This is a genomic window from Klebsiella sp. KTE92, assembly GCF_000398905.1.
GTDB lineage: Bacteria > Pseudomonadota > Gammaproteobacteria > Enterobacterales > Enterobacteriaceae > Klebsiella > Klebsiella variicola.
Window position 1 is genome coordinate 4,388,422 of record NZ_KB976100.1, and the last position, 227,199, is coordinate 4,615,620.

Sequence of the window (227,199 nt, forward strand, 5' to 3'; positions counted from 1 at the left end):
CACCGGGACGGTAATTTCCGGCCTGCTGATCTGACGATTCGGCACGCGGCCAAAGGTGTCAGCAGCCATCCGCGCCAGCGCCGGCAACGGCTTGTTGCTGTAGATCACCGCTTTCATCAGGTTGGCGGAGTACCAGCTATCGCGGAAGGTGTGCAGCGCATCAAGTACCGGGCTGCCAGGCTTATCGCTGAGCGTCTCGAGGTTACCACCGGAGAAGTGGGCCGCCGGGTGGGCCGGGTTGATGGTCTCCGCGCTGACCTGGGCCATACGCATCCCGTCTCGCGTCCGGGCCATCGTCAGTTCGGCGTTGACCGCGTTACGTTCGCGATCGGCATATTTTTTATCCAGCAGCGGCGCGGCGATGGCGTCGGCCAGGCGGTCTACGGCCCCGTCCAGCGCATCATTTTCCACTTCGAGATAAAACGCGGTGCGGTAAGGCGCGGTGCTGGCGTTATGGCTGCCGCCGTGCAGTTTAAGAAACTCTGCAAGGCTGTCAGGCTGGGGATATTTTTGCGACCCCATCAGCGTCATATGTTCCAGAAAATGCGCCAGCCCCTGATGATCGGCCGGATCCTGCAGGGATCCCACCGGCACCACCAGCGCCGACAGCGATTTCACCGCCTGCGGATCGGAAACCAGCAGCACGACCATGTCGTTATCAAGGCGGATCGCCTGATACTGACGCGTATCTTTTTCGCTTTTGCGGATCGTCTCCTGAATCGGCTGCCATCCGGTGTCGGCCTGACTAAACGGCGCCCAGAGGGCGGCCAGCACAACAAAAACCTTGAACCATAAACTGCGGGGCATTCACGAACCTCATCATTAACAAACTTGCGCTGCACAGCGTGCAGCCTTTTATGTCCATCAGTCCGTGATACGTTGCGCATAATAAATGAACCGCCATTCACTGCGCAATTTTTATACTATTTAAATTTGTGTGGACTGATGGTAACGATATAGCGGTAACAGATAACGCTGCGTCTGAGCAATAATTTCTTCGTAATGCGCCGGCTCCAGCGAACGCCACAGGCGTTGATACCAGATATCGGCGCCCTCCCCGCTGACCACCATATTACCTTCGTAGGTCTGCAGGAATTTGCTCCGCGCTTTCTGCTGCGTCTCTTCGTCCATTAAGATGACATCCTTTTCGGCGTCGTAACAGGCTTTCAGCCAGGCGCCACCGCTTTCCGGCAGCAGCAGCAGCGGCTGCGACATCCCCAGCAAATAGCCATCCACCAGCGCATTAAGGTACGCCTGCGCCTCGGCGGGCGCCAGCGCCGGGAAGCGCCACTCTCCCTCTTTCCGCACAAACAGCCGGCTCTCGCCGGTGCCGCCGCTGGCACAGTAGACAAGGTGTTCCAGCCAAAGTTGCATCCCCTGGGAGACGCTCAGCAGCGAAGGCCGCCAGCGCAGCAGACCGTCCGGCTGCACCTGCTGCAGCCAGCCGGTCAGGTTCACGCCGCCGCACTGCAGATCGATCTCCATGCTCTGCGCCTGCTGGCGCTCGGCCATCACCCGCTCGGCCAGCGCCTGCATCTCCAGGCGCTGCGTCTCCCAGACCAGCTCGCCAAAGGCGCCATACGGTAGCTCGCCGGCGGCGCGGAAGCGGCGGAACATGGCTGAGACGTCCTGCTCCTCGATAAGCGTATTGAGCAGTTGCTGATTCAGTTGATAACGGCTCAGCCCTTCAAGAGTGAAGGGCTCGTCGTCTGGAATATCGTCCTCTTCGGCGCGGAAATTGACCCGCAGACGCTGCTGAAAGAACGCGCGAACCGGGTGCTGCCAGAAGCGTAAGAGCTGCTCGAACGGCAGGCTGTCAATCGGCGGCGCGGTGAGCGGCTGTATAAAATCGCTATGCGCCTCTCCCTGCTGGCCGGCGGCGGCCAGCCATTCACGAGCGTAGCTCTTGTTCTCGTCTTCCTGGAAATTAGCGACGTCGAACGGCATGCGCGTATGCAGATGGGTGATATGGGCTTTGACCCGGGCTTCGCTGGCGTCGCAGTCAAGCTCTTCGTCGCCAGCGAGACAGTGGCTCTGGCCGATATAATCCACCAGCTCCTGCACCAGCACCGAGGGAAAGCGCTCGCTGTTGTCCTGGATCGAACGGCCGATGTAGCTGATATACAGCGTCTGTTCGGCGGACATCAGCGCTTCGAGGAACAGATAGCGGTCATCATCGCGCCGGCTGCGGTCGCCGCGCTGCGGCTTCTGGCTCATCAAATCAAAGCCCAGCGGCGGCAGCGTTCGCGGATAAACCCCGTCGTTCATCCCCAGCAGGCAAACCACTTTGAAAGGAATAGAGCGCATCGGCATCAGGGTGCAGATGTTGACCGGGCCAGCAAGAAAGCGCTGGCTGATCCGCTGCTGATCGAGACGCTGGGCCAGCTCATCGCGCAGTAGCGTCAGCGGCACCTGGTCGCCATACTGTGCTTCCAGACCGCTATCAATAACCGCCAGCCATTGTTGCTCAATCAGTGCCAGCGCCGCTTCGGTCTCGCTGTCCGGCAGGAAAAAGTCATTCAGCAGATCGCGACAGACCGGCAGCCACTCCGCCAGCGGCCGCTGCTGGGCAAGGCCGCGTCGCCACAGATTAAGCTGCATCAGCAGCGACGCGAGGTTGCCCACCAGTTCGGCTATCAAACCGCTGGATTCGTCATACGGCAGCACCGACTGCCACTCTCCCTCGCGGCTGTCCATGGCGTAGCCCAACAGCATACGGGTGAGGCCGAACCGCCAGGTATGCTGCCCGGTCGCAGGCAGGTCCAGCTCGCGGACGTTGTCGTCATCCATTCCCCAGCGGACGCCGGACTCGTTCACCCACTGGCGCAGGTAGCGCAGCCCTTCTTCCGTGATATTAAAGCGCGCCGCCAGCACCGGCACGTCCAGCAGCGCCAGCACATCTTCGCTGGCGAAGCGGCTGTCCGGCAGTGAGAGCAGCGTGATAAACGCCTGCAGCACCGGATGCGACTCGCGGGCGCGACGGTCGGAGATCGCCCACGGCAACCAGCGATCGCCGCTGGCCGCGCCAAACACCGCCTGAATATAGGGACTGTAGCTGTCGATATCCGCCACCATGACGATGATATCCCGCGGCGTGAGCGTCGGATCCGCCTCCAGCATCGCCAGTAGCCGATCGTGCAGAACCTCCACTTCGCGCTGCGGACTGTGGCAGACGTGAATGCTCAGGCTGCGGTCATCCAGCGCCAGCGGACGTTTGTCGCGACTGTGGGCGAACGCCTCTGCGCTCTGCCCGGCCACCGCCGCGTTGCGCAGTTCGAGGATATCCGATTGCAGGTTATGCAACAGGTTATCGGGGGCAATATCGACAAAGGCGTCCAGCTCCTCATAGCGCTCCAGCCCCGCCAACAGGTAGATATAGTCGCGCCCCAGTTTGCCCCAGGAGGCGAGCAACGGGTTGCCGACATCCTGTTCCCCAGCGTCATTAAACAACCCCGGCGCCTGCTCGGTGTCGCGAAACAGGGGTAGCGCGCGCGCCTCGCGGTGATGGCGCCGCTGGCGCGACAGCAGCTTCGCCAGGAACGCCGGATCCTTAATGTCTCCCCAGTAGTAGCGGCAGGGGTTGGTAAACAATACGTAGACATCGACATGCTTACCCAGCGCCTGCAGGGCCTGAAGATAGACCGGCGGCAGCGCGGAAATCCCGCAGATGAAGACGCGCGACGGCAGCCCGGCGGGCGGTTCGTCCGCTTTTTCCAGGGTACTGATAAAGCGCTGGTAGAGATTGGCGCGGTGCCACTGCGGTTGCCCCAGCTCGGCGGTATAGCTCACCAGCGCCTGCCACAGCGGCGCCTGCCACTGCTGGGCATCGCCGAGACCTTCCACCCGCTGGCCGGCCTCCCAGCGCATCAGCCACTCCGGGCGATAGACGAGGTACTGGTCATAGAGGTCCGCCACCCGGGCGGCGAGTTGAAACAGTTTGCGCTTGTCGCCGTCATCGCTCAGATACTGGCGCAGCAAGATAAAATCGTCTTCCTCCAGGTGCTGCGGCAGGAGGGTCATCAACTTCCAGCTCATGCTCTGCTTGCTGAAGGCGCTTTCGCCAGGAATATCTTTCAGGACGCGCACGAACATGTCCCAGATAAAGCTCGCCGGCAGCGGGAACTCGATATTGGCGGCAATTCCGAAGCGCGAGGCCAGGGTCATCTGCAGCCACTGCGCCATACCGGTACTCTGCACCAGCACCATTTCGGCCTGAAAAGGGTCATCCAGCCGCTGGCGCTCGACGATAAATTCCATCAACGCCTCGAGAACATCCAGCCGGTTTGAGTGGTATACCCTTAACATAATTGCTCCTGACTACTGACTAACCGGGCAATGCAGCCGGGTCATCTGCACCCGCTTTGCAACGGGCCTACTGATCGTTACCGTGATGCTGACACATCTTTGCGTCGATGTCTGCATACGGCTTACCTGCCCGTGTTCCGGCGAAGGCGGCGCGGAGAGCTGGCTATAGCGCCACGCGTCCCGCCACAGCTGACGGGTCTGGTTCAACTGGACAATTCCTTGCGCCATTCCGCGCTGATAGCCGCCCAGCGCGGTGACCGTCAGCACCATCAGCGCCATCGCCAGCACGGTCTCCGGCAGGCTAAACCCCCGCTGATGCTTCAGGGCATTTGACATAAGCTCGCCTCCCTGAGCGGGCAAAAATCGCTCCAGCCGTGGGCGGAAAAACGCACCTGCCCGCCGCGCACCTCGCCGGACTGCCAGACCTGCACCTCGCCGCTGGCGCTGCTGAGCAACAGTGAACCGTCGCCGAAGATACGCAGGCAGGCGCGCCAGCCCTGCGGCGTCTGCTCCCGGCAGGCCAGCGGCAGCTGCGCCGACCAGGCCTGTTGTTTTCCCCACTGCAGCGCCGAATGGGCTATCGCCGTATCGCGGATCGCCTGCGTTTCGCTGGCGGTTTGCGCCAGCAGCGCCCGCTGCTGCAGGTTAAGCCCCTCGAGTAACAGGCTGCCGAGGGTCAGCAACAGGAGCACCATCAGCAGCGACGACATTCCACGCTGACGGCTCACAGGTTATACCCCGTCACCCGCTGCTCAACCTCGCTCGTCAGGCCCCTCTGTTGCGCGGAGCGCGCCGCCAGCGTCACGCTCAGCTCCGGCGCGAAGCCCGAGGTGGCCTGACGTTGTACCGAGAAGCGCGTCACCACGATGGCGGCCGGGTTGGTGATTTTCTCCCATCCGCCCCCGCGGCAGTCGCTGGCCCCGCGCAAGGTCTCCAGCGCGCCGTCGCGCAGGCGAAAGCCGGTGCTCTCCGCCGCTGCTGCGGGGGAGGTTTCCCATCTCCCGTTGCTGTTCGCATCCCAGCGCACAATCAGACACTCGCCATCAGCGGCTAGCTCCAGCCCGGCTCCGCCGCACGCTCCCCGGCAGTACCCGGCGCGCTGGAGATGTTTTCCCACGGCATGCACGCGCTGCCACAGCTCGTTCTCCAGGGCCAGCTGTTCGCCCTGGCGCAGAATATGACGCTGCAGGGCAGGCAGAAAACGGCAGGCCCCCATCAGCAGCAGCGAGCCGATGGCCATGGCGATAAGCGCCTCCGCCAGGGAAAATCCTCGACTGTTCACTGACACCCTCCTGCGCTGTCGCTGCGGCATAAACGAATCCGCCCCCAGTGTGAGATCACAATGCTCCAGCTGCCGGCCGCGCTCTGCAGCCGCAGATTCCCCGCCCAGGCGGTGCTGCGCAGACCATAAAACCCCAGACCAGGCGTAACGCCAGCCAGCGTGATCCCCGGCCAGCGCGGGCGCAGCGTGAAGGATGTCCCCGAGGCGCATTCCGGCCCCTCCCCCTCCGCGCTCAGGCACCAGCCCACTTCGTCCTGGCCGACGCGAAGCACGCGGTCCCGGTTGTACGCGTTGGCGTCATCGCGCAGAAAGAGCAGAAAATCCCGCACCTGGACGGCGGTTTGCCACAGTTGTTGCTGCTGCTGCCAGCGCTGCCAGCCGTACAGGCCGCCGACGCTGAGGATCATCATCAGTGTCAGCGTTACCAGGGTTTCCATCAGGGTGTAGCCATGTTCTCTGTTCATGGCGTCGAGTATGCCGCGGCGGTTGACCCTGGCGCGACGACGGAAAATAGCTTTCCCGGCCAGATACGCAAAAAAGGTTTGCATACTCGACAGAGGAACATTTTTTTGCGAGCGTCTACCCAACTTCGCCCACCGCAACCGCCGGGGGGCAGTGGGCAGGCTGAAGCGACCTTATCCCTGTGGCTATGGAGATAGCCTCCATTCTGATGGTGCAAAAGGCATAAAAAAACCGGCGCCATCGGGCGCCGGTTGATCATCTCTGCAGGGGGGGTTAAATCGCCACCGGCGCTTTAATGCCCGGGTGCGGATCGTAACCTTCAATCTCGAAGTCTTCAAAACGGTAGTCGAAAATCGACGCCGGTTTGCGTTTGATGACCAGCTTCGGCAGCGGACGCGGTTCGCGGCTCAACTGCAGGTTGGTCTGCTCAAGATGGTTGCTGTACAGATGGGTGTCGCCGCCGGTCCAGACGAAATCACCGACCTGCAGATCGCACTGCTGCGCCACCATATGCACCAGCAGCGCGTAGCTGGCGATATTGAACGGCAGGCCGAGGAATACGTCGCAGGAGCGCTGATACAGCTGGCAGGAGAGCTTGCCGTCAGCGACGTAGAACTGGAAGAAGGCGTGGCACGGCGCCAGCGCCATTTTATCCAGCTCGCCGACGTTCCACGCCGAGACGATGATCCGGCGGGAGTCCGGGTCGTTTTTCAGTTGGTTCATCACCGTGGTGATCTGGTCGATATGACGACCGTCCGGCGCAGGCCAGGAACGCCACTGTTTGCCGTAGACCGGCCCCAGGTCGCCATTTTCATCTGCCCACTCGTCCCAGATGGTGACGTTGTTGTCGTGCAGATAGGCGATGTTGGTGTCGCCCTGCAGGAACCACAGCAGTTCATGGATGATGGAGCGTAAATGACAGCGCTTGGTGGTCACCAGCGGGAAGCCTTCCTGCAGGTTAAAACGCATCTGATGGCCGAAAATAGAGATCGTGCCAGTGCCGGTGCGGTCATTTTTTGGCGTGCCCTCGGTGAGCACTTTCTGCATCAAATCAAGATACTGTTTCATGGTTCCTCAAGAATTCTGTTGCTGCGGACGATGGCGGTAAGCCCAAACCATCATGATGATACCCGCAAGCACCATCGGGATCGAAAGAATCTGCCCCATGCTGATGTACTGCACCCAGCCGCCGGTGAACTGGGCGTCGGGCTGGCGGAAGAATTCCACGATGATGCGGAACAGGCCGTAGCCAATCAGGAACAGACCGGAAACGGAGCCGGTCGGGCGCGGTTTACGGATAAACAGGTTCAGGATCAGGAACAGCACCACGCCTTCCAGCGCCAGCTCGTACAGCTGCGACGCGTGACGCGGCAGCGCGCCGTAGGTATCGAACAGCGATTGCCATTCCGGATGCGTCGGCAGCAGCGCCAGGTCTTCGGCACGGGAGCCCGGGAAAATCATCGTGTAGTGGAAGCTCGGGTCCACGCGGCCCCACAGCTCACCGTTGATGAAGTTGCCCAGACGTCCGGCGCCAAGGCCAAACGGGATCAGCGGCGCGATAAAATCGGAGACCTGGAAGAAGGTGCGTTTGGTGCGTCTGGCGAAGATAATCATCACCAGGATCACGCCGATCAGGCCGCCGTGGAACGACATGCCGCCGTCCCAGACGCGGAACAGATACAGCGGATCGGCAAGAAATACCGGCAGGTTGTAAAACAGCACGTAGCCGATACGGCCGCCCAGGAAGACGCCGAGGAAGCCCGCGTAGAGCAGGTTTTCCACTTCATTTTTCGTCCAGCCGCTGCCCGGACGATTCGCCCGACGGGTGGCCAGCCACATCGCAAAGACAAAGCCCACCAGGTACATCAAACCGTACCAGTGGAGGGAGACCGGGCCTAGAGAAAAAATGACCGGATCGAACTCCGGAAAATGCAGGTAGCCACTATTCATCTGTCACCATAAAGACTTGTTATTCCGCCGAAAGTGGACAGCGGTGATGATCTATGCCCGATAAAAACGGGCACGCCGAAGGAGGCGAATCATAGCATAAGCCTGGAGTGCGATCCGCGCCGAACGTGTAAAAGATATGTATACGGATGCTAACAGAATGCCGTTTTCCCGGCGGTACCCTATTTTGCCGGATGGTGCGAGCAGAGGATCCCCGGGTTACGGCTTACGCCTCACCCGGGCTACCGCTACCGCCCGCCGCGGATCAGGCCGCCGAGACCGCGACGCTCCATAAAGGCCGCCACCTGATGGCGCACCTCAGCGGTCATCTGGGCATCAAGGCTGCGACGCGACAGCTCCTGCGCCTCTTCGATATCAATGCGGCGCAGCAGATATTTCACCCTCGCCACCGAGCGGCCGTTCATCGACAGATGGCGATAACCGAGGCCGATAAGGATCGTCACGCACATCGGGTCGCCCGCCATCTCGCCGCACAGTCGCAGATCGATGCCAAAGCGCTCCGCGTCATGGGCGATCATCGCCAGCGCCCGCAATACCGCCGGATGCAGGCTGTCATACATGCTGGCGACCCGGGTATTGTTGCGGTCGACGGCCAGCAGGTACTGGGTCAGGTCGTTCGTCCCTACCGAGATAAAATCGATCCGACTGGCCAGCTGCGGCAGCATAAAGACCATCGACGGGACCTCCAGCATCACCCCCAGGCGCGGACGTGGGATGGCGTAGCCGATCATCTCTTCCACTTCCCGGCTGGCGCGGTCGATCAGCCGACGGGCCTCATCCACCTCCTCCAGACTGGTCACCATCGGCAGCAAAATGCTGAGGTTGCCGGTGGCGGCGTTGGCGCGCAGCATCGCTCGCACCTGGATCAAAAAGATCTCCGGCTGATCGAGGGTGATGCGGATCCCGCGCCAGCCGAGGCACGGGTTCTCTTCGCTGATCGGCATATACGGCAGCTGTTTATCCGCGCCGATGTCCAGGGTACGCAGGGTCACCGGTTTGCTGTTAAACATCTGCAGCATGCCCTGATACTGGGCGACCTGCTCCTCTTCAGAGGGGAAGCCGCTCTGCAGCATAAAGGGAATTTCGGTACGGTAGAGGCCAATGCCGTCAACAAAGCTGCCGAGCTTCTCTTCGTGCTCCGGGCTTAAGCCGGCGTTGAGCATGACTTTCACCCGCTCGCCGCTTTTCAGCTCCGACGCGCGCTGGAGATCGTCCTCCGCCAGGCGGCTGAGCTCGTTCTCTTCGCTAATAAGGCGCTGATATTCCTGCAACAGGACAGGTTCGGGATCCACCAGCAGCTCACCGCGATAGCCATCGACAATCAGCGTATGGCCATGCAGCAGAGAGGGCTGGATATCGGCGCCCATCACCGTCGGGATCCCGAGGGCGCGTACCATAATGGCGGCATGGGAGTTGGCGGCGCCATCGCGCACCACCACACCGACCAGACGATCCTGCGGCACTTCGGCGAGGGTGGTGGCCGACAGCTCGTCCGCCACGAGGATAATGCGCGCCGGCCAGGTGTTGGGCCCCTGAATGCTGTCGTCGAGATGGAACAGCAGACGCTGACCCAGGGTACGCAGATCGCCGGCCCGCTCTTTCAGATAACCGTCGCTGAGCGCGGCAAACTGTTCGGCGAACTTCTCAATGATCTTTTTGACCGCCCACTCGGCCACCGCGCCTTTGTCGACTTCGGCAAACAGCTCGCGACGCAGGCGGGCGTCGGAGAGGAGGTGCGAGTAGAGATCGAAGATCGCCGCCGTCTCTTTTTGCGCGCCGGCAGCATAGCGTTTGCTGTAGCGACGAAATTCGTTAGCCGCCTCTTCCAGCGCGCCGGTCAGGCGTTCGCGTTCCGAGGCGGTGTCCAGCGTCGAGGCTTCATACACCTGCTCCATCAGCGGCAGGCTGACGTCCATCCAGCCCTCGGCGATCGCCACCCCGGAAGAGGCCGGGAGGGCGCGAATGCGCGTCTGACGATACTGGCCGAACAGGGCGTTCAGCTGGGACTGGGAGAGGATCGCCGCCATCTGGGTGGCGAGGGTGACGAGGAAAGACTCTTCGCTTTCATCAAACTGACGCAGCTCGCGCTGCTGGACCACCAGCACGCCCAACAGCTGGCGGCGCTGAATGATCGGCACGCCAAGGAAGGCGCGGAAGCGGTCCTCTTTGACGGCAGGGATATATTTGAAGCTGGGGTGTTTTTGCGCATCGGCGAGGTTGATGGGCTCCGCCAGGCGGCCAACCAGACCCACCAGGCCTTCATCGAACGCCAGCGCAACGGTGCGCCCGCGAGGTTTTTTTAACCCGCGGGTGGCCATCAGGTAATAGCAGCGTCGGTCATTGTCAGCCAGGTAAACCGAGCAGACTTCCGTCTCCATCGCCTGGCAGACATCCGTCACCAGAATATCCAGCGCCTCGTTTAAACGCGGCGCACTCGCGACCTTCTCGACTATTTCTCGCAACCGAGTGAGCATAATGTGCGTGGCTTAACCTCTTTTACGTCGATAAGCAGGCGCGCTTTGCGGCTTAGGTGCACTCTCCGCCAGCGACATGGTCACGCTGGCGAACTCTTTCATCACCCGGCGGTAGACGTCGCGCTTGAACGACACCACCTGGCGGACCGGGTACCAGTAACTCACCCAGCGCCAACCATCAAATTCTGGTGTACTGCTGGTTTGCATATTGATGTCCGCATCGTTGCCGATCAACTGCAAAAGAAACCACTTTTGTTTCTGGCCGATACAAACCGGCTTTGTGTCCCAACGCACCAAACGTTTAGGCAACTTGTAACGCAGCCAGTTACGGGTTGAGGCAAGGATCCGCACATCTTTACGGCTTAACCCGACCTCTTCAAACAATTCCCGATACATCGCCTGCTCTGCGGATTCTCCTGGATTTATGCCCCCTTGCGGGAACTGCCACGAGTGCTGACCATAGCGCCGGGCCCACATGACCTGGCCCTGACGATTACAGATTACAATACCGACATTTGGGCGGTAGCCATCGTCATCAATCACCGGACTACCTCAAGATAAGCTTCAATGTGAATGATTGTTTCACACTCGCCGGAAACGGTAAACCACTCTGTTCGCACACTGAGAACGGATAACATTTGAATAACTCACAGTAATGGCCAGAGTTATAAACAACGAATGCGGCTTAGGCCCTATTTTATTCACTTTTTCTGTGGATAGAGTTGTGAAGAAGTACGGAATTACCCCGGGAAAACCCGGAGTAATCTGAACATCGCACCGCTAACACCTTAAAATAATGATAGCATATTCATCAAGTTAGAATATATTCCTTTCATTTATTACAACGTAACGTGACGATCATCACATATGCGATCCGCTGACTGATGAAAGATCGAGCAATGTCGATTTTATCCACAGATTACGCGCAGACCGCGGGCAGGTTTTCTCTAAAATTTCGATTTTCGTCGCACGTCAAGGCTGTAAATCGAACCAGTAGTGAGGCTTTTCCCCAGTTATCCCAATTTTCTGTGGATAACATGGTGTAAGATCCTGTTTATTGTCAGTGACCAGTTCTGGAAAACCTGTTTTCACGGTTTTCACCCGCGGCGCAATAAGTTTAAAAACTCATATAAATCATGACATTGGTATAGTTACTCAGAAAACGGTAAACTCTATCCACAACGCGCAAAAATAGCGCTCATTTTTTAGCCAAAGGTAGCGCCCTATGCCCACTATCGCCCCTCTCTCCTCGCCGCCGCAAAGTCAGGAACAGTTGCTGGCCCAGGCCCGTCAGCTGGCTGGCTATTCGCTGGGCGAGCTGGCGGCGCTGGCCGGGATCCCCATTCCGCGCGATCTGAAACGCGATAAAGGCTGGACGGGCATTCTGCTGGAGCTGTGGCTGGGCGCCAGCGCAGGCAGTAAACCCGAGCAGGATTTCGCCGCGCTGGGGGTCGAGCTCAAAACGATCCCCATCGACAGCCGGGGGCGTCCGCTGGAGACCACCTTCGTCTGTGTCGCCCCGTTAACCGGCAATAGCGGCGTCACCTGGGAGAGCAGCCATGTGCGGCATAAGCTGCAGCGCGTCCTGTGGATCCCGGTGGAGGGTGAGCGCACCATTCCGCTGGCGACGCGGCGCGTCGGCGCACCACTGCTCTGGAGTCCGGACGAAGACGAGGAGCGCCAGCTGCGCATGGACTGGGAGGAGCTGATGGATCTCATTGTTCTGGGCGAAGTTGAGCGCATTACCGCCCGCCACGGCGAGGTGCTGCAGTTAAGACCGAAAGCCGCCAACAGCAAGGCGCTGACCGAGGCCATCGGCGCGCACGGGGAGACGATCCTGACGCTGCCGCGCGGCTTTTACCTGAAAAAGAATTTTACCGCCGCCCTGCTCGCCCGCCATTTCTTGTTACAACACGATTAATTTTTTGTTCTGCGTTAGGGCTTGCATATAATTGCTGCTTTCTATTTTGCAGGACTTTGAACAATGTTATTTGCATGGATAACCGATCCTAACGCCTGGCTGGCGCTGGGCACGTTGACGCTGCTGGAGATCGTGCTCGGGATCGATAATATTATTTTTCTCTCTCTGGTCGTGGCCAAGCTCCCCACCGCCCAGCGCGCCCACGCGCGACGGATCGGTTTGATGGGCGCGATGGTCATGCGCCTGGCGCTGCTGGCCTCTATCGCCTGGGTAGTGAAACTGACCAACCCGCTCTTCACCGTCCTCGGTCAGGAGATTTCGTTTCGCGACCTGATCTTGCTGCTCGGTGGGCTATTCCTTATCTGGAAAGCCAGTAAAGAGATCCATGAATCTATCGAAGGTGAAGAAGAGGGGCTGAAGACCAACGTCCACTCCTTTCTCGGCGCTATCGTGCAGATCATGCTGCTGGATATCATCTTTAGCCTCGATTCAGTGATCACCGCCGTCGGCCTGTCGGATCATCTATTCATCATGATGGCGGCGGTGGTGATTGCGGTGGGGGTGATGATGTTCGCCGCGCGACCTATCGGCGATTTTGTTGACCGCCATCCTTCGGTGAAAATGCTGGCGCTGTCGTTTCTGATCCTGGTCGGCTTTACCCTGATGCTGGAAAGTTTCGACGTTCATGTGCCGAAGGGATACATCTATTTCGCCATGTTCTTCTCTATTGCGGTGGAGAGCCTTAACCTGCTGCGTAATAAGAAAAACCCGCTGTAAACCACAAAATTGCAGCCTGGTCACAGGCTGCAACCCTTTTTCAGACTTTACTGCTTTTTATGTCTCACAAATCAGGCTATTAATAGACGGGTATGGGGTGCAGCTACTCAAGAGGTGATGACGATGAAAAAATGGGCAGTATTGATTTCCGCCGTAGGACTGGCGTTCTCGGTTTCCGGTTGCAGCAGCGATTACGTCATGGCGACCAAAGATGGGCGAATGATCCTGACCGACGGTAAACCTACCGTGGATGACGATACCGGTTTAATCAGTTACGAAGATCAGCAGGGTAATAAAATGCAGATCAATCGTGACGACGTTTCGCAAATCATTAAGCGTTAATCTTTCCCCGTCGGCCCCAGCCTCTGTTGACGCTGCGCTTACCGACAACCAGTCTTTTGAGAAGAGTCGGGACACACCAGGACGCCGCGGGTTCCACCCACCGCCCCTCCTCGTCACCCGGCTTTTTTGATTTTTTACTTCCTCTTTTTCTCACCCTCTGCCATGTTGATACTCCTTTGTCGGGGAATGCCTGACCTTATAAATAAAAAGGAAGCTGGCTATGCAGTATCACCGTATCCCACACAGTTCACTTGAAATCAGCACCCTCGGGCTGGGGACCATGACCTTTGGCGAGCAGAACAGCGAAGCTGATGCCCATCAGCAGCTCGATTACGCGGTCGCCAACGGCATCAATCTGATCGATGTCGCCGAAATGTACCCCGTCCCGCCGCGCCCGGAAACTCAGGGGCTGACTGAAACCTACGTCGGCAACTGGCTGGCGAAACGCGGCAATCGCGAAAAGCTGGTGCTGGCCTCCAAAGTTAGCGGGCCCGCGCGCAATAACGACAGCAGCATTCGGCCCAATCACGTCCTGGACCGCAAAAATATCCGCGAGGCGCTGCACGCCAGCCTGAAGCGGCTGCAGACCGATTACCTCGACCTGTACCAGGTTCACTGGCCGCAGCGCCCAACAAACTGCTTTGGCAAGCTGGGCTATACCTGGGCTGATGCCGCGCCCGCCGTGACCCTACTGGATACTCTCGAAGCGCTGACCGAGTTCCAGCGCGCCGGGAAGATCCGCTACATCGGCGTGTCGAACGAAACCGCCTTCGGCGTGATGCGTTATCTGCACCTGGCGGATAAGCACGACCTGCCGCGGATCGTGACCATTCAGAATCCTTAAAGCCTGCTGAACCGCAGCTTTGAAGTCGGCCTCGCGGAAGTGAGTCAGTTCGAAGGCGTGGAGCTGCTGGCCTACTCCTGCCTGGCTTTCGGCACACTGACCGGGAAGTATCTCAACGGTGCGAAGCCGGCAGGGGCGCGTAACACGCTGTTCAGCCGCTTTACGCGCTACAGCAGCGAACAGTCGCAGAAAGCGGTAGCGGCCTATGTGGATATCGCCAAACGCCACGGCCTCGATCCGGCGCAAATGGCGCTGGCCTTTGTGCGTCGGCAGCCATTTGTCGCCAGCACCCTGCTGGGGGCGACGACCATGGCGCAGCTGCAGGCCAACGTGGAAAGTTTGCAGCTTGAGCTGAGTGAAGAGGTATTAGCGGAGATTGAGGCGGTGCATCAGGTTTATACCTACCCGGCACCGTAAGAAAGCAAAGCCCCGGGTAGCGGCGTATACGCCACCACCCGGGCTACCGAAGAGCAGACATTGATGAACCCGTCGCCCGGTTAAGCGCAGCGCAAGCCGGGAGGTTATTTACGCCGCCCCCAGACCCACAGCGCGGCGATGGCCACGGCAAAGACCGCGCCAAACCCTATCCCAACGGCGACCGGCGGAACGCCCACGCTCACCGCCAGGGAATAGAGCCCCAGCATCAGCAGCATCGCCACGTTTTCGCCCAGGTTCTGTACCGCAATGGCGTTACCTGCCCCGACCGAATGTTTCCCACGCTCCTGCAGCAGCGCATTCAGCGGTACGATAAAGAACCCGCCGAACACCCCGAGCAGTAACAGCAGACCGAACGCCGGCAGCAGCGACTGCTGCACCGCAAAGGCCATCACCGCGATACCGATCAATATTCCCGCCGGCATACAGCGCGATACCGTCTCCAGGGTCACCAGCTTCGCCGCCGCCCCGGCCCCCAACACAATCCCTACCGCCACCATCGCATTAAGATAGGTAGGCATGGCGTTGCTGGTAATGCCCAGCGCCACCGGCACCCAGATCACCAGCAGGAAGCGCAGGGTCACGCCAGCGCCCCAGAACAGGCTGGTCCCCATCAGCGAAAAGCGGGTTTCGCCGTTGCGCCACAGCGTGCGGCAGGCGCTGAAGAAGCTGTGCGTCATTGGCTTAAAACGCCACGACTGCCCCGGGCGCGCCGCCGGCAGCCTGGGTATCCACAGGTTAGCCACTACCGCCCCGCCGTAGACCAGCGCGCAGACGATCAGCGCCGCCAGCACGTGCCAGTCGGCGAGGATCCCGCCGGCCATGGAGCCCAGCAGGATCGCCGCGATGGTCGAGGACTCCATCAGTCCGTTAGCCTTCACCAACTTATCGCCGGTAGTCAGTTCACCGAGAATGCCGTACTTGGCCGGCGAATAGGCGGCGGCGCCAATCCCCACCAGCGTATAGCCGATAAACGGATTGACACCGAAGCAGATGCAGCCGGCGCCGAGCAGCTTCAGACCGTTGGCCACCATCATCACCCGGCCTTTGGCAAAGCTATCGGCAAACTGGCCGACAAAAGGAGCAAAAAGAATGTAAGCGCCCACAAACAACATCTGCAGGACCGGCTGGCTCCACTCCGGATAATAGAGCTGCTTCATCAGCGCCAGGGTGGCGAAGAGAAGCGCATTGTCGCCGAAGGCCGACAGGAACTGGGCGCAGATCACCGCCAGCATCCCTTTCGAGTACAGCGAAGGGTTAGTATGTACTGACTCACTCATGGGTTGTTTCCGCCTCGTCGACCATGTTTTTCAGGGTGACATAGTCTGGCTTGCCGCTGCCCAGCACCGGCAGTTGCTTCAGCCAGCGTATATCTCGCGGTACCGCCAGCTCCGGTACTCCGTGCTGGCGAGCGTAGCGCAGCAGGGCTTCGCGAGTCAGTTCATTATCGGTGGTAAAGAGCACCAGCGCCTCACCTTTGCTGGCGTCCTGCTTAATCGCCGTGGCGTGCATTTTGTCCGGCGACGCGCCGAGGGCCACCTGCTCCACCATCTCGAGGGAGATCATCTCGCCGGCGATTTTGGCAAAGCGCTTAGCGCGGCCCTGAATGCGAACATAGCCCTGCTCGTCGAAGGTGACGATATCGCCGGTGTCATACCAGCCCGCTTCCTTCTCACCGTGCTGGTTTTCCGCCGCTGGCGCTTCCAGCACCCCGGGGTTTTCCACCCGCAGGTAGCCTTTCATGATGTTCGGCCCTTTTAGCTGCAGCCGCCCCCCTTGCTCAATGCCTGGCATCGCCAGCAGGCGGGCGTCCATCCCCGGCAGGATACGGCCCACGGTGCCGACCTTCGCCGCCATCGGTACGTTAATCGATACCACCGGCGCGCACTCGGTCACGCCATAGCCTTCGAGAATGCGCAGGCCGAATTTATCCTGCCACAGCTGTTTGGTGCTCTCCTGCAGCTTCTCCGCCCCGGCGACCACATAGCGCAGGCGGTAGAAATCATACGGATTAGCGAAGCGGGCATAGTTGGCGAGGAAGGTCGAGGTACCGAACAGCACCGTGCAGTTGCGATCGTAGACCAGCTCCGGCACCACACGATAGTGCAGCGGGCTGGGATAGAGAAACACTTCTGCCCCGGTAAACAGCGGCGTCAACAGGCCGACGGTGAGGCCAAAGGAGTGGAACAGCGGCAGCGCCGACATAAAGCGGTCGTTGGCGGTAAAGTCGGCGATAGTTTTGATCTGCTCAACGTTGGCCAGCAGGCTCTTATGGCTGTGCACCACCCCTTTCGGATTGCCCTCCGAGCCGGAGGTGAAGAGGATCATCGCCGCGTCTTCCGGCTGCTGCTTAACCTGCGCCAGACGCGGCGCCAGCAGATGTCCGAAAATCCATAGTTTGTCAGCGAGGGTGATATCACCTTTAAGATCTTCGAGGAATACCCAGCGCACCTGGGTCAGCTGCTCCGGCAGATGCCAGAGTTTGCCTTTATCGAGGAAGGTGCGTGAGGTAAAAATAGTGTTGATTTCCGCGGCGGCTATCGCGCTGCTGAGCCCTTTCACCCCGGCGGTATAGTTCATCATCGCCGGAATACGCCCGCGGGCGATAGCGCCGAAAATCACCGCCGCGCTGATGCCGGCGTTAGGCAGCATCAGGCCAATCTTTTCGCCCCGCTGGCTGTATTTTTCCAGAATGCGGGCGACAAACAGGGTCTTGGTCAGCAGCTTGCGATAGGTATCCGGCTGGAAGTTGATATCCTCCACGCAGGGTTTGCGCGCGCCGAAGCGGTCCTGCGCCGCCAGCAGCGATTCATACAGGGTTTCCCGCGGACGCACTGCCATCCGGGCTTCCATCATGATTTGATGCAGCATTTCCCCGGCGATTTTCCGCCGGTCGCGGGCGCGCGGCGCCTCGGGCATCGGCAGATGGGTGGGCGGCAGCAGATGCAGCTGAATACGCGGGAACAGGCGACGCTTCACCAGCCCCTTCAGCCGGCTGAAGGGCGTCAGTTCGGCGCCGTCAATGCGTAGCGGCACGATGGTCGCCTGCGATTTGGCGGCGACAAAGGCGGCGCCGTCATAAATTTTCATCAGCGAGCCGCTAACCGAAATTCGCCCTTCCGGGAAGATAACCACCGGTCGCCCCTGCTCAATCAGCCGCACCAGATGTTTGATCGACATCGGTTTGGTCGGGTCCAGCGGTACAAAATCGATAATCGGCGTCAGCGCGCGCATAAACCAGCGCTGGCTGATTGAGGTATAGACCGCAAAAACCGGTCGGACCGGCAAAAACAGCGCCAGCAGAATGCCGTCGAGGAAAGAGACGTGGTTCGGGGTAATTAAGACCTTTTGCTGGTATAAAGCCTGCGTGTCGCCGGTCAGTCTGACCCGGTATAACCCCTTGAACAGCAGTCTGAAAAATCCCAAAAGCATAACAACTCCATGTGACCGGTGATGAGTCAAAGCAGGTTACACGAGAAGGCATGGGAAAGCAGTGCAGCGGGGAGATTTTCGGAATAAAAAAAACCTGCGCATCCGCGCAGGTCGGTGTAAGACGTTCAGTACGAAGAGCGTACCTAAGAAACTCACCTATCAATACCTCTGGGATCTCGATTGTCGCGTTTTTCGACCGTAACGAGCCAGCAGGAAAACGCAAGGGAGTGAGCCTAAGTGCAACCAGGTATTACGATTTTCGGTATCTGTAACAACGTCGACGGCGGGCAAAAAAAAACCTGCGCATCTGCGCAGGCTGGTGTAAGTAAAGTGGTCAACGTGACGTTGACTCCACCTATCAATACCTCTGGGATAGCCAGAATATCAACCGGGTCCGCGAACAAACCAGCGAACATTCGCAACAGCGCATCGCAAAGTGTAAGCAAAGGTTTGTATTTCCCTGCGTCGGTTTCAATTAGCGATGACGTCAATGTAACCAGGTTACCCATAAGCCCGGCCTGAATCACATTTGCGCCATTCCTTCGCCGCCGCGCCTTGAATCTGCCGCTCTTTCCCGTAACATAGCAGTATGTAAACGCTTACCCTATAAAAGGCATGGTATGGCGACAATTAAGGATGTAGCCCGACTCGCAGGAGTCTCCGTCGCTACCGTCTCCCGCGTCATCAATAACTCTCCCAAAGCCAGCGAAGCCTCGCGTCAGTCCGTGGGCGCTGCGATGGAAACCCTGAACTATCATCCCAACGCGAACGCCCGGGCCCTGGCCCAGCAGTCAACGGAAACCGTCGGCCTGGTGGTGGGTGATGTCTCCGACCCCTTCTTCGGCGCGATGGTCAAAGCCGTCGAACAGGTGGCTTACCGCACCGGCAACTTTTTGCTGATTGGCAATGGCTACCACAACGTGCAGAAGGAACGCCAGGCGATAGAGCAGTTGATCCGCCACCGCTGCGCGGCGCTGGTGGTGCACGCAAAAATGATCCCCGATGAGGAACTGGCGGGGTTAATGAAGCAGATCCCCGGCATGGTGCTGATCAACCGCATCCTGCCCGGGTATGAAACCCGCTGCGTGGCGCTGGACGACCGCTATGGCGCCTGGCTGGCGACCCGTCATTTGATCCAGCAGGGGCACACGCGTATCGGCTATCTGTGCTCAAACCACCATATCTCCGATGCGGAAGATCGACTGCAGGGGTACTACGCGGCGCTGGAAGAGAGCGGCCTGCCGTGCAATGACCGGCTGGTCGCCTTTGCTGAACCGGATGAAAGCGGCGGCGAACTGGCAATGACCGAACTGCTTGGCCGCGGCCGCCACTTTAGCGCCGTCGCCTGCTATAACGACTCGATGGCCGCCGGCGCGATGGGCGTACTCAACGACAACGGCATCGACGTCCCGCGGGAAATTTCGCTGATTGGTTTCGACGATGTCCTGATTTCGCGCTATGTCCGTCCGCGGCTGACCACTGTCCGCTACCCGATCGTCACCATGGCGACCCAGGCGGCCGAGCTGGCCTTAGCCCTGGCGGAGTACCGCCCGGCCCCGGAGATCACCCACCTGTTCAGCCCGACGCTGGTGCGCCGTCACTCGGTGGTCGCCCCGCTGGAAGGCGATAAATCGTAGCGATAGAGATGCACGGCGGTGGCCGGGTAATCCAGCCCCTCGCCGATGTAGCGCCAGCCGAAGCGTTCATAGAAATCCCGGCAGGCGGAGTAGAGATAGAGCTCCCGAAAGCCCGCGCGGCGGGCATAATCGATCACATGCCGCTGCAGTTTTCCGGCCAGCCCCTGACCGCGGGCGGCGGGCGCGACGTACAGCGCCGCCAGCCAGGGAAACAGATCCTGGCGGCTGATCAAGTCGCAGCGCCAGAGGCCAATCGTGCCGAGCAACTGCTCGCCTTCCACGGCAATAAAGGTCAATGGCAGCGCCTCCGCCGTCTGGCTATGCTGCACAATGCTGGCGAAAAACTCCCGCGGCAGCGTCTCGCCGCCAAAGGCGTGCCACAGCCAGTCGGTTACCTGCGGGGCGTACTGCGGCGCAGCGTACAGCGGCAGGATCGTCATACCAGCTTCCCCTGAAAAATCGGCACCGAGTCGAACAGATAGCCGTCAAAGTCGGGGGCGTCTTCATCGGACAGCTCCAGCAGACTGTTTTTGACGTTTTCCAGATGCTGCCACATCGCCTGCCAGGCGCCCATCACATCGCGACGCCGCAGCGCGGCGAGCAGCGTCTGTCGGTCACCGAGCCACTTCAACCGCCAGGCGCGGCTGGCAATATGCACATTGAACTGCTGCCACAGCGGGCTGCTGTCCATCTGCAGCCAGATCCGCTCCACCGTCGCCAGCAGCATCTGGTTCTGCGTCGCCCCGGCCAGCACCAGATGGAACAGACGAGCGTTATCCTGCGCGGTGTCGTTGAGGGCGATAGCCCGCTGCTCCTGCTCGACAATCCGCTTCAGATTATCGATATCGGCGCGGGTGGCCATTTTCGCGGCAAAGGCGGCGATATTGCTCTCCAGCAGCTGGCGCGCCTGCAGAATTTCAAACGGACCGACGTCGCTGCTGAGCAGTTGCTCCTCTTCGCTGTCGTTCTCGTGGGGAATACGCATGACGTACACCCCGGATCCCTGACGAATATCCACCGTCCCCTGCAGCTCCAGCATCAGCAGCGCTTCGCGCACGATGGTCCGGCTGACGCCGTAGGTTTCGGCAATATGGCGTTCCGGCGGCAAACGCGACCCGACCGGGTAGCGCCCATGCGCGATCTGGGCACGTAAGTCATCACCAATCTCCTGATAGGGCTTCTTTTCCGGCGGAATTATCGCTTTTTCCACAAAATCACCTGTGCGTTACATGCCTGCGAGTCAAATACGCCGCTATCTTAGCAAATATTGCCCCCGGCTAGCGGTATTCATCATCGATATCCAGCACCAGTTCACGCCGTTCGCCCAGCTGACGAAACCAGTGCGCCGAGGCTTTGGGTCGCCGGGCGCGATGGTTTTGCAGGTCGATTTCGATAAGCCCGTAGCGGTTTTTAAAAGCATTCATCGGCGATACGTTGTCGGTAAACGCCCACAGCATATAGCCCTGGCAGTTGGCCCCTGCCTCGCGGGCGCGCAGGGTGTGCCACAGATGTTCGCTGATAAAACGGATGCGGTAACTGTCATCGATGGTGCCTTCGCGGTTACGGAACTGGTCTTCGTTTTCCACGCCCATCCCGCTCTCCGCCACGAACCAGGGGATGTTGCGATAGTCATTTTTTATCCGCATCGCCATATCAAAGATGATTTGCGGGTAGATTTCCCAGCCGCGGGAGGCGTTCATTCGCCGGCCGGGCAGTTCAAACGGCTCATAATACCAGGCCGGATGAAACGGGGTATGCGGATGCCAGGCCCGCGACGGGGCTTTGACCCGGTGCGGGTAGTAAAGATTAATCCCCAGCTCATCGACGGTGTGCTCGCGGATAATCGCCAGATCCTCCTCGCTGGTCTCCCACGTCACCTGATGCTGCTCGAGCAGTGCAAGAAGCTCCGGCGGCCAGACCCCGTGCACCAGCGGGTCGAGGAACATGCGGTTGTAGAACAGATCGTAGATCTCCGCCGCGCGCAGGTCATGGGGGGCGCGTGAGCGTGGGTAGGTCACCTCCGGATTGAGGATGCAGCCGACGGTCCCGGGATAGCCGAGCTCGCGAAACCGCTTCACGACGCTGGCGGTCGCCAGCACCTTATGATAGTTCCACTGCATCCAGGTGCTGGTGTTCTGCTCATAGGGCCAGCGCAGGGCATCCAGATAGACCCGGGTCTGTACCACAATTGGCTCATTAAAGGTAAACCAGCGGGTCACCTTCGGGTGGTAGCGGGCAAAGACCTGCTCCGCGTAGCGCACAAACAGCTCGACCACCGTTTTCGCCCCCCAGCCGCCATACTTTTCCAGCAGATAGCCGGGCAATTCATAATGCTCAAGGCAGATCATCGGCGTGATGCCGTTGGCCAGCAGCGCATCGAACAGCTGGTCGTAATAGGCCGCATACTCCTCATCCACCGTGACGTTTTCATAGTCGGTCAGAAAGCGCGACCAGTTGATTGAGGTGCGGTAGTGGGTCAGCCCGGCCAGCTTCATCAACTGCACATCTTCCTGAAAGCGGTTGATAAAATCGGTGGCCACCGCCGGGCCATAGCCGTTATGCCAGACGTGACGGTCGTTTTTGTACCAGAGATCGGGCCAGGAGTCCTGCCCCGGTTTTTTCCCGCTCCAGCCCTCGGTCTGCCAGGCGGAAGCCGCCGCGCCAAGGATAAAATCATCGGGAATGGTCATCCGTACGGTAGTCATAGGCTCCTCAGACAGGGTTGGCAGTCTGTTGATTGTCGGCCTGACGCTGTGCGGCATCGGCACGGCGGGAGGCGATTTTGACGAAAGGCAGATAGATAAGCACCGCGGTCACGATGCAGATAAGCTGGGTCACCACCGCCCCCATCGAGCCGGCGGTGGAGAGCCAGGCGTTGATCAGCGGCGGCGTGGTCCAGGGCACCATCACTACCGCCTTGCCGGCGAAGCCGGTCAGGGTGGCGAAATAGCCGATGCTGCCGGTCACCAGCGGGGTGATGATAAACGGGATGGCGAGGATCGGGTTGAGCATGATCGGCATCCCGAAGATCACCGGCTCGTTAATATTGAACAGCCCCGGACCTATCGACAGCTTGGCGATCTCTTTCATCTCTTTGCGCTTCGTGGCGATCATCACCGCAATCAGCAGGCCGATGGTCAACCCCGAGCCGCCGATGCTCATGTAGACGTCCCAGAAGGGCATCGTGATAATGTTCGGTACCTCTTTTCCCTGCTCAAAAGCGCTCATATTGACGGTGATCGCCCCCAGCAGCAGCGGCTCGCGGATCGGCTTGATCATCTGGTTGCCGTGAATACCGATCACCCAGAACAGCTGGGCGACGAACATCAGCAGCAGGATCCCCGGCAGGCTCTGCACCACCCGCTCCAGCGGCTGCTGCACCACCTGGTAGACCGCATCGTACAGATACATTCCCGTCAGTTGGTGAAAGAGAAAACCCAGGGTGGCGATCGCGGTGGTGGTGATGATCGCCGGGATCAGCGCCGAAAAAGAGGCGGAAACGTTCGGCGGCACGGTATCCGGCATTTTAATTTTCAGTCCCTTGCGCCCCTCCAGCCAGCAGTAAATCTCCACTGACAGAATGGCGATGAACATCCCGAGGAACAGGCTGCGGGTATCGGAGAACTGGCGCAGCAGGACATCTTTCACCACGTGCATCTGGCCATCGACCATCATCTCCACCGTCGTCGGCGTGACGCAGATAAAGCAGATCACCGCCAGCAGGCCGGGAAACAGGCTTTTGATGCCGTTGATCCGCCCCAGCTCAATACCGATCAGAAACACGGCGCCGATATTGAGGAAGTTGAGCGTGGCGTAGTTAAGCGCGCTGGTGATCGGCTTCAGCGCCGCAAGAAAGGAGAGCGAGGAAAAGCTGGCGAGCCCATTCTTCGGATCCAGCACCATATTGGAGATCAGTACCGAAAAGGCCCCGACGATGATCACCGGCATCAGAGTAATAAACGCCGATTTGATCGCCATAATGTAGCGATAGCTGTTGAATGTCGTCGCGAAACGCCCCAGCGCGTCGATCAGTTTGTCCTGTAATGCCATAAAAGAGTACCTCAGAGTAAAGGGCTTATTGCGGCCAGGTGAACAGCCAGAGACTTTTGGCATACCAAAACATAGTCTCCAGGCAAAAATAGTTCTGTGACAGCGCTCGCAACGCGCACAGTGGTATCCCAAATATCCGATAGAATCGACATTGGCATACCAGACTATGCCGGCTCGTCAGTTCCTGCCAAAAGCGTGATCGCGATGGTTTTTCCGCCCCGCCCCGTCGATATGTCCCTTTTCGGTCTGTGATAAACTGCGCTTTACCACGTGAAATCAGGAATCGATGAATGGCTACAATGCTGGATGTCTCAATTCGCGCAGGCGTCTCGAAAGCGACGGTTTCCCGCGTGTTGAACGGCACAGGTCAGGTGAAAGAGAGCACCCGCCAACAGGTCTTTAAAGCGATGGAAGAGCTGGGCTACCGGCCGAATTTTCTCGCACGCTCGCTGGCCAATCAGACCAGCAATAGTATCGGGCTGGTCGTCTCCACCTTCGACGGCTTCTACTTTGGCCGTCTGCTGCAGCAGGCTTCACGCCAGACGGAAGCCTGGGGAAAGCAGCTTATCGTCACTGACGGTCATGATACGCCGGAGCGCGAAGAGGAAGCGGTGCAGATGCTCGCCGACCGGCAATGCGATGCGATCATCCTCTATACCCGGCACATGAGCGAAAAGGCGATCATGTCGCTGATTAATTCGATCGCCATGCCGCTGGTGGTGATTAACCGCGATGTGGCGCAGGCCCGCGAACGCTGCGTGTTCTTCGAGCAGCAGGAAGCCGCCTTTCAGGCCGTGGAGTATCTGATTACCCAGGGCCACCGCGATATCGCCTGCATGACCGTCCCGATGCACACCCCTACCGGCCAGGCTCGCCTGCAGGGCTACCGCAACGCGCTGATAAAACATGGTATTGAGTGGGATCCGAGCCGGGTGAAGTACGGGGACTCGACGATGACCCGCGGCTACGAACTGTGCCGGGAACTGCTGGACGAGAAAGCCCGCTTCAGCGCGCTGTTTTCCTGTAACGATGATATGGCGCTGGGGGCGTCAAAGGCGCTGCATCAGGCGGGGCTGCGTATTCCGCAGGATGTGTCGCTGTTTGGCTTCGACGATGCGCCAAGCGCGAAATGGCTGGAGCCGGGGCTGTCGACGGTCTATCTGCCGATCGACAACATGATCACCACGGCTATCGATCAGGCGATCAAGCTTGCTAACCAGCAGCCGATAGAAACGATCCCGCCGTTTACCGGCACGCTGGTGTTGCGCGAGTCGGTAACGACGGGACCTTTTTTTAAATAAGCTCTAAGGCCAGCAGCTCCTGAATGGTCTGGCGACGGCGGATCAGCCGCGCCTTGCCGCCATCAAACAGCACCTCCGGCAGCAGCGGACGGCTGTTATAGTTGGATGACATCGAAGCCCCGTAGGCGCCGGTGTCATGGAGCACCAGATAGTCCCCTGGCGCCACCGCCGGCAGCAGGCGGGTCTCGACTTTGCCCCCTTCCTGCTGGGTAAAGACGTCCCCGGATTCGCACAGCGGCCCGGCCACCACGGTTTCCACCTGCGGCGCGGCGCTGAGATCGCGACCATCCGCCGCCAGAGCGGTGATATGGTGATAGCTACCGTACATTGCCGGGCGCATCAGGTCGTTAAAGCCGGCGTCAATCAGCACAAAGTGACGGCTGCCCATCTCTTTCACGCTGCGCACCTGCGACACCAGCACGCCGGACTCGGCCACCAGGAAGCGTCCGGGTTCAATCTCCAGTTTCACCGGGTGCCCCAGATGGGCCGCGATCTGCTCCCTGGCGCGGTTCCACAGGCCATAATAGTGGGCGGTGTCGATGGCCTCTTCGCCTTCGCGGTAAGGAATCGACAGACCGCCGCCGGCGGAGATGGCCTGCAGATCCTGGCCAAAGTCGACGACCTGACGCACCATCGCGCCGCACACCTGCTCCAGGTGACCGTAGTCAACGCCAGAGCCAATATGCATATGGATCCCGACCAGCTGCAGCTGATAGCGACGCATCACTTCCAGCGCCGCCGGCAGGTGGCTGTACCAGATACCATGCTTGCTGTTCTCCCCGCCGGTATTGGTTTTCTGGCTGTGGCCGTGACCAAAGCCCGGGTTGACGCGCAGCCAGACGCGATGGCCCGGCGACACCTCGCCCAGCTGGCTCAGCATGTCGATCGAGCCGGCGTTCACCGGGATCTGTAACGCTTTCACCCGATCGAGGGTGGCGTCGTCGATCAGATCGGCGGTAAAGACGATATCCTCTGGATTCTGCTGCGGATCGTAGCCCGCCGCCAGCGCCCGCTCGATCTCCCCCAGCGACACCGAGTCCACCTTCACCCCCTGCTCACGCATCAGACGCAGAATATGAATGTTAGAGCAGGCTTTTTGCGCAAAACGTACCACGTCAAACTGGCTGAGCTGGGCAATCTGGCGGCGAATAATCTGCGCATCATAGACCCAGACTGGACAGCCAAATTCCGCGGGCAGGCGCAGCAGGTTATCCGCGGTCAGGTCAGTATCGGTGGCGTAAAGCGAGTGTGGCATAAGAACTCCGGTGCAGTGCGTGTGTTGGTCGCTGTTTTTTTTCGATTACGCCACAGTGGCGGACGAATAAAAAATATCGTTTTATCGCGACTCTATGCAAAAATGATATGGTTACAGCCGAGCCTCATGGAGACCGCATGCCAGCCGTTAATTTGCGTCATATCGAAATCTTTCACGCGGTGATGACCACCGGCAATCTGACCGAAGCGGCGCGGATGCTGCACACCTCGCAACCCACGGTCAGCCGCGAGCTGGCGCGCTTTGAGAAAGTGCTCGGCCTGAAGCTGTTTGAACGGACCCGCGGTCGCCTGCAGCCGACGGTGCAGGGCCTGCGTTTGTTTGAGGAGGTTCAGCGTTCCTGGTACGGCCTGGACCGCATCGTCAGCGCCGCCGAGAGCCTGCGCGAGTTCCGCCAGGGCGAGCTGTCGATCGCCTGCCTGCCGGTCTTTTCCCAGTCCTTTCTGCCGCTGCTGTTGCCGCCGTTTCTCGCTCGCTACCCGGAGGTCAGCCTGCAGATCGTCCCCCAGGAGTCGCCGCTGCTGGAGGAGTGGCTCTCCGCCCAGCGCCATGACCTCGGCCTGACGGAGACCCTGCATACCCCGGCGGGCACCGAACGCACCCCGCTGCTGACGCTGAATGAAGTCTGCGTGCTGCCTGCCGGCCATCCGCTGGCGGTGCAGACGACGCTGACCCCCGCCGATTTTCAGGGCGAAAACTACATCAGCCTGTCGCGCACCGACAGCTATCGCCAGCTGCTCGACGCCCTGTTCCTTGAGCATCAGGTTAAACGGCGGATGGTGGTCGAAACCCACAGCGCGGCCTCGATCTGCGCCATGGTGCGCGCCGGCGCCGGGATCTCGGTGGTGAATCCCTTGACCGCTCTGGACTATGCCGATAGCGGCGTGGTGGTGCGCCGCTTTAGCGTCGAGGTGCCGTTTACCGTCAGCCTGATCCGCCCCCTCCACCGCCCGCGATCGGCGCTGGTCGACGCCTTTGTTGCACACCTGCAGGAGAGTCTGCCGCAGATCCTCACGCCGCTGGCGTCGGTCCTGCAGAGAGCATAAAGTTGACCGCGTCTTCTGCGTGGATCGCCGCAGTGTCAAAGACCGGCAGCGGGCTGAGCTCGGCAGGCACCAGCAGGCCAATTTCCGTACAGCCGAAAATAACCCCTTCCGCCCCCTGCTCCGCCAGGGCGGCGATCACCTGCAGATAATAATCCCGCGACGCCTCGCTGAAAGTGCCGAGACAGAGTTCGTCGAAGATGATCTGATTGATCCGCGCCCGATCGTCAGCCTCGGGGATCAACGTCTCGATGGCAAACTGCTCCAGCAGACGACCGCGGTAAAAGGTCTGCTCCATGGTATAGCGGGTGCCCAGCAGCGCGACCCGGCGCTGGCCTTTGGCGGCAATCGCCCGCCCGGTGGCATCGGCAATATGCAGGAAGGGAACCTGGCAGCGGGCGGCGATGGCATCCGCGACTTTATGCATAGTGTTGGTGCACAGGACAATGCCTTCGGCCCCCGCCTGCTGCAGCCCAACCGCGGCTTCAGCAAGGATCTCCCCGGCGCGATCCCAGTCGCCGGCGGACTGGCAGGCTTCGATGTCGTGAAAATCGACGCTGTGCAGCACCAGGCTGGCAGAGTGCAGGCCGCCCAGTCGCGCCTTAACGCCCTCATTGATCAACCGATAATAGGGGATCGTGGACTCCCAGCTCATGCCGCCTAACAGGCCAATGGTTTTCATCTTCTGCTCCTTATGTCGTTTCTGCCAGTGAAGCAAACTTGTGATCAACTTTCCACTTCTCTGGCCGCGTATTTCTTTTTCATGAAGAGTGGGATAAGTTAAATGAAACAATGTTTCACTTTAACAACAGGACCGCCCGATGTTTATTTTCCATAAAGACACCACCCTTGAAGACCTCGGCAATGGCGTAACCCGCCGCATTCTGGCCCACGACGGAAAAATGATGGCCGTGGAGGTGAATTTTGCCGCCGGCGCCGTCGGCCCGATGCATAACCATCCCCACGAACAGCTCACCTATGTGCTCTCCGGTGAGTTTGAATTCACCATCGGCGAGGAGACGCGCGTCGTCAGTGCCGGCGATACGTTGTATAAGCAGCCAGGGATCATGCACGGCTGCGTCTGCCTGCAGCCCGGCACGCTGCTCGATACCTTCACGCCGGTCCGCGAAGATTTTCTCTCACGCTGATCCATGATGGGGGCGTTTACCGCCCCCGGTTTACGTGTTACTGCAGGCATTAAAAAAGATGCCGTCACAATCATTATCCTGGTAATAATATTTTTCACTCAGTTAACGCTGAACCTTCATTCTTTTCAGGCTCCCGCAGCCCCCTAAAATGCTTACCACCTCACCTTTTTGAAACATCGTTTCGACTTTGATCACATTTCCATCCTGATCTGCATGACGCAGAAATAAATCGCAATAAAATGAAATTAAAACGGTGTTTTATAAAAAATAGAGCAGCATAAAAGCGAGCCTGACAGCACGCCACTTGCTGGCTCACTTAAATACTAACCCATTCATTAACAAGGACATGTTAATCAGAGGAAGCGTTCAGACATTTTTGCGTTGTCAGGCGAAAAGGCCGACAGCGCCGCGTCACCGAATCCGTATTACAACTCGTAAGCCAGGTAGGTATGTATGAATGAAAACAAGCTGCTGGGATTGGCATGGATATCACCCTATATCATCGGGCTGATCGTCTTTACCGCTTTTCCCTTTGTTTCATCTTTCTTTCTCAGTTTTACTGAGTACGACTTGATGAGCCCGCCGGTATTTAACGGCATCGAAAACTATCGCTATATGTTGACCGAGGACAGCCTGTTCTGGAAATCGATGGGCGTGACCTTCGCCTACGTTTTTTTAACTATTCCCTTAAAACTGGCTTTCGCCCTCGGCATTGCTTTTGTGCTCAATTTCAAACTGCGCGGCATCGGCTTTTTCCGTACCGCCTACTACATTCCGTCGATTCTCGGCAGCTCGGTGGCTATTGCGGTACTGTGGCGCGCCCTGTTCGCCATTGACGGCCTGCTGAATAGCTTCCTCGCCGTCTTTGGCATCGATGCCGTCAACTGGCTGGGGGAGCCTTCGCTGGCGCTGATGTCGGTCACCCTGCTGCGCGTCTGGCAGTTTGGTTCCGCGATGGTCATCTTCCTCGCCGCGCTGCAGAACGTTCCGCAGTCGCAGTATGAGGCGGCGATGATCGACGGCGCCTCAAAGTGGCAGATGTTCATGAAGGTCACCGTGCCGCTGATTACCCCGGTCATTTTCTTCAACTTTATTATGCAGACCACCCAGGCGTTCCAGGAGTTTACCGGCCCGTACGTGATAACCGGCGGCGGCCCGACCTATTATACCTACCTGTTCTCACTCTATATCTACGATACCGCCTTTAAGTACTTCGACATGGGCTATGGCGCCGCGCTGGCATGGGTGTTGTTCCTCGTCGTCGCGGTCTTTGCATCGATAGCCTTTAAGTCATCGAAATACTGGGTCTTCTACTCCGCCGATAAGGGAGGCAAAAATGGCTGATATTCAACAGATGGCGCCGGTAATGAGCAACGCCGATCGTGAGGTCGCTCGTACGCTGCGTCGGGAAAAGGTGAGTCGGGTGGTACGCTACGTCGTGTTGATATTCGTCGGCCTGCTGATGCTCTACCCGCTGGCGTGGATGTTCTCCGCCTCGTTCAAGCCGAACCATGAGATCTTCACCACCCTCGGACTGTGGCCTGCCCACGCGACCTGGGACGGGTTTATCAATGGCTGGAAGACCGGCACCGAATACCATTTCGGCCACTATATGCTTAACACCTTTAAATATGTGATCCCGAAGGTGGTGTTAACGATCATCTCCTCCACCATCGTGGCGTACGGCTTTGCACGCTTTGAGATCCCGTGGAAGAAGTTCTGGTTCGCAACGCTCATCACCACCATGCTGCTGCCGAGCACCGTCCTGCTGATCCCGCAGTACCTGATGTTCCGTGAAATGGGGATGTTGAACAGCTATCTGCCGCTGTACCTGCCGCTGGCCTTCGCCACCCAGGGATTCTTTGTCTTCATGCTGATCCAGTTTCTGCGCGGCGTCCCACGCGATATGGAAGAGGCGGCGCAGATCGACGGCTGCAACTCCATCCAGGTGCTGTGGTACGTGGTCGTGCCGATCCTCAAGCCGGCCATTATCTCGGTGGCGCTGTTCCAGTTCATGTGGTCGATGAACGACTTTATCGGCCCGCTGATCTACGTCTACAGCGTCGATAAGTATCCCATCGCGCTGGCGCTAAAAATGTCCATCGACGTCACGGAAGGCGCGCCGTGGAACGAAATTCTGGCAATGGCGAGTATCTCCATTCTGCCGTCCATCATTGTCTTCTTCCTGGCTCAACGCTACTTCGTGCAGGGCGTGACCAGCAGCGGAATCAAAGGTTAAGAGGGAAATATCATGGCTGAAGTCATTTTCAACAAACTGGAAAAAGTTTACTCCAACGGGTTTAAAGCGGTGCATGGTATCGACCTGAAGATTGCCGATGGCGAATTTATGGTGATCGTCGGCCCCTCCGGCTGCGCCAAATCGACCACCCTGCGCATGCTGGCGGGTCTGGAAACCATCAGCGGCGGCGAGGTGCGGATTGGGGACAAAATCGTCAACAACCTGGCGCCAAAATCACGTGGCATCGCGATGGTGTTCCAGAACTACGCCCTCTATCCGCATATGACGGTGCGCGAAAACCTCGCCTTCGGCCTGAAGCTGAGCAAGCTGCCGAAGGCGCAAATCGACAGACAGGTGGAAGAAGCGGCGAAAATTCTCGAACTGGAAGAACTGCTCGATCGCCTGCCGCGCCAGCTCTCCGGCGGCCAGGCGCAGCGCGTGGCGGTGGGTCGGGCGATCGTCAAAAAACCGGACGTTTTCCTGTTCGACGAACCGCTCTCCAACCTTGACGCCAAACTGCGCGCCTCGATGCGGATCCGCATTTCCGATCTGCATAAGCAGTTGAAAAAATCCGGCAAACCGGCGACCACCGTCTACGTCACCCACGATCAGACGGAAGCGATGACCATGGGCGACCGCATCTGCGTGATGAAGCTCGGCCACATTATGCAGGTTGATACGCCAGACAATCTCTACCACCAGCCGAAAAATATGTTTGTCGCCGGGTTCATCGGCGCGCCGGAGATGAATATTCGCCCCAGCCAGCTGGTTGAGCACGACGGTCGCCTGCATCTGACGCTGGGCGATCAGCGACTGCCGCTCAACGACCTGCTGCAAAGCAAAGTTGAGACCCATAAGAATCAGCAGGTTTTCTTTGGCGTGCGCCCGGAGTTTGTCTCTCTCTCCGATGAACCCTTTGCCGAGGGTTCCTGCACGGGTGAAATGGTACGTGTGGAAAACATGGGACATGAATTCTTTGTTTATCTGAAGGTTGCTGATTATGAGCTGACCGCCCGCGTGCCGTCCGATGAAGCGAAACCCATGCTCGAGAAGGGCCTTCATCGCAAGGTGTATTTCAAATTTGATCTCAATAAGTGTCACATCTTTGACGCGAAAACCGAACAGAACCTCTCTCTGTGAACACTGGAGTATTAAAATGAAAAACGTGCTTTTAAGCGCCGTCATCTCCGCCACTCTGGGCCTTACTGCATTACCTTCAATGGCGAAGGATGTCGACCTGCGTATGTCCTGGTGGGGGGGCAACGGCCGCCATCAGGTCACCCTCAAGGCGCTGGAGGAATTCCACAAACAACATCCCGACATTAACGTCAAAGCAGAATACACCGGCTGGGACGGCCATCTTTCGCGCCTGACCACCCAGATTGCCGGCGGCACTGAGCCTGACGTGATGCAGACCAACTGGAACTGGTTGCCGATCTTTTCGAAAAATGGCGAGGGCTTTTACGATCTCAATACCCTGAAAGACGAGATCGACCTCAGCCAGTTCGATGCCAAAGAGCTGCAGTCCACCACGGTCAACGGCAAGCTTAACGGTATTCCCATTTCCGTCACCGCCCGCGTCTTCTACTTTAACGACGAAGCGTGGAAAAAGGCGGGCATCGCCTTCCCGAAAACCTGGGATGAACTCATGGCGGCGGGCAAAACCTTCGAAAGCAAGCTTGGGAAACAGTACTACCCGGTCGTGCTCGAACACCAGGACGTGCTGGCGCTGCTCAACTCTTATATGGTGCAAAAATACAATCAGCCGGCCATCGATGAGAAGGGGCGCAAATTCTCCTACAGCAAAGCGCAGTGGGCAGATTTCTTCGGTATGTATAAGAAGCTTATCGACAACCATGTGATGCCGGACACCCGCTACTATGCCTCATTTGGCAAGAGCAACATGTACGAGATGAAGCCGTGGATCCAGGGTGAATGGGGCGGCACCTACATGTGGAACTCCACCATCAACAAATATTCCGATAACCTGAAGCCGCCGGCGAAGCTGGTGCTGGGGGAATACCCGATGCTGCCGGGCGCCACCGACGCCGGACTGTTCTTCAAGCCTGCGCAAATGTTGTCGATTGGCAAATCGACGAAAAACCCGCAGGCGGCGGCGAAAGTGATTAACTTCCTGCTGAACAGTAAAGAAGGGGTGGATATTCTCGGACTGGAGCGCGGGGTGCCGCTGAGTAAAGCGGCGGTCAACTACCTGACCGAGGACGGGATCATCAAAGCCGACGATCCGGCGGTGTCTGGCCTGAAACTGGCACAATCCCTGCCCACGACCCTGCCGGTCTCCCCGTACTTCGACGACCCGCAGATTGTCGCCCAGTTCGGCACTACCCTGCAGTACATCGACTACGGTAAAAAGTCGGTGGAAGAAGCGGCCGAGGACTTCCAGCGCCAGACCGACCGCATTCTGCGCCGCGCGATGCGCTAACCTGCCCGTCTGAACTCTCCCGCGGCGTCCGCCACGGGAGAGTCTGCCTGAGTATCCTGTCAGAAAAAATATTTAAAACGCACCCGAGCGCCGTAGCGTTCATCGGGATTCCCGCTCTTCGCTGCCGTGGAATCGAGCCACGAAGCATAGGCGCCAAGGTAAATATTGAAGTTCGGCATTGCCATAATATTCGGCAACTGCCAGGAGGTGTGCAGAGTATGGATGTCATAGCGCCCCGGCGCGAGAATTGCGCAGTCGCCATCACATTCGCTGGTCACCCCGGCCATATTGAACTGGTCGATTTTGTTATGCGCGTAGATATAGCCCAGCTCCACGCGATGCCACAGGGCGTTAATTCCGGCGCTGAAGTCGGTTTCGTCCGCCGCGTCCAGCAGGGCGGTACTCAGATTGACCACCGCCCCATCCTGCGGGTCGCTTTTCAGGGTGTTCCAGCTCATGGTCAGCCCGTAGCCGGTGCGATTTGACTGGTCGACCCAGCGTCCGCTCTGGTTCTGATAGCCGTAAGCATTGTTGACGAGATTGCTCTCTATCGCCGCGGCCGCCGACCAGGCGCCGGACTGCCACACCGCCACCGGCCGCACGTACACCACATTTTTGCGGTTTTCCAGCGCGTTACCGTGATAGTTCTGATCGACAAACAGCGAACTGCCGTCCTCCACCAGGGTGTTAACCTCGAAATACCAGTTATCCACCGTTTTGCTGAACAGAAGGTTGCCGCCGCTGCTGCTGCGCCCGCGCCCCTCTTTCATCATGTAAATATAGCCATAGCCGTCGGAATAGAGATCGTTGGCGGTATTGCCTGAATATTCAATAAAGGTGTCCTGATTCAGGGGGAACATATCCCAGGCTTCAAAGCGGCCTATTTTTATTTTCCAGTCATCCTGCTGACCAAAGAAAAATACCGCATCGTCGAGATTCATTTTGCCATCCATATCCGCCAGCGGCTGCACGCTGAATCCGGCATATTTCCCGTCAGCGCCATTACGCCTGCCGTCAATCCCCAGCAGAATACGACCATTAATATCCCAGCGTTCTTTATCGCCCGGCGCCCAGCTTTTATTCGCGCTGGTTTTGACCGACGTCAGACTGCCGGTGCGGCTGGCGCCATCGAGGTTAAATTCGACGTCGCCATAAAATTTTAATTCGCCATTGTCGTTTAGCTGCAGGCGCGGCGTAGCCGGCGCCGCGCGGGCGACCGTCGTGGCCTGCTGCTGGCCTTTTAGCGTCTTAATTTCCGCCTCTGCGCTGGCGGCGCGCGCCTCCGTTGCCTTTAGCCGCTGCTCCATTTGCGCCAGTCGGTCCTCCAGCGATAACGGCGCCTGCGCCATAACGGATGGCAGATACAGAGACGTGAGAAAACACCCGACCCAGATTTTATTCATCGGTAAACCCTTTTATTATGGAATGAACTGAATTTGTTATTAATGGGTAACGCACGACGATGCAGGCAATAATAACCCGCCCATCGTCAAAGACGGGTTATTAACGACAACAGCCTTATTATTATTCGAGCTGCCAGGCGCCGGCTTCAGTTAATGCAGCTGAACCGCTCCAGGCAAATAACGCTAATTCACGGCAAGGGACCTGCGGATAGATACGGCTGCTCAGGCAGGCTTCGCCATCATTGACGAAAACCTCGACCGAAGAGCTATCGAAAAATATCCGCAGGTTGAGATCCGCCCCGGCGATCAACGGCACGCTGCGCGTCCCGCACAGGCCAAACTGCGGATAATGCCGCTCCAGCACCAGACGCTGCTGTTGGGCATCCACGTAGATGCGCAGGCCCTCGCCAAAGCGCAGACCATACTGCTCAGCGCTGCTGCGGGCGCAGTCCCAGCGCAGGTGCACCTCCATCGCCTCGCAGTTGTCGACCATCGTCGTCTGCTGGTTGTTCAGGGTGCTGACCGGCCACGGGAACCAAGCGCCGCGCAGGCTCTCCACTTCTTTCGCCGGGCGCATCTGCAGGCGGTTATCCGCGCTCAGGCTCAGCTCGCGCGGCAGGGAGAGCATGCCCGCCCAGCCGTCCTGCTGCTCCGGCAGCGGCGATTCCCACATATCCAGCCAGCCAATCACGATCCGCCGGCCATCGGGGGTGGCGAAGCTTTGCGGGGCATAGAAATCGTGGCCGTGGTCCATCTCCCTGAATTCGCCGTGGCGAATAAAACGCTGCCCCGGTTGCCACTCGCCGATCAGATAGCCGCTCTGGAACAGATTGCGGTTGCTGAACCCTTCGGCCTGCATCCCCTGTGGGGAAAACATCAGGACGCGCTTACCGTTGAGAGTGAAGAAGTCCGGGCACTCCCACATGTAGCCCATGGTGCTTTCCGCTTCATCCAGCACGCCCGCATCCTGCCACTGGCGCAGATCGGTTGAACGGTACAGCCGCACCTGGCCGGTATCGCCTTCGCGCGCGCCGACGATCATGTACCAGCTATCCCCTTCCCGCCAGACCTTCGGGTCGCGGAAGTGGTGCATGCCTGGAGGGGTGTCGACCACCATCCCCTGGCGCTCAAAGTGGATCCCGTCGCGGCTGGTGGCCAGACACTGCACCTGATACAGATTGGCTTCGTCGCCAGGATCGCCGTGGAACTTATGCCCGGTGTAAATCAGCGCCAGGGTATCGCCATCGACCACCGCCGAACCGGAGAAGCAGCCGTCTTTATCTTCCGGCCCCTCCGGCGCCAGCGCCACCGGCAGGTGCTCCCAGTGCACCAGATCCTTACTGCGCGCGTGCCCCCAGTGCATCGGCCCCCACTGGGTGGAATACGGGTGATGCTGATAAAAGGCATGGTACCAGCCGTCGAACCACACCAGACCGTTAGGGTCGTTGATCCACCCGGCGCGGGCCGCCAGGTGATAGTGTGGATACCAGCGCAGATTGAGCGCCTGGCGTTGTGTCTGCAGTACCTGTTCAGCCCGGGAGATTGTGTAAGTCATCATTTTCACTCTTTTTGATTCAGATAGCGGTAGGTTGCGACACCAGCGGATCGGCCGAGGATTTACCGGAGCGCAACAAGAAGATGGAGATAAAGGTGGTGCAGAACACCAGCAGGCCCATGATCAGATAGGACTGGGCGAAGCCATATTTTTCATAGCTGTAGCCCGCCAGCGGCGACAAGACGCTGGCAATGATCGAGCTGGTGCAGGCGAAACCCACCAGATAGAGGGTGGAGGAGAGGCGTTTATCAAAGTTGATGCTGTTGTACTTAAAGATAGCCACCAGCAGTATCGGCAGCTCCACCGCGTGCAGCAGTTTGGTAATGGAGATCAGCAGCGGCCCCTCCACCAGGCCAGAGGCCACCATGCGCATCGCCATCACCATGCCGGCGAAAATCAGACCGTTCTTGGCGCCGATACGGTTCACCAGCCACGGCGCGCAGAACATGCCGGCCGCCTCGAGGAACACCTGGAAGGAGTTGAGATAACCATACATCTCGTTGCCTTCCTGCAGGGTCGCGAACTGCGATGAGAAATAGACCGGGAACTGCTGGTCATAGACACCGTAGATGCAGGTGCCGATGACGAAAAAGACCAGCGCCCAGAACCGCGGCAGCGTCAGCAGGCGCAGCGCATCTTCCAGCGTCACCTTACCGCCCGATACCGCCTCCTGCATCGCATGCGGCGCCGAGGAGACCCGCAGCCGCGCCAGCAGGATAAAGAACACCAGCCCTGAGCAACTGGCGACGAGGAAGTTAAGCTGCGGATTGATATTAAACAGCAGGCCGGCGAAGAAGGTGGCCACCGCCCAGCCGAGCGAGCCCCACATCCGTGCCCTGCCGAATTCAAACTGGCTCTGACGCGCCACGCGCTCGGTGTAGGATTCCAGCACGCCAATGCCGCCGTTAAAGGTCAGGCCGATGTAGATCCCGCCGAAGATGCTGCCCAACAGGACGTTAATCTTCAGCAGGTGGCCGAACAGCAGATACGCCGGACCGGAGAGGATCAGCAGCGCGGTGATATACCAGAGCAGATGTTTGCGCAGCCCCAGTTTGTCCTGAATGAAGCCATAGCAAACTTGCGCAAACAGCGCGGAAACCGACAGTACGGCATAGATAATACCGGTATCGCCAGCCTTTAACCCAACCTCCTGGTGAAGCCAGATAGAGAGCAAGGAGCCGGATGACGACCAGGTCACGAAAAAGAAAAACAGTAAGGCACTGAGCAACGGGTAGCTGTGTGAGTGATGCGCTTTCATCATGACATTCTCGTGTTAGAGGAATGCAATTATGGTAACGTTAACAAAAAACAAAACGCAGGGGGATTCGCTGCGATACATGATGTTAATCACAAAAGTTAACGTTAACATAATGAAGATGCGATCGCGATCAAATATTAACCGCGGCAGCGTTCAGGACGGCGATAGCAGAAAATCGTTTCACTCTTTTACATCAGCGACTTAGTTGTATAGCCTGTACTCTGCAGCCACGGCGGAGGAAAAAATGGCGTCCCTGAAAGATGTAGCAAAACTGGCGAATGTATCTCTGATGACCGTCTCGCGGGCGCTGAACACCCCGGAGCGGCTCAAGCCGGAGACCCTGGCCCGCGTGCAGGCCGCCATCGCCGAGACCAACTACGTCCCCGACCTGTCGGCGAAGAAGATCCGCGGGGCGCGCGCCACCCCCAGCACCATCGGCGTGCTGGCGCTGGATACCGTCACCACGCCCTTTTCGGTGGAGATCACCCTCTCGATCGAAGAGACCGCCCGCGCCCACGGCTGGAACAGCTTTGTGGTCAACATGTTTTCGGACGATAGTCCGGAAGCGGTGGTCAACCTGCTCCTCTCCCACCGTCCGGACGGCATTATCTTTACCACCATGGGGCTGCGCCAGGTGCCGCTGCCGGACAAACTGCTGACTCTGCCCTGCGTGCTGGCCAACTGCGAAAGCCTCAGCCAGCCGGTGGCCAGCTATATCCCGGACGATGAACAGGGCCAGTACGACGCGGTGAAAGCCCTGCTTGCCGCTGGCTATCGTCATCCGCTGTGCCTGCACTTACCCGCCAGCCAGCTGGCGACGATCCGCCGCCGCCAGGGGCTGGAGCGCGCCTGCCGGGAGGCGGGTATCGAACCGGACCATCTGATCCATTCGTATATGGGCCAGGGCGATGAGCATTACCACGATATCCCGGCGGTGGTGCTGGCGCATATCCGCGAGGGTAAACCTGACTTTGACTCGGTGATCTGCGGCAACGATCGCATCGCGTTTATGGTCTATCAGACGCTGCTGGGTCAGGGGTTACGCATTCCCCAGGACGTGGCGGTGGTGGGATACGACAATATGGTGGGCATTGGCGATCTGTTTCTGCCGCCGCTTTCCACGGTGCAGCTGCCGCACTACGACATCGGGCGCCTGAGCGCCCTGCATATCATTCACGGCGACAACCATCGGGAGACGCGCAAAGTCGCCAGCCCGTGGTTGCCGCGCGCCTCACATTAACGGTTACCGATGTTGCGCAGCTTCTCGCCCGCCATCAGGTTGCGCTCAATGTGCTCGAGGGTGACATTCTTGGTTTCCGGGATCAGCCAGAAGGTGACGCCGATAAAGGCCACGTTGAGCACCGTGTAGAGCCAGAAGGTACCGGCGGCGCCAATCGCGTCAAGCAGCGTCAGGAAGGTGGCGCCGATGATCATGTTCGACACCCAGTTGGTGGTGGTCGAGCAGGTGATACCGAAGTCGCGGCATTTCAGCGGCTGGATCTCGGAGCAGAGGATCCACACCACCGGCGCCGCGCTCATCGCATACCCGGCAATACACATCATGGTCATGCCGACGGAAAGCCAGGAGAGACCGCTGGAGGCGGTGCCATTGTCGAACTGCATCAGGCAGTAGCCCAGCACCAGGGTGCCCAGCGCCATCACGCTAAAGCCGATTTTTAGCGCCGGCTTACGACCCGCTTTATCCACCGTGAACACCGCAATAAAGGTGGCAAACATAAAGGTCAGGCCCACCACCAGAGTGGCGATCATCTGCTGTTCGGTAGTGGTAAAGCCCGCCATTTTAAAGATACGCGGCGCGTAGTACATGATGATGTTCATGCCGGTGAACTGCTGCATCGCCTGCAGCAGCATGCCAAGGAACACCGCCCGGCGCACGTTACGATTGACCTTAAACAACGCCCAGCCGCCCTGCTTCAGCTTCAGGCTCTCACGGATCTCGTTAAGCTCGTCGCGCGCCTTTTCCGAGGTATCGCGCAGCATCCGCAGCACCTCTTCCGCTTCGATATGGCGTCCTTTCTCCGCCAGCCAGCGCGGGCTGTTCGGCAAAAAGACGACCAGAATAATCAGGATCACCGCCGGCAGCGCCAGCACGCCTAACATGGCGCGCCAGTTACCGCTGTAGCTAAAGGCGGTATCGGAAAGAAACGCCAGCACAATGCCGAGGGTCACCATCAGCTGGTACATACTGATCATTTTCCCGCGCACGTTCTCACTGGCCATCTCGGAGAGGTACAACGGCGCGGTATAGGAAGCGATCCCGACGGCCACCCCCAACACCACGCGAGCTATCAGCAGCACCTCCACGCTGGCGGCAAAAGCGGAGCCGATAGAGCCGGCAACAAAGAGCACAGCCCCCGCCATCAGGCTGTATTTACGGCCGAGGCGGAACGACAGCCAGCCGTTAAACAGCGCACCGATCGCCGCCCCCAACATCATACTGCTGACCACCCACTCCTGAAGCTGGCTGGATAAGGTGAAGTGGTCGGTAATAAAGGGCAGCGCCCCGGATATCACGCCGATATCCAGGCCAAAGAGCAACCCCGCTACCGCCGCAGCGATAGAAACAAACCAGTTCATCCGCCGGGTGTCACGTTGTGTCCGCGGCGTTAATGCAGAGTCGTTACTGATTGAAGTCATTTTTATTCCTGCCACACAGAGAAAGACATAGGACGAAAGTACGTGACTGGCGGAGGAGTTTGTCAGGCTGGATAAGCCAAAGATATGGACTATTTTGCTGGCAGGAGAGGTTTTGTGATGGACATTAAACTTTCTAAGGAACAAAAAATGCGTTTGTCATAGTGAATAACCCTGTCCATACAGGGCAGTAACATTAATCAGGCGATATAGAATATGGACGATTATCACTTATTGATATGGACAATAATTGCTCACTCGGCCGGTGCGATACTCACCGCCCCGGCCTCGGGGAGGGGGTTAGCGCGCCAGCCAGCCGCCGTCCACCGCCACCGTATAACCATTGATGTAATCGGAAGCTGGGGAGGCGAGGAATACCACCGGCCCCATCAGATCGGCCGGCAGGCCCCAGCGTCCGGCGGGAATGCGGTCGAGAATTTCGCTGCTACGCTGTTCGTCAGCGCGCAGCTGCTGGGTGTTATTGGTCGCCATATACCCCGGGGCGATGGCGTTGACGTTGATATTGTGTTTAGCCCATTCGTTCGCCAGCAGGCGGGTCACGCCCATCACCGCGCTTTTGGACGCCGTATACGATGGCACGCGGATCCCGCCCTGGAAAGACAGCATGGAGGCGATGTTAATGATCTTCCCGCCGCTGCCCTGGGCGATAAAGTGCTTCGCAGCCGCCTGGGACATAAAAAATACGCTCTTGATGTTCAGGTTCATGACGTCGTCCCAGTCCTTTTCGCTGAACGCCAGCGCGTCCTCGCGGCGGATCAGCCCGGCGTTATTGACCAGAATATCAATATGGCCGAACTCCGCCACCGCACGCTCCAGCAGCTGGGGGATACCGTCGATCTGGCGCAGGTCGGCGGTCAGGCTGAGAAAGCGGCGTCCCAGCGCCGTCACCCGTTCGATGGTTTCCACGGGCTCGACGATATTGATACCAACAATATCGCAACCTGCTTCCGCCAGCCCGAGGGCCATTCCCTGACCTAAACCGGTATCGCATCCGCTCACGACGGCTACTTTTCCCTGCAGGGAGAATGCATCAAGAATCATAATGTGTTCCTTAATCGTTCAGAGCCTGCTGCGTGCAGGCAAGGTTCTCTCGGCCCTGCCCACGCCGATGGCGGAGCTGAGCGTGGGGTGAACTCTCGGGCATAGCCCACCATAATGAAAATAAAACAGAGTTCCGTTTTTGCTGATGAGTGCCATCTTAGCCCTGCCCCCTGTCATTTTCAATAATATTTAAAACGATGTTTCATTTTTTATGATGGCGATTACAAAAAAAGAAAAAGCGAAGGCACCCGGCGGCACGCGCTGGGCGGGAGAGGTGTTAAAAGGACGATGATTCAACCGGTTGTCTGGAGAGGCGAACAAAGAGAGGCCAGCAGGCCGCTGAAAATGCGGGAATTACGCTGAACTGCGTGAGGCATCACAAATAATGAAACGACGTTTTGATAAATTAACACTCATCTTTTAAAACACATCACACAGCGACACGCCTCTGGTCCAGCGGCATCGCAGGAAAGAAAGGAGCACTACATGGCTAAAGGCATGCGGGTCAAACTGAATTATCAGGTCAGCCACGATCCGGATACCGGAGCGGAAGTTACCCGCTTAACCCCTCCGGAGGTCACCTGTCATCGCAACTACTTCTATCAGAAGTGTTTTTTTAACGATGGCAGCCATTTACTGTTCGCCGGCGAGTTTGACGGCCACTGGAACTACTATCTGCTGAATATCGCCAGCGCCGAGGCCATCCAGCTGACGGAAGGCGCCGGGGATAACACCTTCGGCGGCTTCCTCTCCCCGGACGATAAGTCGCTTTATTACGTGAAAAATGACCGCACCCTGCTGGAGGTGAATCTGACCACCCTCGTTGAGCGCGAAGTTTATCGCGTCAGCGATGACTGGGTCGGCTACGGCACCTGGGTGGCAAACAGCGATTGCAGCAAACTGGTGGGCATTGAGATTGCGAAAAGCGACTAGACGCCGCTCAACGACTGGCAGATTTTTCATGACTTCTTTCACAAAGGACCACACTGCCGCCTGCTGCGCGTCGATCTGCACAGCGGTGAGAGCCAGGTGATCCATGAGGAAAAAATCTGGCTGGGACACCCAATCTATCGTCCCTTCGACGACCACACCGTCGCCTTCTGCCATGAAGGGCCGCACGATCTGGTGGACGCCCGCATGTGGCTGGTCAATGAAGATGGCAGCCACGTCCGCAAAGTGAAAACGCATGCCCCGGGCGAAAGCTGCACCCATGAATTCTGGGTACCGGACGGTTCGGCGCTGATCTACGTCTCCTATCTGAAAGGTCAGCAGGGGCGGACGATCTATCGCTTTGATCCCGAAAGCGGTGTCAACGAGGCCCTGATGACCATGCCGGCCTGCTCGCATCTGATGAGCAATTTCGACGGCACGCTGCTGGTGGGCGATGGCTCAGGGACCCCGGTGGATGTCAAAGATACCGGCGGCTACTCCATTGATAACGATCCTTATCTGTATGTCTTTAACGTGGCGCAAAAACGCTACTTCCGCGTCGCGCGTCATGATACCTCGTGGGCGACGGTGGCCAACAGCCGTCAGGTGACTCACCCACACCCCTCGTTTACCCCGGACGACAGCGCCATTCTGTTCAGCTCCGATAAAGACGGTAAACCGGCCATCTATATCGCGAAATTACCCGAACATCCGCCAATGCTGAGCGCCTGATCCACACCACACGTCTTTCTGTCACTGGCCTTGCCCTCCTTCGCGGAGGGCTTTTTTGTCCCTTCTCTTTCCCCCATAAAAAACCCCGGCTGACGGCGCCGGGGAAAACAAACGATGAGGGCTGAATGGTCTGTCAGAACGAGTAGGCCACCCCAACGCGGAAGCGGGTCTGACGATCGCTGCGGTCGTTCACCCCGACGTTGCCAATTTCACCATACGGTGACCAGTTGTTATCCAGCTTATAAGCCACCTTCACGTTATATTCCTGCGAGTAGGGTTTGTTGTCGTTGCGGCTGACCCCTTCGGAACTGCGGGCATAGACATAGTTCAGCTCTGTACGCCAGTCACCAAGCGCAAACCCGGCCCACGCATCGCCGCGGTTAACTTTGTCATCATCTTTACCGGCGTTGTTCGGATAGCGGGTGTATTCATAGCGATAGCGAGCGGCGACATAGAAGCCGTTGTCGAAGCTGTATTGCACGTGGAGGTGCGGCTTGTAGATGGAGCGGCTGTCGTTGCTCTCAATGGTAAACCCGGGGGTGAGGAAAAAGTTCGACGTTGCTTTCCAGCGCCAGCTAATGGTGTCTTCATGACCATTACCCACCACATCTGAATAGGGCTGCGAACCGTTGTCGCCACCCGAACGCCATTTGGCCTCGACGGTAAAGCCTAGCCCGTTGGCAAAACGGTGGGAAACGGAGACGCGGTCGGCATTACTTTTATCGCTCTTACCGCCATCAATGAATTCATGACGTAAATCTATCGTTACCGCAGTCGCCGCAAAAGACATACCACAGAGGGCGGCCAGAACCAGAGATCGTTTTAACATAGGGTACCCCTTATAATAAATAAAATGTCATTTCGTTTTTATGAAACGTTATTTTATTTTTTAAGCACCTTAGTTTTAGTGACCAGGATCGTAGTTATTTGTTTCAAAAAATGTGGCACAACAAGACGTGACGGAGCTCAATAAATTCGCCAGGGGGGAAGTGAAATACGCGAGAAAAAGCAGGGTTCGGCAAAGCGCGGCGCATAAAAAAGGCCTCCCGCAGGAGGCCATGTAGATCGAGACAGAGCGTCAGGCGCGCTCTACCGCCAGCGCCACGCCCTGACCGCCGCCGATGCACAGCGTCGCCAGCCCTTTACGGGCATCACGCTTGATCATTTCATGCACCAGCGATACCAGGATCCGGCAGCCGGAGGCGCCGATGGGGTGGCCGAGAGCGATCGCGCCGCCGTTGACGTTGACCCGCCGTTCATCCCACTCCAGTACCCGGCCAACCGAGATCGCCTGAGCGGCAAAGGCCTCATTGGCTTCGATCAGATCAACGTCGTCCAGCCGCCAGCCGGCCCGCTCCAGACAGCGACGGGTGGCGTGCACCGGGGCAATACCCATCAGCGCCGGATCGACCCCGACGCTGGCGAAGGCGCGGATCCGGGCGAGGATCGGCAGCCCCAGTTCAAGGGCTTTGGCTTCACTCATCATCATCACCGCCGCCGCGCCGTCGTTGATGCTGGAGGCGTTGCCGGCGGTCACCGACCCGAGGCGGTCGAAGGTGGGCTGCAGGCTGGCCAACCCTTCCGCGCTGGCATCCACCCGCGGTTGTTCATCGGTATCCACGGTGCGCGCCGCGCCGTTATGCTCGGTAATAACCGGGACAATCTCGTCGCGAAAGCGGCCGGAATCAATCGCCTTGCGCGCCTTATGCTGTGAGCTGAGCGCCCAGGCGTCCTGCAACTCGCGGCTGATGCCGTATTCCCGGGCGAGGTTTTCCGCCGTAACACCCATATGATAATCGTTGAAGGCATCCCACAGTCCGTCATGCACCAGGCTGTCAATCAGCTGGCTGTTGCCCAACTGGGCGCCGGTGCGGCTGTCGGTGAGTACATGCGGAGCGCGGCTCATATTCTCCTGGCCGCCGGCGATCACCACATCCGCTTCCCCGCACTGAATCGCCTGGGTGGCGAGGTGCAAAGCCTTCAGGCCGGAGCCGCAGACGTCGTTTATGGTAATGGCCGATACAGTGTTAGGCAGCCCGCCGCGAATTGCGGACTGGCGCGCGGGGTTTTGCCCGGTACCGGCGGTCAGCACCTGGCCGAGGATCACCTCATCCACACTCTGCGGATCGATCCCTGTCTGCTCAACCAGCGCTTTCAACACCACGCTCCCCAGCTCGACGGCTGAATGGCGCGATAAGGCGCCCTGAAAGCAGCCAATCGGCGTTCGTAGCGCCCCGACGATCACGACATCCTTCATCCTCTACCCCTGCCCATGCTTTTGCGCAAAGAAACAGCGATATACTAGATAATTGTTATCAAAAAACTTTGTAATTGTTTAAAAAAAGTGAAGCTAATCACAAAGAAACCGCTTTTTATTAACGTTCACGCCGCTGCAGATGCTCACGCAGCCAGCTGCCGGCCGCCCCCGGCGGCGCTTTCTTATTCCACAGCAGATCGACCGAAATCGCCCGCGGCCAGCCGGGAATATCAAGCGCCACCAGCCCGCCCTGCGGCGCAAACTCCGCCACCAGCGCACAGGGCAGAATGCACCAGCCGAATCCCTGCACTGCCATGCTGAGCAGCAGCAGATAGTTTGGCGCCGACCAGACCTGACCTGCGGCAGGTTCGGTGGCGCTGGCCAGAAAGGTGCTCAACCGCAGCTCACGCCAGCTGCGCAGCTCATCCCAGACGACCTTGCCCTGCGCCGCCAGCGGATGGTCAGGCGCCACGTAAATGCCCATCGCCGTCTGCAGCGGCAGGCGGGTGCTGCCGATGTCGGTCGGGTAGCGATCTCTGGCCTCAATCAGCCCCACCTGGGCGCGGGCTTTTTGCAGGAGATCGATCACATCCTCGTCTTCGCCAATCAAACACTCAAACTCGGTATGGGGAAAGCGGCGGTCAAACTGCACCAGCAGATCTTCCAGCACGTCCGGGTGCAGGGTGTCCGAGAGCACGAAGGTCAGTCGCGGTTCCGTCTCACCGGCGAGCGACACCGCCAGCTCATCCAACCGCTCGCTGGCGGCGAGGATCGCTTTGACGTAGCTCAGCACCTGCTCCCCCTGCGGCGTCAGCGTCGGCTGCCGCGTTGCCCTGTCAAAGAGGGTCACGCCGAGATCGGCCTCCAGGTTGGCGATAGCGGTACTGATCGTCGACTGGCTTTTACGCAGGCGACGGGCGGCAGCGGAAAACGATCCGCAGTCAACCGCCTCCACAAAGGCGGTTAACGCTTCCGGGGAATAACGCATAATCTATCTACTTTATCGATGGTTTCTATCTTTTGTTTATCATGTTTTTCCATAAAATGCCGGGTAATTTCCTGTTCAGGCTAAAACTGGAGGTCGCTCGCCATGCAACAGATCCCTCATCAGCGCAAGACGCTTACGGAACGCGTTATCCACGCCATCACCTTCGAAGGACTGGCGACGCTGATCCTCGCCCCTACCGCCGCCTGGCTGATGCAGCGCTCGGTCGTGGAGATGGGCGGGCTGAGTATTCTGCTCGCCACCCTGGCGATGGTATGGAACATCATCTATAACGCGATGTTCGATCGCCTGTGGCCGGTCTCCCGCTTTCCCCGCCAGCTGAAAGTGCGTGCGCTGCACGCGCTGGGCTTTGAGACCGGATTCATCATCATTGGCGTCACCATGGTGGCGATCGTGCTGGGCGTATCGCTCTTGCAGGCGTTTATGCTGGAGATCGGCTTCATGCTCTTCTTCCTGCCCTACACCATGGCGTTTAACTGGGCATGGGACACCCTGCGCGAGCGCGTTATCCGCCGCCGCCGCCCACGCCAGCCGGCGCGCGGGTAGTGCCCCGGGCGGATCCTCCACGATCCGCCGCGACTTTATCACCAAAAACTATCGCAACAGACGAACCATAAATATGGTAAATTGCACTCCTTTTTTTTGGTTTACCGGTTGATAAAGTCGCATAATGTCTAAAATTTGGTCTAAAGAAGAAACTCTATGGAGTTTTGCCTTATATGGCACTGCAGTAGGCGCTGGGACGCTATTTCTACCGATCCAGCTGGGTTCGGCTGGCGCCATTGTCCTGTTCATCACCGCGCTGGTCGCCTGGCCGCTCACCTACTGGCCTCACAAAGCGCTGAGCCAGTTTATTCTCTCGGCCAATATCGCGCCGGGAACCGGGATCACCGGCGCAGTCAATCACTACTATGGTAAGAAAATCGGCAACCTGATCACCGGCCTCTATTTCCTCGCCTTCTTCGTCGTGGTGCTCATCTATGCCGTGGCCATCACCAACTCGCTTGCCGAGCAGGTGGCGCATCGTACGCCGGTGACCCCCACGCTGCGCGCGCTGCTGAGCCTGGGCGTTGTGCTGGTCCTCAACCTGATCTTTCTCATGGGGCGGCAGGTCACCATCAAGGTGATGGGCTTTCTGGTCTTCCCGCTTATCGCCTGCTTCCTGTTTCTCTCCCTCTATTTAATCCGCGACTGGCATCCTGAGCACCTCACCAGCCAGATGCAGTTCAGCACGCACACGCTCCATCAGATCTGGATCTCCATTCCCGTGATGGTTTTCGCTTTTAGCCATACGCCGATCATTTCTACTTTTGCTATCGACCAGCAGGAGAAACATGGCGACCTGGCCATGGGTAAATGCAAAAAAATCATGAAGGTGGCCTACACCATCATCTGCGCCAGCGTGCTGTTTTTCGTCTTCAGCTGTCTGCTGGCGATCCCGGCGACCTATATTGAAAGCGCCCGCGATCAGGGGGTGACCATCCTTTCCGCCCTGTCGATGGTGCCGGGCGCGCCCGGCTGGCTGGCGGTAACCGGCATCATCGTTGCCGTGGTCGCCATGTCGAAATCCTTCCTTGGCACCTACTTCGGGGTGATTGAAGGCGCCAGTGAAATCGTCAAGAGTTCGCTGGGGCTGGTCGGCGTGCGTAAGAGCCGCGCCTTCAACCGGGCGATGTCGATCCTGCTGGTCTCCGCCTTCACCTTTGCGGTGTGCTTTATCAACCCGAATGCCATTTCGATGATCTACGCCATCAGCGGGCCGCTTATCGCCATGATCCTGTTTATCATGCCCACGCTGTCCACCTGGCTTATTCCGGCGCTTAAACCGTACCGCTCGGTGGGTAACGCCATTACGCTGGTGGTCGGCCTGCTCTGCGTTTCAGTGATGTTCTTTGGCTAATCGCCTCTGGCGGCAGTGGCTTACCTGAGCCGCTGCCGCACATTCTGACAACATTCTCGCCCTTCCCTTTCCCCTGAGCGGATTACACTTACGGCTTAGCCACCGTAAGGAGAGTTCGTATGTCCAGTGTCACCTTATCCGGTCGCGGCACGCTCGGCGATCGCCAGGTTTATCGGTTGGGTTATGGCGCGATGCAGCTGGCCGGCCCCGGCGTCTTCGGCCCGCCGAAAGATCCCGAGGAGGCGGTGCGCGTCCTGCAGGCTGCCGTCGAGGCCGGGGTAAACCATATCGATACCTCTGATTTTTACGGTCCGCATGTGACCAATCAATTGATCCGCAAAGCGCTCCATCCCTATCCTGACGACCTGTGTATTGTCACCAAGGTTAGCGCCCGCCGCGACGAGAAGGGCAACTGGCTGCCGGCCATGTCGCCTGCCGAACTGACCCAGGCCGTCGAGGATAATTTGCGTAACCTGGGGCTCGACATGCTGGAGGTGGTGAACCTGCGCAGTATGCTCAGCCCTCACGGCCCGGTGGAAGGCTCGCTGGAGGCGCCGCTCACTACCCTGCTGGAGCTCAAAGCGCGGGGATTGATCCGCCATATCGGCCTCAGCAACGTGACGGCAAAACAGGTCGCGGATGCGCAGAAAATGACGCCCATCGTCTGCGTGCAAAACCTCTATAACATTGCCCATCGCGCCGACGACGCGCTGGTCGATGCGCTCGCCGCGCAGCACATCGCGTGGGTGCCCTTCTTCCCGTTGGGTGGTTTTACGCCACTCCAGGCGCAGGAGCTGAACGAGGTCGCGGCCTCGCTTGAGGCGACGCCGATGCAGGTCGCCCTGGCCTGGCTGCTTCAGCGTTCGCCGAATATTCTGCTGATCCCCGGCACGTCTTCCCGCACGCATCTGGCGGAAAATATTGCCGCCGCGCAGCTGGTCCTGCCGGCAGACGCCCTGCGCATCCTCGATAATATCGCCACCCGCGCACGCCCCTGACCCATGGGGAGAAATGGGGGGAACGACAGCTATCCTTAATATTTGCCTGGAAAAACCTCAACACTGCTGGCACTATAGATCTTACAAATGGGGTGTGATCGACGATCGTTTTCTCATTATCCCCGTTAATCAAACTACTGTTTTTATCCTTCGACCGGTCTCCAGCATGGAGGCCGTTGTCGTTTTTGTCATGACCAAAATTTGAAACTCTTGATTACAGGAAACACAATATCGAATTCCAAGTTTATACATATCAATCTGGCTGCAAAGATAGTCAATAACATCAAACGCTCATAAAAACATCTGATTAACCCAATCAGAATGTTGCTATTGCTATAAGAAAAATCAAACGCCTCACGGCAACTATTTACAAGGGAAGCACATGACAGAGGGAACGATAAAGACCAGTAAGTATGAAATTATTGCTATTTTCAGAGAGGAGTTGCGCAAACGTACTGAAATTGAAATATTTTTTAACAACACGAGTATCGTAACCCAACTGACACGTGTGGATTTTGCCGAGTTCCATATTCAGACTCACCGCAAAATCCCGCCGGGGCATAAAATTCGCTTTCTCCTGCATAGTGATTCAGGGAAAATAGAGTTTAATGCACCCCTGACAAAACATGACAATAGCGGTGTGGATAAAGGTATCCGCTACGCCTTTTCTTTGCCTGAATGTCTGCAGGTCGTACAGCGCCGCCGCGATCCCCGTTTTCGTTTACGCCACGAACATGATTTTTATTGCCGCGGTCGCCATAAAAATGGCGAAAACTATCTTTTCGACATCAAAGACATTTCAGATGGCGGTTGCGCATTGATGACCAGGACGCCGAACCTGAAATTTCTCAGCCATAACGCCTTACTGAAAAATGCTGTACTGATGCTCGCGGAATATGGTGAGATCACCATTGACCTGGTGGTAAAGAATGTCATTGTTATCACCCTTGATGACGCCAATGAAGAGAGTGAAAGCTACTATCAGATATCCTGCCAGTTTAAGTTCCGCCATCTCGATGACCAGCGCAGAATAGAGAAGATACTGCTGGACCTGATCTTAGAAGCCAAGCGCAAAAAGAGAATCTGATACCCTTGGACAGTATATTGCTGTACACCAATGATAATCTCATTGGTCACTCAATCTATCACTACCTTATACTACCTTATTGATAGCCATGAAAATATCATCCGTCTTGGTTATGGCGACGTTATCCATGGGAAACATCTACCACTGGCTCAGACGGTTATTTTCAATTTAATTAATAAGGATATTTCTGCCATCAGAATCGTCGACCTGCTGAACGCGCTTCGCCTTTCTCTGCAGCGCTGCCAACAGCCGGTACTGGTGGTGAAAAGCGACATTGTCGCCCTGTGCAGAGAGTTGATAACTATTGATAATGCCATGATTATTAGCGAAAAATCTCCATTATCTCTTTTTTCCTCTATCGTCAAGCGCGCAGAGGGCGCCAGCGAACTGCCACCGCGAAGGTTGCGCAAACAGCTGTCGCCACGGGAGTGCCAGATCCTCGAACTGCTGATTGCCAACAATAATAACAAGCGTATTGCCGCCCTGCTCGGCATTGCCCATAAAACGGTTCACAGCCATCGTATCCATATCATGCAAAAGCTGGGCATTGATAATTCCCGCGCCATGAACCAGCGTATTGCCGCACTCCATCAATGTTAAATTATGCTCCAGTAAATCAATAGCGGATAAAGCGTACTTATTCGCTGTTGATTTACATTTCCTGCCATTCCCATTAACCATCAGGTAGCCTATAATTAGTGTATCCTCTGCCTATTGTCTGACTAACCTCGTGATGAGGGATAATGAACACTAAAATAACCGAAGACAACATTTTATCTCGTAATGATATCGCTGTACGCTACGTCTTTCAGAAAATGTTTTCCCCACAAGGTACCTTAGTCGCGGTTGAATGCCTGAGCCGCTTCGATAATCTTACCGTCTCTCCTGAGTATTTTTTTCGTCATGCTACCGCGGCGGTTCGTGAGCGTATTTTTCTCGAGCAACTGGCATTGATTGAAAAACATAAAGAATGGTTTTTACACAACAACATTTCCGCCACGATTAACGTCGACGACCATATCCTGAATCTGCTGCGTCAGAAGGAAATAAAAGATAAAATTGCCGCACTCGCCTGCGTCCATTTCGAAGTGACCGAAAACGCTGAGAATCTTCTCAATAATTCCCTGGCCGCCTGGCAAAACCCGCAAGATACCTCGCTGTGGCTCGATGACTTCGGCTCAGGCTATGCGGGGATTAACGCCATCAGAGGGTATCATTTTGACTATGTCAAAATTGATAAAGATTTTTTCTGGCATCTGATGCGCAAAGAGTCCGGTCGCCAGTTAATGGATGCCCTGGTGACCTTTTTATCCCGCAATCATCACAACGTGATTATTGAGGGGGTGGAAAGCGAAGACCATAAAAAATGGTTGCAGGGAATGGAATGGTTTGCCATTCAGGGCCATTACTGGCAGGAAGTCAGTATTGAACAACTGGTTGCTGACGATATTACCCGATAAAAAAAGCCGGGGATTCTCCGGCTTTTTTGCATTGCTTAATTATAAACTAATTCCCACGTTGCCCAACTGGTAATCGGCCCACTGGTGGCGCTTTTTGGCGTTGGCGAAACGTAGCCCACGTAATAGGTGAACAGCCCACCGCTGACCGCGTTTTCCTGCAAATGCACCTGATTTTGCTGCGGGTCCGCCGGGACAATTTTATTACTTTTATCCAGCGTATTATTATCATTGGTCGACAGCGCCAGATAAATATTCTGCGCCCCATCTGGCAAGGTATTGGCCAGATAGCCCGCATTCTCATTCCCGACCGCCGTCAGTAAAAAACCGTCAATCCAGCGAACGCTGACCCGTCGCACTTCGTCCTGCGAGGCGGCCCCACCGTCATGGCGCAACTGACAGTTTGACAGCGCCAGGGTAAATGGCTGCGGCTTCATAAACGCCCCGGCCCCGCGATCGTGCACTTCCGCCAGGCTGACCGGCGCCAGCCAGACGTTGCCATTGCCGGCATGCTGACCGCCATTCAGCGCGACGCTGCAGGAAATATCCGTCACCCGCCCGGCAAATTCGACCCGTCCGCGGTCATAATTGGTCTCGAAACCCCACGCCGAGGGGGCGGCGAGGCTGCCGCAGAATATCAGCCACGCGATAGTGTGTTTCGGCAATCCCTTCATTCCCCCTCCCGTATTAATCGTACGTCAGGTTAAAGATCATATGCGACTCCACCTCGCCGGTGCTGGTCGTCGGGCCATACTGATAAAAGCGCGCGTGCAGCGGTATGGTGATGTAGCGGATCTCCTGATTATTCAAGCGGCCAACGGTGTATTTCTTATTAAACTGCAGCGGCGATCCATCCTTCAGTACCTGAATACCGACGCCTTTTGCCATACCGCTACCGGCCTTTTCATTGAGCAACGCGCCCATAGTCGCCGTCGTGCTGGTAGCCAACGTTCCGGAAAACGAGGTGCTGATGTTGGCATACCCGGTTTCGCTCAGACCGCCGCTGCACTGCAGATCGATATTAAAATCTTTCCCGCCCGCGGTAGTGCCCACCCCTTTCAGGTCACTGCGCCGGATGGAGCCCACATCGACATTCATATTCTTCCCGCTCATCACCGTACAGGAGGGCGAGACCACGGTGATGGCGTTGGCGCTCAGATAGGTTTCGAGGATCGGGTTGCCGCCGCTCTCCCAGTCATAGGAGGTGTATTTTCCCGTTGCCAGGGTGCCGCTGCCGGTGGTTGCCGCGGTTTTGATTATCTCCAGGGTAAAGCGCGATCCCTCCAGCGAATAGTTGGTGGTACCCGATACCCGAGACGAAAAGACGTCGGGATAGACGATATTGACCGTCGCGCCGCCGCGGCTGAAACGCATGCCGATACCCGGCACGTTGGTGGAATAGATTTTATTCCCGAGATCAGTGGCCCCTGGCGCAACAATCTTCGCCGCGAAGCGGTTGGTGCCGGAGGTACAGCGATAGCTCGCGCCGCCAGGGGCGCTCATCGTCCAGTCGCGGGTGAGGATCACCGACCCCACCGGCAGATCCGGAGGCACCACCACCCTGCCCACCACCATGTCCAGCATCACCGTTGGCGAAGAAAGGCGCGTACAGACGGCCCAGGACGAGGTGGTTCCCAGCGCCATTAAGACGATAAAAAGCGTTAGTAATTTCCTCAGCGACATACGCTATCCTTTGTTGTTTGCGGTCCCAGATCCACCGAACACTGCCCGCCGCTCCACTTCACAATCGCGCGTTTGGCATTCGCATCGCTGATAAACATCATGCTGCCCTGGCCGACAACGCCGATCTCCTTACCATCAGGAGAGAAAATACTCGCCGCAAACGGCAGCGGCTCATGGTTCGCCTGGCGCACCTGCAGCGTGAGGTTGTTCTGCACCGTGGTGCCGAACGCCACCTTAACCACGCTGCCTTCCCACGGCACAACCTGCGCCACGGTGCGATCGAAGGCGACATCGTCAAGGCTACCTTTCGGGTCGATCTCGACGGCGTTAATCCGGTACGGGCGCAGATACGGCAGGATGGCGTAACCATTGCTGTCCACACGGGTGCCCGGCGACCCCGGGAGCATGGCGCCGGCAGCATCTTTGGCTTCAATCAGCGCCATCGTCGAGCCGCTTTCCGGCGAGAGCACCACGCCGCCGCTATGGGCGATCATCGTCCCGCTGGCGCCCAGGCCGCTCTGACGATAGCCTTCGCCCTGGCTGTAGCTGCCGTTGAGCGTGGTCCATGGCGTACGGTAGCTGCCGTTGAGCGCCACGTCGTGCTGGCCTCCGGTGGTCGTGGTGGTCGACACGCCGTAGTTAAGGTTGTTTTCACTGTCCAGCGAACCGTTGATACCAATCTGCGAGCTGGCAAAGCGCGAGTTGTTGAACGAGGTGTTCGACGTCAGGTTGGCGGTGCGGTTATCGCCAAACCACAGCGGGTAGCTGAAGTTAAGTGAAATACGATCGTCGCGGCGATGACCGGAGCTGTCTGGCGTGTAAACGCGCTGCGCGCTCGCCGACCAGGAGAGACGACCAAATGAGTTGTTGTAGCTGACCTGATACTGCTTCTCGGTCCCGGAACGGTTCCAGTAATCGGAGATACGGCCACTCAGATAAAACCCGCCCCAGCCGTCCGGCAGGTTCTGGTTCACGGTGAAGGTCATGCCGTTTTTCTGCCGCCACAGGGTGTAGTTGCTGCGGCTGTTTTTTTCCTGATCGACGGCATACAGCGCGTCGTTGAGGTTGTAATAACCTTTCGTCGAGTAGCGATACGCCGCCAGCACGATGCTGGTCTGGGTATCGGTAAACATGCGGTTAAAGGTGGCGCGATAGCTCTGCCCCGAATCATCATGGGTATCACTCTTCAGCCGCGAATGGGTCACGTCAAAGGAGAGCGCGCCGATGCCGGTGTTCATCCCGGTCCCCACCAGGAAGGCCTGATAGTCGTCGAAACCCGTGACCCCGGTATAGCCGGTCAGCAGGTTGTTGATCCCGTGCTGCCAGGTGGCCTGATAGAGCATCGGCTTGTTGCGCAGAGAACTGTCGTCCACTTTACCGGCGGAGAGCGCGTAGCGGGTCATTCCCGGGCGCAACAGCTGGGCGACGGAAGCGTAAGGCACGCTAAACACTTCCACCGAGCCATCCGCCTCTTTCACCGAGACCTCAAGGTCGCTGCCATAGCCGGAAGGATAGACATCCTGCAGGGTAAACGGCCCGGGCGGAACGGTGGTCTGATAGATAATGTTGCTGCCCTGGCGCACGGTGACGAGGGCGTTGCTCTGCGCCACGCCGCGAATTTCCGGGGCATACGAGCGCATGCCATCCGGGAACATATTGTCATCGGTGGAAAGGTTGACCCCACGCAGACCGATGGTGTCGAAAAATTCACCATTGGTAAAAATCTGACCGCCGCTGACGATGGAGTTGAGCTGCGGAATGGGGCGCTGGAGATAGGTCTGGTTGCTGTTCCAGTGCGCTTTACCCTGCTGCTGTTGCCAGTTCAGGTTGCCGATGTGCTTCAGCAGCCAGCCGTCCCACGACAGGCCGGCGTTGACGCCAAGATAGGCGCTGCTGTTATCCGAGCCGCCGACCGAAGAGGTGTGGCTGTTCCAGGCGTTGGCCATCCAGCCCAGATTGAGCGCAGTAATGCCTTTGTCCCAGAACTCCGGGCTGACATAGTTTTTCAGACGTTGATCTTCATAGATCTGCGGCACCGAAATGTTCAACCGCAGGGAGGACTGGACCAGGTTGTCTTTGACGTTTTCTTCGTTACGCCAGGATTTGAGGCTACCACAGTACCCCTCCTGTTCGCTGAGCTTTGGGTTAAGCTTTTCCGCCGCGATGCCGTACTGCGTCAGCATCGCTTTGGTGTAGCAAACGCCAAGGTTACCGTCTTTGTCGCGCGCGATGCGCAGGTCGTAGCGCCCTTTCCACTCGTCGTTGGTGTAGACGTCAAGGGAGTAAGTGCCTTCAGTAATCGCGCTGGTCGAAAAGCGAGACAGATCGACCTTCTCGCGGCTACCGACAATAAAGCCGTCGTTAAATTGATATACCGTTCCCGGGTTTTCCTGTCCGCTGGAAAATGGCGGAAAGCAGCACAGCGCGATGGCTATCGCGGTGCTTAATCTTCCCGGGCAGAATGACCTCTGCTTCATTAGCTTTTCCCTTATTTAACGGCCACTTTCACTGCGACATCGGCGCCATAGTCATTAATGTTGTTAACGGTCAGGGTTTCGCCGCGGTTGACGGCGGAGGAGAGTGCTACCGTCTGGCTGGACTGCGGCGCCAGCATCACGGTTTTGCTGTTCAGGGCTTTACCGCCGTCGCGGGAAATACGGCTGACGGTAATGTAGAACGGCGTCGGGTTATTGATGGCGAGACTGCTGCCGTTGGCAGTCAGCGTCAGCTTCTCGGCCGCCGCATCGCGGTTGCCCAGTCCGGCAGGGCGGTAAATAAATTTAAAGCGGGAACGGATCGCCAGCTGCAGCACGTTCTGGCCTTCATTTTTCTGATTGGCCACTACCGGTGGAATTTCCAGCAGATTCAGCCACCACAGTGTCTCTTTATCTTTCGCCAGACCGGCGCTGCTGCCGAGCTTAATACGCAGCGTCTGGCCACTTTTGGCGTCAACGCGCGAGATCGGCGGGGTGATAATAAACGGGGTGGTAATGGTATCCGGTGTGGCATCGGCATCGCCATTATCCAGCCAGGCCTGCGCCAGTGCCGGACGGTCGGCGTTATTTGAAAGCTGTACCGTTATTTCTTTTTCATTTCCTGGATAAATAAAGCGGGTACCGTTAACAATAATGTTGTTGGCATGGGCCGCAAAACTAAAAATGAAACAGAAAAAAAGGGCAATACGCTTCATGCTGACCTCAGAATAAAAATACAAGCGGCGGACATCGCCGCTTTATTATTGTTATTAACTGCCCCGGAGCGGGGCAGTTTTATTTTCTGGCGGAATTACTGATAGGTAATTTCGTAAGTCGCGTAGCTGTTGACCACACCGGTAGTTACTGTGGTCGGTGCGCTGGTCGCATAACCAACGTAGTAGGTGAAGCGCGCGCCATCGGCTACAGCAGCAGCATCGCCTTTTGCTTTCGGCTGAGTGCTGTCACCCGGGATGATTTTGTTGGTCAGCGCGGTGGCGTTGTCAGTAGACAGCACCAGCTGGATGTTCTGGGCACCGGAAGCTTCGGTGTTCGCCAGGTAACCCTGCTGTTTGCTGGTTGCGCCAGCCAGCAGGTTACCGCCGGTCCAGTTCACGCCCAGTTTGGTTACGTCATCCTGTTTGGTGCCGTCAGCAGCCTGGCAGTTAGAGACGTCAATGGTGAAAGATTTCGGTTTCAGATAAGTATCCGCTGCTGCCGCTTTAACTTCAGTCAGGGTTACCGGAGACAGGTAAACGTTCGCATCGCTGCCCTGGCCGTTAACAGAAACAGTACAGGATACATCGGTAACTTTACCGAAGAAATTAACCTGGCCGCCGCCAACATTGGTATCAGCTGCATGGGCAGCAGTCATGCCAAAAAACGCGGTTGCCATTGCTGCAGAGAGAAGAACCTTTTTCATTGCCATTTCCTTGTCAGAGTGAATTACGAATCAATGAGCACACTGTGAATTCGCATAGAACCAGAAACATCAGGCGATGCTGATTTATGCCACTGCTAATAGAATCTTCGACTGACCGGGAGCCGCAATATTTAAGGCGTCAGGTAACGAACTTAAAAATATCAGTTCGCTGGTGCTATCGGCGTCAAAGAATGCTATTTATTCGCCGACAAATATACATTTGTTCACGTTTCATTAAGTTATATAACAGATAACCATCAACTATTAATAAACAGTCATTGATAGATGAAAACGAGAGGGTGGTTGTTTACAGCGCAGCAAGCCTAACGCCAGTGCGAGAGAAAGTGACCGCAACAGCATGCAGAAAAAGCCCTCGGAAGGCCATCGCGATAAGTCTGAATCTGCCTTTGCGGTGGTGAAAACAGCACCAAACCATTCATACAACGAATGATGAAAGCATGAATGAGGCGCATTCCTCTCCCTGAACAAGGGCAGCCCATGTGATATCCCCTTCCAGAAACAAATCATTAATCCATTGTTTTTAAATTAAAAAATAGATAAACGATCATATTTCCGCCATCAAACCGCCATAAAAATGTGATCTAAATCGCACTTTTTGCAACGCGCGTTATAGTTAGCAGGCTTATTATAAGTCCATCGAAAGCAAACACGCTTTCCACCATAAAAGTTAAAAGGACAAACACCATGAAAAACGTAAAATTACTCGCCGCTGCCGGTATGCTCTCCCTGGTTTCTTTTGCTAGCTTCGCGCATCCGGTGAGCGTGACCGCCGACACCCTGGACAGCGCAGAAGCGAAAATCGCGACCATTGCGAAAGAACAAGGCGCTTCCTACCACATCACCGAAGCGTACACCGGCAACCAGGTCCATATGACCGCCGAGCTGTCTAAATAAGCGAATGGTTGCAGAGGGAGCTGCCGGACAGGCCGCCTGCGGGTGGCTGGTCTGGCTCCCGCCGCCCCCCCCGCACGCAGCAATGTCGAGCCCCGTTATGGGGCTTTTTTCGTTTTTGCTCCCGCCGCCTGGCGCGCCAGCGCGCGCTGGATAGACAGCACGCTCGCCAGCACCACGATCAACCCCACCAGCGCCATCCCCTGGATCTTTTGTCCAAGGAAAATCCATCCCAGCACCACGGCGGTCACCGGGCTCAGCAGACTCATCGCCGACACCGCCACCGGCGAGAGGCGACCAATCCCCCGGAACCACAGGCCATAGGCCAGCATGGCGCCCGCGACGCACAGCCACAGATAGCCTGCGACCTGCAGCGCTGTCACCTGATGCAGAGGGGGGTCAACGATCAGCGCCACCGGGGCCAGCACCACTCCCCCAATCGCCAGCTGCCAGCCGGTCAACGCGACAATCGGCAAGGAGAGCGCCCAGCGGCGGGAGAGCCAGGTGCCCAGCGCCATACTGATCGCGCCGAGAAACGCCGCGCCGATCCCCAGCGGGTCGAGGACGGTGTGCGGCGACAGCAGCAGCATGGCCATACCGAGTATACCGGCGATGGCGGAGAACACCGCCAGCCAGGGCGAGCGCTGCCGATCAACGCACCAGGCGAGGAGCATCACCAGCAGCGGCTGGATCGCGCCAATCACCGCCGCCAGTCCACCGGGTAAGCGATAGGCAGCGATAAACAGCAGCGCCTGGAAAGCGCCGATATTTAAAATGCCGGTAACGATAAGCTTTGCCCACTCGCCGCGCTGCGGGAAACGACGGCTCCAGATCAGCAGGGCGATGCCTGCCGGCAACACCCTCAGCAGCGCAGCGATAAATGGCCGATCGGGAGGAAGGAACTGGGAGGTGACGATATAGGTCGTCCCCCAGATAGCGGGTGCCAGCGCGGTGAGCAGTAAGTCGATCATCAGACTACGTGAGAGAAAAGCCATGATTTTATCTTCACTTCAAGCTAAATTGGTGACTGAAGTATGTACCGACAAGTATCTTGATATCAAGACAAGTGAGCACTGATGGACAAATCACCCGCGATCGACGCCGTGGATCGCATTCTCGCCCAGTGGCAGCGGGAGCGACCGGATCTGGACTGCAGCCCAATGGGACCGATAGGCCGCCTGAAACGATGCGCCATGCTGCTGGAGCCGCAGGTGGAAGTGGCCTTTACGCGCCACGATCTGGTGCGCTGGGAGTTTGATATGCTGGCGACGCTGCGCCGCGCCGGCCCCCCTTTCACTCTTTCGCCGACCCAGCTCTTCTCCACGCTGATGATCACCTCCGGCACCATGACTCATCGCCTGAAGGCGCTGGAGAAACGCGGATTTATTACCCGCCTGCCGAACCCGGAGGATGCCCGCAGTATGCTGGTCGCCCTGACTCCTGTCGGGCGTGAGCGGATCGATGAGGCGGTGGAAACGCATGTCGATAATGAACGGCAGCTGCTGGCAGGACTCAGTGACAGCGAACGCCTGCAACTGGATCAGGCGCTGCGGGTATTGATGCACCTGCTGGAAAGTCGTTAACAGCCGGCGGCGATAAAGTCGCCGTTGGCGCTGATCGGCACCACGGTGAAAAACAACCCGGCGGCAAAGAGGATCAGCGCCAGCCCGCCGAGGATCTTCACCAGCGGCACCAGCCAGGGCCGCGGACGACTCCCCACCGTCAGCCTGTTGGCCATACGGTGACGGGCATAGTGCACCGTCAGTGACAGACCGAGGATCGAAAGTCCGGTGCCCAGCGCCATGGTCATCACCGCGGCGATGCCCCAGCTGACAATCCCCAGCGCGTTGGCGAACAGCAAGATCATGATTGCCCCGCTGCAGGGGCGGGCGCCGATGGCCAGCACCACGCCAAGGCGTGTTTTCCAGTCGGCGCCGTGCAGGTTGTGCCCCACGCCGTGGTGCCCGCAGCCGCACGAGGCATCATGCTGATGCACCGGCGTCATGGCGCGAATCACTCTCTTGCCCGGCCCCAGGTTCTGCAGCGCGCGAAAGATAATGTAAATTCCAAAGGCGCCGATGGTCAGGGCGCTGATCTTCTCAACGTACCAGCGGCTGGCGCTGAGATCGCCGGCGGCCAGATTCAGTCCTACCGCGAGAATAAAGACAAAGAGGATGGCGCTGACGCCCTGCAACAGGCTGCCGAGAAAGGGCACCACCCGCGCCGCCATCAGGCTCTCCGGGTTGGTGCTCAGGTAAGTCGTGACGATAAACTTGCCGTGACCCGGCCCGATGGCGTGCAGCACGCCGTAGAGAAAGGCGCCCACTAACAGCCAGACGCCGCCGCTGTACTGGTGATTATTCAGCAGTAAAAGATACATCACCAGATAGCGATGTAAGGTTATTTGGGTGGCGAGGCACCACTGGAGAAAATCGCCCCAGTGGCTGTGCAACATGATGCCGGCCACCAGCAGAAGGAGCCCGCCGCTCCCGGCCGCCAGCAGGCGCCAGTCGCGCTGCGCAATCGGAGTATTCATCATTATGCCATTGTAGTAAACGTAAACCGCCTGACAGCAACTTCACGACAGACGAGCGAGAGTGTCAGCCCTGAAGGGCGAGGAATTTGTCGTCGCTGTTCACGTGAATGTTCGTAGTCACAGAGCTCAGCATTATCTACCGATCGCTGCCTTCTCTACACCATATTAGCGCAAAATGCCTCAATATCTTCAGCATACCATAGACATATCTTTTTATGAGTTATTGCTTATCGTTTACGAATACCCTTTAAAAGGAATAGTGACTCGAAAAATTACAGACAAAAATAAATAACTTATTTCTGTTCGGGCATTTTTTTGTCATTTATTATGCTGCGCTTCCGGCAAGAATATTCTTTAACTGCTATTTTTTTATTGTACTCTACGACAGGATCAATCCTAATGAAAAGAGGCTTACTTGCCCTGGTCTGCGTCGCGCTGCTGGCGCCATCGTTTTCGGCGCAGGCGACCTGGCGTGGCGACAAACGCCAGGACGCCCGCGATATCCGACAGGATAGCCGCGAGCAAGGTCGTGATACCAAGCAGGAATGCGTCCGCAATAACAATCAAAGCAACGCCAGCTGCCGTCACGATAAACGGGAAAACCGCCGCGAAGGTCGCCAGGAAGCACGTGACGAAAAATGGTGAAACTGAGGCTTCGGCGTCTTCAGGACGTAAGTCCTCCCGCCGCCGGAGCCTTTAACGTCCCCTCATACTTCAGTTGTCTGGCTGACATTTGTGGCATGCGCCTTATTCTTAGCATAGAGCAGAATATTCCCGCGCCCCCCTCAGACCGTATCCCGGTCCTCATCATATCCCCCTTTTTTCCAGCCCACTAATATCGCCGCCACTGGCGCTTACCGTGCCTGATACCACTCCACTTCGACCACATGCTTTAGATTAAACTGAATTACTGAAATACAGCGTAAAGTGCCCTCATACAGACAATGGCTATTATCCCCAGGCTTTTTGCAGTATGGTTTAATCACTGTTGTAGTTTTGCAGTGAATGCTATCCAGACGATGCAGAGTTGTATTCTGTCTGAGAAATTTCTCATGCTATTCCCGAAGGTTGTTGGCGCGGGAGGTTGGTTTGCTGGCGCAATGATGTCCAGCAGGCAGGCAATAAATCATGACGGCATTGATGGCCGCCTTGCCGCGGCCGGAAGCCCGCGCCTTCATCATCATGCGGGCATCATCAAGAGGATCAGGGATGTACAGGACGTGGAAACCACCAGGAAAGCGACGCCACTTCAACCCGCTAACCCTTTCTTTACCCTTCAGCTTGCGGCGCCTTATCGGTGGCGATGGAGATAGCCTATGATACCGCACGCTCACTCAGCGATAGCATTCAGATTTTGCCTTCACCAGGTGAAACGCTTTCGTATGAGATTAAAACGTTATCAGCACGCCGTTTCAAAATAAAAAGGCAGTCGAATTTAACAATGACCTGACGCAGGCCTGGAAAGAGAAAAATATGCCTGCAATAAAAGGGAAAACCATGACGAATAACGCCGATATAAAAAAAAGGAACTTCCTGACTCAGAATGAGATCGAGTCTTTACTTAAAGCCGCCGATACCGGTCTCTATGCCGCACGGAATTATTGCCTGACATTACTGTGCTTCATTCACGGTCTGCGAGCCAGCGAGATCTGCCGTCTACGAATATCGGATATCGACCTTGCTGCCCGCTGCGTTTACATCCATCGACTCAAAAAGGGATTTTCGACTACCCACCCGTTGCTGGAGAAAGAGATCCACGCCCTAAAGCGATGGCTGGCCATTCGCAGCAGCTGGCCGCAGGCAGCCAGCGAATGGCTGTTTCTCTCCCGCAAAGGTAATCCCCTTTCTCGCCAGCAGTTTTATCAGATTATCGCCTCATCAGGGGATCTGGCGGGATTACCGCTGGAGATCCACCCACACATGCTGCGTCACTCCTGTGGCTTTGCGCTGGCCAATATGGGGATCGATACCCGTTTGATCCAGGATTACCTTGGGCATCGCAATATCCGCCATACCGTCTGGTATACCGCCAGCAACGCGGGACGTTTCTATGGCATCTGGGACAATACTCGCGACAAACAGCGATCGTCTTTGATCCAATAACCTTGACGCCAAGGATGGCGTTGTCTCGCAACCTGCTCGCAAATTATAACATTTATTATCATTAACCCTGCGTTAATTATGATTACTGTTCCCGCAAGTTCTTATTTATTCCTGCCAGCTCCGCGTCAATTTAACCCTGCGTTCATTCTGGATTTGACCGAATTATTTATTGCTCGAGCAAAATTTCCGCACCGTTTTTTTAATGACAACGTGCGCCAGAAAAAAATCCTTTTATTTTATGCACCTGGCGATAACATCTGGAGAGGCTATTGAGACAACGATTAAAATCTTTAAAATTAAGAATTATCGCCCGGCGATATTTTTAGTATCAGTCAATGTAATGTGCTATCTATTCGTGGTTAATCAACTTCACCCTACAACGTTTTAGCATTACGCATTCTTTTCGTCATGGCGTAAGGTTTCGCCGTGACGGTCATTCATCCTTTTTTCAGGAGCTAATATTGTGAACCGACGTCGTTTTCTTACCGCCAAAGAAGTTCAGGCAATGATGCAGGCCGCTCGCCAGGGCCCAACCGGTGAACGGGATTACTGCCTCATCCTGCTTGCCTTTCGCCACGGCATGCGCATCAGCGAACTGCTGGATCTGCACTATCACGATCTGGATCTGCATGAAGGACGGGTCAATGTGCGGCGGCTTAAGAACGGTTTTTCGACTATTCATCCGCTGCGCTTTGATGAGCGCGAGGCAATCGAACGCTGGAGTCAGGTCCGCGCCGGCTGGAAAGCGGCGGCAAAAACCGACGCGCTGTTTATCTCTCGTCGCGGTACGCCGCTCTCACGCCAGCAGGCATATCGTATTATTCGATCCGCCGGTGAAAATGCGGGCACCGTTACGCACACGCACCCTCATATGCTGCGTCACGCCTGCGGCTATGAACTGGCGGAAAGAGGTACAGATACCCGTTTGATACAGGATTATCTGGGACATCGTAATATTCGTCACACGGTACGCTATACTGCCAGCAATGCGGCGCGTTTTGCCGGGATTTGGGAAAGAAATAATCTTTTAGAGGAAAAAGGCCTGTCAAAGGAAAATGATTTAAGCGATTGATTTAATACAATAAAATCAATTGCTAACAGGTCAATTGGGGCCAAACTGTTTATATCATAAAAATGTTTTGTAATGTTTTGCAACTCACCGCGCTATATTTCTGCAGAAAAAATCATAGTTTATTGATTATTATATATTTTTAATCACGCAATCACTCACTTTTCTCCCACCATACTCCCGTTGCACCGGCGATCCTTCGCCAGCGCCATCGCTATTCCTTTTGCACTCCCGCCCACCACTCCAGATTATATACCCACAAAAAGCCAAATAAACAGAATTTAAAACCACAAATAAGCCAGTCAAAAACCAAAAACAGATCATTTACCCCGACGAGTCAAAATGGCCCCAATTGTCTCATCAGTTGGGTAAAAACTGTGCAGAGCCGGCAGCCTGACTACTCGGCTGAAATCTGACATGCCTGGAAGGCACATCGGCTGCCAATCCGGTTCGTTATTTCGACATCGTTCAAAGGAAAACAGTATGAAAATCAAAACACTGGCAATGGTTGTTGTGTCAGCCCTGTCTCTGAGCTCCGCGGCGGCGCTGGCCGATACCACCACGGTCAACGGCGGGACAGTGCATTTTAAAGGGGAAGTCGTCAATGCGGCCTGTGCGGTAGATGCCGGCTCTATCGATCAAACCGTCCAGTTAGGACAGGTGCGTTCCGCGAAACTTGCCACCGCAGGTAGCACCAGCTCCTCCGTCGGTTTCAACATTCAGCTGGATGACTGCGACACCACAGTGGCGACCAAAGCTTCTGTCGCTTTCTCCGGTACCGCTATCGACAGCAGCAACACCACCGTTCTGGCACTGCAAAACTCTGCCGCCGGCGGCGCAACCAACGTTGGCGTGCAGATCCTCGACAGCACCGGCACGCCGCTGGCGCTGGACGGGGCCACCTTCAGTGCCGCGACCACGCTGAATGACGGCACCAACATCATCCCGTTCCAGGCGCGTTACTACGCGACCGGCGCAGCGACCGCCGGTACGGCGAACGCGGATGCCACGTTCAAAGTGCAATACGAGTAAGGCCCGATCCACGCAGGGAGGCAATCAGGGCCAGGAGGGCCCGCTCTCTATTTCCAACTGGAGTGAAACGATGCAGGGAATGAAATCAGGTCTGCTGCTGCTACTACCCCCGCTGGCCCTGGCCGGTAATCAGTGGAACGTCACGCTGCCTGGGGGCAGCATGCGTTTTCAGGGCCTGATTATGGCGAGTTCCTGCCGCGTCGAAGCGGGCGATCGGCAGATGACGGTCAATCTGGGGCAGATCAGCAGTAACCGATTTCATGATGCCGGCGAAGACAGTAACCCGATCCCTTTCGCGATTCATTTACAGGATTGCAGTACCGCAGTCAGCCAGCATGTGGGGGTGGCATTTCACGGCGTGGCTGATGGTAAAAATCCCGATGTGCTCTCGGTGGGCGAAGGCCCGGGGATCGCCAGCGGGATTGGCATTGCGCTGTTCGACAGTCAGGGCCAGCAGCTGCCGCTCAATCGTCCGCCCGACCGCTGGGTGCCGCTCTACCGCGGACCGACGACGCTCAATTTTGTCGCCAAATATCGGGCGACCGGACGCCAGGTCACCGGCGGCGCGGCCAACGCCCAGGCCTGGTTCTCATTGACCTATCAGTAATTAATCCGCAGACAAACAGGACAACACGGTGAGCAGACAAGGAGATAACGTGAGAAAAATGGCAACGACGACACGCGGCATACTGGCGGGATGTTTACTTTTCGTCGCCGGTGCGTTGAGCGCCAGCGCGCAGGCGGGCGTCGCGCTGGGCGCGACCCGGGTTATCTACCCGGCGGGACAGAAGCAGGTCCAGCTCGCGGTGACCAATAATGACGACAACAGCACCTGGCTTATTCAGTCATGGGTGGAAAATGCCGATGGTCAGCGAGACGGTCGGTTTGTCATCACTCCCCCGCTGTTTGCCATGCAGGGCAAAAAAGAGAACACCCTGCGCATTATCGACGCCACCAATAACCAGCTGCCGCAGGATCGGGAAAGCCTGTTCTGGATGAACGTGAAGGCGATCCCCTCGATGGATAAATCCAAGCTCAGCGACAATACCCTGCAGCTGGCGATTATCAGCCGCATCAAGCTCTACTACCGTCCGGGAAAACTGGCCCTGCCCCCGGATCAGGCGGCGGAAAAGCTGACCTTTAGCCGCAGCGGATCGTCGCTGACGCTGACGAACCCCACCCCTTATTACCTGACGGTGACCGAACTGAACGCCGGGACGCGCATTCTGGAAAACACCCTCGTGCCGCCGATGGGCAAAACCAGCGTCAAGCTGCCCGCGGATGCCGGGAGCACCATCACCTATCGCACGATTAACGATTACGGCGCGCTGACGCCGAAAATGAATGGCGTACTGCGTTAACCCAGAGTACCCCGCCGCGCGGGCCACGCTGCGCATGACCAGAAGCACTGACAGCCGGGCAACGTCGGACCGGAGGGATTATGTCACATCGAAAATATGGACTGGACCATTGGGGTTGCCGAAGCGCACGGCGCCTGATTACGCCGGCGCTGACGCTGTGGCTCTGCTCACAGCCGTTTGCCGCGCGGGCGGACCTCTATTTTAACCCCCGCTTCTTAGCTGACGATCCGGCGGCGGTGGCTGACCTGTCGGGATTTGAAAAAGGCCAGGAGGTGCCTCCAGGCACCTATCGCGTCGATATTTATCTCAACAATGGTTTTATGACCACCCGGGACGTCACTTTCCAGGCCGACGCGCAGGGCCATGGCTTGTCGCCCTGTCTGACGCGCGGCCAGCTGGCGAGCATGGGCGTGGATACCGGTCGGGTGCCGGGCATGGCGACGCTGGACAGCGCAGCCTGCGTGCCGCTAACGACGCTTATCAGCGAAGCCACCACGCGCTTCGACGTCGGCCAACAGCGTCTGTATCTCACCGTGCCTCAGGCATTTATGGGCACCCGCGCGCGCGGCTATATTCCGCCGGAGCTGTGGGATAACGGTATCACCGCCGGGCTGATTAACTATAACTTCACGGGCAATAACGTCCATAACACCACGGGTGGCAGCAGCCGTTACGCCTATCTGAATCTGCAGAGCGGCCTGAACGTTGGCGCCTGGCGTCTGCGCGATAACAGCACGTGGAGCTACAGTAGCGGCAGCGGCAGCGCTTCCTCCAGTGAAAACCGCTGGCAGCACGTTAACAGCTGGCTTGAGCGGGACATCACGCCTCTGCGTTCGCGGCTGACCCTCGGGGACAGCTATACCAACGGCGATGTCTTCGACGGGATCAACTTCCGCGGCGCCCAGCTGGCCTCGGACGACAATATGCTACCGGACAGCCAGAAAGGCTTCGCGCCGGTGATCCACGGGATCGCCCGCGGCACGGCGCAGGTGTCAATCAAACAAAACGGCTATGAAATCTACCAGAGCACAGTGCCGCCGGGGCCGTTTACCATCGACGATCTCTACGCCGCGGGCAATGGCGGCGATCTGCAGGTCACGATTAAAGAAGCGGATGGCTCCCGCCAGGTCTTCAGCGTGCCCTGGTCAACGGTGCCGGTGCTGCAGCGTGAAGGCCATACCCGCTTCGCCCTCACCGCCGGGGAGTACCGCAGCGGCAACAGCCAACAGGAAACGCCCGATTTTTTCCAGAGCACGGCCATGCATGGCCTGCCGGCCGGCTGGACCCTGTACGGCGGCACTCAGCTGGCGGACCGCTATCGCGCCTTTAACCTTGGGGTGGGGAAAAACATGGGCTATTTCGGCGCCCTGTCGCTGGATATCACCCAGGCCAACGCCACGCTGGCGGACGACAGCGAGCATCAGGGACAGTCGGTGCGTTTCCTCTATAACAAATCCCTGGATGAGACCGGGACTAACCTGCAGCTGGTGGGCTACCGCTACTCCACCCGCGGCTACTATAACTTTGCCGATACCACCTACCGCCGGATGAGCGGCTACAGTGTGGAAACTCAGGACGGCGTTATCCAGGTGAAACCCAAATTTACCGACTACTACAATCTGGCTTACAGCAAGCGCGGCAAGGTGCAACTGAGCGTGACCCAGCAGCTGGGGCGCACCGCCACCCTCTATCTCAGCGGCAGCCACCAGACCTACTGGGGCACCGACGATGCCGATGAGCAGCTGCAGGCCGGCCTCAACGCCGCCGTAGACGATATCAACTGGTCGCTAAGTTACAGCCTGACCAAAAACGCCTGGCAGCAAGGGCGCGATCAGATGCTGGCGGTCAACGTCAATATCCCCTTCAGCCACTGGCTGCGTTCCGATAGCCGCTCAGTCTGGCGGCACGCCAGCGCCAGCTACAGCCTGTCGCACGATCTCAATGGCCGCATGACTAACCTGGCGGGCCTGTACGGCACCCTGCTGGAAGACAACAACCTCAGCTATAGCGTGCAGACCGGCTATGCCGGCGGCGGCAACGGCGACAGCGGGAGCACAGGCTATACGGCGCTCAACTACCGCGGCGGCTACGGCAACGCCAACGTCGGCTACAGCCGCAGCGACGGCTTTAAACAGCTCTACTACGGGGTCAGCGGCGGCGTGCTGGCGCACGCCAACGGCATCACCCTGAGCCAGCCGTTGAACGATACCGTGGTGCTGGTGAAAGCCCCCGGCGCCGGCGGCGTGAAGGTGGAAAACCAGACCGGGGTACGCACCGACTGGCGCGGGTATGCCGTCCTGCCCTATGCCACCGAGTATCGCGAAAACCGGATCGCGCTGGACACCAACACCCTGGCAGACAATGTCGACCTTGATGATGCAGTGGTCAGCGTGGTGCCGACCCATGGGGCGATCGTCCGCGCCAACTTTAACGCGCAGGTGGGAATGAAGATCCTGATGACGCTGACCCATCGCGGCAAACCGGTGCCGTTTGGCGCCCTCGCCACCGGCGACAGCAACCAGAGCGGCAGCATCGTCGCGGATAACGGCCAGGTCTACCTGAGCGGGATGCCGCTGGCGGGCAAGGTGCGAGTGAAATGGGGCGATGGCCCGGACGCTCAGTGCGTGGCCGATTATCGTCTGCCGCCGGAGAGTCAGCAGCAGGCGCTCAGCCAGCTGTCGGCCGCGTGCCGCTAAGGAGATCATGATGAAAACACTGCAGTATCTGCTGGGCGCCCTGCTCACCCTGGTGACGCCGTTTGCCTTCGCTGCCGATAGCACGATCACCATCAGCGGCTATGTGCGCGACAACGCCTGCGCAGTGGCCGGCGAGTCGAAGGATTTCACCGTCGATTTTCAGGACAACGCCGCGAAGCAGTTTTATGCCGTCGGGGCGACGACGCCGCCGGTGCCGTTCCGCATCGTGCTGTCGCCCTGTGGCACTTCCGTCACCGCGGTGAAGGTCGGTTTCACCGGCGTGGCGGACAGCGTCAACACCAGCCTGTTAAAACTCGATGCCGGCGCCTCGGCGGCGGCGGGAATGGGGGTGGAAATTCTCGATCAGCAGCAGTCCCGGCTGCCGGTCAATGCGCCGTCGTCAGCCATGTCCTGGACCACGCTGACGCCGGGCCAGACCAACATTCTCAACTTTTACGCCCGTCTGATGGCCACTCAGGTGCCCGTCACCGCCGGGCATGTCAATGCGACAGCGACATTCACGCTGGAATTTCAGTAAGCGGAGGCTGAAATGAAATGGACCCACGTGGGCTGGCTGCTGGCCGGCCTGTTAACCGCGAGCGCTTCCCTGCGGGCGGCCGACGTCACCCTCACCGTCAACGGGAAGGTGGTGGCCAGACCCTGCACGGTTTCCACCGTCAATGCCACCGTCGAGCTGGGCGATCTCTATACCTTTAGCCTGATCGGCGCGGGCTCGGCATCGGCCTGGCACAGCGTGGCGCTGGATCTCAGTAACTGCCCCGTGGGTACTTCACGGGTGAAGGCCACCTTCAGCGGGACGACGGACAGTACCGGCTATTACAAAAACCAGGGAACGGCAGGCAATATTCAGCTCGAACTGCAGAGCGAGGACGGCACCACGCTGAACAATGGCAGCAGCCAGTCGGTACAGGTGGATGAGGCCAGCCAGTCCGCTCGCTTCCCGCTGCAGGTCAGAGCCCTGTCCGTTAACGGCGGCGCCACGCAAGGCACCATTCAGGCGGTGATTAACGTCACCTATACCTACGCCTGAGCCAGGAGAGCATTATGATGAAAAAAATTATCCCCCTGTTCACCACCCTGCTGCTGTTGGGCTGGTCGATGAACGCCTGGTCCTTTGCCTGCAAAACGGCCACCGGGGCGACGATCCCCATCGGCGGCGGGTCAGCCAACGTCTACGTAAATCTGACACCGGCGGTTAACGTCGGGCAAAACCTGGTGGTCGACCTCTCCACGCAGATTTTTTGCCATAACGACTATCCGGAAACGATCACTGACTACGTCACCCTGCAGCGCGGATCCGCCTACGGCGGCGTGCTGTCGAGTTTCTCCGGCACCGTGAAATATAACGGCACCTCTTACCCCTTCCCGACCACCACGGAAACGGCGCGGGTGGTTTACGATTCACGGACCGATAAGCCCTGGCCCACCGTCCTGTATCTGACGCCGGTCAGCACCGCCGGTGGGGTGGCGATCACCGCAGGATCGTTAATCGCGGTGCTGATCCTGCATCAGACCAACAACTACAATAGCGACTCCTTCCAGTTCATCTGGAACATTTACGCCAACAACGACGTGGTGGTCCCCACCGGCGGCTGCGATGTCTCCGCCCGCGATGTCACCGTCACCCTCCCCGACTACCCGGGATCGATGGCCGTGCCGCTCACCGTGCACTGCGCGCAAAGCCAGCAGCTGGGGTATTACCTCTCCGGCACCACCGCGGATAGCGCCAACGCGATCTTCACCAATACCGCCTCCGCCTCGCCGGCGCAGGGGATAGGCGTTCAGCTGACCCGCAACGGCAGCGCCGTGCCGGCGAACAGCACGGTCTCGCTGGGCACCGTCAGTACCTCGCCAGTTAATCTCGGTCTGACGGCAACCTATGCCCGGACCACAGGCCAGGTCACTGCCGGCAACGTGCAGTCGATCATCGGCATCACCTTTGTCTATCAATGATGACCGACTATATCCTCTCACCCTGCTCGCTGGCCGCCCGCGGGTTGAGCCAGCTGATGGTGAACGCCGCGAAGCGGCCCGTTGAGCTGCCGGTCGAGGGCGTGTCCCTGCGGGAGCTGACCGCCGTGAAGCGAATCGTGGTGTTTCTCCCTGACGATCCCCTGTGGATGCTCACCACGCTGCGCCAGGCGGCAAGGCTGCTCGACCAGGCCTTGCAGCCGTTACCGATGTTGATTCTGAGCCGCAGCCCGGCCATCTGGCTGTGGCAAACGCTGCTTTATCAGGTGAGCCATCCGGATCGTCTGCGCAACGTCCATACCGCCCCCGCCGATCTGTCCTGCACGGAGCTGGCCGATCGGCTGGAGAACGCACCGCGACTTGAGCGGCTTGCCAGTGAAGCCGCCCTGCTCCACGACAAACGAGCCGCCGGATTGAGCCATGCCGAGTTCAAAGTGATCCTCGCCCTGCTGCAAGGGCAGACGATAGGCGAGCAGGCCCGGCGTCTCCGATTGAGCCAGAAAACGCTCTACACCCAGCGGCTGGCCGGGGTGAAAAAGCTGGTGGAATATCACCCGCATCTGGCCCCCCGCTTTCCGCGTACGCTGCTACCGCGCTCATCCGCCAGCTCACTGTCGGCGTTTGAACAGGAATGGGTACAAGCGATCCACGATCGCCAGGTCTTCCCGGTTTTTCAACCTATCGTCGATAGTCGCTCACAGCTACAGGGGGTGGAGATCCTGATCCGCTGGCGCCACCGCGGCCAGGTTCTCCATCCGCAGGCTTTTTTGCCGCAGTTCCGCGCCGACTACGCCTGGCTGCTGCTCACGGCCTTTGTCCTGCAGGAGGCCGTGCAGAATATTAATGAGCATCCGGGTACTTTCTATTTTTCGGTCAATATTCCTTCCTCGCTCGCCGCCAGCGATAGCCTGCTGCGGATGGTGGAAGCCGCTCGCCAGCAGCTCCGGCAGCCAGAGGGCGTGGAAAGGCTGGTGCTGGAATATGCTGAAACCATCGATTTTCGCCGTCAGAGCCGATCCACCGCCCAGGTGGAGGAACTGCAACGTGCTGGCGTGCGGGTGATGCTGGACGACTGCTTTTCTCAGGGGAGCGTCATCTTTCCGGCGCGTCGCCTGCACTTCAATGCCTATAAACTGGATATGAGTATCGTCAACGACGCTCAGCACGATCAGAAGGCGCTTGCGCTGATAAAAAGCCTGGCCTACTACTGCCAGTTGAGCGGCAGCCGCTGCGTGGCGGAAGGGGTGGATTCGCTGGCGAAGTTTACGCAGTTAAAATCGCTGGGTATTGACCGTTTCCAGGGCTATCTGTTTTCACCGCCGATGCGGCGCGAGCATCTCCCGGATCTGATCCGCCGCTTTTCCCATCAGCGCGATCCGGCGGATCGTTGATGGCGCGAGAAAAGCGCACCGGTTGGCACCGGTGCCGGTACGTCAGGCGCGAATATCGTCGTATTCGCGGGTGTTATCGAATTCATGTTTGGCAAACGGGCAGAGAGGGATGATCTTCCGCTGCTCCTGGCGCATTTTTTCCACCACCCTCGCCACCAGCTGTTTCCCCACGCCCTGGCCTTTCAGGCTGGGATCAACATCGGTATGTTCGATAATGCTGAGGTGGTCGCCGGTGGGAACAAAAACAATTTCCGCCACCTGGTTTCCCTGCGCGTCGTTAACATAAAACTTGTTGTGCCCTTCCAGTATTTCCATCTTCTCCTCGCTTATTTATGACGATAGTGCAGGGCGCCGCTCGGGCAGGTATCGATCACTTTTACCACCGTCGCCACATCCACTTCATCCGGGATAATCCACGGTTTACGCTTCAGGTTAAAAAGCTTCGCGCTGCCGCGCACGCAGTTCCCCGAATGCTGACAGATCGCCGTATTAAAGTAGACGTCGATTTTCTCTCCGGTGTAGGCCCGGTAGCCCGCTTCCAGTAATTCCTTATCCATGACATTGCCTCGTTCTTTTTTTATGTTTCAGGCTAAGCATAGTCCTACACGTCGCAGCTGACTACGCGTAAGCGTGGGAATTGGCGCCTCACATCATGCTTTCCCATCGGGTAAGGATCCCGCAGTCGGCGATCCGTTGACTTTCATTCCCGCAACGAGGCGATTACACTCATCACACACTGGTATGATCACTCAGGGATGCTCTATTGAATCATATTGCCACCATCGCCCGCCCGGCGCGGTTACTGCTCGTCTTGCCGCTTTCTGGCTGCTCACTTTCGCCCGCGATCCCGGTATTGGGCGCCGCGTTCCCCGGCTGGTTTTTCTGCTTATTGGGCGGTGCGTTTTTACTGATCCCCTGCCATATCCTGATTACCCGTAAAGGCTGGCAGCCGCGCTTTTCTCCTCTGGTCTTCAGCTATGTCGCGCTGATGTTCCTGTTCGCCACGCTGCTGTGGTTTCTGTTTTTTGTTCACTGATCGCTTATGACAACTTCCCGCACTCCCCTGTTACGCAAAAAGTGGCCTCTGCTGGCGCTGGTCCTTGCCGCTATCCTGGCGCTGATCCTGGTTATCTGGCAGTTGCAAACCTCGCCGGAGACCAATGACGCCTATGTCTATGCCGATACCATCGATGTGGTGCCCGAGGTCAGCGGACGCATCGTGGAGATGCCCATTCGCGATAACCAGCGGGTGAAAAAAGGCGATCTGCTGTTCCGCATCGACCCCCGCCCCTATCAGGCGATGCTCGATGACGCGAAAGCGCGGCTGACGACCCTCGACGCGCAGATCATGCTGACCCAGCGCACCATCAAAGCGCAGGAGTATAACGCCCAGTCGGTGGCGGCCGCCGTCGAGCGCGCCAGAGCGCTGGTCAAGCAGACCACCTCCACGCGCACCCGCCTTGAGCCGCTGGTGCCGCAGGGGTTTGCCTCCCAGGAAGATCTCGATCAGGCGCGCACCGCTGAGAAAGCGGCGCGGGCGGAGCTGGAGGCCACGCTGCAGCAGGCCAGACAGGCCTCGGCGGCCGTGACCGGCGTGGATGCCATGGTGGCGCAACGCGCCGGGATCCTGGCGCAAATCGCCCTCGCCGAACTGCATCTGGAATTTACCGAAGTGCGTGCGCCCTTCAACGGCGTGGTGGTGGCGCTGAAAACCACCGTCGGCCAGTACGCCTCGGCGCTGAAGCCGGTCTTTACCCTGCTGGATGACGACCGCTGGTATGTGATCGCTAACTTCCGCGAGACCGATCTGAACAACGTGCGCCCCGGCGTGGCGGCGCGGATCACCGTGATGACCAACCACAACCGGACCTTTAACGGGGTAGTCGATTCGGTCGGCTCCGGGGTCCTGCCCGAAGGCGGGAGCGTCATCGAAGGGCTGCCGCTGATCCAAAAAAGCATTAACTGGGTTCACGTCTCGCAGCGCTTCCCGGTGAAAATCGCCGTCAGCGATCCCGATCCGGCGCTGTTCCGCATGGGCGCCTCGGCCAGCGCCGTGCTGCAGCCGTAGCCGGGGGACGCGATGTTTCCTCTCGCCCATTTTTTACGCCAGGAGCTGCGCGACGCACCGGGACGCGCCAGCTACACGCTGCGCCTGACGCTGAGCTGCGCGGTGCTCATCACCCTGTTTATGACCCTGCAGATCCCCTTCCTGGCCGTTGCGCTGATCGTCGTGTTCTACGTCAGTCAGCCTAACGTGTTGATGATCAAGCTGGTCAGCGTGGTCTTTTTTGTTACCGTCACCGTGGCGCTCGGCGGCGTGCTGCTGATCATCAAGTGGACCTATGACTACCCGCTGATCCGCCTGGCGGCCTCCGTGGCGCTCTTTTTCTGCGCCATCTACCTGATGCGGGTGCTGGGTAAGCTGGGACTGGCTTTTTTCGTGGTGGCGCTGGCGGTGATTTATGCTCAGACCTTCCCGTCAATGACCAGTCAGAGCGAGATCCTGGTGCGGCTGCTGCTCTGGCTGTGGGTGGCGATTAACACCGCGATCCTCGTCACTTTGCTGGTCAACGCCTGTTTTCAGCAGGCCTTTCCCGGCAACCAGTTTAAGGCGCGCCTGGCGGGGATGCTGCACGAGGTCGCCCGGCGGCTGACGGCTCCTGGCGATGAAGCGCCACCGACCTTCGGCGAGACCGCCGCGCAGTTCAACCAGCTGCAGTCGCTGTTCGCCCAGGCCAGCCGGGCCACGCCGGAGATAGCCGCCGAACCGCAGGCCTGGCGCTCGCGGCTGGCCGCCACCCTGCACTGCTATCAGCTGGCGGCGCTGCTGCAAGCAGACGAGGCAGATAGCGAAGATCGCCAGCAGCTGTCGCAGGCGGTACTGAAGCTGAAGAGTGCCCTCAGCGAGGAACAGTTTGACGGCGCCATTCCTCCCCTGGCGCTCAGCGGTCGTGGCATTAATCACGCGGTTCTGCAGGAGATGGCTACCCTCCTGCAGCAGCTGGCGCAGGGTGAGCCCGTCGCCCTGCCGCAGGGTGAGGTGGAGAAGGCGCCCCTGCTGGCGCCGGACGCCTGGCGCAACCCGGCTTATCTCCATTTTGCGCTCAAGACCCTGCTGGCGACGCTAATCTGCTATGTCTTCTATACCGCTGCCGACTGGCAAGGGCTGCACACCATTATGCTGAGCTGCGTCATTGTCGCCCAGCCCGGGCTGGGCGCCACGATGCAAAAGACATGGCTGCGTATCGGCGGGGCGCTGCTCGCCACCCTGCTGGCGCTGCTGTTAATCGTCTTTGTTCAGCCCTGGACCGATTCGCTGTCGGGCCTGCTGGCGATGTCTCTGCCGGTGCTGGCGCTGGCGGCGTGGATTGCCGCCGGCTCGGAGCGTATCGCCTACGCCGGGATCCAGATTGGTTTCACCTTTGCGCTGGCCTTCCTCAGCTGGTTTGGCCCGCTGACGAACCTCACCGAGCTGCGGGATCGGGTGCTCGGCATCCTGCTCGGGGTGCTGGTCTCCTCCATTGTCCATTTGTATCTCTGGCCGGACAGCGAAGCACCACAGCTGAAATCCCGTCTTGCGGCGCTTTATCGCCGGCTGGCGGACTGTCTCGCCGCTCCGAAGGAGGCGGTGCCGCTGGCTCCCCTGTTTGTCGCCTTCACCGACAGCGAAGCGCTGCTCCATCGGGTTCGCGCTGAACCGCTGGGCACCTGGGCCCATCCCTGGCCCCAGGCGAAAGGCTGGCCGATGCGCGCCACCCTCGCCCAGGCCGAGGAGATCGCCCGCCTCAGCGAAGGCTACCGGCTCAACGCCGCGCCGGGAGACCCGACGCTGGCCCGCTGCGCCGAACAGCTGCGGCGCTACGCCGAACGTATCGAACAGGAGGCGGCAGCGCCTGACGGGACGCTGGCCGCCGATCTCCGCAACCCCTTTGGCCCGGCGCTGGCTACCGCGCTGGCCGCCCTGCCCGACTGGGGCCCGACACCGATAGCGACTGAGCAACAGGCTAAAACGTCATGATGATGCTTCCTTTCCCCGCGCGATTGCGGGTCACTCTCTTTACCCTGACGCTGACGCTGCTCAGCGGCTGCGCGCTGATCCAGGATGAGCCTTCCCAGGTCGCCATCGTCAATCCGCAGCAGGCCCAGCTGGCGCAGGTGATCCACCTGGCGAACAGCGACTGGCCGGCAGCCCGCTGGTGGGAGGCCTATGATGATCCTCAGCTCAACATGTTGATCAACCGGGCGCTGCAGAACTCGCCGACCATGCAGGCCGCCCGACTGCGTATCTCCCAGTCGCAGTCCACGGTGGAGCTCGCCCGCTCGGCGATGGGCCTGCAGGCCACCGCCGTCGCGGCGCAAAACCGCCTGCGGATCACCGACAAATCCTTTAGCTGGCCCTACTCGTACTCCCTGCCGGTGGATAAGAACGGTCCCTGGTATACGCTGAATACCGTTGGCGTCGGGGCGCAGCTGAATATCGATCTCTGGGGAGCCGATCGCGCCCGGGTCGCCGCCGCCATTGGCGAGAAAAATGCCCGGCTGGCGGAGACCGCCGGCATTGAGCTCGACATCGCCAGCAGCGTGGCGCAGCTCTATTTCGCCATGCAGGCGACGTTCCAGAAAATCGCGCTGCTGCAGGAGCTGGAGGGTATTGCCCAATTCTCGGTAGCGGCCCATGAGCACCGGACCCAACGCGGCGTGGAAGACAGTGTGGATGTGGCCAATGCCCGGGCTGAGCAGCTCGCCGCCCACCAGCAGATCATTAGCGCCGAGGGGATGCTGACCCAGTATCGTGAAACCCTGCGGGCGCTGATCGGCGCCGATGCGCAAAGCATGCCGGCCATCCATCCGGTGGCGCTGCCGGCGCTCCAGGAGACGCTGCCATCGTCGCTCTCTTTCGAGCTGCTGGCCCGCCGTCCGGACCTGCAGGCGCTGCGCGGCTACGTGACTGCCTCCCTGAGCCAGGTCGATGCGGCGAAAGCGGCCTTCTATCCTCATTTTGATATCAAAGCGTTCTGGGGATATAACGCCCTGAGCGTCGGGGATCTGTTTAAGTCCTCTTTCCAGCAGATCAACCTGCTGCCCGGGCTGTATCTGCCAATCTTCGACGGCGGTCGTCTGAACGCTAATCTGCAGTCGGTGCGCACCGCCAGCAACATCCTGATCAAACAGTACAACCAGGCGGTGCTGGACGCGGTGCGCGATGTCGCCATCAGCTCCAGCCAGCTTAACGATCTGAACCAACAGCGCGCGCTGCAGCAGCTAAAGGTCACCGCGGCGCAGACCACTACCGACAGCGCTCGCGCCCATTATCAGCGCGGCCTGCTCAGCCGCTACGCCGCCGAAGAGGCCCGGCGGGCGGTCCTCGCCCAGCAGCTGTTGCTGCTGGACATTGAGGCCCAGCGGCTAAGCACCGACATTACCCTGATCAAAGCCCTGGGCGGCGGCTATCGCGGGCAGTAACAAAAATGCCTTCCCGGATGGGGAAGGCATTTAACAGAAGAGGCGGGGTGGCTGCGCGGCGATTACACCAGGGCGCGCAGCTCCTCCTGCATATAGGTGGAAAAGAATTCCGGATGCTTGATGACCATCCGCTCGCCGGCGGCGATCCGTTCAGCCCAATCCGCCACTTTGTCGGTAAACCCGGCGCTCCAGCCCTGCTGCTGCCCGCGTTCAGCGACGTCGGCCGGGGTAGCGGGCACGCCCAGCTCTTTCAAATATTTGAGAATTCCCTTCGCGGTACTTTCATCCATAGACTGTGGTACTGGCTCAGACGTATTCATACCACCGATGAAATCCAATGCTTTATCAATGACTGCTGGCATAGGTGTGTCCTTATATTAACCACATAGTAAACCTGACTACACTATGGACCGGAAAGTGACGTGATTTCAAAGAACACGCTCACGTTATGGGACATCGCGCATTCTGAAAAAGGGATTTTGTTCTGCTGAGGCGGGTTTCGTACAAAAATAAGCCGGCCCCGTAGGGCCGGCCTGAGGATCGCGTCAGGCGTTGCTGACGGATGTTTGCCCGGCGCTGGACCGACTGTTCTCCAGCATCCGACGGACCGGGACAATCAGCACGGCCAGTACGGCGGCGCAGATCAGCAATGCGATGGAGCAGCGGGCGAAGAGGTCCGGCAGCAGCGACAGCTGATCGGCCTTCACGTGACCGCCAATCAGGCCCGCCGCCAGGTTACCCAGCGCGCTGGCGCAGAACCACAGGCCCATCATCTGGCCGCGCATTCTCTCCGGCGCCAGCAAAGTCATGGTCGCCAGACCAATCGGACTCAGGCAAAGCTCACCGAGGGTCAGCATCAGGATGCTGCCCACCAGCCACAGCGGCGACACACCGGCCCCGCCGTTGCTCAGGACGTTCTGCGCCGCCAGCATCATCAGGCCAAAGCCCGCCGCTGCGCACAGGATGCCAATCACGAATTTGGTCATACTGCCCGGACGCACGTTTTTACGCGCCAGCGCAGGCCACGCCCAGCTGAATACCGGCGCGAGCAGAATGATAAACAAGGCGTTAATCGACTGGAACCAGACCGCGGGGATCTCAAAGTCGCCGATCATCCGGTTGGTGTAGTCGTTAGCAAACAGGTTAAAGGAGGTCGGTTTCTGTTCAAACGCGGACCAGAAAAAGGCCGCCGAGACCAGCAAAATAAAGCACACCAGCAGGCGCGCCCGCTCTTTACGGTTCAGCCCCGCGAAGACGAACAGCCAGATGAAATAGAGCGCCACGGAGGCGGCAATCACATAGACCAGCACGCTGGCCACCGCCACCGGGTTAATCACGATCGTGCCCAGGCTAATCAGCGTGATCAGCACTGCCACCCCCAGGGCCAGGGCCAGCAGCCACGCTCCGACGCCATTCTTTTTCGCCACCGGGCTGTTCCAGGTGGAATCGAGGCCGACCTCCGCGTCATAGCGCTTCATCGACGGCACGGCAAAGACGCGGAAAATGACCAGCGCTACCAGCATCCCGATCCCCCCGATGCCGAAGCCCCAGTGCCAGCCATGGGATTTAATCAACCAGCCGGAGATCAAGGGCGCGATAAACGAGCCGATGTTGATCCCCATGTAGAACAGCGAAAAACCGCCGTCGCGGCGCGCGTCGCCTTTTTTATACAGGGTGCCGACCATCACTGAGATACAGGTTTTAAACAACCCGGAACCGAGGACGATAAACATCAGACCGATAAAGAACAGGTCGTTGCCCAGCCATGCCGACAGGGCGATCGACAGGTGCCCCAGGGCGATCAGAATAGAGCCGTACCAGACGGCCCGCTGCTGGCCAAGCCAGTTATCCGCCAGCCAGCCGCCCGGCAGCGCGGCCAGATACATACTGCCAGCAAAAATCCCGACAATCGCCGAGGCGTTCTCCCGCGCCAGTCCCATCCCGCCGTCGTACACCGTCGCCGCCATAAACAGGATCAGTAAGGGACGGATGCCGTAAAACGAGAAGCGCTCCCACATTTCGGTGAAGAACAGGGAGCCCAGCGGATAAGGATGGCCGAAAAAGGTACGGCTTTCGTTTTTATTAACAGAGGAATGCATAAATTCTCCAGGTAAGGTGCGCCGCAGCGCAAGTTAACCGTATAAAGCGGGCTGACGATTTATAATTTTTTTGCATTAACATCAAACGCGAGCATTTTTAACTATTTGATAACCACACAATGGTTTTGTCCAGCCCCTTACCTTCCCTTTTTAGATGAAAAGTCGACAAACATCTAGTTTTACAGATTTAACGTTCATAAAAAGATAAACAGCATTGACTTTATATTAGTGCAGGAAATCCGATTATTTGTATTAAAAAACAGAAAGTTAACGCTAAGGCGACGATCTATAGCGGCTCAGTTCGGCTGCCAGGATAACGACAGAAAAAGTAAGGAAAACAGGTGGAATGATGTAGAAACCACGCTAAGTGGCAATATTTCTCTATCAGGGACTATCCTGGCCCATGGTGTTTGTCGCGGAGGATGACGGGAGGGGAAGTGAGGCAGCCGGGAGTCAAAGCCGGCGCCTTTCGCGAGTTATTTCACACGCTGCCCTGCGGCATCAATGACTGGCTCACCGTCTTCCTTCACGAACGCGCCTTTTTGCGACGCCGTCAGGATCTCCAGCACCACCTCTGACGGGCGGCAGAGTCGGGTGCCCCGCGGCGTTGTCACGATCGGACGGTTAATCAGGATCGGATGCTGAAGCATAAAGTCGATTAACTGATCGTCAGTAAACCGGTCTTCCGCCAGCCCCAGCGCGTCGTAGGGTTCAACGTTTTTCCGTAGCAGGGCACGTACCGGGATCGCCATCGCGGCGATCAGCTGGCGCAGCTCATCGCGCGATGGCGGCGTCTCCAGATAATAGATAATGGTGGGCTCAGCGCCGCTGTTGCGGATCAGCGCCAGGGTATTACGCGAGGTGCCGCAGTCAGGGTTATGGTAAATGGTGATGCTCATAGTACGTTCTCATGGCTGGTTGAAGGAGAGACGCAGCGCCAGCGCGGCCAGCGTCACAAGCAGCACCGGCAGGGTCATGGTAATGCCGCAGCGGAAATAATACCCCCAACCGATGGTGATGTGCTTCTGCGCCAGCACATGCAGCCAGAGCAGCGTGGCCAGGCTACCAATTGGCGTGATCTTGGGCCCCAGATCGCAGCCGATGACGTTGGCATAAATCATGGCCTCTTTGATCGTCCCTGTTGCCGCGCTGCCATCAATCGACAGGGCGCCGACCAGTACGCTGGGCATATTATTCATTATTGAAGAGAGGAAGGCCGACAGGATACCGGTGCCCAGCGTCGCGGCCCAGAGCCCGCGCTCCGCCAGCATGTTCAGCACCGTGGTCAGATAATCCGTTAACCCGGCGTTTCGCAGGCCATACACCACCAGATACATTCCCAGCGAGAAGATCACGATCTGCCACGGGGCGCCGCGCAGCACCTTGCCGGTGTTAATCACCCGCCCGCGCTTCGCGACAGCAAACAGGATCCCCGCTCCCGGCGCCGCGATGGCGCTGACCGGGATCCCCTGCGGGTCAAGAACGAAAAAGCCGACCAGCAACAGCAGCAGCACGCCCCAGCCGGTGCGGAACGTCGCCGGATCTTTTATCGCCGTGACCGGCGCTTTCAGTAACGCCATATCCCAGGCCGGCGGGATATCCCGGCGAAAGAACAGATGCAGCATCGCCAGGGTGGTGAGGATCGCCGCGAGATCGACCGGCACCATCACCGAAGCGTACTCCCTGAAGCCGATGGCAAAGAAATCTGCCGAAACGATATTCACCAGATTCGACACCACCAGCGGCAGGCTGGCGGTATCGGCAATAAATCCGGCGGCCATGACAAAGGCCAGCATCGTTCCCTTGCTGAATCCCAGCGCTCGCAGCATGGCAATCACGATGGGGGTGAGGATCAGCGCCGCGCCGTCGTTGGCAAACAGCGCCGCCACCGCGGCGCCGAGCAGGATAATCCAGGTAAATAGCAGACGACCCCGCCCTCTTCCCCAGCGGGAAACGTGCAGAGCGGCCCATTCAAAAAAGCCAGACTCATCAAGCAGCAGGCTGATAATGATAACGGCGATAAAGGTGGCGGTCGCATTCCAGACGATATGCCACACCACCGGGATATCGGCTAGTTGTACTCCACCGGTGGCCAGCGCCAGCGCCGCGCCAAAGGCCGCGCTCCAGCCGATCCCTAAACCCCGCGGCTGCCAGATCACCAGCACCAGGGTCAGGACAAAAATCGCGCCTGCCAGCAACATGATTACCCCCGTCAATCACATTCGAAAAAACAGATATGTTTAGATAAAATTTTTACTGACAACCCGCCCCGTCAGCCAGTCTGCAAACCATCATCCGCACATCGTCCTGCTGACTGAGCCAGGCCTGCTCAATCACCTGCGCCGCCCAGGCCGGCATCTGCGGAGAGAGGCGGTAATGGACCCATTTACCCTGTTTACGATCCAGCAGCAGCCCGCTTTCCCGCAGCATCGCCAGATGGCGGGAGATCTTGGGCTGGGACTGGGCGAGCGCCGTACAGAGATCGCAAACACACAGCTCTCCACGCGCCTTGAGCAGCAATACGATCCCCAGCCGGGTTTCATCGGCGAGGTTTTTGAACAGTTGCAGGGGCAATAAAGACATGATTTCTCCTCAAGCGTGACGGACAGCATACGGAACCACCAATAAAGATCAATATACATTCGTAAAAACATATGTGTTATTTCACGCCTGCGATAAGCCCCCGTTGAGTGGCTACACGCCCTCCCTTGCGCAATAGCACGGAAAAATGCCGCGCTTTCTTTTATCCCTCATCGAAATGTGTCAGGCTGGCGATCCCATCGGATTGACAGGGTTTCAGGATGAGTACGATTTATGTGGTTGTTTTAACGTATATAAAACCGCTCGAAGAGGTGGACGACGCCATTCCCGCCCACGTCGAATGGCTCAAAAAAGGCTATGCTGACGGCCTCTTTCTCGCCTCCGGCCGCCGCCTTCCCCGCACCGGCGGGGTGATTCTGGCGAAATGCGCCAGCCAGGAAATGCTGGAATCGCGTCTGAGTCAGGATCCCTTCCAGCAGTTGGGTCTCGCCCGTACCGAGATTATTCCCTTTGAGGCCAGCATGGCGTCACCCGTACTGCAGTCGCTGTTATAAGCGTATCCCGGAGGAAAAATGCAGCCGTCCTTTCACTGGATCAATGAACCTGCCGAGTGGCGCCGCGATACTGACGGCCTGACGGTGGTCACCGATAAGCATACCGACTTCTGGCGCCATACCTGGTATGGCTTCGAGCGTTTCTCTGGGCATCTTTATGCTACTGAGGTGGAAGGTGATTTTACCCTGCAGGCAAAAATATGTGCCGATTTCACCACGCTTTACGACCAGGCTGGACTAATGATGATGGCGGACGAGCAGACCTGGCTGAAGGCGGGGATTGAATTCAATGACGATGCCCCGGCCATCGGCAGCGTACTGACGCTAACCCACTCCGACTGGGCCACCGGGCTTTTTCCCGGCGACCCGCGCACCTTCTGGCTGCGGCTGACCCGCAAGGGCGATGCGTTAAGGCTGCAGTATTCGACCGACGGCGAGCGCTGGCCGCTGCTGCGGCTCGGCTACTTTCCGCCAGGCCCGGTGAAAGCGGGCGTCATGTGCTGCTCACCGGAGCGCGGGGGACTGGCGGTTGAGTTTCAGGATATTCAGCTTTCCCCGCCATCAGACAAAGCGCTGCACGATCTGAGCTGAACGCTAGCGGGAAGACCCGACTTTCTCTGCATCCTGGGGCCCGGGATTACAGGGTTCGCGGGTGCCGGGCAGGTAAAAATGGCCGTGCTTATCGGGATCGGTGCCGCCCGGGCACCCTGCCCGACCCGAGGAATTATCGCTATCGCCGCCGTTCGAACCGTTGCCGCCGTCGGCGCCAGCTATTACCGACTGCCCGTTATGGCCACCGTGAACGCCCTGCGCTGCACTGGCCGAAAACGCCACCAGCGCGAACATACAGACCATGAAGCGTCTGCCCATTGCTGCCTCTCCCTTATTGATATTCCCCGTCCATCGCGTTGACGATGGGATGAGCCGTTGCACGGCAAAATGCACCGCGATAAAAACGCGTTATCCGCAGGGAGTATAGGGTTAAGGCTGAGAGAAAGACAGGGCCGGTGCCTTCAGACATTTCGCACGCAAAATAGCCTCTATTCCGCGGTATGCGCTATCAGAAAATCAATCAGGGCTTTCACCCTTTTCGTTCTGCCCGCGTTTTTCGGGTAATAGAGATAAACCGGCGGATAGGTTTTCCAGTAGTCCTCCATCACCGGTAGAAACTGTTCACGATCGGGCTGTAGCCGCCAGATGGGTTCAAACAAGCGGCCAATCCCCAGTCCATGGCGGATACCGTCGGCCATGACGTCAATATCATTGCTGATTAACTGCCCCGGCATCTCGACGGTGAGCTGCTCGCCGTGGTCATTGAGGATCAGCGGCAGGATGCGGTTGTTGGTAATAAAGCGATAGCCAATCAGCCGGTGATGGTTGAGATCGGCGGGCACCGCAGGCACGCCATATTCGGCCAGATAGGCTGATGAGGCATATAACCCTTCCCGAAACGGCTTCATTAACGGGCGGGCGACCACTCCGCCTTCGAGAATATCGCCAAAGCGGATCCCCAGGTCGAATCGTTCTTCAATGATATTGACGGTACCGTCATAGACCGATATTTCCAGCTGGATCCCCGGATATTGCTGACAAAATGCCGCCATCGCCGGTTTCAAAATAAGCAGGTAGGCAAAGCGCGAGAGGGTTATTCTCACTGCTCCGGAGGGTTCCTGATTCTGGTCGCGGAGGCTCTCCAGCGATGTTTCCAGAACCTCCACCGCCGCCGCAGTCTGCTCCAGCAGCTGTTGCCCGGTTTCCGTCAGCTCGATTCGCCGGGTAGTGCGCACAAAAAGCGGATGACCAATGTGCTCCTCCAGCAGCTTGAGCGCGTTGCTGACCGACGGCGGCGTGATTTCTAATTTCCTTGCGGCGGCCGAGATAGTGCCTTCGCGCGCAATGCTCTGAAAAATGCGTATCTGATTATAAAGCGCGTTATTCATAGCATCTCCTTAAGCCAACCTCGCCTGATTATTAAGTACAGGCTAAATATTCTTAAGTCAATGACCGCCTAATCTTCGCCATCAGGGGCTCGTATACTTTTGTCTCTTCCCGCTGATAACGACTTTCCGGAGACAACTATGCGAATTTTATGTCTGGATATTCCCGCGCCCGACGCGACGCTGGAACACTATGCGCCGCATCTTACCGCGGAAGCCCTGCATGCCTGGGGACTGTATAAGTCTGGCTTTATCCGCGACATCTATTTCCGTCAGGACCGACCCGGCGTCGCTATTTTCCTCGAATGCGACACCGTGGAAGAGGCGAATAACGTCATGGCCGAATTTCCGCTGGCAAAAGCGGGTTTATTAACCTTCGAGTGTATTCCACTCGGCTCGTTTATTAGCTGGGAAAACCTCTTCTCAGCCGAATTTAAACATCAGGAGTAACGATGGAAAGGCCTCGTATCCTTGTCGTTTCCGGGCATCCGGATCTCAATCTTTCCATCGCCAACGCCACCATCCTCGACGAGGTGGCGACCGACCTGCCCGATGCTGAGATTCGTCGTCTGGACTGGCTCTATCCGGACGGCAAATTCAACATCAGCGCAGAGCAGGAAAGCCTGCTGAAGGCGGATGTGATTGTCTGGCAGTTCCCTTTTTCCTGGTATGGGCTGCCCGGGTTAATGAAACAATGGCTGGACGAGGTCTTTGTTCACGGCTTCGCGCATGGCTCAACGGCGAAACTGGGCGGTAAAAAGCTCCTTCTTTCTTTCACTACCGGGGCACCGCAGACGCTCTACACCACTGACGGTTTCTTTGGCCACGCCATTGAAGAGTATCTCCTCCCCTTCGAGACCACGGCCAGGCTGTGCAATCTTGAGCTGCTGGCGCCGGTTTATACCTGCGGCATCAGCTACGCCGACCGGGATGCCGATAAAATCGCCCAGCAAAAAGCGCGTGCCCGGGAGCACGCGGCCAGACTGATCGCGCAGCTGAAAACTCTGGTGGAATAATCCAAAGGGAGAAAATAACGATGCAGTATACCCGACTCGGTAAAAGTGACTTACTGGTCTCCCGCATCTGCATGGGATGTATGGGGTTTGGCGATCCGTTGACGGGCCAGCATCGCTGGACGCTGGACGAAACAGCAAGCCGGGACATCATTCGCTACGGCCTCGAAAAGGGCATCAATTTTTACGATACCGCCATCGCCTATCAGAACGGCTCCAGTGAGCGGTACGTTGGCCGGGCGCTGCGGGAGATGGCAAAACGCGAGGAGGTGGTGCTGGCCACCAAGTTTCTGCCACGAACCGCTGCCCAGATAGCCGAGGGGATCAGCGGAAAAGAGGCGATAGCCCGCTCGCTTGACCAGAGTCTGCGAAACCTCGGGATGGACTACATCGACCTCTACATCTACCACATCTGGGATCACAACACCCCGGTTATCGACGTGCTGGAGGCGCTGCACACCGCCGTGACCGCCGGCAAGGTGCGCGCGATTGGCATTTCCAATTGCTATGCCTGGCAGCTGGCGAAGGCGAACGCCCTTGCTGAACGCGAAGGGCTGACGCCCTTTGTCTCCATGCAAAGCCATTACAACCTGATTATGCGTGAAGACGAACGAGAACTCTTCGGGCTGTGCGCAGAAGATAATATCGCCATGACCCCCTATAGCGCGCTGGCCAGCGGCCGTCTCTCGCGTTTAGAAGGCTACACGCGGCGAGCGGTGGAAGATGATTATGCCCGGGGCAAATACGACGGCACGGCAGAACAGGACCGGATCATTATTGCCCGCGTCGCCGAACTTGCCGAACGGCATCAGGTCTCCATGACCGAAATCTCGCTGGCCTGGCTGCTGACTAAAGTCACCGCCCCGGTGGTCGGCGCCACGCAAAAGCACCATGTTGACGGTGCGGTCAGCGCCGTGAACCTGCGGCTCAGTTCTGAGGAGATCCGCTATCTGGAAGAGGCCTACCAGCCGCACGTTCTCACAGGCGTGATGGCGCAAAACACGCCGCAAGCCAAAGACCATCCTCAGGTGTGGACGCGGTAACCCTCTGTCCTGTTCAGCAGGGAGAATAAAACATGAAAAACGTGATTGCCGCGGCAGCCTTGTCGCTTGTGCTGTCTGATTTTGCTTATGCCAACGAACAAAGAGATGAAGCTATGATGAAAATTACCCCCTCCACCCTTGTGGACGCTGATATTCAAGCGGTCTCCCCGGCGCTGGCGCGCTTTGGTCGAGAAGCAATTACTGAAGATCTGTGGACACGCGAAGCCCTCTCGTCCAGGGACCGCAGCATCATGACTGTGGCCATGCTGATTGCCCGCAACCAGCCAGGCGAGCTGAAGCACTATATTGAAGTCGCTCTCGATAGCGGCGTGACGCCAGCGGAAGTATCAGAGATCATTACCCATCTGGCGTTCTACTCAGGTTGGCCCAATGCAATGTCAGCCGTCAGCGTGACCAAAGCGATCTTTGCAGCCCGCGGCATCACGGCAGAGGCCCTGCCCGCCGCCTCGCCAACGCTGCTGCCACTCAATGAACAGGTAGAGAAACAGCGTGCAGAGACCGTGGAAAAAAATGTCGGCCCCATTTCGCCTGGCCTGGTTAAATTTACCGCCGACCCGCTGTTTCTCGACCTCTGGCAACGGCCCGCGCTTACGCCCCGCGACAGAAGTCTGGTGACGGTCAGCGCGTTAATCGCCGCCGGACAGAGCGCGCAGATTGGCTACCACCTGAACAGAGCCATGGATAATGGGCTTTCGGCTGAAGAGGCCGGAGAAGTAGTCGCCCAGGCGGCGTTCTACGCGGGATGGCCAAATGCGTTTACCGCCGCCCCGGTGGTCGGCGAGGTATTGCGATCGCGCGAAAGCAAAACTGAATAAAAAAGAATAAAGGACAGGGAAGCTGTCCTTTATTTATCGTTAACTGTTAATTTAAAGGTACCAGGAGGGCTTTCGATTAGGTCTCGCGGAAAGAACATAAACGGTCTATCGAAGTATGGAGACTTCGATAGTGAGTCTGTTCACATCGCTCATTGAGAAAATTTCCGTTCCGTATGCCGTCATGAGTCTCATCCTTTGAAAGCAGCGATCGCTGTGGCGAGACGGTAGCGCGGACATGTCTATTTGGTCAGAGATGGACATCTCAATTTAGCTACTACACCGCTACTTCGCTTTATTTTTATATTAAATATCAATAATTTGAATTATTGATTTAATATAAATTGATGTTATAGCAATCGCTATACAGGCTCCTTAGTCATGACTGACCTCCCCACACCGCATATCGCAAGAATTTGCTCTCTCAGCCAGCGGTGACCGGGGTCGCGTTCCATTCTTGGGTGCCACATCTGCGATACCGTAATACGACGGCTTTTGAACGGCAGCTCGAAAACATGTACCTGGTCCGTTACCTGCTGATTGAGTAAATAGAGTGCGGGTATCATGGCGATAAGATCCGATTCCAGCGCCACGGACAGGGCTGTCGGAAATCCCGGTACGACGCTCGCAATTTTACGTTTTGTCCCCAGTTCGGCCAGCGCATCGTCGACGGATCCGTGCAACGCGCCATCGGGTGACGCTACCACATGGCCCCAGGCGACATAATCACCCACGCCTATTTCTGCCTGCTTAGCCAGCGGGTGCCCTTTACGCACGACGCCAACAAACCGATCCTCAAACAGTCGTTGCAGCCGTATTTCTGGCCCCATATTACTCTGAACGCCAATCTCCAGATCAACCAGCCCTTCCCGAAGATAGCGCGACGTTTTTTCCGGCTTAGGCGCGAAGCGTATACAGACATCCGGCGCGGCGTCGGCAACCGCTGCTATGAGCGCAGGCCCAAACGCCACCACAAAGCCATCGTTTGCCCTGATGGTAAAAAGACGCGCCAGACTTCTCGCGCAGAACGTTTCCGTTGAGGGCTGCAATACTGCCCTGGCCTCGTGCACTGCACGCCTGGCGCGATCCCGGGTCGCTTCGGCCCACGGGGTCAGTACCATGTTACGCCCGGCGCGCACCAGGATCGGGTCTCCTGTGACATCGCGTAACCTGCTTAATGTCCGGCTCATGGCCGAGGTGCTGAGGTTCAGACGACGTGCCGCACCTGCGACACTCGCTTCACTCAGCAATATGTCGAGTGCTACCAGCAAATTAAAATCGGGATCAGACATTACCCTTCCTCCCAGCACATTAAGATAAGGCGTTTGATGCAACAATAAAGTGAAAGTAGTGCGCCTTCCGCCCAGTAAAAGCCATCTTTATAGTTTTGTCATCCATACACTCTTCTCAGAGGACAAATGATGACGCTCTTTTCCAGCCAACCCGGCGACGAAGGACTGCCTGGCCCGGCGCGCGCACGGGTGATGGCCGCAATAATGACCACCACCTTAATGGGCGTGTTTGATGGCACCATGATCAACATTGCCCTGCCCTCAATGGCTCAGGAGATGCAGGTACCTGCCAGTATTGCCGTCTGGTTCGCCAACGGGTATCTGCTGGCGGCTGCGATGACGCTGGCGATATTCGCGGCGCTTGCGGCCCGTCTGGGTTATCGCCCCGTATTTCTGGCGGGCCTGACGACCTTTACCCTGACATCACTGGGTTGCGCGCTGGCGAATAAGCCCGAAGTGCTTATCGGTATGCGCGTGCTTCAGGGGATCGGCGGCGCGGCGACGCTGAGTATTGCCCCCGCAATACTCAGGTCCGTATTTCCCGGACGATTACTTGGCCGCATTCTGGGATTCCATGCCCTGCTCATTGCCTCCAGCTCCGCTATCGGCCCGGTATTGGGCGGTACGATCCTTCACACCCTGAGCTGGCAATGGCTGTTTGCGATAAACGTTCTTCCCGGCACCCTCGCCTTACTGCTGGCGGTCAGAGCGCTGCCGCGGGATGCGATCCGTATGCAGGCGCCCTTCGACACCCTGGGCGCCATATTGTCGGCGCTGCTGTTGGGTTCGACGATCATGGCGGCGAACAGCCTACAGAACGCTACTTCTCAATTCGGCAGCCTTTGCTGGATGGCTCTCGCTGCGCTGAGCGGCATGGCTTTTATCTGGCAAATCCGCCGCACGGATCATCCCTTACTGCCGCCGACCATGTTTAAAAATGAACGTTTTACCCTCGCGGCCTTCACGTCGATGGTTGCTTTTGTCAGCCAGGGGATCACCTTTATTGCGCTACCCTTCCTGTTTCAGAGCGAATACGGCTACAGTCCGGTAGTGTCTGCCCTGCTGTTTACGCCGTGGCCGTTAGGGATCGTGCTGATTGCGCCGCATGCAGGCCGTTGGGCGGACACGATATCAGCCCCGGCGATATCCACCCTGGGGCTGGTGATTTTTGTCATCGGTTTGATCCTGCTGGCGACGTTACCCGCCGGCCCTTCAATGTGGGATATCTGCCTGCGAAGTCTGGTGTGCGGAATAGGGTTTGGCTGCTTTCAGAGTCCCAATAACCGGGAAATGCTCTCAAACGTTATTCGTGAGCACGCGAGTTATGCGTCCGGTGTTTTATCCATTATGCGCACTTTCGGGCAGTGCCTGGGAGCCGCCGCCGTAGCCGTTCTGCTGGCAGCAGATGAAAGGTCAATTCATGTTGCGCTGTGGAGCGCTGCCGCGGCCTCTGCGGTATCGGTCATCGTCAGCGCGAGCCGGTTGCGTAAAATTACTCATCCTGCGGAAACAGGATAAATGCGAAAATATCACTAAACGCGACTACTCCAGCGCCAGCAGCGCAAAACGCTGATCCCGCAACCAAAGTGGAGTCCTCCGTCGGAGTTCAATAGACTAACAGCATGCTATAACCGCTTATTTATCAAGGGAGAAGTGAGTTTAGAAGACGTCAGGAGACTGGAGACTGGAGACTGGAGACTGGAGACTGGAGTTTGGAGTTTGGAGTTTGGAGTTTGGAGCGGGCGAAGGGAATCGAACCCTCGTATAGAGCTTGGGAAGCTCTCGTTCACTCCATCTCGATATTGTACAGGGCGCTGTACCTGATTGCGTGACTATAGAGGATCAATGTCATGGCGATCAACAACAATCAATACCTTTTTCAGAACAAAACCGGGCTGTGGATTTTCCAGATCTTCGTACCTAAGTACATGCGCCACGTATTCGGAGATAAGCGCGCCTGGCGTAAGTCAACAGGTACAAAAGACATCATTAAAGCCCGGCAATTCAGAAACCATCTTCTGATTGAATTCAATAAGTTGAAGGAACAATTAAAGCCGGATACTGAGGAGAAACGCATCTCAGGGGCTATTGCGTCCCTCTATCAGGAGGTGAGCACTAACAATGAGGTCGAGGACAGACGCAGGCCGTCAGTCGAGGATAAAACCACGTCACCTACCCTCTGCAAGATCCGCGATGAGTACAGCGAAAACTACAAATCACGTCGTTCCTACTCCACTCTGAGCAAATCAGCCCGCGCCGTGGAGGTCTTTCTTGCCACCATCCAGGAAACAGACATCAAGATCGACCTGATCGGGCGGCGCTTGGTGACGCAGTTCATCAGAACACAACAAGAGCGGGTTGCTGGTCAGACTTTACAGAACTGGCTAACCTGCCTGGGCAGTCTCTACGAGTTCGCGTTAAGAACTTACGACGCCATCCCCGAGGGCAACCCCTTCCACAATCATAATCTGGAAGCGCGGCGCACAATTGAAAGTTACGAACCATTCGAGCCAACCCAGATAAAAGCGCTGCTTGACGGTGCGGATGAGGTGATCCGGGATTTGATCTTGATGGGCCTTTATTCCGGCTGCCGTCTCGATGAACTGGCAAGCCTACGTAAGGATGAGATTGTTGTGATTGAGGGTATCCGCTGCTTTTACATCAGCAAGTCGAAGACAAAGGCGGGGATTCGCTATGTTCCAATCCATAGCTTACTTGTTGGGATCGTCGATAAATACCTGAGCCAGAACCATGGCGACTACCTACTACCGCCGTCAAACCGGATTATCAGGAAGGACGGGAAAAAAGGCCCGTGGTATAGCCAGAAGTTCACGCGCTTGCGTGATAGCGTTTTGCCTACTGCTACAGCTCGCCAATGCTTCCACAGCTTGCGGGGAATGTTTATCACCTGCTTAGACCGCGCCGGGGTTAGCGAGACCAGGATCGGCAGCATTACGGGCCACACAGAGCAGAAGGCGAAAACCGAAGCATTCCGTACCTACAGCCAGGGGGCCAGCATGAAGGAACTATCAAAATATATCGAGATTGTTAATTTTCAAGTAACGTGAAGAGATCAATGAACATGATGGGATGGTCTGCTACTTGATTTTCTTCGGTATCAAGCAATTCCATCCCTTGTTTATGGTAAAAATCCATAGCGCCCCGTTTTGCATCAGTTATTAAAAACCTACACCCAACCATCGGCCTAATATCGTCCAATGCCATTAATAGAGCATATCCAAATAGCATGGAACCTATACCACTGGCTCTCAATTTTGAGTCAACAGCCAAACGTGCAATTTTTACAGCGGGTAGAAATTTGTACCTTTCTGCTCGGGCACAGTTGCCTAAATCGTACTCTTTTAAGTTAACCTGACTACAAGTTAGTGTAATATATCCCAAAATTTTGTACGAAAACCTATCTTGAGGGATACTTTTATCTACTCTCGTGTTGTCATCAACAACAACATAAGTCTGGGCTATGCACCCATCCTGGAACAACAGCGCATCTTGTTGAAGGAACGTTTTAAGCGGCTGAAACTCTTCGGCACCGCTACTAAATCGTTTTGGATTATGGAATTGGTTTAAAGGTAGGATTTGTAGGTCAGGTTGTATCACTTCATCCATTTTACTCAACAACCTGCCCTAATTGTGATTAGCCGCGTTTAGACATTTTCTGACGTAACGCACGAGCATTCTGTAACGAGCGTTTAGCGTTCTCGTTTGGCTTAGATTGACTCATTTGTTTGAGCATTTGCTCAGCGTCTTTACCAGTCAGGATGGTGCGACCGAACATACTACTTGTAATAGCCATTTTAACCTCCTGCTTTTGGGATATGAGTAAGTTGCAACTTATTTGTTTATGAGCACAGATTACGCAATCTACGTCAACCCGTCAAGAATTGTTTTAAATCCCAGCAATAAGCACCAACCAATAAGTAACTGATTTTTAATCAAAATACCTTACCACTTGCGTTATTGGCATCACAGGCTGTAAGAAACGCTGTTGCATCTTTCTCTGACAGAGTGGCGAGCACATCCCGCTGCTTTTTGATCGCAGTGTAATGCAAAATTGCAGCTTCCAGCCCCACAGAGGCAACCTTGCTCAGGAAGGTTGATCGAGCACACCCCAGCAGCCTGGCGAGCGCTGAAACGTTCAGCAACCCTGCATCGTCCAATGTTTTGATACGTGCGGACAGAAGCGGGACGTTGCCCACACCCAGAATCTTCAATTGCATATATTTACCTCTCCAAATGAAAAGAGGGCGACAATTGCCGCCCAACTTCTTTACCTCGCCTGATTACGCTTCGGCGGTGTTAACCGTCAACCGGGTGATCATTGATTGGTTGTAACAGATTGGTAACAATCCATATTCTGATTGGATGGTCTGATTGTGTAAGTGGTCTTCCCAGCCGTACTGGAAGAAGAAACTTTCCGCGCCGTCAGCCGCTAAACGTGCGTCTCGTGAGGCTGGGCCGTGATAGCATTCGAACGGTTGCAGATCGCTACCAACCAGATTGTTAGCACCGAATACCGGAACCATAAACGCAGTCCCAGCCGGGATGAAGTCCCGGTACAGCAGACCAGTATTAACGAAGGTCAGGCCGTCAACGGTCATCGCCTGAAACGCTGGCAGACTTGCTTTAACGCTGGCGTTAAACAGATTGCTATCAGGCAACACGCCGTGATTGATCAGAGTCAGCATAGACGGGTGGAATTTAATCGCCTTGTACGCTTCCGGGGAGCACAGAACAACCACACCACGCATGGAACTGAGCCAACCGCCCAGCGCAAAGCGCATTGCGTTTGCTGCGGTATCCAGATCCTCTAACGGGCCGTTGCCTGTTTTGGTGGCGTCCACGCTGGCAGTTGCGACGGTCTGACCGAATTCATCTTCAAAATCAAGCACAGGTCGATCTTGGGTGTACGGTGCCAGCACCTGACCAGAGAACAGGGCGCGAGCAAGATATTGCTCTTTTGTCTGGCGGAATTTCAGATACTGGCGAATGCCTTCATCTGAAACTAATTCGCCAATGTCTGTTTGACGTTGAGTCCCGGTACGGCGGCGACCCTGAAAATCAGCAGCACCAACAGATCCCGTAGTTACGAAATGGGGAATTTCGATCAGGCGGTTTTTGCTACGTGGACGTTCGGTCACGTCAACTTCGGTAGAGTAGCGGTTAACGCTGGCAGCAACGGATTGCATATTCTCGTGGAGTTCATCCAGCTCACATTTTGGCAGTGGAGACGTTTTATCTTTGAAGATATCGAGCGCCTGCAACAGAAAGTTATCCCCGAAGCGTTCTTTGTACGCGCCGGAGAAGTAATTGACCTTAAAGCCTGTAGTAGAAATAGTCATCGTTATGATTTCCTTATCGTTATTATTATTCAGAAACAGAAACGCGGTTTAGACCGTCGGTTTCAATAGCCGTGATGGCAGCAGCCAGAGCCGCTGGAGTAGCAGCACGGAGGCCGTTACGTTTCAGGATGCAGCCGCGATCCACCACAATTACTGGGACGTTAGCGCCAGCCTTGTGGCTATCCAGTGCGATCAGGACGTTCACCCCGCTCGCATAGGCTGCACCCGCTGGGGTCAGTAGTGTGCCGGGGACGGTATCCACAGCCAGGGTGGCGAATGTTACTGTTTTGTGGGAAAACACTGGATCATCGCGATACGCGATCACATCCTGCGGGGATAAGTCTTCTTCGTACATAAGCATAAAATTGTCACTCCAGAATCATTAAAGTTGTTGTTTAGTTGTTCGGTCGTTTCACGATGATGTTGCAACATCACCGCTATAGCGGCCTGTAGGCCATATCGTCATAATTGACGGTGTATAGGTGTCAAAAAAAACCAGGCGGTAGGAGATACCGCCCCGGAGGACAAAGCAGAAGCATTGTTATTTTTCTGAGAGAATTGGAATGTGCAGCGCCCTTTACGGGCGTTATCGAAAACCGATAACCCGGCTAAAGCGGGCTGGAAATAAGGGAGCGGCAACGGCGGGAGACCTCTGAATCCCTACGCCGTGCGCTCGTGCCAGTTCACATCATGGCGAGATGGCCCGGAGGAGAGCCGGGGCTTAGTACGGCTGTTACACCGCTGGCAAACCCCATCGCAGCAGGCTATACCACGGCAGGATTATTTCGTGTTCAGCGGGGTTGTTGCCCGGCTGAATGAATAAGCGGCGCTGGGAAGCGATGAGGCTCGTGCAAAGCATATCGAAGGCCAGGCGCCTGAGAGGAGATTAAATGCGACAATTGGCAGTAGTACGCAGTCTCTTTCGAGACATTAATCACCTTGCATATAATTTTAACACGTTATTATTGAAAGTGCAATCATAATTTTCGTCAAATCTGTTGACTTAACGATTCATTTGTGAATTGAACGAACTTCGTACTAGTCAGTACGTTAATTCCCTTCATGGTCAAGCCATCTCATGGTCACGGAGAGGTGCCGATTCGATAATGTATGAGTACGCTGCCGGATCGGCGGCGACAACCTGGCGGCATTTCTCCCTCGCCAAGCGAAGCATTTCAGGATCTATTTCGTGCGGAGTAAAACCTCCCGCCCCTGCACCCAGTGTCTTCATAATGCGGCGCATTTTGATTTTGCTGTCGGTCACTGGCGCAACTGCGGGCGCTGTTGTTGGTTTCCAGTCTGGATGGCGTATCAGATAGTCATCAACGGCGCTTTTTACAGCGTCCTGCCGCTGTTCGGTTTCCATCTGTTCGATGGTGCGCCCGTTCATGGCTGCGGCTATGGAATCGCGAACGGTTTTGAGTAAGTTTTTCATTTTTGTTTTTATTCCTTAATAGGATAACCAGCCCGTCACGGGCGCAACGATACGCCAGCAGCAACGGGCAGGTATGGTAAAAGGTCTATGAGATTCAAGGTCAAGCCGTCGCGGTCTGGCTCGCTGTTGTGGTTTGTTGGCTTTTTCTAACGCGGCGAACAGGGTTTATTTGAATAGGCCGCGATTTGCTCGCAGCTTTTCGGGCCACAACCTGCCGATATTCAACATACAGCGGATCATCGTACTCTGGCATCCGTGGAGCCATTGCGGCATTGGTAACCCCATCACCCCGGAGGGACATCACCACGGTAAATAAGGGCAAGCCAAGCGCCTGACAGATATCTGCGAGCATCGCGCCCTCGTGCCACATCGTTATTATCAATCTCCCGTTGTTCGGGTTCGCAAAGCGCCTGCATCTTGGGTTATAAGAGCTATTGTACAATTCGATAACACGTTCCAGCGGAAGACGCAGCAGCAGCGCGACTTTGCCCGGAGGTACTCCGGCGACCAGCATGATTTTGCATTTTTTGATTATGTCGCCGTCGCGAGCGCGGTTTTTAAACAAGCGGGTTAAATCTGGGTCGGGTAGATCGATCTTTGCTGATTGGTCTGTTTTTTGTTCTGGTTCAGTGCAGCCCGCTTTGCGCGAGTTAACTTCGTTAACGTCACCTGGTGACGCTGGTTCTGTCAGGTCTGTATTCTGGGTGGCGGGCTGCGCCTTACGTTTATCAATCATTTATCCTCTACGATTTAAAAAGTTTTTTTCAGCTTCTGCTTCTCTGATCTTGAGGTGTTCACCAATCAGATTATCAAGGCCAGCGCCTGATTCACCCCACATTACGCCGTAGTCGTCCCTGCCATCATCGCCAACACACGACCAGTAGCGAAGGTCATCAAGCGGGGCTATAACCCGGCCTGCGGTTTCTTCTGGCTCTCGCTTCTCAGATGGAAACACCGCATCATCTTTATATTCCTGCGCTCTCTGGCTTACTGCATGATTACCAGCGGCGCGATCATCGCTGCTGCCGTCATTGTCAGATTCCACGCTATCGCGCTGTCCAACAGTAGACGCGGCAGGCTCAGAGGCCAGGTCACGACTCTGATCAGCGGATTCGCCTGTTGGCGCATCAGTAGATGATGTAGCAGTGGCTGCTGCCTGTTCTGCCTGCGGTGTTTCGGCTTCTTCATGACCATTACCATTTTCCTGCTTCTCCTCGGATTTTTTGGCCGCGTTCCCGCTGGCACGTTCGTGATCCCAAACAGGCTCGCCGTCATCCTCTGCGAATATGATCTCCAGGTTTCCAATCACCTCCATAAGGCGCACTGCTGTATATTTAATCAGACCTCGGGGCGCACCTTTTACTGTTTTTATGCCTGTTTTGCGGATCAATCCCAGCATTTTTAACGCATCCAACGACTCGTTAAGTTTTGTTTTCCCCAGTCCTACGCTCAGCTTGATCCTATCCTGGGATTGGTAGAACTCCCCGTGGCGACTCTCAAAACCTTTTACCTGATTGAACATATAGAGGTAGAGGCGGAGCATGTCAGAATCCCAGTTGATTACCGTTCCGGCATGTTCACCATTCACAATTTTGATTTTGCTCGCGCAAACCAGACGCATTTCAATGTTGGTGTATGGTTCGTCCGGCGGAGGTGTCCGTTTAGCTGTTGCCTGCGGCACTTTAGTTTTTTTTGCTCTCATTGTTCATTCCCTGTGGGTTCGTTAGTGATTCGGGTAGTGGCTGGCCCGTTATCAGGCGTTCATCGTTCGCGGCGTCTCTTTTTTTAAGATTTTGCGCCATGTCCTGGCACATGATGCGGATCATTCTGGGAACCGGCATCCTCAGGCGATCCGACTCCTCGCGTAGAATCGCGTAGGTTTCGTCATCAAGCGAAAGTTTCATATTTTATCTCCTCGGGTTAATCCGGCGTTACCATGTCCGGGACGGGTTCGCCCGTCAGCTTCTCAAGTTCGCCCGCCGCCTCAATCATTTTCAGCAGCAGCACCTGATCATTGAGCAAGCCCGCGCCCTGACGAGCGTAAAATAAGCGCCACGCGGTCAGCACGGGCTGGATGATTTCAATCACGTCACGCCCTTTTGCCAATTCAGCGTTATACGGAGAGAGGATTTTTTTGATGTTTTTAGCGCCGCGATTCTGTGATTTCAGGCGTTTCAGGATGTTCAGCGCCTGGCGAGTCTCTGGATAATGTTTATCGGCTTTTGCAGCTCCACCCATGCGGGAGCGGAATGCGTGTAAATTTTGAGCGGTTGTAATTCCTGCGTCGATAGCCTCGACGATCTCGTTTGCGGTTGCGCTGGTAAAATCCAGATGTGCAGGTTTTGCCATTATTTCCCCTATGTATGTGATGGTTATTACGGCTGGGATAATTCCCCAACCTACGATATACAGTTTACAGTATATGAGAGAATTTGTCAATGAAACATCTCATTTACTTGATAAAAATATAGATAGTGTAATAAGTCAACTTACAGATGTACACACTCACTGTCAAGCGTCAATGGTAAAAAATGCCAGATCGCGAGCGTGTACGCTAAAACGCTCTGTAAGGCGCTGTAACGCGCTCTGACTCCTACCCGCTACCATCGTATTACACAAGGTGTTACAGCCCCGCATATCACCCTCTCGTTGAGGATTTCGCAGGGCATGAAGCATGATTGGCACGAACGTTGCTTAATGATGTTTGCTTATTATGTCCCGGCCCACACTCTCGCCGCCCCCATTGACTCTGCGGGTTACACTCCTCGTGACAATGTGTCCAAATTACTGCGCGGGCTGTCGCCCTTGCTGCCCAAAAGGTGGCGAGCCTGTTCGGTCAGAACAGGATAACGAGTCACCGTATGGGCGATGGATATCGCGAAGCGTGGAGCGTAGCGACTGAACAGAGACCAGAAAGAAAGAGATAGCCATCACAACCGGAATCGAAAAGGTGTTGGTCGTTTGCCCTGCGTGTAAGGTCTTCACGGCTAGGGAAGACCGCATGATAATTCAGGTTTGTATTGATCTAATTCCGGTTTATATTGATTTAATTTATGTCCGCATGGCGAACTATTAAATCCCGCATAAAGTCCGCATAACGAACTATTAAAGGATTTATAAGTTCGCAATACGAACTATTAAAGGTGGTGACCACTTACCTTTCCTCAGTGGTTGGTGCCTCGCCACCCGGCGATCTTTTCTCAAAATAAATGCCATTAAATAGCCTGATAATAATGATCAAGTAGACCTAAATACGCCCTACCTCGACCCGTCCGGGCAACTTCCCGCTCTTGGAGATGGTCAAGTTGGGACCTTCGATATGGTGGAGGTTATACAGCGGTATGGCCTGAGCGCCAGCCGTGGCGCGGGTTCGTTAAATTTGTCTGCCGATATCATGGCTCGCCTGTTCATCGCGGTGCTAAACCAGATTCACTCACTACGCAAATTCCGTTGAAAAAAAATTCTTCGCCAAAAACCAGAAACGATGAGAATCGCCTCGGTTTTCAGCCCGATTTTCAGGCACATGGGACGCGCTCTGGAGGGCGCTTCGCTTGTGGTAATCGTGATTCAGTTCGCGACGGTAAACGCCGCTAAGGGCTTCTGGCGAAGCGCAGGAGGCGTTGCCGGATGGTAGATGTGGTGATGCTGTTTACACGTTGGGAAAAAGGTCGAGACCAGGGCCGGAAGCTGGGCGATATCGCCAGCCGCGAGGTTGCCACTGGCAACAATGCGGCCTTGTTGTGGGATGCAGATCCATGACCGCCGTCATGGTCGGTATCCTGCGTGTTGAACGGTGTTCCGCGTGTTGGTCGGTGCGGTCGATGTGGCTGGGCGGTGTGGCGGGTCAGTATGGTCAGTTTCAGACAACAAAAAACCCCGCCGGAGCGAGGTCAGAGAGACAAGGTGAAATACGGTACTCCTGGAAGGCTTACACCGCTGGCCTTAAACGGTAGAAGGTAGCCTTGCTGATAGACAATTCAGCCATCACATCCTTGGGGGCCATGCCTTTTTCAAGCAGTAATTGCACATCTTCGACAGTTGCCTTATTAGGCCTGCCGCAGTGGACGCCATCATTTTGAGCACGTTTAATGCCAGCGGTTCTACGCTCTGCTATGAGGTCTTTTTCAAGGCTGGCTAATCCAGCCATCATGGTGAGCATCGCTTTGCCAACAGGGGTGGACAGGTCGAAACCTTCGCGCAAGCTGATGACCTTCACGCCTTTAGCCTGGAGTGCCTCAACAGTGGAAAGCACATCGATGGTATTACGGCCTAAGCGGTCTATACCAACCACAATCAACGTATCACCTTCGCGAATGTAAGCCAGAAGGTCACCGAATCCTTTACGCTCTGCCGCCTTCACGCTGCCGCTTGTGGCTTCATCGCAGTACCACTTGCTAACCTGGTAACCAGCCTCAGCGATCTGTTGCTTCTGGTTCTCTACTGTCTGTTCGTTAGTGGACACACGCACATATCCGATGATTGATGTCATGATAGCTCCCTGTCTCAAAAGTTAGTCTCATTAATATAATAGTCTCAAAAATTAAAATCAACCTTTTAAGACAGTCTCAGGGCGCATTCTTCCGTTAAGTAAAATCGTCTCAAAAGGAAGTCCTTTTAAGACTTGATGGTTAGAATTAAACTCACCCCAGATTGGTGAAAGAGGCAAACGGGAATTGTGCAGGGACTTGATAACGATCACAGGAAGATATTTTGTAAAGATTCTTGACGCCCAGTAAGTGGTATAATTACTCGTCTAACATCTCAGATAGAGCGCAAGCATGAAACCCCCGTTAACACCATCCATCTGCGACAAGATCAGACCCTAAAGACCGAGCCTCCGGCAAGGGCGATATTTTGCGGGAAGAAAAACAAAGAAGGGGTGCATCACTTTCCAGCGCCTCGTGAGGGGGCGTGATATTTCTCCGAAATAATCACCTTGTACAGGTCTGCAACTGATTACCTTCGGGCGGGAGCGGGGTAAGAAAACCAACCTGTTTCACGGCCTTTGGACGATACAGATCGAAATCGCTCGCTTCTTTGAGATCGAAGGGCCAGCCAGTTGACCATAGCAGTGTTGAGGCTTTGTTGAATAAATAGATATTATGCTGCGTGCCTACAAAAACGTCGTTTTTTCTCAACGTAAAATCAGTAGGTTAAGGTCAGGATCGGAAGCTACTCGTAGTATAGACCAGCATTTTTGACTAAAAAGGCGTTAAAAAACAGCGTGACTTCCTATTATTCAACAAAGCCCAGTGTTGAATGAATATGGTAAATTCGGATGCCGTTCTGGTTTCTTGGATGGGGTTAGCCATACGGAGAGCAAGAAATCTCGCACAGTAGCACTATGGAGTTACCCTGGTGCTGAGGTATTTAGCAGTTCCACTTCTGTACGCTCGCAAATGTTTTTATCAAGCTGTGATCTTAGGACTGTAACTCCAGAGCGCTGGTAAAATTAATAGGCACTACATATAATAGGGAGTATACCTTTACTATTTCACTATAAAATAAACACTGGAGTAAACATGATTAGACTGGGTATTTATGGGTATGAATGCACGAAGGAATATAAATTTAATGATTTTAAAATCACCCCTTTATATAAGAGGCACTCTGAATCTTATAAATTAGCTAAAGATAAAGATGCATATCACCTCACAGCTTTTGTAGAGTACATTAACGGAAACACAAAAAAATTAAACATCATGAATCTCAGGAGTGAAATTCATGACCTCGAAGCTGTTCTGTCATTTATAGATCATAGAGATGTTATTATATCAAATGAGCTAAGAGAACATGAAACTTATGATAATCTCGACATGGATTACCCACGAAAAATAATATCACATCAACGAAAAAATGGAGGTGGATGCGTTATCATAAATGATGCTTTTAGCTCAGATTCTCGCGAGACATTCATAGCACTAACAATGAAACAATTACAATCAGAAAGTAATCCCATAAATGAATCATTCCGAAAAGCTTTTTTCAAAACTATAGAAGTGTTCAGGGCCAGAGAAAGCTTTATTGATATTTCTTATTATTTATTGTTCTCAGCACTGGAGTCTTTATGTCGTGCAAAACAGAATGATTACAAATCTAAGTGTAGTGCAACACCTATTAAAAATGTTTTAACCGAATATGGCTTCGACATCAAACAAGAAAATAAAAAAGAACCATGCAAATCAATCATGACTTATGTCCACTTAAGAAATGCACTCTTTCACAACGGTGAATTAACAGCAAAGACAAATGATGGTGATATCTTTGAGATGAAAGATTATTACCCAGCACTTCACCGATTATTACCTCTAATTTTGATAAAGCACATTGGGTTTGACGACAATAGAATAAACTGGAACTCATGGTTGGATAGAATACCTTTTAAAAGTTAATTCTATCAAAAGTAAATATTACACAAGTGGTAATGAATATACATATCCAGAGCATCTATTTTCCATATACTCATATATAAGCCCTAAGGGGCTGCTATTATTCACTTCATGGATTTTTATCAGATAAATTTCCTCGCCTCGGCGACTATTTTCAATTCATCCTCTTCTGCCTTCTTCCGTTCAAGCCAAGCTCTGCCCTCCGGCGTTGCCAGAAACTTACGGGCATGGATCTTACGGTTGTTGCGCCAGTTGCTGGCGTGGCTGGAGGTATTGAGATAAAAATACATCTTACATTCCCAAGGCCAGCATTTGCTGGCCTTTCTACTTAAGATCGGGTGATACGGATGTTACGAGAGATTCCCAAGGTAACTCTTCATTAACGGGCATCCTTGATATGGTTCTCGCGTATAACTCAGCCTGGGAATAACTTTTAAAGTTCTTGTCGCTGAGATATCCTGAATCATTAGATAGTACGACGGCCCACCCGGATTCTCTTTCAATAAGGGAGATGGTGGTGCCGTCACTTCTCGTCATCTCTTGCATTACACGTCCCATAGGCACCTCACTTTTTCTTACCGTTTAAAGATTGAACATCAATGCCATAATCACCGCCAATTATGGCAAACAGTTTACTCTAACCCTCAAGAATACGATAAACACACCGCGTGAGATTTGTGTTTTTTTGAGCGACCTCACACGGCGACATCCAGCCGTCAGACCCTCCGCGCTGCACTCCAGTGCTATAAGCGCCCTTATGTTTCATGACATCCTCAAAAAATTGGCAAAGCCTGCCTAATGCACCGGGTTGGGTACATAGAGACAAGCGGAGCACAGCGACATCTACAGTCTTTTCCGGCCTACCGCAAAGTATTTCCAATGATCACAGTTCAACTGTCTCTTATCGAGTACCGATCATTTATGGCTCGGTGAACACCACGTAGAGCCAGCCCCTTTCCCGGACTGGTTAGGCTTCCCAACATTTGCTCGTTTATACACTGCGTGTCATCACGACAGGCAGGAACGGAACACCGTGCAAAGTGCGGACAGTTGAAAGTTTTGGGAGAGGTTTAAAGCCCTGGTAAAGGCATCTTTTGTTCATGTTGGACTGTCGCAGTATGAACGATGGAACTACTGCCAGCGTGGTGGTATGCTCCCTTATACCACTGACCACACACGCGGCAGGTGCGGGCGTAGTACAATGGGTAGTTAAAGTTGTACCTGCTTTGCAGGGCAACGTAACTAACTGAAAAATCTAACTCGTTGATTTTTCAGGAGATCTGGAGCGGGCGAAGGGAATCGAACCCTCGTATAGAGCTTGGGAAGCTCTCGTTCTACCATTGAACTACGCCCGCGAAGAGGTGCGAGAAGCATTATAGCCCTTACGCACCCTGTGACAAGCCTGCCAGATGCTGACTGGCGATAAAATAACCTTTTAGCACTTAGGTTTACTGCCCTGCGGCGGCAGATAGCGCAGCGGATCGATGGCCGTGGCCCGATAGCGGATCTGGAAATGCAGGCGCACAGAGTCGGCATCCGTACTGCCCATGGTGGCAATTTGCTGGCCGGCCTTCACGCTCTGGCCATTATTCACCATCAGCTTATCGTTGTGGGCGTAGGCGGTGATGTAATCCTCGCTGTGCTTAATCATGATCAGGTTGCCATAGCCGCGCAGCTGGTTGCCGACATACACCACCTTGCCCGCCCCGGCGGCATACACCGGCTGCCCGCGGGTCCCGGCAATATCAATGCCCTTATTGCCGCCATCGGCGGTGGAATAAGGCAGGACCACTTTGCCACTGGTCGGCCAGCGCCAGCAGCGCTGTCCCACCGGCGGCCAGGAGGATTGAGGTACCGCAGATGAAGGGGTGACCGCCGCAGTGCGCGTAGAGGAAGATTTTTTCTTCGTCGTCTTTGACGCGCCGCTGCCGTTGAGCTTCAGCTTCTGCCCCACCTCAATGGTGTAAGGCGGCGAGATGTTATTCAGACGAGCCAGATCGCGAACGCTGGTGCCGGTGGTGCGCGAGATGCCGTACAGGGTATCGCCACGTTTGACGGTATAGGTGGCACCGGAGTCGGAGGTGCTGGAGCAACCGGCCAGCACCAGGCTTGTCGCCAGCATCAGTGTCATATAAAAGCGTTTCATCATCAGGCATCCTGCACTTAACACAACCACTTACCTCGCAATCAGGGCGAATATCATACCAGCCCGCGGCGCAGGGCGTCATCCCTGAAGGCTAACAGATGACCCTCTGGCATCACGTTCGGCCAGCGACGGAAAGATTCACGTTCATACCGCACGTCGTGGAGGGCACGCCCCGCAGTCCCAGGCTGCCGCTCGCAGACCAGCCTCCAGGGCTTGTTTTGGTAATGCCTTTCTCCCATTTATGGGCTACCCTAGTGGCCTGAGTACATGACCCGGCGGGTTTGTGCCGGGTCATTTTTTATTTTCAGGAGTCGTCATGGCCGGGGAACACGTCATTTTACTGGATGAGCAGGATCAACCTGCCGGTATGCTGGAGAAGTATGCCGCCCACACGCTTGATACCCCTTTACATCTCGCGTTTTCCTGCTGGTTGTTTAATCAGCAGGGTCAGTTTCTGGTCACCCGTCGTTCGCTGGGCAAAAAAGCCTGGCCCGGGGTGTGGACTAACTCGGTCTGCGGACACCCCCAGCAGGGCGAGACCTTCGAGCAGGCCGTCACGCGCCGCTGCCGCTTCGAGCTCGGCGTGGAGATCGCCGATATCGCGCCGGTTCACCCGGCCTTCCGCTACCGGGCGGTCGCCCCCAACGGCATTGTTGAGAACGAAGTGTGCCCGGTGTATGCCGCACGCGTGGTCAGCCAAGTGCAGCTTAACGACGATGAAGTCATGGATTATCAGTGGGTTGACCTGGAAACGATGTTAAGCGCGCTGGCCGCCACGCCGTGGGCGTTTAGCCCGTGGATGGTACTGGAAGCGGAAAACCAGGACGCCCGCCAGGCGCTGATCGATTTCGTTGCGCGTCTGCGCGGGTAAGCTGACTATTCTCCAGGCCAGGCGCAGCCCTGTGCCTGTCATTAATGCCTGGCGGCGCTACGCTTGCACAGGCCTACGGTTCTGCGCCATTGCGTAGCCCGGATAAGGCATTTACGCCGCTATCCGGGATCCCCCGGCTTGCGCTGCGCCGGGCTACGTCAGGCTTCGGCCCTCATATCAGACATAAAAAAACCCGGCAAGCCGGGTTTTTTGTATTTCGCGAAGGGCGATTATTTCTGCGGACGCATCGCCGGGAACAGGATCACGTCGCGGATGGTGTGGCTGTTAGTGAACAGCATGACCATACGGTCGATACCGATACCCAGACCAGCGGTCGGCGGCAGGCCGTGTTCCAGCGCGGTGACGTAGTCTTCGTCGTAGAACATCGCTTCGTCGTCGCCGGCGGCTTTCGCATCAACCTGATCCTGGAATCGCTGCGCCTGATCTTCAGCGTCGTTCAGCTCGCTAAAGCCGTTACCGATTTCACGGCCGCCGATAAAGAACTCGAAACGGTCGGTGATTTCCGGATTCACGTCGTTACGGCGCGCCAGCGGAGAAACTTCCGCCGGGTATTCGGTGATGAAGGTCGGCTGAATCAGATGCGCTTCCGCCACTTCTTCGAAGATCTCGGTCACGATACGGCCCAGACCCCAGCTCTTCTCAACTTTTATGCCGATGGACTCAGCGATCGCTTTCGCGGAATCGAAGTTATCCAGATCCGCCATCTCGGTTTCCGGACGGTATTTCTTGATCGCTTCGCGCATGGTCAGTTTTTCAAACGGCTTGCCGAAGTCGAACACCTGGTCGCCGTAAGGCACTTCAGTGTTGCCGAGGATGTCCTGCGCCAGGGTGCGGAACAGGGATTCGGTCAGCTCGATCAGATCTTTGTAATCCGCGTATGCCATATAGAGTTCCATCATGGTGAACTCTGGGTTATGACGAACGGAGATCCCTTCGTTACGGAAGTTACGGTTGATCTCGAAGACGCGTTCGAAGCCGCCAACCACCAGACGCTTGAGGTACAGTTCCGGCGCGATACGCAGGTACATGTCCAGATCCAGCGCATTGTGATGGGTGATGAACGGACGCGCGGAAGCGCCGCCCGGGATCACCTGCATCATCGGGGTTTCCACTTCCATAAAGCCGCGGCCAACCATGAACTGACGAATACCCGCCAGGATCTGCGAACGCACTTTGAAAGTGTTGCGAGATTCATCGTTGGAGATCAGATCGAGGTAACGCTGACGATAGCGCGCTTCCTGATCCTGCAGGCCGTGGAATTTGTCCGGCAGCGGACGCAGGGCTTTGGTCAGCAGACGCAGCTCGGTGCAGTGGATGGACAGCTCGCCGGTTTTAGTCTTGAACAGCTTACCGCGGGCGGCGATGATGTCGCCAAGATCCCATTTTTTGAACTGGTCGTTATAAACGCCTTCCGCCAGGTCATCACGCGCGACGTATAGCTGAATGCGGCCGCCAACGTCCTGCAGGGTAACGAAAGACGCTTTACCCATAATACGACGGGTCATCATGCGGCCAGCAACGGCCACTTCAACGTTCAGCGCTTCCAGCTCTTCGTTTTCTTTCGCATCGAAGTCAGCGTGCAGTTGGTCAGAGGTATGGTCACGACGGAAATCGTTCGGGAAAGCGACGCCCTGCTCACGCAGCGCGGCCAGCTTCTCACGGCGGGTTTTCAGTTCATTATTAAGGTCAATTGCCGCGTCAGCGCCCTGTGCTTGTTGTTCAGACATGTTGGTTCCTCATAACCCTGCTTTCAAACTTGCTTCGATAAATTGGTCCAGGCTGCCGTCGAGCACCGCCTGAGTGTTGCGGGTTTCCACCCCGGTACGCAGATCTTTAATACGCGAGTCGTCCAGCACGTAAGAGCGGATCTGGCTGCCCCAGCCGATGTCGGACTTGTTGTCTTCCATCGCCTGCTTCTCGGCATTTTTCTTCTGCATTTCCAGCTCATAAAGCTTCGCTTTCATCTGCTTCATGGCCTGGTCTTTGTTCTTGTGCTGCGAACGGTCGTTCTGGCACTGTGTCACCAACCCGGTCGGAATGTGGGTAATACGCACCGCGGATTCCGTACGGTTAACGTGCTGTCCACCGGCGCCGGATGCGCGATAAACGTCGATACGCAGATCGGCCGGGTTAATTTCGATATCGATATCGTCATCCACTTCCGGATAAACGAACGCCGAGCTAAAGGAGGTATGACGACGGCCACCGGAATCGAACGGGCTCTTACGCACCAGGCGGTGAACGCCGGTTTCCGTACGCAGCCAGCCGTAGGCGTAATCGCCAATGATTTTGATGGTCACGGATTTAATGCCCGCAACTTCACCTTCGGATTCTTCGATGATTTCGGTCTTAAAGCCGCGGGCTTCCGCCCAGCGCAGGTACATGCGCATCAGCATGCTGGCCCAGTCCTGGGCTTCGGTGCCGCCGGAACCGGCCTGAATATCGAGGTAGCAGTCGGCGCTGTCGTATTCGCCGGAGAACATGCGGCGGAACTCAAGCTGTGCCAGCTTCTCTTCCAGCCCGTCCAGCTCAGCAACCGCTTCGTTGAAGGTCTCTTCGTCTTCGGCTTCAACCGCCAGCTCCAGCAGACCAGCCACGTCTTCCAGCCCCTGGGACATCTGATCCAGGGTATCCACAATGGCTTCCAGAGAAGAACGCTCTTTACCCAGCGCCTGGGCGCGTTCAGGTTCGTTCCAGACGTCCGGCTGTTCCAGCTCGGCGTTTACTTCTTCGAGACGCTCTTTCTTGGCATCGTAGTCAAAGATACCCCCTAAGAACGTCGGAGCGCTCCGTGAGGTCCTGAATGCGGTTTTTTACCGGATTTATTTCAAACATGGTCGGTTTCTTTTAATGGATTTGTCAAAATGCGGTGATAAGAGCGGAATTCTACCGGATTCGCGCCCTTATTCATACACTGTTGTCAATTTGGCCAGAGGTGATCGATGATCAGCTGCAGGCTGCGGTTGCCGCGGAACTCGTTGATGTCGAGCTTGTAGGCTAACTGCACTTCGCGCACGCCGTTGTCCGGCCAAATGGAAGTATCAACGTTGAAAGCAATACCGTCCAGCAGCGGGCCGCCGCCAACCGGTTCGACCATCACTTTCAGGTGACGCTCGCCCACCAGCCGCTGCTGCAGCAGGCGAAAACGGCCATCAAACAACGGTTCCGGGAACATCTGCCCCCATGGTCCGGCATCGCGCAGCATCTGCGCCACTTCCATGCTCATCTCCGTCGCCGCCAGCGGGCCGTCGGAGACCACCTCGCCCTGCAATAATGCGGGATCCAGCCACTCAGTCACCAGTTCGCCGAAGCGCTGTTGAAACTCCTCAAAGCGCGCCTCTTCCAGCGATAAACCCGCCGCCATAGCATGGCCGCCGAACTTCAGGATCAGTCCCGGATAGAGCGTATCCAGGCGCTCCAGCGCATCGCGCATGTGCAGCCCCTGAATAGAGCGGCCGGAACCTTTCAGCGTGCCGTCGCCGGTCGGCGCAAAAGCGATAACCGGGCGATGGAAGCGCTCCTTAATGCGTGATGCCAGAATGCCGACCACCCCCTGATGCCACTGCGGATGGTACATCGCCAGCCCGCCAGGCAGGGTGTCGCTGCTACGTTCCAGTTGCTGACACAGGGTCAACGCTTCGGCCTGCATCCCCTGTTCAATCTCTTTACGCGTCTGGTTGAGCGCATCAAGCTCATTGGCTAACACGCGCGCTTCGCCGATGTTATCGCACAGCAGCAGCGCCACGCCGACGGACATATCATCCAGCCGCCCCGCCGCATTGAGGCGCGGCCCAAGGGCGAAACCGAGGTCGCTGGCCGCCAGTTTTTGCGGGTCACGGTTGGCAATTTCCAGCAGCGCTTTAATGCCTGGCCGACATTTGCCGGCGCGAATGCGGCTTAACCCCTGCCAGGTCAGGATGCGGTTGTTGGCATCCAGCGGCACGACGTCCGCGACGGTGCCCAGCGCCACCAGATCCAGCAGCTCGGCAAGGTTCGGCGCGGCTATGCCGCGGGCGTCGAACCAGCCTTTATCGCGCAGGAAAGTACGCAGCGCCAGCATCAGATAAAACGCCACCCCCACCCCGGCCAGTGATTTCGACGGGAAGTCACAATCGCGCAGGTTAGGGTTAACGATGGCCTCGGCCGCCGGTAGCGTCTCGCCCGGCAGGTGGTGATCGGTCACCAGCACCGGAATGCCCAACGCATGGGCGTGATCGACACCGGCATGTGACGAAATGCCGTTATCAACGGTCATGATCATCTGCGCGCCGCGAGCGTGCGCCTGATCGACCACTTCCGGGCTTAAACCGTAGCCGTCTTCAAAACGGTTGGGCACCAGATAGGAGACGTTACCGTAGCCCAGCGCGCGTAGCGCCAGCACGCTAAGGGCGGTACTGGTGGCGCCGTCGGCATCAAAATCGCCGACCACCACAATATGTAACCCTTTCTCGAAAGCCTCATGCAGCATTTCAACCGCTTTTTCAACGCCGGTGAGCTGCGTCCACGGCAGCATGCCTTTGACGCTGCGCTCCAGCTCCTGCGCGCTGCGCACGCCGCGGTTGGCATACAGCCGCTGCAGCAGCGGCGGCAGGTCGGCAGGGAGAACGACGCCGTCAACCGCCTCGCGGCGGCGTAGTTGTATCTGTTGTTTCACGCGAATCAGTTACCGCTTGTCTGTTTTTTATGCTCGTCGAGGAACGCTTTCAGCTCTTTCGGCCCCTGATAGCCCGGCAACACCATACCGTTGCTGAGAACCATCGCCGGGGTGCCGTTGACGCCCATTTGCACGCCGAGGGTGTAATGTTTGGCGATATCCACATTGCAGCTTGCCGGCTGCACGCCTTTGCCGTTCATGGCGTCATCCAGCGCTTTGTTGCGATCTTTCGCACACCAGATGGCCTTCATGTCCTGCTCGGCCTGGCTCTGCAGCCCCTGGCGCGGGAAGGCCAGATAGCGCACGGTAATGCCCAGTGCGTTGTAGTCGCTCATCTGCTCGTGCAGTTTATGGCAGTAGCCGCAGGTGATGTCGGTAAAGACGGTAATGACGTGCTGCTCCTTCGGCGCTTTATAGACAATCATCTCGTTGCTCAGTGCGTTCAGCTTACCGACCAGCAACTGGTTGGTGACGTTGACCGGCTGCGCGCCGCTCACATCGTACATCGGCCCCTGGATGATGTGTTTGCCATCGTCGGTAACGTACAGGACGCCGCTGTCGGTCAGCACCGTGCTCATCCCGGAAACCGGCGACGGTTGAATATCAGTACTCTGCACACCCAGCTTCGCCAGCGACTGTTTGATCGCCGCGCTATCGGCATGCGCCGCGCCGGAAAGCGAGGCTGCCAGCAGAGTGAACATCAATAAACCTTTTTTCATACTCAGTCCTTTTGTTCAGCACTCACGCCCGCGGGTGGTGCTGTTGATGAAGTTGTCGCAGACGCTCGGTCGCCACGTGGGTGTAGATCTGCGTGGTGGAGAGATCGCTGTGTCCTAACAGCATCTGCACCACGCGCAGGTCGGCGCCGTGATTGAGCAAATGCGTGGCGAAGGCATGGCGTAATACGTGCGGGGAGAGTTTCGCGCTGTCGATCCCCGCCAGGACGGCATAGTGTTTAATGCGGTGCCAGAAGGTCTGACGCGTCATCTGCTGTGCGCGCTGGCTGGGAAATAAGACATCCGACGCCACGCCATTCAGTAGCCACGGGCGACCATATTCGAGGTAATTTTCTACCCACATTACCGCCTCTTCGCCCAGCGGCACCAGACGTTCTTTGTTGCCTTTACCAATGACCCGCAACACGCCCTGACGCAGGCTGATATCGCTCATCGTCAGGCCAACCAGTTCCGAGACGCGCAGGCCGGTGGCATACAGCACTTCCAGCATCGCCTTATCGCGTAACTCCAGCGGCTGCTCCACCAGCGGCGCCTGCAGCAGACGTTCAACCTGCGCCTCGCTGAGATCCTTCGGCAACCGCTGCGGCAGCTTCGGCGAAGCCAGCAGCGCGCTGGGATCGTCCGGGCGAATTTTTTCCCGGTACAGATGCTGGAAGAACCGGCGCACGGCGCTGAGCAGACGTGCGGTGCTCGTTGCTTTGTAGCCGCCGGTTTGCCGCTCGGCCAGCAGCGCCTGCAGATCGTCGCTGCCGACGCTGGCCAGCGACAGGCCGCGATGGTGCAGCCACTCGACTAACATCGTCAGATCGCGACGGTAAGCGCTGAGCGTATTCTCCGCCAGATTCCGCTCCAGCCAAAGGGCATCGAGAAACTGTTCGATTTGTGCCAGATCCTGTTTCACATCGGCCTCTTTGTTCGTTATAGGGTCTCATTATGCCTTAAGAGGCCGCCTTTCTGGTACACTGGGCGCAATTCACGGCAAGAATTGAGACGTTTACGCGATGAATATAGGTCTTTTTTACGGCTCCAGTACCTGCTATACCGAAATGGCTGCGGAGAAAATCCGCGATATCATCGGCCCTGAGCTGGTGACGCTGCACAATCTGAAAGACGATTCCCCCGCGCTGATGAGCCAGTACGACGTACTGATCCTCGGCATCCCGACCTGGGATTTCGGCGAAATTCAGGAAGACTGGGAGGCGGTCTGGGAGCAACTGGATACCCTGGACCTGGAAGGCAAAATCGTCGCACTGTACGGCATGGGCGATCAGCTGGGCTATGGCGAATGGTTCCTTGACGCACTGGGCATGCTGCACGACAAGCTGGCGACCAAAGGCGTGAAGTTTGTCGGCTACTGGCCAACCGAAGGCTATGAGTTCACCAGTCCAAAACCGGTTATCGCCGATGGCCAACTGTTCGTTGGCCTGGCGCTGGATGAAACCAATCAGTACGACCTGAGCGACGAGCGCATCCAGAGCTGGTGCGAGCAGATCCTCGGCGAAATGGCCGAACACTTCTCCTGACGCCGCTTACTCCTGCGCCGGTTTTTGCAGCACCAGCCGGCGCAGATCGCGCCATTCTCCGGCATCCATGCTATCCGCCGCCAGCCACAGATGCTGCCCGCGCCGGGTATCGACATGGCGTAAACGCAGCAGCATACCGCTATTGATGACCCACGGCGTCCCGAGGATCTCCCATTCGGCGTTTTGCCAGCGAAGACGGGAATCGGTGAGCAGTTTTATCTCTCCGCGACGGGCATGGATCCGCCGCTGGCTGCGCACGCAGTCAAACACTACCAGCGACAACAGCAGCAGCCAGATCGGGGTGTAGCTTAGCGGCCAGGGAACCAACAGCACCAGCGCCGCCACAACGCCGTGGAGCAGCAGGGAAAACCACTGCGCGCGCCAGGAGATACGGAGATCAGATTGCCACAGGACCACGTTCCCGATTCCGTGTCTGAATTAAGGTTACCATCCGCTGCAGCTCCGCATCGGCCGGTTTGCCGTGGTTCATCAGCCAGTTGAACAGATCCGGATCGTCGTTTTCCAGCAGGCGAATGAACAGCTGTTTGTCAGCGTCGCTGAGGGTATCGTACTCATACTCAAAGAACGGCATGATGGAGATGTCGAGTTCGCGCATCCCGCGGCGGCATGCCCAGTGGATACGTGCTTTATTGTTAATGTCCATGTTGACCTTCCAGCAGCAAAATATAGGTTAGTTTAACCCGTTTTCTGCCGTAACTTTACAGGAATATCGCTGAATGCGAGCATCCTTCCATAAAAACCATAAAATAATGATGGGCTTATTGATTCCCTGCGTCAGGCGGCTGTCTCACGCCAGCGCACAAATGGCCTGTTGAAAGCACTTGCAATGCACTATAGCTCTTTTACCATTGGTCACACACACTGCGTTAAGCGATTCAGGATATGACTATGGCTTTTACACCTTTTCCTCCGCGTCAGCCTTCCTCTTCCGCTCGTCTGCCGTTAACGCTGATGACCCTGGATGACTGGGCGCTGGCGACGATTAGCGGGCCGGATAGCGAAAAATATCTGCAGGGGCAGATTACCGCCGATGTGAGCAATCTCACCGATGCTCAGCATCTGCTTGCCGCCCACTGTGACGCCAAAGGCAAGATGTGGAGCAATCTGCGCGTATTCCGCCGCGACGGCGGCTTCGCATGGATCGAGCGCCGCAGCCTGCGCGACGTACAGCTGACCGAACTGAAAAAATATGCCGTCTTCTCTAAAGTCACCATCGCCGCCAACGACGATCTGGTTCTGTTGGGGGTGGCCGGCTTCCAGGCGCGCGCCGCGCTGGCGCCGCTGTTCGCTGCCCTGCCCGACGCGGCCGCCCCGGTGGTCAGCGAAGGCGCCACCAGCCTGCTGTGGTTTGAACATCCAGGTGAACGCTTCCTGCTGGTGACTGATGTCGACACCGCCAATCGCGTTACCGATGCGCTGCGCGGCGAAGCGCAGCTCAATAACAGCCAGCAGTGGCTGGCGCTGAATATTGAAGCCGGTCTGCCGGTTATCGACAGCGCCAACAGCGGGCAGTTCATTCCGCAGGCGACCAACCTGCAGGCGCTGGGCGGTATCAGCTTCAGGAAAGGCTGCTACACCGGTCAGGAGATGGTGGCGCGGGCGAAATTCCGCGGCGCCAATAAGCGCGCGCTGTGGACGCTGTCAGGGACCGCCAGCCGGGTGCCGGAAGCGGGGGAAGATCTGGAGCTGAAAATGGGCGACAACTGGCGCCGCACCGGGACGGTGCTTGCGGCGGTTCAGCTGGATGATGGCCAGTTGCTGGTGCAGGTGGTGATGAATAACGATATGGAGCCGGACAGCATCTTCCGCGTGCGCGACGATGCCGGAAGCCTGCGCATCGAACCGCTGCCCTATTCGCTGGAAGACGTGTAATAAAGCGTTATGACTCCCGGCTTGCGGCGCTCGCGCCTTAGCCGGGCTACTTGACTGCAAATACCGTAGCCACGGTAAGCGTAGCGCCACCGTGGGATTTCCAGGCGGCAGAGTATCGTAGCCACAGTAAGCGCAGCACTACCGTGGGATTTCCAGGCCGCAGATAATCGTAGCCACGGTAAGCGTAGCGCTACCGTGGGATTTCCAGGCCGCAGATAACCGTAGCCACGGTAAGCGTAGCGCCACCGTGGGATTTCCAGGCCGCAGATAACCGTAGCCACGGTAAGCGCAGCGCCACCGTGGAATGTTTATCAGGACTGGCCGACGTACAGATAGATCGCCAGGAAGTGACACACGCTGCCGCCGAGCACGAAGCCGTGCCAGATAGCGTGGTTATAGGGAATACGTTTGCAGACGTAGAAGATGACCCCCAGCGAGTACACCACCCCGCCGACCGCCAGCAGCGTTACGCCGCCCACCGCCAGCTTCACTGCCAGCTGATAGACCACGATAAGCGACAGCCAGCCCATGGTCAGATAAGTCACCAGCGACAGAATTTTAAAGCGGTGTGCGATGGTCAGCTTAAACAGGATCCCCAGCAGGGCCAGGCTCCAGATGACGATCATCAGCCCCTTCGCCAGCGGTGAATTCAACCCCACCAGCAAAAACGGCGTGTAGGTCCCGGCAATCAGCAGGTAGATAGCGCAGTGGTCGAACTTTTTCAGCCACTGTTTCGCCCGCTGATGCGGGATCGCGTGATAGAGCGTAGAGGCGAGGAACAGCATAATCATGCTGCCGCCGTACAGGCTGTAGCTGGTGATCGCCGTCGCGCTGGCGTTGGTGTCTACCGCCTGCACCAGCAGCAACACGAGGCCGACAATACCGAACACCAGCCCGATCCCGTGGCTGATGCTGTTGGCAACTTCCTCTGCCAGAGAATATCCCTGAGTGATTAATGGTTTGCGCACCATATTTGACTCCGTGAAAACAAGAACGCTTTCATTGCCCACTTAGGGTAACTGAGAATGATTCCAGTGAACACCTGTTAGCTAAAATAAAACGATGTATATTTGTAAATACATTAAAATCATAATGTTACAATGTTATTTCAACTAACAGCTGTGCCGGTTTTATTTAAAGGCGTTTGAATTCAATAACATAAAACCGATCTTCCGCAGGATAGATTTCCCTAATCACCTGCCGCAGTTGTTCGAGGGTCATATTCTCCTGTTGAGCATGCTGTTCAGTTAGCGTATCGAGCGTCACCGACGAGGTGGCGGTCACGGCGATGGTGCAAAAATAGCCGTCATCTTCATAGCGCCCAACGCGCAGGACGTCACCCGGTTTAAAATGCGATTCCGCCGCATCGCGGATAGTAATCGTTTTGCGCCCGGCAAGGATGTCCTCCTGAAAACGCTGAAAAAAGGTAATGTCATTGACCTGCATGATATAATTCCGTCCTGGTCATTATGAATTGTGAGTTCGCCACTGTGAGTATGTTCTCCCACGCCGCTGTCGCCAGTCTCAATAATCTTGAGATGATGGTCTATCACTATGTCATTAAGAATCGTGACAAAGTGATATACATGACCATCCGCGAACTGGCCGAGGCCGCCGGGGTCTCCACCACCACCGTGTTGCGCTTCTGCCGCAAACTACAGTGCGAGGGCTACTCTGAATTTCGCGTACGCTTTAAATTATATCTTGAGCAGAATGAGCCTCAACAGGCAAATATCGGCGCCAGCGAAATTATGAGCTTTTTTAAAAGCGTCAATAATGACGAATTCGATGAATTACTCGAGCAGGCCGTGGATATTATTCTCGCTTCGGAACGTATTATTTTCGTCGGCGCCGGCACCTCCGGCGCGCTGGCGAAATATGGCGCACGCTTCTTTTCCAACGTCGGGAAATTCAGCAACCATATTGACGACCCCTATTTTCCGGTAACCAATGATATGGCCCGTAACGCGCTGGCGATCGTGCTTTCCGTCTCCGGCGAAACCGAAGAGATCCTGCGCTTCGCCAGCCAGTTCAGCCTGCACCGCTGCAAGGTGATGTCGATTACCAGCCACGAGCATTCGCGACTGGCGAAACTGGCTGATTTCAATCTCTCCTGGCACGTGCCGCAGACGCGCATCGGCGGCGTCTACGATATTACAACGCAAATTCCGGTGATCTATATCCTTGAATCGCTGGGACGTAAATTAGCGCGCAAAATCAGCTAAAAATAACAGCCTGTTTTTTCGATGTAACATATTACGTTTAGCGGAATTTGTTATATCGTGACATTCAATTTCGCTTTGCTAGACTCAATCGCAATAGTTATTCAGAGAGATTAGCAAAGATGAAAAAATTGACTCTTCCCAAAGACTTTTTGTGGGGCGGCGCGGTCGCCGCGCATCAGGTTGAAGGCGGCTGGAATAAAGGCGGCAAAGGCCCGAGCATCTGCGACGTGCTGACCGGCGGGGCGCACGGCGTACCGCGCGAAATCACCCACCAGGTCGAAGCGGGTAAATATTACCCTAATCATGAAGCGGTCGATTTCTACGGCCACTACAAAGAAGACATCAAGCTGTTCGCCGAGATGGGCTTCAAGTGCTTCCGCACCTCTATTGCCTGGACCCGCATCTTCCCGCAGGGCGACGAAACTCAGCCGAATGAAGAAGGGCTGAAATTCTACGATGACATGTTCGATGAACTGCTGAAGTACAACATCGAGCCGGTGATCACCCTTTCCCACTTTGAAATGCCGCTGCATCTGGTACAGCAGTACGGCGGCTGGACCAACCGCAAAGTGGTCGATTTCTTTGTACGCTTCGCCGAAGTGGTCTTCGAGCGCTATAAGCACAAAGTGAAATACTGGATGACCTTCAACGAGATCAATAACCAGCGCAACTGGCGCGCGCCGCTGTTCGGCTACTGCTGTTCCGGCGTGGTCTATACCGAGCATGAAAATCCGGAAGAGACCATGTACCAGGTGCTGCATCACCAGTTCGTCGCCAGCGCGCTGGCGGTGAAAGCGGCCCGTCGTATCAACCCGGATATGCAGGTCGGCTGCATGCTGGCGATGGTCGCCCTCTACCCTTATTCCTGCAAACCGGAAGATGTCATGTTCGCCCAGGAGTCGATGCGCGAACGCTACGTCTTTACCGATGTCCAGTTGCGCGGTTACTACCCGAGCTATGTGTTGAATGAATGGGAACGCCGTGGCTTCAACATCAAAATGGAAGACGGCGACACGCAGATCCTGCGCGAAGGCACCTGCGCCTACCTCGGCTTCAGCTACTACATGACCAACGCGGTGAAAGCTGAGGGCGGCACCGGCGATGCCATTTCCGGTTTCGAAGGCAGCGTGCCGAACCCGCACGTCAAAGCCTCCGACTGGGGCTGGCAGATTGACCCGGTTGGCCTGCGCTACGCCCTGTGCGAACTGTATGAGCGCTACCAGAAGCCGCTGTTTATCGTGGAAAACGGCTTCGGCGCCTACGACAAAGTCGAAGCCGACGGCAGCATCAACGATGACTACCGCATCGATTATCTGCGCGCCCACGTCGAAGAGATGATCAAAGCGGTGACTTATGACGGCGTCGATCTGATGGGCTATACCCCATGGGGCTGCATCGACTGCGTCTCCTTCACTACCGGGCAGTACAGCAAACGCTACGGCTTCATCTACGTTAATAAACACGACGACGGCACCGGCGATATGTCCCGCTCGCGCAAAAAGAGCTTTAACTGGTACAAAGAAGTCATCGCCAGCAACGGCGAGAATCTGTAATTGACCGCCCTCTCCCGGCCGGGAGGGGGCAAATCACTTATCCGCCAGACACTTCTTTACAGCTTTACCATTGCCAAAACGCGTTCGCCCGATAAGATAGGCCGCGTGAATATTTGAGGCGATCATGATTAAGCGACAACGCAAAGCCATTCTTTTTGTCCTCCTGGCCTGTCTGGTGGTGCTGACCTGCACCGCCCAGCGGATGGCCGGGATGCACGCGCTGGTCATGAACCTCACCGCCGACAGCCCGTCGCTACAGCAAAACCCGGATAAGGCCGAGGCGCCGGTCACGCCGTGCGAGCTCAGCGCCAAGTCGCTGATGGCCGTTCCGCCGATGCTGTTTGAAGGGGCGCTGTTGGCTATCACTCTGCTGCTGGCGGTGCTGGCGGCGATCCCGCCGCGTATCGAACGCCAGTGGCCTCCCCGCGTTATCTCCCCACCCCGATTGCGGGTGCATCTGCGATTATGCGTCTTCCGTGAGTGATTAATTCTCCTGACAGCTCAGGTTAATTTATTACTTACGGAGAAAATTTATGTTTATGGTATTCAGGCGACTGCTGGTCTGCCTGCTTTGGCTATGGCTGCCCGTCAGCCAGGCCGCCGATAGCGGCTGGCTGCGCGTCGCCGACAATCAACACGCCAGCGTGCGCCTGCGGGCGCAAAGCGGAAGCAATGGCGACACCCGACTGCTTTTAGACGTAGCGCTGGAAAAGGGCTGGAAAACCCACTGGCGTTCGCCGGGCGAAGGCGGCATCACGCCAGCTATCGCCTGGCACACGCCGCTGGAGGTTAACTGGCGCTGGCCGACGCCGCAGCGCTTCGACGTCGCGGGTATTTCCACTCAGGGGTATCACGGCGACGTCAGCTTCCCGATGACCCTGCGCGGGAAAATACCGCCGACGCTTAGCGGCGTCCTGACGCTCTCTACCTGCAGCAATGTCTGCATTCTCACTGACTACCCCTTTTCGCTGGATATGACGGCTCCGGCGGGGGAGCAATTTAATTACGATTTCACCCGCGCGATGGGCACGCTGCCGCTGCGCGACGGTCTCACCTCGGCGCTTAGCGCCAGCTACGTCAGCGGAAAGCTGACGGTAACTGCCCGCCGCGATGCCGGCTGGCAGCAGCCAGCGCTGTTTATCGACAGCATGGAGGATGTCGATTTCGGCACGCCGAGTTTTACCAGCCGCGGCGATACGTTAACCGCCACCGTACCGGTCACCGATAGCTGGGGCGAAGCGGCGCCGGACCTGAGCGGCAAAACGCTGTCGCTGGTGCTGGCCGATAGCGGCCAGGCGCAGGAAAGCCAAATCGCCGTCGCCGCCGGCAGCGCCGCGGCAGGAGTGGCATTAGGCTGGGTGCTGCTGATGGCGCTGGCCGGCGGGCTTATTCTCAACGTAATGCCGTGCGTGCTGCCGGTACTGGCGATGAAGCTCGGCTCGCTGGTGCAAACCGAACGTCGCGAACGCGGCGCGGTGCGGCGGCAGTTCCTCGCCTCGGTATGCGGGATCGTCGTCTCCTTCCTGGCGCTGGCGCTGATGATGACCGCGCTACGCTTAGGTAATCAGGCGCTCGGCTGGGGGATCCAGTTCCAGAACCCGTGGTTTATCGGCGCGATGGCACTGGTGATGGTGCTGTTCAGCGCCAGTTTATTGGGACTATTCGAAATCCGTCTCTCCTCCAGCGCCAGTACCTTCCTCGCCACCCGCGGCGGCAACGGCTTGATGGGCCATTTTTGGCAGGGCGCCTTCGCCACCCTGCTGGCGACGCCCTGTACCGCGCCGTTCCTCGGTACCGCCGTGTCGGTGGCGCTGGTGGCGCCGTTGCCGCTGCTGTGGGGGATTTTCTTCGCCATGGGGATCGGCATGAGCCTGCCGTGGCTGCTTATTGTCGCCTGGCCGGGGCTGGCGCAACGACTTCCACGTCCAGGCCGCTGGATGAATCATCTGCGCGTGGTGTTGGGGCTAATGATGCTTGGTTCAGCACTATGGCTGGTTAGCCTGCTGACGATCCACATCGGCCGCACGCCGGTGCTTACCCTGCTGGTGATTCTGGCCATCGGCCTGCTATTGGCCACCGCCTGGCGCTACCGCTGGCGTACGGCGCTGCGCGCGGGCGCTCTGGCCATCGTTGTGGCGGGCGCCGTCGCCTTTGTCGTCCAACAGGACGGCCAGGGCCCGCGCCGCGACCGGGTTAACTGGCAGCCGCTCAGCGAGCAGGCTATCGCTAACGGCCTTGCGGAGCATAAACGGGTATTTATTGATGTCACCGCCGACTGGTGCGTGACCTGTAAAGCCAATAAATACAACGTGCTGCTGCGCGACGACATCCAGCAGGCGCTATCAGCGCCAGACGTGGTCGCCTTACGCGGCGACTGGAGCCGACCCTCCGCCGACATTAGTCAGTTTTTAACCGCACGCGGCAACGCCGCGGTGCCGTTTAACCAGATTTACGGACCGGGATTGCCGCAGGGAGAGATCCTGCCTGCGCTGTTAGACCGCGAACAACTTCTCGCCACCCTGTCCGCCGCTAAAGGAAAATAACATGAGAGCTATCACCGCCTTATTACTGCTGTGCGTATCGGCCTTCAGCTTCGCCGCGCCGGCGGAAAAACCGCAATCGAACGGTAATGACCAGTTAGCCCAGCTGCTGTTTAACGATCCGAATAGCCCGCGCACCGGCGCGAAAGAGCCAAAACTCACAATCGTCTCGTTTACCGATTACAACTGTCCTTACTGCAAACAGTTTGATCCGCTGCTGGAAAAAATCGTCCACGATAATCCGGATATTCAGCTCATCGTTAAGCTGCTGCCGTTTAAAGGGCAGAGTTCGGTGAATGCCGCTAAAGCCGCGCTCTCCACCTGGCGTCAGCAGCCCGATAAATTCTGGGCGCTGCATCAGCGGCTGATGGCAAAAAAAGGCTATCACGATGACGCCAGTATCGCCGCCGCACAGAAGAAAACCGCCACCGATGGCGTCAGTATTGATGACAAGACCATGGATTCGCTGAAGATGAACCTGATTTTGTCGCAGGTGCTGAATATTCAGGGCACCCCGGCGACCATCATCGGCGATCAGATGGTGGCCGGCGCGATCCCTGCTGAAGACCTGGAGGGGCTGGTGAAAGAACAGCTGGGGAAAGCCCGTGGCCAGTAAAATCAGGCGCTGGCTGCGCGAGCTGGCGGTGTGGCTGCTGATTGGCGCGGCGGTGAGCCTGGCGGTGGATTATTTTCGCCAGCCCGCGCTGCCGCAAAACGTCAGCGCCACATCGCTGCAGACACTCGACGGCAGGACGCTGGATCTGAACGCCATGAGCCAGCAAAAGCCGCTGCTGCTGTACGTCTGGGCGACCTGGTGCGGAGTCTGTCGCTATACCACGCCGTCGGTGGCATCACTTGCCGCCGACGGCGGCAATGTGCTGACGGTAGCCCTGCGTTCCGGCGATAACGCCGCGCTGGAGAAGTGGCTGACCAAGAAGAAAATGACGCTGCCGACGGTGAATGACCCGAGCGGCCAACTGGCGCGGCAGTGGGACATTCGGGTAACGCCAACGCTGGTAGTCATTTCTCAAGGCGAGGTGAAGTCGGTTACCACCGGCTGGACCAGCGGTTGGGGAATGCGCCTGAGGCTGTGGCTGGCCTCCTGGTAGACCGTCGGTTTCCCCGGCTCGCGCTGCGCTTAGCCGGGCTACGGGTAGGCATCGTTGGGTAGCCCGGATAAGGCGTAGCCGCATGCGGGAAGGTTACCCGGCTCGCGCTGCGCTCAGCCGGGCTACGGGTACGCATCGTTGGGTAGCCCGGATAAGGCGTAGCCGCCATCCGGGAAGGTTACCCTGTAGGCCCGGCAAGCGCAGCGCCGCCGGGCAATAGACATCTACGGGTTATTTACCGCCCGCCAGTTCGAGGAAGCTGCCCGTCACATACGACGCTTTGTCGCTCAGCAGCCAGGCAATGGCCTGAGCGACCTCTTCCGGCTGGCCGCCGCGCTGCATCGGTAGCGAATTTTTTACCCGGTCCACGCGTCCCGGTTCGCCGCCGGAAGCATGCATCTTGGTATAAATCAGCCCCGGACGCACGCCGTTCACCCGGATCCCTTGCGCCGCCACTTCCAGCGCCAGCCCGGTGGTCAGGGTATCTACCGCCCCTTTCGACGCGGCATAGTCAACGTACTCGCCCGGCGCGCCAAGGCGCGAGGCCGCCGACGACACGTTAACTATCGCCCCGCCCTTGCCGCCATGCCGATGCGCCATGCGCTTTACCGCCTCACGACAACAGAGGAAGTAGCCGGTGACGTTGGTGACCAGCACGCGGTTAGTACGCTCAGCGCTCAGGCTCTCCACCGTACATTGGGTAAACAGGATCCCGGCATTGTTGACCAATGCCGTCAACGGTTCGCCCATGCGGTCAACCGCCTCAAACATCGCCATCACCTGCGCTTCATCGCTGATATCCGCCCGCAGCGCCGTGGCTTTGCCGCCAGATTCAACAATGGTATTGACCACTTCGGTGGCGGCGTTAATGTTGTGATGATAATTAACCGCGACGGTATACCCTTCCTGCGCCAGCAGCAGCGCCGTCGCCCGGCCTATGCCGCGGCTCGCGCCGCTAATCAGAGCTATCGCCATACCTTCTCTCCAAAAAATAAAGGCGCCGCAGCGCCTTTAAAAGTTTAGCTAATTCACCACTTACTGGTATTCGCTCATCGGCACGCAGGAGCAGAACAGGTTGCGGTCGCCGTAGACATCATCCAGACGTTTCACCGTCGGCCAGTACTTGTTGTGCAACCCAGCCGGGAATACCGCCAGCTCGCGGCTGTACGGATGGTTCCACTCGCTCACCAGCTCACCCTGGGTGTGCGGCGCGTTCACCAGCGGGTTGTCTTCCAGCGGCCATTCACCGGCTTTGACGCGGTCGATTTCCGCGCGGATCGCCAGCATGGCGTCAATAAAGCGGTCCAGCTCTACCTTGCTTTCCGATTCTGTCGGCTCAACCATCAGCGTCCCGGCAACCGGGAAGGACATGGTCGGCGCATGGAAACCAAAGTCGATCAGGCGTTTAGCAATATCCAGCTCGCTAATGCCGGTCTCTTCTTTCAGCGGACGAATATCGAGAATACATTCGTGCGCCACGCGACCATCGCGGCCGGTATAGAGCACCGGGTAAGCCTCTTTCAGCCGGGTAGCGATATAGTTGGCGTTAAGGATCGCGTTCTGGCTCGCCTGCTTCAGGCCTTCCGCGCCCATCATGCGGATATACATCCAGCTGATCGGCAGAATGGAAGCGCTGCCGAACGGCGCGGCGGAAACCGCGCCCTGACGGGTCAGCATGCCTTCAATCTGTACCACGCTGTGGCCCGGTACAAACGGCGCCAGGTGCGCTTTCACACCGATAGGGCCCATACCTGGACCGCCGCCGCCGTGCGGAATGCAGAAGGTTTTATGCAGGTTGAGGTGCGAAACGTCGGCGCCGATAAAGCCCGGAGAAGTGATCCCGACCTGGGCGTTCATGTTGGCGCCATCGAGATAAACCTGGCCGCCGAACTGGTGCACGATCTCGCACACTTCACGGATGGTCTCTTCATACACGCCGTGGGTTGACGGATAGGTGACCATGATGCAGGAGAGATTCGCCCCTGCCTGCTCTGCTTTTTCACGCAGGTCGGCAAGATCGATGTTGCCGTTTTTGTCGCAGGCAACGACCACGACCTGCATACCCGCCATCTGCGCGGAAGCCGGGTTGGTGCCGTGCGCGGAGCTTGGGATCAGGCAGATATCGCGATGGCCTTCGTTGCGGCTTTCGTGATAGTGGCGAATCGCCAGCAGGCCAGCATACTCGCCCTGCGCGCCGGAGTTCGGCTGCATACAGACGGCGTCATAGCCGGTCAGTTTCACCAGCCAGTCAGAAAGCTGGGCGATCATCTGATGATAACCTTCCGCCTGCTCGACCCGACAGAACGGGTGCAGCTCGGCAAATTCCGGCCAGGTGATCGGGATCATCTCCGCCGCGGCGTTCAGTTTCATGGTGCAGGAGCCCAGCGGGATCATCGCCTGGTTCAGCGCCAGATCTTTACGCTCCAGCGCATGCATGTAGCGCATCATCTCGGTTTCGCTATGGTAGCGGTTAAACACCGGATGGGTGAGGATCGCATCGTCGCGCAGCATCGCCGCCGGGATCGAACGGCTATCCAGCGCCACGTCTTTATCCAGGGTATCGATATCCAGACCGTGATCGTCGCCGACGATGGCGCGGAACAGGTTCAGCACATCTTCGCGGGTGGTCGCTTCATCGAGCGTAATGCCAACCGCGCCATGAATATCGCTACGCAGGTTAATCTGCAGCGCTTCGGCACGCGCCAGCACCGCAGCTTTATCCGCCACTTCCACGCACAGGGTATCGAAGTAGTGCGCATGACGCAGCTTCAGCCCTTTCTTCTGCAGGCCGTCGGCCAGAATATCGGTCAGGCGATGAATGCGGCCAGCGATACGTTTCAGGCCCGCCGGGCCGTGGAATACCGCGTAGAGGCTGGCGATGTTGGCCAGCAGAACCTGCGAGGTACAAATGTTGGAGTTCGCTTTCTCGCGGCGGATATGCTGCTCGCGAGTCTGCATCGCCATGCGCAGCGCGGTATTACCCGCCGCATCTTTCGATACGCCGATAATCCGGCCCGGCATGGAGCGTTTGAATTCATCTTTCGCCGCGAAGAAGGCCGCGTGCGGGCCGCCATAGCCCATCGGCACGCCGAAGCGTTGGGCGGAACCGAAGACAATATCCGCGCCCTGCTTGCCCGGCGCCGTCAGCAGCACCAGCGCCATAAAGTCGGCGGCGACGCTGACAATCACTTTGCGCGCTTTCAGCTCGGCGATCAGTTTGCTGTAATCGTGGATTTCACCGGTGGTGCCCACCTGCTGCAGCAGCACGCCAAAGACATCCTGGTGATCGAGCACTTTGTCGGCGTCATCGACGATCACGTCGAAGCCGAAAGTTTCCGCGCGGGTGCGCACCACGTCCAGGGTTTGCGGATGGACGTCGGCGGCAACGAAGAAACGGTTGGCGTTCTTCAGTTTACTGACGCGTTTGGCCATCGCCATCGCTTCGGCGGCGGCGGTGGCTTCATCGAGCAGCGAAGCGGAAGCGATATCCAGCCCGGTCAGATCCAGCGTGACCTGCTGGAAGTTGAGCAGCGATTCCAGACGGCCCTGGGAGACTTCCGGCTGGTAAGGAGTATAGGCGGTATACCAGCCCGGGTTTTCCAGCATGTTGCGCTGAATGACCGGCGGCAGCTGCACGGCGGTGTAGCCCATGCCGATGTAAGACTTGAAGCGCTTGTTGCGACCGGCAATCGCCTTCAGCTCCGCCAGCGCGGCGAATTCGGTAGTCGCGTCGCCCACCTGCGGTGGGGTCGCCAGCTGGATATCCTGCGGCACAATCTGGCCAATCAGGGCGTTAAGCGAATCCGCGCCGACGGTCTTCAGCATCTCTTGCTGCTGCTGAGCGTCCGGGCCAATGTGACGTTCAATAAAGGCGTCGCGGTTTTCAAGCTGACTTAAAGTCTGAGTCATGAGCGATGGTTCCTGAAACGTGCGGTGAATCGTGATTGTCTGACTGGTTTGCCCGGCAAGCGCTGATGCTTACCGGGCCAGAATACGCAAAATCATTCGCGTTGCAGGAAGGCGGCGACACAGCGACTCCCCGGGAGCTTACAAAAGTAAGTGACCGGGGAGCCAGGAAGCCAACGCCCCTGCAGCGTGAAGGATGAAGCGTATTTATTCGTCTTCTAACAGAGCTTCATAAGCGGTCGCATCCAGCAGCGCGGCAACCTGCGCTTCGTCGCTGGCTTTAATTTTGAAGATCCAGCCGTCGCTGTACGGGTCGCTGTTGACCAGTTCCGGCGAGTCGTTCAGCTCTTCGTTGACGGCAACGATTTCACCGCTAATCGGCGCGTAGATATCAGAAGCCGCTTTCACGGATTCGGCAACGGCGCAATCAGCGCCCGCTTCAACGGTGGCGCCCACTTCCGGCAGGTCAACGAAAACCATGTCGCCCAGCAGCTCCTGCGCATGCTCGGTGATCCCGACGGTATAGGTGCCGTCCGCTTCTTTACGCAGCCATTCGTGTTCTTTGCTGTATTTCAGTTCTGCTGGTACGTTGCTCATCAATTCATCTCCAAAAAAGGGAAATCACACAATGGCTTTGCCATTGCGTACAAAACCAGGTTTAGTCACTTTTACCGGCATTTCACGGTTACGAATTTGCACCACCGCGGTGTCGCCAATCCCGGCCGGTACGCGAGCCAGCGCGATGCTGTAGCCCAGGGTCGGCGAGAAGGTGCCGCTGGTGATAATGCCTTCTTTTTGATTACCGTCGCTATCGGTAAAACGGACCGGCAGGCCGCCGCGCAGGACGCCTTTCTCGGTCATCACCAGGCCAACCAGTTGCTCGGTGCCTTTTTCGCGCTGCATCTCCAGCGCTTCGCGACCGATAAAGTTACGATCGGCGGGCTCCCAGGCGATAGTCCAACCCATGTTCGCCGCCAGCGGCGAGACGCCTTCGTCCATCTCCTGGCCATACAGGTTCATCCCGGCCTCCAGGCGTAGGGTGTCACGCGCGCCGAGACCGCACGGCTTAACGCCGGCATCCAGCAGACCGCGCCAGAAATCAGCGGCCTGCTCGTTCGGCATCGCAATTTCATAGCCCGCTTCGCCGGTATAACCGGTGGTGGCGATAAACAGGTCGCCGGACTGCACGCCAAAGAACGGCTTCATGCCTTCCACGGCCTGACGCTGCGCATCAGTAAACAGCGTCGCCGCCTTCGCTTTCGCCTGGGGGCCCTGCACCGCGATCAGCGACAGATCGTCGCGAACGGTAATTTCAAGGCCGTAAGGTTCAGCTTGCTCGGAGATCCAGGCGAGGTCTTTTTCGCGGGTGGCGGAGTTAACAACGAGGCGGAAATAATCTTCAGAAAGGAAATAGACAATCAGGTCATCGATGACGCCAGCGGAGGCGGTAAGCATTCCCGTGTAGAGCGCTTTGCCTGGGGTGGTCAGCTTCACCACATCGTTGGCCAGCAAATAGCGCAAGAACTCGCGGATCCGGCTGCCGTGGAAATCGACGATGGTCATATGCGACACATCGAACATCCCTGCATCGCCGCGCACCGCATGGTGCTCATCAATCTGGGATCCGTAATGCAGCGGCATCATCCAGCCATGGAAATCCACCATGCGAGCGCCGCATAGCGTGTGTTGTTCATACAACGGAGTCTGTTGAGCCATCTTTTCCTCATCGAATAAAACGGAACCAGCCACGAGATTGTCGGCGATTTTGCGCCACGAAATTCGGCGACGGCACCGCTGACGGACGCCGACGCAAACGTTCTCTTTTGCCTGAACTTACCACCGAACCCGGCGCTAAACCATAAGTTCATTCAGGGCATCACATTAGCTTATGACTAAAATCCGCCGAAAAGCCTACAGAGTTATTGACTGGAAAAAAGCGATTTATGCCACATAAAATTAACATTAAGCTTTCATCGATAAGGCAATGATGGTGTTTTATGCGATTTTACGGGCCTAATTTCTTTAACAAAAAAAAGAGCGCGTTAATAAAACTAATGCGAAAAAAGAGGTGAAATTAGAATATTTCAAATGAGGGAGAAAACCCGGCACGCAGGCCGGGTAAAAGAAGTGTGACGGGGTTAACGTAACCAGGCGGGGAGATCGTTGAGGCCCATCGCCTGACGAATCAGCTGCGGTTTTACGCCAGGCAGCGAATCGGCCAGTTTGAGCCCCATGTCGCGGAGGAATTTCTTCGCCGGATGGCTGCCGGAGAACATTTCGCGGAATCCCTGCATACCCGCCAGCATCAGCGCGGCGCTGTGTTTGCGGCTGCGCTCATAGCGGCGCAGGTACAAATGCTGGCCGATATCTTTCCCCTGCGCATGCAGGCGCCTCAACTCGTCGATAAGCTCGGCGGCGTCCATAAAGCCAAGGTTCACCCCCTGCCCGGCCAGCGGGTGGATGGTATGCGCGGCATCGCCAACCAGCGCCAGACGATGGGCGGCGAACTGACGGGCATAGCGGCCGGTCAGCGGGAAGACTTCACGTTCGCTTGCCAGCTGGCAGAGGCCGAGGCAATTATCGAAGGCGATATTCAGCGCCTGGTTGAAGGTGGCTTCATCAGCCTCCTGCATCCGCTTCGCTTCCGCTGGCGACAGCGACCAGACGATCGAGCACAGGTGCGGATCGCTGAGCGGCAGGAAGGCCAGAATACCCTCGCCATGGAACGCCTGGCGTGCCACCGCCTGATGCGGCTCAGCGGTGCGAATCGTCGCCACCAGCGCATGATGGTGGTAATCCCAGAAGGTCAGCGGAATATCGGCCTTATTACGCAGCCATGAATTCGCGCCATCAGCGCCCACCACCAACCTCGCGGTCAACATGCTGCCGTCCTGCAGGCTGAGAAAGGCTTCGTTTTCACCCCACGCCACCTGCTGTAGTTCCGCAGGCGCCAGCAGGGTGACGTCAGCGCAGCGCTGCGCTTTCTGCCACAATGCGTGATGCACCACGGCATTTTCAATAATATGGCCCAGATGGCTGAAGCCCATACTCTGGTCATCGAAGCTAATGCGGCCGAAGCTGTCTTTGTCCCACACTTCCATGCCGTGATAGCAGCTGGCGCGCTGGGCGACGATCTCGCGCCAGACATCCAGCTTAGTCAGCAACTTTTCGCTGGCGGCATTGATCGCCGAAACGCGCAGCGCCGGCGGCGCATCGGCGGCCAGAGGCTGCGGCGCTGCTTTCTCCAGCACCGCGACGCGCAGGCCGCTGCCCTGTAAACCGCAGGCTACCGCCAGTCCCACCATTCCACCGCCAACAATGGCAACATCAACACTTTGCACGTTTTACTCCTTAACGGGGAACCCAACCGAGGGTACGCTGCGCCAGCGCATCGCGCGCCGGGGTAATTAAGTCCATGGCCATCAGACCGACGTTGCGCCCCGCCACCAGCGGCGCCCAACGGTTGGCAAACAGATGCACCAGCCCATCGGTGACACCGATAGTGGCGGCTTTATCACCTGCCCGCCGTGCCTGGTAGCGGCACAGCAGGGAATAATCGCCCACATCGTCGCGGGCCACGTGCGCATCGGCAAGCATCTCCGCCAGGCTCATCACGTCGCGCAGGCCGAGGTTAAAGCCCTGCCCGGCGATCGGATGCAGCGTCTGCGCCGCATTACCGACCAGCGCAAGGCGATGCGACACCGCACGGGTGGCGGTGGTTAAGGCTAACGGATAGACGCTGCGCTTACCGGCATGGGTAATACGCCCCAGCCGCCAGCCGAATGCCTGCTGTAACGCCTGACAAAAACGTTCGTCAGACCAGCTCTGTACCTCGTCGCGCCGCGACTGCGGATGGCACCACACCAGCGAACAGCGCCCTTGCGACATCGGCAGCATCGCCAGCGGACCATGCTCGGTAAAGCGCTCGAAGGCGCGGCCTTCGTGCGGCAACGCAGTGCTAACGTTAGCAATGATCGCTATCTGCTCATACGGCTGCTGCTGCCAGCTGATGCCGCAGTGAGCGCCCAGCGACGAACGGGAACCGTCCGCCGCCACCAGCAGCTTACCGTTGATGATTTCGCCGCCCTCAAGCGTAAGGCTGACGCTCTCCTCGTGGCGGCTGACCGCTTCCACTTTCGCCGGACAGTGCAGGGTGACGCCCGGCGCCTCGCGCAGCAGGCTAAACAGCCGCTGGCCGACATCGTGGAGTTCAACCACCTGCCCCAGCGCCGACAAGCCGTAGTCGGCCGCCGCCAGGTTCACAAAACCAGCGTGACCACGGTCGCTGACGTGGACCCGCTGGATGGGCGTCGCTCGTTTAGCCAGGGTCTGCCAGATACCAATGCGCGCCAGCTGCTGGCAGGTACCGGCCGCCAGGGCAATTGCCCGATCGTCAAAACCGGGATGGCGTGACGAATGCGGATCCTGCGCCTCAATCAGATGGACCGGCAGGGCGCCGCCGGTCAAACGGGAGATGGCCAGCGCGAGCGTCGCCCCGGTCATCCCGCCGCCGACGATCAGCACGCTCATGACTGGCGCGCCGCCGCCATCAGCGCCTCGATCTCATCCGCCTTCTTCACCACGCTGGCGGTGAGATTTTCGTTGCCGTCTTCGGTAATGACGATGTCATCTTCAATACGAATGCCGATGCCGCGATATTGGGCCGGTACGTCGGCATCGGTGGCGATATACAGCCCCGGCTCGACGGTCAGCACCATTCCCGGTTCCAGTACCCGCGAACGGTCGGTGTCGTAATTACCGACATCGTGCACATCCAGACCCAACCAGTGGCTCAGGCCATGCATAAAGTACGGGCGGTGGGCGTTGTTGGCGATGAGCTCGTCAATCTCGCCTTTCAGGATCCCCAGCCGCACCAGGCCGGTAATCATAATGCGCACCACTTCCTGATTAACTTCATAAATGGAGGTGCCCGGACGATAAAGCTCCAGCGCGGTTTCCAGCGACTCCAGCACGATGTCGTAGATTTCACGCTGCGGTTTGCTGAATTTACCGTTAACCGGGAAGGTGCGGGTGATATCGCCCGCATAGCCGCGGTATTCGCAGCCGGCGTCAATCAGCACTAAATCGCCATCGCGCAGCTCGGATTCGTTTTCGGTGTAGTGCAGAATGCAGCCGTTTTCGCCACCGCCAACGATGGTGTTATAGGACGGGAAACGCGCGCCGTGGCGGTTGAATTCATGGAGAATTTCGCCTTCCAGCTGATACTCGAACATGCCAGGGCGACATTTTTCCATCGCCCGGGTATGGGCAAGGGCGGAAATTTCGCCGGCGCGGCGCATCACTGCCAGCTCTTCCGCAGATTTAAACAGGCGCATCTCATGCACGATGGGCCGCCAGTCGATGACCGAGTTCGGCGCCTGCAGATTCTGGCGCGAGCCTTTGCGCAGTTTTTCGAGGGCGTTAAACACAATCTCATCGGCATAGGCATATTCACCCTGGGCGAAGTAGATAGCATCCAGGCCGTTGAGCAGCTGATACAGCTGCTGGTTGATTTCGCTAAACGCCAGCGCACGATCCACACCGAGCTTCGCCGGCGCGGCATCCTGGCCCAGACGGCGACCGAACCAGATCTCAGCGGTCAGATCGCGAACCCGGTTAAACAGCACGCTATGGTTGTGCGTTTCATCGCTTTTGATCAACACCAGCAGCGCTTCCGGTTCGTTGAAGCCGGTGAAGTACCAAAAATCGCTGTTCTGCCGGTAGGGATATTCCGAATCTGCGCTACGCACCGCTTCCGGTGCAGCGAAAATCAGCGCCGCACTGCCTGGCTGCATCTGCGCCAGCAGCGCCTGGCGACGCGAGAGAAATTCCTGCTGAGTCATGACGCCCCCTGAACGAATTTTAGTTAGTGTAATGTCGGTTTGCGGACTTCCGGTGCGGTTGGCTGCTGACGAGAAAAAGTGTCGTGGCACAGCAGTGCGGCAACGCGGACATACTCGATAATCTCCTCCAGAGACATCTCCAGCTCTTCCTGATCTTCGTCTTCATCGTAGCCCAGTTGGGCAATATTACGCAGATCGTCAATCGCTTCCCCGGTCTCGTCTTTCACTTTATCCAGCTTCGGTTGGCTGACGCCAAGGCCGAGCAGGAAATGGTTGACCCAACCGGCGAGAGCGTCGGCGCGGTCGAAGACGCTTACCGCATCGCCTTCCGGTAGATACAGTTGAAAGAGGAAACCGTCGTCATCCAGTGAATCGCTGATGGCGGAATGCATGTTACGCAGCGCCTGGGCCAGTTCATGACCAAAGGCGAGCCCTTCGTTGGTCAGGTCGTGCACCAGCGGCAGCCAGCTGCTGTCCGTGTTGCCGCCGCACAGCAATCCGCTGATCAAACCGTGCATTTCGGCTGGGGTGAGGCCGACCCCTTGTTGGTTCAGTAACTGGTCTACATCGTTGTAACCAGGCATTTCGTTCTGTATAGACATGCGCATTCGTCATCGTTGGGAGGAATATTCATGATATGCTACCACTTTGGACCCTGGTGAACCAGAAAAGGGCTTGTATCCCTGCACCAGGGTAGCTATAGTGTCGCCCCTTCGCAGACCCAGGCTCGGATGTGAAGGCAGCGCAGTCAATCAGCAGGAAGGTGGCATGTCTGCACAACCCGTAGATCTCCAAATTTTCGGCCGTTCACTGCGAGTGAATTGCCCGCCTGAACAAAGGGATGCCCTGAATCAGGCAGCTGAAGACCTTAATCAGCGGTTGCAAGATTTAAAAGAACGCACTAGAGTCACAAATACTGAGCAGCTGGTCTTCATCGCCGCGTTGAACATCAGCTATGAGTTGACTCAGGAAAAAGCGAAGACCCGCGACTACGCTTCGAGCATGGAGCAGCGCATTCGGATGCTTCAGCAGACCATTGAACAGGCATTGCTTGAGCAAGGTCGCATAAGCGAAAGACCAGGGTCAAAGTTTGAATAACACTTTGCAGTTAACTGTGTTAGAGTAATTCCAGAACAAAATTTCTCTGAGATGTTTGCAAGCGGGCCAGTCCCCTGAGCCGATATTTCATACCACAAGAATGTGGCGCTCCACGGTTGGTGAGCATGCTCGGTTCGTCCGAGAAGCCTTAAAACTGTGACGACACATTCACCTTGAACCAAGGGTTCAAGGGTTACAGCCTGCGGCGGCATCTCGGAGATTCCCTTCTTTAGTTCGCATTATCCCAACACTCCTGTTTTCGGCTGCTGCCGCCCTGTATTACACTTCCTCGTACTGTTTCGCTTGCTCGTAATGAGACCTGTATGACCCTACAGCCTGATATCCCGCTCTCCAGACAGCATATTCGCCAGCAGATCCGCGAGCGTCGCCGCGCGCTCAGCCCGGAGCAACAGCGCCTGTTTGCCCAACAGGCCGCGGAGCGGATGATGGCCTGGCCGCCGGTCATACTCGCTCATACCGTGGCGCTGTTCCTCTCCTTTGACGGCGAGCTGGACACCCAGCCGCTGATCGACCAGCTCTGGCGCGCCGGCAAGCGGGTGTATCTCCCGGTGCTGCATCCGTTTAGCCCCGGAAACCTGTTGTTTTTACACTACCATCCTCAGAGCCAACTGATAGTGAATCGCCTGAAAATCCGCGAACCGAAGCTCGATGTGCGGGACGTGCTGCCGCTCGCTGAACTCGATGTGCTGGTGACCCCGCTGGTGGCCTTCGATGTCAGTGGTCAGCGGCTGGGGATGGGCGGCGGTTTTTACGACCGTACGCTGCAAAACTGGCAGCAGTATCGCCTGCAGCCGATAGGCTACGCGCACGACTGCCAGCAGGTGGATAGCCTGCCAAGTGAAGAGTGGGATATCCCGCTGCCGGCGGTGATCACCCCGGGAAAAACCTGGTGTTGGTAGGTACGCGAGGACGAGAATTTCAGCCTGGAAAGTATTAACAAAAAAACGGGCAGGTACGCGACCTGCCCGAGAGGCAAAAATGATTAGAACAGCAGACGGGCGCGGATAGTCCCCGGGATCGCTTTCATTGCCTGCAGCGCCTGCTGGGCAACATCTTCTTCCGCTTCAATATCAATAACCACGTAACCCATCTGCGGCGACGTTTGCAGATACTGCGCGGCAATGTTGATGCTCTGCGCGGCGAAGATCTGGTTGATGGCGGTCAGGACGCCCGGCCGGTTCTCATGGATATGCAGCAGACGGCGGCCGCCATGCAGCGGCAGAGAAACTTCCGGGAAGTTAACTGCCGACAGGGTTGACCCGTTGTCAGAGTACTTCGCCAGCTTGCCAGCCACTTCCAGACCGATGTTCTCCTGCGCTTCCTGGGTCGAACCGCCGATATGCGGAGTCAGGATCACGTTATCAAACTCGCACAGCGGCGAAGTGAAGGGGTCGCTGTTGGTGGCGGGTTCTGTCGGGAAGACGTCGATAGCCGCCCCGGCCAGATGCTTACTCGCCAGCGCATCGCATAGCGCCGGAATATCCACCACGGTACCGCGGGAGGCGTTGATCAGCAGCGCGCCCGGCTTCATCAGCGCCAGCTCTTCCGCACCCATCATGTTTTTGGTGGAGGCGTTTTCCGGCACGTGCAGGCTGACCACATCGCTCATGTTCAGCAGGTCGGAGAGATGCTGAACCTGGGTGGCGTTGCCGAGCGGCAGTTTATTTTCAATATCATAGAAGAAGACATGCATCCCCAGCGATTCCGCCAGAATGCCGAGCTGGGTACCGATATGGCCGTAACCGATAATCCCCAGTTTCTTGCCGCGCGCTTCAAAGCTGCCGACCGCCAGCTTATTCCATACACCGCGATGCGCCTTGGCGTTGGCTTCCGGCACGCCGCGCAGCAGCAGCAGCAGCTCACCGATGACCAGCTCGGCCACCGAACGGGTATTCGAGAATGGCGCGTTAAACACCGGAATACCGCGCTTCGCGGCGGCGTTCAGATCGACCTGGTTGGTACCGATGCAGAAGCAACCCACGGCAACCAGTTTTTCCGCCGCGGCGAAAATCTCTTCAGTCAGATGGGTACGGGAACGCAGGCCGATGAAATGGGCATCACGGATCGACGCTTTCAGCTGTTCGGAGTCCAGCGCGCCTTTATGAAATTCAATGTTGGTGTAACCTGCTGCGCGAAGGCTATCGATTGCCTTTTGATGCACACCTTCAACCAGCAGAAATTTAATCTTGTCTTTTTCCAGTGATACCTTAGCCATTTCCCCGTCCTGTTTTGTCTTAACTGATGTCGTGCTGAACGAAAGTTCGTCTCAGCAACATATCAAAAAAAACTATCGCGGCAATATGAACGTTTGCGTCGCCGTCCTGAAGAAATGTCATCCAGAGGGAAATGACAGGACAAAACACCAGAAAGAAGATTAATGGTAGCGTGTTAATCAGAATGGTTGCATAAATGTGACAGAAGTCACCAAATTGCACCAGGTGAAAAAATATTTGCGAGGGAGCCGACTGGCTCCCTGCGGACAGACTATTTTACGATGGTTTTCACGCCATCGGCCGTACCGATCAGTGCCACGTCGGCCCCGCGGTTGGCGAACAGCCCTACGGTCACGACGCCAGGGATGCCGTTGATGGCATTCTCCAGCGCGACAGCATCAAGAATTTCCAGGCCATGCACGTCCAGGATGACGTTGCCGTTATCGGTCACCACGCCCTGACGGTACTCCGGACGACCGCCCAGCTTGACCAGTTGACGCGCGACGGCGCTGCGCGCCATCGGAATGACTTCAACCGGCAGCGGGAATGCGCCGAGAATATCAACCTGCTTGGAGGCATCGGCGATGCAGATAAATTTATCGGCGACCGAAGCGATGATCTTCTCACGGGTCAGCGCCGCGCCGCCGCCTTTGATCATTTGCATATGGCCGTTGATCTCATCCGCGCCATCAACATAGATCCCCAGGCGATCGACGCTGTTGAGATCGAAGACGGGGATCCCGAGGCTTTTGAGCTTTTCGGTAGAGGCATCGGAGCTGGAGACCGCGCCTTCAATCTGCCCCTTCATCGTGCCCAGCGCGTCAATAAAATGGGCCGCCGTCGAGCCGGTACCTACGCCGACAATGGTCCCTGGCTGTACGTATTGCAGCGCCGCCCAACCTACTGCTTTTTTCAGTTCATCCTGCGTCATAATTATGGTCCGAGATGTGAATGCCTGTGGCGCATTATAGAACATCGACAGTGGAAATGTCCCTGCGATGCAGATCACACAACTGAGCAGACCAATTTCGTCTGTATCAAATAAAAATTTATGTCATAGTGCGAGATAACGATTAGTTATGGGGGCACGCCAGAATAATGAAACGACCGGACTACAGGACACTACAAGCGCTGGATGCGGTGATTAGGGAACGAGGATTTGAGCGCGCCGCGCAGAAGCTATGTATTACCCAGTCCGCCGTCTCACAGCGTATTAAGCAGCTGGAAAATATGTTCGGTCAACCGCTGCTGGTGCGCACCGTGCCGCCACGCCCCACCGAGCAGGGGCAAAAGCTGCTGGCCCTGTTACGCCAGGTTGAACTGCTGGAAGAAGAGTGGCTGGGCGACGAGCAGACCGGCTCCACGCCGCTGCTGTTGTCGCTGGCGGTGAACGCCGACAGTCTGGCCACCTGGCTGCTGCCGGCGCTGGCCAATGTTCTGTCAGACTCCCCTATTCGTCTTAACCTGCAGGTGGAAGATGAAACCCGCACCCAGGAGCGCTTGCGCCGTGGGGAAGTGGTGGGCGCAGTGAGTATCCAGCCGCAGGCGCTGCCAAGCTGTCTGGTGGATCAGCTCGGCGCGCTCGATTACCTGTTTGTCGCCTCAAAAGAGTTTGCGCAACGCTATTTCCCGAACGGCGTGACGCGTTCTGCGCTGCTGAAAGCGCCGGTCGTCGCCTTTGATCATCTGGACGATATGCATCAGGCGTTCCTGCAGCAAAACTTCGACCTGCCGCCGGGTAGCGTCCCCTGCCACATCGTTAACTCATCAGAAGCCTTCGTGCAGCTGGCGCGCCAGGGCACTACCTGCTGTATGATCCCGCATCTGCAAATCGAAAAAGAGCTGAAAAGCGGCGAGCTTATTGACCTCACGCCCGGTCTGTTCCAGCGTCGTATGCTGTACTGGCACCGCTTTGCGCCGGAAAGCCGCATGATGCGCCGGGTGACCGATGCGCTTATTGATTACGGCCACAAAGTGCTGCGTCAGGATTAAATCCCCGGCATAAAAAAAGCCACTTCCCGGAAGTGGCTTTTTTGTTTCTATCGCTTACTGCGCTGGTTTCGGCTCTTCCGCCGGTTTCGCCGGCGCGGCTGGCGCGGCGGCCTGAGCTGGCTGCAGCTCAAAGACCACGTCAACCTGGTCGTCAAACTGGATAGTCGCCTGCTCGTAGGTTTCCTGGGCTGAAACCGGCGCAGCGTCAGCGGCCTTCATCATACGCACCATCGGGCTCGGCTGATAGTTGGAGACGTGGTAGCGCACGCTGTAGACCGGCCCCAGCTTGCTGTGGAAGCCAGCCGCCAGCTCCTGTGCCTGATGCACCGCGTCATCGATCGCCGCTTTACGCGCCTTATCCTTGTAGGCATCCGGTTGCGCAACGCCCAGCGAAACGGAGCGGATTTCGTTCAGTCCCGCCTTCAGCGCGCCGTCCAGCAGGCCGTTAAGTTTATCCAGCTGGCGCAACGTCACTTCCACGGTGCGCACCGCCCGATAGCCTTTGAGAATGCTTTTCCCGTTCTGATAGTCATAATCAGGCTGGGTACGCAGATTCGCAGAGCTAATGTCTTTTTTCGCGATACCACTCTTTTCAAGGAAAGAGAGATACTGCGCGACGCGATCGTCTGCCTGCTTTTTCGCCGATGCGGCATCTTTCGCCGCGACGTTCACTTCGATCGCCAGGGTGGCAATATCCGGAACCGCGGCAACGCTTGCTGTGCCTGAAGTCACAATGTGCGGACCGTCTGGCAATTCGTTTGCCTGTGCCGCCATTGTGCTAAATCCGAGTGCTGCCGCCAGGGCTAAGACTTTTAACTTCACTGTCGTTTCTCCATGTTACTTAAATCGCCCTTACGGGACGCATGCCAGCAAGCTTAGCGCGTACAGCAGGAAAGTCCATCGGACAACGCTTAGTTGAGCAACGCCAGGATATGGCCGACGCCCTCTTTTGCCAGCTGAAATGCAATAAACCACATGACGGCGCCGACCACAATATTGATGATCCGCTGGGCTTTGGCGGTACGCAGCCGCGGCGCCAGCCAGGCGGCTAACAGCGCCAGGCCAAAGAACCACAGGAAAGAGGCGCTAATGGTCCCCAGCGCAAACCAGCGCTTCGGCTCCACCGCCAGCTGCCCTCCCAGGCTGCCCAGCACCACAAAGGTATCCAGGTAAACATGCGGGTTCAGCCAGGTGACCGCCAGCATAGTTATAATGATTTTCCAGCGCCCCTGCTGCATCACCTCGGCGCTGGCGAGCTCAAGATTCTGACTGAACGCCGTTTTCAGTGCGCCGAAGCCATACCACAACAAAAAGGCCACGCCGCCCCAGGTCACTATCGCCAGCAGCCATGGGGATTGCATCAGCAGCGCGCTACCGCCAAAAATACCGGCGCAGATCAACAGCAAGTCGCTGACCGCGCACAGCAGGGCAATCATCAGGTGATACTGACGACGGATCCCCTGATTCATCACAAAAGCATTTTGCGGGCCAAGCGGCAAAATCATTGCCGCTCCCAGGGCAAGGCCCTGAAAGTAATAGGTAAACATAAGGATTTTTCCGCTGTGTTCGAGAGTGGCGCTGACTATAACGCGAATGGATTATTAGCGGAAATTGAAAGTATTAATCATTAATAAGCTAAACTAATAGTGAGCCATTAAAAAAGGCCGGCATGGCCGGCCTGACTCTGTCAGTGATGATTTACTCTGCTTTTTCCGGCAGTTGTACCACATGAACATCCATCTGCGGATACGGGAAACTGATGCCGTTAGCGTCGAAATCACGCTTAATACGCTCCAGCACGTCCCAGTAGACGTTTTGCAGATCGCTGCTTTTGCTCCACACGCGAACCACGAAGTTCACCGATGAGGCGCCAAGTTCGTTCAGGCGTACGGTCATTTCGCGATCGCGCAGAATACGATCGTCAGATTCGATAATCGAGGTCAGCAGCTGCTTCACCTTGTCGATATCGGCATCGTAGGATACGCCAATGATAAACTCATTGCGGCGCGCCGGTTCGCGGGAGAAGTTAATGATGTTGCCGGCGATGATTTTGCCATTCGGCACCACCACGATTTTGCCGTCTGCGGTACGCAGGGTGGTGGAGAAAATCTGCACGTTCTGCACGGTGCCGGCGATACCGCCGAGATCGACATATTCACCCGCGCGGAACGGGCGGAACATCACCAGTAGTACGCCTGCGGCAAGGTTCGACAGCGATCCCTGCAGTGCTAAACCCACCGCCAAACCGGCGGCACCCAGCACAGCAATGACCGAGGCGGTCTGCACGCCTACCCGGCCCAGGGCGGCAATCAGGGTGAAGGCGATAACCGCGTAACGCACCAGCGCCGAGAGAAAATCAGCAACGGTGGCATCAATCTTACGCGCCAGCATCAGGCGGTTGACGGTGTTAGAGACGATGCGCGCCACGATCATCCCGATGACCAGGATAACGATCGCCGCCACGATGTTGACGGCATAGCTCAGCAGCAGCTCCTGGTTGCGTGCCAGCCACGTCCCGGCGTTGTTGATGCTATCGACAACGTTCAAATCTTCCATTTAACATTCCTTATGAATCCCCGAACGGGGAAGTAAATAACTCAGCCTGCAACAGGGCAGTCAGGTTATAGGGTAAACAATAAGTGCACGTTTTGCCAAATGGATCACAGTTTTCCTGCACGCTATCCTGTTGTTAAAGTAATAAAAAAGCCCGCATTGCTGCGGGCTTCAGGGTAAGAAACAGATTTTTCTTACAGAACGTCGATCGCGTTCAGCTCTTTAAATGCCTGCTCCAGACGGGTCACCATGGAAGTCTGTGCCGCACGCAGCCATACGCGCGGATCGTAGTATTTCTTGTTCGGCTGGTCTTCGCCTTTCGGGTTGCCCAGCTGGCCCTGCAGGTAAGCTTCGTTAGTTTTGTAGTACTGCAGGATACCGTCCCAGGTCGCCCATTGGGTGTCGGTATCGATGTTCATTTTCACTACGCCGTAGCTGACGGAGTCTTTGATTTCCTGAGCGGAAGAACCGGAACCGCCGTGGAAGACGAAGTTCAGGCTGTTGTGCGGCAGGTTGTGTTTCTTGGAAACATATTCCTGAGAGTCGCGCAGGATGGTCGGAGTCAGAACCACGTTACCCGGTTTGTACACGCCGTGTACGTTACCGAAGGAAGCGGCAATGGTGAAGCGCGGGCTGATTTTGCTCAGCTCGGTGTAGGCGTAATCCACATCTTCCGGCTGAGTGTACAGGGCGGAAGCGTCCATGTGGCTGTTGTCCACGCCGTCTTCTTCGCCGCCGGTGCAACCCAGTTCGATTTCCAGGGTCATGTCCATTTTGGCCATGCGCGCCAGGTATTTAGAGCAGATTTCGATGTTTTCGTGCAGGGACTCTTCAGACAGGTCGATCATGTGAGAAGAGAACAGCGGTTTACCGGTAGCGGCGAAGTGTTTTTCACCGGCGTCCAGCAGACCGTCGATCCACGGCAGCAGTTTCTTCGCGCAGTGGTCAGTGTGCAGGATAACCGGCACGCCGTAGTGCTCAGCCATCTGGTGCACGTGGTGCGCGCCAGAGATAGCGCCGAGGATAGCAGCACCCTGAGGAACGTCAGTTTTCACGCCTTTACCTGCGATGAACGCGGCGCCGCCGTTAGAGAACTGAACGATAACCGGAGAGCGAACTTTCGCAGCAGCTTCCAGAACGGCGTTGATGGAGTCAGTACCTACGCAGTTTACCGCCGGCAGTGCAAAGTTGTTTTCTTTCGCTACCTGGAACACTTTCTGAACGTCGTCGCCAGTGATGACGCCCGGTTTTACGAAATCAAAAATTTTAGACATGTTACTTAGTCCTGTATCTGTATCTTCGACCGTTGAAGAAGGTTCGCGAGCCCTTAAGCGCGCTGAAAAACAGGCGGGTTTCCCCGCCTGAACTGAATTACTGCTTAGCGCGCTCTTCGAGCATCGCTACTGCCGGCAGGACTTTGCCTTCGACGAATTCAAGGAATGCGCCGCCGCCAGTGGAGATGTAGGAGATTTTGTCAGCGATGCCGAACAGGTCGATCGCTGCCAGGGTGTCACCGCCGCCGGCGATGGAGAAACCTTCGCTGTCCGCGATAGCGTTAGCCACGATTTCAGTCCCTTTACGGAAGTTCGGGAATTCGAATACGCCAACCGGGCCGTTCCACAGGATGGTTTTGGCGTTTTTCAGGATGTCGGCCAGTTTCTGTGCGGAAACGTCGCCAAGGTCCAGAATCTGCTCGTCATCTTTGATGTCGTTAACAGATTTCAGGGTTGCCGTTGCGGTTTCGGAGAACTCGGTCGCCACGCGAACGTCCGTCGGAACCGGGATATCACAGGTGCTCAGCAGGCGCTTAGCTTCATCAACCAGGTCTGCTTCGTACAGGGATTTACCAACGTTGTGGCCCTGGGCAGCAACGAAGGTGTTGGCGATACCGCCGCCGACGATCAGCTGGTCAGCGATTTTAGACAGGGAATCCAGCACGGTCAGTTTGGTGGACACTTTAGAACCACCCACGATAGCGACCATCGGACGAGCCGGCTCTTTCAGCGCTTTACCCAGCGCGTCCAGTTCAGCGGCCAGCAGCGGGCCTGCGCACGCCACGTCAGCAAATTTGCCGATGCCGTGGGTGGAAGCCTGCGCGCGGTGCGCAGTACCGAAAGCATCCATCACGAACACGTCGCACAGCGCGGCGTATTTTTTGGACAGCGCTTCGTCGTCTTTTTTCTCGCCTTTGTTGAAGCGAACGTTTTCCAGAACCACCAGCTCACCGGCAGCCACTTCCACGCCATCCAGGTAGTCTTTAACCAGACGTACCGGGTTGGACAGTTTGTCTTTCAGGTAATTAACAACCGGCAGCAGAGAGAATTCTTCGTTGTACTCGCCTTCGGTCGGACGACCCAGGTGAGAAGTAACCATGACTTTCGCGCCCTGCTTCAGCGCCAGTTCAATGGTCGGCAGAGATGCACGGATGCGTGCGTCGCTGGTTACTTTCCCGTCTTTAACTGGTACGTTCAGATCCGCACGGATAAAAACGCGTTTACCAGCCAGATCCAGATCGGTCATCTTAATTACAGACATGGTGAATCCTCTCGTTGATTCATAAAGTTTTGTCGACGTTTACGCGTCGAACCTGAAACCAATAGCCGCCATCGCTAACGTCGTGTCGAGCATTCGGTTAGCAAAGCCCCATTCGTTATCGCACCAGACCAGCGTTTTGATCAGATGCGCGCCACTGACCCGGGTTTGCGTGCCATCAACAATAGCACTGTGCGGATCGTGGTTAAAATCTGTCGAGACCAACGGTAATTCCGTATAGTCAACTATACCATGAAATGCACCTTGTGCTGCTTTTTGCAGCAACTGGTTGACTTCACATGCTTTTACCGGTTTTTTCACCGTCACGCTCAGGTCAATTGCCGTCACGTTTATCGTCGGCACCCGCACGGCAATCGCTTCAAAACGGTCATTAAACTGCGGGAAAATACGGGTGATCCCTGCCGCCAGTTTGGTATCCACCGGAATGATCGACTGGCTGGCCGCGCGGGTACGCCGCAGATCCGGATGGTAGGCGTCAATCACCTGCTGGTCATGCATCGCCGAATGAATGGTGGTGACGGTGCCGGACTCAATGCCATAGGCATCATCTAACAGTTTAATGATCGGAATAATGCAGTTGGTGGTGCAAGAGGCGTTGGAGACAATGCGGTGCTCGGCGCGGAGCTCATCCTGATTGACGCCATAGACCACCGTCGCGTCGAGATCGTTGCCGCCAGGATGGGAGAAGAGCACTTTCTTCGCGCCAGCCTGCAGATGGGCTTCGCCGTGTTCACGACTCCCGTATACGCCGGTGCAGTCGAGCACCACGTCTACCGCCAGCTCGCGCCACGGCAGCGCCGCAATGGTCGGCTCGTGTAGCAGGCGGATGGCATCATCGCCAACAAACAGCTGTTCGCGCTCCTGACGGACATCCCAGGCGAAGCGGCCATGGCTGGTATCATATTTCAACAAATGCGCGATCCCTGCCGCATCCGCCAGCTCATTGATTGCCACCACGGTGATTTCCGCACGACGCCCGGACTCATATAGCGCACGAACCACGTTGCGTCCAATACGACCGAAGCCATTAATCGCGATGCGAATGGTCATAGATCTCCTGCAAGGCTGACCCTTTTTTGAGGTGGCTGACAGAGTAATCCAGCAACGCTCTGAGGGGAACCTTACCAGCTGCAAACTGCGACTGATTGATTAATTGTCGAACATTTAAACGACTGAAACGCTTCAGCTAGAATAAGCGAAACAAGGAATAAAAGGAATGTTTGTCCAGCGCAATAAACCAGCTATATGACTTGTGTCACATTTCTTTTGGAATAATTCACAGGGCGGTTACATGTTCGAAGAATAGTGCATACAAAAAGCCGGGTGGCGAGGTAACAGCAAAACGGTAACCCAGGGGTTACCGTTTTTGGTGTTTGCACCCTCTCCTGTGGGAGAGGGTTGGGGTGAGGGCATCAGCCCGCACCGTACCAGCCATTACAGCAGCGCTTTCGCTTTAGCGACCACGTTGTCGACGGTGAAGCCGAACTCTTCGAACAGCTGCTCAGCCGGCGCAGACTCACCGAAGGTGGTCATGCCAACGATAGCGCCGTTCAGGCCAACGTATTTGAACCAGTAGTCCGCGATACCGGCTTCTACCGCGACGCGGGCAGAAACGGCTTTCGGCAGTACGGATTCACGATAAGCGGCATCCTGCTTGTCGAACGCGTCGGTGGACGGCATGGAGACCACGCGCGCCTTCACGCCTTCGGCAGTCAGTTTGTCCCACGCGGCCACTGCCAGCTCCACTTCTGAACCGGTGGCGATGAAGATCAGCTCCGGCTGGCCGGCACAATCTTTCAGCACGTAACCGCCGCGAGCGACGTTTGCCAGCTGCTCTGCGGTACGCTCCTGCTGCGCCAGGTTCTGACGGGAGAGGATCAGCGCGGTCGGGCCGTCCTGACGCTCTACGCCATATTTCCACGCAATCGCGGATTCAACCTGGTCACACGGACGCCAGGTGGACATGTTCGGCGTCACGCGCAGGGAAGCCACCTGCTCTACCGGCTGGTGAGTCGGGCCGTCTTCACCCAGACCGATGGAGTCGTGGGTGTAGACCATCACCTGACGCTGTTTCATCAGCGCGGCCATACGTACCGCATTACGCGCGTATTCCACGAACATCAGGAAGGTGGAGGTGTACGGCAGGAAACCGCCGTGCAGCGCGATACCGTTGGCGATAGCGGTCATACCGAATTCACGCACGCCGTAATGAATGTAGTTACCCGCGGTGTCTTCGTTGATCGGCTTAGAACCAGACCACAGGGTCAGGTTGGATGGCGCCAGGTCAGCGGAGCCGCCGAGGAATTCCGGCAGCAGCGGGCCGAAGGCTTCGATAGCATTCTGCGACGCTTTACGGCTGGCGATTTTCGCCGGGTTAGCCTGCAGCTTCGCGATGAACTCGTTAGCTTTGGCGTCGAAGTCAGACGGCATTTCACCTTTCATACGACGGGTGAATTCGGCCGCTTCCTGCGGGAAGGCTTTCGCGTAGGCAGCAAACTTCTCATTCCACGCCGCTTCTTTCGCCTGGCCGGCTTCTTTGGCATCCCACTGCGCATAGATGTCAGACGGGATGTCAAACGGCGCGTGTTTCCAGCCCAGCGCTTCGCGGGTCAGGGCGATTTCTGCGTCGCCCAGCGGTGCGCCGTGGGAGTCGTGGGTACCGGCTTTGTTCGGCGAACCAAAACCAATGATGGTTTTGCACATCAGCAGGGACGGTTTGTCGGTAACTGCACGCGCTTCTTCTACTGCGCGTTTGATGGCGTCAGCGTCGTGACCGTCAACGCCGCGTACCACGTGCCAGCCGTAGGCTTCAAAGCGTTTCGCGGTATCGTCGGTGAACCAGCCTTCAACGTGGCCGTCGATGGAGATGCCGTTGTCATCATAGAAGGCCACCAGTTTGCCCAGTTTCAGAGTACCGGCCAGGGAGCACACTTCATGAGAAATGCCTTCCATCATGCAGCCGTCGCCCATGAAGGCGTAGGTGTAGTGGTCGACGATATCGTGGCCCGGACGGTTGAACTGCGCCGCCAGAGTTTTCTCGGCAATAGCCATCCCGACCGCGTTAGCGATACCCTGGCCCAGCGGACCGGTGGTGGTTTCCACGCCCGCGGTGTAGCCGACTTCCGGGTGACCCGGGGTTTTGGAGTGCAGCTGGCGGAAGTTTTTCAGCTCTTCAATCGGCAGATCGTAGCCAGTGAGGTGCAGCAGGCTGTAAATCAGCATCGAACCATGGCCATTTGACAACACAAAACGGTCACGGTCAGCCCAGGCCGGATTGTTCGGGTTATGGTTCAGGAAATCACGCCACAGCACTTCGGCAATGTCAGCCATACCCATCGGGGCCCCCGGGTGGCCGGATTTGGCTTTCTGTACAGCGTCCATGCTCAGCGCACGAATAGCGTTAGCAAGCTCTTTACGTGAGGACATTTTGACTCCAGTTCGGACTGTTGAAGGCCATGCCCTTAACGACTTGACGAGAGCGCGTTTTGGGCTACGCCGGAAAAAAGTGTGAACAATGTAACCCAAGCGACAAGTCATGTACATGGAGCATCCTTTTGCCCTTTAAGAAATCTCTGGAACAGGTTGTGCTACCCCGGAATCCGCTCGCCCGCATCCTGCGATACTCTTTATAATTTACGCAGAATACGGTTCCCTGCCGTCGCCGTATTGTCGGATAAACAACCATAAGATTGTGGAAGATAAAAAAATGAAAATTCGCTCAACCGTACTTGCTCTTGGGATCGCAGCAACCCTCACCGGATGTCAGAACATGGACTCCAATGGTCTGCTCAGCTCAGGCGCCGAAGCCTTCCAGGCGTACTCCCTCAGCGACGCGCAGGTGAAAACCTTAAGCGACCAGGCCTGTAAAGAGATGGACGCCAAAGCGAAAATCGCCCCGGCCAGCAGTGAATACAGCCAGCGTTTGAGCAAAATCGCGACCGCGCTGGGCGATAACATCAATGGCCAGCCAGTGAACTACAAGGTCTATGAGACCAAGGATGTGAACGCCTTCGCGATGGCGAACGGCTGCATCCGCGTTTACAGCGGGCTGATGGACCTGATGAACGATAATGAAGTTGAAGCGGTTATCGGCCACGAAATGGGTCACGTTGCGCTGGGCCACGTGAAGAAAGGCATGCAGGTCGCGCTGGGGACCAACGCCGTGCGTGCGGCGGCGGCCTCCGCCGGCGGCATCGTCGGCAGCCTGTCGCAGTCGCAGCTGGGCGATTTAGGCGAAAAACTGGTGAACTCGCAGTTCTCCCAGCGTCAGGAATCGGAAGCGGATGACTACTCTTATGACCTGTTGCGTAAGCGCGGCATCAATCCGTCGGGACTGGCCACCAGCTTCGAAAAACTGGCCAAGCTGGAAGCCGGTCGTCAGAGCTCTATGTTTGACGATCACCCGGCCTCCGAAGCTCGCGCCCAGCATATTCGCGATCGCATGAAAGCCGACGGGATTAAATAATCGACAGCGGGAGGCATTATCGCCTCCCTTTTTTATATCCCTGTAAAAATATTTAGCCGCATGAATTGATAACTTAAGCGCACAAACCGTTAATTATTGCTGCACCTCGTCACAGCCAATTATTTTAAGCGCTGTCACTCAGCAAGATATTATTTGGCAAATAAAAAACAGCGTACACAATCCGCCTTTCAGAACCGCGTTCCTCCAGATAATAAATAGTCCACCCCTCTTCGCCAAACGCAGCCGGCGTGCGCCACACAGCTTGTTTCCTGGCGATACCATTGCTCACACAATGATTGCTTTCGACATTATTTCAGGAGAATATCGCGACTGCAGTGATCCCCTTGAATATATCGACAGACAGAGAAGTGCCTTCAGTGAAAAAAGAATTATCGTTAATCGCACTTGGCATTATTGCCGCCGCACCGACTTTCGCCAGCCAACAATCCGCCAGTCAGGGCTTTATTGACGACAGCCATCTGGATCTCTTTTTGCGTAACGCGTATATCAAACGTGATTATCGCGATGGGTTGCCGGATAAAGCCGAATGGGGCCAGGGGATTATCGCCACCTTCGAATCGGGCTTTACCCAGGGACCGGTCGGCTTTGGCGTGGACGGTATCGCCCAGTATGCGGTGCGCCTTGACGGCGGTCGCGGGCGCAGCGGCGCGGGCGGGATCGACTTTTTCGCCCAGGATGACGACGGCCGCGCGAAATCCGACCTCGCCAAATTCGGCGCTACCGGCAAAATGCGCTTTTCGAATACCGTGCTCAGCTACGGCAGCCAGCGGCCGATGCTGCCCATCGTCTACGCTGACGATTCACGCCTGCTGTACGAGAGCTATACCGGCACCATGCTCACCTCGCGCGAAATCGACGGCCTGGAAATTAACGCCGGTTATCTCACCGACCAGCAGCGCAAAAGCGACGACAGCCATAACAGCGGCCTGAAAAGCCTGACCTTCGGCGGGGCAAGCTACCGGTTCAACGACCAGCTCAGCGGCGCGCTGTACGCGTCACACGTCGAAGATGTGCTGAACAAACAGTATCTTGGCCTGAACTATAAGCAGCCGTTCGCCGCCAACCAACAGCTGGTTCTCGATTTCAACGGCTATAACTCACGCCTGGATCAAGAATATGCCGATGCCAATGACACCGGTCGCAGCAATAGCATCTGGAGCCTGGCCGCCCGCTACATCTGGGATATTCATACCTTTAAAGTCGCTTATCAGCAAAGCAGCGGCAGCACCGGTTACCACTACGGCGGCTACCAGAACCAGGGCGGCGTCGGCGATGGCGGGAACACCATCTGGCTGGCCAACTCCTACTGGTCTGATTTTAACGGGGAAGATGAACGCTCCTGGCAGGCATCGTACGGACTGGATTTTGCCGGGCTGGGATTACCGGGGCTGACCTGGACCACCGCCTATGTGCGCGGTGATAACATTAAAACTTCAGAGACCAGCAACGGCAAAGAACACGAATGGTTCAACCAGGTTCAATACCAGGTACAAAACGGCGTGGCGAAAGATTTGAAATTCAGACTACGCTATTCGGTGCTGCGCGTTTCCAGCAACGCCAGCGACTATAACGTCAGCGGGAATGAAGTCCGGTTCTACGTCGAATATCCGTTTAACGTGTTTTGACGCGATAATGACCCCTCTCCTGCGCGCCGGCCCTCTCCCGGCGCACAGGAGCACTCGCCCGGCGCCTTGATAACCCCTCTGTGCCGCGCGCAACCCTCTCCCGGGAAGGGAGAGGGTCGGGGTTACCCGGCTTATTCGCCCTTCTTCGCCGCCTGGATGTAGAGCATTTCCAGAGCGAGAGTCGCCGCCGCCAGAGCGGTAATTTCGGACTGATCGTAGGCCGGAGCGACTTCCACTACGTCCATCCCCACGATGTTCAGATCCTTCAGGCCACGCACCAGTTTGATCGCCCGGTCTGAGGTCAATCCGCCGATAACCGGGGTCCCGGTGCCTGGCGCAAACGCCGGATCCAGACAGTCGATATCAAAGGTCAGGTACACCGGCATGTCGCCGACGATCTGCTTCACCTGGGCAATGACGTCATCAACGCTGCGGTCGTTAACCTGGCCGGCGTCCAGCACCGTAAAGCCATTATCTTTGTCGAACTCGGTACGGATACCAATCTGCACGGAGTGGTTCGGATCGATAAGCCCTTCGTTCGGCGCGGTGTAGAACATGGTGCCGTGGTCGAACTCGCAGCCGTTGGCGTAAGTGTCGGTGTGGGCATCGAAGTGCACCAGCGCCATTTTACCGAAGTGCTTAGCATGGGCGCGCAGCAGCGGCAGGGTAACAAAGTGGTCACCGCCGAAGGAGAGCATGCGCTTGCCCGCCGCCAGCAGCTTCTCGGCGTGAGCCTGCAGCTTCTCGCTCATTTCGCGCGCGTCGCCGAAGGCGTACACCAGATCGCCGCAGTCCACCACGTTCAGGCGTTCGCGCATGTCAAAGTTCCACGGGAAACGGTTGTGCTCCCAGGCGAGGTTAGTGGAAACCTGACGGATAGCCGCCGGGCCATGACGGCCACCCGCGCGCCCGGAGGTCGCCATATCGAACGGCACGCCGGTGATGACCCAGTCCGCATCGCTTTCATACGGCATGAAGTTCATTGGCAAACGCAGAAAGCCAAAGGCATTGGATACCAGGGAGTTATCGTATTGATGACCTAAAGTGCTCATGGATATGACCTCTTTTCGCAGTCGTGGAACGTAAAAAATAAGTATAAAAAAACCCCTCCGCGTCGTTAGGCCCGACGAGGAAGGGTTTGATAGATAAATCGCTTATTGGCGTGAATTATCGCCGGTAATGCATACGGGTTCAAGTAAGTATCGCATTCCGCCGGATGACGGCTTCGCCTTATCCGGCCTACCTTCGCAGGCCCGGTAAGCGCTAAGCCACCGGGCATCAATGGTTACTCGTCTTCCAGATAAGTATAGCCGTACAGTCCCGCCTCAAACTCTTCGAGGAACTGCTGCTGCAGCGCGTCGTCCAGGCCGGTATTTTTCACCTGATCGCGGAACTGGGTCAGCAGCGTGTTCGGATCCAGCTGCACATACTGCAGCATATCCGCCACGGTATCGCCCTCGTCGGACAGCTCAACCTCAACGCTGCCGTCAGGGAAGACGAATACGTCCACCGCCTCGGTATCGCCAAACAGGTTATGCATGTTGCCAAGGATCTCCTGATAGGCGCCGACCATAAAGAAGCCCAGCATCGGCGGGTTCTCCGGGTCGTACTCCGGCATCGGCATGGTGGTGGCGATCCCGTCGCCGTCCACGTAGTGATCGATGGCGCCATCGGAGTCGCAGGTGATGTCCAGCAGCACCGCACGGCGCTCCGGCGACTTGTTCAGCCCTTCCAGCGGCATCACCGGGAACAGCTGATCGATCCCCCAAGCATCCGGCATCGACTGGAACAGCGAGAAGTTGACGTAGATTTTATCCGCCATCCGCTCCTGCAGCTCATCGATGATCGGGCGATGCGCGCGGTTGCTCGGGTCGAGCTGCTTCTGCACTTCATGACACATGTTCAGATACAGCTGCTCGGCCCAGGCGCGCTCCTGCAGGTTGAAGGTGCCAGAGGAGTAGCCGATATGGATATCGTGCAGGTCCATCTGGCTGTCGTGCAGCCATTCGCGCAGCGAGCGGCGGTTGCCGGTCTCGTGCATCTCCAGCCAGGTTTCCCACATGCTCTGTAGCGGACGCGCGGCGTCTTCCGCCGGCGGGGTCGCCTCAGTGTATTCGTTACGCTCCACGCCGATGATGTTGGAAACCAGCACGGTATGGTGCGCGGTCACCGCGCGGCCGGATTCGGTGATCACCGTCGGGTGCGGCAGGCCGTTCTCTTCGCAGGCATCGCCGATCGCCCAGATGATGTTGTTGGCGTATTCATTCAGACCGTAGTTCACCGAGCAGTCAGACTGCGAGCGGGTCCCTTCATAGTCCACGCCCAGACCGCCGCCGACGTCAAAGCACTGAATGTTGACGCCCAGCTTATGCAGTTCGACGTAGAAACGCGCGGATTCACGCACGCCGGTGGCGATATCGCGAATATTGGCCATCTGCGAACCGAGGTGGAAGTGCAGCAGTTGCAGGCTCTCAAGGTGCCCTGCGGCACGCAGGATCTCGACCAGCTGTAGTACCTGGGTCGCCGCGAGGCCAAACTTGGACTTCTCTCCGCCGGAGGATTGCCATTTTCCGGAGCCCTGCGAGGCCAGACGCGCACGCACGCCAAGGCGCGGCACCACGTTCAGGCGCTCGGCCTCTTCCAGCACGATGGCGATTTCCGACATCTTCTCGATGACCAGATAGACCTTGTGGCCCATCTTCTCGCCCACCAGGGCCAGACGGATGTATTCGCGGTCTTTATAGCCGTTACAGACGATGACGCTGCGGGTCATCCCGGCGTGCGCCAGCACGGCCATCAGTTCGGCTTTCGAACCGGCTTCCAGTCCCAGCGGCTCGCCGGAATGGATCAGCGATTCAATCACGCGACGGTGCTGGTTAACCTTAATCGGGTAGACAAGGAAGTAATCGCCATTATAACCGTACGATTCACGCGCGCGTTTGAAGGCGGCGTTGATCGAGCGCAAGCGGTGCTGCAGGATCTGCGGGAAGCAGAACAGCGCCGGCAAACGTTGCCCTTGCGCCTCGCGGGCTTTGACTAATTCCGCGAGGTCCACGCGCGCTTCCGGGACGTCCGGATCCGGGCAAACGCTGATGTGGCCCAGTTCGTTGACGTCATAATAGTTATTGCCCCACCAGGCAATATTATAAGTACGCAGCATCTTGCTGGCTTCCTGGGAGCTCATCGCTACCTCCTGCATGGAACGTAGTACACCGTGTTCGCCTGCTGACGAAGGCGAAACCATAGACATGTCGTCAGACATAGCGAACCTCAATTTTTAATAATAAGTGTAAGACAGTTAACTACTATCGCAGTCCAAAGATGCGATAACAACCCATGAACAGTCCTAAAGCCCAGCACTATCTGCTGGTTTTGCGACTGCGCGACCGGTTTCTTATTCATATCATCGTAAAACACGTAGCCGAACAGAGTATGACAGTCCGGAGAAACCACGAGAAAACTCTTGCCTGGCAAGAGCGCCCTTGTTCAGTTTTCTAACGACCGACCGGCCCTGGAATCCTGAGAAGCGCCGAGATGGGGTGAACATCGGCTGGTTTGCATGAGAGAGATGCAGGTTGCGGAGTGCTGACGCGCGACAGAACGACGCGACGAATCAAGCGAAAAACGTTGGTTCATTATCTGGTATCACCTCCACACCGCCCTGCGACAGGGTCGGCGACAAGCCAAAGCTATACATACCGGGCAACAGGCGCTACGCCGCTGCGAGATTCTGTAAATACAGACTGCTTAACCCGGCTGGAAGTGGCACCACAGGGCGATGCCCCGTGCGCTTTTTTAATGAGCCGCGCGCGGCGTTTTATACCGAGAAGCAGGGTAAAAAGCAAAATAAAAATGTGTGCGTTTGCGCGGTTGTCAGGAAAATTTGCCAGGCGGGTTTTCCCATAAATGCGACCGCCATCAAAAAAGGCTGGAAATGGGCTCAAGAATTGACCTAAAATAGCCATCCAGAAGTTAATCCGTCTATACTGATTAACACTCAGACTGCTCGTGTCGCTACCTGCGCGGCTTTGCGCTGATTATCCACCAAAGCCACATTACACAACAGTATGAGCTATCCGAATCGTCCACAGGTGAAATAAAATATGGCAAAACACCTTTTTACGTCTGAGTCCGTATCAGAAGGGCATCCTGACAAAATTGCTGACCAAATCTCTGATGCCGTGCTGGATGCGATCCTCGAGCAGGATCCGAAAGCGCGTGTCGCATGTGAAACCTATGTCAAAACCGGCATGGTGCTGGTAGGCGGCGAAATCACCACCAGCGCATGGGTTGATATCGAAGAGATCACCCGCAACACCGTCCGCGAAATTGGCTACGTGCATTCCGATATGGGCTTTGACGCCAACTCGTGTGCCGTTCTGAGCGCCATTGGTAAACAGTCTCCGGACATCAACCAGGGCGTCGACCGTGCCGACCCGCTGGAACAGGGCGCAGGCGACCAGGGTTTGATGTTTGGCTATGCGACCAACGAAACCGACGTGCTGATGCCGGCGCCGGTGACCTATGCTCACCGTCTGGTGCAGCGCCAGGCTGAAGTGCGTAAAAACGGCACCCTGCCGTGGCTGCGTCCGGATGCGAAAAGCCAGGTGACCTTCCAGTATGACGACGGCAAAATCGTCGGCATCGATGCGGTGGTTCTGTCCACGCAGCACGCGGAAGACATCGACCAGAAATCCCTGCAGGAAGCGGTGATGGAAGAGATCATCAAGCCGACCCTGCCGACCGAATGGCTGAACGCTTCGACCAAATTCTTCATCAACCCGACCGGACGTTTCGTTATCGGCGGCCCGATGGGCGACTGCGGTCTGACCGGTCGTAAGATCATCGTTGATACCTACGGCGGCATGGCTCGTCACGGCGGCGGCGCGTTCTCCGGTAAAGATCCATCTAAAGTTGACCGTTCCGCAGCCTACGCGGCGCGCTATGTGGCGAAAAACATCGTTGCCGCTGGCCTGGCCGATCGTTGTGAAATTCAGGTCTCCTACGCTATCGGCGTCGCTGAACCGACGTCGATCATGGTGGAAACTTTTGGCACCGAGAAAGTGCCTTCTGAACAGCTGACCCTGCTGGTGCGCGAGTTCTTCGACCTGCGTCCGTACGGCCTGATTCAGATGCTGGACCTGCTGCACCCGATCTACAAAGAAACCGCGGCTTACGGTCACTTTGGTCGCGAGCATTTCCCATGGGAAAAAACCGACAAAGCGGCTCTGCTGCGCGAAGCGGCCGGTCTGAAATAACCCCTGCTTCCTCTCTTCAAGGCCAGCCTCGCGCTGGCCTTTTTGTTTCCGTCTCCCTCCCCTCTGCGCCTCGCTTCAGCGGAACGCGGTAACGCGATGAAAGCGATTACATTATGATGACTGCCCCTTTGTTTCCAGAACAGGCATAGCATGCGGGTATTTTTCACAATGTTACATATTGTTTCGGTCAACTCCGATTACCGTTTTTCAAAATGTCGACTATCCTTGTATATACTGCTGATTTAAAAAGCATTTAATGGATTACGTTTCTTTACCTTTGTGTAAACGATTACACAGCCGTGACTATAATCACGTTTTTTTACCGTCGAGTGTCCTACCCTAACCATCGACAGAATCAATAACTCAACTGGAGGGCGTTATGCCTGACAACAAAAAACAAGGGCGTTCGAACAAGACTATGACGTTCTTCGTCTGTTTCCTCGCCGCGCTGGCTGGCCTGCTGTTCGGCCTTGATATCGGTGTTATTGCGGGTGCCTTACCCTTTATTGCCAATGAGTTCCAGATTTCAGCCCACACCCAGGAGTGGGTGGTCAGCTCCATGATGTTCGGGGCTGCCGTCGGTGCGGTCGGCAGCGGCTGGCTCTCCTTCAAACTGGGCCGTAAAAAAAGCCTGATGATCGGCGCCATCCTCTTTGTCGCCGGCTCTCTGTTCTCCGCTGCCGCGCCAAACGTCGAGATCCTGCTGGTTTCTCGCGTGCTGCTGGGCCTGGCGGTGGGCGTCGCGTCATACACGGCTCCGCTGTATCTGTCGGAAATCGCGCCAGAGAAAATTCGCGGCAGTATGATTTCGATGTACCAGCTGATGATCACCATCGGGATCCTCGGCGCCTATCTCTCTGACACCGCTTTCAGCTACAGCGGCGCGTGGCGCTGGATGCTCGGCGTGATCATTATTCCGGCGGTATTGCTGCTGATCGGCGTTATCTTCCTGCCGGACAGCCCGCGCTGGTTCGCCGCCAAACGTCGTTTCGTCGATGCCGAACGCGTGCTGCTGCGCCTGCGCGATACCAGCGCCGAAGCGAAACGTGAGCTCGACGAAATCCGCGAAAGCCTGAAGGTGAAACAGTCCGGCTGGTCGCTGTTCAAAGACAACAGTAACTTCCGCCGCGCGGTGTTCCTCGGTATTCTGCTGCAGGTGATGCAGCAGTTCACCGGCATGAACGTCATCATGTACTACGCACCGAAGATTTTTGAACTGGCGGGCTATGCCAACACCACCGAGCAGATGTGGGGGACGGTGATCGTCGGTCTGACCAACGTGCTGGCCACCTTTATCGCTATCGGTCTGGTCGACCGCTGGGGCCGTAAACCAACGCTGATCCTCGGCTTTATCGTGATGGCCGCGGGCATGGGCGTGCTGGGTAGCATGATGCACATCGGCATTCACTCCTCTACCGCGCAGTACATCGCCGTCCTGATGCTGCTGATGTTCATCGTCGGTTTCGCCATGAGCGCCGGTCCGCTGATTTGGGTACTGTGTTCCGAAATCCAGCCGCTGAAAGGCCGCGACTTCGGCATCACCTGCTCCACAGCGACCAACTGGATTGCCAATATGATTGTCGGCGCCACCTTCCTGACCATGCTCAACTCGCTGGGCAGCGCCAACACCTTCTGGGTGTACGGCGGTCTGAACGTGCTGTTTATCCTACTGACTATCTGGCTGATTCCGGAAACCAAAAACGTCTCGCTGGAACATATTGAACGTAACCTGATGCAGGGTCGTCCGCTGCGTGAAATCGGCGCCCGCGACTAACCCGCCTGAGCTTCCTCCCCTCCCGGGAGGAAGCTTCCTCTTGCTCTCCCCCGCCCGTCGCACTATCCTCTGGCGCTATGAAAACACCCCGTATTCCCATCGCTATTCAGCAGGCCGTGATGCGCAGCCTGCGGGAGCATCTCGCCAAAGCGAACCTCAAACTGGAACGCCGCTACGCTGAGCCGACGCTGGTCTACCAGCAGCGCGGTACCTCCGCCGGCACCGCCTGGCTGGAGAAAAACGAAATTCGTTTAAATCCGGTGCTGCTGCTGGAAAATCAGCAGGAGTTTATCGATGAAGTGGTGCCGCACGAGCTGGCGCACCTGCTGGTCTGGCAGCACTTTGGCCGCGTCGCGCCGCACGGTAAAGAGTGGAAATGGATGATGGAGAACGTCCTTGGCGTTCCCGCGCGTCGCACCCACCGTTTTGAACTCGATTCGGTCCGCCAGAACACCTTCCCCTACCGCTGTCGCTGTCAGCAGCATCAGCTCACCGTCCGTCGCCATAACCGGGTGGTGCGCGGCGAGGCCACCTACCGCTGCGTTCACTGCGGCGATCTGCTGGTGGCTGAAAAATAACCATCAGAATTTATTAGAAACTTTCTGATCTGACTGATTGCATCCAGCACCCTCATTCGCTACGTTGCGGGCTCGTTTTGACACGGAGTTAACGATGTCCCGTATGCATATTTTAGCCGTTGCGGTATTGAGCACGGCAGTCAGTGGCCCGCTCGCGGCCGCCGGTATTAATAGTTTTTCCCAGGCCAAGGCCGCTGGCGTCAAAGTGAACGCCGACGTTCCGGGCGACTTTTATTGCGGCTGTAAAATCGACTGGCAGGGTAAAAAAGGCGTTATCGATCTGGAATCTTGCGGCTATAAAGTGCGTAAAAATGAGAACCGCGCCAGCCGGGTTGAATGGGAACACGTGGTGCCGGCGTGGCAGTTCGGCCATCAGCGCCAGTGCTGGCAGGAAGGCGGGCGGCAAAACTGCGCCAAAGATCCGGAGTACCGCAAGATGGAAAGCGATATGCACAACCTGCAGCCGGCGGTAGGGGAAGTCAATGGCGATCGCGGCAACTTTATGTACAGCCAGTGGAACGGCGGTGAAGGCCAGTACGGCCAGTGCACCATGAAGGTCGATTTTAAAGATAAAGTCGCCGAGCCCCCTGCCCGCGCCCGCGGCGCTATCGCCCGCACCTACTTCTATATGCGCGACCGCTACCATCTGAATCTTTCCCGCCAGCAAACTCAATTGTTTACCGCCTGGGATAAACAGTACCCGGTCACCGCCTGGGAATGTGAGCGCGATGAGCGCATCGCGAAAGTGCAGGGCAACCATAATCCGTATGTCCAGCAGGCTTGCCAGGCGCAAAAGAGCTAACCTACACTAGCGGCAATTGTTAATTTGCAGCCCTGTGCTTCCCGCCCGGTGGCGGGAAGCTGGCATCTGCGCAACGAACGGAATATCAAGCATGCGCATTCCTCGCATCCATCATCCAGAACGCCTCACTGTCGGCAGCCAGATTGCGCTGAGCGATGACGCGGCCAACCACGTCGGTCGCGTCCTGCGCATGACCGCAGGTCAGCACCTACAGCTTTTTGACGGCAGTAACCAGGTATTTGACGCTGTCATCACTGAGGCCGGCAAGAAAAATGTCACGGTTGAAGTGCTCAGCGGCGAACCCGACGATCGTGAATCGCCGCTGCATATTCACTTAGGCCAGGTGATGTCGCGCGGTGAAAAAATGGAATTTACTATCCAGAAATCGATCGAACTCGGGGTAAGCCTCATAACGCCACTGTTTTCCGAGCGCTGCGGCGTTAAACTGGACGCCGAACGTTTGCAGAAGAAGATCCAGCAGTGGCAGAAAATCGCTATTGCCGCCTGCGAACAGAGCGGTCGTAATGTGGTACCGGAAATACGTCCGGCCATGCAGCTGGAAGAGTGGTGCGCCGAGCAGGACAGCGGGATGAAGCTCAACCTGCACCCGCGCGCCAGCGCCAGCATTAATACGCTGCCGCTACCGGTTGAACGCGTCCGTTTGCTGATTGGTCCGGAAGGTGGGCTATCGGCAGAAGAGATAGCGATGACCGCGCAATACCAGTTTACTGATATCCTGTTGGGACCGCGCGTTCTGCGTACAGAGACTACTGCGCTCACCGCCATCACCGCCCTGCAGGTGCGTTTTGGCGACTTAGGTTGAGGCGTTAACGGAGAAGAACCATGATCAAGCTCGGCATCGTGATGGATCCCATCGCAACCATCAACATCAAGAAAGACACCAGCTTCGCTATGTTGCTGGAAGCGCAACGTCGCGGCTATGAACTCCATTATATGGAGATGAACGACCTCTATTTGATCAACGGCGAAGCCCGCGCCCGTACGCGCACGGTGAGCGTCGAACAGAACTACGATAAATGGTATGACTTCACCGGTGAGCAGGATCTGCCGCTGGCCGATCTTGACGTTATTTTGATGCGTAAAGATCCGCCGTTCGATACCGAATTTATTTATGCCACCTACATCCTGGAGCGGGCGGAAGAGAAAGGCACGCTTATCGTCAACAAGCCGCAGAGCCTGCGCGACTGTAACGAGAAACTGTTCACCGCCTGGTTCTCAGAACTGACGCCGGAAACGCTGGTCACCCGCAATAAAGCCCAGCTGAAGGCCTTCTGGGAAAAACACGGCGATATCATCATGAAACCGCTCGACGGCATGGGCGGTGCCTCTATTTTCCGCGTCAAAGCCGGCGATCCGAACCTTGGCGTGATCACGGAGACCCTGACCGAGCTCGGCAGCCGCTACTGCATGGCGCAGAACTATCTGCCCGCCATTAAAGACGGCGACAAGCGCGTGCTGGTGGTGGACGGCGAGCCGGTGCCTTACTGCCTGGCGCGTATTCCGCAGGGCGGCGAGACCCGCGGCAACCTGGCCGCCGGCGGCCGTGGCGAAGCTCGCCCGTTGACCGAAAGCGACTGGGAAATTGCCCGCCGCGTCGGCCCGACGCTGAAAGCCAAAGGTCTTATCTTCGTCGGCCTGGATATCATCGGCGACCGTCTGACGGAAATTAACGTCACCAGCCCCACCTGCGTGCGTGAGATTGAAGCCGCCTTCCCGGATATTTCGATCACCGGCATGCTGATGGACGCTATCGAAAGACGTATCACCAAATAAACACCAGGGCGGATAAACGTCCGCTCATGGCGCAGCGAGCGCGGTTGACCGCGCTCGTGAAACGCCGCCAGCCAGGCGCCACTCGGGCGCCAGCCAGATAAAGTGCATCGACACTATTCTACTTTGCCCGCATACTGGGTGTTGCTTTTTGAACCAGGAACAGAACCTCTGACAATGAATTTACAGCATCACTTTCTGATTGCCATGCCTGCGCTTCAGGACCCGATTTTCCGCCGCTCCGTGGTCTATATCTGCGAGTATAACGACGAGGGAGCCATGGGCATTATTATCAATAAGCCGCTGGAAAATCTGCAGGTGGAAGGGATCCTTGAGAAGCTCAAGATTGTTCCGGAGCCGCGCAATCCGGAGATCCGTCTGGATAAACCGGTGATGCTGGGCGGCCCGCTGGCGGAAGACCGCGGTTTTATTCTGCATACCCCGCCCTCTGACTTCTCCTCGAGTATCCGCATTTCGGATAACACAGTGGTCACCACCTCGCGGGATGTTCTTGAAACCTTAGGTACCGACAGGCAGCCGGGCAACGTACTGGTGGCGCTGGGCTACTCCTCATGGGAGAAAGGGCAACTGGAGCAGGAGATTTTAGATAATGCCTGGCTTACCGCCCCTGCCGACCAGAATATTCTCTTCCGCACGCCCATCGCCGATCGCTGGCGCGAGGCGGCTAAACTGATTGGTATCGACATTGTGACGATGCCAGGCGTCGCGGGGCATGCATGATGAGCGGAACCTTTCTCGGCTTTGATTTCGGCACCAAAAGCATCGGCGTGGCGGTGGGGCAACGCATCACCGCTACCGCGCGACCGTTACCGGCGCTGAAGGCGCAGGACGGTAAACCAGACTGGAATGTCATCGAAAAACTGCTCAAAGAGTGGCAGCCTGAGGCGGTGATCGTTGGCCTGCCGCTGAATATGGACGGCACCGAGCAACCGCTGACGGCGCGCGCGCGGAATTTCGCCAATAAAATTCATGGCCGCTTTGGCGTCGCGATCGTCCTTCACGATGAACGTCTGAGTACGGTGGAGGCTCGGGCAGGCTTATTTGAACACGGCGGCTACCGCGCGCTGAATAAAGGCAGCGTTGATTCGGCCTCAGCCGTGGTCATTCTGGAAAGCTACTTCGAGCAGAGCTTTTAGGCTCTGCTCTCCTGCGCCGCCGGCAAATTGCTGACGGCGCGCTTCCGACCGCTTAGTGGCGCAGATGTTCGTTCGCCCAGCTCACCGCTTGAGTGCGATTCTTCACGCTCAGTTTACGAAACACATTGTACAGGTGCGTACGCACCGTGTTCTCGCTGATAAACAGGGCACGGGCAATATCCAGATTCGTCGCCCCACAGCGCAGCTCGTTGAGGATCTCACATTCCCGCTCGGTGAGTGGCGAGTTCTCAACGGGCGCCGATGCATGGTCCGCAGCGTACATCGCCGGGTGCATCACGCTCAATTCAGCCGTCTGTTCGCCGTTCAGTACGGCCTTAACGCCCTCAATTAAGCGCGATTCATCATCGTCATGGCGGAACACGCCATATAAAGCCGGCCACTGCGCCATTTCGTATAACTCATACTTTTGTGCGCTATTAATAATCAACAAACGAGGATTATCTGCCTGCAGTCGAATAATGTCTCGCCATGCCCCATTTAATTTCTTATTTGACACTGCGATATCAAATAATATTACAGAATCTTTCGCCAGGCGTTGTGCCAGTGGTTTATTAATATTTTGTAAAACCACTGGTGCCATCAGGGTTCCGCTCAGATAGCTGGCAAAAGCTTTGCTCTGAATTGACGGATGGGTAATAAATGTGACCTGACGAGAAGATGATGAATTTCCATTTAAATTAATCACTTAAAACTCTCCTTAGCTGCTACCCACCGCCATGGTGGTTAAATGAATAAAAAAATATACAAACAGTCGTGAATTTATAAATAGCCTTGGCAATTTACAAATTGAAACGTTATTCCATGAGAATCATCCTATTCCCGTAAACAGCATAAATCGAACACCTCAAAGCTGTCAAAAGGTAATCAAACTTTTTTCCTGGAAATGCGTATTCACTGTCGACATATCGCAACTGAATGTGTTATTTGAATTTATTCATAGTGATTATTTGTATTACCAAATAATATAAAGAAACAGCAATCAAACATTCAGTTAACATATCATTTAACCCGCCCTGCCTGCTTCACGCTGCTCTTATAGTTCGCCTGCGGCGACACGTTGCTGAAAACTCTGCGTAAATGTCAGCATTCCGGCCTGCATCCCGGTCTGCATTATGCCGGGCAACTGATGCACTTTTCCTTCACGGATCAAGTTAGCTACTGCGGGGGTATTGACCAAAAGCTCGTATAGCGCAACTCTGCCGCCCTGACGTGCAGGCAACAATTTTTGCGCCAGCACCGCGCACAGGCTTCCGGCCAGCTGACTACGAACCTGATCTTTCTCCTCTGCCGGAAAGACATCGATCAATCTCTCCACCGCCGGCGCCGCGCCGCGGGTATGTAATGTCGCCATTACCAGATGTCCGGTCTCCGCAGCCGTTAACGCCAGACGAATGGTTTCGCTGTCCCGTAGCTCCCCGAGCAGGATCACATCCGGATCCTGGCGCAGCGCCACGCGGAGCGCCGCGGCGAACGAAGGACAATGACGGCCAATCTCCCGCTGCTGGATCAGGCAGCGCTCGCTGTGATGGATAAACTCCACCGGGTCCTCCAGGGTCAGAATATGGCCATCAAGATGCTGGTTGAGATGCCCCACCATCGCCGCCAGGGTGGTCGACTTGCCGCTGCCCGTCGCTCCGGTGACCAGCAGCAGGCCACTCTCTTCCGCCAGCAGCTCGCTCAGCGCAGGCGGGGCGCCCAGCGTCTCCAGACGCGGGCACTGTTCAGGCAGAAGGCGTAGCACCAGCGATATTCCACGCGTATGGGCGAAAGCGCTGGCGCGCAGCCGCGAACCGCAGGCCAGGGTCAGCGCAAAGTCAATCTGGCCGTGTTCCTGCCAGTGCTGTAACTGTGCGGCATCAAGCCAGCAGTTGAGTAAATCCGGGATATCAGGCGCGGGAAACGGGGCGGGCTCCAGCTTGCCCTGCCGCCGCCAGCGCGGTGCGGCGGAATTGCACAGGTGTAGATCGGAGACATTATGCTTTACACTAAGGGCTACGATTTCTTCCAGCTTCATAACTCATCCTCGGAATATGAACGATATTGCGCATAACCTGGCACAGGTCCGGGACAAAATCTCCGGTGCCGCCGCTCGTTGCGGGCGTGCGCCAGAAGAAGTGACATTGCTTGCAGTGAGTAAAACGAAACCTGCGAGCGCGATCGAAGAAGCCATCGTGGCAGGCCAGCGGGCATTTGGTGAAAACTACGTCCAGGAGGGCGTGGAGAAGATTAACCATTTCCAGCAGGCCGGCATCAGTGGACTACAGTGGCACTTTATTGGCCCCCTGCAGTCCAACAAAAGCCGGTTGGTGGCAGAGCATTTTGACTGGTGCCACACCGTCGATCGGCTGAAAATCGCCACCCGCCTGAACGAACAGCGCCCGGCGCATCTGCCGCCGCTGAAGGTGCTGATTCAAATCAACATTAGCGATGAGCAGAGCAAATCCGGCATCCCGCTGGAAGCGCTCGATGGATTAGCGGCAGAGATCGCTGAGTTACCTCATCTGGAGCTGCGCGGTCTGATGGCCATCCCCGCGCCTGAGTCAGAATATGTAAGGCAGTTTGCCGTCGCCCAGCAAATGGCGGTAGCATTTGCGCGATTAAAAACGCGGTACCCCACGGTCGATACGTTGTCTCTGGGAATGTCGGACGATATGGAAGCCGCAATCGCGGCGGGAAGCACGATGGTGCGCATCGGCACAGCTATTTTTGGTGCGCGCGACTACAGCAAATAATAAGGAATCTGAGGAACGCCATGAAGACGTTGACTTTCCTGCTTTCAACGGTCATTGAGCTTTACACGATGGTCGTGTTGTTACGCGTCTGGATGCAGTGGGCGCGCTGCGACTTTTACAACCCGTTTTCGCAGTTTGTGGTGAAGGCCACGCAGCCGATTGTCGGGCCGCTGCGCCGGATTATCCCGGCGATGGGGCCGATTGACAGCGCCTCGCTGCTGGTGGCATTTATTCTCTGCGTCATCAAAGCGATCGTGCTGTTTATGGTGATCACTTTCCAGCCGATCATCTGGATCTCCGCCCTGCTTATTCTGCTGAAAACCATCGGCTCGTTGATCTTCTGGGTGCTGCTGTTGATGGCGATCATGAGCTGGGTCAGCCAGGGCCGTAGTCCGGTGGAGTACGTGCTGATGCAGCTGGCGGACCCGCTGCTGCGCCCTATCCGCAACCTGCTGCCGTCGATGGGCGGTATCGATTTCTCGCCGATGGTGCTGGTGCTGCTGCTGTACGTGATTAATATGGGCGTCGCCGAAGTGCTGCAGGCCACCGGTAACGTGCTGCTGCCGGGGCTGTGGATGGCGCTATGAGTGCCGTTGAAACCTGCGCTGAGGGGCTGGTGCTCAGGCTGTATATTCAGCCGAAGGCCAGCCGTGATAGCATCGTGGGCGTACATGGCGACGAGCTCAAAGTCGCCATTACCGCCCCGCCCGTTGATGGCCAGGCCAATGCCCACCTGGTGAAATTTCTCGCCAAACAGTTCCGCGTCGCCAAAAGCCAGGTACTGATTGAAAAAGGCGAGCTGGGTCGCCATAAGCAAGTTAAAATCATCGCCCCACAACAGATCCCGACTGCGGTCGCGGCGCTAACTGAATAAACAGGATTCATCATGCAAAAAGTCGTCCTCGCGACCGGCAACGCCGGTAAAGTGCGCGAACTGGCCTCGCTGCTGGAAGATTTTGGTCTCGATATCGTCGCTCAGACTGAGCTGGGCGTGGACTCTGCGGAAGAGACCGGCCTGACCTTTATTGAAAACGCGATTCTGAAAGCGCGTCATGCGGCACAGATCACCGGCCTGCCGGCCATCGCCGACGATTCCGGTCTGGCCGTCGATGCGCTTGGCGGCGCGCCGGGTATTTACTCCGCCCGCTATTCCGGCGTCGACGCCGCCGACCAGCAGAATCTTGAGAAGCTGCTCGACGCGTTAAAGGACGTGCCGGACGACCAGCGTCAGGCGCAGTTCCACTGTGTGCTGGTCTATCTGCGCCATGCCGAAGATCCCACGCCGCTGGTATGCCACGGCAGCTGGCCTGGGATAATCACCCGACAAGCCGCCGGTACGGGTGGCTTCGGCTACGACCCGATCTTCTTCGTCCCGTCAGAAGGGAAAACCGCGGCCGAACTGAGCCGTGAAGAAAAGAGTGCGATTTCCCATCGTGGGCAAGCGCTAAAACTGTTACTGGAAGCATTACGTAATGGCTAATTTGCCGCCGCTGAGTCTCTATATTCATATTCCCTGGTGCGTGCAGAAATGCCCGTACTGCGACTTTAATTCGCATGCGCTGAAAGGCGAGGTGCCGCATGACGATTACGTCCAGCATCTGCTAAACGACCTGCAGGCCGATGCGCAATATGCCCAGGGACGGGAAATAGGCACTATTTTTATCGGCGGCGGTACGCCAAGCCTGCTGTCCGGCCCGGCCATGCAAACCCTGCTGGATGGCGTTCGCGCCTGCCTGCCGCTGGCCGCCGGGGCGGAAATCACCATGGAAGCCAACCCGGGCACCGTGGAGGCCGATCGCTTCGTTGATTACCAGCGCGCCGGGGTGAACCGTATCTCCATCGGCGTACAAAGCTTTAGCGAACCGAAGCTGCAGCGCCTGGGGCGGATCCACGGTCCGGAGGAGGCCAAGCGCGCAGCACGTCTCGCCAGCGGCCTCGGCCTGCGCAGCTTCAATCTCGACCTGATGCACGGTCTGCCGGACCAGTCGCTGGAGGAGGCGCTGGACGATCTGCGTCAGGCGATTGCCCTCAACCCGCCGCACCTGTCGTGGTACCAGCTGACCATTGAGCCGAACACCTTGTTCGGCTCCCGGCCGCCGGTGCTGCCGGATGACGACGCGCTATGGGATATTTTCGAGCAGGGGCATCAGCTGCTGAGCGCCGCCGGCTATCAGCAGTACGAGACGTCCGCCTACGCTAAACCGGGCTTCCAGTGTCAGCATAATCTCAACTACTGGCGCTTTGGCGACTACCTCGGCATCGGCTGCGGCGCGCACGGTAAGATAACCTTCCCTGACGGACGCATTCTGCGGACCGCCAAAACCCGCCACCCGCGCGGGTATATGGAAGGCCGTTACCTCGAGCGTCAGCATGATGTGGAAGAGGCGGATAAACCGTTCGAGTTCTTTATGAACCGTTTCCGCCTGCTGGAGGCCGCGCCGCGCGCAGAATTTAGCCGCTATACCGGTCTTGATGAAGCGGCGATCCGCCCGCAGCTGGATGCGGCGATAGCCCAGGGCTATCTGCAGGAAGACGAGCAGAACTGGCAGATTACCGAGCACGGTAAGCTGTTTTTGAATTCCCTGCTTGAGTTATTTCTGAACGAGTAAACGCAGAGGCGGTCCTGCCGGAAAGCGGACCGCCATGTCATTATTTCAGCGAGCCAACCAGCGATTTCCGGCTATCCTCCAGCGAGACAACCCGGCTGCAGACGTCCTTACCAAACTGCTGGAAATCGGCCTCCTGGTTTTTCCATTCATCCTGAATGGCCGTTTGCAGGCCGCCGAGGCTGCCGAGAATGCCCTGCAGCGGGTTGCCGCCGCCTTTGAGCACTGCTTTCGCGCCCATCTCGTTAATACTGTCCTGCAGAATGCCGCCCATCGCCTGATTCACCAGCTGCTGACCATCGGCACGTACCTGGTCGATAGCTTTATAGTGGAAGGTCAGGCCATCGCTGCGGCGCTCAATGATGCGGTTCATCTGTTCTTTCAGCTGCGCATCCAGCTTGGTCAGGCGACCATGCATGCTGCTGTTGGCGCCAACCTGTTCGGTAATGATTTTATCCAGCGCCTTGCGGCCTTTTTCGACTCGCGAGCGCGCGCCTTCGTCAATCCACGGCAGGCTGCTGCGCAGACTGGCCTGATAATCCTGCGCCTGCTCGCGCTGGGCGGCGCTCAGAGTATAGGCTTTACCGTTAAAGGTCAGGTTGCCGTCCGGCTTTATCACCAGATTGCCGTTTTCCCCTTTCACCTGCACCTGCTGCGGGCTGAGGATCACATCGTCACGCGGCGTGACGCTACACTGGTAGTCCGCATGGGCAGACAAAGCGGTGACGGAGAGCGCCACCGCCAGCAGCGTTTTACGCATCATAAAACTCCCTTAAGACAAAACGGGCCGGCAGTTGCCGACCCTTGTCAAACTTAGTCCCACCAGACGTCAAAAAGTTCGCTGGTGCGCACATCCTCTAACTTACGCGCTTCCAGCCATTGGCGTACGATGGCCTGATGCTCTTCGGTGCACTTACCGATCTCCTGCATGCAGATGAGCCCTTCCCAGGAGAGATAGCCGCTGCCATCGAAGGCCAGCTTGTTCGGCTCAATCACCTCTTCGATCAGATCGTTGACCGTCTGGTCGATCTGCTCTTCGGTGGTCCCTTCCGGGAAACGCCAGGCGACGGAGAAGCCTAACTCCTGAAACTCGTCGATATGCATTTTTTTACGCAGACGACGGCTACGATTCTTGGCCATTATTTCACCCTCTCGAACATTAAGTCCCATACGCCGTGGCCGAGACGATGGCCACGCTGTTCAAATTTGGTTACCGGGCGCGATTCCGGGCGCGGTACGTAATCGTTGCTTGCCGACTGGTTACGATAGCCTTCCAGCGAGGACATCACTTCCAGCATATGCACGGCATAGGCTTCCCAGTCGGTCGCCATATGGAAGACGCCGCCGAGTTTCAGTTTGCTTTTGACCAGCTCAGCGAAAGGCGGCTGCACGATACGACGTTTATTATGACGCGCTTTATGCCACGGGTCAGGGAAAAACAGCTGCACCATATTCAGTGAGTTATCCGGGATCATGGTATGCAGCACTTCCACCGCATCGTGACACATCACGCGCAGATTTTGCACACCTTCTTCTTCAGCAGAAGCCAGACAGGCGCCAACGCCCGGGGAGTGCACTTCAATGCCGAGGAAATTCTGTTCCGGTTTGGCTTTCGCCATCGCCACCAGCGAAGCCCCCATGCCGAAACCAATTTCTAGTGTGACCGGCGCGTCGCGGCCAAACAGGGCAGCGAAATCGAGTGGCGCATCGTTGAATTCAACGCCCATCACCGGCCAAATGTTATCCAGCGCATGCTGCTGCCCTTTCGTCAGGCGCCCCTGGCGACGGACGAAGCTACGAATACGGCGCAGCGGGCGACCGTTTTCATCGAATTCCGGAGAAATGACGTCGTTTTTCATAAAAGTTAAGTCTGCTAGTGAAAGTGTTCGGAAAACGGGCATTATCCAAAGTTACCCGGCGGATGCAAGGGTTTACAGCCACTCGCCCTTGTGCTGCAATCTGCCACCCTGTAATCGCGATCCCGGAGCCATAGCTTTGACTTTTCTCGCCGCGCAATTTTCAGCCCAGGTCCTGGACTGGTACGACAAATACGGGCGTAAAACCCTGCCCTGGCAAATCGCCAAGACGCCCTACAAAGTATGGCTCTCCGAAGTGATGTTGCAACAAACCCAGGTGACCACGGTAATCCCGTATTTTGAACGCTTTATGGCGCGTTTCCCAACGGTGGTTGATTTAGCCAACGCGCCGCTGGATGAGGTGCTGCATCTGTGGACCGGCCTTGGCTACTACGCGCGGGCGCGCAATTTACATAAAGCCGCCCAGCAGGTGGCGACACAGCATGGCGGCATCTTCCCGCAATCCTTTGAGGAAGTGGCCGCGCTGCCCGGCGTCGGGCGTTCAACGGCAGGGGCGATTTTGTCGCTTTCGCTCGGTCAGCATTATCCGATTCTCGACGGCAACGTGAAGCGCGTGCTCGCCCGCTGCTATGCTGTCAGCGGCTGGCCGGGAAAAAAAGAGGTCGAAAAACGGCTGTGGGATATCAGCGAAGAGGTGACCCCGGCGCAAGGGGTAGAACGCTTCAACCAGGCGATGATGGATCTCGGGGCGATGGTTTGCACCCGCTCGAAGCCGAAGTGCGAGCTGTGCCCGTTGAGCAATGGCTGCGTGGCCTACGCGAATCATTCATGGGCGGAATATCCGGGTAAAAAACCGAAGCAGACCATCCCGGAACGCACCGGCTATTTCCTGCTGATGCAGCACGGCGACGAGGTGTTTCTCTCCCAGCGTCCGCCGGTGGGTTTGTGGGGCGGACTATTCTGTTTTCCGCAGTTTGCAGACGAAGCGGAGCTGCGCGAGTGGCTGGCGCAGCGTCAGATAAAGGCCGATAATCTGACGCAATTAACCGCCTTTCGCCACACTTTCAGCCATTTCCACCTGGATATTGTGCCGATGTGGCTTACAGTGCACTCATCTGGCGCATGCATGGATGAAGGCAACGCACTCTGGTATAACTTAGCGCAGCCGCCGTCGGTCGGACTGGCGGCCCCCGTGGAGCGCTTGTTGCAACAGTTAAAAGCCGGAACGCCGGTATAAATTTTTCGGCTATCAAAGAGGAGTGATTATGAGCAGAACCATTTTTTGTACTTTCCTGCAGCGTGAAGCGGACGGCCAGGATTTCCAGCTCTATCCGGGCGAACTCGGGAAGCGCATTTACAACGAAATCTCCAAAGAAGCCTGGGCGCAGTGGCAGCACAAGCAGACCATGCTGATCAACGAGAAAAAACTCAGCATGATGAACCCGGAGCACCGCAAGCTGCTGGAGCAGGAGATGGTGCAGTTCCTGTTTGAAGGGAAAGACGTGCATATCGAAGGCTACACGCCGCCGGAAAAACAGTAAGGGCCCTGCGGCCTTTTAAAAACAAACACAACACGCACGCCCGGAATGATGAAAAAATACTTAGCGCTCGCGCTGATTGCGCCGTTGCTCGTTTCGTGTTCCAGCTCCAATAAAAAAGGCACCGAATACAACGAGGCCTGGGTCAAGGACACGAACGGATTCGATATCCTGATGGGCCAGTTTGCCCATAACATCGAGAACATTTGGGGGTATAACGAAGTCCTGCTCGCCGGGCCGAAGGACTACGTTAAATATACCGATCAATATCAAACCCGCAGCCACATCAACTTTGATGCCGGGACGATCACCGTAGAGACCATCGCGGGCACCGATCCGCGCGGACGACTGCGCCAGGCGATCATCAAAACGCTGCTGATGGGCGATGACCCCAACTCCATTGACCTCTATTCCGACGTCGATGATATTCAGATCTCCAAAGAGCCGTTCCTCTATGGTCAGGTGGTGGATAACACCGGCGCGTCGATTCGCTGGGAGTGGCGCGCCGCGCGCTACGCCGATTATTTGCTGCAAACCCGCCTCAAGAGCCGCAACAATGGCCTGCGCGTGATCTACAGCATCACCATTAACCTGGTACCAAACCACCTCGACAAACGTGCGCATAAATACCTCGGCATGGTGCGCCAGGCCTCGCGTAAATACGGCGTTGATGAGTCGCTGATCCTTGCGATTATGCAAACAGAATCATCGTTTAACCCCTATGCGGTGAGCCACGCGGATGCCATGGGGCTGATGCAGGTCGTCCAGCACAGCGCGGGGAAAGACGTCTTCCGTTCGCAGGGCAAATCCGGCCTGCCGAGCCGCAGCTATCTGTTTGACCCGGCGAATAACATCGATACCGGCACCGCTTATCTGGCGATGCTGAACAATGTTTATCTCGCCGGCATCGATAACCCCACCTCGCGTCGCTACGCGGTGATCACCGCCTATAACGGCGGCGCCGGCAGCGTACTGCGCGTGTTCTCCAGCGATAAAGTCCAGGCGGCGAACATCATTAACAGCATGGCGCCAGGCGACGTCTACCAGACGCTCACCACCCGCCATCCGTCGGCCGAATCGCGCCGGTATCTGTATAAAGTTAACACTGCGCAGAAAAGCTATCGCCGCAAATAACCCCCCTCTCTTACAGGCCCGGACATCGCACTGGGCCTCTCTTTTTTATAGGACATACTTCGTAATATCTTTTCGATTTTCTGCGGCAGTTAACAGAAGCTTCTCACCCCTGAATGATAGAATCGCATCAAAATAACGGTGGTTATGTTATTTAATAAACATAACAAGCCCACATTCGTGAGGATAAATACATGAATCTTAAGCTGCAGCTAAAAATACTGTCGTTCCTGCAGTTCTGCCTTTGGGGGAGCTGGCTGACCACGCTCGGCTCGTACATGTTTGTCACGCTGAAGTTTGACGGCGCGGCAATCGGCGCAGTGTATAGCTCGCTCGGCATCGCCGCCGTCCTGATGCCAACGCTGCTCGGCATCGTCGCCGATAAATGGATCAGCGCCAAATGGGTATACGCCATCTGCCACCTGGTCGGCGCGTTAACGCTGTATCTGGCGGCGCAGGTCACCACGCCGGGCGAGATGTTCCTTGTGATCCTCCTCAACTCGCTGGCCTATATGCCGACGCTGGGGCTGATTAACACCATCTCTTACTATCGCCTGCAGTCGGCGGGGCTGGATATCGTGACTGATTTCCCGCCAATTCGTATCTGGGGCACCATTGGCTTTATCCTCGCCATGTGGGGCGTTAGCTTCTCAGGCTTCGAACTGAGCCATATGCAGTTGTACATTGGCGCGACGCTGTCGGTCTTTCTGGCGCTGTTCACCCTGACGCTGCCGCATATTCCGGTCGCCAACGCCCAGCGCAATCAAAGCTGGACGGAGATGCTGGGGCTTAACGCCTTTGCGCTGTTTAAAAACAAGCGCATGGCTATCTTCTTTATCTTCTCGATGATGCTCGGTGCCGAACTGCAAATCACTAATATGTTCGGCAACACCTTCCTGCACAGCTTCGATAAAGATCCGCTGTTTGCCGGCAGCTTTATCGTCGAGCACGCGTCAGTGCTGATGTCGATTTCGCAGATCTCCGAAACGCTGTTTATCCTGACCATCCCGTTCTTCCTTAGCCGCTACGGCATTAAGAACGTGATGCTAATTAGTATCGTGGCGTGGATGCTGCGCTTCGGCCTGTTCGCCTTTGGCGACCCGACACCGTTCGGCACTGTACTGCTGGTGCTGTCGATGATCGTCTACGGCTGCGCCTTCGACTTCTTCAACATCTCCGGTTCGGTGTTCGTTGAGAAAGAGGTTCGTCCGGAAATCCGCGCCAGCGCCCAGGGGATGTTCCTGATGATGACCAACGGCTTCGGCTGTATTCTTGGCGGGATGGTGAGCGGCAAAGTGGTTGAGCACTTTACCGTCGAGGGGATCACTGACTGGCAGAGCGTGTGGCTGATTTTCGCCGGCTATTCGCTGGTGCTGGCCTTTGCCTTCGTGGCGCTGTTCAAATACAAACACGTCAGACAACCGACCGCCGCCCAGCAGAGCGTGTGATCGGCAAAAGTAAAACGCCCCGCCTGTTCGGCGGGGCGTTTTTTTATCCCTTCAGCACGTAGCCATACAGCCGCTTAATGCCGTCCGGATCCGTCTCGCTGTAAACCCCCTGCAGCTCCGGTGAGAAGCCCGGCAGCATATTGACCCCCTCCTCCAGCGCGAGGAAATAGCGCAGTACTGCCCCGCCCCAGATCTCGCCGGGCACCACGCATAATACCCCCGGCGGATAGGGCAGCGCCCCTTCAGCCGCGACGCGGCCTTCCGCTTCACTCAGACGCACCAGCTCCACGTTGCCGCGGATAAATTCGCGGTTAGCATCCTGCGGATTCATCACCACGCGCGGGAAGCTCCGTTTACGGAACATCTCCTTTTGCAGGCTCTTCACATCAAAGCTGACGTACAGATCGTGCATCTCCTGGCACAGCTCGCGGAGGGTGTAATCGCGATAGCGCACCGGATATTTGTTGTAGATGGTCGGCAGCACGTCGGCCAGCGGCGTATCAGACTCAATATGCTGTTCGAACTGCCCCAGCATCGCCACCAGCTGCGCCATTTTTTCGGCGCTCTCCGCCGGCGTCAGCAGGAACAGAATCGAGTTGAGATCGCACTTCTCCGGCACGATGCCGTTTTCACGCAGATAATGCGCCAGAATGGTTGCCGGGATGCCGAACTCACTGTACTCCCCGCTCTCAGCGTCAATGCCCGGGGTGGTCAGCAACAGCTTGCACGGGTCGACAAAATATTGGTCGTCCGCATAGCCCTCAAAACCATGCCAGCGCGCGTCGGGTTCGAAACTGAAGAAGCGACGCTCCCGGGCGATCGCCTCGGTCGGGTGATCCTGCCATGGGCGCCCCGCCACCACCGGCGGAATAAAGGGCTGGATCATCTTGCAGTTAGCGATGATCGCTTTCCGCGCCTCGATGCCCAACGCCACGCACTCGGCCCACAGGCGGCGGCCGCTCTCACCTTCATGAATTTTGGCGTTGACGTCCAGCGCGGCAAACAGCGGATAGAACGGGCTGGTGGAGGCATGCAACATAAAGGCGTTATTCAGCCGCTTGTGCGGACAGAAACGCGCCTGGCCGCGCAGATGGTTATCCTTTTTATGGATCTGCGACGTCTGTGAGAAGCCGGCCTGCTGCTTGTGCACGGACTGGGTGACAAAAATACCCGGATCGTCCGGGGTCAGCTCCAGCAGCAGCGGCGAGCAGTCGGCCATCATCGGGATAAACTGCTCATAGCCCACCCACGCCGAGTCGAACAGGATGTAATCGCAGAGGTGGCCTATTTTATCCACCACCTGGCGGGCGTTATAGACCGTGCCGTCGTAGGTCCCCAGCTGGATCACCGCCAGACGAAACGGGCGGGAGGCATTGGCTTTCTCAGGCGCCGCTTCGCGGATGAGATCCCGCAGGTAATGCTCATCAAAGCAGCGCTCGTCAATGCCGCCGATAAAACCGAACGGATTGCGCGCGGCTTCAAGATAGACCGGCGTCGCCCCCGCCTGAATCAGCGCCCCGTGATGGTTTGACTTGTGGTTGTTACGATCGAACAGCACCAGATCGCCGCGGGTCAACAGCGCATTGGTCACGACTTTGTTGGCCGCCGAGGTGCCGTTGAGGACGAAGTAGGTTTTATCCGCATTGAACACTTTCGCAGCGAACTTCTGCGCGTGCTTGGCCGACCCTTCGTGGATCAACAGATCGCCTAATTTCACGTCGGCGTTGCACATGTCGGCGCGAAAGACATTTTCGCCAAAAAAGTCATAGAACTGACGGCCTGCAGGGTGCTTTTTGAAAAACGCCCCGTGCTGATGCCCCGGACAGGCAAAAGTGCTGTTATCCATCTCGACGTACTGGGTCAGCGTATTGAAAAACGGCGGCAGCAGACGCGCTTCATAATCACAGGCCGCCGCCTCCAGCTCCAGCCACTCCTGATCTTTACCGGCGATCACCGCCTGCACCCCCTCTGGCCTCTCGACCGCCGTCTCACTCAGCAGGTAGACCGGCAGATTAAATCCGCTGCGTCTGAGGAGAGCAAGGATGCCGCTGCGACTGTCCGCCGCGGTGATGACGACTGCCGCCACATCGGTAAAATCGGTACTGTCCAGCGCCACAACGCGACGGTGGGTGGACAAGCGGGTGACCAGCTCGCAGCTGGCGGCAATGTGCATGGATTTCATAAGCGCAAATGCCCGTATCGGGAGTGTAAAAATCTCAGACAAGGAAACCTTGCCCAACGATGTGTCCGGGTCTGACGGATTTCAGCTCCGACCGCCGGACATCAGTAAAAGCAGACGCGTCCGATCTTACTGTTGCCCTACAGTGAGCATACGTGTCCTTCACCGCATGGTGAACAGAGGAGTAAGCGTAGCAAGATGAGGCAGCCCGCGCATCTGTGCGCGACGTCGCTGGCGAGATAATGGCAGTGTCGTCATCGGCGGCCTCATATCAGGGAGGAGAAAATTCGCGCAATCATGGCACCTTTCCCGAACAGGCGCAAGATGAAAACCGTATGCACTTATATCACGGATACACAAGCTTTCACGGCGGGTTAACGTCATAATAATGCGGTTATCAGGGATATTTAACAGGAGTCAGCGTGGTTACAGGACCTTTTATTAACGCCAGCGCGGTGCTGGTCGGCGGTGTGCTGGGCGCCTTGCTCAGTCAACGGTTGCCGGAACGGATCCGCACATCAATGACCTCAATTTTTGGCCTGGCGTCATTAGGCATCGGCATTTTACTGGTCATTAAGTGCGCCAATCTGCCAGTGATGGTGCTGTCGACCCTGGTGGGGACGCTGCTCGGCGAAATATGCAATATGGAAAAAGGCATCAATACGCTGGTCAGTAAACTCCAGCAGTTGATGTCAGCGAAAGGCAAGAAAAAGGCTTCGGCTCATGAGTCTTATATTCAGAGCTATGTGGCGATTATCGTCCTGTTCTGCGCCAGCGGCACCGGCGTCTTCGGCGCCATGCGCGAAGGGATGACTGGCGACGCCAGCATTCTGATTGCTAAAGCGTTTCTCGACTTTTTCACTGCCACCATTTTCGCCTGCACCCTGGGCATTGCCGTCGCCGCCATCAGCGTGCCGATGCTGCTCATCCAGCTGACTCTTGCGGCCTGCGCGGCGATCATTATGCCGCTTACTACCCCGATGATGCTGGCGGATTTCAGCGCCGTCGGCGGTATGCTGCTGGTGGCCACCGGGCTGCGCATCTGCGGGATAAAAATGTTTGCGGTGGTGAATATGCTGCCTGCGCTGGTGCTGGCGATGCCAATTTCAGCGGCCTGGACGCTGTTTTTTGCCTGAAGACGCGTGCTTTTAGCGCAATGTGGTGATAGATTGTTCAGTCTGCTGCAAAACAGATAAATTTCGTTGACGAGGCGCGGCGATTACGGTTTAATGCGCCCCGTTGCCCGGATAGCTCAGTCGGTAGAGCAGGGGATTGAAAATCCCCGTGTCCTTGGTTCGATTCCGAGTCCGGGCACCACTATTTAAAGAACCCGCCCAAAAGGCGGGTTTTTGCTTTTCTACGACCGGACTCTCCATCGAACTCCATTCGATTATTCGCCGCACAGCGGCTCACCCCTTCGGGGCCAGCGCGACACGCGCGCTGTTCAACGCCTGCGGCGTTATTCCGAGTCCGGGCACCACTATTTAAAGAACCCGCCCAAAAGGCGGGTTTTTGCTTTTCTACGACCGGACTCTCCATCGAACTCCATTCGATTATTCGCCGCACAGCGGCTCACCCCTTCGGGGCCAGCGCGACACGCGCGCTGTTCAACGCCTGCGGCGTTAGTCCGAGTCCGGGCACCACTTATTCAGAGAACCCAGCCTATGGCTGGGTTTTTGCTTTTCTGCGCCCTATATCTGTGGGTTTCTACCACGCCGTATCCTCTGTGCCATTAAGGCCTATTCCCCATAGAATCTTTTCGAAAATACATTTTCAGATATCAGATAACACGCTGATTAAAATCGCCATTTTGTCGCAAAAAGCGGCTAAAAACGCTCTTTTCTGGAAATCGATCCGCCCAGGTGGCTACCCTGCTTTCCCTCCAGATGGCCAAATAGCATCTTATATTCCATTTGACGCTAACAGGCAGAGAAATGTTCTTTAAATTACCGTTTTCACAGCTCTACCATGCAAAAATATCTTAAAACGAGTGGGTAAATGGTTATGTCACTGTTTCATTCCGTGAGCGACCTGATCGGTCATACTCCCCTGCTCCAGTTGCACAAACTGGATACCGGCCCCTGCAGTCTGTTTTTAAAACTGGAAAATCAGAATCCCGGCGGGTCAATTAAAGATCGCGTTGCGCTGTCGATGATTAATGAAGCCGAGCGCCAGGGAAAACTGGCGCCCGGAGGAACGATAATCGAAGCCACCGCCGGCAACACCGGCCTCGGCCTGGCCCTGATCGCGGCGCAGAAAAATTACCGGCTGATCCTGGTGGTGCCGGACAAAATGAGCCGCGAGAAAATCTTTCACCTGCGGGCGCTGGGCGCGACGGTGCTGCTCACCCGTTCCGACGTCAATAAAGGCCATCCGGCCTATTATCAGGATTATGCCCGCCGCCTTGCCGATGAAACGCCGGGCGCCTTTTATATCGACCAGTTTAATAACGACGCCAATCCGCTGGCCCATGCCACCTCCACTGCGCCGGAGCTTTATCAGCAGCTGGAGGGCGATATCGACGCCGTCGTCGTCGGCGTCGGCTCCGGCGGTACGCTGGGCGGGCTTCAGGCCTGGTTTGCTGAACACTCGCCGAAAACGGAATTTATTCTCGCCGATCCGGCGGGTTCGATCCTTGCCGATCAGGTCGATACCGGACGCTACGGCGAAACGGGATCCTGGCTGGTCGAAGGGATCGGCGAAGATTTTATCCCGCCGCTGGCCAGGCTGGAGGGGGTACATACCGCGTATCGCGTCAGCGACCGCGAAGCGTTCCAGACTGCGCGCCAGCTGCTGCAGGTCGAGGGCGTGCTGGCCGGCTCTTCCACCGGCACCTTGCTCAGCGCCGCCCTGCGCTACTGCCGGGCACAAAGCCGTCCGAAACGGGTGGTGACCTTCGCTTGTGATAGCGGCAATAAATACCTGTCCAAAATGTTCAACGATGACTGGATGCGCCAGCAAGGACTGATCGCCCGGCCCGAACAGGGCGATCTCAGTGATTTTATCGCCCTGCGCCATGACGAAGGCGCCACCGTCACGGCCGCGCCGGACGACACCCTGGCCGCAGTCTTTACCCGCATGCGGCTGTATGACATCTCCCAGCTGCCGGTGCTGGAGGATGGCCACGTGGTCGGCATTGTCGATGAGTGGGATTTGATCCGCCACGTACAGGGCGATCGCCAACGCTTTTCCCTGCCGGTCAGCGAAGCGATGAGCCGCCATGTTGAAACTCTCGATAAGCGTGCGCCAGAGAGCGAACTGCAGGCTATTCTCGATCGCGGTCTGGTGGCGGTGATCGCTGACAACGCGCGTTTTCTTGGCCTGGTCACCCGCAGCGATGTACTAACCGCCTGGCGTAACCGAGTCGCACAATAAGGAATTTTTTTATGTCATCTATCCACACCCTGAGCGTACATAGCGGAACCTTCACCGACAGCCACGGCGCAGTGATGCCGCCGATTTACGCCACCTCCACTTTTGCTCAGCCGGCGCCGGGGCAGCATACCGGCTATGAATATTCCCGCAGCGGGAACCCTACCCGCCACGCGCTGGAGACGGCGATCGCCGACCTGGAAAACGGCACGCGCGGCTACGCGTTCGCCTCCGGGCTGGCCGCCATCTCCACCGTGCTGGAGCTGCTGGATAAGGACAGTCACCTGGTGGCGGTCGATGATGTGTATGGCGGCACTTACCGCCTGCTGGAAAACGTGCGCCGCCGTAGCGCTGGTCTGCAGGTGAGCTGGGTGAAACCCGACGACCTGAAGGGGATTGAAGCGGCGATCCGCCCCGATACGCGCATGATCTGGGTGGAAACGCCCACCAACCCGCTGCTGAAGCTGGCGGATCTCAGCGCCATCGCCGCCATCGCGCGACGCCATAACCTGATCAGCGTCGCCGATAACACCTTCGCCTCGCCGGCGATCCATCGCCCGCTGGAGCATGGATTTGATATTGTGGTGCACTCCGCGACCAAATACCTCAACGGCCATTCCGATGTCGTCGCCGGCCTGGCGGTGGTTGGCGATAACTCCGAGCTCGCGGAAAAGCTTGGCTATCTGCAGAATGCGGTAGGCGGGGTACTTGACCCGTTCAGCAGCTTCCTGACGCTACGTGGTATCCGTACCCTGGCGCTGCGGATGGAGCGCCACAGCGCGAACGCGCTGCAGCTCGCCGAATGGCTGGAACAGCAGCCGGAAGTGGAGCGAGTCTGGTTCCCCTGGCTGGCCTCGCACCCGCATCATCAGTTGGCGCGGCAGCAAATGGCGCTGCCCGGCGGCATGATTTCGGTGGTGGTGAAGGGCGATGAAGGTTACGCCGAGCGCATTATCAGCAAGCTGCGCTGGTTTACGCTTGCGGAGAGCCTGGGCGGCGTGGAGAGTCTGGTGAGCCAGCCCTTCAGCATGACCCATGCCTCGATCCCGCTGGAGAAACGTCTGGCGAATGGCATCACGCCCCAGCTGATCCGCCTGTCGGTGGGGATCGAAGATCCCAACGATCTGATTGCCGACTGGCAGCAGGCGCTGCGGGAGGAGTGATTATTCCGACGCGCGGGTCATTGTCAGCGCGTCGGCCATTCCCTGCTGAAGATGGGCGATAAACTGCGTCAGCTTCGGCAGGGGCCGACGATCCTGGCGCCAGAGCAGATGCACGGGTCTCGGCTGCGGGGTCCAGGCCTCCAGCACCCGCACCAGGCTGCCGCTGGCCAGCGCATCGGCCAGTAGCACCTCCGGCTGCATCAGCAGCCCGGCCCCGGCGATCGCTGCCTGGCGCAGCGCGTAGCCATCATTGCAGCGTAAAATCGCATCGCGTTTCCAGCGCACTTCCCCCTCCATACCCGGCAGCCGCCACTCGTTGCGGGCGGTCCAGACCGTATGGGACAGGCAGAGATGATCGGCGAGATCCTCCGGCGTCCCTGGCGTTCCGTAACGCGCCAGATAAGCCGGCGCGGCGCAGATCACCATCCGATACGGCGCCAGATAGCGGGCCACCAGATCCTCCTGATGGATCTCGCCAATCCGGATCGCCAGATCGACCCCCTCATCCACCAGATCGACCATCCGGTTAGTCAGATCCAGTTCCACCCGGACCGCAGGCCAGGCCTGCAGGAAGGTGGCGGTCAGGGGCGCGATCACGCTGGCGCCAAACGAGGTGGGGGCGCTCACCCGCAGGGTGCCGGCGGGCGCCAGCCGCAGCCGCTCGACCGCGCTTTCGGCGATGGAGACCTGCTCCATCACCCGTTTCGCTTCGTCAAAATAGACCCGCCCGGCGTCGGTGAGGCTCTGGCGTCGGGTGTTACGCTCCAGCAGACGCGTCGCCAGCTGGCTTTCCAGCTGGGCGATATATTTCCCGACCATCACCGCCGACAGCCCCAGGCGCGACGCCGCCCCGGTAAAGCTGCCGCACTCCACCACGGCAATAAACGTCTCCATCCCTCGCAGCTTATCCATATTGCTAACCTCTGGTTAGTAATGTTCTAACTTTTAGCCAGTTTATCCGATATTCGTTTTATTAAAGAATAGCCTCTCACCTCATCAGGAGACAGCCATGAAAATTATCGTTATCGGTGCCAGCGGCACCATCGGTCGTGCGGTCAGCGAAGAGCTGAGCCAGAGACATGACGTTATCCGCGTCGGCCGCACCCGGGGGGATTATCAGGTGGATATCACCTCGCAGGAGAGCGTCGAGGCGCTGTTTGCCCAAACGGGCGAAGTAGATGCGATTGTCTCCACCACCGGCAATCTGCACTTTGGGCCGTTAAGCACCATGACCGACCGTCAGTTCAACCTCGGGCTGCAGGACAAGCTGCTGGGGCAAATTCGCCTGGCGCTGATCGGGCAGCATTTCCTGCGCGACGGCGGGTCGATTACTCTGGTCAGCGGTATTGTCGCCCAGGAGCCCATTGCTCAGGGCGTCAATGCCACGACGGTCAACGCCGGTCTGGAAGGCTTTGTGCGCGCCGCCGCCTGCGAACTGCCACGCGGGATCCGCATCAATCTCATCAGCCCCACCGTGCTCAGCGAGTCGCTGGCGGCCTACGGCGACTTTTTCCCGGGCTTTGCCAGCGTCCCCGCCGCCGCCGTGGCGCAGGCCTATCGTCGCAGCATTGAAGGCGTTCAGACCGGCCGCATCTACCCGGTCGGCTACTAGCCTGTGCCGGCCCGCCGGGGCCGGCGCTTACATCAGGCCGTCATTGCAGGTACACTGACGGCTGATTGTCTCCGACCGAAAAACTGATGTTGAAAAAATTACCTTTTATTATCCCGCTTTTGGCGCTTATCGCGCTGCTGGTCTGGTGGTTCACCCCGCATTACACCGCAGATGAAGAAGCCTACTACCGGGCAGTCTTTTGCATGATCGATCATGACGACAGCCGCCAGTTCCTCCACGATATGCAAAATATCGTCGAAGGGGGAAATTCGGACTATGCATTGCATAAAACCCATTACCTGCCGGCGCTGGGGCAGCGGATGCTGGACACCTGGCGCCAGCTCAGCGCGCAGGAGCAGCAAACACTGGGCGAAGATCGGCAGCGCTGTGGCGAGATATTGCGCGAAAAACAGCAGGGAAAATCATCCTGATGGGGGGCGAAATCGCAGTATATCTTCAGCGTCGAATGAGATTTTGCTGTTGGTAGCCAGATGACCGCCATAAAACACCCCGCTCTTGCGGGGCCGCGATATGACGTTTTTTTCTGCTGCGACATACTATAAAAAGTAGTTGATCTGGTACGAACTAACTCTTATTTTGCTTCTCAGTTTTCAAAATGAGATAAAACTGATGCCAGTCATTATTGCCAGTAGTATTAAAGAAGCCAAAGCATTGATTAACGGTGGGAAATACAGGGAAATTATTCTCAACTTCGATATTGATGCCGATGACTTTTTCTCTCTCGCCAGCCATTCTGCTGGGACAAAAATCTCCATCTCCGACCGAAACGATCGCTCTCCGGTAAAATCAGAAAAATAATTAACCCGCGAGGGACATTTATGTGGTTGTTTATTGGCACCTTTGCGGTTGCTTTTCTCGCAGCGCTGATGCTGGTCTGGCTGGATGACCGGATCGCCGAGACAGATTGACCCTGGCGCTGGACGCTAACGTCAGTTCCTCCCGCTCTCGCCGCGAAGGGCTGTGCGCCGTCGTTACGCGGCGCACAGCAGAGTCATTACAGGGAGGCCGCCAGCCGCTCAACGGCCGTCAGCAACCCGGCCTCAGACACCGTGGAGTAGGAGAGACGCAGAGTACGGGTATCCGGCTTATCGTGATAGAACGCTTCGCCAGGAACGTAGACTACGCCGTTTTCCAGCGTTTTCTTCATCCATTCCATGGTATCGAACGGATAGCGGAAACGCGCCCACAGGAACATGCCACCCTGCGGGCGGCTGAATTCCAGGTGCTCGCCAAGGCGGCTTTCCAGCGCGTCGGCCAGCGCCACACACTTCTTGCGGTAGTCTTCGCGAATCAACGCAATCTGGTTCTCCAGCCGGTTCATGCCAAGGTACTCCGCGGTGATCACCTGCGACAGCATATTGGTATGCAGATCCGCCGCCTGCTTGACGATCACCGTCTGCTGCGCCAGCCAGTCCGGCATCACGACCCAGCCGATGCGCATCCCCGGCGCGAGGATCTTCGAAAAGGTCGAGGTGTAGACCACCTGATCTTCACAGCCCAGCTCAACCGCGTGCTGATAGAGCGGGCGTCGAACGGCGTCAGTGAAGCTAATTTCGCCATAGGGATCGTCTTCCAGAATGACGAAGTCATATTTTTTCGCCAGCTCAACCAGGCGACGACGACGCGTCTCGCTCAGCGTTTTGCCGCCGGGGTTGCCGAACGTCGGCACCAGATAAACGGCTTTGACGCGGGTGGTCTCCAGCAGGTCGGCCAGTTGCTCCACCAGCATCCCGTCATCATCGGTGTCGACACTGAGAATATTGGCCTGCGCCAGCTGAAACACCTGCAGCGCCGCCAGATAGGTGGGACGTTCAACGACGATAGTGTCACCTGGATCGAGCAGCGTACGAGCAACGATATCCAGCGATTGCTGCGAGCCGGAGGTGATATAGACCTGAGCGGGAGAACAGGTCACGCCACGGGAGTGACAGATTTCACTCACCGCCTGACGTAGCGGCGGGTAGCCCTCCGTCAGACCGTACTGGAATGCGTCATGAAAACGTTCGCTCATCACCTTCTGCACCGCCAGCTCCAGGCCTTCGGTATCAAACAATTCCGGGGCCGGAATGCCGCCGCCAAGCGAGATCACGCCGGGCAGTTTACTGTGCTTGAGAAGTTCGCGGACGGCGGAGGGCTTGAGTTCACCCGCGCGGGCGGCGAGACGCCGATCGTGCATACTATTTTCCTTTTCTGTCTTGTTGTTGTGTTAATTATCTTCGCTTCGTTGCAGGTGTTCCCGGCGGCGCTGACCATGCCGGGGCTATCCTTTTCTGTACGTTGTCACCCGGACAGGGGTATGCCGCTACCCGGGTTTCGCACGTCATGCTTTGTCTTTCAAAACGATTAACGGCTCGATATCGCTCTCTTTTTTCACCACCAGCGACGAATCGCCGCGCAGGCAGGTACCGCCGTAGTTACCACCAACGGTAAATGTGCACACCTGAATGTACTTACCGTCCACTTTCGGCAGGCACCACAGCTGCTGGTAGATATTCTTGCGATCGACAAACTGGCCGCTGGTCTTATCCAGAACCTCATCCTGAGGACCGATCAAATCGATATTGTTCCCGCAGCGTCCGGAAATGGGCTTCACGGCATAGCCGGTTTTCGCCAGCTCGTCGTTAACCACAAAATCGGTATCCAGCAGATAGCGATGATGCGGGAACAGCGACCACAGCACCGGCAGAATCGCTTTGTTACCCGGGATCACCGTCCACAGGGGTTCGAATACCAATACTTCAGGACGCAGCAGGACGTCAATCAGCCGCACCTCATTCTGCGGATGTCCGGTACGAATCGGCACCGCCGCGTACTCATCGGCGCTGACTTCGCGCACCTGCTCAATGGCGGTTTCCCATGCCCAGGTTTTCCAGACGCAGTTGACCAGCCGCCCGTCAGCGTCAATCAGCTGGCCGGCAGCGTCCCAGCGCAGCTCATCAAGGCCAAAGAGAATTTTGCTCTCAAAACCGGCCTGGGTCAGCGAACGCTGGATAAATTTCGCGTGGTAATTCTCTTCCAGATCCTTGTCCTGCATGATGTGGACGAAGGGCCGCGCCCGGCTGTGTTTCCACGCCCCCGCCAGCTCATCGAGCAGACCTTCCGCCGGATTGTGGCCGGTGCCGTAGTAGCCCTGCTTCAGCCACTGCTCAAGGATCAACCCGCCTTCGGTATGGCAGGAGGCGGAGTCGGCATTGTATTCGTACACCTTCAGCCCGCGCTCGTCCATGCAAAAATCCATGCGCCCGGTAATCATATGATGACGACGGCGCTGCCAGGAGAGACGCAGACGCGGCCAGAGGATTTTCGGGATATCAAACAGCGCCAGCAGGTTATCATCCTTCATCACCTTATCGGTGGCGTGCAGATACATCAGGTGCAGCTCGTTAGTGGCTTTGATCAGCTCCTGTTCGGCGCTTTCGCTGATGGTGAAATACTGGTAGGGATCCTGGTTGATGAAATGGCCGTTGGCCGCCACGTAGGCTTTCTGCAGCGGATCTTTCTCGTTCAGCCATTTGCCGCGGAACTGGCCGTTGTTCGGCAGCCGCGCGCCTTTGATCGCCATCGCCTCGCCCGGCAGCACCGGCTGCGGCAAGCTGTGTTCGGTATCGGCGGTCTGGATCATCCAGCCTAAAATTTCGGTATCGGTAAAGGTATCTTTGATGGTGTACCGGCCGGCGTTGACCTCGAGGGTCAGCTCGCGGGTCCACTGCTGGCCCTGCGGCAGCGGCGAGTGAATGACGTTCTGCTCGGCGATACGCACTTTATTGCCGACAAGCTGGGTGATCACCGCGACGTGGCCGGTGTGCTTAAACTCGCCTCCCTTCTGCCAGATCAGTAACGAACCGGCGATGGGCGGACGGCGGGAACCGTTGGCGAAGGCCTGCAGCGGCAAAATATTGTCATTGACCACTTCACGCAGGAAACGCAGGGAGAAGATTTCATATGCCATCCCCACATCGGTAAAGACAAACCCGTAGGTCAGGAACAGAAAGCGGCGTGCAAACTCGACGCACTGCCATTTATGCCCCATATACTCATTGCCGATGTAGCTGCGAAACGTCGCGTCATCCGGGTAGTCTTGCGGATTTAAGCTACTGTAATTCGATGAATAAATCGCCACGCCGCCGGGCGCGTAGCCTAACAATGTCCCAAACGGGGCGTCACTGCTTGTCGATCCTTTGCTCATTTAGCCTGACCTCAAATTAATGCAGCCCGGGCAGTTGGCGAAACAAAACTCCCTCTTCTTATCCTGCCGCAGGCACTTACCAGACAGAGGTGTAACGATGATACCACTCATTCGTTTCGCTAATCGTGCCGTTAAGGAAAATAACCCTGCAGCCGGAAACAAAAGTGATATCGTTATCGGTGATATAACAAAAAAACAACGCAACATCAGGAGTCGACAATGAGCACACCCTCGCATCTGAATGCCCAACCGCTGGTCTGGGGACACGGTCCGCGGACGTTTGAGGTGTTCCTTGAGCCCACCTGCCCCTACTCTGTCCGCGCGTTTAATAAGCTCGACGACCTGCTTGATGAGGTCGGCGCCGATAACGTCACCATCAAGATACGCCTGCAGTCGCAGCCGTGGCATCTGTTCTCCGGGGTGATTGTCCGCTGCATCCTCGCCGCGTCTACCCTGCCGCACGGCAGAGAGCAGGCGCATAAGGTGATGCAGGCCGTGGCCGACCATCGGGAAGAGTTTGAGTTTACCGATCACTGCAGCGGGCCGAACATGAACGCCACGCCGCAGCAAATCATTGAGCGCATTGAACGTTACAGTCACGTGCTGCTGGGGGCCGCCTTTGCCCGCCCGGAGCTGCAGGACGTGATCAAGTGGCACAGTAAATACGCCCGTCAGAACGGCATTCACGTCTCGCCGACCTTTATGGTCAATGGCCTGGTGCAGCCGGATCTGGGCAGCGGCGATGATGTCAGCGTGTGGGCCGCGCGGATTATGGCCTGAGGTCACCTGCTACACTTTTTGTACATCCACGAAAAAGGCAAACCAGCATGTCAGAGCAAAACTACCAGCCACCCAAAGTGTGGGAATGGAAGCAAAACAGCGGCGGCGCGTTCGCCAATATCAACCGTCCCGTTTCCGGCGCGACCCATGAACGCGTCCTGCCGGTCGGGACCCATCCGCTCCAGCTATACTCACTGGGCACGCCCAACGGCCAGAAGGTGACCATCATGCTGGAGGAGCTGCTGGCGCTGGGCGTCAGCGGCGCGGAGTACGACGCCTGGCTAATACGCATTGGCGAAGGGGATCAGTTTTCCAGCGGCTTTGTCGATATCAACCCGAACTCGAAGATCCCGGCCCTCAGCGACCACTCCACCACGCCGCCGACCCGGGTATTTGAGTCCGGCAACATTCTTCTCTATCTGGCGGAAAAATTTGGCTTCTTCCTGCCAAAAGATCCTGCCGGCCGCACCGAAACCCTCAACTGGCTGTTCTGGCTGCAGGGCGCGGCGCCGTTCCTCGGCGGCGGCTTCGGCCACTTCTATAACTATGCGCCGGTGAAGATCGAGTACGCGATCGACCGCTTTACGATGGAAGCCAAACGCCAGCTCGACGTGCTGGACAAACAGCTCGCCCGCGGTCGCTATGTGGCCGGCGAGGAGTACACCATCGCCGATATGGCTGTCTGGCCGTGGTATGGCAACGTAGTGCTGGGCAATGTCTATAACGCGGCGGAGTTCCTCGACGCCGGGAGCTATAAAAACGTGCTGCGCTGGGCGCAGGATGTCGGCAACCGCCCGGCCGTCAAGCGCGGACGCATCGTCAACCGCACCAACGGCCCGCTCAATGAGCAGCTACATGAGCGCCACGACGCCCGCGACTTTGACACCCAAACGGAAGATAAGCGCCAGGCGTAAGGTCTTCACCCTTTCCCGCTGACGGGAAAGGGTTCCCACCACAGGACGGCTCCGCCTGCGAAGCCGTCCTGTTTAGCTTTCCAGCCGATAGCCCGCCAGAAAATAGCGCATCGCCATACCCGACCCACCTTCTTTGAAGAAATCCATCACCATATCTCTGTCAAGGCCATAGCGACGGGTCAGGATCCCCGCCTCCCACGCGCTGAGCTGACGGTCGCCGGTTTTTTCAAACATGCGGTGCGAGTAGCCGAGCACAAACCCGCGTTTATAGTCGGCGCAAAAATTCGCCGCATGCGCGGCGGTGTCAGCATAGGATGCCTGTAGCCCCGCCATTAAGCCTTTGCCAAAATGATTTTCCATCGCGCCCTCCCAATCGTTATATAATAAATTATATAGCGTTTTTTTGAGCGAGCGGTAGCGCTATTTATGACGTTTGCGCTAGCGTAAATACTTCTCAAACCATGCCAGCGTGCGTTGCCAGGCCAGATCAGCCGCAGCCCGATCGTAGCGCGGCGTGGAATCATTATGAAAGCCGTGATTCACGCCCTGATAGAGATAGGCCTCGTAGACTTTATGGTGTTCCTTCAACGCCTGTTCATAGGCGGGCCAGCCTTCATTAATGCCGCTATCGAGGCCGGCATAGTGCAGCAGCAGCGGCGCTTTAATTTTATCGACCTCCTTCAGCGGCGGCTGGCGGCCGTAAAACGGCACCGCGCAGGCTAGCTCCGGGATCGCCACCGCCGCCGCGTTGCTGACGCCGCCGCCGTAACAAAACCCGGTGATACCGACCTTCCCCGTCGCCTGTGGATGCTTCGCCATAAACGCGACCGCCGCAAAAAAATCATTCATCAGCTTCACGGGATCGACTTTCTGCTGTAGCAAGCGGCCTTCATCATCATTCCCCGGATAGCCGCCGACGGCGCTCAGGCCATCCGGCGCCAGCGCGATATATCCCGCTTTCGCGACCCGCCGGGCTACGTCTTCAATGTAGGGATTCAGGCCTCGGTTCTCATGTACCACCACAACGGCGGGCGCTTTGTCGGCTATTTTCGTCGGCGTCACCAGGTAAGCCCGCACTTCGCCGTGGCCGTCAGGAGAGGGATAATGAATATACTCCGGACGGATATCCGGATCGGTGAACGGTACCTGCTCTGCCAGGGCATAGTCGGGCTTCAGCAGATTAAACAGCGCCAGCGCGGTCATCCCGCCGACAGTATATTTCCCCGCCAGCTGGAGAAACTCGCGTTTGCTGATTTTGCCGTGGGCATAGTAGTCATAATACTCGAGCAGCTGCTGCGGGAAATCTTTGGCCGTTAATCGCGTCATCACCCTGCCTCCGTTGTTAAGCGCCCTTTAAGCAAAGCAGAAGCCCGGACATACGCCAGCGCAGAGAAGCAGAAACGGGGGAGAAAAAAGCCCAGCGGCTAACACCGCCGGGAGAGAAGAGATCAGTGTTTCACTTTGTTCAGACGATCGAGATAGCCCATCACAAAGGCCGAAAGGACGAAGGTCAGGTGGATAATCACGTACCACATCAGCTTGTTGTCCGGCACGTTTTTCGCATCCATAAACACCCGCAGCAGGTGGATAGAGGAGATCGCCACAATTGACGCCGCGACTTTATTCTTCAGGGAGGTGGCGTCCATTTTACCGAGCCAGCTCAGCTTCTCTTTCCCTTCATTGATATCCAGCTGCGACACGAAATTCTCATAGCCCGAGAACATCACCATCACCAGCAGGCCACCCACCAGGGTCATGTCCACCAGCGACAGCAGCGTCAGGATCAATTCCGACTCGCTGACGCTGAAGATATGCGGCAGAACGTGGACGATCTCCTGAAAAAATTTGATGGTCAGCGCGACCAGTCCCAGCGAAAGGCCAAAATAAACCGGTGCCAGCAGCCAGCGCGAAGTGTACATAGCGTTTTCCAGAAAGCGTTCCATATAATCCTGTTAGTTAACAAAAAGAAGCGACATTATATCTCAGACAGATAACGTGATGGCAACGCCAGGCCAACACATCGCCGGCAGACGGCCATAAAAAAGGCCGGCGCGCGGCCAGCCTTTTCAGGAACAGAATCGGATTATTTGGCTTTGACGGTCTCTTCGCCCACCAGCCCGATCTTGAGATAGCCCGCCTGATGCAGGGTATCCATCACTTTCATCATCGTCTCGTAATCGACGGTTTTATCCGCGCGGAAGAAGACAGTGGTATCTTTTTTGCCGGCGGTCAGGCTATCCAGGGCGTTAATCATATTCGCTTCGGTAATCGGGTCGTTGCCGAGGAACATGCTCTTATCCGCCTTCACCGACAGATAAATGGGTTTTTCCGGTCGCGGTTGCGGCTGGCTGGAGGAGGCCGGCAGATTCACCTTCACGTCAACCGTCGCCAGCGGCGCAGCCACCATAAAGATAATCAGCAGAACCAGCATGACGTCGATAAACGGCGTCACGTTGATCTCATGCATTTCGCCGTTATCGTCCAGATTTTCATTAAGACGCATCGCCATAGCCGATCAACCTACCCGTAATTTCTGCGCGCTACGCACCGGCTTCACACCGCTGGCGCTGAGGTCCAGGTCGCGACTTTGCAGCAGCAGCACCTGAGCGGCGACGTCGCCGAGCGAGGCCTTGTAGCTGCCAATCATGCGGGCAAAGATGTTATAGATGACCACCGCCGGGATGGCGGCGAACAGGCCGATGGCCGTCGCCAGCAGCGCTTCCGCGATGCCCGGCGCTACCACCGCAAGGTTGGTAGTCTGCGTCTGGGCGATACCGATAAAGCTGTTCATGATGCCCCAGACGGTCCCGAACAGACCCACGAACGGCGAAATGGCGCCGATGGTGGCCAGATAACCATTGCCGCGCCCCATATGGCGACCGACCGCCGCGACGCGGCGCTCAAGGCGAAAACCGGTGCGTTCCTTGATGCCTTCATTGTCTTCGGCACCGGCAGAGAGTTCGAGTTCGTTCTGCGCTTCATTGATAAGCTGGGTGGTCAGGCTCTTCGCCTCAAAGGCGCTGGCGATATCGCTGGCCTGATCGAGAGAGCGGGCTTCCGCCAGCTGCTGCTGTTCACGTTTGAGGCGTCGCTTGCTGGCGAGGATTTCCGCCCCTTTGCCGAAAAAGATGGCCCAGGTGACGACCGACGCCAGAATCAGGCCAATCATCACCACCTTAACGACAATATCGGCATGATGATACATACCCCAAACGGAGAGATCCGCCTGCATCAAATTATTACCCACGCTCTATCTCCACGACGATAATCACAAAACCTGCCCACAATAATATCAAAACGACATCGAATTGATAGTGGTTCTCATTAGTATTTACACTGTGCAGCAAATCACGTTTATTTTCCTTGCGCTCACGCAGTAAAAAAGCGGCTTAGCGCGGGCCTGGTAAAATTTTCGCCTGTATCGGCGCCGCGCTGGTACAGAAAAGAAGATTCATGCTAGTTTAGACGTCCAGACGTATAAAAACAGGTTCATCAACATGGCTGATAAACATCTTGATACCGCGCTGGTCAACGCCGGACGGAGCAAAAAATATACCCAGGGCTCAGTGAACAGCGTGATCCAGCGCGCGTCATCGCTGGTTTTCGACACCGTAGAGGCCAAAAAACACGCCACCCGCAACCGGGCTAACGGCGAGCTGTTCTACGGGCGTCGCGGCACCCTGACCCACTTCTCACTGCAGGAAGCGATGTGCGAGCTGGAAGGCGGCGCCGGCTGCGCCCTCTTCCCCTGTGGCGCGGCCGCGGTGGCCAACACCATCCTGGCGTTCGTCGAACAGGGCGACCATGTGCTGATGACCAATACCGCCTATGAGCCAAGCCAGGATTTTTGTACCAAAATTCTCGCTAAACTCGGCGTCGCCACCAGCTGGTTCGATCCCCTCATTGGCGCCGATATTGCCCAACTTATTCGGCCGGAGACTCGCGTGGTGTTCCTGGAATCGCCCGGCTCCATCACCATGGAAGTGCATGATGTGCCAGCGATTGTCGCCTCCGTGCGTCAGGTCGCGCCGGAAGCGATTATCATGATCGATAACACCTGGGCGGCGGGGATCCTGTTCAAAGCGCTGGATTTTGGCATTGATATTTCCATTCAGGCAGGCACCAAATACCTGATCGGCCATTCCGACGCCATGGTCGGCACCGCGGTGGCGAACGCGCGCTGCTGGCCGCAGCTGCGTGAGAATGCCTATCTGATGGGACAAATGCTGGACGCCGATACCGCCTATATGACCAGCCGCGGCCTGCGCACCCTGGGCGTGCGCCTGCGTCAGCATCATGAAAGCAGCCTGCGCATCGCCGAGTGGCTGGCGCAGCATCCGCAGGTGGCGCGGGTCAACCACCCCGCCCTGCCCGGCAGTAAAGGCCATGAGTTCTGGAAGCGCGATTTTACCGGCAGCAGCGGGCTGTTCTCGTTTGTGCTCAACAAGCGTCTCAACGACGCTGAGCTGGCAGCGTATCTCGACAACTTCAGCCTGTTCAGCATGGCCTACTCGTGGGGCGGCTTTGAATCGCTGATTCTGGCCAATCAGCCGGAGCAAATCGCTCACATCCGACCGGATGCGGAAGTCGACTTCAGCGGCACGTTGATCCGTTTGCACATTGGTCTCGAAAATGTTGACGATCTGCAGGCGGATTTAGCAGCGGGCTTCGCGCGTATCGTGTAAAGTGACAGTCAGTGGCAACAAAAGCGGACGCTTTTTAGCAAAGCGGCCGCTTTTGTTGCGCCCGGGATCAAGGTGCTCGGGTCTCTTCAGGAGTACACTAGTCAACAATACGGTACCACTTAGGAAAGTCCATGGTTGTCATTCAAGAGATTGTCGCCGCGTTGTGGCAACATGATTTTGCCGCATTGGCGAACCCTCACGTTGTGGGCGTTGTATATCTGGTTATGTTCGCCACCCTGTTTCTGGAAAACGGGCTGCTGCCCGCGTCCTTTTTACCGGGGGACAGCCTGCTGCTGCTCGCCGGCGCGCTGATTGCTAAAGGCGTCATGGACTTTGTGCCCACTATCGCCATTCTGACCGCCGCCGCCAGCCTCGGCTGCTGGTTGAGCTATGTGCAAGGGCGCTGGCTGGGCAATACGCAAACGGTGAAAGGCTGGCTGGCGCATCTGCCGCATAAGTACCATCAGCGCGCCACCTGTATGTTTGATCGCCACGGCCTGCTGGCGCTGCTCGCGGGCCGCTTTCTGGCATTTGTCCGCACCCTGCTGCCAACCATGGCGGGGATTTCCGGCCTGCCGAACCGCCGCTTTCAGTTCTTCAACTGGCTGAGCGCCCTGCTGTGGGTTGGTGTGGTCACGGGTCTCGGCTATGCGCTGAGCATGATCCCGTTTGTGAAGCGCCATGAAGATCAGGTCATGACCTGCCTGATGATCCTGCCGATTGCTCTGCTGCTGGCGGGCCTGCTCGGCACGCTGTTCGTGGTGATCAAAAAGAAATACTGCAGCGCCTGACGGCCACCTGCCGGGGGGCCTGCGCCCGCCCGGCTTGCCCTTCCCGATATTACATGCCCTGCATCGTGCGAATTCGTGCGGCATCTTCCCCGGGCGTCATACCGAAGTAGCGCTTAAACTCGCGGCTGAACTGCGAAGGACTTTCATACCCCACCCGCATCGCCGCCGCGCTGGCCTTCATGCCGTCATGGATCATCAGCATGCGCGCCTTGTGCAAACGGTAGGTTTTCAAATACTGCAGCGGTGAAGTACTGGTCACCGATTTAAAATTATGGTGAAACGCCGAGACGCTCATATTCGCCTCTGCCGCCAGCCGATCGACGCTCAGGTTTTCGGTGTACTGGCTCTCGATGTGTTTCAGCACGCGACTTATCAAACTGAAATGGGTCTGTCGGCTGACCAACGCCAGCAGTGCGCCGCCGCAGGGGCCCGTCAGCACATAGTAGAGGATTTCACGGATAATCTGCTTGCCAAGAATGCGCGCGTCCAGCGGACGATCCATGACGTCGAGCAGCCGTTCGGCAGCGCATAAAATATCTTCGGAAAGCACTGCCGAATTTATTCCGCTGGAGGCGACGGCGGGCTGAAACAGCGGATCCTCGCCAATATCCATCAGCAGCTCCTGCAGTTGCAGGATATCGACGTTCAGACGCATCCCGGCGAGGGGCACCTCCGGGGTGGCAAAGGTTTCGCATTCGAAGGGCAGCGGCACGGTCAGCAGCAGATATTCATTTGTGTCGTAGCGAAAAGTCCGCTCATTGATATAACCAATTTTATGGCCGGAAAAGAGAAAAACGATCCCCGGCTGATACATCACCGGCGTCCGGGTACCCGGCTGCGTCCCATACAGCAGGCGGACGTCAGGCAGCAGCGAACTTAACAGTTCGTGCTTATCTTTCAGCTGGTTAATCTTCTCTGTCAATATCTGGCATATCTGTGCGTGTTGCATTGCCACCGCCTCTCCCGATGTTTCTTCACCCATACATTGTGCGCAGGCTGGCGAGAATTCTCCAGCCACATGGAGAAATAGGCAAGACATCGGCAGAAATGTGCATTGAGGGTCAACGGCGCCAGGACCACAATAACCGTCATCTGGCAGCGGTATCGTCCCTGTCGGCGGTTTTACTCTTTTGAGGACACTAGCAATGAATAATTTTGACCTGCATACCCCAACCCGCATTCTGTTTGGCAAAGGCGCGATTGAAAAGCTGCGTGAACAGATCCCGGCGGAGGCTCGCGTACTGATCACCTACGGCGGCGGCAGCGTGAAAAAAACGGGCGTCCTGGATCAGGTACTCACCGCCCTGAATGGCCTGGATGTCCTTGAATTTGGCGGCATCGAGCCGAACCCGTCTTACGAAACTCTGATGAACGCCGTGAAGCTCGCCCGTGAAGAGAAGGTCACCTTCCTGCTGGCGGTCGGCGGCGGTTCAGTACTGGATGGCACCAAGTTCATCGCCGCGGCGGCCCATTACGACGCCGCTATCGATCCATGGGAAATTCTGGAAACTTACGGCAGTAAGATCGCCAGCGCCATTCCAATGGGTTCGGTTCTGACTCTGCCAGCGACCGGTTCTGAATCAAACAAAGGGGCGGTGATTTCGCGGAAAACCACCGGCGACAAACGCGCGTTTATGTCTTCGCACGTCCAGCCACAGTTCGCGATCCTCGACCCGGTTTACACCTACACTCTGCCACCGCGCCAGGTCGCCAACGGCGTGGTTGACGCCTTCGTCCATACCGTTGAACAGTACGTCACCTACCCGGTTGACGGCAAAATTCAGGACCGTTTCGCCGAAGGCATTCTGCTGACGCTGGTGGAAGATGGCCCGAAAGCGCTGCAGGAACCAGAGAACTACGACGTGCGCGCTAATATTATGTGGGCGGCGACTCAGGCGCTGAACGGTCTTATCGGCGCTGGCGTACCGCAGGACTGGGCGACCCATATGCTCGGCCACGAACTGACGGCGATGCATGGTCTGGATCACGCCCAGACGCTGGCTATCGTGCTGCCGGCGCTGTGGAATGAGAAACGCGATACCAAGCGCGCGAAGCTGCTGCAGTATGCCGAGCGCGTATGGAATATCACCGAGGGCTCCGAAGAACAGCGTATCGATGCCGCTATTGCCGCAACCCGTAGTTTCTTCGAGCAGATGGGGGTGCCGACCCGCCTCTCCGATTACGGTCTCGACGGTAGCTCCATCCCGGCGCTGCTGGCGAAACTGGAAGAGCACGGCATGACCAAACTGGGCGAACATCAGGATATCACCCTGGACGTCAGCCGCCGTATTTACGAGGCTGCTCGCTAATTTAACCCCGCCTGATTCACCTCTCCTTACGTTAAACAAACGTCGGGGAGAGGTGTTTTTACTACCGTTTTTAGCTATTTCGTCCAGACTTAATGCTACCCCTCGGCGGATTCTGCCTCGCCGAGTTCATTAACAGGAGGAAGGCATGACACATCCAACCGTTATAAAACTACACGACGGCAACCTGATGCCGCAGCTGGGTCTCGGCGTGTGGAAAGCTGGCAACGAGGAAGTCGTCTCCGCCATTCATAAGGCGCTGGAAGTCGGTTATCGCTCTTTTGACACCGCCGCCGCGTACCAAAATGAGGCCGGCGTCGGCAACGCGCTGCACAGCGCAGGCGTCAATCGCGATGAGCTGTTCATCACCACCAAGCTGTGGAACGACGATCAAAAACGGCCGCACGAGGCGCTGAAAGAGAGCCTCAGCAAGCTGAAGCTCGACTATGTGGATCTCTACTTAATCCACTGGCCGGTGCCGGCGATCGGCCATTACGTCGAAGCCTGGCAGGCGCTGATCGAGCTGCAGCAGCAGGGGCTGGCGAAAAGCATCGGCGTGTGTAATTTCCAGGTCCCGCATCTGCAGAAGCTGATTGATGAAACCGGCGTCGCACCGGTGATCAACCAGATTGAGCTCCATCCGCTGCTGCAGCAGCGTCAGCTGCATGCCTGGAACGCCACCCACAAGATCCAGACCGAATCCTGGAGCCCGCTGGCCCAGGGCGGTAAAGGGGTGTTCGATCAGAAAGTCATCCACCAGCTCGCCGATAAGTACGGCAAAACGCCGGCGCAAATCGTCATCCGCTGGCATCTTGATAGCGGTCTGGTGGTGATCCCGAAATCAGTGACGCCGTCGCGTATCGCGGAAAACTTTAACGTCTGGGATTTCCGTCTCGACAAAGACGAACTCAGCGAAATCGCGAAGCTGGACCAGGGCAAGCGTTTAGGGCCCGATCCGGATCAGTTTGGCGGCTAACATATAAAAAAGCCGGATAGCGCTGACGCTTATCCGGCTCTCCAACTGGCCCGGTCAGCAAAGCGCTACCGGGCACAACGTCAGGCTTAACGCCCGGCGACTTTACCGCGTTTGACCGGTTTTTTCGCCGTCGTTTCACCGTTAGAACGCTGATGTACAATCGGCGTGTGCTTGGTCAGCGCCGGACGGGTATGGCGGTTCTGGCGACGCGCTTCGCGCATCTCATCCAGCGTCGGGGCAGGCACCAGGCAGTCGCGGCGTGAGCCAATCAGGTGCTTTTTACCCATCGCCTCCAGCGCCTGACGGATCAGTGGCCAGTTTGCCGGATCGTGATAGCGCAGCAGCGCTTTATGCAGACGGCGCTGTTTATCGCCCTTCGGCACCACCACCTCTTCGCTCTTATAGCCAATCTTGCCCAGCGGGTTCTTGCCGGTGTAATACATGGTGGTCGAGTTCGCCAACGGCGACGGATAGAAGTTCTGCACCTGGTCGAGACGGAAGCGATGTTTCTTCAGCCACAGCGCCAGGTTCACCATATCTTCATCACGGGTCCCCGGGTGAGCGGAGATAAAGTACGGGATCAGATACTGTTCTTTACCCGCCTGCTTCGAATAGGTATCAAACAATTCTTTAAAGCGGTCGTAGCTGCCCATCCCCGGCTTCATCATCTTCGACAGCGGCCCCTCTTCGGTATGCTCCGGGGCGATCTTCAGATAGCCGCCGACGTGGTGGGTCGCCAGCTCTTTGATATAGCGCGGATCTTCGACGGCGATGTCATAGCGTACGCCAGAGGCAATGAGGATCTTCTTAATGCCCTTCAGCTCACGGGCGCGACGGTAAAGATTGATCGTCGGCTCATGGTTGGTATCCATGTGCGGGCAGATATCCGGGTAGACGCAGGAGAGACGGCGGCAGGTCTGCTCGGCGCGTGGCGATTTGCAGCGCAGCATATACATGTTGGCCGTTGGTCCGCCGAGATCGGAGATCACCCCGGTAAAGCCGGGCACCGTGTCGCGAATGGCTTCGATTTCATTAATGATCGAATCTTCTGAACGGCTCTGGATAATGCGCCCTTCGTGCTCGGTGATTGAGCAGAACGAACAGCCGCCGAAGCAGCCGCGCATGATGTTGATCGAGAAACGGATCATCTCATACGCCGGGATACGCGCGTCGCCGTAAGCAGGATGCGGCACACGCTTGTACGGCAGCGCGAAGACGCTGTCCATCTCTTCAGTCGAGAGCGGGATTGCCGGCGGGTTGATCCAGATATAGCGTTCGCCATGCTTTTGCATCAGCGCCCGGGCGCAGCCGGGGTTGGTTTCATGGTGCAGAATACGCGAAGCGTGAGCGTACAGGACCTTATCGCCTTTCACCTTCTCGAAGGAAGGCAGCAGCACATAGGTCTTTTCCCACGGTTTGGGCCGCGGCGGCTGCACGGTGATGCTTTTGGCTTCCTGCTTTTTCGGCGCAACCGGCTTGTTATCGGCACACGGCAGATCCTCACCGTACGGATGCGGGATGGGATCAATTTTGCCAGGCGTATCCAGGCGGGTGGAATCGACGCCGCTCCAGCCCGGCAGCGCCTCTTTCACCATGATGGCGGTATTGCGCACATCGCGGATCTGGTCGATGGTTTCGCCCATCGCCAGGCGATGCGCGACTTCCACCAGCGGACGCTCGCCGTTGCCGAACATCAGCATATCGGCCTTGGAGTCCACCAGCACCGAGCGGCGCACGGTATCGGACCAGTAATCATAATGCGCGGTACGGCGCAGGCTGGCCTCGATGCCGCCAAGGATCACCGGCACGTCTTTCCACGCCTCTTTACAGCGCTGGGTGTAGACCAGGGTGGCGCGGTCCGGGCGTTTACCCGCCACGTTGCCGGCGGTGTAAGCATCGTCATGGCGCAGCTTACGGTCGGCGGTGTAGCGGTTGATCATCGAGTCCATATTGCCCGCGGTCACGCCGAAGAACAGGTTCGGCTTACCCAGGCGCATAAAGTCGTCTTTGCTGTTCCAGTCCGGCTGGGAAATGATCCCCACCCGGAACCCCTGCGCTTCCAGCATACGGCCGCAGATGGCCATCCCGAAGCTCGGGTGGTCGACGTAGGCGTCGCCGGTCACCAGAATAATGTCGCAGCTATCCCAGCCAAGTTGGTCCATCTCTTCACGCGACATCGGTAAAAATGGCGCAGGGCCAAAACAGGCAGCCCAGTATTGCGGCCAGGAAAAAAGGTCACGATCCGGTTGGATCAGGGATATTGCGCTCATATTGCTTCCGGGGGAAATGATAAAAAAATAACCAAAAGGGCGTGGATTATAAGCCGGAATGATAGTGGAAATGAAGGAGGATTTTCTCAAACCCTGACCGTGTTCCGGCCAGGGTTGAAGAGATTACGGCGCGGGATTCACCAGCATCTGGCCGATCGAGCCGCGGTCGGCAAGCTCCAGCGTCTGGCTCAGATACTGGAACGGGAAGTGCGGCCACGACGGCTGAGCATAGTAGACCAGCAGTTCAACCTGCCCGTCGACCCACACGGTGTCCTTCCAGCCGCGATCTTCCGGGAAGGGCGACGAGCCGTTGACGTTACGGATCTGGAACATCACCCCTTCAATATGGAACGACTGCGGGCGGTCGGCGCGCACCGTCCAGCGCTCCCAGGTCCCCTGTTGCGCCGTGATATCGATACGCTGCGGATCCCACAGCTGGCCGTTGATGCCCGGATCGTCGCCAAGGGTGATATCCCGGCTGCGGATCGGCGTGCCGGAGAGCAGTTCGGTCGGCAGCAGACGCACCGGCAGACTGTCGGTGACCAGCGGCAGCAGCCCGGTCGGCCGCAGGGTCAACACCAGCGTGGAGACCAGGATGCTTGACGGTTCAAAAAAGCCGCGGATACGGTCGACAATACTCGCCGCTTCTCCGCAGGTAATGGACACTTCATCGCCGTTGGTCATATCGACCAGAATTTCACGCCGTTCCCCCGGCCCCAGCGACAGCTGCTTGAGCGAGACCGGCGCCGGCAGGAACCCCTGATCCCCGGAAATCACATGCAGCAGTCGGCCATCGCTCATCTGCAGCTGATAGCGCCGGGAGTTGGAGGCGTTCAGCAGGCGCAGGCGCACCCAGCCGCGCGACACTTCGACATAGGGGCTCTGCACGCCGTTAACCAGCAGCGTATCGCCAACGAAGCCGCCGCTCCCCGGTTCGCTATATTCCGGCGTGCCGAAGTTATCCAGCCGCTTGTCCTGAATAATCACCGGGAAGTCATCAACGCCGTAGTGGTTAGGGATTGGCAGGTTCTTGCTGACCTCATCTTCCACCAGCCACATGCCGGCCAGGCCGTTGTATACCTGCTTCGCCATCCGGTTCGGCGTGTTGGCCTGATACCACAAGGTGGCAGCGCTCTGGCGGATAGGCAGCACCGGCGCCCAGTCGGCGTTCGGCGACATCATACGCGCCGCGCCGCCGATCAGCGGGCCAGGCACCTGCAGACCGCGGATGGTCATCGCGACATTCTCAGTCAGACGGTTGCTGTAGATAAGCTTGACGTCGTCCCCGCTCCAGACGCGGATCGTCGGCCCCATGTAGCGGCCATTGATCCCCCAGACGGGGGCGCGAGTGCCTGGCGTAAACGACCAGTGCGAACGCTGCAGCGTCAGAAACAGCGGCTGACCGCGACGCGATTCCAGCAGCGGCGGAACCGGCAGCGCAAGCTGCTGGCCGGCGGCATGGGCTTTCAGCGGCGCGGCGCCAGCGCACAGCGCTACGCCGGAAGCCTTAATAAACTGACGCCGACTGAGTGACATATTAACTCCATGACATACTGACAAATGAAAAAGGGAATTCGTTTCCCGCCAGCAATACGCGCGCGTTGGCGGCGTTTCCTGTCTTATGACTTTTTAGCCGCTTCGCGCGCGGCCACTTCGTTGTCCAGCTCAGCAATTTTGGCGGCCATCAGCTCGCGGCAATGCGTCGCCAGCGCGCGCACGTTGTCTTTACCGAACTGGCTGGTATCCACCGGCGGCAGCATCTCAACAATCACCAGACCGTTGTTCCAGCGGTTGAGCTTAATTTTGTTCGATGTGTTGGACACGCACACCGGAATAATCGGCACTCCGGCGGCGATCGCCGCGTGAAAGGCGCCGGTTTTAAAAGGCAGCAGGCCGCGGCCGCGACTGCGGGTCCCTTCCGGGAACATCCAGAACGAAATTTTACGCTTTTTAAAGGCATTCACCACTTCAGCAATGGTGCCATGCGCTTTGGTTCGGTTATTACGGTCAATCAGCAGGTTGCCCGTCAGCCAGTAGAGCTGGCCAAAGAACGGGATCCACAGCAGGCTTTTTTTACCTACGGTGACCGTCGGCGGCTGCACGATGTTCGACGCCGTCACCATATCATAGTTGTTCTGGTGGTTAGCGATGTAGATCGCGTTGCCATAGCTTTCCGCATCAGCAGGTTTGCGCAGTTCCACCTTCAGGCCAAATACCGGAGATAAGCGGCCAAACAGATGGCCGAAAGTGGCAACATGTTTTGGATTACGCGGGCTGAACAAGCAGTACAGACAGCCAAGTATGCACACCACGATGCAATAAATGACCACGAAAATTACTCGAAAAATGAATAGCATAGCTACCTCTAAAACCCAAACCGCTTAGAATTATTCGCTGCTGACAGAAGGCAGGCTCATCAGTTCTGCGCAGGCCGGGACCGTTCTTCCTGGGTCCCTGGTGATGGACATTGTTAATCGCAACGCCTGAATAAACAACGATTTTGCGGCATTTTTTCGCCTCCTCCCGTCAAAGACGGGAGGAGTGGCGTTTACTCTTCACTATCGCCTGCCGCGGCGCGGCGCGGCGAGTCGATTTCAACACGGTCGATCTTCTGCAGCCCGCGCATCAGCGAACCGCGGCGACCACGCTCGCCGGTGACTTTTTGCAGCTCTTCCGGACGCAGTTTGATTTTCCGTTTGCCAACATGGATGGTGAGCGTGCTCTGCGGTGGCAGGATAAACAGATGCGCCAGGCCATCCTGCCCGGCGGCGGCTTCCGCCGCAGGAATGCTGATAATTTTGTTGCCCTTGCCTTTCGACAGCTGCGGTAGATCGCTCACCGGGAACATCAGCATCCGTCCGGCTGCCGTGATGGCCAGCAGCATATCGGACTCGTCCTCAATCACCAGCGGCGGCATCACGTGCGCGTTGTCAGGCAGGGTGATCAGCGCTTTACCGGCACGGTTGCGCGCCACCAGATCGTTGAAGGTGCAGACAAAACCGTAGCCCGCGTCGGAAGCCATCAGCAGCTTACGATCGTCGCTTTCCATCAGCATATGTTCCACGGTCGCCCCCGGCGGCAGAGTCAGCTTACCGGTAAGCGGCTCGCCCTGGCCACGCGCGGAAGGCAGGGTAATCGGATCGATGGCATAGCTGCGCCCGGTGGTATCGATAAACACCACCGGCTGGTTGCTCTTGCCTTTCGCCGAGGCCTTCCAGCTGTCGCCCGCTTTATAGCTCAAGCCCTGAGCGTCGATGTCGTGCCCTTTGGCGCTCCGCACCCAGCCCATCTGCGACAGAACGATAGTCACTGGCTCAGACGGCTGCATATCATGCTCGCTCATCGCTTTCGCTTCTTCACGTTCGTGAAGCGGCGAGCGGCGTTCGTCACCGAAAGCATCGGCATCAGCCTGCAGCTCTTTTTTCAGCAGGTTGTTCATTTTACGCTCAGAAGCCAGAATCGCCTGCAGCTGGTCGCGCTCTTTTTCCAGCTCGTCCTGCTCGCCGCGGATCTTCATCTCTTCCAGTTTGGCGAGGTGGCGCAGTTTTAATTCCAGAATCGCTTCCGCCTGGGTTTCGCTGATGCCAAAGCGCGACATCAGGGCTGGCTTCGGTTCATCTTCGGTGCGGATGATCTCGATCACTTCATCGATATTGAGAAACGCCACCAGCAAACCTTCAAGGATATGCAGGCGCTTAAGCACTTTCTCTAACCGATGGTTCAGACGGCGACGCACGGTATCGCGACGGAACACCAGCCACTCGCTGAGGATCTCCAGCAGGTTTTTCACCGCCGGGCGTCCGTCGAGGCCGATCATATTGAGGTTGATGCGGTAGCTTTTTTCCAGATCGGTAGTGGCAAACAGGTGGTTCATCACCTGTTCCATATCCACCCGGTTGGAGCGCGGGACGATCACCAGACGGGTCGGGTTTTCGTGGTCCGATTCGTCGCGCAGATCGTCAACCATCGGCAGCTTTTTATTGCGCATCTGCGCCGCAATCTGCTCCAGCACTTTGGCGCCGGAAACCTGGTGCGGCAGCGCGCTAATCACCACCGCGCCGTCCTCTTTGCTCCACACCGCGCGCATGCGCACTGAGCCGCGTCCGTTCTGGTAGATTTTGCGAATTTCCGCCCGCGAGGTGATGATCTCCGCCTCGGTCGGGAAATCCGGCCCCTGCACGATATCCAGCAGTTCGTCGAGAGTCGTTTTCGGCTGCTCAATCAGGGTAATAGCCGCTTTGGCCACTTCACGCAGGTTGTGCGGCGGAATATCAGTGGCCATACCCACCGCGATGCCGGTGGTGCCATTAAGCAGGATGTTCGGTAGACGCGCAGGCAGCATTTTCGGCTCCTGCAGCGTCCCGTCAAAGTTTGGTACCCAGTCGACCGTTCCCTGTCCCAGCTCGCTGAGCAGCAGTTCAGCATACTTCGACAGGCGGGACTCGGTGTAACGCATGGCGGCGAAGGATTTCGGATCGTCCGGCGCACCCCAGTTTCCCTGCCCGTCTACCAGCGGGTAACGGTAAGAGAACGGCTGCGCCATCAGCACCATCGCTTCATAGCAGGCGCTGTCGCCGTGCGGGTGATATTTACCCAACACGTCGCCGACGGTGCGGGCGGACTTTTTGAATTTCGCGCTGGCGTTCAGCCCCAGCTCGGACATCGCGTAGACGATGCGACGCTGGACCGGTTTTAAGCCATCGCCAATAAACGGTAATGCCCTGTCCATGATCACGTACATGGAGTAGTTCAGGTAAGCATTTTCCGTAAATTCATGCAGCGCAAGGCGCTCTGCCATATCGCTCATTAATCGTGAATCCTCAATCTGGGTACCGACCGTTCGGACGGCAAAACTACCCGCGATAATACCCGATCTCACGCCCTGAGTCACAGGCCGTGAGATCGGCTGAGGATTCCGTCACGCTTAATCAGGCCAGCGGCAGATAAATATCGGTTTGCAGTTCATGCTCAGCCACCTCATGGACAAAATTGAGGTAACGGAAGTACACCGGAAAATCCCGTAACGTCTCGCCTGACGCGGGTAACCAGTCGCGATAGAGAAACCAAACGCTGTTCGCCAGCGTGTCCAGCGAGCCGTGATGGCGCACGACGGCGCAGCGTCCGCCGGGGATTTCGCCGTTAATCACGCCAAAGGCGTTTTCACCGACCGGCCCAGCGACCGTACCGCAGATATCAAAACGAAATGCCTCCTGCGGGGTGGTCTGCGGATCGTCCCAGGCGATACCCCAGGTATCGCTGGTGGCGACGGGCGATAATCCGCTCGTCTTACGCCAGGCGATAAAACGCGCGGCGGTGGTGTTGACAAGGTCCGGGCTGCCGCGATGTTGCAGTACGGCTATCCGGGTGGTGGGGAAGGAAATGATATTGACGTCCATCGACGTTTGCTCCTGTAGCGTATGTTTCGGTACGCGTCGATGCCACTCGGCCCAGTCCGGTTGCTGACGGAATTGGGTCGGGCTTTGGTCAAACGCGGTACGGAAGGCACGACTGAACGACTCCGCATTCTGAAATCCGGCATCAAGGGCAATATCGATGACTTTATCGCGGGGGTTGAACGCCAGGCGCCAACAGGCGCGTCGCAGACGCAACCACTGAATATACCGGTACAATGGAATGCCGGTATAAGCGCTAAATTGCCGGTGAAAATGGTAAGGCGAACTGTGCGCTATCGCGCTCAGCGTCTCCAGCGACAGCGGCTCATCAAGATGGCGCGCAATGTACCTACAGACACGCTGGAAGCGCCCGACATACGCCGGGCTGGCCTTAATATCGTTCATCGTCTCCTCCTCGCGACATACTCTGACAGAGCGAGGATCGCGATGCCTGACCGATCTTGCGCTTATCTGACGAAGCCTTATGGCGCGATTTTACGGATCTGTTTAACGTCGATTTCTACTGAGTTCCAGTCCTTATCGACTTCCCCCTGAATTTCTACTGTGTCCTGCGGGCCGACGGTCACGCCGTTCCAGCGCTTGTGGTCGATATCGACATTGATCACCCCGGAAGCATCCTGGAATTTATACAGATCGTCAGAAATGCGCTCGGTTATCTTGCCGCGCAGGGTCACCCAGGTATCGTCCCGCAGCGATTTGGCATTGGCGACGGTGGTCACCGCGCCGCTCGGGCCGGTGAATCCGCCAGCCTGCGCGGTGGAACTGACCTGCGTGGTCGAAGAAGGACCGGTAAACCCGCCCTGTTCGGCAGCCAGCACCGGCATGGAAACCAGGGCAACGATCGCGGTCATCGCAGCAATTTTCTTCATGATGTGTTCTCCCTTCGTGTTGATATGGCTCCTATTACGCCCGACAAAACTTAACGACTTCTTAAGCGGAAAAAAGAAATTTTAATGCTGTACATCACCCGCTTCAACGCGGTTTACTGCGCAAAGAAACAGGATCGTCGGAGGGAAACATGCGCATATTACTGGTGGAAGATGACAAGCTGATCGGCGACGGCATCAAAGCCGGGCTGAGCAAAATGGGCTTCAGCATTGACTGGTTTACCGCCGGGCTGGAGGGCAAAAATGCCTTATATAGCGCCCCCTACGACGCCGCAATCCTGGATCTCACGCTCCCCGGCATCGATGGCCTCGATATTCTGCGCGAATGGCGAGACAAGGGCCGCCATGAGCCAGTGCTGATCCTTACCGCCCGCGATGCGCTCAGCCAGCGAGTGGAGGGGCTACGGCTCGGCGCCGATGACTATCTGTGCAAGCCTTTCGCCCTGATTGAAGTGGCGGCGCGCCTCGAAGCGTTGATCCGCCGCGCGCACGGCCAGAGCAGCAGCGAGCTGCGCCACGGCAAGGTGAGCCTCGACCCGAACCGCTTAACCGCCAGCCTCGACGGCGAGAGCCTGGTGCTAAAGCCGAAAGAGTTCGCCCTGCTGGAACTGCTGCTGCGTAACGCCGGTCGCGTACTGCCGCGCAAGCTTATCGAAGAAAAGCTCTACACCTGGGACGACGAGGTTTCCAGCAACGCCGTGGAAGTTCACGTCCATCATCTGCGCCGCAAACTCGGTAGCGGATTTATCCGCACCGTCCACGGCATCGGCTATACCCTGGGTGACGCATGAAACGACTTGCCCGCCTGAGCCTGCGCGTCCGTCTGACGCTGCTGTTTGCTGTGCTGACCGCGGCCGCCTGGGGCGTCGCCAGCGTGATCGCCTGGCAGCAAACCAGCAAAAAGCTGGATAAGCTGTTCGATACCCAGCAGTTGCTGTTCGCCCGCCGCCTGAGCGCCATGCATTTCGATGAACTCCGCGCCCCGCCCGAATCGCTCGGTGAAAAGAAAAAGGTGCGGCATGGACACATCGACGACGACGCGCTGGCGTTCGCCATCTTCACCCGCGACGGCACCATGGTGCTCAACGACGGCGAGAACGGGGAGGATATCCAGTGGAGCTCGCAGCGCGAGGGGTTCAGCAATGGCTACCTGCGCGGCGATGATGACGAATGGCGCTTCCTGTGGCTAACCACCGACGACGGTCGCCATCGCATCGTCGTCGGTCAGGAGTGGGATTATCGGCGCGAAATGGCGATGGATATCGTGACCTCGCAGCTCACCCCGTGGATGATCGCCCTGCCGCTGATGTTCGTGCTGCTTATCGTGCTGTTAAGCCGCGAACTGGCGCCGTTGAAAAAGCTGGCGCGCACGCTGCGCCTGCGCGCGCCGGACTCAGCGGAATCGCTCAGCGTGGAGAAGATCCCCTCCGAAGTCCGCCCGCTGGTCGAGGCTCTGAATCAGCTGTTCCAGCGCACCCATGACGCCATGCTGCGCGAACGTCGGTTTACCTCTGATGCCGCCCATGAGCTGCGCAGCCCGCTGGCGGCGCTGAAGGTACAGACCGACGTCGCCCAGCTCTCTATGGACGATGCAGAAGGACGTGAGAAAGCGCTGGCCCAGCTCCACCAGGGGATCGATCGCGCCACCCGGCTGGTCGATCAACTGCTGACGCTGTCGCGGCTGGACTCACTCGCCCAACTGGACGACGTGCAGCCGGTCGCCATCGACGACCTGCTGCAGTCGGCGGTCATGGAGATGTATCACCATGCGCAGCAGTCCGCCATTGAACTACGCCTACACCTGAATGCCAGTCATATCGTTCACACCGGCCAGCCGCTGCTGCTCAGCCTGCTGGTGCGCAACCTGCTGGATAATGCCGTACGCTATAGCCCGCGCGGCAGCCAGGTTGATATCACCCTCAACGCCCGCGAGTTTCGGGTGCGTGATAACGGCCCAGGCATTAACCCGCAGGCGCTGGCGCGCATCGGCGAGCGTTTTTATCGCCCGCCGGGGCAGGACGCGCCGGGCAGCGGCCTGGGCCTGTCTATCGTCCGACGCATCGCCTCGCTGCACGGCATGCAGGTTGATTTCGCCAACGCGCGCGACGGCGGCTTCGAAGCCCGCGTGTACTGGTAGCGAGATTATTGCTCATTTGGCAAAAGACTTTGCACATTTTGCTCATTTTACTGCCCCGCTTCGCGGGGTAAGATCATCGGCAAATTTTCAAGATTGAGGACAAATGATGAGCAACATCCTGATTATCAATGGCGCAAAAAAGTTCGCGCACTCGAATGGCCAGCTGAACGACACCCTGACCGAGGTCGCGGAGAGTTATCTGCGCGACGCCGGGCACGATGTTAAAAGCGTTCGCGCCGAAAGCGAGTACGACGTAAAAGCAGAAGTGCAGAATTTCCTCTGGGCCGATGTGGTGATCTGGCAGATGCCGGGCTGGTGGATGGGCGCCCCGTGGACGGTGAAGAAATATATGGATGATGTCTTTACCGAAGGCCACGGCTCGCTGTACGCCAGCGACGGTCGTACCCGCTCCGACGCCAGCAAAAAATATGGCTCCGGCGGCCTGGTGCAGGGGAAAAAATATATGCTCTCCCTGACCTGGAACGCGCCGATGGAAGCCTTCACCGACGAAGACCAGTTCTTCCACGGCGTCGGCGTTGACGGCGTTTACCTGCCGTTCCATAAGGCTAACCAGTTCCTGGGAATGGAAGCGCTGCCGACCTTTATCGCCAACGACGTGATTAAAATGCCTGATGTCCCACGGTATATCGCAGAATATCGCAAGCATCTGGCGGAAATTTTTGGTTAACTACAGGTCTACGCTCTACATATTTCGAGTTATTCGAACCTGGAGTATGACGAGATACACACAGAAGGAGTTGAGTTAACCATGTTAACAGTGATTGCAGAAATCCGTACCCGCCCGGGCCAGCACCACCGTCAGGCGGTTCTCGATCAGTTCGCGAAAATCATTCCGACCGTTTTGCAGGAGGCCGGCTGCCACGGCTACGCGCCCATGGTAGATCATGCCGCCGGCGTCAGCTTCCAGACCACGGCCCCCGACTCTATCGTCATGGTGGAGCAGTGGGAAAGCGTCGCGCATCTTGAAGCGCACCTGCAAACGCCGCACATGAAAGCCTGGTCGGAAGCGGTCAAAGGCGATGTGCTGGAGACCACCATCCGTATCCTGCAGCCTGGCGTCTAAGCCCGCCGACGCAGTCGTGAAATGAAAAAGGGAGCCTGAGGCTCCCTTTTACGTCAGGCGCAGCGTACAGACTTACACTTCCAGATCCGCCATATCGCCCTTCTCCTGCAGCCAGTTGCGACGGTCTTCGGAACGCTTCTTGGCCAGCAGCATGTCCATCATCGCCGTGGTCTGCTGCTCATCCTCATCGCTGATCACCAGTTGCACCAGCCGGCGGGTATTCGGATCAAGCGTGGTTTCCCGCAGCTGCATTGGGTTCATCTCACCCAGACCTTTAAAGCGCTGGACGTTTGGCTTGCCCTTCTTACGCTTCAGCTGCTCCAGCACGCCGGTTTTTTCTTCTTCCGTCAGCGCGTAGTAGACCTCTTTACCGAGATCGATACGGTACAGCGGCGGCAGCGCGACGTAGACGTGCCCCTCTTTCACCAGGGTACGGAAATGTCTCACAAACAGCGCGCACAGCAGGGTGGCAATGTGCAGGCCATCGGAATCGGCATCCGCCAGAATACAAATTTTGCCGTAGCGCAGCTGGCTTAAATCATCGCTATCCGGGTCAATACCAATCGCCACCGAAATGTCGTGCACTTCTTGCGAAGCTAACACTTCATCGGACGAGACTTCCCAGGTATTCAGGATCTTGCCTTTCAGCGGCATGATCGCCTGATATTCGCGATCGCGCGCCTGCTTGGCAGAACCGCCCGCCGAGTCCCCTTCGACGAGGAACAGCTCGGTGCGGTTCAGGTCCTGGGCGGTGCAGTCTGCCAGCTTACCCGGCAATGCCGGACCGCTGGTCAGCTTTTTACGCACCACTTTCTTGGCGGCGCGCAGACGACGCTGGGCGCTGGAGATAGCCATCTCCGCCAGCAGTTCGGCAGCCTGTACGTTCTGGTTCAGCCACAGACTGAAGGCATCTTTCACCACGCCGGAGACGAATGCCGCGCACTGGCGCGACGACAGACGCTCTTTGGTTTGCCCGGCGAACTGCGGATCCTGCATTTTCACCGACAGCACGTAGGCGCAGCGATCCCAGATATCTTCCGCTGACAGCTTCACGCCGCGCGGCAGGATATTACGGTATTCGCAGAACTCGCGCATCGCATCCAGCAGTCCCTGACGCAGACCGTTAACGTGCGTCCCGCCCTGCATGGTCGGGATCAGGTTGACGTAGCTTTCGGTCAGCAATTCGCCGCCTTCCGGCAGCCACAGCAGCGCCCAGTCCACGGCTTCCGTCTCGCCGGAGAAGGTGCCGACGAACGGTTTTTCCGGCAGCAGCGGCAGGCCGTTTACGGCTTCGCACAGGTAGTCGTTAAGGCCATCGGCATAGCACCAGCGCTGCTCGCTGTCGTTGACCTGATCGCGAAACACGATTTCCACGCCGGGACACAGCACCGCTTTCGCTTTTAACAGATGGGTCAAACGCGAAACGGAGAAACGCGGGCTGTCGAAGAAGCTTTCGTCCGGCCAGAAATGGACGCTGGTCCCGGTATTGCGTTTGCCACAGGTACCAGTGACGTGCAGATCTTCTACTTTTTCACCGTTTTCAAAGGCGATGCTGTAGACCTGACCGTCGCGACGAACCGTTACCTCTACGCGTTTTGACAGGGCGTTGACCACCGAGATCCCCACCCCGTGCAGGCCGCCGGAAAACTGGTAGTTTTTGTTGGAAAACTTACCGCCCGCGTGCAGTCGGCAGAGGATCAGCTCAACCGCCGGCACCCCTTCTTCCGGGTGAATGTCGACCGGCATGCCGCGCCCGTCGTCAATGACTTCCAGGGACTGGTCGGCATGAAGGATAACTTCCACGCGTTTGGCGTGGCCTGCCAGCGCTTCATCGACACTGTTATCAATAACTTCCTGACCAAGATGGTTAGGACGGGTGGTGTCGGTATACATGCCCGGACGGCGGCGCACCGGCTCTAGCCCGGTGAGTACCTCAATGGCATCAGCGTTATATGAAGATTGCGTCATGGTGTGTATTCGTAGGTCGTTCAGGGCCGTTTAGCACAGGCCGAGAAATTCGATAATCTGAGTGAAATGATCGTCAAAGCCGACAAATGCGTGATTACCGCCCTCCTCCACCGTTTGCCGGCAGGAGGCGTAGTAATGAACGGCCTGGCGGTAATCAAGCACTTCATCCCCGGTCTGCTGCAGCAGCCAGAGTAAATCCGGCGCTTCAAGCGGGTCGATTTGCATGACCTTGAGATCGTAAATATGGCGAGACTCTAGCACATATTGCTGCCCGGTGTATGGATTCTCATTGTGGCCGAGAAAATTGTTCAGCAGTTCAAACGGGCGCACCGCCGGGTTGACGACCACCGCCGGCACCATAAAGCACTGCGACAGCCAGGTCGCGTAGTAGCCGCCCAGCGACGACCCCACAACCCCGAGTGGCTCGCCGCCATGCTCCAGCACAATGGATTCCAGCAGCTCTGCTGTTTCAGCCGGATAAGGCGGCAGCTCCGGTACCACCATGGTGATGTCGGGGTGCTGCTGCGACAGCCAGGTCTTTAACGCCATCGCCTTCGCCGAGCGCGGGGAACTGTTAAAGCCGTGCAGATAAAGAAGCGTCGCCATCAGTAGCCTTCTGAAGCAATATCCGGGTGGAACTCGGCGCCTTCCAGGCGGCACACTTCGGTGGTCAGCGTCCCGTCAGGATGCAGCTCCAGCCAGCGCCAGCCGGGTGAGACGGTATCCAGAGTGAAATTGGCGCAGTGTGGTTTGAACTGGACGCAGGTCGACGGCGTCGCCATCATGCGCCGGCCATTCCAGTCCAGATCCAGCTCCTGATGAATATGGCCGCACAGCAGATGTCTCACCCGCGGCCAGGCGCTCAGCGCGCGGTCCAGCGCGCCAGCGTTGCGCAGGCTGTGTTGGTCCAGCCAGCTACAGCCAGCAGGCAGCGGATGGTGGTGCAGCAGGAGTAAGGTATAACGCTCCGGCGCTTCTGCCAGCTTGTGTTCGAGCCACTCCAGCTGGAAGTCGCTCAGCTCGCCATGGGGAACGCCAAACACCTGGCTGTCCAGCAGCAGGATCTGCCAGTGGTCACCGAGAAACACGCGCTTGGCGGGTGAAATGCCTGACGCCTGCAGCGTACTGTACATCGCCGGCTGGAAATCATGGTTACCCGGTAGCCAGACGCAGGGTGCAGCAAAACTCGCGATACCCTCAGCAAAATGCTGATAGGCCGCGGAGGAGTGGTCCTGCGCCAGATCGCCTGTTGCGACAATCAGATCGCATGGACGCTGTGAGGCATGAATAGCCGACAGTACGGCCTGATAACTTTCCCAGGTATTAATGCCTAACAACGTTTCATGTTTTTCAGCAAACAGGTGAGTATCAGTAATTTGTAAGATCCTGACTCTGGCCTCACCAGCCAGAGGTAGGTTTAACAGGCTTTCCAAATGGTGTCCTTAGGTTTAACGACGCTAACAAACCGGAATCGCCATCGCTCCATGTGCTAAACAGTAACGCAGCCAGTCGGCCAGAAACTGGTTAATTTGATGCTTTTCGTCGCGTTGATGCAACTTTTTATTAGGATAATCATACCGCGCTTTGAAGCGAAAGATCTGCTGACTCGAACACACTTCGGCCACCATGGCGTCATGGTAGAGGCGAACGGTCATCGACGGCAGGCTCCAGTAGCTTACCGCAGGCAGAGTCTGTTCTATCGCCACCAGAGTAGTGTAGCGGGTCGATTCAACTATCGTTAACCGATACTGCGCGCTTCCCACCTGATAACTTACCTTCTCACCCGCTGCATCCGTTCGCGGCAACAGGCGGCGCAACTGCGCGAAGTTGGTCTCGCACAGGCGCATCATCTCAGGGAAGTCAGGTGTATAACGCTTCATTTTGTCCACTCGTTTCGTAAATTGTGATAATGCAATTGCAGCCATTGCAAGGCGATGACAGAGGCTGCGTTATCGATTTTCCCCTCTTCTACCCACTGGTAAGCCTGTTCCCGGCTCACCACATGCACCCGAATATCCTCGTTTTCCTCGGCCAGGCCGTGAATGCCTTTTGCCGTGGATGCATCAACTTCTCCCACCAGGATCGATAACCGTTCGCTGGTGCCGCCAGGACTGGCCAGATAGCTTAATATTGGTTTCGTCCGCCCGACTTCAAGTCCGGCCTCCTCCAGCGCTTCCCGACGGGCAACGTCTTCCACCGTTTCCCCCGCTTCGATCATGCCGGCGACCATTTCGAGCAGCCACGGGCTCTCGCTGGTATCATAGGCGGCAATACGGATTTGTTCGACGAGCACCACTTCGTCCCGCACCGGGTCAAAGGGTAGCAAGACGGCGGCATGCCCGCGCTCAAAAATTTCACGGGTGACTTCGCCGCTCATGCCGCCGTTAAACAGGCGGTGGCGAAAACGGTATAAATCGAGCGAAAAAAAACCACGATACAGCGTTTCGCGTGCAATAATTTCTACATCATTTTTGAAGAAGGTAATTCCCTGCTGAATGGGTTTGCTCATTGTCATGTCCTGCTAATCCGAAATTAGGGATTTCCAGACCGTTTGGCTACCGTTTTACGGTCCGTATGTTAGATTGGTGCAAATTACCGCCGGATGGCACGTAACGCCAACTTTTTACGGCGGCAGAATCGATACAATCAGCGGAATTTTTCTTAGAATTAGACCAGCGCTAAATGCTTCACAACAAGGAATGCAAATGAAGAAATTGCTCCCCATTCTTATCGGCCTGAGCCTGACCGGGTTCAGCGCCATGAGCCAGGCGGAAAACCTGCTTCAGGTTTACCAGCAGGCGCGCATCAGCAACCCCGATCTGCGTAAATCGGCAGCCGATCGTGACGCCGCGTTCGAAAAGATCAATGAAGCGCGCAGTCCATTACTGCCTCAGCTTGGGCTGGGAGCGGATTATACCTATAACAATGGCTATCGCGACAGCAACGGCATCAATTCAAACGTCACCAGCGGCTCGCTGCAGTTAACGCAGGTTCTGTTTGATATGTCGAAATGGCGCGCCCTGACGCTGCAGGAAAAAACGGCAGGCATTCAGGATGTCACGTATCAGACCGATCAGCAAACGCTGATTCTGAATACCGCGACGGCCTATTTTAAAGTGCTGGCCGCCATCGACACGCTCTCCTATACCGAAGCGCAGAAACAGGCCATTTACCGCCAGTTGGATCAAACCACGCAGCGCTTTAACGTAGGCCTGGTGGCGATCACTGACGTACAGAACGCCCGTTCACAATACGACGCCGTGCTGGCGAACGAAGTCACCGCGCGTAACGATCTCGACAACGCCGTCGAAGAACTGCGCCAGGTCACCGGTAACTACTATCCGGAGCTGGCCTCGCTGAATGTGAATGGCTTCAAAACCAACAAGCCGCAGGCGGTCAACGCCCTGCTGAAGGAAGCGGAGAACCGCAACCTGTCGCTGCTGCAGGCGCGTCTGAACCAGGACCTGGCTCGCGAGCAGATTCGCCAGGCGCAGGACGGGCATTTGCCGACGCTCAGCCTATCCGCGTCGAGTGGGGTATCGAATACTAGCTACAGTGGTTCAAAAACCCATAATAATCCTCAGCAATACCAGGATAACGATGCCGGGCAGAACCAAATCGGCCTGAACTTCTCTCTGCCACTGTATCAGGGTGGCGCGGTGACCTCGCAGGTCAAACAGGCGCAATACAACTTCGTTGGCGCCAGCGAGCAGCTGGAAAGCGCCCACCGCAGCGTCGTGCAGACTGTACGTTCGTCGTTTAACAACGTGAACGCCTCCATCAGCAGCATCAATGCCTACAAACAGGCGGTGGTCTCTGCGCAAAGCTCCCTGGATGCGATGGAAGCAGGCTACTCGGTGGGTACGCGTACCATCGTTGACGTCCTCGACGCCACCACCACGCTGTATAACGCCAAGCAGCAGCTCTCCAATGCGCGCTATAACTACCTGATCAACGAGCTGAACATTAAGTCGGCGTTAGGTACCCTGAACGAGCAGGATCTGGTCGCCCTGAACAACACGCTGGGCAAACCGATCCCCACCTCCGCAGACAGCGTCGCTCCGGAAAATCCACAGCAGGATGCCACCGCCGATGGCTACGGCAACACTACCGCAGCGGTGAAACCGGCGTCCGCACGGACCACCCAGAGCAGCGGCAGCAATCCGTTCCGTCAGTAATACCCATACTGTGACGCGCATCGCCTGTCCGTCGGACAGGCGATGCGTTAAACGTAAGGCAACGTAAAGATCCCCCGCTTAGCGCCCCTCTTCGCTTCATTTTCCACCACTCATCCTCTATCCTGAGCGTTAACACACGCCATACCACTGGGTCCTGGAAGACAAATATGAAACGGACAAAAAAAATTAATCATTCGTCGTTCCGCAAAAGCTGGAGCGCACGCCATCTGACGCCGGTCGCGCTGGCCGTCACCGCGGTCTTTATGCTTGCCGGTTGTGAAAAAAGCGATGAAACGGTGTCGCTATACCAGAACGCCGATGACTGCTCCGCCGCCAATCCGGGCAAAGCAGCCGAGTGCACCACGGCTTACACCAACGCGGTAAAAGAGGCAGAACGCACCGCGCCGAAATATGCCACCCGGGAAGACTGCGTCGCCGAGTTTGGCGAAGGCCAGTGCCAGCAGACGCCAGCCCAGGCGGGCGTCGCCCCGGAAAACCAGGCGCAGGCGCAAAGCAGCGGCAGCTTCTGGATGCCGCTGATGGCCGGCTATATGATGGGCCGCCTGATGGGCGGCGGCATGGCGCAACAGCAGCCGCTGTTCAGCTCGAAAAACCCGGCCAGCCCGGCCTATGGTCAATACACCGATGCGAGCGGCAAGAGCTATGGCGCCGCCCAGCCGGGTCGCACCATGAACGTGCCGAAAACCGCGATGGCGCCGAAGCCAGCAACTACCACCACCGTTACCCGCGGTGGTTTTGGCGAGTCGGTGGCGAAGCAGTCGACTATGCAGCGTAGCGCCGCAGGCTCAACGTCCTCTTCTCGCTCGATGGGCGGCTAACTCACATGGAAAGAGTCAGTATTACCGAGCGCCCGGACTGGCGTGAGAAAGCGACCGAGTACGGTTTCAACTTCCACACCATGTACGGTGAGCCCTACTGGAGCGAAGAGGCGTATTACAAGCTGACCCTCGCGCAGGTGGAAAAACTGGAGGAAGTCACCGCCGAGCTGCATCAAATGTGCCTCCAGGTGGTGGAGAAAGTGATCGCCAGCGATGAGCTGATGACTAAATTCCGCATCCCTAAACACACCTGGGGCTTTGTGCGCCAGTCGTGGAAAACCAACCAGCCGTCGCTCTACTCGCGTCTCGACCTGGCATGGGATGGCGTCGGCGAGCCGAAGCTGCTGGAGAACAATGCCGACACCCCGACCTCGCTGTATGAAGCGGCCTTCTTCCAGTGGATCTGGTTGGAAGACCAGCTCAACGCCGGCAAGCTGCCGGCGGGCAGCGACCAGTTCAATAGTTTGCAGGAAAAGCTCATCGATCGCTTCGGCGAGCTGCGCGAGCAGTTTGGCTTCCAGCTGCTGCATATGGCCTGCTGCCGCGATACCGTTGAAGATCGCGGCACCGTGCAGTATCTGCAGGACTGCGCCGCGGAAGCAGGCCTGGCGACGGAATTCCTCTATATCGAAGATATCGGTCTGGGCGAAAAAGGTCAGTTTACCGATCTGCAGGATCAGGTGATTGGTAACCTGTTCAAGCTCTATCCGTGGGAGTTTATGCTGCGGGAGATGTTCTCCACCAAGCTGGAAGACGCCGGCGTGCGCTGGCTGGAGCCCGCGTGGAAAAGCATTATCTCCAACAAAGCGTTGCTGCCGATGCTGTGGGAAATGTTCCCCAATCACCCGAATCTGCTGGCGGCCTACTTCAGCGAAGATGCCCACCCGGAGATGGAGAAGTTCGTCATTAAGCCGATCTTCTCTCGTGAAGGGGCCAACGTCTCCATTGTTGAGCAGGGCAAGGTCGTGGAGTCGGTGGAAGGTCCGTACGGGGAAGAAGGAACCATCGTGCAGGAGTTTTACCCCCTGCCGAAGTTTGGTGACAGCTACACGCTGATTGGCAGCTGGCTCATCAACGATCAGCCCGCCGGGATCGGCATTCGCGAAGATCGGGCGCTGATCACTCAGGATCTTTCGCGCTTCTATCCGCACATTTTCGTCGAATAATGTCGCGCTCCGGCGACGATATCGCCGGAGCACACTATCATCAGGCGCCAACCACTACCGACAGCATACTCAGCGAGCCCATCTCGATGCCATCGACCGGGATCGTAATCGCTTCAACACCATCCCACGCCCCCAGGATATATAGCAGCGGCAGGAAATGCTCCGCCGTTGGGTTGGAGAGCGAGCCTCCTTCGTGTGCCAGGTAGTTAACCAGCGGGTGCTGCTCGTCCGGCCCCTGCCATTGCAGATTCGCCTTCACGTAGTTATTGAAGGACTCTGCCCATGGGTACGGCGTGTTCTCGCCGTGCCAGCGGGCGGTGCGCAGGTTATGCACCACGTTGCCGCTGGCCACCAGCATAATGCCTTCATCACGCAGCGAGGCCAGTTTCCGCCCCATATCGAGATGCCAGGCCGGCGGTTTGGTGCTGTCGATGCTCAACTGAACCATCGGGATATCCGCCTGCGGATACATTTTAATCAGCACGCCCCACGAGCCATGGTCAAATCCCCAGGCCTCTTTGTCGAGAGTGACCGGCACAGGCGAGAGCAGCTCCACCAGTCGTTGCGCCAGCGCCGGAGAGCCCGGCGCCGGATAATGGGTGTCATACAGCGCCTGTGGGAAACCGCCGAAGTCGTGAATGGTCTTCGGGGCCTCCATCGCCGTCACGCCCGTACCGCGCGTGAACCAGTGCGCAGAGACCACCACAATCGCCTTCGGACGCGGCAGGGTTTCGCCCAGGTGAGCCCAGGCGCGAGTATAAATGTTGTCTTCCAGCACGTTCATTGGGCTGCCATGGCCGAGAAACAACGCGGGCATTCGGGTAGGGGACATGATGATATCCTTAGGGTGTCAATGTGATGTGCTCACATTACGCGCTTTTGCGCCAGGATAAACTCAGATAACCATGATGATGATCGTCAGAAAATTTGAATGTAAGTCGCGGTAAAGGGACGTGTCCCGTACGCGCATCCTCAGGCAATATACTCATATGCACTTATTTTCACAGGGAGAGTAGCGATGTCATCACCCTTAATATTGACGCTGTTAGCCGGTAGCGCAACCTTTATTGGCGCCATATTCGGCGTGATTGGTCAGAAACCCTCTAACCGTCTGCTTGGCTTCTCCCTCGGCTTTGCCGCCGGGATCATGCTGTTGATTTCATTGATGGAAATGCTGCCTGCCGCGCTGACCGCCGAAGGCATGTCGCCGCTACTCGGTTACGGGATGTTTGTCATCGGCCTGCTGGGCTATTTCGGCCTTGACCGCCTGCTGCCGCACGCTCACCCGCAGGATCTGATGACCCCCGCCACGCCGCGTCCACGTAATTTACGTCGCACCGCTATTCTGCTGACGTTGGGTATCAGCCTGCATAACTTCCCGGAAGGGATCGCCACCTATGTCACGGCCAGCAACAACCTGGAACTCGGCATGGGCGTGGCCCTCGCCGTTGCCCTGCACAATATTCCTGAAGGACTGGCCGTTGCCGGGCCAGTATATGCCGCCACCGGATCGCGCAGCAAGGCGGTGCTCTGGGCCGGGCTTTCCGGCATGGCGGAAATTTTGGGCGGCGTGCTGGCGTGGCTGATTCTGGGGAGTCTGGTCTCACCGCTGGTGATGGGAGCGATCATGGCCGCTGTGGCCGGGATTATGGTGGCACTGTCCGTCGATGAACTGATGCCGCTGGCGAAAGAGATCGATCCGCAAAGCAACCCAAGCTATGGCGTTTTGTGCGGGATGTCGGTCATGGGGTTGAGCCTGGTGGTACTCCAGACGATGGGCATCGGTTAAAGCGCAGAAACAACACAGCCCACTAAGAAGTGGGCTGTGGTCGGGCGTAGCGAACCACTATTTAGCTGGCTTTACGCTCATGTTCGCGACGATAGGCCACCAGATCTTCAATCGTGACTACCGCCATATTGTGCTGCTGAGCGAACTTGATGCACTCCGGCGCGCGCGCCATGGTGCCATCGTCGTTGGTCAGCTCGCACAGCACGCCTGCGGGTTTAAAGCCAGCCAGGGTCACGAGGTCGATAGTGGCTTCAGTGTGGCCGCCGCGGGTCAGTACGCCACCCGGCTGCGCACGCAGCGGGAAAACGTGGCCAGGACGGTTGAGATCGGAAGGTTTCGCGCCGTCGGCAATGGCCGCGCGGACGGTGGTCACGCGGTCGGCAGCGGAGACGCCGGTGGTCACACCTTCGGCCGCTTCGATGGTCACGGTAAAGCCGGTGCCGTAGGCGCTGGTGTTGTTCTCTACCATCATCGGCAGATCCAGCTGTTTGCGGCGATCTTCGGTCAGGCACAGGCACACAATGCCGCTGCCGTGACGAATGGTCAGCGCCATCTGCTCAACGGTCATGGTTTCGGCGGCGAAGATCATATCGCCTTCGTTTTCACGGTCTTCATCATCAAGCACCATCACGCCGCGGCCTTCGCGCAGGGCGTCCAAAGCGTGTTCCACACGTTCAAAAGCGGTACCAAAAGAAGAAAGGAGCGTCTGATTCATGGTAAAAAAACCTCATTAAAATTATGGTTACCAGAATCAGGGCAGTCTTAGGAGCGCCGGTTTAGCGGCAAAAGTCAACGCGAGCGGGCCTGGACCCGACTGTGCCGTTACTCTCTCCCATCCGGACTTTAACCGTCGGCCCCGGAATTACACCGGATCTGCTGACCTTCCCGTAGTCACGGGAAGCGCTCGCGGGCTTTCAACGCAATGGTTGATTTACCGCCGGTGGGGAATTTCGCCCCGCCCTGAGAATAAGCGAGATAACTATAACGCTATTGACTATCCTCGGCAATGCATAAGCTTCAAACATTTCTGGTTTATAGGCGGCCTGGTTCGCACTACAATGATCAATCATCCGACCCGAGCAGGAAACCACCATGATTGACCCGAAAAAAATTGAACAAATCGCCCGCCAGGTCCATGAGTCGATGCCAAAAGGACTTCGCGATCTGGGTGAGGATGTTGAGAAGAAAATCCGCCAGGCGCTGCAGTCGCAGCTGACCCGCCTGGATCTGGTCAGCCGCGAAGAGTTTGACGTACAGACTCAGGTTTTGCTGCGGACCCGCGAAAAACTGGCGCTGCTGGAGCAGCGTCTGAATGACCTCGAAAACCGCCAGGCAGCGACGCCTGGCAGCGAAGAGCAGCCGTAAAAAACGGGCCCTCAGGGGCCCGTTTTGCGTTTGGCTTAGTGGGCGGCTTCCGCCGGGCTGTTTACCTGACGACAGTAAAGTTCATAACGCTGGCAAAACCATTCACGATGCTCTTCATCCATATTGCCGACAATAGCCTGAAGATCAACTGGCTGGCCTTGCGCGTGCATTCTGGCGAAACTCCGCGCCAAAAAATCAAAATTCTTCATTGAATACATATCGTTATGGTTCATGCGCATACTCCTTCAGCGGTGGATGTTCTGATCAGTCATATGCCTTTACTCACTTCAGTATTTACGCTTACCTTAACGCGATTTGTACGAAAAATGCGCTTAATATGATTATTTATTGCGCTAAATCATTTTCCACATGATTAAATAAAAACGGCCCGCGATATCTCCATCGCGGGCCGTGATGCTTCACCGTACAAGCCGGTGAATAGCGAAAAGATTATTTATCGCTATCTTTTTGTATTTTCTTAATAATATTGGTGGTCGAGCAACCATCTTCAAAGTTGAGCACCAGCACTTCGCCGCCGTTAGCCCAGACCTCTTCGCTGCCGGCGATCTGTTCCGGCTTATAATCGCCGCCTTTGACCAGCAGGTCCGGCAGGATACCGGCAATCAGCCGCTGCGGGGTGTCTTCCTCGAAGGAGACCACCCAGTCGACGGCCTCCAGCGCCCCCAGCACGATCATCCGCTGTTCCAGCGGGTTCACCGGGCGGGTTTCGCCTTTCAGACGTTTGGTTGAGGCATCGCTGTTAACCGCCACGATCAGACGGTCGCCCAGCTTGCGCGCATTCGCCAGATAGGAGACATGGCCGGCATGCAGAATGTCGAAGACCCCGTTGGTCATCACCACTTTCTCACCGCGCTTGCGCGCTGCCGCAACCGCCTGTTTGAGTTCCTCTTCGCTCATCACGCCAAAGCCGGTCTCAGCCCGGCCGCGGACCGCGTTTTCCAGCTCGACAGGGGAAACGGTGGAGGTTCCCAGCTTACCGACCACCACGCCCGCCGCGGCGTTGGCGAAATAGCAAGCCTCTTCCAGGGTGTTGCCGGAGGCCAGGGTCGCCGCCAGCACGCCAATCACCGTGTCGCCGGCGCCGGTGACATCGTACACTTCCTGGGCCTGGGTCGGCATATGCAGCGGCGGACGTCCCGGCTGCAGCAGCGTCATCCCCTGCTCAGAACGCGTCACCAGCAGCGCTGACAGTTCAAATTCGGCGATGAGCTTCATGCCGCGTTCAACGATCTCCGCTTCATCCTGACACTTGCCCACCACCGCTTCAAACTCAGAGAGGTTCGGGGTGAGCAGCGTCGCGCCGCGGTAGCGTTCGAAATCGGTGCCTTTCGGATCGATCAGCACCGGCACGCCCGCTTCACGGGCGAGCTTGATCATCGTCTGGACGCTGGTCAGCGCCCCTTTGGCGTAGTCCGAGAGAACCAGCGCGCCAATGGAGCCCAGCGCCTGCTGAATGCGCTCGTGCATCGGCTGCGGATCCACGCCGGAGAAGCCCTCTTCAAAGTCGAGGCGGATCAGTTGCTGATTGCGCGACAGCACCCGCAGCTTGGTGATGGTCGGGTGAGTCGGGACGGAGACGAAGTCGCACTTCACATTCACATTGGCCAGCGCCTGGCTCAGCGCGCGTGCAGCGTCATCAATCCCGGTCAATCCCACCAGGCGCGACGTTGCCCCCAGGGAGGCGATGTTCATCGCTACGTTTGCCGCGCCGCCAGGACGTTCTTCGATATTTTCCACCTTCACCACCGGCACCGGGGCTTCCGGGGAAATACGACTGGTGGGGCCGTACCAGTAGCGGTCCAGCATCACATCACCCACCACCAACACTCCTGCACGTTCAAACTCCGGCAGCGTTACTTTCATGACTCTCTCCTGCGAGACGCAAACTTTGCGCGCGATAATAGCACACCCGATTTTATAGTTAAGCCATCAGCCACTTCTGCCAGCTGGCGCTGACCTGCTGACGCTCCCGGCTGAAGGCCTCTGGCGCCACGTGTCCCGGCTGCTCCTGCAGGGCCAGGTGATGGAGCGCATCACGCAAGGTGGTGTACGCATGCGTTAAGGCGCGCGCCTCCTCCTCGTCCATGATGTCGTTCTGCGCCAGCAGCTCAAGAATACGCACGTTGTCAGACCAGCGGGTCAACTTCGGCTTGTCACTGGCATAGCGTAGGACCAGATACTGGGTAATAAATTCAATATCGGTGATCCCGCCGGCATCGGCTTTGATATCAAAACGATCGGGATGTTTGTTGCCAAGGTGGGCGCGCATCTTCTCGCGCATCTCGCGAACCTCGGTCTGCAGGGTCGTCCCCTCCCGCGGGGTGGTCAGGATATCGCGACGAATGGCGTCAAAGCGCGCCTGCAGCGCCGGGTCGCCATAGACCACGCGGGCGCGCACCAGCGCCTGATGTTCCCACGTCCAGGCTTCGTTCTGCTGATAGTCAGCAAACGCGTCGGCGGTGGTGACCAGCATCCCCGCCGCGCCAGAAGGACGCAGCCGGGCGTCCACTTCGTAGAGAATACCGGACGAGGTGCGGGTGCTGAACAGGTGCATGATCCGCTGGGCCAGCCGCAGGTAGAACTGACGGCCGTCAATCTCCCGCTCGCCGTCGGTCATCACCTCCGCCGGGCAGTCATGGAGGAACACCAGATCGAGATCGGAGCTGTAGCCCAGCTCCCAGCCGCCGAGCTTACCGTAGCCGACAACGGCGAAGCCGCGACCCTGGCGATCGTGCAGGTGGGTCGGCTGGCCGTAGCGAGCGACCATCTGCCCCCATGCCTGCTGCACCACCGCGTCGAGGATCGCTTCGGCAAGCCAGGTTAAGTGATCGCTGACCTTCATCACCGGCAGGGTGCCAGCGATATCCGCCGCCGCGATATGCAGCTGCTGCGCCTGCTTAAACTGGCGCAACGCCTCCAGCTGCTGCTCTTCATCCTCTTCCGGCACGCGCAGCAGGTACTGGCGCAGCTCGTCGCGATAGGCATCGGTCGCCGTCGGCTGATAGAGGGTGTTGGGATCCAGCAGCTCATCCAGCAGCAGCGGGTGGCGCGCCAGCTGGCTGGCGACCATCGGCGACGCCGCGCAGAGCGTGATCAGGTGCTTCAGCGCGCCGGGGAATTCGCTCAGCAGCTCAAGATAGGTGGTACGGGTGACGATCCCGGTCAACAGCGGCGTGATCCGCGCCAGAGGCAGCGGCGCATCGGCGCGCGAGCAGATTTCGCTCAGCAGATGCGGCATCAGCTGATCCAGCACCTGGCGGCCGCGCGGGCCGATGGTGCGCCGATCCAGCTCTTTACGAAAATCGGCAATCAGCGCCAGCACGCTACGGCGGTCGGTATCGTTTAAATGCGCCAGCGCCGGGCTGGCGTCATCTTCTTCCAGCGCATCCTGCCACAGCTCGCGCCAGTACTCGGCCAGTTGCTCATCCGGGGACTGATCCTCATCATCGCCGATCAGTTCATTAAACACTCGCCGCACGTTGGCCATCTGGCTCGCCAGCTGCGCGCTCAGCGTCTCCCAGTCTTCGGTATGCATCCCCCACGCCAGCCTGGCGCGGTTAAGTTCATCCTGCGGCAGAGTCTGGGTCTGTTCATCGTTGATGCTTTGCAGCAGGTTTTCCAGCCGGCGCAGGAACAGATAGGCCTCGCGCAGCAGCGCCGCGTCGCCTTCCGGCAGCAGATGTAGCTCATCAATCGCCGCCAGCGTCGGCAGCAGGGCGCGCTGCTGCAGTGCAGGTTCGCGACCACCGCGGATCAGCTGAAAGACCTGAACGATAAACTCAATTTCACGGATCCCGCCGGCGCCGAGCTTGATGTTGTCTTTCAGCCCGCGACGCCGCACTTCGCGGGCGATCATGCCTTTCATGTTACGCAGCGACTGGATCACGCTGAAGTCGATATAACGGCGGAAGACGAAAGGACGGAGCATCGCGCGCAACTCGCTGGCGTACACGCCGTCGTTATCGCCCATGATCCGCGCTTTCACCATCGCATAGCGTTCCCAGTCCCGACCCTGCTCCTGGTAATAATCTTCCAGTGCCGCAAAGCTGAGTACCAGCGGCCCACTGTCGCCAAACGGCCGCAGGCGCATGTCAACCCGATAGACAAAGCCGTCCTGCGTCGGCTGGTCAAGGGCCTTGATCAGCCGCTGCCCCAGACGGGTAAAGAACTGGGCGTTATCCAGCTCGCGGCGGCCGCCGCGGGTGGCGCCATGCTCAGGCCAGGCAAAGATCAGATCGATATCGGAAGAGAAGTTCAGCTCGCCGCCGCCCAGCTTTCCCATCCCGAGGATCAGCAGCGGCTGCGGCTGATCCTCGGCATTGCATGGCGTTCCCCACTCCTTACAGCAGGCGGCGTAGAGCCAGTCGCGGGCGGCGACAATCAGGGTCTCCGCCAGGGCGCTCAGCTGCTGCAGGGTCTCTTCTTCGCTCACCAGCGACAGCGCCTGCGCCCAGGCGATGCGGACCATCATCTGGCGGCGGAAGAGACGCAGCTCTCGCATCAACCCCGCTTCGTCAGTGACGGCCTGCAGGCGATCCTGCAGCCAGGCCTCGTAATGCCGCCACTCTTCCGCCTCCGGCGAGGAGTCCGCAAGCTCATTCAGCCAGCCCGGCTGGGCGATCACACTCTGTTCGACAAAATCGCTGAACGCCATGACCGACCTGGCCTGTGGGCTCAGTTCTGCAATGGGAAAATCCGCTGGCAGACGGTCAGCGACCGTCTGCCAGTGCTGCTGTAATTGCGGAGAAAGCGGCATCATAAGGGCTCCCTGGCCTGAAATTATCGTTTTCCACTATGCAGCCAGAACGGCTCGGCAGCCAGCGCCTGGCGACGGAAATATTCAAAGACGCTGCGATCGTCATGTGCTATTGCACGGTGAAGCTCCTGCCAGTTCTCCAGCCACGGCGCGACGGCGTCGCCATAGGCGCCCGCCAGCAGCTGGACGCTGTCGATGTCGCGGGACAGCTTCGGCAACTGGTCGGCGGCATCTTCAACCGCCAGATGCTGCACGGCGCTGCGCAGCTCGGCCGCCACCCGCGAGAGGTTAATATCGGCAAACCGTTTGAACGATCCGGCTATTTTTTTCTCTCCTGCCTCGTTGAGGAACGGACGCCAGCCGCGCTGGACCAGCCATTCAGTCAGGGCCAGTTTGGCGCCGACGACCTCGGTGCGGAATAACGCCTCGTCGGCGGTGTCCGCGGCCAGCAGAACGGCTTCAGCGTCGTTCAGCAACGCGCGGAGCTGGGTGGTCGCCTTACGCGGCACGATGCCGCCGAACAGCACGAGGGTATGGCGCACGCGGGCTAACGCCAGCAGGATTTCCGCTTTGGCTTTCGCATTGCCGCGCAGCCATACTTCGTCGTGATACAGCCAGTGCGCCAGGGCGCTCTCCAGCGCCGCCTCCAGCCCCTGCTCCACGCTGGCCTTCGCCGCCACCGTCAGCACCGTCAGCGAGGTGACGGGACGCTCGCCATTGCCTTGCGCCAGATGATACCCGCGCGCGGCTTTGCTCAGGCTCCCCTGACGCAGAACGCCGCTCTCCAGCAGACGGTGCGCAAGGCGCAGCAGATCGGCGGTCTCCCCGGCAAGCAGCTCCAGCTCCAGTTCGCAGATCGGCTCCTGATGTTCGCCAGCCTTCACTTCGCCGCGATCGAGGGCGATCTCAATCTCACTATTCCCTTCCTGTATCACCCAACGTTCACGAGCAAAATCAGTGCTGAACAGCGGCTGGACATGCTCCGCCAGTGCGGCCGGGAGCTCGCCTTGCGGCCAGACCTCCGCCGGCAGGCGCTCAAGCGCCAGCTCCGGTTTATCCAGTGGGATATTGTATTCCGGACGCTGGTGCAGCCCCCCTACCACCCGGCCGGCAATTTTCAGCGTCATTTCATAACGCCCCTGGTCGCCGCGGATGCGCAGCCCCATATCGTGACGACGCAGCCAGTTATCGGCGGTTTCGTAATAAATGTTCAGTAACTGGCCCGCAGGCGTATGTTTCGCCTCGAGCGCATTGAGCTGCTCGCGCAGCGTCTCTACCCCATTCTGAGCGACGATAAACTTGAGTTCGATTTCTTGAGCCATGACTGAATTCTTCCGCTTCTGTGCTGCGCCGACAAATTGCGGCGAACTTACGACGATATTTTTTGTCAGTAGATAGTATTTTGCGGCGAATCGCCATGCAACGCGCTTTTTGCCGGGCCACCTCCTGGATGATTCCGATTGTGGTGGAAAACTTTGCGTCGCTCTGGCGATGCCTCTACTATCGTTCCACTTTTTATGACCAAACGATGACCTGATGCCAAAATTACGCCTGATTACTTTTACTTTGCTCGCGCTTAGCGCCGCTACGGCGGTTCACGCAGAAGAAAAGCGCTACGTTTCCGATGAGCTGAACACCTGGGTTCGCAGCGGCCCGGGCGATAATTATCGTCTGGTCGGCACCATCAACGCCGGGGAAGAAGTGTCGGTGCTGCAAACGAACGACAGCACCAGTTACGCGCAGGTCCGCGACAGCAATGGCCGTACCGCCTGGATCCCGTTGAAAGAGCTGAGCAATGAGCCCAGCCTGCGCACCCGCGTCCCGGATCTGGAAAACCAGGTCAAAACGCTGACCGATAAGCTGAACAACATCGACGCCACCTGGAACCAGCGTACGGCGGATATGCAGAAGAAAGTCGCCGGCAGCGACAGCGCGATTAACGCGCTGAAGGACGAGAACCAGAAGTTGAAAAACGAGCTGGTGGTCGCGCAGAAGAAGGTGAATGCGGCGAATCTGCAGCTTGATGACAAACAGCGCACCATTATCATGCAGTGGTTCATGTACGGCGGCGGCGTGCTCGGCGTCGGTCTGCTGCTGGGTCTGGTGCTGCCGCATCTGGTGCCAAGCCGCAAACGTAAAGACCGGTGGATGAACTAATTCGTCTTCTCTGCCAGACTTACGTATCATCTTGCGAAAAACAGATACGGGAGAATCGGGCGTGAAGAGCTATCTGGTCGGCGGTGCGGTGCGCGATGCGCTATTAGGGCTGCCGGTCAAAGACCGAGACTGGGTGGTGGTGGGCGCCACCCCGCAACAGATGCTTGACGCGGGCTACCAACAGGTAGGCCGCGACTTTCCCGTGTTCCTCCATCCGCAAAGCCGGGAGGAGTATGCCCTGGCCCGTACCGAGCGCAAATCCGGCGCGGGCTATACCGGTTTTACCTGCTATGCCGCCCCGGACGTGACCCTCGAAGCCGATCTGCTGCGCCGCGACCTGACGGTCAACGCCCTCGCCCAGGACGCCGATGGCACGATCATCGACCCCTACGGCGGGCAAAACGATCTTCGCCTGCGCCTGCTGCGCCATGTCTCTCCCGCCTTTAGCGAAGATCCGCTGCGCGTGCTGCGTGTGGCGCGCTTTGCTGCCCGCTATGCGCATCTGGGCTTTCGCATTGCCGAAGAAACCCAGGCCCTGATGCATGCGATGGTTGAGGCCGGTGAGCTGGCGCATTTAACGCCGGAGCGGGTGTGGAAAGAGACGGAAAGCGCGTTAACCACCCGCAATCCGCAGGTCTTTTTCCAGACGCTGCGCGACTGCCAGGCTCTTAAGGTGCTGTTTCCGGAAATTGACGCGCTATACGGCGTGCCGGCCCCGGCGAAGTGGCACCCGGAAATCGACACCGGCCTGCACACCCTGATGACCGTCACGATGGCCGCGATGCTGTCGCCGGATGTCGACGTGCGTTTCGCCACCCTGTGTCATGACCTCGGTAAAGGGCTGACGCCGAAAGCGCTCTGGCCGCGTCACCACGGCCATGGCCCGGCGGGAGTCAAGCTGGTAGAACAGCTCTGCGCGCGTCTGCGGGTGCCAAACGATATCCGCGATCTCGCGAAACTGGTGGCGGAGTACCATGACTTGATCCACACCCTGCCGATCCTGCAGCCGAAAACCCTCGTCAAACTCTTCGACAGCATTGACGCCTGGCGCAAACCGCAGCGCGTGCAGCAGATCGCCCTCACCAGCGAAGCCGACGTCCGCGGACGCACCGGTTTCGAGGCCAGCGATTACCCGCAAGGGCGCCTGCTTCTGGAGGCCTGGGAAGTGGCGCAGTCTGTCTCCACCAAAGAGGTCGTGGCGGCGGGCTTTAAAGGGGCGGAAATTCGCGAAGAGCTGACGCGGCGGAGAATTGCTGCGGTGGCGCAGTGGAAGGAACAGCGTTGCCCCCAGCCGCAAGGCTGAGGGCACTGGTCTTAGAAGAAGACCACGTAAACGGCTGCCGCCACGATAAAGCGGTAGATAGCGAACGGGATAAACGAGATCCGCTTGATCAGCTGCAGGAAGGTTTTAATCGCAATCAGCGCCACGATAAACGCCATCACGAAGCCGACGGCAAACATCGGCACATCGCCCATGTTCAGGAAGCCGATGCTCTTGTAGACGTCCAGCACGGTGGCGCCCATCATCATCGGTACCGCCAGCAGGAAAGAGAACTCCGACGCCGCGTAGCGGCTGACGCCCATCAGCATGCCGCCGGAGATAGTCGCCCCCGAGCGCGAGAACCCCGGCCACAGCGCCAGACACTGAAAGCAGCCGATGACAAACGCCTGACGATAGGTCATATCGTCAATCCCGACCGCGCGCGGCTGTTTCGGCTTGAGTACTTCCGCCGCAATCAGCAATACGCCGCCGACAATCAGGGCGTACATCACGTTTACCGGGTTAAATAAGGATTTAATGGTGTCGTGGAAAATCAGCCCCAGCACCACCGCGGGGATCATGCCGAGGAGGATATGGATAAGCGACAAGCGACCGCTGCCTTTGCCTTCATGCTCCGGCGGCCTGCCGAAATGGATGCCGATCAGACCGAACAAACGACGCCAGAACATCACCACTACGGCGAGTATCGAGCCTAGCTGAATAACCACTTCAAAGGTATTTGCCGTATCACCTTCAAACCCCAGCAGGTGACCAACAATAATCATATGACCGGTACTGGAAACAGGTAAAAACTCTGTCAACCCCTCAACCACACCCAATATTGCCGCCACCAGCAGCGAGTGTATATCGCTCATTCAATTAAACCCTTTAAAAAGTAAAATGAAAAAAACCAGGAACACATTATCGATCAACAGGCGCAACCCGACAGCCAGAGCGCGCGTAATCCGCAGCGTACAGGAAGTACACACGGATTCGTCCACCGTTCTGGAAGGACATCGCCAGTAAAATTGCCTGATGACCGGATGCTATGACCGGTATAAACGCAATTTGTTTAACAAGTATGACCTGAAAAGTTTTGTTTCAGATTAAGGCCACGTTCAATAATCACACCGACATTTGCCGCGCGGGCCACGGCGCCAGGTTTGCTGACTTTAATACGCACCCATGGCGACTGGAATGTTTCCAGCAGCAGGTCGGCCACTTCTTCCGCCACCCGCTCCACTAACGCGAATTTTCCCCCCTCCACATGCGCGATCACTCGCTCGCTGATATCAGCATAGCTGAGGCAGTCGCTGACATCATCGCTGGCGGCCGCCTTGCGGTTATCCCATGCAATTTCGATATCGAACACCAGCTTCTGCTCAATGGTTTGTTCCCAGTCATAAACACCAATGGTGGTGATTACCGAAAGTTGCTCTATAAATACAATATCCATCACGCCCTGCCTGCTTTTTAGCTAAACCGGATACCACTTCCGGCGAATTATGCGTATTATCCACAGATGCAGAGAATACAACGACATTTTCAAAACGGAACAGCGTTATGAGTGCAATCGCGCCTGGACTGGTACTCCTCGCCTACCTCTGCGGCTCCATTTCCAGCGCCATTCTGGTATGTCGCCTTGCTGGCCTGCCCGACCCACGCGACAGCGGCTCAGGCAACCCCGGGGCCACTAACGTACTACGAATTGGCGGAAAAGGGGCGGCCGTAGCGGTACTTATTTTTGATGTGCTGAAGGGCATGCTCCCGGTGTGGGGCGCCTGGGCGCTGGGCCTTACGCCGTTCTGGCTGGGGTTAGTGGCGATTGCCGCCTGCGTGGGCCATATCTGGCCAGTCTTCTTTCATTTCCGCGGCGGTAAAGGCGTCGCCACGGCCTTCGGCGCTATCGCCCCCATCGGTCTCGATCTGACCGGGGTGATGGCCGGTACCTGGCTGCTGACCATCCTGCTCAGCGGCTACTCATCCCTTGGCGCTATCGTCAGCGCGCTTATCGCGCCTTTCTACGTCTGGTGGTTTAAACCGCAGTACACTTTTCCGGTGTCGATGCTCTCCTGCCTGATCCTCCTGCGCCATCACGACAACATTCAGCGTCTGTGGCGCCGCCAGGAGAGCAAAATCTGGACCCGGATGAAGAAGAAAAAAGCGCCAGAGCAGAAATAATCTCCCCTCCCGGCCCCGTCTGCCGGGAGGATCCCCGGGCCTGTTTGCCCATCTCACCCGTACTTTTGCTCCACGTCGTCATGATACGCGGTAATCGCCGCATCCCCCTTTTATAACAACGCGTTATCGGCAACTAAAAGCAAAAGTTCCGCCGCCTGCTGGCATCGGGGACGGGCCCGCCCTCCCGCCTTATCCGCCGCGGCCAGTCAGCGGATAAGGATA

At 57.2% G+C, this 227,199-nt stretch carries 224 protein-coding genes, 2 tRNA genes, 1 other RNA gene, 4 pseudogenes and 1 riboswitch (2 of these 232 cut by a window edge); of the genes and pseudogenes, 107 read left to right on the top strand and 124 right to left on the bottom strand.

From position 1 onward, the window contains the following. The 10 genes from ptrA to rppH all read right to left on the bottom strand — a co-directional run. Window positions 1-807, bottom strand: partial view of a pitrilysin gene (gene ptrA / locus A1WC_RS05050; RefSeq protein ID WP_016161767.1) — the 5' end (the start) only. Its footprint begins 2,079 nt before the window's first position; only the first 807 of its 2,886 coding nucleotides appear in the window; its start codon is at window positions 805-807; its stop codon lies off the left edge, out of view. Between the two features lie 120 nt (window positions 808-927). Then, window positions 928-4,305 (bottom strand): exodeoxyribonuclease V subunit gamma, encoded by a 3,378-nt coding sequence (gene recC, locus A1WC_RS05045; protein ID WP_012967287.1) that lies wholly within the window; start codon window positions 4,303-4,305, stop codon window positions 928-930. Window positions 4,306-4,317: 12 nt separating this feature from the next. Further along, complete coding sequence (locus tag A1WC_RS05040) at window positions 4,318-4,641, bottom strand: prepilin-type N-terminal cleavage/methylation domain-containing protein (RefSeq protein ID WP_016161768.1); 324 nt, start codon at window positions 4,639-4,641, stop codon at window positions 4,318-4,320. Beyond that, entirely contained in the window at window positions 4,626-5,033 is a 408-nt protein-coding gene (locus A1WC_RS05035) for a DUF2509 family protein (RefSeq protein WP_032691242.1), read from the bottom strand. Before A1WC_RS05035 ends, A1WC_RS05040 begins: the two co-directional genes overlap by 16 nt. Further along, window positions 5,030-5,587 carry a prepilin peptidase-dependent protein gene (locus tag A1WC_RS05030; protein WP_016161769.1) on the bottom strand — a complete coding sequence of 186 codons (558 nt, stop codon included), beginning with the start codon at window positions 5,585-5,587 and terminating at the stop codon, window positions 5,030-5,032. Before A1WC_RS05030 ends, A1WC_RS05035 begins: the two co-directional genes overlap by 4 nt. Next, complete coding sequence (locus A1WC_RS05025; RefSeq protein ID WP_016161770.1) at window positions 5,584-6,135, bottom strand: prepilin peptidase-dependent protein; 552 nt, start codon at window positions 6,133-6,135, stop codon at window positions 5,584-5,586. Before A1WC_RS05025 ends, A1WC_RS05030 begins: the two co-directional genes overlap by 4 nt. Window positions 6,136-6,322: 187 nt before the next feature. Continuing rightward, window positions 6,323-7,117, bottom strand: a complete 795-nt coding sequence (thyA, locus tag A1WC_RS27645) for a thymidylate synthase (protein ID WP_008806329.1) — start codon at window positions 7,115-7,117, stop codon at window positions 6,323-6,325. Window positions 7,118-7,123: 6 nt separating this feature from the next. Further along, complete coding sequence (gene lgt, locus A1WC_RS27650; protein WP_002915934.1) at window positions 7,124-7,999, bottom strand: prolipoprotein diacylglyceryl transferase; 876 nt, start codon at window positions 7,997-7,999, stop codon at window positions 7,124-7,126. A gap of 245 nt (window positions 8,000-8,244) precedes the next feature. After that, entirely contained in the window at window positions 8,245-10,491 is a 2,247-nt protein-coding gene (gene ptsP / locus A1WC_RS05010; RefSeq protein WP_008806330.1) for a phosphoenolpyruvate--protein phosphotransferase, read from the bottom strand. Between the two features lie 12 nt (window positions 10,492-10,503). Next, window positions 10,504-11,034: an RNA pyrophosphohydrolase gene (gene rppH, locus A1WC_RS05005; protein ID WP_004205443.1), complete on the bottom strand. Its 531-nt coding sequence runs from the start codon at window positions 11,032-11,034 to the stop codon at window positions 10,504-10,506. Between the two features lie 453 nt (window positions 11,035-11,487). Between rppH and A1WC_RS28450 the strand changes: the two genes are divergently transcribed. The 5 genes and pseudogenes from A1WC_RS28450 (at window position 11,488) to A1WC_RS0125340 (ending at window position 14,792) form a co-directional block, all read left to right on the top strand. Further along, window positions 11,488-11,631, top strand: a complete 144-nt coding sequence (locus A1WC_RS28450; RefSeq protein WP_012540652.1) for a hypothetical protein — start codon at window positions 11,488-11,490, stop codon at window positions 11,629-11,631. Window positions 11,632-11,716: 85 nt separating this feature from the next. After that, entirely contained in the window at window positions 11,717-12,412 is a 696-nt protein-coding gene (gene mutH / locus A1WC_RS05000) for a DNA mismatch repair endonuclease MutH (RefSeq protein ID WP_012967282.1), read from the top strand. A 63-nt stretch (window positions 12,413-12,475) separates the two neighbouring features. Beyond that, window positions 12,476-13,189 carry a TerC family protein gene (locus tag A1WC_RS04995; RefSeq protein ID WP_004205441.1) on the top strand — a complete coding sequence of 238 codons (714 nt, stop codon included), beginning with the start codon at window positions 12,476-12,478 and terminating at the stop codon, window positions 13,187-13,189. Between the two features lie 123 nt (window positions 13,190-13,312). Then, the gene (locus tag A1WC_RS04990) at window positions 13,313-13,531 is read left to right on the top strand and encodes a YgdI/YgdR family lipoprotein (RefSeq protein ID WP_002915974.1); all 219 of its coding nucleotides are present in this window, start codon (window positions 13,313-13,315) and stop codon (window positions 13,529-13,531) included. Window positions 13,532-13,751: 220 nt separating this feature from the next. Next, window positions 13,752-14,792 (top strand): annotated as a pseudogene (locus A1WC_RS0125340) (NADP(H)-dependent aldo-keto reductase). Window positions 14,793-14,896: 104 nt separating this feature from the next. Here the strand turns inward: A1WC_RS0125340 and lplT are convergent. Together lplT and aas are read right to left on the bottom strand one after the other, a co-directional pair. Beyond that, on the bottom strand, window positions 14,897-16,090 hold the full coding sequence (gene lplT / locus A1WC_RS04985) for a lysophospholipid transporter LplT (protein ID WP_008806333.1): 1,194 nt from the start codon (window positions 16,088-16,090) through the stop codon (window positions 14,897-14,899). Next, window positions 16,083-18,242, bottom strand: coding sequence for a bifunctional acyl-ACP--phospholipid O-acyltransferase/long-chain-fatty-acid--ACP ligase (gene aas, locus A1WC_RS04980; protein ID WP_012540651.1), 2,160 nt, complete (start codon window positions 18,240-18,242; stop codon window positions 16,083-16,085). The genes lplT and aas overlap by 8 nt, the downstream gene beginning before the upstream one ends. A 620-nt stretch (window positions 18,243-18,862) precedes the next feature. Here aas and galR point away from each other — a divergent pair. Then, on the top strand, window positions 18,863-19,879 hold the full coding sequence (gene galR / locus A1WC_RS04975; protein ID WP_008806335.1) for an HTH-type transcriptional regulator GalR: 1,017 nt from the start codon (window positions 18,863-18,865) through the stop codon (window positions 19,877-19,879). Here the strand turns inward: galR and A1WC_RS04970 are convergent. From A1WC_RS04970 to A1WC_RS04955, 4 genes are all read right to left on the bottom strand, one after another. Next, window positions 19,840-20,319, bottom strand: a complete 480-nt coding sequence (locus A1WC_RS04970; RefSeq protein ID WP_012540650.1) for a GNAT family N-acetyltransferase — start codon at window positions 20,317-20,319, stop codon at window positions 19,840-19,842. The two genes, galR and A1WC_RS04970, sit on opposite strands and share 40 nt — an antisense overlap. Further along, the gene (locus A1WC_RS04965; protein WP_016161773.1) at window positions 20,316-21,089 is read right to left on the bottom strand and encodes a GntR family transcriptional regulator; all 774 of its coding nucleotides are present in this window, start codon (window positions 21,087-21,089) and stop codon (window positions 20,316-20,318) included. Before A1WC_RS04965 ends, A1WC_RS04970 begins: the two co-directional genes overlap by 4 nt. A gap of 67 nt (window positions 21,090-21,156) precedes the next feature. Continuing rightward, on the bottom strand, window positions 21,157-22,584 hold the full coding sequence (locus A1WC_RS04960; RefSeq protein ID WP_016161774.1) for a glycoside hydrolase family 1 protein: 1,428 nt from the start codon (window positions 22,582-22,584) through the stop codon (window positions 21,157-21,159). Window positions 22,585-22,591: 7 nt separating this feature from the next. Beyond that, a complete protein-coding gene (locus tag A1WC_RS04955; protein ID WP_008806339.1) occupies window positions 22,592-23,929 on the bottom strand; it encodes a PTS sugar transporter subunit IIC in 1,338 nt (445 codons plus the stop codon). Window positions 23,930-24,228: 299 nt separating this feature from the next. Between A1WC_RS04955 and A1WC_RS04950 the strand changes: the two genes are divergently transcribed. Further along, entirely contained in the window at window positions 24,229-25,230 is a 1,002-nt protein-coding gene (locus A1WC_RS04950; RefSeq protein WP_162493303.1) for a LacI family DNA-binding transcriptional regulator, read from the top strand. Here the strand turns inward: A1WC_RS04950 and lysA are convergent. Further along, window positions 25,223-26,485, bottom strand: coding sequence for a diaminopimelate decarboxylase (lysA, locus tag A1WC_RS04945; RefSeq protein WP_004181191.1), 1,263 nt, complete (start codon window positions 26,483-26,485; stop codon window positions 25,223-25,225). The two genes, A1WC_RS04950 and lysA, sit on opposite strands and share 8 nt — an antisense overlap. 137 nt (window positions 26,486-26,622) lie before the next feature. Between lysA and A1WC_RS04940 the strand changes: the two genes are divergently transcribed. Further along, window positions 26,623-27,549: a LysR family transcriptional regulator gene (locus A1WC_RS04940; protein WP_008806342.1), complete on the top strand. Its 927-nt coding sequence runs from the start codon at window positions 26,623-26,625 to the stop codon at window positions 27,547-27,549. Here A1WC_RS04940 and A1WC_RS04935 read toward each other — a convergent pair. Continuing rightward, window positions 27,515-28,228, bottom strand: coding sequence for an aspartate/glutamate racemase (locus A1WC_RS04935; RefSeq protein ID WP_008806343.1), 714 nt, complete (start codon window positions 28,226-28,228; stop codon window positions 27,515-27,517). The two genes, A1WC_RS04940 and A1WC_RS04935, sit on opposite strands and share 35 nt — an antisense overlap. Window positions 28,229-28,367: 139 nt before the next feature. Here A1WC_RS04935 and A1WC_RS04930 point away from each other — a divergent pair, with 139 nt between their 5' ends. The 5 genes from A1WC_RS04930 to A1WC_RS04910 all read left to right on the top strand — a co-directional run bounded on the left by A1WC_RS04930 (window position 28,368) and on the right by A1WC_RS04910 (window position 33,376). Further along, a complete protein-coding gene (locus tag A1WC_RS04930; protein WP_012540645.1) occupies window positions 28,368-28,694 on the top strand; it encodes a cupin domain-containing protein in 327 nt (108 codons plus the stop codon). Between the two features lie 453 nt (window positions 28,695-29,147). Continuing rightward, window positions 29,148-30,038: a carbohydrate ABC transporter permease gene (locus A1WC_RS04925; protein ID WP_004205419.1), complete on the top strand. Its 891-nt coding sequence runs from the start codon at window positions 29,148-29,150 to the stop codon at window positions 30,036-30,038. Then, the gene (locus tag A1WC_RS04920; RefSeq protein ID WP_008806346.1) at window positions 30,031-30,933 is read left to right on the top strand and encodes a carbohydrate ABC transporter permease; all 903 of its coding nucleotides are present in this window, start codon (window positions 30,031-30,033) and stop codon (window positions 30,931-30,933) included. The genes A1WC_RS04925 and A1WC_RS04920 overlap by 8 nt, the downstream gene beginning before the upstream one ends. Window positions 30,934-30,945: 12 nt before the next feature. Continuing rightward, on the top strand, window positions 30,946-32,073 hold the full coding sequence (locus A1WC_RS04915) for an ABC transporter ATP-binding protein (protein WP_008806347.1): 1,128 nt from the start codon (window positions 30,946-30,948) through the stop codon (window positions 32,071-32,073). 16 nt (window positions 32,074-32,089) lie between these two features. Continuing rightward, entirely contained in the window at window positions 32,090-33,376 is a 1,287-nt protein-coding gene (locus A1WC_RS04910; protein ID WP_008806348.1) for an ABC transporter substrate-binding protein, read from the top strand. A 59-nt stretch (window positions 33,377-33,435) separates the two neighbouring features. Here A1WC_RS04910 and A1WC_RS04905 read toward each other — a convergent pair whose 3' ends face one another. The 4 genes from A1WC_RS04905 to A1WC_RS28060 form a co-directional block, all read right to left on the bottom strand. Further along, a complete protein-coding gene (locus A1WC_RS04905) occupies window positions 33,436-34,779 on the bottom strand; it encodes a carbohydrate porin (RefSeq protein ID WP_012540642.1) in 1,344 nt (447 codons plus the stop codon). Window positions 34,780-34,900: 121 nt separating this feature from the next. Continuing rightward, window positions 34,901-36,334: a glycoside hydrolase family 32 protein gene (locus A1WC_RS04900; protein WP_032691456.1), complete on the bottom strand. Its 1,434-nt coding sequence runs from the start codon at window positions 36,332-36,334 to the stop codon at window positions 34,901-34,903. A 19-nt stretch (window positions 36,335-36,353) separates the two neighbouring features. After that, the gene (locus A1WC_RS04895) at window positions 36,354-37,595 is read right to left on the bottom strand and encodes an MFS transporter (protein WP_012540640.1); all 1,242 of its coding nucleotides are present in this window, start codon (window positions 37,593-37,595) and stop codon (window positions 36,354-36,356) included. Window positions 37,596-37,607: 12 nt separating this feature from the next. Continuing rightward, complete coding sequence (locus A1WC_RS28060) at window positions 37,608-37,742, bottom strand: hypothetical protein (RefSeq protein ID WP_046621754.1); 135 nt, start codon at window positions 37,740-37,742, stop codon at window positions 37,608-37,610. A 94-nt stretch (window positions 37,743-37,836) separates the two neighbouring features. On the opposite strand from A1WC_RS28060, the gene A1WC_RS04890 reads away from it, so the two are divergent. Further along, window positions 37,837-38,832: a LacI family DNA-binding transcriptional regulator gene (locus tag A1WC_RS04890; RefSeq protein WP_016161777.1), complete on the top strand. Its 996-nt coding sequence runs from the start codon at window positions 37,837-37,839 to the stop codon at window positions 38,830-38,832. Here A1WC_RS04890 and A1WC_RS04885 read toward each other — a convergent pair. After that, window positions 38,829-40,250 (bottom strand): sugar porter family MFS transporter, encoded by a 1,422-nt coding sequence (locus A1WC_RS04885; protein ID WP_008806353.1) that lies wholly within the window; start codon window positions 40,248-40,250, stop codon window positions 38,829-38,831. The two genes, A1WC_RS04890 and A1WC_RS04885, sit on opposite strands and share 4 nt — an antisense overlap. 297 nt (window positions 40,251-40,547) lie before the next feature. Beyond that, window positions 40,548-41,309, bottom strand: a complete 762-nt coding sequence (gene kduD / locus A1WC_RS04880) for a 2-dehydro-3-deoxy-D-gluconate 5-dehydrogenase KduD (RefSeq protein ID WP_012540639.1) — start codon at window positions 41,307-41,309, stop codon at window positions 40,548-40,550. Window positions 41,310-41,795: 486 nt separating this feature from the next. Here kduD and A1WC_RS0125350 point away from each other — a divergent pair. Continuing rightward, window positions 41,796-42,971: pseudogene (locus A1WC_RS0125350) on the top strand (oligogalacturonate lyase family protein). Window positions 42,972-43,104: 133 nt separating this feature from the next. Here the strand turns inward: A1WC_RS0125350 and ompK26 are convergent. The 3 genes from ompK26 to A1WC_RS04865 form a co-directional block, all read right to left on the bottom strand. Further along, window positions 43,105-43,800, bottom strand: a complete 696-nt coding sequence (gene ompK26, locus A1WC_RS04875) for a KdgM family porin OmpK26 (protein WP_012967271.1) — start codon at window positions 43,798-43,800, stop codon at window positions 43,105-43,107. A 249-nt stretch (window positions 43,801-44,049) separates the two neighbouring features. Next, a complete protein-coding gene (locus A1WC_RS04870; protein WP_008806357.1) occupies window positions 44,050-45,228 on the bottom strand; it encodes an acetyl-CoA C-acetyltransferase in 1,179 nt (392 codons plus the stop codon). 118 nt (window positions 45,229-45,346) lie between these two features. After that, window positions 45,347-46,216 (bottom strand): LysR family transcriptional regulator, encoded by an 870-nt coding sequence (locus A1WC_RS04865; RefSeq protein ID WP_008806358.1) that lies wholly within the window; start codon window positions 46,214-46,216, stop codon window positions 45,347-45,349. 102 nt (window positions 46,217-46,318) lie between these two features. Here A1WC_RS04865 and A1WC_RS04860 point away from each other — a divergent pair, with 102 nt between their 5' ends. From A1WC_RS04860 to A1WC_RS04835, 6 genes and pseudogenes are all read left to right on the top strand, one after another. Further along, complete coding sequence (locus A1WC_RS04860; protein WP_008806359.1) at window positions 46,319-46,780, top strand: multidrug/biocide efflux PACE transporter; 462 nt, start codon at window positions 46,319-46,321, stop codon at window positions 46,778-46,780. Between the two features lie 124 nt (window positions 46,781-46,904). Then, window positions 46,905-48,134 (top strand): amino acid permease, encoded by a 1,230-nt coding sequence (locus tag A1WC_RS04855; RefSeq protein ID WP_008806360.1) that lies wholly within the window; start codon window positions 46,905-46,907, stop codon window positions 48,132-48,134. 119 nt (window positions 48,135-48,253) lie between these two features. After that, window positions 48,254-49,132 carry an aldo/keto reductase family oxidoreductase gene (locus A1WC_RS04850; RefSeq protein ID WP_016161780.1) on the top strand — a complete coding sequence of 293 codons (879 nt, stop codon included), beginning with the start codon at window positions 48,254-48,256 and terminating at the stop codon, window positions 49,130-49,132. Window positions 49,133-49,514: 382 nt separating this feature from the next. Beyond that, on the top strand, window positions 49,515-50,219 hold the full coding sequence (gene mrkH / locus A1WC_RS04845) for a transcriptional activator MrkH (RefSeq protein ID WP_008806362.1): 705 nt from the start codon (window positions 49,515-49,517) through the stop codon (window positions 50,217-50,219). A gap of 17 nt (window positions 50,220-50,236) precedes the next feature. After that, a pseudogene (locus A1WC_RS04840) lies at window positions 50,237-50,819 on the top strand (LuxR C-terminal-related transcriptional regulator). Window positions 50,820-50,962: 143 nt separating this feature from the next. Next, window positions 50,963-51,679, top strand: coding sequence for an EAL domain-containing protein (locus A1WC_RS04835; protein WP_016161782.1), 717 nt, complete (start codon window positions 50,963-50,965; stop codon window positions 51,677-51,679). A gap of 35 nt (window positions 51,680-51,714) precedes the next feature. Here the strand turns inward: A1WC_RS04835 and mrkF are convergent, their stop codons facing one another. From mrkF to mrkA, 5 genes are all read right to left on the bottom strand, one after another. Beyond that, complete coding sequence (gene mrkF, locus A1WC_RS04830) at window positions 51,715-52,350, bottom strand: type 3 fimbria minor subunit MrkF (protein ID WP_008806365.1); 636 nt, start codon at window positions 52,348-52,350, stop codon at window positions 51,715-51,717. Between the two features lie 13 nt (window positions 52,351-52,363). Beyond that, window positions 52,364-53,359 carry a type 3 fimbria adhesin subunit MrkD gene (gene mrkD / locus A1WC_RS04825; protein WP_012540632.1) on the bottom strand — a complete coding sequence of 332 codons (996 nt, stop codon included), beginning with the start codon at window positions 53,357-53,359 and terminating at the stop codon, window positions 52,364-52,366. Next, window positions 53,350-55,836, bottom strand: a complete 2,487-nt coding sequence (gene mrkC, locus A1WC_RS04820) for a type 3 fimbria usher protein MrkC (RefSeq protein ID WP_016161783.1) — start codon at window positions 55,834-55,836, stop codon at window positions 53,350-53,352. The genes mrkD and mrkC overlap by 10 nt, the downstream gene beginning before the upstream one ends. 11 nt (window positions 55,837-55,847) lie before the next feature. Continuing rightward, window positions 55,848-56,549 (bottom strand): type 3 fimbria chaperone MrkB, encoded by a 702-nt coding sequence (mrkB, locus tag A1WC_RS04815; RefSeq protein WP_012967265.1) that lies wholly within the window; start codon window positions 56,547-56,549, stop codon window positions 55,848-55,850. 95 nt (window positions 56,550-56,644) lie between these two features. Next, entirely contained in the window at window positions 56,645-57,253 is a 609-nt protein-coding gene (gene mrkA / locus A1WC_RS04810) for a type 3 fimbria major subunit MrkA (protein WP_008806369.1), read from the bottom strand. A gap of 705 nt (window positions 57,254-57,958) precedes the next feature. Here mrkA and A1WC_RS04805 point away from each other — a divergent pair. Further along, window positions 57,959-58,168, top strand: a complete 210-nt coding sequence (locus A1WC_RS04805) for a DUF1471 domain-containing protein (RefSeq protein ID WP_002916131.1) — start codon at window positions 57,959-57,961, stop codon at window positions 58,166-58,168. A gap of 95 nt (window positions 58,169-58,263) precedes the next feature. Here A1WC_RS04805 and A1WC_RS04800 read toward each other — a convergent pair whose 3' ends face one another. Further along, entirely contained in the window at window positions 58,264-59,160 is an 897-nt protein-coding gene (locus A1WC_RS04800; protein ID WP_012540631.1) for an EamA family transporter, read from the bottom strand. 81 nt (window positions 59,161-59,241) lie between these two features. Between A1WC_RS04800 and A1WC_RS04795 the strand changes: the two genes are divergently transcribed. Further along, window positions 59,242-59,748, top strand: a complete 507-nt coding sequence (locus A1WC_RS04795) for a MarR family winged helix-turn-helix transcriptional regulator (RefSeq protein ID WP_012540630.1) — start codon at window positions 59,242-59,244, stop codon at window positions 59,746-59,748. On the opposite strand, the gene A1WC_RS04790 is transcribed toward A1WC_RS04795, so the two are convergent. After that, entirely contained in the window at window positions 59,745-60,701 is a 957-nt protein-coding gene (locus A1WC_RS04790) for a nickel/cobalt transporter (protein WP_032691458.1), read from the bottom strand. The genes A1WC_RS04795 and A1WC_RS04790 overlap by 4 nt on opposite strands. 399 nt (window positions 60,702-61,100) lie before the next feature. On the opposite strand from A1WC_RS04790, the gene A1WC_RS04785 reads away from it, so the two are divergent. After that, window positions 61,101-61,346, top strand: a complete 246-nt coding sequence (locus A1WC_RS04785) for a hypothetical protein (RefSeq protein WP_008806377.1) — start codon at window positions 61,101-61,103, stop codon at window positions 61,344-61,346. A gap of 410 nt (window positions 61,347-61,756) precedes the next feature. Here A1WC_RS04785 and A1WC_RS28065 read toward each other — a convergent pair whose 3' ends face one another. Continuing rightward, on the bottom strand, window positions 61,757-61,954 hold the full coding sequence (locus A1WC_RS28065; RefSeq protein WP_153242724.1) for a hypothetical protein: 198 nt from the start codon (window positions 61,952-61,954) through the stop codon (window positions 61,757-61,759). 244 nt (window positions 61,955-62,198) lie between these two features. Here A1WC_RS28065 and fimB point away from each other — a divergent pair, with 244 nt between their 5' ends. The 10 genes from fimB (at window position 62,199) to A1WC_RS04735 (ending at window position 72,345) form a co-directional block, all read left to right on the top strand. Next, window positions 62,199-62,804 carry a type 1 fimbria switch DNA invertase FimB gene (gene fimB / locus A1WC_RS04780; RefSeq protein WP_012967261.1) on the top strand — a complete coding sequence of 202 codons (606 nt, stop codon included), beginning with the start codon at window positions 62,199-62,201 and terminating at the stop codon, window positions 62,802-62,804. A gap of 463 nt (window positions 62,805-63,267) precedes the next feature. Next, complete coding sequence (fimE, locus tag A1WC_RS04775) at window positions 63,268-63,876, top strand: type 1 fimbria switch DNA invertase FimE (RefSeq protein WP_012540621.1); 609 nt, start codon at window positions 63,268-63,270, stop codon at window positions 63,874-63,876. A gap of 480 nt (window positions 63,877-64,356) precedes the next feature. After that, window positions 64,357-64,905 carry a type 1 fimbrial major subunit FimA gene (gene fimA / locus A1WC_RS04770; protein ID WP_008806380.1) on the top strand — a complete coding sequence of 183 codons (549 nt, stop codon included), beginning with the start codon at window positions 64,357-64,359 and terminating at the stop codon, window positions 64,903-64,905. Window positions 64,906-64,975: 70 nt separating this feature from the next. After that, the gene (locus tag A1WC_RS04765; RefSeq protein WP_016161784.1) at window positions 64,976-65,512 is read left to right on the top strand and encodes a fimbrial protein; all 537 of its coding nucleotides are present in this window, start codon (window positions 64,976-64,978) and stop codon (window positions 65,510-65,512) included. Between the two features lie 49 nt (window positions 65,513-65,561). Beyond that, a complete protein-coding gene (locus tag A1WC_RS04760; RefSeq protein ID WP_187079214.1) occupies window positions 65,562-66,266 on the top strand; it encodes a fimbria/pilus periplasmic chaperone in 705 nt (234 codons plus the stop codon). Between the two features lie 80 nt (window positions 66,267-66,346). After that, window positions 66,347-68,962, top strand: a complete 2,616-nt coding sequence (locus A1WC_RS04755; protein WP_008806383.1) for a fimbrial biogenesis usher protein — start codon at window positions 66,347-66,349, stop codon at window positions 68,960-68,962. A gap of 10 nt (window positions 68,963-68,972) precedes the next feature. Next, window positions 68,973-69,500 carry a fimbrial protein gene (locus tag A1WC_RS04750; RefSeq protein ID WP_012540617.1) on the top strand — a complete coding sequence of 176 codons (528 nt, stop codon included), beginning with the start codon at window positions 68,973-68,975 and terminating at the stop codon, window positions 69,498-69,500. A 27-nt stretch (window positions 69,501-69,527) separates the two neighbouring features. Beyond that, complete coding sequence (locus A1WC_RS04745) at window positions 69,528-70,013, top strand: fimbrial protein (RefSeq protein WP_162550390.1); 486 nt, start codon at window positions 69,528-69,530, stop codon at window positions 70,011-70,013. A 17-nt stretch (window positions 70,014-70,030) separates the two neighbouring features. Beyond that, window positions 70,031-70,936, top strand: coding sequence for a fimbrial protein (locus A1WC_RS04740; protein ID WP_012540615.1), 906 nt, complete (start codon window positions 70,031-70,033; stop codon window positions 70,934-70,936). After that, window positions 70,933-72,345 (top strand): cyclic diguanylate phosphodiesterase, encoded by a 1,413-nt coding sequence (locus A1WC_RS04735; RefSeq protein ID WP_016161786.1) that lies wholly within the window; start codon window positions 70,933-70,935, stop codon window positions 72,343-72,345. Before A1WC_RS04740 ends, A1WC_RS04735 begins: the two co-directional genes overlap by 4 nt. Before the next feature lie 42 nt (window positions 72,346-72,387). On the opposite strand, the gene A1WC_RS04730 is transcribed toward A1WC_RS04735, so the two are convergent. Together A1WC_RS04730 and yjdI are read right to left on the bottom strand one after the other, a co-directional pair. After that, a complete protein-coding gene (locus A1WC_RS04730; protein ID WP_016161787.1) occupies window positions 72,388-72,660 on the bottom strand; it encodes a GNAT family N-acetyltransferase in 273 nt (90 codons plus the stop codon). A gap of 11 nt (window positions 72,661-72,671) precedes the next feature. Continuing rightward, entirely contained in the window at window positions 72,672-72,902 is a 231-nt protein-coding gene (gene yjdI, locus A1WC_RS04725; RefSeq protein ID WP_012540613.1) for a 4Fe-4S mono-cluster protein YjdI, read from the bottom strand. 206 nt (window positions 72,903-73,108) lie between these two features. On the opposite strand from yjdI, the gene A1WC_RS04720 reads away from it, so the two are divergent. Genes A1WC_RS04720 through A1WC_RS04705 form a run of 4 tightly spaced genes read left to right on the top strand, consistent with a single transcriptional unit; the run spans window position 73,109 to window position 77,808 of the window. Next, window positions 73,109-73,381 (top strand): YtcA family lipoprotein, encoded by a 273-nt coding sequence (locus A1WC_RS04720; RefSeq protein ID WP_008806389.1) that lies wholly within the window; start codon window positions 73,109-73,111, stop codon window positions 73,379-73,381. 6 nt (window positions 73,382-73,387) lie between these two features. Next, entirely contained in the window at window positions 73,388-74,413 is a 1,026-nt protein-coding gene (gene mdtN / locus A1WC_RS04715) for a multidrug transporter subunit MdtN (RefSeq protein WP_016161788.1), read from the top strand. Window positions 74,414-74,425: 12 nt separating this feature from the next. After that, window positions 74,426-76,363: a multidrug efflux transporter permease subunit MdtO gene (gene mdtO / locus A1WC_RS04710; protein ID WP_016161789.1), complete on the top strand. Its 1,938-nt coding sequence runs from the start codon at window positions 74,426-74,428 to the stop codon at window positions 76,361-76,363. Beyond that, window positions 76,360-77,808: an MdtP family multidrug efflux transporter outer membrane subunit gene (locus A1WC_RS04705; protein WP_016161790.1), complete on the top strand. Its 1,449-nt coding sequence runs from the start codon at window positions 76,360-76,362 to the stop codon at window positions 77,806-77,808. The genes mdtO and A1WC_RS04705 overlap by 4 nt, the downstream gene beginning before the upstream one ends. Window positions 77,809-77,870: 62 nt before the next feature. Here A1WC_RS04705 and A1WC_RS04700 read toward each other — a convergent pair whose 3' ends face one another. The 5 genes from A1WC_RS04700 to A1WC_RS04680 all read right to left on the bottom strand — a co-directional run bounded on the left by A1WC_RS04700 (window position 77,871) and on the right by A1WC_RS04680 (window position 82,490). Further along, window positions 77,871-78,170 carry a DUF1889 family protein gene (locus A1WC_RS04700; protein WP_008806393.1) on the bottom strand — a complete coding sequence of 100 codons (300 nt, stop codon included), beginning with the start codon at window positions 78,168-78,170 and terminating at the stop codon, window positions 77,871-77,873. A gap of 183 nt (window positions 78,171-78,353) precedes the next feature. Further along, window positions 78,354-79,907, bottom strand: coding sequence for a peptide MFS transporter (locus tag A1WC_RS04695; protein WP_016161791.1), 1,554 nt, complete (start codon window positions 79,905-79,907; stop codon window positions 78,354-78,356). A gap of 476 nt (window positions 79,908-80,383) precedes the next feature. Further along, entirely contained in the window at window positions 80,384-80,806 is a 423-nt protein-coding gene (gene arsC / locus A1WC_RS04690; protein ID WP_008806395.1) for a glutaredoxin-dependent arsenate reductase, read from the bottom strand. A 9-nt stretch (window positions 80,807-80,815) separates the two neighbouring features. Further along, entirely contained in the window at window positions 80,816-82,108 is a 1,293-nt protein-coding gene (locus A1WC_RS04685) for an arsenic transporter (RefSeq protein ID WP_016161792.1), read from the bottom strand. 52 nt (window positions 82,109-82,160) lie between these two features. Next, window positions 82,161-82,490 carry a metalloregulator ArsR/SmtB family transcription factor gene (locus A1WC_RS04680; protein ID WP_008806397.1) on the bottom strand — a complete coding sequence of 110 codons (330 nt, stop codon included), beginning with the start codon at window positions 82,488-82,490 and terminating at the stop codon, window positions 82,161-82,163. Window positions 82,491-82,708: 218 nt separating this feature from the next. Between A1WC_RS04680 and A1WC_RS04675 the strand changes: the two genes are divergently transcribed. Together A1WC_RS04675 and A1WC_RS04670 are read left to right on the top strand one after the other, a co-directional pair. Continuing rightward, window positions 82,709-83,002, top strand: coding sequence for a YciI family protein (locus A1WC_RS04675; RefSeq protein WP_012967252.1), 294 nt, complete (start codon window positions 82,709-82,711; stop codon window positions 83,000-83,002). Window positions 83,003-83,020: 18 nt separating this feature from the next. After that, a complete protein-coding gene (locus A1WC_RS04670) occupies window positions 83,021-83,593 on the top strand; it encodes a DUF1349 domain-containing protein (RefSeq protein ID WP_012540607.1) in 573 nt (190 codons plus the stop codon). 3 nt (window positions 83,594-83,596) lie between these two features. Here A1WC_RS04670 and A1WC_RS04665 read toward each other — a convergent pair whose 3' ends face one another. Both A1WC_RS04665 and A1WC_RS04660 read right to left on the bottom strand, forming a co-directional pair. Further along, window positions 83,597-83,872, bottom strand: coding sequence for a hypothetical protein (locus A1WC_RS04665; RefSeq protein ID WP_008806400.1), 276 nt, complete (start codon window positions 83,870-83,872; stop codon window positions 83,597-83,599). Between the two features lie 170 nt (window positions 83,873-84,042). Next, on the bottom strand, window positions 84,043-84,942 hold the full coding sequence (locus A1WC_RS04660) for a LysR family transcriptional regulator (protein WP_012540606.1): 900 nt from the start codon (window positions 84,940-84,942) through the stop codon (window positions 84,043-84,045). A gap of 138 nt (window positions 84,943-85,080) precedes the next feature. Between A1WC_RS04660 and A1WC_RS04655 the strand changes: the two genes are divergently transcribed. From A1WC_RS04655 to A1WC_RS04640, 4 genes are read left to right on the top strand one after another with little or no spacing between them, the layout of a single operon-like run. Next, entirely contained in the window at window positions 85,081-85,389 is a 309-nt protein-coding gene (locus A1WC_RS04655) for a hypothetical protein (protein ID WP_016161793.1), read from the top strand. 2 nt (window positions 85,390-85,391) lie between these two features. Next, window positions 85,392-85,955 (top strand): NAD(P)H-dependent oxidoreductase, encoded by a 564-nt coding sequence (locus A1WC_RS04650; protein ID WP_016161794.1) that lies wholly within the window; start codon window positions 85,392-85,394, stop codon window positions 85,953-85,955. Between the two features lie 20 nt (window positions 85,956-85,975). After that, the gene (locus tag A1WC_RS04645; RefSeq protein ID WP_008806403.1) at window positions 85,976-86,995 is read left to right on the top strand and encodes an aldo/keto reductase; all 1,020 of its coding nucleotides are present in this window, start codon (window positions 85,976-85,978) and stop codon (window positions 86,993-86,995) included. A 32-nt stretch (window positions 86,996-87,027) separates the two neighbouring features. Further along, a complete protein-coding gene (locus A1WC_RS04640; RefSeq protein WP_016161795.1) occupies window positions 87,028-87,831 on the top strand; it encodes a carboxymuconolactone decarboxylase family protein in 804 nt (267 codons plus the stop codon). Window positions 87,832-88,190: 359 nt separating this feature from the next. On the opposite strand, the gene A1WC_RS04635 is transcribed toward A1WC_RS04640, so the two are convergent. Next, a complete protein-coding gene (locus A1WC_RS04635) occupies window positions 88,191-89,120 on the bottom strand; it encodes a LysR family transcriptional regulator (RefSeq protein ID WP_008806405.1) in 930 nt (309 codons plus the stop codon). A 129-nt stretch (window positions 89,121-89,249) separates the two neighbouring features. On the opposite strand from A1WC_RS04635, the gene A1WC_RS04630 reads away from it, so the two are divergent. Continuing rightward, entirely contained in the window at window positions 89,250-90,638 is a 1,389-nt protein-coding gene (locus tag A1WC_RS04630; RefSeq protein ID WP_016161796.1) for an MFS transporter, read from the top strand. Between the two features lie 332 nt (window positions 90,639-90,970). Further along, entirely contained in the window at window positions 90,971-92,188 is a 1,218-nt protein-coding gene (locus tag A1WC_RS04625) for a site-specific integrase (RefSeq protein ID WP_016161797.1), read from the top strand. Here A1WC_RS04625 and A1WC_RS04620 read toward each other — a convergent pair. The 10 genes from A1WC_RS04620 to A1WC_RS04585 form a co-directional block, all read right to left on the bottom strand. Continuing rightward, entirely contained in the window at window positions 92,169-92,747 is a 579-nt protein-coding gene (locus tag A1WC_RS04620; RefSeq protein WP_016161798.1) for a GNAT family N-acetyltransferase, read from the bottom strand. The genes A1WC_RS04625 and A1WC_RS04620 overlap by 20 nt on opposite strands. Window positions 92,748-92,775: 28 nt before the next feature. Beyond that, on the bottom strand, window positions 92,776-92,934 hold the full coding sequence (locus A1WC_RS28070) for a hypothetical protein (RefSeq protein ID WP_016161799.1): 159 nt from the start codon (window positions 92,932-92,934) through the stop codon (window positions 92,776-92,778). A 139-nt stretch (window positions 92,935-93,073) separates the two neighbouring features. Further along, complete coding sequence (locus tag A1WC_RS04615) at window positions 93,074-93,358, bottom strand: hypothetical protein (protein WP_016161800.1); 285 nt, start codon at window positions 93,356-93,358, stop codon at window positions 93,074-93,076. 63 nt (window positions 93,359-93,421) lie between these two features. Next, window positions 93,422-94,480 (bottom strand): major capsid protein, encoded by a 1,059-nt coding sequence (locus A1WC_RS04610; RefSeq protein ID WP_016161801.1) that lies wholly within the window; start codon window positions 94,478-94,480, stop codon window positions 93,422-93,424. Window positions 94,481-94,505: 25 nt separating this feature from the next. Next, window positions 94,506-94,841: a hypothetical protein gene (locus tag A1WC_RS04605; protein ID WP_016161802.1), complete on the bottom strand. Its 336-nt coding sequence runs from the start codon at window positions 94,839-94,841 to the stop codon at window positions 94,506-94,508. A 705-nt stretch (window positions 94,842-95,546) separates the two neighbouring features. Then, on the bottom strand, window positions 95,547-95,915 hold the full coding sequence (locus A1WC_RS0125365) for a hypothetical protein (RefSeq protein WP_032691246.1): 369 nt from the start codon (window positions 95,913-95,915) through the stop codon (window positions 95,547-95,549). Window positions 95,916-96,015: 100 nt separating this feature from the next. Then, window positions 96,016-96,651: a hypothetical protein gene (locus A1WC_RS04600; RefSeq protein WP_016161803.1), complete on the bottom strand. Its 636-nt coding sequence runs from the start codon at window positions 96,649-96,651 to the stop codon at window positions 96,016-96,018. Further along, window positions 96,652-97,617: a DUF6945 domain-containing protein gene (locus A1WC_RS04595; RefSeq protein WP_016161804.1), complete on the bottom strand. Its 966-nt coding sequence runs from the start codon at window positions 97,615-97,617 to the stop codon at window positions 96,652-96,654. Continuing rightward, entirely contained in the window at window positions 97,598-97,819 is a 222-nt protein-coding gene (locus A1WC_RS04590) for a hypothetical protein (RefSeq protein WP_016161805.1), read from the bottom strand. The genes A1WC_RS04595 and A1WC_RS04590 overlap by 20 nt, the downstream gene beginning before the upstream one ends. Window positions 97,820-97,835: 16 nt before the next feature. Then, a complete protein-coding gene (locus A1WC_RS04585) occupies window positions 97,836-98,264 on the bottom strand; it encodes a hypothetical protein (protein WP_016161806.1) in 429 nt (142 codons plus the stop codon). 1,278 nt (window positions 98,265-99,542) lie between these two features. Between A1WC_RS04585 and A1WC_RS28410 the strand changes: the two genes are divergently transcribed. Continuing rightward, on the top strand, window positions 99,543-99,674 hold the full coding sequence (locus A1WC_RS28410; RefSeq protein WP_016161808.1) for a hypothetical protein: 132 nt from the start codon (window positions 99,543-99,545) through the stop codon (window positions 99,672-99,674). Window positions 99,675-99,843: 169 nt separating this feature from the next. Here A1WC_RS28410 and A1WC_RS04580 read toward each other — a convergent pair whose 3' ends face one another. Continuing rightward, on the bottom strand, window positions 99,844-100,404 hold the full coding sequence (locus tag A1WC_RS04580; protein WP_016161809.1) for a recombinase family protein: 561 nt from the start codon (window positions 100,402-100,404) through the stop codon (window positions 99,844-99,846). Window positions 100,405-101,437: 1,033 nt separating this feature from the next. Between A1WC_RS04580 and A1WC_RS04575 the strand changes: the two genes are divergently transcribed. Beyond that, window positions 101,438-102,307: a hypothetical protein gene (locus A1WC_RS04575; protein ID WP_016161810.1), complete on the top strand. Its 870-nt coding sequence runs from the start codon at window positions 101,438-101,440 to the stop codon at window positions 102,305-102,307. Between the two features lie 119 nt (window positions 102,308-102,426). On the opposite strand, the gene A1WC_RS28075 is transcribed toward A1WC_RS04575, so the two are convergent. The 3 genes from A1WC_RS28075 to actS all read right to left on the bottom strand — a co-directional run bounded on the left by A1WC_RS28075 (window position 102,427) and on the right by actS (window position 104,453). After that, window positions 102,427-102,594: a hypothetical protein gene (locus tag A1WC_RS28075; protein WP_016161811.1), complete on the bottom strand. Its 168-nt coding sequence runs from the start codon at window positions 102,592-102,594 to the stop codon at window positions 102,427-102,429. Between the two features lie 991 nt (window positions 102,595-103,585). Next, window positions 103,586-103,659, bottom strand: a tRNA-Gly gene (locus tag A1WC_RS04570). A gap of 80 nt (window positions 103,660-103,739) precedes the next feature. Then, window positions 103,740-104,453 carry an amidase activator ActS gene (actS, locus tag A1WC_RS04565; RefSeq protein WP_016161813.1) on the bottom strand — a complete coding sequence of 238 codons (714 nt, stop codon included), beginning with the start codon at window positions 104,451-104,453 and terminating at the stop codon, window positions 103,740-103,742. Between the two features lie 313 nt (window positions 104,454-104,766). Between actS and idi the strand changes: the two genes are divergently transcribed. Next, complete coding sequence (gene idi, locus A1WC_RS04560) at window positions 104,767-105,321, top strand: isopentenyl-diphosphate Delta-isomerase (protein ID WP_016161814.1); 555 nt, start codon at window positions 104,767-104,769, stop codon at window positions 105,319-105,321. A gap of 230 nt (window positions 105,322-105,551) precedes the next feature. Here the strand turns inward: idi and lysS are convergent, their stop codons facing one another. From lysS to xerD, 5 genes are all read right to left on the bottom strand, one after another. Next, window positions 105,552-107,069 carry a lysine--tRNA ligase gene (gene lysS / locus A1WC_RS04555; protein ID WP_008806422.1) on the bottom strand — a complete coding sequence of 506 codons (1,518 nt, stop codon included), beginning with the start codon at window positions 107,067-107,069 and terminating at the stop codon, window positions 105,552-105,554. A gap of 9 nt (window positions 107,070-107,078) precedes the next feature. Further along, a protein-coding gene (gene prfB, locus A1WC_RS04550) for a peptide chain release factor 2 (protein WP_012540595.1) occupies window positions 107,079-108,177 on the bottom strand; the annotation gives its coding sequence in 2 pieces (ribosomal slippage) (window positions 107,079-108,101 and window positions 108,103-108,177; 1,098 coding nt in all). Between the two features lie 85 nt (window positions 108,178-108,262). Continuing rightward, entirely contained in the window at window positions 108,263-109,996 is a 1,734-nt protein-coding gene (gene recJ / locus A1WC_RS04545) for a single-stranded-DNA-specific exonuclease RecJ (protein ID WP_016161815.1), read from the bottom strand. A 5-nt stretch (window positions 109,997-110,001) separates the two neighbouring features. Continuing rightward, window positions 110,002-110,715: a bifunctional protein-disulfide isomerase/oxidoreductase DsbC gene (gene dsbC, locus A1WC_RS04540; protein ID WP_008806425.1), complete on the bottom strand. Its 714-nt coding sequence runs from the start codon at window positions 110,713-110,715 to the stop codon at window positions 110,002-110,004. Window positions 110,716-110,737: 22 nt separating this feature from the next. Further along, window positions 110,738-111,634 (bottom strand): site-specific tyrosine recombinase XerD, encoded by an 897-nt coding sequence (gene xerD, locus A1WC_RS04535; RefSeq protein WP_008806426.1) that lies wholly within the window; start codon window positions 111,632-111,634, stop codon window positions 110,738-110,740. 100 nt (window positions 111,635-111,734) lie between these two features. Here xerD and fldB point away from each other — a divergent pair, with 100 nt between their 5' ends. Continuing rightward, window positions 111,735-112,256, top strand: a complete 522-nt coding sequence (gene fldB / locus A1WC_RS04530) for a flavodoxin FldB (RefSeq protein WP_008806427.1) — start codon at window positions 111,735-111,737, stop codon at window positions 112,254-112,256. 6 nt (window positions 112,257-112,262) lie between these two features. Here fldB and A1WC_RS04525 read toward each other — a convergent pair whose 3' ends face one another. Then, window positions 112,263-112,673 carry a protein YgfX gene (locus A1WC_RS04525; RefSeq protein WP_002916310.1) on the bottom strand — a complete coding sequence of 137 codons (411 nt, stop codon included), beginning with the start codon at window positions 112,671-112,673 and terminating at the stop codon, window positions 112,263-112,265. After that, a complete protein-coding gene (gene sdhE / locus A1WC_RS04520) occupies window positions 112,654-112,920 on the bottom strand; it encodes an FAD assembly factor SdhE (RefSeq protein WP_002916312.1) in 267 nt (88 codons plus the stop codon). Before sdhE ends, A1WC_RS04525 begins: the two co-directional genes overlap by 20 nt. Before the next feature lie 245 nt (window positions 112,921-113,165). On the opposite strand from sdhE, the gene ygfZ reads away from it, so the two are divergent. Beyond that, window positions 113,166-114,149: a tRNA-modifying protein YgfZ gene (gene ygfZ / locus A1WC_RS04515; RefSeq protein WP_008806428.1), complete on the top strand. Its 984-nt coding sequence runs from the start codon at window positions 113,166-113,168 to the stop codon at window positions 114,147-114,149. A 311-nt stretch (window positions 114,150-114,460) separates the two neighbouring features. Here the strand turns inward: ygfZ and trhA are convergent, their stop codons facing one another. Both trhA and yqfB read right to left on the bottom strand, forming a co-directional pair. Then, the gene (trhA, locus tag A1WC_RS04510; protein WP_008806429.1) at window positions 114,461-115,120 is read right to left on the bottom strand and encodes a PAQR family membrane homeostasis protein TrhA; all 660 of its coding nucleotides are present in this window, start codon (window positions 115,118-115,120) and stop codon (window positions 114,461-114,463) included. Window positions 115,121-115,283: 163 nt separating this feature from the next. Further along, window positions 115,284-115,595 carry a N(4)-acetylcytidine aminohydrolase gene (yqfB, locus tag A1WC_RS04505; RefSeq protein ID WP_016161816.1) on the bottom strand — a complete coding sequence of 104 codons (312 nt, stop codon included), beginning with the start codon at window positions 115,593-115,595 and terminating at the stop codon, window positions 115,284-115,286. Between the two features lie 50 nt (window positions 115,596-115,645). Here yqfB and A1WC_RS04500 point away from each other — a divergent pair, with 50 nt between their 5' ends. The 6 genes from A1WC_RS04500 (at window position 115,646) to A1WC_RS04475 (ending at window position 121,576) form a co-directional block, all read left to right on the top strand. Next, on the top strand, window positions 115,646-116,374 hold the full coding sequence (locus tag A1WC_RS04500; RefSeq protein ID WP_032691247.1) for a MurR/RpiR family transcriptional regulator: 729 nt from the start codon (window positions 115,646-115,648) through the stop codon (window positions 116,372-116,374). A 119-nt stretch (window positions 116,375-116,493) separates the two neighbouring features. After that, window positions 116,494-117,927, top strand: a complete 1,434-nt coding sequence (gene bglA, locus A1WC_RS04495; RefSeq protein WP_016161818.1) for a 6-phospho-beta-glucosidase BglA — start codon at window positions 116,494-116,496, stop codon at window positions 117,925-117,927. Window positions 117,928-118,051: 124 nt separating this feature from the next. After that, a complete protein-coding gene (locus A1WC_RS04490; RefSeq protein ID WP_012967243.1) occupies window positions 118,052-118,411 on the top strand; it encodes a hypothetical protein in 360 nt (119 codons plus the stop codon). Between the two features lie 49 nt (window positions 118,412-118,460). Continuing rightward, window positions 118,461-120,470: a protein-disulfide reductase DsbD family protein gene (locus tag A1WC_RS04485; protein WP_016161819.1), complete on the top strand. Its 2,010-nt coding sequence runs from the start codon at window positions 118,461-118,463 to the stop codon at window positions 120,468-120,470. Window position 120,471: 1 nt separating this feature from the next. Beyond that, entirely contained in the window at window positions 120,472-121,083 is a 612-nt protein-coding gene (locus A1WC_RS04480) for a DsbA family protein (protein ID WP_016161820.1), read from the top strand. Then, window positions 121,073-121,576, top strand: coding sequence for a protein disulfide oxidoreductase (locus A1WC_RS04475; RefSeq protein WP_016161821.1), 504 nt, complete (start codon window positions 121,073-121,075; stop codon window positions 121,574-121,576). The genes A1WC_RS04480 and A1WC_RS04475 overlap by 11 nt, the downstream gene beginning before the upstream one ends. Before the next feature lie 231 nt (window positions 121,577-121,807). Here A1WC_RS04475 and A1WC_RS04470 read toward each other — a convergent pair whose 3' ends face one another. The 8 genes from A1WC_RS04470 to A1WC_RS04435 form a co-directional block, all read right to left on the bottom strand. Continuing rightward, window positions 121,808-122,551, bottom strand: a complete 744-nt coding sequence (locus A1WC_RS04470; protein ID WP_016161822.1) for an SDR family oxidoreductase — start codon at window positions 122,549-122,551, stop codon at window positions 121,808-121,810. Window positions 122,552-122,611: 60 nt separating this feature from the next. Continuing rightward, a complete protein-coding gene (gene gcvP, locus A1WC_RS04465; RefSeq protein WP_016161823.1) occupies window positions 122,612-125,485 on the bottom strand; it encodes an aminomethyl-transferring glycine dehydrogenase in 2,874 nt (957 codons plus the stop codon). A gap of 204 nt (window positions 125,486-125,689) precedes the next feature. Then, the gene (gene gcvH / locus A1WC_RS04460) at window positions 125,690-126,079 is read right to left on the bottom strand and encodes a glycine cleavage system protein GcvH (protein WP_008806439.1); all 390 of its coding nucleotides are present in this window, start codon (window positions 126,077-126,079) and stop codon (window positions 125,690-125,692) included. A 24-nt stretch (window positions 126,080-126,103) separates the two neighbouring features. Beyond that, window positions 126,104-127,198: a glycine cleavage system aminomethyltransferase GcvT gene (gene gcvT, locus A1WC_RS04455; protein WP_016161824.1), complete on the bottom strand. Its 1,095-nt coding sequence runs from the start codon at window positions 127,196-127,198 to the stop codon at window positions 126,104-126,106. A gap of 422 nt (window positions 127,199-127,620) precedes the next feature. Next, window positions 127,621-128,823: an FAD-dependent 2-octaprenylphenol hydroxylase gene (ubiI, locus tag A1WC_RS04450; protein ID WP_012540581.1), complete on the bottom strand. Its 1,203-nt coding sequence runs from the start codon at window positions 128,821-128,823 to the stop codon at window positions 127,621-127,623. Window positions 128,824-128,833: 10 nt separating this feature from the next. Then, the gene (gene ubiH, locus A1WC_RS04445) at window positions 128,834-130,012 is read right to left on the bottom strand and encodes a 2-octaprenyl-6-methoxyphenyl hydroxylase (protein WP_016161825.1); all 1,179 of its coding nucleotides are present in this window, start codon (window positions 130,010-130,012) and stop codon (window positions 128,834-128,836) included. After that, on the bottom strand, window positions 130,009-131,325 hold the full coding sequence (gene pepP / locus A1WC_RS04440; protein ID WP_008806443.1) for a Xaa-Pro aminopeptidase: 1,317 nt from the start codon (window positions 131,323-131,325) through the stop codon (window positions 130,009-130,011). The genes ubiH and pepP overlap by 4 nt, the downstream gene beginning before the upstream one ends. 23 nt (window positions 131,326-131,348) lie before the next feature. Further along, on the bottom strand, window positions 131,349-131,927 hold the full coding sequence (locus A1WC_RS04435) for a YecA family protein (RefSeq protein WP_008806444.1): 579 nt from the start codon (window positions 131,925-131,927) through the stop codon (window positions 131,349-131,351). A 166-nt stretch (window positions 131,928-132,093) separates the two neighbouring features. On the opposite strand from A1WC_RS04435, the gene zapA reads away from it, so the two are divergent. From zapA to A1WC_RS04425, 3 genes are all read left to right on the top strand, one after another. After that, on the top strand, window positions 132,094-132,423 hold the full coding sequence (gene zapA / locus A1WC_RS04430) for a cell division protein ZapA (protein ID WP_004205298.1): 330 nt from the start codon (window positions 132,094-132,096) through the stop codon (window positions 132,421-132,423). Window positions 132,424-132,463: 40 nt separating this feature from the next. Then, window positions 132,464-132,647: non-coding RNA, 6S RNA (gene ssrS / locus A1WC_RS26675), on the top strand. Window positions 132,648-132,746: 99 nt separating this feature from the next. Further along, window positions 132,747-133,343, top strand: coding sequence for a 5-formyltetrahydrofolate cyclo-ligase (locus A1WC_RS04425; RefSeq protein ID WP_016161826.1), 597 nt, complete (start codon window positions 132,747-132,749; stop codon window positions 133,341-133,343). 83 nt (window positions 133,344-133,426) lie between these two features. On the opposite strand, the gene serA is transcribed toward A1WC_RS04425, so the two are convergent. Both serA and rpiA read right to left on the bottom strand, forming a co-directional pair. Then, window positions 133,427-134,659 carry a phosphoglycerate dehydrogenase gene (gene serA / locus A1WC_RS04420; RefSeq protein WP_008806446.1) on the bottom strand — a complete coding sequence of 411 codons (1,233 nt, stop codon included), beginning with the start codon at window positions 134,657-134,659 and terminating at the stop codon, window positions 133,427-133,429. 269 nt (window positions 134,660-134,928) lie between these two features. Continuing rightward, window positions 134,929-135,588, bottom strand: coding sequence for a ribose-5-phosphate isomerase RpiA (gene rpiA / locus A1WC_RS04415; protein WP_008806447.1), 660 nt, complete (start codon window positions 135,586-135,588; stop codon window positions 134,929-134,931). Window positions 135,589-135,755: 167 nt separating this feature from the next. Between rpiA and argP the strand changes: the two genes are divergently transcribed. Further along, a complete protein-coding gene (gene argP, locus A1WC_RS04410; protein ID WP_008806448.1) occupies window positions 135,756-136,649 on the top strand; it encodes a DNA-binding transcriptional regulator ArgP in 894 nt (297 codons plus the stop codon). 54 nt (window positions 136,650-136,703) lie between these two features. On the opposite strand, the gene A1WC_RS04405 is transcribed toward argP, so the two are convergent. From A1WC_RS04405 to tkt, 7 genes are all read right to left on the bottom strand, one after another. Next, window positions 136,704-137,471 carry an oxidative stress defense protein gene (locus A1WC_RS04405; protein WP_012967233.1) on the bottom strand — a complete coding sequence of 256 codons (768 nt, stop codon included), beginning with the start codon at window positions 137,469-137,471 and terminating at the stop codon, window positions 136,704-136,706. Window positions 137,472-137,560: 89 nt separating this feature from the next. Next, a complete protein-coding gene (gene argO / locus A1WC_RS04400; protein WP_008806450.1) occupies window positions 137,561-138,196 on the bottom strand; it encodes an arginine exporter ArgO in 636 nt (211 codons plus the stop codon). 151 nt (window positions 138,197-138,347) lie between these two features. Continuing rightward, window positions 138,348-139,205 carry a small-conductance mechanosensitive channel MscS gene (locus A1WC_RS04395; RefSeq protein WP_012967232.1) on the bottom strand — a complete coding sequence of 286 codons (858 nt, stop codon included), beginning with the start codon at window positions 139,203-139,205 and terminating at the stop codon, window positions 138,348-138,350. A 191-nt stretch (window positions 139,206-139,396) separates the two neighbouring features. Beyond that, window positions 139,397-140,476, bottom strand: coding sequence for a class II fructose-bisphosphate aldolase (fbaA, locus tag A1WC_RS04390; protein WP_008806452.1), 1,080 nt, complete (start codon window positions 140,474-140,476; stop codon window positions 139,397-139,399). A gap of 97 nt (window positions 140,477-140,573) precedes the next feature. Further along, window positions 140,574-141,737 carry a phosphoglycerate kinase gene (pgk, locus tag A1WC_RS04385; protein ID WP_008806453.1) on the bottom strand — a complete coding sequence of 388 codons (1,164 nt, stop codon included), beginning with the start codon at window positions 141,735-141,737 and terminating at the stop codon, window positions 140,574-140,576. A gap of 39 nt (window positions 141,738-141,776) precedes the next feature. After that, the gene (epd, locus tag A1WC_RS04380; protein ID WP_004205289.1) at window positions 141,777-142,805 is read right to left on the bottom strand and encodes an erythrose-4-phosphate dehydrogenase; all 1,029 of its coding nucleotides are present in this window, start codon (window positions 142,803-142,805) and stop codon (window positions 141,777-141,779) included. Window positions 142,806-143,189: 384 nt separating this feature from the next. After that, complete coding sequence (gene tkt / locus A1WC_RS04375) at window positions 143,190-145,181, bottom strand: transketolase (protein WP_012540573.1); 1,992 nt, start codon at window positions 145,179-145,181, stop codon at window positions 143,190-143,192. Window positions 145,182-145,461: 280 nt separating this feature from the next. Here tkt and A1WC_RS04370 point away from each other — a divergent pair, with 280 nt between their 5' ends. Both A1WC_RS04370 and A1WC_RS04365 read left to right on the top strand, forming a co-directional pair. Beyond that, on the top strand, window positions 145,462-146,220 hold the full coding sequence (locus A1WC_RS04370) for a M48 family metallopeptidase (protein ID WP_012540572.1): 759 nt from the start codon (window positions 145,462-145,464) through the stop codon (window positions 146,218-146,220). Window positions 146,221-146,597: 377 nt separating this feature from the next. After that, window positions 146,598-147,866 (top strand): OprD family outer membrane porin, encoded by a 1,269-nt coding sequence (locus A1WC_RS04365; RefSeq protein WP_016161827.1) that lies wholly within the window; start codon window positions 146,598-146,600, stop codon window positions 147,864-147,866. A 131-nt stretch (window positions 147,867-147,997) separates the two neighbouring features. On the opposite strand, the gene speB is transcribed toward A1WC_RS04365, so the two are convergent. The 4 genes from speB to A1WC_RS28345 form a co-directional block, all read right to left on the bottom strand. Beyond that, window positions 147,998-148,918, bottom strand: coding sequence for an agmatinase (gene speB / locus A1WC_RS04360; protein ID WP_002916572.1), 921 nt, complete (start codon window positions 148,916-148,918; stop codon window positions 147,998-148,000). Between the two features lie 233 nt (window positions 148,919-149,151). After that, a complete protein-coding gene (gene speA / locus A1WC_RS04355) occupies window positions 149,152-151,128 on the bottom strand; it encodes a biosynthetic arginine decarboxylase (RefSeq protein WP_008806456.1) in 1,977 nt (658 codons plus the stop codon). An 8-nt stretch (window positions 151,129-151,136) separates the two neighbouring features. Further along, window positions 151,137-151,268 (bottom strand): acid stress response protein YqgB, encoded by a 132-nt coding sequence (yqgB, locus tag A1WC_RS26680; RefSeq protein ID WP_002916578.1) that lies wholly within the window; start codon window positions 151,266-151,268, stop codon window positions 151,137-151,139. A gap of 287 nt (window positions 151,269-151,555) precedes the next feature. Continuing rightward, window positions 151,556-151,831: a hypothetical protein gene (locus A1WC_RS28345; RefSeq protein WP_136047534.1), complete on the bottom strand. Its 276-nt coding sequence runs from the start codon at window positions 151,829-151,831 to the stop codon at window positions 151,556-151,558. A gap of 138 nt (window positions 151,832-151,969) precedes the next feature. On the opposite strand from A1WC_RS28345, the gene metK reads away from it, so the two are divergent. The 8 genes from metK to ruvX all read left to right on the top strand — a co-directional run bounded on the left by metK (window position 151,970) and on the right by ruvX (window position 159,226). After that, a complete protein-coding gene (gene metK, locus A1WC_RS04350; RefSeq protein WP_008806457.1) occupies window positions 151,970-153,124 on the top strand; it encodes a methionine adenosyltransferase in 1,155 nt (384 codons plus the stop codon). A 379-nt stretch (window positions 153,125-153,503) separates the two neighbouring features. Beyond that, a complete protein-coding gene (locus A1WC_RS04345) occupies window positions 153,504-154,898 on the top strand; it encodes a sugar porter family MFS transporter (RefSeq protein WP_008806458.1) in 1,395 nt (464 codons plus the stop codon). Window positions 154,899-154,975: 77 nt separating this feature from the next. Next, window positions 154,976-155,476, top strand: a complete 501-nt coding sequence (locus A1WC_RS04340; RefSeq protein ID WP_008806459.1) for a SprT family zinc-dependent metalloprotease — start codon at window positions 154,976-154,978, stop codon at window positions 155,474-155,476. Between the two features lie 94 nt (window positions 155,477-155,570). Then, the gene (endA, locus tag A1WC_RS04335; protein ID WP_012540568.1) at window positions 155,571-156,278 is read left to right on the top strand and encodes a deoxyribonuclease I; all 708 of its coding nucleotides are present in this window, start codon (window positions 155,571-155,573) and stop codon (window positions 156,276-156,278) included. Between the two features lie 91 nt (window positions 156,279-156,369). After that, window positions 156,370-157,101, top strand: coding sequence for a 16S rRNA (uracil(1498)-N(3))-methyltransferase (gene rsmE, locus A1WC_RS04330; protein ID WP_008806461.1), 732 nt, complete (start codon window positions 156,370-156,372; stop codon window positions 157,099-157,101). Between the two features lie 20 nt (window positions 157,102-157,121). Further along, the gene (gshB, locus tag A1WC_RS04325; RefSeq protein ID WP_012967229.1) at window positions 157,122-158,072 is read left to right on the top strand and encodes a glutathione synthase; all 951 of its coding nucleotides are present in this window, start codon (window positions 157,122-157,124) and stop codon (window positions 158,070-158,072) included. Between the two features lie 174 nt (window positions 158,073-158,246). Next, entirely contained in the window at window positions 158,247-158,810 is a 564-nt protein-coding gene (locus A1WC_RS04320) for a YqgE/AlgH family protein (protein WP_012540566.1), read from the top strand. Continuing rightward, complete coding sequence (gene ruvX / locus A1WC_RS04315) at window positions 158,810-159,226, top strand: Holliday junction resolvase RuvX (RefSeq protein WP_012540565.1); 417 nt, start codon at window positions 158,810-158,812, stop codon at window positions 159,224-159,226. The genes A1WC_RS04320 and ruvX overlap by 1 nt, the downstream gene beginning before the upstream one ends. Before the next feature lie 52 nt (window positions 159,227-159,278). On the opposite strand, the gene A1WC_RS04310 is transcribed toward ruvX, so the two are convergent. Both A1WC_RS04310 and A1WC_RS04305 read right to left on the bottom strand, forming a co-directional pair. Further along, complete coding sequence (locus A1WC_RS04310; protein WP_016161829.1) at window positions 159,279-159,932, bottom strand: LuxR C-terminal-related transcriptional regulator; 654 nt, start codon at window positions 159,930-159,932, stop codon at window positions 159,279-159,281. A 348-nt stretch (window positions 159,933-160,280) separates the two neighbouring features. Next, window positions 160,281-161,261, bottom strand: a complete 981-nt coding sequence (locus A1WC_RS04305) for a type IV pilus twitching motility protein PilT (protein ID WP_016161830.1) — start codon at window positions 161,259-161,261, stop codon at window positions 160,281-160,283. 16 nt (window positions 161,262-161,277) lie between these two features. Here A1WC_RS04305 and A1WC_RS04300 point away from each other — a divergent pair, with 16 nt between their 5' ends. From A1WC_RS04300 to hemW, 5 genes are read left to right on the top strand one after another with little or no spacing between them, the layout of a single operon-like run. Then, window positions 161,278-161,979 (top strand): YggS family pyridoxal phosphate-dependent enzyme, encoded by a 702-nt coding sequence (locus A1WC_RS04300; protein WP_008806467.1) that lies wholly within the window; start codon window positions 161,278-161,280, stop codon window positions 161,977-161,979. A gap of 20 nt (window positions 161,980-161,999) precedes the next feature. After that, window positions 162,000-162,566: a YggT family protein gene (locus A1WC_RS04295; protein WP_004205182.1), complete on the top strand. Its 567-nt coding sequence runs from the start codon at window positions 162,000-162,002 to the stop codon at window positions 162,564-162,566. Next, window positions 162,563-162,853 carry a DUF167 family protein YggU gene (gene yggU, locus A1WC_RS04290; RefSeq protein WP_008806468.1) on the top strand — a complete coding sequence of 97 codons (291 nt, stop codon included), beginning with the start codon at window positions 162,563-162,565 and terminating at the stop codon, window positions 162,851-162,853. Before A1WC_RS04295 ends, yggU begins: the two co-directional genes overlap by 4 nt. A 12-nt stretch (window positions 162,854-162,865) precedes the next feature. Further along, window positions 162,866-163,459: an XTP/dITP diphosphatase gene (locus A1WC_RS04285; RefSeq protein ID WP_016161831.1), complete on the top strand. Its 594-nt coding sequence runs from the start codon at window positions 162,866-162,868 to the stop codon at window positions 163,457-163,459. Continuing rightward, window positions 163,452-164,588: a radical SAM family heme chaperone HemW gene (gene hemW / locus A1WC_RS04280; RefSeq protein ID WP_016161832.1), complete on the top strand. Its 1,137-nt coding sequence runs from the start codon at window positions 163,452-163,454 to the stop codon at window positions 164,586-164,588. The genes A1WC_RS04285 and hemW overlap by 8 nt, the downstream gene beginning before the upstream one ends. 40 nt (window positions 164,589-164,628) lie before the next feature. On the opposite strand, the gene A1WC_RS04275 is transcribed toward hemW, so the two are convergent. The 3 genes from A1WC_RS04275 to trmB are packed head-to-tail and all read right to left on the bottom strand — an operon-like array spanning window position 164,629 to window position 166,444. Then, window positions 164,629-165,348 (bottom strand): DUF2884 domain-containing protein, encoded by a 720-nt coding sequence (locus A1WC_RS04275; RefSeq protein ID WP_012540560.1) that lies wholly within the window; start codon window positions 165,346-165,348, stop codon window positions 164,629-164,631. 50 nt (window positions 165,349-165,398) lie between these two features. Next, window positions 165,399-165,725, bottom strand: coding sequence for a YggL family protein (locus A1WC_RS04270; protein WP_012967224.1), 327 nt, complete (start codon window positions 165,723-165,725; stop codon window positions 165,399-165,401). Then, entirely contained in the window at window positions 165,725-166,444 is a 720-nt protein-coding gene (trmB, locus tag A1WC_RS04265; RefSeq protein WP_002916627.1) for a tRNA (guanosine(46)-N7)-methyltransferase TrmB, read from the bottom strand. Before trmB ends, A1WC_RS04270 begins: the two co-directional genes overlap by 1 nt. Window positions 166,445-166,580: 136 nt before the next feature. On the opposite strand from trmB, the gene mutY reads away from it, so the two are divergent. From mutY to A1WC_RS04245, 4 genes are all read left to right on the top strand, one after another. Then, a complete protein-coding gene (mutY, locus tag A1WC_RS04260) occupies window positions 166,581-167,639 on the top strand; it encodes an A/G-specific adenine glycosylase (protein WP_008806473.1) in 1,059 nt (352 codons plus the stop codon). Between the two features lie 28 nt (window positions 167,640-167,667). Further along, the gene (locus A1WC_RS04255) at window positions 167,668-167,943 is read left to right on the top strand and encodes an oxidative damage protection protein (protein ID WP_004105744.1); all 276 of its coding nucleotides are present in this window, start codon (window positions 167,668-167,670) and stop codon (window positions 167,941-167,943) included. Between the two features lie 48 nt (window positions 167,944-167,991). Beyond that, entirely contained in the window at window positions 167,992-169,074 is a 1,083-nt protein-coding gene (gene mltC / locus A1WC_RS04250; protein ID WP_012540557.1) for a membrane-bound lytic murein transglycosylase MltC, read from the top strand. Window positions 169,075-169,265: 191 nt separating this feature from the next. Then, window positions 169,266-170,519: a nucleoside permease gene (locus tag A1WC_RS04245; RefSeq protein ID WP_016161834.1), complete on the top strand. Its 1,254-nt coding sequence runs from the start codon at window positions 169,266-169,268 to the stop codon at window positions 170,517-170,519. Window positions 170,520-170,562: 43 nt separating this feature from the next. On the opposite strand, the gene A1WC_RS04240 is transcribed toward A1WC_RS04245, so the two are convergent. Beyond that, complete coding sequence (locus A1WC_RS04240; protein ID WP_008806477.1) at window positions 170,563-172,701, bottom strand: ornithine decarboxylase; 2,139 nt, start codon at window positions 172,699-172,701, stop codon at window positions 170,563-170,565. 419 nt (window positions 172,702-173,120) lie between these two features. Between A1WC_RS04240 and A1WC_RS04235 the strand changes: the two genes are divergently transcribed. From A1WC_RS04235 to A1WC_RS04220, 4 genes are all read left to right on the top strand, one after another. Then, entirely contained in the window at window positions 173,121-173,834 is a 714-nt protein-coding gene (locus A1WC_RS04235) for a DUF554 domain-containing protein (protein ID WP_008806478.1), read from the top strand. A 105-nt stretch (window positions 173,835-173,939) separates the two neighbouring features. Further along, a tRNA-Phe gene (locus A1WC_RS04230) sits at window positions 173,940-174,015 on the top strand. A 681-nt stretch (window positions 174,016-174,696) separates the two neighbouring features. Continuing rightward, entirely contained in the window at window positions 174,697-176,073 is a 1,377-nt protein-coding gene (locus tag A1WC_RS04225) for a pyridoxal-phosphate dependent enzyme (protein ID WP_016161835.1), read from the top strand. 11 nt (window positions 176,074-176,084) lie between these two features. After that, window positions 176,085-177,233: a trans-sulfuration enzyme family protein gene (locus A1WC_RS04220; RefSeq protein ID WP_008806488.1), complete on the top strand. Its 1,149-nt coding sequence runs from the start codon at window positions 176,085-176,087 to the stop codon at window positions 177,231-177,233. Here the strand turns inward: A1WC_RS04220 and A1WC_RS04215 are convergent, their stop codons facing one another. After that, window positions 177,234-178,145 carry a LysR family transcriptional regulator gene (locus tag A1WC_RS04215; protein WP_008806489.1) on the bottom strand — a complete coding sequence of 304 codons (912 nt, stop codon included), beginning with the start codon at window positions 178,143-178,145 and terminating at the stop codon, window positions 177,234-177,236. A gap of 97 nt (window positions 178,146-178,242) precedes the next feature. On the opposite strand from A1WC_RS04215, the gene A1WC_RS04210 reads away from it, so the two are divergent. The 3 genes from A1WC_RS04210 to A1WC_RS04200 all read left to right on the top strand — a co-directional run bounded on the left by A1WC_RS04210 (window position 178,243) and on the right by A1WC_RS04200 (window position 179,664). Beyond that, window positions 178,243-178,845: a short chain dehydrogenase gene (locus A1WC_RS04210; protein WP_008806490.1), complete on the top strand. Its 603-nt coding sequence runs from the start codon at window positions 178,243-178,245 to the stop codon at window positions 178,843-178,845. An 86-nt stretch (window positions 178,846-178,931) separates the two neighbouring features. Further along, on the top strand, window positions 178,932-179,276 hold the full coding sequence (locus A1WC_RS04205) for a hypothetical protein (RefSeq protein WP_012540552.1): 345 nt from the start codon (window positions 178,932-178,934) through the stop codon (window positions 179,274-179,276). 199 nt (window positions 179,277-179,475) lie between these two features. Next, window positions 179,476-179,664: a hypothetical protein gene (locus tag A1WC_RS04200; RefSeq protein ID WP_016161836.1), complete on the top strand. Its 189-nt coding sequence runs from the start codon at window positions 179,476-179,478 to the stop codon at window positions 179,662-179,664. Between the two features lie 196 nt (window positions 179,665-179,860). Here the strand turns inward: A1WC_RS04200 and A1WC_RS04195 are convergent, their stop codons facing one another. The 3 genes from A1WC_RS04195 to A1WC_RS28085 form a co-directional block, all read right to left on the bottom strand. Beyond that, window positions 179,861-181,042 carry a PLP-dependent aminotransferase family protein gene (locus tag A1WC_RS04195; protein ID WP_008806493.1) on the bottom strand — a complete coding sequence of 394 codons (1,182 nt, stop codon included), beginning with the start codon at window positions 181,040-181,042 and terminating at the stop codon, window positions 179,861-179,863. A 144-nt stretch (window positions 181,043-181,186) separates the two neighbouring features. Next, window positions 181,187-183,052 (bottom strand): bifunctional glutathionylspermidine amidase/synthase, encoded by a 1,866-nt coding sequence (gene gss / locus A1WC_RS04190; protein WP_008806494.1) that lies wholly within the window; start codon window positions 183,050-183,052, stop codon window positions 181,187-181,189. Window positions 183,053-183,128: 76 nt separating this feature from the next. Then, window positions 183,129-183,251: a hypothetical protein gene (locus tag A1WC_RS28085; RefSeq protein ID WP_004217169.1), complete on the bottom strand. Its 123-nt coding sequence runs from the start codon at window positions 183,249-183,251 to the stop codon at window positions 183,129-183,131. A 20-nt stretch (window positions 183,252-183,271) separates the two neighbouring features. Between A1WC_RS28085 and A1WC_RS04185 the strand changes: the two genes are divergently transcribed. Both A1WC_RS04185 and yghU read left to right on the top strand, forming a co-directional pair. After that, window positions 183,272-183,832 (top strand): DsbA family protein, encoded by a 561-nt coding sequence (locus A1WC_RS04185; protein WP_004150918.1) that lies wholly within the window; start codon window positions 183,272-183,274, stop codon window positions 183,830-183,832. A gap of 47 nt (window positions 183,833-183,879) precedes the next feature. Next, window positions 183,880-184,746: a glutathione-dependent disulfide-bond oxidoreductase gene (yghU, locus tag A1WC_RS04180; protein WP_008806496.1), complete on the top strand. Its 867-nt coding sequence runs from the start codon at window positions 183,880-183,882 to the stop codon at window positions 184,744-184,746. 72 nt (window positions 184,747-184,818) lie between these two features. Here the strand turns inward: yghU and A1WC_RS04175 are convergent, their stop codons facing one another. The 5 genes from A1WC_RS04175 to exbB form a co-directional block, all read right to left on the bottom strand. Continuing rightward, complete coding sequence (locus A1WC_RS04175) at window positions 184,819-185,106, bottom strand: DUF2623 domain-containing protein (protein WP_002916743.1); 288 nt, start codon at window positions 185,104-185,106, stop codon at window positions 184,819-184,821. Window positions 185,107-185,184: 78 nt separating this feature from the next. Continuing rightward, window positions 185,185-186,072, bottom strand: coding sequence for a YghX family hydrolase (gene yghX, locus A1WC_RS04170; RefSeq protein ID WP_012967220.1), 888 nt, complete (start codon window positions 186,070-186,072; stop codon window positions 185,185-185,187). Between the two features lie 122 nt (window positions 186,073-186,194). Next, entirely contained in the window at window positions 186,195-186,689 is a 495-nt protein-coding gene (locus A1WC_RS04165; RefSeq protein ID WP_008806498.1) for a TIGR00645 family protein, read from the bottom strand. 140 nt (window positions 186,690-186,829) lie between these two features. Beyond that, complete coding sequence (gene exbD / locus A1WC_RS04160; RefSeq protein WP_012967219.1) at window positions 186,830-187,255, bottom strand: TonB system transport protein ExbD; 426 nt, start codon at window positions 187,253-187,255, stop codon at window positions 186,830-186,832. A 6-nt stretch (window positions 187,256-187,261) separates the two neighbouring features. Next, window positions 187,262-187,993 (bottom strand): tol-pal system-associated acyl-CoA thioesterase, encoded by a 732-nt coding sequence (exbB, locus tag A1WC_RS04155; protein WP_004174395.1) that lies wholly within the window; start codon window positions 187,991-187,993, stop codon window positions 187,262-187,264. A gap of 250 nt (window positions 187,994-188,243) precedes the next feature. Here exbB and metC point away from each other — a divergent pair, with 250 nt between their 5' ends. Next, window positions 188,244-189,431, top strand: a complete 1,188-nt coding sequence (gene metC, locus A1WC_RS04150) for a cystathionine beta-lyase (protein WP_016161838.1) — start codon at window positions 188,244-188,246, stop codon at window positions 189,429-189,431. A 131-nt stretch (window positions 189,432-189,562) separates the two neighbouring features. Continuing rightward, a complete protein-coding gene (yghB, locus tag A1WC_RS04145; RefSeq protein ID WP_004205217.1) occupies window positions 189,563-190,222 on the top strand; it encodes a DedA family general envelope maintenance protein YghB in 660 nt (219 codons plus the stop codon). A 49-nt stretch (window positions 190,223-190,271) separates the two neighbouring features. On the opposite strand, the gene A1WC_RS04140 is transcribed toward yghB, so the two are convergent. Further along, complete coding sequence (locus A1WC_RS04140) at window positions 190,272-191,171, bottom strand: AraC family transcriptional regulator (protein WP_012967218.1); 900 nt, start codon at window positions 191,169-191,171, stop codon at window positions 190,272-190,274. A gap of 196 nt (window positions 191,172-191,367) precedes the next feature. On the opposite strand from A1WC_RS04140, the gene yqhD reads away from it, so the two are divergent. After that, window positions 191,368-192,531, top strand: a complete 1,164-nt coding sequence (yqhD, locus tag A1WC_RS04135) for an alcohol dehydrogenase (protein ID WP_008806500.1) — start codon at window positions 191,368-191,370, stop codon at window positions 192,529-192,531. A 145-nt stretch (window positions 192,532-192,676) separates the two neighbouring features. Beyond that, window positions 192,677-193,504 (top strand): 2,5-didehydrogluconate reductase DkgA, encoded by an 828-nt coding sequence (gene dkgA / locus A1WC_RS04130; RefSeq protein WP_008806502.1) that lies wholly within the window; start codon window positions 192,677-192,679, stop codon window positions 193,502-193,504. 86 nt (window positions 193,505-193,590) lie between these two features. On the opposite strand, the gene A1WC_RS04125 is transcribed toward dkgA, so the two are convergent. The 6 genes from A1WC_RS04125 to A1WC_RS04100 form a co-directional block, all read right to left on the bottom strand. Further along, complete coding sequence (locus A1WC_RS04125) at window positions 193,591-195,864, bottom strand: YgiQ family radical SAM protein (protein ID WP_012540546.1); 2,274 nt, start codon at window positions 195,862-195,864, stop codon at window positions 193,591-193,593. A 33-nt stretch (window positions 195,865-195,897) separates the two neighbouring features. Beyond that, entirely contained in the window at window positions 195,898-197,310 is a 1,413-nt protein-coding gene (gene ftsP, locus A1WC_RS04120) for a cell division protein FtsP (protein ID WP_008806504.1), read from the bottom strand. Between the two features lie 83 nt (window positions 197,311-197,393). After that, complete coding sequence (gene plsC / locus A1WC_RS04115; RefSeq protein ID WP_008806505.1) at window positions 197,394-198,131, bottom strand: 1-acylglycerol-3-phosphate O-acyltransferase; 738 nt, start codon at window positions 198,129-198,131, stop codon at window positions 197,394-197,396. A gap of 191 nt (window positions 198,132-198,322) precedes the next feature. After that, the gene (gene parC / locus A1WC_RS04110) at window positions 198,323-200,581 is read right to left on the bottom strand and encodes a DNA topoisomerase IV subunit A (protein WP_008806506.1); all 2,259 of its coding nucleotides are present in this window, start codon (window positions 200,579-200,581) and stop codon (window positions 198,323-198,325) included. 121 nt (window positions 200,582-200,702) lie between these two features. After that, window positions 200,703-201,572, bottom strand: coding sequence for an AraC family transcriptional regulator (locus A1WC_RS04105; RefSeq protein ID WP_012967217.1), 870 nt, complete (start codon window positions 201,570-201,572; stop codon window positions 200,703-200,705). A gap of 77 nt (window positions 201,573-201,649) precedes the next feature. Next, window positions 201,650-202,057, bottom strand: a complete 408-nt coding sequence (locus A1WC_RS04100; RefSeq protein ID WP_008806508.1) for a YgiW/YdeI family stress tolerance OB fold protein — start codon at window positions 202,055-202,057, stop codon at window positions 201,650-201,652. A gap of 149 nt (window positions 202,058-202,206) precedes the next feature. Between A1WC_RS04100 and qseB the strand changes: the two genes are divergently transcribed. The 4 genes from qseB to A1WC_RS04080 all read left to right on the top strand — a co-directional run bounded on the left by qseB (window position 202,207) and on the right by A1WC_RS04080 (window position 205,296). Further along, the gene (gene qseB / locus A1WC_RS04095; protein ID WP_008806509.1) at window positions 202,207-202,866 is read left to right on the top strand and encodes a quorum sensing response regulator transcription factor QseB; all 660 of its coding nucleotides are present in this window, start codon (window positions 202,207-202,209) and stop codon (window positions 202,864-202,866) included. Then, window positions 202,863-204,212: a quorum sensing histidine kinase QseC gene (gene qseC, locus A1WC_RS04090; protein ID WP_016161839.1), complete on the top strand. Its 1,350-nt coding sequence runs from the start codon at window positions 202,863-202,865 to the stop codon at window positions 204,210-204,212. The genes qseB and qseC overlap by 4 nt, the downstream gene beginning before the upstream one ends. A gap of 106 nt (window positions 204,213-204,318) precedes the next feature. Continuing rightward, window positions 204,319-204,900, top strand: coding sequence for an NAD(P)H-dependent oxidoreductase (locus A1WC_RS04085; protein WP_008806511.1), 582 nt, complete (start codon window positions 204,319-204,321; stop codon window positions 204,898-204,900). An 81-nt stretch (window positions 204,901-204,981) separates the two neighbouring features. After that, the gene (locus A1WC_RS04080; RefSeq protein WP_008806512.1) at window positions 204,982-205,296 is read left to right on the top strand and encodes a putative quinol monooxygenase; all 315 of its coding nucleotides are present in this window, start codon (window positions 204,982-204,984) and stop codon (window positions 205,294-205,296) included. A gap of 72 nt (window positions 205,297-205,368) precedes the next feature. On the opposite strand, the gene parE is transcribed toward A1WC_RS04080, so the two are convergent. From parE to nudF, 5 genes are read right to left on the bottom strand one after another with little or no spacing between them, the layout of a single operon-like run. Then, a complete protein-coding gene (gene parE / locus A1WC_RS04075) occupies window positions 205,369-207,264 on the bottom strand; it encodes a DNA topoisomerase IV subunit B (protein WP_008806513.1) in 1,896 nt (631 codons plus the stop codon). Window positions 207,265-207,294: 30 nt separating this feature from the next. Beyond that, window positions 207,295-207,870, bottom strand: coding sequence for an esterase YqiA (gene yqiA / locus A1WC_RS04070; RefSeq protein ID WP_008806514.1), 576 nt, complete (start codon window positions 207,868-207,870; stop codon window positions 207,295-207,297). Further along, window positions 207,870-208,697 carry a 3',5'-cyclic-AMP phosphodiesterase gene (cpdA, locus tag A1WC_RS04065; RefSeq protein WP_008806515.1) on the bottom strand — a complete coding sequence of 276 codons (828 nt, stop codon included), beginning with the start codon at window positions 208,695-208,697 and terminating at the stop codon, window positions 207,870-207,872. The genes yqiA and cpdA overlap by 1 nt, the downstream gene beginning before the upstream one ends. 24 nt (window positions 208,698-208,721) lie before the next feature. Continuing rightward, a complete protein-coding gene (locus A1WC_RS04060; RefSeq protein WP_002916847.1) occupies window positions 208,722-209,144 on the bottom strand; it encodes a DUF1249 family protein in 423 nt (140 codons plus the stop codon). Continuing rightward, entirely contained in the window at window positions 209,141-209,773 is a 633-nt protein-coding gene (gene nudF, locus A1WC_RS04055) for an ADP-ribose diphosphatase (protein ID WP_008806516.1), read from the bottom strand. The genes A1WC_RS04060 and nudF overlap by 4 nt, the downstream gene beginning before the upstream one ends. 196 nt (window positions 209,774-209,969) lie before the next feature. Between nudF and tolC the strand changes: the two genes are divergently transcribed. The 3 genes from tolC to A1WC_RS04040 all read left to right on the top strand — a co-directional run bounded on the left by tolC (window position 209,970) and on the right by A1WC_RS04040 (window position 213,447). Next, window positions 209,970-211,442, top strand: a complete 1,473-nt coding sequence (gene tolC / locus A1WC_RS04050) for an outer membrane channel protein TolC (RefSeq protein WP_008806517.1) — start codon at window positions 209,970-209,972, stop codon at window positions 211,440-211,442. A gap of 167 nt (window positions 211,443-211,609) precedes the next feature. After that, window positions 211,610-212,281: a DUF1190 family protein gene (locus A1WC_RS04045; protein WP_008806518.1), complete on the top strand. Its 672-nt coding sequence runs from the start codon at window positions 211,610-211,612 to the stop codon at window positions 212,279-212,281. A 5-nt stretch (window positions 212,282-212,286) separates the two neighbouring features. Next, window positions 212,287-213,447: a glutathionylspermidine synthase family protein gene (locus A1WC_RS04040; protein ID WP_016161840.1), complete on the top strand. Its 1,161-nt coding sequence runs from the start codon at window positions 212,287-212,289 to the stop codon at window positions 213,445-213,447. A gap of 40 nt (window positions 213,448-213,487) precedes the next feature. On the opposite strand, the gene ygiD is transcribed toward A1WC_RS04040, so the two are convergent. Continuing rightward, window positions 213,488-214,279 carry a 4,5-DOPA dioxygenase extradiol gene (ygiD, locus tag A1WC_RS04035; RefSeq protein ID WP_016161841.1) on the bottom strand — a complete coding sequence of 264 codons (792 nt, stop codon included), beginning with the start codon at window positions 214,277-214,279 and terminating at the stop codon, window positions 213,488-213,490. Window positions 214,280-214,465: 186 nt separating this feature from the next. Between ygiD and zupT the strand changes: the two genes are divergently transcribed. Beyond that, window positions 214,466-215,236, top strand: a complete 771-nt coding sequence (zupT, locus tag A1WC_RS04030; RefSeq protein ID WP_008806521.1) for a zinc transporter ZupT — start codon at window positions 214,466-214,468, stop codon at window positions 215,234-215,236. 61 nt (window positions 215,237-215,297) lie between these two features. Here zupT and ribB read toward each other — a convergent pair whose 3' ends face one another. Continuing rightward, window positions 215,298-215,951 (bottom strand): 3,4-dihydroxy-2-butanone-4-phosphate synthase, encoded by a 654-nt coding sequence (gene ribB, locus A1WC_RS04025; protein WP_004174356.1) that lies wholly within the window; start codon window positions 215,949-215,951, stop codon window positions 215,298-215,300. A gap of 105 nt (window positions 215,952-216,056) precedes the next feature. Continuing rightward, a riboswitch (FMN riboswitch) is annotated at window positions 216,057-216,208 on the bottom strand. A 120-nt stretch (window positions 216,209-216,328) separates the two neighbouring features. Here ribB and ubiK point away from each other — a divergent pair. After that, the gene (ubiK, locus tag A1WC_RS04020) at window positions 216,329-216,601 is read left to right on the top strand and encodes a ubiquinone biosynthesis accessory factor UbiK (RefSeq protein WP_008806522.1); all 273 of its coding nucleotides are present in this window, start codon (window positions 216,329-216,331) and stop codon (window positions 216,599-216,601) included. Window positions 216,602-216,636: 35 nt separating this feature from the next. Here the strand turns inward: ubiK and glgS are convergent, their stop codons facing one another. Then, a complete protein-coding gene (gene glgS / locus A1WC_RS04015; RefSeq protein ID WP_004205248.1) occupies window positions 216,637-216,834 on the bottom strand; it encodes a cell surface composition regulator GlgS in 198 nt (65 codons plus the stop codon). Here glgS and A1WC_RS28090 point away from each other — a divergent pair. Next, a pseudogene (locus A1WC_RS28090) lies at window positions 216,826-216,974 on the top strand (hypothetical protein). The gene glgS and the pseudogene A1WC_RS28090 overlap by 9 nt on opposite strands. A gap of 77 nt (window positions 216,975-217,051) precedes the next feature. On the opposite strand, the gene hldE reads toward A1WC_RS28090, so the two are convergent. Genes hldE through A1WC_RS04000 form a run of 3 tightly spaced genes read right to left on the bottom strand, consistent with a single transcriptional unit; the run spans window position 217,052 to window position 222,700 of the window. Beyond that, the gene (hldE, locus tag A1WC_RS04010) at window positions 217,052-218,485 is read right to left on the bottom strand and encodes a bifunctional D-glycero-beta-D-manno-heptose-7-phosphate kinase/D-glycero-beta-D-manno-heptose 1-phosphate adenylyltransferase HldE (protein ID WP_012540541.1); all 1,434 of its coding nucleotides are present in this window, start codon (window positions 218,483-218,485) and stop codon (window positions 217,052-217,054) included. Between the two features lie 58 nt (window positions 218,486-218,543). Next, on the bottom strand, window positions 218,544-221,381 hold the full coding sequence (gene glnE, locus A1WC_RS04005; RefSeq protein ID WP_016161842.1) for a bifunctional [glutamate--ammonia ligase]-adenylyl-L-tyrosine phosphorylase/[glutamate--ammonia-ligase] adenylyltransferase: 2,838 nt from the start codon (window positions 221,379-221,381) through the stop codon (window positions 218,544-218,546). Window positions 221,382-221,401: 20 nt separating this feature from the next. Next, window positions 221,402-222,700 (bottom strand): inorganic triphosphatase, encoded by a 1,299-nt coding sequence (locus A1WC_RS04000; protein WP_012540539.1) that lies wholly within the window; start codon window positions 222,698-222,700, stop codon window positions 221,402-221,404. A 214-nt stretch (window positions 222,701-222,914) separates the two neighbouring features. On the opposite strand from A1WC_RS04000, the gene A1WC_RS03995 reads away from it, so the two are divergent. Next, window positions 222,915-223,535 carry a TIGR04211 family SH3 domain-containing protein gene (locus tag A1WC_RS03995; RefSeq protein WP_008806527.1) on the top strand — a complete coding sequence of 207 codons (621 nt, stop codon included), beginning with the start codon at window positions 222,915-222,917 and terminating at the stop codon, window positions 223,533-223,535. A gap of 61 nt (window positions 223,536-223,596) precedes the next feature. Next, window positions 223,597-224,838, top strand: coding sequence for a multifunctional CCA addition/repair protein (locus A1WC_RS03990; protein WP_016161843.1), 1,242 nt, complete (start codon window positions 223,597-223,599; stop codon window positions 224,836-224,838). 11 nt (window positions 224,839-224,849) lie between these two features. On the opposite strand, the gene bacA is transcribed toward A1WC_RS03990, so the two are convergent. After that, window positions 224,850-225,671, bottom strand: a complete 822-nt coding sequence (gene bacA, locus A1WC_RS03985; protein WP_008806529.1) for an undecaprenyl-diphosphate phosphatase — start codon at window positions 225,669-225,671, stop codon at window positions 224,850-224,852. Window positions 225,672-225,868: 197 nt separating this feature from the next. Then, window positions 225,869-226,252: a bifunctional dihydroneopterin aldolase/7,8-dihydroneopterin epimerase gene (gene folB, locus A1WC_RS03980; RefSeq protein WP_004150923.1), complete on the bottom strand. Its 384-nt coding sequence runs from the start codon at window positions 226,250-226,252 to the stop codon at window positions 225,869-225,871. Window positions 226,253-226,359: 107 nt separating this feature from the next. On the opposite strand from folB, the gene plsY reads away from it, so the two are divergent. Together plsY and A1WC_RS28455 are read left to right on the top strand one after the other, a co-directional pair. After that, window positions 226,360-226,977 carry a glycerol-3-phosphate 1-O-acyltransferase PlsY gene (gene plsY, locus A1WC_RS03975; RefSeq protein WP_008806530.1) on the top strand — a complete coding sequence of 206 codons (618 nt, stop codon included), beginning with the start codon at window positions 226,360-226,362 and terminating at the stop codon, window positions 226,975-226,977. 155 nt (window positions 226,978-227,132) lie between these two features. After that, window positions 227,133-227,199 carry the 5' portion of a hypothetical protein gene (locus tag A1WC_RS28455; RefSeq protein WP_046881937.1) on the top strand. The gene runs 29 nt beyond the window's last position, so only the first 67 of its 96 coding nucleotides appear in the window; its start codon is at window positions 227,133-227,135; its stop codon lies off the right edge, out of view.

Coding starts and splice junctions, on each gene's coding strand:
- A1WC_RS04205 (WP_012540552.1), top strand. CDS start 178,932: ATGTTGAAAAAATTACCTTTTATTATCCCGCTTTTGGCGCTTATCGCG.
- A1WC_RS04695 (WP_016161791.1), bottom strand. CDS start 79,907: ATGCATTCCTCTGTTAATAAAAACGAAAGCCGTACCTTTTTCGGCCAT.
- speB (WP_002916572.1), bottom strand. CDS start 148,918: ATGAGCACTTTAGGTCATCAATACGATAACTCCCTGGTATCCAATGCC.
- hldE (WP_012540541.1), bottom strand. CDS start 218,485: ATGAAAGTAACGCTGCCGGAGTTTGAACGTGCAGGAGTGTTGGTGGTG.
- A1WC_RS04040 (WP_016161840.1), top strand. CDS start 212,287: ATGGAAAGAGTCAGTATTACCGAGCGCCCGGACTGGCGTGAGAAAGCG.
- fimA (WP_008806380.1), top strand. CDS start 64,357: ATGAAAATCAAAACACTGGCAATGGTTGTTGTGTCAGCCCTGTCTCTG.
- argO (WP_008806450.1), bottom strand. CDS start 138,196: ATGTTTACCTATTACTTTCAGGGCCTTGCCCTGGGAGCGGCAATGATT.
- fbaA (WP_008806452.1), bottom strand. CDS start 140,476: ATGTCTAAAATTTTTGATTTCGTAAAACCGGGCGTCATCACTGGCGAC.
- A1WC_RS04305 (WP_016161830.1), bottom strand. CDS start 161,261: ATGAAGCTGGAAGAAATCGTAGCCCTTAGTGTAAAGCATAATGTCTCC.
- ompK26 (WP_012967271.1), bottom strand. CDS start 43,800: ATGTTAAAACGATCTCTGGTTCTGGCCGCCCTCTGTGGTATGTCTTTT.
- A1WC_RS04750 (WP_012540617.1), top strand. CDS start 68,973: ATGAAAACACTGCAGTATCTGCTGGGCGCCCTGCTCACCCTGGTGACG.
- A1WC_RS04195 (WP_008806493.1), bottom strand. CDS start 181,042: ATGCACGATCGGCGTCTCGCCGCCCGCGCGGGTGAACTCAAGCCCTCC.
- A1WC_RS04970 (WP_012540650.1), bottom strand. CDS start 20,319: ATGACGATCCTGCCGCTGTACGCTGCGCCGCAGTACGCCCCGCAGGTA.
- A1WC_RS04665 (WP_008806400.1), bottom strand. CDS start 83,872: ATGGGCAGACGCTTCATGGTCTGTATGTTCGCGCTGGTGGCGTTTTCG.
- A1WC_RS05040 (WP_016161768.1), bottom strand. CDS start 4,641: ATGTCAAATGCCCTGAAGCATCAGCGGGGGTTTAGCCTGCCGGAGACC.
- gss (WP_008806494.1), bottom strand. CDS start 183,052: ATGAGCAAAGGATCGACAAGCAGTGACGCCCCGTTTGGGACATTGTTA.
- trmB (WP_002916627.1), bottom strand. CDS start 166,444: ATGAAAAACGACGTCATTTCTCCGGAATTCGATGAAAACGGTCGCCCG.
- A1WC_RS04680 (WP_008806397.1), bottom strand. CDS start 82,490: ATGTCTTTATTGCCCCTGCAACTGTTCAAAAACCTCGCCGATGAAACC.
- yghX (WP_012967220.1), bottom strand. CDS start 186,072: ATGACGCGATTAACGGCCAAAGATTTCCCGCAGCAGCTGCTCGAGTAT.
- A1WC_RS04175 (WP_002916743.1), bottom strand. CDS start 185,106: ATGGAAAATCATTTTGGCAAAGGCTTAATGGCGGGGCTACAGGCATCC.
- metK (WP_008806457.1), top strand. CDS start 151,970: ATGGCAAAACACCTTTTTACGTCTGAGTCCGTATCAGAAGGGCATCCT.
- A1WC_RS04630 (WP_016161796.1), top strand. CDS start 89,250: ATGACGCTCTTTTCCAGCCAACCCGGCGACGAAGGACTGCCTGGCCCG.
- A1WC_RS04915 (WP_008806347.1), top strand. CDS start 30,946: ATGGCTGAAGTCATTTTCAACAAACTGGAAAAAGTTTACTCCAACGGG.
- serA (WP_008806446.1), bottom strand. CDS start 134,659: ATGGCTAAGGTATCACTGGAAAAAGACAAGATTAAATTTCTGCTGGTT.
- A1WC_RS04925 (WP_004205419.1), top strand. CDS start 29,148: ATGAATGAAAACAAGCTGCTGGGATTGGCATGGATATCACCCTATATC.
- qseC (WP_016161839.1), top strand. CDS start 202,863: ATGAAACGACTTGCCCGCCTGAGCCTGCGCGTCCGTCTGACGCTGCTG.
- yqiA (WP_008806514.1), bottom strand. CDS start 207,870: ATGGCGACGCTTCTTTATCTGCACGGCTTTAACAGTTCCCCGCGCTCG.
- A1WC_RS04675 (WP_012967252.1), top strand. CDS start 82,709: ATGAGTACGATTTATGTGGTTGTTTTAACGTATATAAAACCGCTCGAA.
- ruvX (WP_012540565.1), top strand. CDS start 158,810: ATGAGCGGAACCTTTCTCGGCTTTGATTTCGGCACCAAAAGCATCGGC.
- ygfZ (WP_008806428.1), top strand. CDS start 113,166: ATGGCTTTTACACCTTTTCCTCCGCGTCAGCCTTCCTCTTCCGCTCGT.
- tolC (WP_008806517.1), top strand. CDS start 209,970: ATGAAGAAATTGCTCCCCATTCTTATCGGCCTGAGCCTGACCGGGTTC.
- A1WC_RS04080 (WP_008806512.1), top strand. CDS start 204,982: ATGTTAACAGTGATTGCAGAAATCCGTACCCGCCCGGGCCAGCACCAC.
- A1WC_RS04685 (WP_016161792.1), bottom strand. CDS start 82,108: ATGTTGCTGGCAGGCGCGATTTTTGTCCTGACCCTGGTGCTGGTGATC.
- A1WC_RS04595 (WP_016161804.1), bottom strand. CDS start 97,617: ATGAGAGCAAAAAAAACTAAAGTGCCGCAGGCAACAGCTAAACGGACA.
- ubiK (WP_008806522.1), top strand. CDS start 216,329: ATGATTGACCCGAAAAAAATTGAACAAATCGCCCGCCAGGTCCATGAG.
- A1WC_RS04610 (WP_016161801.1), bottom strand. CDS start 94,480: ATGACTATTTCTACTACAGGCTTTAAGGTCAATTACTTCTCCGGCGCG.
- epd (WP_004205289.1), bottom strand. CDS start 142,805: ATGACCATTCGCATCGCGATTAATGGCTTCGGTCGTATTGGACGCAAC.
- speA (WP_008806456.1), bottom strand. CDS start 151,128: ATGTCTGACGACATGTCTATGGTTTCGCCTTCGTCAGCAGGCGAACAC.
- ubiH (WP_016161825.1), bottom strand. CDS start 130,012: ATGAGCGTGCTGATCGTCGGCGGCGGGATGACCGGGGCGACGCTCGCG.
- A1WC_RS04935 (WP_008806343.1), bottom strand. CDS start 28,228: ATGAAAACCATTGGCCTGTTAGGCGGCATGAGCTGGGAGTCCACGATC.
- mrkH (WP_008806362.1), top strand. CDS start 49,515: ATGACAGAGGGAACGATAAAGACCAGTAAGTATGAAATTATTGCTATT.
- A1WC_RS04345 (WP_008806458.1), top strand. CDS start 153,504: ATGCCTGACAACAAAAAACAAGGGCGTTCGAACAAGACTATGACGTTC.
- ftsP (WP_008806504.1), bottom strand. CDS start 197,310: ATGTCACTCAGTCGGCGTCAGTTTATTAAGGCTTCCGGCGTAGCGCTG.
- A1WC_RS04605 (WP_016161802.1), bottom strand. CDS start 94,841: ATGCTTATGTACGAAGAAGACTTATCCCCGCAGGATGTGATCGCGTAT.
- bacA (WP_008806529.1), bottom strand. CDS start 225,671: ATGAGCGATATACACTCGCTGCTGGTGGCGGCAATATTGGGTGTGGTT.
- galR (WP_008806335.1), top strand. CDS start 18,863: ATGGCGACAATTAAGGATGTAGCCCGACTCGCAGGAGTCTCCGTCGCT.
- A1WC_RS04920 (WP_008806346.1), top strand. CDS start 30,031: ATGGCTGATATTCAACAGATGGCGCCGGTAATGAGCAACGCCGATCGT.
- A1WC_RS04670 (WP_012540607.1), top strand. CDS start 83,021: ATGCAGCCGTCCTTTCACTGGATCAATGAACCTGCCGAGTGGCGCCGC.
- A1WC_RS28410 (WP_016161808.1), top strand. CDS start 99,543: ATGGTAGATGTGGTGATGCTGTTTACACGTTGGGAAAAAGGTCGAGAC.
- A1WC_RS04625 (WP_016161797.1), top strand. CDS start 90,971: ATGGCGATCAACAACAATCAATACCTTTTTCAGAACAAAACCGGGCTG.
- mutH (WP_012967282.1), top strand. CDS start 11,717: ATGCCCACTATCGCCCCTCTCTCCTCGCCGCCGCAAAGTCAGGAACAG.
- A1WC_RS04730 (WP_016161787.1), bottom strand. CDS start 72,660: ATGGAAATACTGGAAGGGCACAACAAGTTTTATGTTAACGACGCGCAG.
- A1WC_RS04220 (WP_008806488.1), top strand. CDS start 176,085: ATGTCATCTATCCACACCCTGAGCGTACATAGCGGAACCTTCACCGAC.
- A1WC_RS04870 (WP_008806357.1), bottom strand. CDS start 45,228: ATGAAGGATGTCGTGATCGTCGGGGCGCTACGAACGCCGATTGGCTGC.
- lysS (WP_008806422.1), bottom strand. CDS start 107,069: ATGTCTGAACAACAAGCACAGGGCGCTGACGCGGCAATTGACCTTAAT.
- endA (WP_012540568.1), top strand. CDS start 155,571: ATGTCCCGTATGCATATTTTAGCCGTTGCGGTATTGAGCACGGCAGTC.
- ygiD (WP_016161841.1), bottom strand. CDS start 214,279: ATGTCCCCTACCCGAATGCCCGCGTTGTTTCTCGGCCATGGCAGCCCA.
- A1WC_RS28075 (WP_016161811.1), bottom strand. CDS start 102,594: ATGTATTTTTATCTCAATACCTCCAGCCACGCCAGCAACTGGCGCAAC.
- parE (WP_008806513.1), bottom strand. CDS start 207,264: ATGACGCAATCTTCATATAACGCTGATGCCATTGAGGTACTCACCGGG.
- A1WC_RS04285 (WP_016161831.1), top strand. CDS start 162,866: ATGCAAAAAGTCGTCCTCGCGACCGGCAACGCCGGTAAAGTGCGCGAA.
- A1WC_RS04800 (WP_012540631.1), bottom strand. CDS start 59,160: ATGGCTTTTCTCTCACGTAGTCTGATGATCGACTTACTGCTCACCGCG.
- A1WC_RS04650 (WP_016161794.1), top strand. CDS start 85,392: ATGGAAAGGCCTCGTATCCTTGTCGTTTCCGGGCATCCGGATCTCAAT.
- zupT (WP_008806521.1), top strand. CDS start 214,466: ATGTCATCACCCTTAATATTGACGCTGTTAGCCGGTAGCGCAACCTTT.
- mrkB (WP_012967265.1), bottom strand. CDS start 56,549: ATGAAGCGTATTGCCCTTTTTTTCTGTTTCATTTTTAGTTTTGCGGCC.
- A1WC_RS04890 (WP_016161777.1), top strand. CDS start 37,837: ATGGCGTCCCTGAAAGATGTAGCAAAACTGGCGAATGTATCTCTGATG.
- A1WC_RS04940 (WP_008806342.1), top strand. CDS start 26,623: ATGCCAGCCGTTAATTTGCGTCATATCGAAATCTTTCACGCGGTGATG.
- A1WC_RS04655 (WP_016161793.1), top strand. CDS start 85,081: ATGCGAATTTTATGTCTGGATATTCCCGCGCCCGACGCGACGCTGGAA.
- trhA (WP_008806429.1), bottom strand. CDS start 115,120: ATGGTGCGCAAACCATTAATCACTCAGGGATATTCTCTGGCAGAGGAA.
- A1WC_RS04645 (WP_008806403.1), top strand. CDS start 85,976: ATGCAGTATACCCGACTCGGTAAAAGTGACTTACTGGTCTCCCGCATC.
- mrkA (WP_008806369.1), bottom strand. CDS start 57,253: ATGAAAAAGGTTCTTCTCTCTGCAGCAATGGCAACCGCGTTTTTTGGC.
- yqhD (WP_008806500.1), top strand. CDS start 191,368: ATGAATAATTTTGACCTGCATACCCCAACCCGCATTCTGTTTGGCAAA.
- A1WC_RS04210 (WP_008806490.1), top strand. CDS start 178,243: ATGAAAATTATCGTTATCGGTGCCAGCGGCACCATCGGTCGTGCGGTC.
- tkt (WP_012540573.1), bottom strand. CDS start 145,181: ATGTCCTCACGTAAAGAGCTTGCTAACGCTATTCGTGCGCTGAGCATG.
- bglA (WP_016161818.1), top strand. CDS start 116,494: ATGAAAAAATTGACTCTTCCCAAAGACTTTTTGTGGGGCGGCGCGGTC.
- dkgA (WP_008806502.1), top strand. CDS start 192,677: ATGACACATCCAACCGTTATAAAACTACACGACGGCAACCTGATGCCG.
- A1WC_RS04860 (WP_008806359.1), top strand. CDS start 46,319: ATGCAACAGATCCCTCATCAGCGCAAGACGCTTACGGAACGCGTTATC.
- recC (WP_012967287.1), bottom strand. CDS start 4,305: ATGTTAAGGGTATACCACTCAAACCGGCTGGATGTTCTCGAGGCGTTG.
- A1WC_RS04270 (WP_012967224.1), bottom strand. CDS start 165,725: ATGGCCAAGAATCGTAGCCGTCGTCTGCGTAAAAAAATGCATATCGAC.
- A1WC_RS04930 (WP_012540645.1), top strand. CDS start 28,368: ATGTTTATTTTCCATAAAGACACCACCCTTGAAGACCTCGGCAATGGC.
- A1WC_RS04500 (WP_032691247.1), top strand. CDS start 115,646: ATGTTCTCCCACGCCGCTGTCGCCAGTCTCAATAATCTTGAGATGATG.
- fldB (WP_008806427.1), top strand. CDS start 111,735: ATGAATATAGGTCTTTTTTACGGCTCCAGTACCTGCTATACCGAAATG.
- A1WC_RS04855 (WP_008806360.1), top strand. CDS start 46,905: ATGTCTAAAATTTGGTCTAAAGAAGAAACTCTATGGAGTTTTGCCTTA.
- actS (WP_016161813.1), bottom strand. CDS start 104,453: ATGATGAAACGCTTTTATATGACACTGATGCTGGCGACAAGCCTGGTG.
- A1WC_RS04790 (WP_032691458.1), bottom strand. CDS start 60,701: ATGAATACTCCGATTGCGCAGCGCGACTGGCGCCTGCTGGCGGCCGGG.
- glgS (WP_004205248.1), bottom strand. CDS start 216,834: ATGAACCATAACGATATGTATTCAATGAAGAATTTTGATTTTTTGGCG.
- A1WC_RS28070 (WP_016161799.1), bottom strand. CDS start 92,934: ATGGCTATTACAAGTAGTATGTTCGGTCGCACCATCCTGACTGGTAAA.
- A1WC_RS04805 (WP_002916131.1), top strand. CDS start 57,959: ATGAAAAACGTAAAATTACTCGCCGCTGCCGGTATGCTCTCCCTGGTT.
- gcvT (WP_016161824.1), bottom strand. CDS start 127,198: ATGGCTCAACAGACTCCGTTGTATGAACAACACACGCTATGCGGCGCT.
- aas (WP_012540651.1), bottom strand. CDS start 18,242: ATGCTTTTGGGATTTTTCAGACTGCTGTTCAAGGGGTTATACCGGGTC.
- A1WC_RS04060 (WP_002916847.1), bottom strand. CDS start 209,144: ATGAAGCGTTATACACCTGACTTCCCTGAGATGATGCGCCTGTGCGAG.
- sdhE (WP_002916312.1), bottom strand. CDS start 112,920: ATGGACATTAACAATAAAGCACGTATCCACTGGGCATGCCGCCGCGGG.
- lysA (WP_004181191.1), bottom strand. CDS start 26,485: ATGCCACACTCGCTTTACGCCACCGATACTGACCTGACCGCGGATAAC.
- A1WC_RS04340 (WP_008806459.1), top strand. CDS start 154,976: ATGAAAACACCCCGTATTCCCATCGCTATTCAGCAGGCCGTGATGCGC.
- A1WC_RS04885 (WP_008806353.1), bottom strand. CDS start 40,250: ATGACTTCAATCAGTAACGACTCTGCATTAACGCCGCGGACACAACGT.
- A1WC_RS04785 (WP_008806377.1), top strand. CDS start 61,101: ATGAAAAGAGGCTTACTTGCCCTGGTCTGCGTCGCGCTGCTGGCGCCA.
- rsmE (WP_008806461.1), top strand. CDS start 156,370: ATGCGCATTCCTCGCATCCATCATCCAGAACGCCTCACTGTCGGCAGC.
- A1WC_RS04865 (WP_008806358.1), bottom strand. CDS start 46,216: ATGCGTTATTCCCCGGAAGCGTTAACCGCCTTTGTGGAGGCGGTTGAC.
- yghB (WP_004205217.1), top strand. CDS start 189,563: ATGGTTGTCATTCAAGAGATTGTCGCCGCGTTGTGGCAACATGATTTT.
- gcvH (WP_008806439.1), bottom strand. CDS start 126,079: ATGAGCAACGTACCAGCAGAACTGAAATACAGCAAAGAACACGAATGG.
- kduD (WP_012540639.1), bottom strand. CDS start 41,309: ATGATTCTTGATGCATTCTCCCTGCAGGGAAAAGTAGCCGTCGTGAGC.
- A1WC_RS04140 (WP_012967218.1), bottom strand. CDS start 191,171: ATGCAACACGCACAGATATGCCAGATATTGACAGAGAAGATTAACCAG.
- A1WC_RS04255 (WP_004105744.1), top strand. CDS start 167,668: ATGAGCAGAACCATTTTTTGTACTTTCCTGCAGCGTGAAGCGGACGGC.
- A1WC_RS04580 (WP_016161809.1), bottom strand. CDS start 100,404: ATGACATCAATCATCGGATATGTGCGTGTGTCCACTAACGAACAGACA.
- A1WC_RS04245 (WP_016161834.1), top strand. CDS start 169,266: ATGAATCTTAAGCTGCAGCTAAAAATACTGTCGTTCCTGCAGTTCTGC.
- arsC (WP_008806395.1), bottom strand. CDS start 80,806: ATGAGCATCACCATTTACCATAACCCTGACTGCGGCACCTCGCGTAAT.
- A1WC_RS04850 (WP_016161780.1), top strand. CDS start 48,254: ATGTCCAGTGTCACCTTATCCGGTCGCGGCACGCTCGGCGATCGCCAG.
- rpiA (WP_008806447.1), bottom strand. CDS start 135,588: ATGACGCAGGATGAACTGAAAAAAGCAGTAGGTTGGGCGGCGCTGCAA.
- A1WC_RS04620 (WP_016161798.1), bottom strand. CDS start 92,747: ATGGATGAAGTGATACAACCTGACCTACAAATCCTACCTTTAAACCAA.
- A1WC_RS04300 (WP_008806467.1), top strand. CDS start 161,278: ATGAACGATATTGCGCATAACCTGGCACAGGTCCGGGACAAAATCTCC.
- A1WC_RS04755 (WP_008806383.1), top strand. CDS start 66,347: ATGTCACATCGAAAATATGGACTGGACCATTGGGGTTGCCGAAGCGCA.
- mrkC (WP_016161783.1), bottom strand. CDS start 55,836: ATGAAGCAGAGGTCATTCTGCCCGGGAAGATTAAGCACCGCGATAGCC.
- A1WC_RS04590 (WP_016161805.1), bottom strand. CDS start 97,819: ATGAAACTTTCGCTTGATGACGAAACCTACGCGATTCTACGCGAGGAG.
- mrkF (WP_008806365.1), bottom strand. CDS start 52,350: ATGAAGGGATTGCCGAAACACACTATCGCGTGGCTGATATTCTGCGGC.
- A1WC_RS04370 (WP_012540572.1), top strand. CDS start 145,462: ATGAAAATTCGCTCAACCGTACTTGCTCTTGGGATCGCAGCAACCCTC.
- A1WC_RS04995 (WP_004205441.1), top strand. CDS start 12,476: ATGTTATTTGCATGGATAACCGATCCTAACGCCTGGCTGGCGCTGGGC.
- A1WC_RS04705 (WP_016161790.1), top strand. CDS start 76,360: ATGATGATGCTTCCTTTCCCCGCGCGATTGCGGGTCACTCTCTTTACC.
- thyA (WP_008806329.1), bottom strand. CDS start 7,117: ATGAAACAGTATCTTGATTTGATGCAGAAAGTGCTCACCGAGGGCACG.
- idi (WP_016161814.1), top strand. CDS start 104,767: ATGGCCGGGGAACACGTCATTTTACTGGATGAGCAGGATCAACCTGCC.
- A1WC_RS04215 (WP_008806489.1), bottom strand. CDS start 178,145: ATGGATAAGCTGCGAGGGATGGAGACGTTTATTGCCGTGGTGGAGTGC.
- A1WC_RS04165 (WP_008806498.1), bottom strand. CDS start 186,689: ATGGAACGCTTTCTGGAAAACGCTATGTACACTTCGCGCTGGCTGCTG.
- A1WC_RS04045 (WP_008806518.1), top strand. CDS start 211,610: ATGAAACGGACAAAAAAAATTAATCATTCGTCGTTCCGCAAAAGCTGG.
- A1WC_RS04660 (WP_012540606.1), bottom strand. CDS start 84,942: ATGAATAACGCGCTTTATAATCAGATACGCATTTTTCAGAGCATTGCG.
- parC (WP_008806506.1), bottom strand. CDS start 200,581: ATGAGCGATATGGCAGAGCGCCTTGCGCTGCATGAATTTACGGAAAAT.
- qseB (WP_008806509.1), top strand. CDS start 202,207: ATGCGCATATTACTGGTGGAAGATGACAAGCTGATCGGCGACGGCATC.
- pgk (WP_008806453.1), bottom strand. CDS start 141,737: ATGTCTGTAATTAAGATGACCGATCTGGATCTGGCTGGTAAACGCGTT.
- gshB (WP_012967229.1), top strand. CDS start 157,122: ATGATCAAGCTCGGCATCGTGATGGATCCCATCGCAACCATCAACATC.
- A1WC_RS04240 (WP_008806477.1), bottom strand. CDS start 172,701: ATGAAATCCATGCACATTGCCGCCAGCTGCGAGCTGGTCACCCGCTTG.
- mrkD (WP_012540632.1), bottom strand. CDS start 53,359: ATGTCGCTGAGGAAATTACTAACGCTTTTTATCGTCTTAATGGCGCTG.
- mdtN (WP_016161788.1), top strand. CDS start 73,388: ATGACAACTTCCCGCACTCCCCTGTTACGCAAAAAGTGGCCTCTGCTG.
- A1WC_RS28345 (WP_136047534.1), bottom strand. CDS start 151,831: ATGGCTATTTTAGGTCAATTCTTGAGCCCATTTCCAGCCTTTTTTGAT.
- mdtO (WP_016161789.1), top strand. CDS start 74,426: ATGTTTCCTCTCGCCCATTTTTTACGCCAGGAGCTGCGCGACGCACCG.
- A1WC_RS04950 (WP_162493303.1), top strand. CDS start 24,229: ATGCTGGATGTCTCAATTCGCGCAGGCGTCTCGAAAGCGACGGTTTCC.
- A1WC_RS04105 (WP_012967217.1), bottom strand. CDS start 201,572: ATGAACGATATTAAGGCCAGCCCGGCGTATGTCGGGCGCTTCCAGCGT.
- A1WC_RS04955 (WP_008806339.1), bottom strand. CDS start 23,929: ATGGCATTACAGGACAAACTGATCGACGCGCTGGGGCGTTTCGCGACG.
- A1WC_RS04960 (WP_016161774.1), bottom strand. CDS start 22,584: ATGACTACCGTACGGATGACCATTCCCGATGATTTTATCCTTGGCGCG.
- A1WC_RS04895 (WP_012540640.1), bottom strand. CDS start 37,595: ATGATGAAAGCGCATCACTCACACAGCTACCCGTTGCTCAGTGCCTTA.
- A1WC_RS04425 (WP_016161826.1), top strand. CDS start 132,747: ATGACCCTACAGCCTGATATCCCGCTCTCCAGACAGCATATTCGCCAG.
- A1WC_RS04490 (WP_012967243.1), top strand. CDS start 118,052: ATGATTAAGCGACAACGCAAAGCCATTCTTTTTGTCCTCCTGGCCTGT.
- A1WC_RS04635 (WP_008806405.1), bottom strand. CDS start 89,120: ATGTCTGATCCCGATTTTAATTTGCTGGTAGCACTCGACATATTGCTG.
- A1WC_RS04615 (WP_016161800.1), bottom strand. CDS start 93,358: ATGCAATTGAAGATTCTGGGTGTGGGCAACGTCCCGCTTCTGTCCGCA.
- fimB (WP_012967261.1), top strand. CDS start 62,199: ATGACGAATAACGCCGATATAAAAAAAAGGAACTTCCTGACTCAGAAT.
- A1WC_RS04395 (WP_012967232.1), bottom strand. CDS start 139,205: ATGGAAGATTTGAACGTTGTCGATAGCATCAACAACGCCGGGACGTGG.
- yqgB (WP_002916578.1), bottom strand. CDS start 151,268: ATGAATAAGAAACCGGTCGCGCAGTCGCAAAACCAGCAGATAGTGCTG.
- A1WC_RS04200 (WP_016161836.1), top strand. CDS start 179,476: ATGCCAGTCATTATTGCCAGTAGTATTAAAGAAGCCAAAGCATTGATT.
- A1WC_RS04480 (WP_016161820.1), top strand. CDS start 120,472: ATGAGAGCTATCACCGCCTTATTACTGCTGTGCGTATCGGCCTTCAGC.
- zapA (WP_004205298.1), top strand. CDS start 132,094: ATGTCTGCACAACCCGTAGATCTCCAAATTTTCGGCCGTTCACTGCGA.
- pepP (WP_008806443.1), bottom strand. CDS start 131,325: ATGACTCAGCAGGAATTTCTCTCGCGTCGCCAGGCGCTGCTGGCGCAG.
- dsbC (WP_008806425.1), bottom strand. CDS start 110,715: ATGAAAAAAGGTTTATTGATGTTCACTCTGCTGGCAGCCTCGCTTTCC.
- glnE (WP_016161842.1), bottom strand. CDS start 221,381: ATGATGCCGCTTTCTCCGCAATTACAGCAGCACTGGCAGACGGTCGCT.
- A1WC_RS0125365 (WP_032691246.1), bottom strand. CDS start 95,915: ATGAAAAACTTACTCAAAACCGTTCGCGATTCCATAGCCGCAGCCATG.
- A1WC_RS04990 (WP_002915974.1), top strand. CDS start 13,313: ATGAAAAAATGGGCAGTATTGATTTCCGCCGTAGGACTGGCGTTCTCG.
- A1WC_RS04835 (WP_016161782.1), top strand. CDS start 50,963: ATGAACACTAAAATAACCGAAGACAACATTTTATCTCGTAATGATATC.
- yjdI (WP_012540613.1), bottom strand. CDS start 72,902: ATGGATAAGGAATTACTGGAAGCGGGCTACCGGGCCTACACCGGAGAG.
- ptsP (WP_008806330.1), bottom strand. CDS start 10,491: ATGCTCACTCGGTTGCGAGAAATAGTCGAGAAGGTCGCGAGTGCGCCG.
- mltC (WP_012540557.1), top strand. CDS start 167,992: ATGAAAAAATACTTAGCGCTCGCGCTGATTGCGCCGTTGCTCGTTTCG.
- A1WC_RS04295 (WP_004205182.1), top strand. CDS start 162,000: ATGAAGACGTTGACTTTCCTGCTTTCAACGGTCATTGAGCTTTACACG.
- hemW (WP_016161832.1), top strand. CDS start 163,452: ATGGCTAATTTGCCGCCGCTGAGTCTCTATATTCATATTCCCTGGTGC.
- A1WC_RS04585 (WP_016161806.1), bottom strand. CDS start 98,264: ATGGCAAAACCTGCACATCTGGATTTTACCAGCGCAACCGCAAACGAG.
- A1WC_RS04225 (WP_016161835.1), top strand. CDS start 174,697: ATGGTTATGTCACTGTTTCATTCCGTGAGCGACCTGATCGGTCATACT.
- A1WC_RS04485 (WP_016161819.1), top strand. CDS start 118,461: ATGTTTATGGTATTCAGGCGACTGCTGGTCTGCCTGCTTTGGCTATGG.
- A1WC_RS04740 (WP_012540615.1), top strand. CDS start 70,031: ATGAAAAAAATTATCCCCCTGTTCACCACCCTGCTGCTGTTGGGCTGG.
- lgt (WP_002915934.1), bottom strand. CDS start 7,999: ATGAATAGTGGCTACCTGCATTTTCCGGAGTTCGATCCGGTCATTTTT.
- A1WC_RS04700 (WP_008806393.1), bottom strand. CDS start 78,170: ATGCCAGCAGTCATTGATAAAGCATTGGATTTCATCGGTGGTATGAAT.
- exbD (WP_012967219.1), bottom strand. CDS start 187,255: ATGGCGATGCGTCTTAATGAAAATCTGGACGATAACGGCGAAATGCAT.
- A1WC_RS05025 (WP_016161770.1), bottom strand. CDS start 6,135: ATGCAAACCTTTTTTGCGTATCTGGCCGGGAAAGCTATTTTCCGTCGT.
- A1WC_RS04575 (WP_016161810.1), top strand. CDS start 101,438: ATGATTAGACTGGGTATTTATGGGTATGAATGCACGAAGGAATATAAA.
- A1WC_RS03995 (WP_008806527.1), top strand. CDS start 222,915: ATGCCAAAATTACGCCTGATTACTTTTACTTTGCTCGCGCTTAGCGCC.
- A1WC_RS04320 (WP_012540566.1), top strand. CDS start 158,247: ATGAATTTACAGCATCACTTTCTGATTGCCATGCCTGCGCTTCAGGAC.
- folB (WP_004150923.1), bottom strand. CDS start 226,252: ATGGATATTGTATTTATAGAGCAACTTTCGGTAATCACCACCATTGGT.
- A1WC_RS04910 (WP_008806348.1), top strand. CDS start 32,090: ATGAAAAACGTGCTTTTAAGCGCCGTCATCTCCGCCACTCTGGGCCTT.
- A1WC_RS04085 (WP_008806511.1), top strand. CDS start 204,319: ATGAGCAACATCCTGATTATCAATGGCGCAAAAAAGTTCGCGCACTCG.
- plsY (WP_008806530.1), top strand. CDS start 226,360: ATGAGTGCAATCGCGCCTGGACTGGTACTCCTCGCCTACCTCTGCGGC.
- A1WC_RS04185 (WP_004150918.1), top strand. CDS start 183,272: ATGAGCACACCCTCGCATCTGAATGCCCAACCGCTGGTCTGGGGACAC.
- A1WC_RS04640 (WP_016161795.1), top strand. CDS start 87,028: ATGAAAAACGTGATTGCCGCGGCAGCCTTGTCGCTTGTGCTGTCTGAT.
- A1WC_RS04795 (WP_012540630.1), top strand. CDS start 59,242: ATGGACAAATCACCCGCGATCGACGCCGTGGATCGCATTCTCGCCCAG.
- gcvP (WP_016161823.1), bottom strand. CDS start 125,485: ATGACTCAGACTTTAAGTCAGCTTGAAAACCGCGACGCCTTTATTGAA.
- A1WC_RS04905 (WP_012540642.1), bottom strand. CDS start 34,779: ATGAATAAAATCTGGGTCGGGTGTTTTCTCACGTCTCTGTATCTGCCA.
- A1WC_RS04735 (WP_016161786.1), top strand. CDS start 70,933: ATGATGACCGACTATATCCTCTCACCCTGCTCGCTGGCCGCCCGCGGG.
- metC (WP_016161838.1), top strand. CDS start 188,244: ATGGCTGATAAACATCTTGATACCGCGCTGGTCAACGCCGGACGGAGC.
- A1WC_RS04765 (WP_016161784.1), top strand. CDS start 64,976: ATGCAGGGAATGAAATCAGGTCTGCTGCTGCTACTACCCCCGCTGGCC.
- A1WC_RS04435 (WP_008806444.1), bottom strand. CDS start 131,927: ATGTCTATACAGAACGAAATGCCTGGTTACAACGATGTAGACCAGTTA.
- A1WC_RS04900 (WP_032691456.1), bottom strand. CDS start 36,334: ATGACTTACACAATCTCCCGGGCTGAACAGGTACTGCAGACACAACGC.
- yghU (WP_008806496.1), top strand. CDS start 183,880: ATGTCAGAGCAAAACTACCAGCCACCCAAAGTGTGGGAATGGAAGCAA.
- ribB (WP_004174356.1), bottom strand. CDS start 215,951: ATGAATCAGACGCTCCTTTCTTCTTTTGGTACCGCTTTTGAACGTGTG.
- yqfB (WP_016161816.1), bottom strand. CDS start 115,595: ATGCAGGTCAATGACATTACCTTTTTTCAGCGTTTTCAGGAGGACATC.
- A1WC_RS04100 (WP_008806508.1), bottom strand. CDS start 202,057: ATGAAGAAAATTGCTGCGATGACCGCGATCGTTGCCCTGGTTTCCATG.
- A1WC_RS04000 (WP_012540539.1), bottom strand. CDS start 222,700: ATGGCTCAAGAAATCGAACTCAAGTTTATCGTCGCTCAGAATGGGGTA.
- plsC (WP_008806505.1), bottom strand. CDS start 198,131: ATGCTATTCATTTTTCGAGTAATTTTCGTGGTCATTTATTGCATCGTG.
- A1WC_RS04470 (WP_016161822.1), bottom strand. CDS start 122,551: ATGGCGATAGCTCTGATTAGCGGCGCGAGCCGCGGCATAGGCCGGGCG.
- argP (WP_008806448.1), top strand. CDS start 135,756: ATGAAACGACCGGACTACAGGACACTACAAGCGCTGGATGCGGTGATT.
- nudF (WP_008806516.1), bottom strand. CDS start 209,773: ATGAGCAAACCCATTCAGCAGGGAATTACCTTCTTCAAAAATGATGTA.
- lplT (WP_008806333.1), bottom strand. CDS start 16,090: ATGAGTGAGTCAGTACATACTAACCCTTCGCTGTACTCGAAAGGGATG.
- yggU (WP_008806468.1), top strand. CDS start 162,563: ATGAGTGCCGTTGAAACCTGCGCTGAGGGGCTGGTGCTCAGGCTGTAT.
- A1WC_RS04275 (WP_012540560.1), bottom strand. CDS start 165,348: ATGATGCGTAAAACGCTGCTGGCGGTGGCGCTCTCCGTCACCGCTTTG.
- A1WC_RS04600 (WP_016161803.1), bottom strand. CDS start 96,651: ATGATTGATAAACGTAAGGCGCAGCCCGCCACCCAGAATACAGACCTG.